The organism is Arcticibacterium sp. GJ41-1, assembly GCF_055808875.1.
In genome coordinates this window covers 1,736,765-1,967,450 of sequence record NZ_CM147888.1, presented here as the reverse complement: position 1 = coordinate 1,967,450, position 230,686 = coordinate 1,736,765, and the positions used below count along the sequence as shown (strand labels likewise).

The window sequence follows — 230,686 nt, the reverse complement described above, 5'->3', positions numbered from 1 at the left end:
TAATTCTATTAAGAATCATTCCTACGGCATCTCATACCTTAGAAGATGTAGATTATACAATGAAATGTTTTGAAGAAGTTCAAAGCAAATTGAAGGCTGGAGCTTATGCAGAGGAAGCAAAAGTTGGTGCTTAAATTTAACTCTTTCGTATAGGGAAAAAACCGATAAATGCCCTCTCATTGAATGAGAGGGCATTTATTTATTACTTTTTTTCTATTAAATCTTAGAATTATTAGAGATTTAACATATCTTGCGTTCAGTTAAACTTAATTATAACAAAAAATAACCCTTTTTTCTATGAGTAAATTTCAAGAACTATCGGATTTAGTAGCATCTATGCAAGATGATTTTGACAAGTTTTATGACAAGAAAAACAAAGCTGCTGGCACAAGAGTAAGAAAAGGAATGCAAGACTTAGCTGTATTTGCAAAAGCTACAAGAAGTGAAGTACAAGAGATGAAAAACTCTGGAATGTAATTCGCACAAGTGAATCTTACAACGAAATTCAAGAAGTTCCGAAGCAATGCTTCGGAACTTCTTTTTTATACACAGTTTAGTACAATTCCGTATTTTTCAAGGTTCCAGTACCTCTAATGGTGATTTTCTTAGTTTCAGGATCGTAAACTTCAGTAGCTATTTCGGCAATATGCTTACCCTCACGGATATTCATTACCTTGAAAACTACTTCGTATTCTTTATCCACAAACATTGGCCTTAGGTACTCAGTTTCTTGCTTTAGATAGATAGAACCAGGACCACCCGGCTCATTCATTCCTAAAAAACGAGTAAAAACACTGCTACCTAAATGACCATGAATAATACATTTACCAAAACGAGATTGAGCAGCGTATTCTGGGTCAGTATGAATAGGGTTATGGTCTCCAGTTAGCTCAGCAAAATCATTCACTTGCTGCTGATTAAAGCTAAAAATAAATTTATATTCGGACCCTACAGGGATTTTCTTAGATTCCATTCTTATTATTGTTAAAATTTCTTGAGCAAAATTAGCCTATCAAAATTGTCAAAACAAGACATACTTTTTGTAATTAATCCGAATTCGGGAACGGATAGAAAAAAAAGCACCCTCGAAAATAGCATTAAATCTCATTTATCAACTGAGAAGTTTAATGCCATCATCGTATACACGGAAAGACCACTTCATGCACAAGAGATAGTTCAATCTTACCTAAAGAAAGGTATCAAAGAAATAGTGGCTGTAGGTGGAGACGGTACCATTAATGAAATAGCGAGTCAATTGATTGGGACAGACGTGGTACTTAACTTGATATCAAAGGGTTCTGGAAATGGTTTAGCTAGGCATTTAGGCGTTTTTGAGAGTGAGAAGGGCTGTATTGAACGTATTAATAGTGGAGAAGTAATAGAGATTGACACTGGGCTAATAAATAACATTCCATTTCTATGTACCACAGGCATAGGTTTTGATGCCTACGGAGCAGAAAAGTTTGGTAAAATGGAAGGACGAGGCTTTAAAAACTATGTAAAAGTTGGGCTTTCCTCCTACTTTAAATATAAACCACTCAACGTTGAAATTGATGGTGTAAACCATAAAATATTCTCAGTAACCTTCGGAAATGCTTCTCAATACGGTAACGATGCCTTTATAACGCCTTCTGCTAGTATAACTGATGGGCTTTTAGATTGCTGTATTGTAAAAGAACATCCAAAAAGTGCCGCATTCGGTTTGACTCAAAAGCTATTTAATCGTAAAATTGAAACTTCTAAGTATGTGGAATACTATAGGGCAAAATCATTTGTACTGAAAGTACAAGAACCAGCCCTTATTCATTATGATGGTGAGCCCATGCAATTAAAAGACACAGAAATTAAGGTAGAAATCAGACCAAAATCCTTAAAAATTAAGATATGAGTAATAAAAGTAAGAAAAGAAGTGGCGTGGTATACTCTACCAATCCTGATTATAAATACGATGAAGGAAACGCAGACCTTTTTAAAACAGATAAAGACAGCCAGAAACTAAAAGTGTGGTTAGACAGGAAAGGTGGCAACAAAGTAGTCACCCGTGTTGCGGACTTTGATGGAAATGACTTTGACCTAGCTGTTTTAAAGAAAAAGCTTCAAAGTGCCTGTGGAACGGGCGGAGCGGTAAAAGATGGTGAAATACTGATTCAAGGTGACCACCGAGATAAAGTGGTAACGCTACTAATTGCCGATGGCTATGCCGCAAAAAAAGCGGGAGGTTAACCTCCCGCTTTTTCTTTAAACAAAACTTTTTTTTCAAGTATTACTCAATTCCTCCCATCCATTTTTTAATCTGTTTCTGGAAGAGAATCATTAATAATCCTGCCACGGCACCATACATGCAGAATTGCATAAACAAGTCTGGCATAGCAGCTACATTACCTTCATCAAAGTTTCCAGCAAATAGACCTGCAATTAAATTACCCAATGAGGCTCCTACAAACCATAAACCCATCATCTGGCTATAGTACTTTTTAGGAGCAAGTTTTGTGTATGAACTTAAGCCCACCGGACTTATACAAAGCTCACCTAATGAATGAAGAAGGTAAGTGAAAGTTAACCAGCCCATACCTGCCAATGTACCATCTAATATTCTCTGTGCAGCAAAATACATCACCAAGAAACCAAGACCTAACTGAATTAGACCTAAACCAAACTTTACGGGTACATTCGGATTAAGGTTTCTTTTGTTTAACCATATCCAAAGGGCTGCAAAAGGTGCTGAAAAGACTAGAATAAAGAATGAATTGGCATTTTGAAACCATGAAGCTGGCAAATCCCATCCAAATAAATCACGGTCTGTATGCCTATCGGCAAAAATGGTAAAGGTGGTGGCAGCCTGCTCAAAACCCGACCAAAAAATTGCTATCGCAACAAAGAGTATAAATAAAACCCCTACTCTCTTTCTCTCTACTATAGTTAAAGACTTATCTAAAAACCCTATATAAAAGAAATAAGCAATTGTTATTCCTGAAATAATGTATTTCATAGAATTGGCCAGTTGAATACTATCAAGCATGCCTGTAGTAACAGAAAGTGCAGCTAAAACTAATAAACCAATTACCACATATAAGTAGGTATAAGAAGATTTCTTGAGTGGTTTCTCTCCTACATTCTTCAAATACTTACCATTAATTCTGAAGTTTATTAGACCAAAGAACATGGCGAATGCGGCAGCTCCAAAACCATAATGCCAACCTACTTTCTCACCTAAATACCCTACTATAAACATCCCAAGGAAAGAACCAAGGTTAATTCCTAGGTAAAAAATACTAAAAGCCGCATCTCTTTTGGCTCCACCCTCTGGGTATAATTCTCCTACTATAGAGGAAATGTTAGCTTTTAGGAGTCCAGTTCCTACAGCTACAAATGCCAAACCTAAAAAGAAAATGGAAGGACTAGCCGGTAAAGCAAGTACTCCATGACCAATCATGATACAGATACCTCCCCACCATATAGCTTTTTTCTGGCCGAGAATATTATCGGCAATCCATCCACCAGGAAGCGTAAGTAAATAAACTGATGCCGCATAAAGACCATAAACGGCTCCTGCAGTGTCCTCAGGTAAGCCTAAAGCTCCTTCACTTGCACTTTTTGTTAAATATAAAAAGAGAATGGCCCGCATACCGTAGTAGCTAAATCGCTCCCACATCTCGGTAAAAAACAGGACGTACAATCCTTTAGGATGCCCAAAAAGGGTTTTCTCGTTTGTTGACATATATTATAGGTTAGTTTGTTTTTGTTCAAAAATAGTGAAAATTTCTATTGTTTTTACTTATCGCTTCCCCAGAGCCTATCGTTATAGCTGACTTTAGCAAAAGAAAACTTTGTACCTATCTCATTAATGAAAAATTAAAAATAACTAACACTTTAGTTTGTAAACTACAAGATTAGTTATACATTCGAATATCGATAAATAAAAACCATTATGGAATTAAGAGAACTTACAAAAGCAGAAGAAGAAATAATGCAGCAACTCTGGACCTTAGAAAAGGCCTTTGTGAAAGACGTGATAGCACGCCTACCTGTACCCAAACCAGCGTATAACACAGTATCTACTATCATAAGGATTTTAGAACAAAAAGGTTTTGTAGACCATTTGGCCTACGGCAAAACCTATGAATATTTTCCTTTAGTGAGTAAAGACCAATACCGAAAATTTGCATCTAATAAACTAATGCAGAGCTATTTTAATGGCAGTGTGGGCCAGATGGTCTCTTATTTTGTGGAAGAACAGAAAATAGATATCAAAGAAGCCGATGAGCTAATGAAGCTTATTGAGAAAATGAAAGACTAAAGCACTCTTTAAAGTCAAAACCTATTAATGCATACATATGAATTGGATAACATACATATTGCAGGTCAACCTATACTTAATTGTCACTTTTGGCTTTTACTGGTTGCTGCTGAGAAAGGAGACTTTCTATAATGCTAATAGGTTTTACTTATTGACCGCTTCTATTTTGTCTTTCGCTATTCCCTTCTGGCAGTCTGGCATTATCCAGTCTTGGGCTATTACAGCACAAGTCTCCAATGTGGTAAACACCATTCCACTGGAAGGTTTTACTGTTACTAATTTAGCAGAATCTCCTACTTGGGACTGGAACCTATTGCTTGCTAATATCTACTTCTTGGGTTTTGGCTTTGGTTTATTACGCTTTAGTATTGGTCTGTTTAAACTTCAGCAGCTTTTTAGCCTTAGTAATTTAGATGGGCAGGCCTTCTCTGTTTTTGGTAAAATATTTATTGACAAGAAGCTAGACCACTATGATGTCATAAAAAACCATGAAGAAGTTCATAGCCAACAATTCCATTCTCTTGATGTATTCTGGTTTGAGTTATTAGGAGCACTCTGCTGGTTTAATCCGATTGCTCATATCATGCAAAAGGAGATAAAACTAGTGCATGAATATATTGCCGACGAAAAAGCATCGGAGCAATTAGGCTCTAAAAAAGTTTATGCTCAAGTGCTGGTAAGCTCACATTTTAAAACAAACACCAATGTATTAGTTAATCATTTTTATAATAAATCAATCCTAAAAACACGCATCATGATGTTATCAAAAGAAAAATCGAAGAAAAATGCTTTATTAAAGTATGGCTTTACCGCCCCCCTATTCTTAGGAATGCTGGTACTAGCAGCCGCCTGTGTAGATAATGACGCAACACTTCAGCCAACTAAAGATTTAAATGAAACTGGAGTAACAAGCTCTTTACAAGAAAAATCAGTAACCAAAGGTCAAATTTTTAATTCCGTAGAGATCAAACCTGAATTTCCTGGAGGAGTCTCTGAAATGTATCAATTCATTAATCAAGAGATTAAATACCCTGAGGCTGCACATAGAGCCAATATCTCTGGTAGAGTTTTCGTCAAATTTGTAGTAAGAAAAGATGGTACTATTGGTGACGCTGAAATACTAAAAGGAATTGGCTTCGGATGTGACGAAGAGGTTTTAAGAGTGATTGAAGCCATGCCACTATGGAAGCCAGGAATTCAAAACGGAAAACACGTTAATACTTACTTCACTATGCCTATTTTCTACCAATTAGAATAATAGATTATCGCTAACTAGCCAATCCCGCTACATCCAAATAACAATAAATAGACTTAAAGCTATTTTAAGTCTAACCTTAATGATACCTAGAAAATAGATATCAAAAAAATGATGAGCAAATCAAGCTTATTAAAAAAATCAAAATACTAAATCAATCACAAAAATTCATTTAGAGTAACTCATAAAGGAAAGCCTATGAACTGGATAACATACATACTGCAGGTCAACCTATACCTAATTGTCACTTTTGGCTTTTACTGGTTGCTACTGCGAAAGGAGACCTTCTATAATGCTAATAGGTTTTACTTATTGACCGCTTCTATTTTGTCTTTCGCTATTCCCTTCTGGCAGTCTGGCATAATCCAGTCGTGGGCTGTTACGGCACAAGTTTCTACAGTGGTTAAAACTATTCCTTTAGCAGGTTTCACCGTGACAAACCTTGCTGAATCTCCTACTTGGGACTGGAACCTATTGCTTGCTAATATCTACTTCTTGGGTTTTGGCTTTGGCTTATTACGTTTTAGTATTGGTTTGCTTAAGCTTCAGCAACTTTTTAACATAAGAAATTTAGAAGGTCAGGCTTTCTCGGTTTTTGGTAAAATATTTATTGACAAGAAGCTAGACCACTATGATGTCATAAAAAACCATGAAGAAGTTCATAGCCAACAATTCCATTCTCTTGATGTATTCTGGTTTGAGTTATTAGGAGCACTCTGCTGGTTTAATCCGATTGCTCATATCATGCAAAAGGAGATAAAACTCGTGCATGAATACATTGCCGACGAAAAAGCGTCGGAGCAGTTAGGCTCCAAAAAAGTTTATGCTCAAGTGCTGGTAAGCTCACATTTTAGAACAAACACCAATGTATTAGTTAATCATTTTTATAATAAATCAATCCTAAAAACACGCATCATGATGTTATCAAAAGAAAAATCACAACGTATGGCCATATTAAGATATAGCCTAATTATCCCACTTATTACTGGCTTATTAATTTTTTCCGCTGGCTGTGTTGACAAAACTATTGAAGTAGAACAATCCTCGGACGAGGCTACATCACTTAACGATATTGTAGTAGTTGGTTATAAGAATTCTGAGCAAAAGGCAAAAAAGGAATACATAAAACCTGAAATCAATGCTGAGTTCCCAGGTGGAACTAGTGCCATGTACAAGTTCATAGCAAGCGAAATTCGTTATCCTTCTGAAGCTCAAAGAACAAATACAGAAGGTAAAGTATTGATAAAATTTGCCGTTTGGGGAGATGGTACTGTAGGTGATGCTGAAACCATAAAAGGTATTGGCGGTGGCTGTGAAGAAGAAGCTATTCGTGTGGTTAGTAAAATGCCCAAATGGACACCGGCCAAAAACAATGGTGAACCTACGCTAGCTTATTACACAATACCCGTAGTATTTGAGCTAGAAGAAGAGTAAAAGAACTTTTTAAATATCCATAAATTTTAATACTATGAACTGGATAACATACATATTGCAGGTCAACCTATACCTAATCGTCACTTTTGGCTTTTACTGGTTGCTACTGCGAAAGGAGACTTTCTATAATGCTAATAGGTTTTACTTATTGACCGCTTCTATTTTGTCTTTCGCTATTCCCTTCTGGCAGTCTGGCATTATCCAGTCTTGGGCGGTTACCGAACAAGTTTCTACGGTGGTTAAAACTATTCCTTTAGCAGGTTTCACCGTGACAAACCTTGCTGAGACTCCTACTTGGGATTGGAACCTATTGCTTGCTAATATCTATTTCATGGGTTTTGGCTTTGGTTTATTACGCTTTAGCATTGGTCTGTTTAAACTTCAGCAACTTTTTAGTCTTAGTAATTTAGATGGGCAGGCTTTCTCGGTTTTTGGTAAAATATTTATTGACAAGAAACTAGACCACTATGATGTCATAAAAAACCACGAAGAGGTTCATAGTAAGGAGTTTCACTCTTTAGATGTTTTTTGGTTTGAGTTATTAGGAGCACTCTGCTGGTTTAATCCGATTGCTCATATCATGCAAAAGGAGATAAAACTCGTGCATGAATACATTGCCGACGAAAAAGCTTCGGAGCAGTTAGGCTCGAAAAAAGTTTATGCTCAAGTGCTGGTAAGCTCACATTTTAAAACAAACAAGAACGTATTAGTTAATCATTTTTATAATAAATCAATCCTAAAAACACGCATCATGATGTTATCAAAAGAAAAATCGAAGAAAAATGCTTTATTAAAGTATGGCTTTACCGCCCCCCTATTTTTGGGAATGCTGGTACTAGCAGCCGCCTGTGTAGATAATGACTCAACACTTCAGCCAACTAAAGATTTAAATGAAACTGGAGTAATAAGCTCTTTACAAAAAAAATCAGTAACCGAAGGTGAGATATTCATGGCTGTAGAAAAAAAACCTGAATTTCCTGGGGGAGTAAATGAAATGTATAAGCATATTTCTAGAGAAATAACATACCCTGCCGCGGCTCAAAGAGCAGGAATAGAAGGTAGAGTATTTGTCAAATTTGTGGTAAGAAAAGACGGGTCGGTTGGTGACCCCGAAATATTAAAAGGTTTAGGTTTTGGATGTGATGAAGCCGCTCTTAAAGTTCTTGAAACCATGCCTACTTGGAAACCAGGCACCCAAAACGGCAAACCGGTCAATGTTTATTTTACTATGCCTTTCCTTTTCGGACTAGAAAAAGAAGCTAAAACTAGTCAAACCCCTCCCCCTCCTCCCTCCATCAAAAAGGGCACTCCTTTATACTATGTTGACAATAAGCTAACAAGCTTTGAAGCAGTAAAGAAATTGAACATGAATAATGTCAAGACCCTTACTGTCTTAGAAGAACAAGATGCCATTGACAAATATGGTAAAACACCTCATGGTGTAGTAGAAATCACAATGAAGTAAATTCACTAATTCCACCCAACATTATTGAAATGTTAAAATTGATTAATAGGTATGCTACCTATTAATCAGTTTGTTATATTTATACAACGAAATCAACCCAAGTACTCCTATTCCATGAAAAACACAACTTTGCTATGCATAGCTTTATGCTTTGCTTGTACATTCTCCAAAGCTCAATCTAATCGTATAAACATTAGCGGAAGCCTAATTGATAGTTCCAGCAACGTATTAAGCTTTGCTTCTGTGTTGCTATTAATGCCTGAAGATTCAGCCTTAGTCACCTACACGCTCTCTGATGACGACGGAGCATTTTCTTTTAAAAACCTTCCTTCAAGAGATTATTTGGTAAAAGCTACTTACATAAGTTACCTTCCTCATCAAATGCTTGTGCAGCCTGGTGAGAGTAAAGATATTAACCTTGGTCAAATAATACTTAAACCCATTTCCAAAGAACTCTATGAAGTGGTGGTTAAAACTGCCCGAGCTCCTATTAGCATTAAAGGAGACACTATTGAATATGACGCTAGTAAATTCAAAGTTCCACCAGGTTCGTCTGTAGAAGATTTATTAAGAAAACTTCCAGGTATGGAAGTGGACCAAGATGGTAACCTAAGGGCCCAAGGAGAAAGCGTACAAAAAGTAACGGTAGACGGCAAAAGATTTTTTGGTGGAGACACTAAAATGGCTACTAAAAACCTGCAGGCCGATGTAATCAAAAAAGTACAGGTTTTTGATGATAAATCAGAAGCATCAAAACTGACAGGAATAGATGACGGAAATACCGAAAAGACGGTCAACTTAGAACTTAAAGAAGAAGCAAAAAAAGGAGGGTTTGGAAAGGTTACAGCTGGCTTAGGAACAGACTCGAGAGCCATGGTTAGTGGTAACTATAATAAGTTTGATTCCAAAAATCAATTCTCCATATTAGGCTTTGGAAATAATGTAAACCAATCAGGAATGTCTTATGAAGACTATGAAGAATTTAAAGGTTCTAACTCCTATAACTGGGGAAACAGTGGCGATTTTGGATTTACAAGAACAACAGGATACTCAAACTTTTTTAGCACAAGCGACGACAGTTTTTCTATTCCTGTAGGAGGGGGAAACGGAGATGGTTTTTCAAAAAATGCCGCAGGTGGCATAAACTATAACTACAATCATAAGAAAGATGAAATAAGTGCCAACTACTTTTACAATCAAACTTCTCAAACCTTAGACGCATTCCAAAACCGTCAAAACTTTATTACCAACAGTCTTTCAAACGAAACTACAGACCAGAGCAATCAAAACAACTTTAACGGCACCCACCGTGTAAGCCTAAGAGCTCAAAAGGAATTAGACACACTAAACACCATTACCTTTATAGGAAATGGAAGAGTTGGAAACAGAGAGGTAAACTACCAAAGTTTACAAGAAATTTTCAAGTCTGATGGCTTTAAAGCCAACAAGTCTGATATTAAAAACTCTTCCGAAAGGTTTTCTTATGCCCTATCTTCTACATTACTTTTTAGACATAAGTTTAAGAAAAAAGGAAGAAATTTTTCTTGGAGCGGTGGATATGACTTAAGTAATAATGATTCTGAGGATTTACAGAAATCTATCAATGAGTTTTATTCTGCAACTGATGCCAATGACGTAATCAAAAGTATCAATCAGTTAAATGCAACGCAAAATAAAACCGACCAACTAAAATCAAGTGTCCTTTGGATAGAACCTTTTGCCAAAAAATTTGCATGGGAAACTTTTTATAATTTCAGTATAAATGGCTCAGAAGTAGACAGAAACGTTACAGATAAATACCCAGACAAACCAGACGAAACAAACCTTAATTTAACAAGGCTTTATGATAATGAGATAATGTATAATCGTGTAGGAACTAGCGTACGATATAGTCATAAAGGGGTAAATTTCACAACAGGTCTTGCAAGAGTATTTTATAACATTGATGGAAAACTAATAGGGCCTCCCAATATTGGAGACGGCATAGTGGACAAAGATTATCAGGCATGGACACCGTACTCTGCTCTAACTCTTAGACTTCGAAATAATAAATCGTTCCGTTTTAATTATACCATGGGGTTAAATGCTCCATCTACTAACGACCTACAGCCTATTGTAGACAACAGTAATCCTCTTTACATAAGAGAAGGAAACCCAGATTTGCTCCCTGAAGTAACACACCAAGTGAGCGGAAGCTTTAACATGTACAACCCAGTAAGTTTTGTCAATCTATACTTACATGCAGCGTATAATTACAATGTCAATCAAATCATTTATAATCAAAATATAGACCCTGAAACTTTTATAACCAGCACTAAACCGGTAAACGTAACTGGAGGTTCTTCCACAAATTCCTACATGTACCTTGGTTTTCCATTGAAAAAGACGAAAATCACCATGGGTATAAATGCAAATGTGAGATTCAGTAAATACTTGGCCAATATTAATGATGTTTTAAATGAAACTAAATCTGATAATTATGGAATAGGTACTAATTTAAATCTTACGCCAGTTGATTGGTTTACATTTTATGGCTACGCAAACTGGAGCTTAGGAAACACCTCCTACTCCATCAATTCTCAACAAGACTTAAAAATAATTAACAATAGTTATAATGGAGAAATGAATATTAAACTCCCAAAAGATTTCTTTTGGAACTCCAATTTGAATTACAGAATTTACACCAATGAAAGATTAGGCTTTGATCAAAAAGTACCAATACTCAACATGTCGTTTTACAAACTTTTAGGCGAAAAGAAAAAGGCTGAAATAAGGCTGTCTGCCTATGACATTTTCAAAAAGAACTTAGGCATTAGTCAATACGCCAGCCAAAACTTCATATCAACCAGAGAAGTACAAACCCTCTCTAGATACTTTATGCTGAGTTTTACATATAACATGAGAGGAGTATCCGATAAAATAACAAGACGCTAAACCCAAATATGAAAAACCTAATCATTCTATTTTTACTCTTTTCTTGCACTACCACCTTCGCCCAAAAAAGGTCAGGCACAGTACAGTATAAGTACACTATTGATTGGAAGAAAATCTCTCAAGAATTATCCTTTCTAAGCCAACAAGAAAAGGATAGAATTCAACTTGTTTACACCAAATGGGAGAGTACTTCCACTAATATGGATTTAATATTCAATCCATCTGAGAGCCTTTATACTTATGGTACTTCTGAAGAAGTAGCTCGCTATTCCCAACGTGAGACGGACTATGTCATTTATAGAAATTTTGAGGAAAATAATATTATGGAATTAAGAGAAACACTTGGTAAAAGCTACTTGATTGAAGAAGCTATGCCAAATCAGCAATGGCGAATCATGAACGACCTCAAAGAGATTCAGGGGCACTTGTGCATGAAAGCAGTAAGAACAGATACCATAAAAAATCAAGAATTAGTGGCCTGGTTTGCGGCGGATATACCCGTACCTATGGGGCCCGAACTATGCTATGGTCTACCAGGCTTAATATTAGGCCTAGATATTGATGATGGAAACGTAGTCATAGAAGCTGACAAATTGGAACTTTTTGATGAACCAGCTGAGGTAGAACTTCCTAAGAAAATGAAAGGAAAAGCCATAAGCACAAAAGACTTAAATGATAAAATAATGGAACACATAAAAACTAGCACAGAAGCTAAAAACAACCCTTATTGGTCAATGCGATATTAGGTTTATTTGTCAGAGATTTGAAATTAGAACGCAACATTTGATTTTCAGCTCACGTCCTTATTTCATCTAACACCAAAACTCTTGATGAAAAAACTCTTTGTATTATTACTTTGCTTTTCTTTCGGTACATCCATGGCTCAAAAAGACGACTATTTCTATCAAATTCCAGAAGCTCCAGAATCCTTTTCGAGTGCCAACATATTGGCCAGAATGATTGATGGCTTAGGTTTTAGATATTACTGGGCATCATACGGTTTAGAAGAAAATGATTTAAGCTTTAAGCCAAACGAAGAATCACGAACCACTTTAGAAACACTTCAGCATATTCAGGGACTTTGTAATATTGCCAGAAATACGGCTTTAGGCAAACCAACGAATTTCTCAACACGCACTACGCCTGATAATTTCACCGATTTAAGAAACAGGACACTTGACGACTTGGAAGAGGCTTCTAAATATTTAAGAGCCAACTCACTTAGCATAGAGCAACAGAAAATGGTTTTTGAAAGTAATAATGGTGGCTCGGAATATCCTTTATGGAACCTCATAAATGGACCAATAGAAGATGCTATTTGGCATATTGGCCAAGTAGTTAGCTTTAGGCGTTCTTCGGGAAATCCTTTGCCAAAAGGAATTAATGTGCTAACGGGTACTAAGAGAGACTAACTTCCAATGCTTAAAATCACTCAATTAAATACGGAGAATAAAGCGTATTTCAAAGAGCTTAATATTGCTTGGCTTGAAAAATACTTTTATGTGGAGCCCAAAGATATTATTCAGCTCAATAATCCTGAATATGAGATTCTAGATAAAGGCGGCTACATATTTATGGCTTGTTATAATGGAAAAACAGTGGGAACCGTTTCACTATTAAAAGTAGATAATGATACCTACGAGTTAGGCAAAATGGCTGTTGACGAAACTATGCAGGGCAAAGGAATAGGAAAGCAGCTGCTCGTTCATGCTATCACTCATGCTGAAATATTACGTTTAAAGAAACTGGTACTTTATACCAACTCCATCTTAAAACCCGCCATCTCTCTTTATAAAAAAGCAGGTTTTAGGAATATAGAACTAGACAATAGTCTTTATGCTAGGTCTGATATAAAAATGGAGAAATTGCTTTAAATATTGAAGACTTCTTTTGAATCTTTGCTCTTAATTTAAAGCATCAGCATGTACGCTAGTATTACTCCTTTTGACCTAGTTCCAAGTAATTACATTACACTCGATTTCAGTAAAGAAAATAAAGAACTAGAGCATGTTAATTTTGAAGACATGGAAAGCTTCAATGCTTATGTTTTTGACAAACTAAAAGCTAAAAATGTTAAAATGGGCATTGGTGGCTGGTTAGAAAACAGAGTAGTTTATAACCAAATAAGCCATTTTCAAGGCACAGAGCAGCGTTCGCATCATTTGGGTGTTGATATTTGGATGAAAGCCTATTCACCAATCTTCTGCCCAGAAAACTGTACCATTCATAGCTACAAAAACAATGAGGGGAATGGCGATTATGGCCCTACTATTGTTTTAAAATCAATGGCAGCCAATGTGTTCTATCTTTTTGGTCACCTTTCACTGGAATCTATCAAAGGGCTTCAAAATAGAAAAGTGATAAAAAAAGGAGAGCATTTTGCCGAAGTTGGTCCTTATCCTGAAAACGGTAACTGGCCGCCACACCTGCATTTTCAAGTTATGAACTCAATGGAAGGTAAATTGGGCGATTTCCCTGGTGTATGTGCCGCTTCCGAATTAGACCATTATAAAACCATCTACTTAAATCCTCATCCTTTTTTAGGTTTACCTGAAATGGACTAGGCTCCACCTTTCATTATTCTATCTGCTATACTTGGGCTTATCCTATTGATTAGCCTGAGCAGCTTTACTTTGCCTACGCTAATCTCGTATTTATCTTTTTCAAAGCTCTTGAAAAATGTATTTACCAAAGATTCTGGAGAAATCTTCCCTTTTCCTCTCCCTGCTGTCATCTGCGTATCTACCAGCGGTGGAATCAGCTCAAAAAGTTTCGTATTATTTAATTGATAGCGAAGCGATTTGCTAAAAATATGTAAGCCTGCTTTTGAAGCACAGTAAACTGCGGCATTTTCCTTTGGCACTATTCCCAATACCGAACTCACATTTACAATAGCAGCATTTTCATTTGACTCTAATACTGGCAACAATGCTGTAATTAGATGGATAGGTGTCAAAAGATTGATGCGGAGCTCTTCTTCTGCTCTATTTGAAAGCTCACTTTCTTCTAAAAAGCTATAATTATACTGTATCCCAGCATTATTGACTAAAATATTTAGGTCAGGATGCTCTCTCTTGATAAAAGTTACCAAAGCTGCCACAGCTTCATCCTGAGTTAAATCAGCTTGATAAATTATCAGGTTCGGATTCTCCTTTTTGACAGCTTCTAGGTCATCCAGATTTCTAGCTACTATGATAACTTCATTATCTAAAGCCAAAAATTTTTGAGCCATAGCCAGACCAATTCCCTTACTTCCGCCTGTTATCAAAACCTTGTTTTTACTTAGTCTCATTTTCTTCAAAATCTTTAAAGCCATTTTCAAGGCCTATGATTATATCATTTAAAACAATGTAAGGCTTCCCAAAAAGACTGGTATCTCTAAGGTGCTCAATGAAGTAATAGTAGTGGTTTAGCTCCGAAGTTTCTACAATGATAAAATCGGAAGTTTCGGCATGAAATGCCTCACTATCAAAAAGACGAACATTTAACGTTTTGCTAAATTTATTTAGCAAAGGAGCTAATTCCTTTTCAAAAACGTCCGCTCGTTCTTCACGGGTAAGACTAAGCCAAAGATTAGTGGCTCTGTATAAAATTAGAATCGTGTATGTCTTTTTCATGCTGCAATATCCACCCTGAATATTTGCCGCACATTTACATATGTAAAGAAATTACCGCTTTCGCCTAATTCTACTTAGCTGCGTGGGTGTAATGCCTAAATAAGAGGCTATATGATATTGAGGAATTTGTTGTTCTAAATTAGCAAACTGCTTCTGAAAAATAGCGTATCGCTGGTCGGCATCTAAGAGCACAATTTCTACCTCACGCTGCTCTTTTTGAACAAAAAAGTACTCCGCCAACTTTCTCGACATCCTTTCTAAATCGGGGTGATTGTCATACAAACCTGTCAATTTTCCACAATCTACCACCCAAATCTCACAATCTGTTAGTGCTTCCTGAATAATTTGATTTGGCTGACCTGAGATAAAAGAAGCGTAACCGCCAATGAAACAGGGTTCTTGAAAAAAGTGTTTGTTATACTCTTTACCATCTGCAGTTCTGTAAAATGCTCGTAAAATTCCAGACTTTAGAAAACCCATTTCTCTAGCATAGACACCAGCATCAATAAAAATCTCTCCTTTTTTAAGATACTTTTGCTTAAAGATATTTTCAAAGACATTTTTTGTCTCTGCCGAGATTGGCGAGATGTTATTAACAAACTGAAACAATGATTCTAAAGCGTGCATTTTAAGTTTTATCTGCCTATTTCCAATTCCAATTGACGTGAATATAATAGTTTCCAAACATTAACTATCAGAAAATCAAGATTCGTCCATTAAAGCAGTCTTTAACAAATCTTTTGACATCCATATACCGTTCTTATTCTTTTATCAATATATTCCTAAAACCAAATGTTAACTTCAATCAAAACAGTCTTATTTTCAATATTCACGTTTGCCATATTGTCTTGTCAAAATGAACAAACGCAAGAAGAAAAGCTTAGTCCAGAAGAAATAAAAGGACAAGAACTATTAGACAAAACCATCGCTGCACATGGTGGTTTAGATACTTGGAATAGTTTTAAAGGCCTTTCTTACAACTTAGCAAATAGTGGAAAAAGCATTTATCAAATAACCCAATTACAAGATAGACGCACTTACACTAAATCTGATGTTTTTGAAATTGGCTTTGACGGGAAAGTAGCTTGGTCACTTCCAAATGCAGAAAAAGTACCTGGAAAATCAGCTGCTTTTTATTACAACCTTGACTTCTATTTTGTTGCTATCCCTTTCGTTTTAAAAGATAATGGTGTCAATGTATTTTATGATGGCGAAACCACCATAAATGAAAAAACTTACGAAACACTAAAAGTAACATTTGGTTCTGAAGTAGGGCTTACACCGGAAGATGTCTACTATTTATACATTGACCCAAAAACTTCTCTTCTAAGCATTTTAACCTATTCGGTTTCTTTCTTTGATAAGGAAAATGCTGGAATAAATAGTGCAAAGGTATACTCTGATTGGAAAAATGTAGAAGGAATCAAGATGCCAGGCAGCATGAGAAACTTTGCTTGGAAAGATGGCGTAATGGGTGAAGAGAACACTAATTATGAAAGAATTTTCTCGGATTTTAAATTCCTAAAAGAAATTCCAGACGCTCAGCTATTCGAGGTACCAGAGGGAGCAGTAACAGAGAATATCTAACACTTGAAATAAGCTAAGAGTCAGACATTCAACATGGTTTTCACCAATATCACACCCCTACTGGGTATAAACGAAAAAAGGCGAATCTCACGATTCGCCCTTTTCATTTTACATTAAATAGCTCTCCTAATTCTTATAGAAAACCCATTTTGATAGCTCTTTCCAACTTACCTTTTTGCCGTACATTAAAATCCCAACTCTATAGATTCTAGAAGCTAACCAAGTGGTGAAAATAAAGCCACCTATTAGTAAAGAGATAGAAAGTACAATTTCCCAAACAGGTACTCCAAACGGAATACGAACCATCATGAGAATTGGTGAAGTAAATGGTATCATAGAACCCCAAAAAGCCAATGGTCCGTGCGGGTCTTTTATAACAAACTGAGCCATTATAAAGGCCGCAATAATAGGCAGCGTAATGGGTAGTATAAATTGCTGCGTATCCGTTTCGCCGTCTACTGCAGAACCCACCGCCCCAAACAAGGAGCTATAAAGCAAGTAACCTCCTAAAAAGTAAAACAGAAAAGAAACGATAATGGTAGCCAATGGAAGAGCATTGATAGCATTCATGACATCAGGCATCATATTGTTTGCTGCCTCATTTCCTTCCATTTGTTGCTGCACTGCGTCTCTTGCTTCAGGTGGCAAACTTTGCATTTGCGAAGTAGCTACGGTAGAAACATTATCCATTTTAGATGCCATAAACTTACCTGCCACCGTCATTAAGGTAAAAACCAAGACAATCCATAGCGTAAACTGCGTCAAACCAACCAAAGCCACTCCTATAATTTTCCCTATCATCAGCTGAAAAGGCTTTACTGAAGAGATGATAACCTCCACTATTCGGCTAGTTTTTTCTTCCATTACGCCACGCATAACCTGCACACCGTAAATGAAGATTGACATATAAATAAGAAAAGCAGAGATAAAGCCAATGGCTGTGGCCCCTCCCGAGCTACTCGTTTTCTCCTCTCCTTCTTTGATACTGATAGTTTCAGAGCCTACATTAATTTTGGCGTCTCTTAAAACAGACCTCGCTATTCCAGCTTCTGAAAGCTTAATATTTTCAATTTCTCTTTCTATGCTATTCTCAATTTTTTGCTGAAGCTCAAAAGAAATTCCATTTTCAGCATAGATTTTAACACCGTCTGGATACTCCAAAATATCTTTAGGAATATAAACAAGAGCGTCTGTACCTTCTTCTACAAAATCCCCTTTGGCTGTTTCTAAATCTTCACTGCTATAAGTAAAAGCGTACTCTTTGTTGTTTTCAATTTTATCAACAAACAAACCACTATCATCAATCACTGCAATGCTCTTTTGGTCAGTACCACTCAGAGCTGCATAGATTATACCGGCATACATTCCGAAAACCAGAAGAGGAACTAGCAATGTCAATAAAATAAAGCTCTTCTTTTTAACTCTCGTTAGATATTCTCTTTGAATTATTAGTAAAATATTCTTCATTTTCCTTAAGATTTTTGACCGTTTACGGCAGCAATAAAAATATCATTCATAGAAGGTATTCTCTCGTTAAAACCCTTCAACTCCACTTGATTAATAAGATTACTAATCATGGCATTGGTAGACACCCCTTCATGAAGCCTGATTTGACCTCTTTTTTCTCCTGCCACACCATCCTTAGAACTCACTATACTGAAAAGTTCCTCATTTGCAGTTAGCTCGCCAAAGTAATTTATCTCAAAAGTATTGGTCTTAAACTGTTCTTTCAAAGCCTCTTTTGAGCCATCTAAAATCTTCCTCGAATTATTTATAAGAGCCACATTATCACATAATTCTTCTACAGATTCCATGCGGTGAGTAGAGAAAATAATGGTACTCCCTTCTTTTCTTAATTCTAGAATCTCGTCTTTAATGATATTGGCATTAATAGGGTCAAAACCACTGAAAGGCTCATCTAAAATCAACAATTTAGGCTTGTGCAAAACCGTAGCCACAAACTGTATTTTCTGTTGCATCCCCTTAGAAAGGTCTTCTACAGGTTTATCCCACCAGGTTTTAATATCAAACTTGATAAACCACTCCTTGAGCTTATCCATGGCTTCTGATTTTGACAAACCTTTAAGCCTAGCCAAATAAAGAAGGTGTTCACCAACTTTCATTTTTTTGTACAAACCACGCTCTTCAGGTAAGTAACCAATATCATAAATATGTTTCTCTGATAATGGCTCCCCATCAATTAATACTTCGCCAGAATCTGGAGCGGTAATTTGATTAATAATTCTAATTAATGATGTTTTCCCTGCACCATTAGGTCCTAAAAGGCCAAAGATGATTCCTTTTGGTATAGAAATACTGACGTCATCTAAGGCAAGGTGGTTGGCGTAGTTTTTAACTATATGCCGAATATCTAAAATATTACTCACGTGCTGTTTTTTTATAGTTGTCTTCTCAAAAATAGTTAAGGTTTAACTAGCATTTAAGGGATGTGGGATAAAAGGAGAGAAATTGATTTAATCGGAATTTTAACTTTTTTTGTATCCGCTTACAACCATTCTTCATCAGTTTGAGTCATTAAAGTATAATTCGACCAGAACCTTTCCATAGACTTACAATGATGACATCAGAAATACGATTAATAGGCAAAAGACATGTGAAACCGAGTCAAATTGTTCGTTTGAAAGCAGACGCCAATTATACTGAGATTTCTTTAGAAGACGGAGAGCAAATAATTATCTCTAAAACCTTAAAGGAAATGGAGAAAACCTTTACACAGTTTTCTTTTTTCAGAACACATAAATCCTACATGATAAATCTAGACCATATTGCCAGCATTCAGATGAATGGTGGAACAAAAACGGTTAGACTAATAAATAATTTAAACGCAGAGATTAGCAGAAGAAGAAAAGACGCTTTTCTAGATGCTGTGCGTTCTCGAGCTTAAATACTTGAACCTTAGATAAATAAGAGGAGTGGCCAATTTGGTTACTCCTTTTTTGTTTTTAGCCTCCTGACTAAAAGGCATAAAAAAAGCTTTCAAGTATTAAACTTGAAAGCTTTTTAATGAAATCAATATTCAGAAATTATCTATCTGCAATATCAACAAAGGCTCTTTCTTTAGGACCAGTGTATATCTGACGTGGACGACCAATTGGCTGACCAGCCTCACGAAGTTCTTTCCATTGTGCTATCCAACCTGGAAGACGACCAATGGCAAACATTACTGTGAACATGTTAACTGGAATACCTAAGGCTCTGTAAATAATACCTGAGTAAAAATCTACGTTAGGATAAAGCTTTCTTTTGATGAAATATTCATCATTCAATGCTGCTTCTTCTAAACCTCTAGCGATATCTAAAATTGGATCATCAATTCCTAAAGCTTCTAACACTTCGTCAGCTGCTTTTTTGATGATTCTAGCTCTTGGGTCAAAGTTTTTATAAACTCTGTGTCCAAAGCCCATTAATCTGAAAGGGTCTTCTTTGTCTTTTGCTTTGTCAAGGTATTTTTGAACACCTCCGCCATCAGCTTTAATAGCTTCTAGCATTTCTATCACCGCTTGGTTAGCTCCACCATGAAGTGGTCCCCAAAGGGCAGAAATACCAGCAGAAATAGATGAATACAAGTTTGCTTGAGAAGAGCCTACTAGTCTTACTGTAGAGGTAGAACAGTTTTGCTCATGGTCAGCATGAAGAATCAATAATTTATTAAGAGCCTTAGCTACCACTGGATTAATCTCATAATCTTCAACTGGTAAGCCGAACATCATGTGAAGGAAATTAGAACAATAGTCTAATTTGTTTTTTGGGTAGTTAATTGGATGCCCTTGAGACTTTTTGTAACACCAAGTAGCCAAAGTAGGCAACTTAGCCATTAATCTTATAATATGAAGGTCTACATCCTTATCGTTGTTACTTCCGTAAGACTCTGGATAGAAACCACTCATAGCACTAACCAATGAAGACATAATGCCCATTGGATGTGCGTTAACCGGGAAGCCATCAAATATCTTTCTCATGTCTTCATTCACCATGGTATGGTGCGTAATTTCATGAACAAACTCGTCATATTGAGTTTGATTAGGAAGCTCACCATATATTAATAGGTAAGAAACTCCTAAGAAATCTGCCTTATCAGCTAATTCTTCGATTGAATATCCACGGTATCTTAAAATACCTTTCTCTCCATCTAAAAAAGTAATATCCGAAGTAGTGGCTCCAGTGTTTTTGTAACCTAAATCTAAAGTTACATAACCAGATTGCCCTCTCAACTTTGAAATATCTATGGCACTTTCATTTTCGGTGCCCGTATATACAGGAAATTCGTACTCTTTGTCTCCTAAAATTAGCTTAGCAGTTTCGGCCATTATGCGTTTTTCTTTATAAAAAAATGAATTCGATAATCATAAATCAGGCTGCGAATTTAATAAATAAACAGCATAATTTGAAGTATAAACTTAATTTGTGTAGGAGATTTTCCTACTTTTTCTCAAAAATATAGACACTACTACTAATCTTGTTGAAATATCATCAGAAAAGCAGAAAATACTACATAAATGAGTTCTTAATCTTTGTAAAGCTCTTTGCCCGCAGCCTCATATTTATCTCCAGAAACCCATACAGGTGTATCTTTTTTGTTGGCAATTAGCCTAGCGGCAAAAGCATAAGATTTACAAAACTGCGTACAGTATTCAAAATCTAAACTCTCTGCTTCATCGGCTTCTTTATGATAGTATTTGGCTATCTCATCATCAAAAGATGTAAAACCAGGTGAAAACGATGGTGCAGGAATTCCCTTTGCTGCCAAACGAACATTATCAGACCTGTCAAACAAACCTAACTCCGGTGTTGGGTCATCTATCAAGGTTAAACCCACAGCCTCTACAGCTTTAGTAATTTCGGCTTCTGCTCCTGTTCTGGCTATACCTAAGCCAGTAACTTTGGTTTTATCATTATAGCCTGCTCCGTCAATATTCAGGTTAAAAACACATTGCTTCAAAGGAATTAAAGGATTTTCGGCGTAATACCCACTCCCTCTAAGACCAATTTCTTCTCCTGTGTATGCTATAAAAAGCACCGACCTTTTACCTGGCTTAGCAGCCAAACTCTTTGCAGCACTTAAAAGCCCTGCTACACCAATGGCGTTATCTCTAGCTCCGTTAAAAATATAATCTTCGCCTTCTGCCGCATTTTCATTAATACCTATATGGTCAAAATGAGCTGTCAAAACCACGAAATCTTTACTCAAAACAGGGTCAGAACCCTGTACCATGCCTATCACATTTTGACTCTTAGCCGATTTTTTAGACAAGGCATTTATTTCAATATCTAATGCGTCTACCAATCCTTTTGATAGCTTCTTTGCTGTTTCTGACGAAACTAGAATCCTTGTAAAATCTGTAGCATTATCTTCTTTAAGACTAATACTGCCATCGCCAAAGTTATTAACCAAAGCTCCCCAAGGAATAGGTGCACTAAATATTTCAATTAAAGCCACAGCTCCTTTTTCCTTCGCTATTTCTTCTTTTCTTTTTGACACACCCAGCATTTCTCTAAAGCCCTTAGAGTCTGGCATGCCTAAGCTTACTACCACTACCTTGCCTTTAACATCAATTCCTTCAAAATCATCATAAGAGCCATCTTCAGAAACCCATCCGTAAGGCAAATGTACTTTTTCTACATTCTTTTGGTGCACACCTCCACCGTTCATTAGAAGGAAATCTTCGCCAACTTTTAGCACATTGTCTCCCGCCTTTATGGATGCATTTTCTGGTTGATAAGAAAACTCAAAGGGTACTTGCTGGAAAAAAGAACCAGCATTGACATCAGATAGGCCATAGCTTCTAAACTCTTCGGCAATGTATCTGGCGGCGGCATTATTTCCTGCGTGCCCAGTTTCTCTACCCATTAACTCGTCCGAAGCTAAAAAGCGAATATGTTTTTCCACCTCACTGGTTTGTAGTTTTGACTCAGGTACTTTTTTGAACTTTTGAGCCTGCAATCCCCCAATGCTTAGCAGGGATAAGAAAAGTATACTGTATTTCTTCATATTAATATCGGCTGTCTCTATTTGCCAGCATTTTAAGTTTAACAATTATCTCTTGAAGTCCGTTATTCTTTATTTCATAGGTTGTCGACATTAGCATGCCTAATTTTCCTTCAGGGAAACCACCTTTTCTTAAAAACCACTCTAAATAATGTATGGGTAAGTCACCTATCAAAACACCCTTATATTTCCCAAAAGGCATTTTCATTTTAACTAGTTCTATCAGTAACTTCTTATCAAACTGGGGTGGCTCTTTATAAGCTTCCATGCTATTTTCTTATTATTTATTTCAAACCAAGACTATGTCGTCGGCATGAGCCACTATCACATTTTGAGCCTTCTTTTTAAGGGCAATAGAAGCTTCTCTGCATCTAGCAATGGCTATAACTTCACCTTGGCTATCTGTCAATTCTACTACTTCTCCACTTCCAAAAGTGCCTAAAACCTCTGTAATACCAACCGCTAAAAGACTCTTTCGGTTCTTTATAGCCTTCACAGCACCTTGGTCTAACTTCACGCTAGCAGTAGTAAGACCTCCGCTCATTAACCATTTATTTCTAGCAGAAAGATTAATAGCCTCCGGCTCAAAAGTGGTTCCTTCTTTCTGTTCAAAAGATTTCAAGATACCGCCCTGCCCTGCTTTTATACCAAAAATGGTCACTTTAATGCCCATCTTGTTTGCCAATTTAGTAAAAGTCAATTTAGAAGACATTCCGCCTGTACCAAGAGAAGATTTACTGGTATCTACCAACTCCATGACACTTTCGTCAATTTTGGATACATGGCTCACCACTTCTTTATTTGAATCTAATAATCCACCTGATTCTGTAGCAATCATTAAATGCGAAGCTCCAAAGCCCGCAGCTATCAGCGTGGCCAACTCATCATTGTCAGAAAACTTGAGCTCTCTGTCCGAGACCACATCATTTTCGTTTGCTATAGGAATAATGTCATTTTCCCATAGCTCTTGATAGGTTTCTTTCAGCTCTAAAAACAATTCACGGTTAGCAAAGTGCCTGCGTTCGCATAAACTCTGAGCTACCTGAATGCCGTGTTTTTCAAAAGCTTCATTGTACTTTATAATCAACCTTGGATTCCCAATGGCAGCAGCGGCTTTTCTTTTTGACAAACTACCGTCATACTTATTGATAAACTTCTTTCCTGCTCCTACAGCACCAGAAGACACTAAAACTATGTGGTGGGTCTTTTGAAGTTGACTTACTTCTTGGGCTATTTGCCCTATGATATTCTCATCTGGTTCGCCATTTTTATTACTTATGGCCGAAGTTCCAAATTTTATTACAAGAATGGGTTTTGTCATTGCTTAATCTAGAGACTTAGGTAGTTTTAAAAGAGTAGCCAAGTACTTAGTTTCAAAAGTATGCAATTGCCATAAAACCTTATCCATTCTACTTACAAAATCAATACGAAAATCTTCATGAAGGGCATTAATGTATTTAATTACCGCAAGAGCTTTTCTTACCAAATACGTCCTTAAGCTATCTGCCTTTTTATGGGTTTTAGCTATTTGGTTTTGATGATTTGACAAGGCTTTCTCTAACAAAGTTAAAGCCAAATCTACCTCTCCATATTTATCTTTTGTAACTCTTCTATGCCATGTAATTTTGGCACTAACCATTCTAATATCCTTTAATAAAATACCTATGTAGGAATAAGGCTTATCAAACATCTGCCCCATTAAGTCTACCAATTCTTCTCTACGCCATCCCAAATCACTCTCATCTTCCAATAGCGTAAACTGCATTTGCTCTCTCAAAAGCTGATTCTTGGCAATAAGACGCAGCAAATGCCTGTCCTTCTCTTTTTGAGTCAGCGTAAGTATTGCATTTTCTAATTCTTTGGAGATGTTTTTTGGCATGGGTTCTTATTTTCTTATTAGCGATAGCTTTTTGATAAAAAGAATAAATTTCTAAAAGCTCTGCTCACATCATTCCCCAAGGGCAATTAATTGTCGATGAAACATTAAACCGTTTTCGAAAGAGAACAAACAACTCTCTCCTCCAAGCTCATCACTGTAAAAAGTGTAAATAATGCTTTTCTCAAACTCTTTGGATAATTTATTATATACTATGGCTTTACCCTGTAATACTAATTCTCTTAATAGCCATTGGTCAATAAATCCAGCAAAATTATTGTCATTTAAATTAAAAGCACTCCTTTTAGCCAACCAATCAGCAACTAGTTTTTCATCTTGAATTAATTTTAAACTATCACGATTGCCCCTTAAATCCTGATTTATATCTTTATCAAAAAAAGGATGTAACTTTTTACTTGTCAGCAACTTATCAGTCAAAGAAACTGCGTCATCCTTTCCAATATAAATTATTGCATTTTCCGTTTCATAGCCTATTCTTATTTGATTCAAATTTGAATGTAACTTAACATCTTTCTTTCTAACAATCGATTTGGAAGTGGCACAAGAAAAAACAAGAAGCAATGAAAATAAGCCAATTAATAAATTTAAAAATGCAGTACTTCTTTTATTTAGCCAAAACATTACAATCTGATTAATTAAGAAATCAATAAACCATAAACACCCTCCAAATGGTAGAAATAAGAAGCAATACCAATAAAAAAGGAGTCAATATCTTCCAGCAGAGATACATCAATTGGTCTATTCTTAAACGTGGAAGTGTCCATCTAATCCACATCATGACAAAAATGGCTGCGTAAGCTTTTGAAAATAACCAAAAGGCTCCCCACGCATAAGATGCAATACTTCCAGGCTCACCAGTAGTCCATAATGCCAATTTCAAACTTCCAATATTTGGCAAGGCCGAATTCCAACTTCCTAAAAACAAGACCGCCCCAAGAATGGATACAAGTAACATAATGCCGTATTCGGCTAAGAAGATGGCGGCAAATCTAAAACCACTGTATTCTGTATGATAACCTGCAATTAACTCAGATTCTGCCTCTGGCAAATCAAAGGGTGCTCTGTTGGTTTCCGCCAAAGTGGCAATAAAGAATATCACATAAACTATCAACAAGAATGGATTCCTGAAAATGTTCCATGTCAAAAAGCCTCCTACCTCGCTCACATCAATGCCTAACTTCTTAATACCAAAAAGATAATTTGACTCGGAAGAAAACAAACCTTGCTGGAAAGAGATTTCTTGTAAGTCAAGTGTTTGTGTAACCACTACCACACAAAGCACGCTTAAGCCTAAAGGGACTTCATAAGAAACTATTTGAGCTACTGAACGCATAGCTCCCAAAAGCGAATACTTATTATTAGAAGCCCAACCTGCCATCAAAATCCCTACAATATCTAAACTCACAATGGCGAGAATAAAGAAAACACCTGTTTGAGCAGCTGAACCTTGCAAAGTAGAAGTGACAGGCAATACTGCAAAACCAGCAAAAATTGCCATGAAAATAAGCTTTGGAGCTAGCTTGAAAAGGTGTTTATCTGCAGCTGCAGGAATAATATCTTCTTTCTGAAGCAGTTTCACCAAGTCAGCAAATAGCTGCAAAAGCCCCCACTTCCCTACTTCCATGGGTCCTAGTCTATCCTGAATAAAAGCAGACACTTTCCTTTCCAGATAAACACTGATAATTACGTTGGCACCTATTAAGGCAATAAATATTAGTAGAGGGATGAACATTTAGAAAATGATAAATATTAAATGTTAAATTTTGAATGCTAAATTAACTTACTTTACGCTTTTCCGCTGTAATTACACTTTTGTTGAAAATTGCAATAAGCTCACTTGTTTCTTTCTTAGCACTAAGGTCTGTTAATAAATTTCTTCTTTCAAGAATAGTTAAATTAATCTTACTTTCTCTAAGCTCTTTAAGAACAATTTTCATTTTGTGAATAAAGTCTCTGATTGATTCAGCAGACTGAGCTTCTCCATAGTTTAATGCTGGAGATGTTCCAGACCTCAATAATTGCCCTCCAAGATGAATTGCCGATTTTGTATTCGGGAGGTTTTCAACTACATCAATAATTTGTACTGCATAGTTTATCAATCGCTCTTCAAGATCATATGTTCGTTTGTCACTCAAATCTCTTAACCTTTAAACTTCATCATTCGAAATTCAACATTCATTATTTAAAATTAAAACATAAAACTGAATGCAAATTAGAAACATTTAAAACTCAACATTCCCCGGTGTTCTTGGAAAAGGAATCACATCTCTGATATTACCCATTCCAGTGACAAACTGCACTAATCTTTCAAAACCTAAGCCGAAACCTGAATGTGGTGCGGTTCCAAATTTACGGGTATCAAGATACCACCAAAGGTTTTCTTCGTCAATATCCATTTCAGCCATTCTTGTCTTAAGCTTTGTCAAGCTTTCTTCTCTTTGAGAACCACCAATCATCTCTCCTATTCCTGGGAAAAGCACATCCATGGCGGCTACCGTTTTTCCATCATCATTTTGCTTCATATAAAACGCTTTGATGTCTTTCGGGTAGTCAGTCAGAATTACAGGCTTTTTGAAATGTTTCTCTACCAAATATCGCTCATGCTCAGATTGTAAATCAATCCCCCACTCTACAGGAAATTTGAATTTCTTCTTTTTATGAGGTTTTGAATTAAGAAGAATATCAATGGCTTCGGTATAGGTAATTCTTGCAAAATCATTTTCTAATACAAAATCCAATTTCTCTAAAAGCGTATGTTCGCTTCTTTCTAATTGAGGTTTTGCCTTATTCTCATTTTGAAAACGTGTATCTAAAAAGGCTAAATCTTCTTGGCAATTTTTGATAGCTTCATTTATCACATATTTGATAAATTCTTCTGCCAAATTCATATTGTCTTTCAAATCATAAAAAGCCACTTCTGGCTCTATCATCCAAAATTCGGCAAGGTGTCTTGTAGTATTAGAGTTCTCCGCTCTAAAAGTAGGACCGAAAGTGTAAATTTTTGACAAAGCCATAGCTCCTAATTCACCCTCCAGTTGACCAGAAACAGTTAATGACGTTTCTCTTCCAAAGAAGTCTTCTTTAAAATCTACTTCACCTTCCTCTGTCAAAGGAGCTTTATTTGGTTCAAAAGTAGATACCCTAAACATCTCACCAGCACCTTCGGCATCAGACGCTGTAATTATAGGTGTATGAAGATTAAAAAAACCTCTTTCATGATAAAACTGATGCACCGCATAAGAGAGAGCATGCCTTACTCTAAAGACAGCAGAAAAAGTACTCGTTCTGAATCTTAAATGAGCTTTCTCTCTCAAAAACTCTAAACTATGTTTTTTAGGTTGAATAGGAAATGACTCGTCGGCCTCACCGTATATTACAAGCTCCTCAGCCAAAACTTCCACGTTTTGACCAGAACCTGCAGACGCTACTAATTTTCCTTTAACAGCTACGCAAGCTCCACAGCTTACTTTCTTCATCAGTTCTTCCGGAATTTTCTCCCCGTCCATAACTGCCTGAATATTATTAATGGTAGACCCATCATTAATACTCACAAAAGAAAGTGCAGACTGCCCTCTTTTAGTTCTTACCCATCCTTTTACTTCTATGTTTTGCTCTTCTGGAGTAAGAGCGAGTATTTCCTTGATTTGCATCTCTTAAAATTGTTGATTTTATCGGTGAGTCAAAATTAAGTATTAATCCTTTTCAAACTATAATTAGAGAATTTAAAGGTATTACAGATATTTCACCTAAAATCATAAAAGCATCATTAACTTGCGGACAATCGGCTTACTGAACTATAGACATGTCTAAAATGAAAAAATGGCTTTTGGCCTCTTCCTTATTAATATTAGGTAATACTATTCTTATGGCACAGCATGATTTTGAAATTCAAGGGCACCGTGGTGCTAGGGGTTTAATGCCAGAAAACACCATTCCAGCTTTTTATAGAGCTATTGACGAAGGAGTTCATACTTTAGAACTAGATGTAGTTATATCAAAGGACAAAAAAGTAGTGGTTTCGCATGAAAACTTCTTTAACCCTGCCATTACCACTGACCCAGACGGTAATCCAATAACTCAGAAAAACATAGGTAACCTATACGAATTGACGTATAAAGAAATTAAACTTTATGACGTAGGACTTAGAGGGCATCCAGACTTTCCTGAACAAGAAAAAATGGCGATTCACAAACCTCTTTTAAAAGATGTGATAAAAGCTGCAGAGAAGTATGCCAAGAAAAAGGGTGTAGCCCCCTTAAACTATAACATTGAGCTTAAAAGTTTAGTAGAAGACTATAGAGTGTCTCAACCTGAAGCTCCAGAATTTTCAGATTTAGTTTACGATGTTATTTTCGAAAAACTAGATGCAGAAAGAGTTACTATTCAGAGCTTTGACTTCAATATTCTTAAATATTGGTATACTAGAATGAATGCCGGTGAATATGAAAAAGTAGCCTTATCTGCATTGATAGAGCCCTATAATGATAATGATATAGATTTAAACCTAAATATAATAGGCTTCAAGCCTGATATATGGAGTCCATACTTCCATCATTTAAATAAATCTAAAGTCAAAAGACTTCATCAATTAGGCATTAAAGCTATCCCCTGGACGGTAAATGACCTTAAAGACATGAAGTCTGTAAAGGAGATGGGATGTGATGGTCTTATCACAGATTATCCAAACAGAGCAAAAAGTTTGTAAAGACTTTAAATTCTATTTTCTTTGAACAAAAAATAATCTATTGAGCGTTTTAAATGACATTCTAGGTTTCTTTATCAAAAGGCGAATTGAGCGTATAAACGAATTTAGAATCAACCCTCATGATACTCAAATTCAACAGTTCAAAGGTTTAATTTATAAAGCCAGAAAAACCGAATTTGGGAAACTTCACGGCTATGCTGAAATAAGCAAGGTATCTGATTTTCAAAACAGAGTTCCGATAGTTTCCTATGAAACATTCTATCCTTATATAGAGCGAGTTTTAAAAGGAGAGCAAAACATTATTTGGCCTAGTACCATCAACTTTTTTTCTAAGTCTTCCGGTACCACTAATGCCAAAAGTAAATACATTCCAGTTTCAGATGAGTCTTTAGAAAGCTGTCATTATAAAGGTGGAAAAGACCTTATTACATTATATTTATCAGAACATCCTGAAGCTAAATTATTCGAAGGAAAAGGCCTTTCTATAGGCGGTTCTTTACAAGATAACCCTTTCAATAGCAAAACTGAAGTAGGCGACATTTCGGCTATTATTATGCAAAACTTACCCCAGTGGGCTGAGTATTTGCGTACGCCCCCAATTGAAATAGCTCTTTTAGATAATTGGGAAGAGAAACTTTCCAAGATGATTGAGATATGTCAATCAGAAAACCTCACCAGTATTTTAGGTGTACCTACCTGGACCGTAGTATTTCTGGAGCGACTTATGGAAGAAACCGGTCATGATAATTTACTGGAGCTTTGGCCTAATTTTGAGTTATTTGTACATGGAGCTGTCAATTTCCAACCCTACCGTGAGTTATTTAAAACCAAGTTTTTCCCCTCTAGCGATGTACGTTATTTAGAAACCTATAATGCATCTGAAGGTTACTTTGCCGTTCAAGATGACCTTTCAAAAGAAGGCGAAATGCTTCTAATGCTAGATTATGGTGTTTTCTACGAATTCATCCCGATGGAAAACATAGAAGAAGAACACCCAAAAACCTTAACCATTGACGAAGTAGAATTAGATAAAAACTACGCCATCTTAATTTCGACCAATGCTGGACTTTGGCGTTATAAAATTGGCGATACCGTCAAATTCACATGTAAAACGCCTTATAGAATAAAAATATCAGGACGTACTAAACATTTTATCAATGCCTTTGGTGAAGAGTTAATTATTGAAAATGCTGAGAAAGGAATAACGGCAGCTTGCGAAGCCACGGGTTTATCTGTAAAAGACTTTACCGCTGGTCCTGTTTATATGCAAGGAAGACAAAAAGGCTCGCACGAATGGATAATTGAATGTAATTCTAAACCAGAAGACCCTTCTCTTTTTATAGAAAAGCTTGACAATACACTCAGAAGAGTAAACTCAGATTATGACGCCAAAAGACGTGGTGATTTGGCTCTTTGTATGCCCAAAGTACATTTTGTAGATGAAGGCACTTTTTATAATTGGATGGAAAAGAGAGGTAAACTTGGCGGCCAAAATAAGGTACCTAGACTGAGCAATAACCGTGAGTTTATTGAAGATATTCTTTCTTTTATGAACTAATCTTCTTCCACATCACCTAATAAAAAACCCCAAGGTTTCAGTTTGTCTACCGAGTCAAATATAACTTTAATAATGGCTGTAAGAGGCAAAGCCAAAACCAAGCCACCTATACCCCACAGATTTCCAAAAAGAATTAAAGCGACTATAGCGGCGAAACTATTGATACTAACTTTAGAACCCACTATATAGGGTGTTATGAAGTTACCTTCCAAAAACTGAATCACTCCAAAACTTAAGGCAACACCCACCGCATACCAAGCAGAATCCTTAGTAATTAAAGCTAATATGATAGGTAAAACAGAGCCTATAGCTACTCCGATATAAGGCACTAGAACTAATACAGCCGCAAAGAAACCAAAGAAAAAAGCATTGTCAATTCCTAATAGTAAGAGCGACAGCGTATTTAAAGCCCCAATAATTAATATCACTAAAAGTAAACCAGACATGTAATTTTGAGCAACATCCTTAATCTTGTTTGTCACCGTGTTCACTCCTTCTTTGCTTACTCTTTTGAAAAGTTTAAAAAGGAACTCTTGAAAAAAATCGCGATAAAGAAGCATCAAAAACACATAAAGTGGAATAAGTGCTAGATTAGCCAAGAAACCAGTGGTGTTAGAAAGTGTTCCAGAAATAAGTGAGCTACTACTTTTTAATAACTCGGTCAAATACTCTCTTCCTTTGGTAAGCTGTTCAGCTTGCTGCATATTCAGTTTTTCTGATAACAGCGTTTGCCCCACCTTCAGCCACTCTTCTCCTTTTTCCAGCATTTGTGGCCAGACTTCGTCCAAAGACCTAATTTGGCCTACCATTAGCGTAATTACCAAAATGACTAATCCAAAAACGATTAAAATTGTCAATGTAATAGCCAGTACTCTTGGAAACTTTTTCCTTTCCAAAAACGCACAAACGGGCAAAAGAAGTATCGCTAAAATTCCTGCAAAAGCTAGCGGAACCAGCACATCTTTCAATACCCAAAGGATAAAAACTAAAATTACGCCTATGAGTAAATTGGCAGCAAGTACTACCGAAGGTGAAGTCTTTGTGTTTGACATATTTTAATAGCTCTTTTGTCAAAAATAGAGTTTTTTACTTCCAAAATACTTTTTCAGAAGTAATTTTATCTTCTATAAAAAAGCACCTTCTCTTATGTTTAAATCTCAGTTAGCCATATTATACTTCGCTTTTAAAATAGCGACATGCTCCTGTGTGCCAGAAAAAGAAAAGGGGCTCGAAAACTATAGAGATAAAAGTAAAATCACGAAAATTGGAAAACTTGACCAACAGGTAGCCGAAAGCTCTGGCTTAGCAAAAGCAGAAGACAATACTTATTGGACAAATAATGATAGTGGCGGTAGCAATAAGCTCTTTAAAATAAACAGGAAAGGACAGGTTACCGACAGCTTGGAAGTTTTAAAAGCTAGAAACATAGACTGGGAAGAACTTGCAAAAGATGATAAAGGCAATATTTATATTGGAGACTATGGTAACAATGGAAACAGTCGTACCGATTTGATTATTTATAAGGTAAACGGCACAAAAACAGAAGAAATAAGATTTAAATACACAGACCAAAATAAGTTTCCTGCCTTAAAAAAGAACTTTGACTGCGAGGCATTCTTTTGGTTTAATGGCCAACTTCATCTTTTTTCTAAAAGCAGAGAAGAGCAGAACCGTGTTACCAAACATTATATTTTACCAGATACTGCAGGAAGTTATTCTATAAGTCCTCAAAATGAGTTTCCAATAGAACAACAAGTCACAGCGGCAGACATCAGCCCAGACCAGCAATCGTTTATCCTTTTGACCTACGGTAAATTACTTTTCTTTGGAATTGAAAATGAAACCATTGACTTCAAAAATCCTTTGGCTTGCATCAAAACTAAAAGAAAACAAACCGAAGCTGTGATTTTTGACACAAACCAATCAATTTTGTTTACGAACGAACAAAGAGAGCTTTTTAGAATAAAACTTGACCACCAAGTGGTTCTTAACAATTAGTTAATATTCAACTTCTATCTTTGCATTCAATTAACATAGACCAAAGAAATTAATGGCAGGCAAGATACTATTAGTAGATGATGACGAAGACATCATCGAACTTTTAACCTACAACTTAAAAAAAGAAGGTTACAAGGTAAAGTCAGCAAATAATGGTCTTAAAGGCATTGAAAAGGCTGCTTCTTTTATGCCAGACATAATCCTGATGGATATAATGATGCCGGTTTTAGACGGTATTGAAGCTGGAAGACAAATAAAAGAAGACCCTAATTTAAAAGACATTCATATCATTTATTTGACCGCGAGAGCGGAAGAATTTTCTGAGATAGCTGCTTTTGAGGCAGGTGCCGATGATTACATTACAAAGCCTATTAAACCAAGACCTCTTATTAGTAGAATTAAAGCTCACTTTCGAAAAGGCTTTGACAAAAACAACGAAGAAGATATTCTTGAAATAGGTGGTCTTATTATTAATAGTTTAAACTACTCGGTCACAAAAGAAGATGGCGACGAGATTGTACTTCCTAAAAAAGAGTTTCAATTACTTTTCCAACTGGCAAAAAAACCTGACAACGTACATTCTAGAACTGAGCTTCTTCATAAGATTTGGGGAGCTGACGTATATGTGGTGGAGCGTACAGTAGATGTTCACATTAGAAAAGTTAGAGAAAAGCTTGGGGATAATGTAATTAAAACCCTAAAAGGGCTTGGTTACATGTTTAATTCAAAATAAACCTAAATTATCTGTAGAGATTTAGGTGGCTTTTTTGAAAAGGCCATATAAAATGGTCAATTTTGTTCTTCTCCAAAACTGACATGAAATTATCTCCAAGGTGGATTGCGTTTTTATTAGCAGGGATAGTATCTTCTATCACCATGCTATTTCTGAGTTTTATACCAGAGTGTACCACTAATATTCTTTTTGTGGCGGGTGCTGGTTCTTTCCTCACGGCCTTTTTTACGGCTTATGTCATGCTAGACATTCTCTTACTTAAAGAGGTCAAGCAAATTTACGATACACTTCAAAAACTTAAAATTGGCGACTTAGACATAAAAAAGAAGTCGGTCTTTAGAAGCTTCAATCCTTTCAATAAGCTTAATAACGAGATATCAGATTATGTAAATGCCAAGCAAATTGAGATTGACGAATTAAAAAGAATGGAGGCTTTCAGAAGAGAGTTTTTGGCCGACGTTTCCCATGAGCTAAAAACACCAATCTTTGCCGCACAAGGCTTTGTTCATACACTTTTAGATGGGGCAAAAGACGACCCATCTGTAGCAAAAAGATTCTTAAAAAAAGCTGCAAAAAGCTTAGATGGATTAGACGCATTAGTTAGAGACCTTGTAGTACTTACCCAAGTAGAAACCGGTGATATTAAAATGAACTTTGAAATTGTTGACATAGTCAGCATAACGGAAGACATTTTTGAACAACTTGAAAACAAGGCAGATAAAAGAGGAATTCACCTCAAAATAAAACCAAAAGGAATTGAAGAATGTGCTGTGGTGGCGGATGCTCAAAGGATTTATCAAGTGTTAACTAACTTTATAGACAATGGCATAAAATACGGCAAAGAGAACGGAAAGGTGAGTGTTGAATTTCAAGAATTTGACGAGCACTATCTCATTGTGGTAGAAGACGATGGTCCAGGAATTTCGGCAGACCACCTTGCAAGAATATTTGAGCGTTTTTATAGGGTTGACAAAAGCAGAAGTAGAGAAACTGGTGGAACTGGATTGGGCTTGGCTATTGTTAAGCACATATTAAATGCTCACAAATCTACTATTAATGTAAGCTCAACGGCCGAAACCGGCACTAGGTTTTCATTTACTTTATCTAAAGGAATATAATTTGATAGAACTTTCTAAATATAAAAAGGCTCCTAAAAACATCAATTTTGAAGACCTTATAGTTTTTCAAAATGACGACTATTTATTGATAAACAAACCTCCGTTTGTTTCATCTTTACCAGAAAGAACTGGTGACAGAAGCTTGAGTATTTTAAAATTAGCCAAAGAGCACTTTGAAGACATTCAGCTTTGTCATAGACTTGATAAAGAGACTTCTGGCATTTTGTTACTAGCAAAAAATCCTGAAGCTTATAGAAACGCCTCCATGCAGTTTGAGCATAGAGAAATAAAAAAAGAATACCATGCCCTAGTTAATGGTGTACATGATTTAGAAAGCATTTCTGTTTTCCTTCCAATAGCAATTTTAAAGGATAAAACTGGTGTTAAAATTGACAGAAAAAGAGGTAAAATAGCTGAAACAGTATTCTTCACTGAGAAAAAGTACAATCAGCATACCCTACTAAGATGCTACCCTGTTACAGGAAGAATGCACCAAATACGTGTTCACTTATTATGCCTAGATGCTCCCATTGTATGTGACCCTACCTATAATGGAGAATACATTTTCTTGTCTAACATCAAAAGGAAATTCAATCTTAAAGAAAGTGACGAAGAACTTCCTTTAATAAAAAGAGTAGCCCTTCATGCTAAAAAAATATCTTTCAAGGGTTTAAACGGAGAGGTAATTGAAGCAGAAGCCCCTTACCCTAAAGATTTTGAGGTCTTAATTAAGCAGCTCGACAAATTCAGTAGTTAAACTATACACCCATTTTCTACATAGTTTAGAAAGATTTTTTATAGATTGTAGATTAAAGAAAGTGTTCAATTAATTTAAGTTAAAGTTCTCTTGTTTGATTATTCAATAATTACCAAGACCTTTACCGCTGAAACATTTCATCTAGGGTTAAACCCTTTATATGACATACCAGATAAAAACAGAAGGAAAATATAATTATGTAGATGAAGGCAATGGCCCCACTTTGCTGGTGCTTCATGGTCTTTTTGGTGCGTTGAGTAATTTCAATGACGTGGTTAAGGGTTTTAAAGAAAACTACCGTGTTATTATTCCACTCATGCCCATTTATGACATGCCTATGCGTCAGGCTAGCCTAGAAGGTCTATTGTCTTTCATAGAAGGTTTTGTAGAGCAGACTAAGCTAAAAGACATGATTCTTTTGGGTAATTCTTTAGGAGGCCATGTTGGTTTACTTTACACACTCGCTCACCCAGAAGATGTAGCAGGGCTAGTTTTAACAGGTAGCTCAGGACTCTTTGAAAACACTATGGGGGGCTCTTTCCCCAAAAGAGGGAATTACGACTACATTAAAGAAAGAGTAGAATATACTTTTTATGACCCAAAAACAGCCACTAAAGAACTAGTGGATGAATGTTTTGAAATCACAAGTAGTATTCCGAAATGCATGAATATTGTTCAAATTGCCAAATCGGCTCAAAGAAACAATATGGCTAGCGAGATAACTAACATCAAGGTACCCACTTGCTTAATATGGGGTTTGAATGACACTATTACTCCTCCACATGTTGGACATGAGTTTAATAGGTTAATTCCAAATTCGGAGCTGCATTTTATTGACAAATGTTGCCATGCTCCTATGATGGAACGTCCTGTTGAATTCAATCAGTTTTTAGAAAAGTTTTTAGTCAAAATCAATAAACCAGTTGTTGCCTAAATGCTTGCCAGAGACCTCATAGAGAAAGACTTACCTGCTTTAGACATTGATGATAAAGTGGGCACCGCTTTGCTGTACATGGAAGAAGAAAACCTTAATCAGTTAGTACTTGTCCATGAATCAGAGGTTTTAGGAGTTATTGAAAAAGATATTCTTTTCAATTTTGATGACGAAACCAAACTCTCTCTAGTTCCTATCAAATTTAGCAATGTAGAGGTCAAAGAGAATCAACACTTATTATTGTTAGCAGAACACTGTATCAATAAGGATATAGAAGTGTGTCCAGTTGTTGATTTCGAGAATAAATACCTTGGGAGCATAAAAACTGTAGACATCTATAAAAAAGTAATAGCTGGTCAATTCTCTGGAAATGGAGGCTTAATGAGCCTAGAAATCAGTGAAAAAGATTACAGCCTTTCAGACATTAGCCGAATTATAGAAACGGAGGGTTTAAGAATAGAGAAACTATACCTATCTCAAGAAAACCAAAACGACTATCACTTTATTATTAAGCTGAATAAAAAGGAGATAGACCCTGCTATAAACAGCCTTAAACGCTTTGGATATAAGGTAGCTCAGATAAATGAACGAGCTAACAATTCTTATCCTGACTTAGAACGTTATGAGCAGTTGATGAAATATCTTGAAATTTAAAATCGGAAATTTATGAATATCGCAGTCCATGGAAGGGATTTCAAACCTGAGGACAAGCATTTAGTTCAAATGGTTTTTGAGGAACTGGCAGAAAACCAATTAAACGTTCAGGTTTCTGACTCTTTCAGAAAAATACTTTCCGCCGCCGAAATCTCACCATTAACCGAAAAAACAGTCTCTTTTAACGGTAAGGAGGATATTGATATCGTTTTAAGTTTAGGAGGAGATGGAACATTTCTAGAAACTGTAAGTAAAGTAGGTGCTAGCGAAAAGCCAATTTTAGGTGTAAATTTTGGTAGACTGGGTTTCCTTACTTCAATTCAGCCTACTGAGATAAAATCAGCAGTTCAAAAACTACTCAAAAAACAGTACAAACTTGATGAGCGAAGCATGCTTCATGCCGACTCTGAAATAGAACTTTTTAAATCAGGCACGAACTTTGCCTTAAATGAAATAGCAATCTCGAAGACTGATACTTCTTCTATGATTATTATTCATGCGTTCATAAATGGAGAGTTTTTAAACTCCTATTGGGCGGATGGTCTTATGGTGGCTTCTGCTACTGGCTCTACAGGTTATTCATTAAGCTGCGGTGGTCCATTAGTAATGCCTCATTCGGACAATTTTATTATTACACCGATTTGTCCGCATAATTTGTTTGTAAGACCAATGATAGTACCTAAATCAAGTATCATTTCTTTAAAGGTGGAAAGTAGAAGTAATAACTACTTGGTTTCAATGGACTCACGTGCAAAGGTAATAGGCGATGTAGATAGCGAAATTACCATTAGTAAAGAGTCTTTTAAGGCTAAATTAATTACACTAGATGGTTCCGACTTTCTAGACACACTAAGAGCCAAACTTGGCTGGGGCAGTGATGTTAGAAATAGAACCAAACTTCCAAGTTTAGAAGAGACTTCTTGATTGCCTAGCAATAAAAAAACGAAAAATTACGTTCTGAAAACGAATTTTACTCAAAGCATGGCAAAGTCTCAAAAAATAACATTTGGCTTCCTAATCTTATCAATGATTTTGATAGGTAGAGCTGCGAATTCGCAAGGTCTTTTCTCACCTAAAAATGTGGTAAATCAATATACTACCGTTGGTTTTGGTGCAGGTTCTGCCCACTACATTGGAGATTTAGCTCTCCCCTCTCATTTTTACCGTTCATTATATAAGAACGTGAGATTTAATTTAAACGCAAATTATACAAAGTACCTTACGCCTAACGCTGCTATACGCGTTCAGCTATCTTGGGTAAGGTTATTAGGAGATGATTACACATATGGTGTAGATAACCTTGACTTATTTTATCAATCCTTTATCCGAAATCTACACTTCAGAAATGATGTAAAGGAGGTAGCCCTAAGTGGTATATTTAATCTTATACCAAATAATGGCAAAGGTGGAGCTAGAAATAGAAATAAATTCACTCCTTACGCTACTATAGGCATCGGGCTAATAGCTCATGACCCAAAAGCAACGCTTCCAGTCGGTAGTACAACAACATCAGGGAGTAAATGGCAATCATTAAGACAGTACAATACTTCTGGACAAGCAATACCCAATAGTGGAATTAAATCATACTCTTTAGTTCAAGCAGTAATTCCATTGGGTCTCGGCATACGAATGAGGGTCAACGATAAAATTGACATTACATTAGAGGGTAATTTAAGAATCACGAATACAGACTACCTTGACGATGTAGGGCCAGGTAATTATGCAGACATAGCACAATTAGAGAATTATGGCGGAGAAATGTCAAAATTGCTTTCATATAGAGCAGGAGAAGCTATTAGTTCGAGAAGTGGCATAAATAGACTTGAGCAAATATTGCAGATTTACGGCGACCCTGAGAAATTAAATGCATCTGCAGGACCTGAACCCTTGAAAACCCTTGCATCATTCTATGGACCCGAAGGTTCTATAAGTAAACAAAGAGGTTCTAAAGGATTTCTAAAAGACTTATACGGCACCACTCAAATCACTATTTCTTATATTATAAGTGATAAAATAAAGTGCCCTGTTTTAAAATAATTTAGCAAAATCAACTTGAATAAAACCCATTTAATCGGCTTCCTTTTTCTCTTTTCTATCGCCTGTCACGGGCAAGCTTTAGAAGTTGGTCTTGGTACGGGTGCTACGTTTTACAGGGGAGATCTTAATCCAAATTTTAATCCATTACTCGCTAGACCTGCGGCGAACGTGATGGTTCGCTATAATTTCTCTAGAGCTTTTTCCTTAAAAGGCCGAAGTATGTATGGTTTTATCACGGGTAAAGACGGACTAAGCTCCAACCCATTAAACAAGGCAAGAGACTGGCATTTCGATGGGCAAATAATGAACTGGGGATTAGATTTAGAATATAACTTCTTAAACTTTCGAGCCTCCGGCACCATAGTCCGTTCTAAATGGACCCCCATTCTTTTCTTAGGAATTGAGCAATATAGAATGCCTAAAAGAAACTTTCATGCAAATGGCCTCACATTCTCTGATGAAGTAGATTCTCCAAGTAAAGCTCTCTCTTACGGCTTTGGTTACAAAAAAGAATTAAATGCCAAATTGAATATAAGCGGCTCATTCGGCTGTAAATTAGCTATGGAGAAATCCAACAGTGATTACTTTGACGGTTTCGGATATTTTGATGACGAAACTGAACCCTATAAAAACACATATCCTGATATAGTGGGAGAGCCTTTAAAGTATTCAACCCCTAACGCACACGTAAGAGATAGATTTTTCTATGCCAACGTAACCTTAAGTTATGTTTTCTCTGGTGTTAGATGCCCCAACCCAAGAAGGTAAGACTTATCTTTCTATTACTACCTAATTTCCTTACATTTGCGTTCATTTTCAGAACAAGAATCTCATTAGATACCTGTGTCAATAGATAAAATAGATAAAAGCAATTTGCCCAAACACATCGCCGTTATAATGGATGGGAATGGTAGATGGGCTAAAAAACAAGGTGCTATGAGGATATTCGGGCATCATCATGGCATTAAAGCAGTTAGAGAAACTGTGGAAGCCTGCGGTGAACTTGGCATTGAATACCTAACCCTTTATACTTTTTCTACTGAAAACTGGAATAGACCAAAACTAGAAGTTGATGGTATCATGAAGCTTTTGGTGTCAACCATAGCTAAAGAAATCCCAGATTTAAATAAGAACAACGTTCGCTTAAAAACTATTGGCGATTTAGATTCTTTACCTGCATCAGCAAGGGAAGAAATGTTAAAAGGTATAAAACTCACTGAGAACAATACTGGTTTGACACTAAATTTAGCCTTAAGCTATAGCGGAAGATGGGACATTATACAGGCGGTAAAAGAAATAGCTTCAAAAGTTAAAAAAGGTGAAATTAATATTGATAATATAAACGAAGCCTCATTTAGTCGTTACTTAGCTACTGAAGAAAGTCCTGAAGTGGATCTATTGGTGCGAACTGGCGGAGATCATCGTATTAGTAATTACTTACTTTGGCAGTCAGCCTATGCGGAGTTATTATTTTTAGACGATATTTTTTGGCCAGAGTTTAGAAAGAAAGATTTATTTAATGCTGTTTATACTTACCAGCAAAGAGAAAGAAGATTTGGAAAAACAGGAGATCAGGTTAAGAAGCCTTAAAACAGCATTTATGCTCAAAAATATAAAATTCAGTTTTATTACTGCCTTAATGCTTCTTTGCGGAAGCACTACTTACGCTCAATTTATTGGTGTTGGAAGTAAAACACCAAAAACTAATCCTATTGATGAGATTAGATACGACAATCCTCAAGAATATATTATTGGTGGAATAACCGTTGTTGGCGTTAAATTTCTTGACCCAAATACACTGATTTCCGTATCAGGCTTAAGCGTAAACGACCAGATTTCAATTCCTGGTGAAGCTATTAGCTCTGCGATAAGAAGATTAATGGACCAAGGTATTATTGAAGATGCTTCTATCAATGTCACAAAAATTGAAGATAAAAAAGCCTATCTAGAAATTGATCTTAAGGAAAGACCAAGGTTAAACAAGATCACACTTACTGGTATAAAGAAAAGTGAGATTGAAACGGTAGAAGAATCTATCAGTGAAAACAGAGGTAAAGTTATTACCGAAGCACTTGTTAAGAATATTCAGCTAACAATTAAAAAATACTATATAGAAAAAGGCTTTCTTAATACGGCCGTTCAAGTTAAGCAAATTGACGATACGTTAAGAGTTAATAATGCCACGCTTATTTTTGACATTGATAAAAAAGACAAAGTAAAAATTGACAATATTTATGTTACTGGCGTAGAAGAAGTACCGGAATGGAAGCTTTTATCAAAGTTCAAGAAGACTAAAGCTAGGGCTCCAATGAGGCTTTTTAGTCCATCAAAATATATTCCTAAATTATACAAGGAAGACAAAAAAGCTGCAGTGGCTTGGCTAAACAAGAGTGGTTATAGAAACGCACAAGTAGTTTCTGACTCCGTGGTAGCAAATCCTTCTGGAAATGTTGACGTTTACATCGACATTAATGAAGGCCATAAGTTTTATTATAGAAATATTACTTGGTCAGGAAACTATCTGCACGCTTCTGATACGCTTGCCATGATTCTTAATATTAAGAAAGGTGATTTATACAATCCAGAAGACCTTGATAAAAAAATAAACGGTATTCCTCAAAACGATGTAAGTTCGTTTTACATGGACGATGGTTATCTATATTTTAGCTGTCAGCCTGTAGAGGTAGCTGTAGAAGGAGATTCTATTGACATTGAAATGAGAATCTTTGAAGGTAAACAAGCCATCATTAATAGAATTATTCTTAACGGTAATACCAAAACATCTGACCACGTGGTCATGAGGGAGTTACTTACTAAACCAGGACAGAAGTTTAGTAAGACTGACCTTATTGAAACTACTCAAATGCTTTCTAAGCTTGGATACTTCGATCCTCAAAAGATAGATCCAAGACCAATTCCTCAAGCTGATGGAACTGTTGATATTGAATATAATGTAGAAGAAAAGTCTAATGACCAGATTGAACTTTCTGGTGGTTGGGGTGGTCTTCAAGGTTTTGTAGGAACTTTCGGTATTGTCTTTAATAACTTTGCCATTAAAGATGTTTTAAAATTTGGCCAAGGGCTATACAAGCCACTTCCTAAAGGTGATGGTCAGAGCTTTGCCATACGTTTTCAAGCAAATGGTGGTTTCCAAAACTATTCTATTTCCTTTACTGAGCCATGGTTAGGTGGTAAAAAACCAAACTCTTTCTCTGTAAGCTTCTTCCACTCGGTTCAAGATTATGGAAAACTTCTAGATAGATACGAAAAACTATACGGTGGTGGTGCTGGCGGTCTTTTAGGAGGTAGCCTCGGATTTGGAGGTAGCAACTCTTATTACTCTGGATTCTTTAAAAACACTGGTGGCTCTGTAACTTTTGGAAAAAGACTTAACTGGCCTGATAGAAATTTCAGTTTCAGTAGTAGCTTATCTTACCAGTACTATGATGTAGAGAATAGCTTCTTATTAGCTAACTTTAGAAACGGTCAAGCTCATGATATCGCCTTAGCATTGAACCTTTCTAGATATAGTTTAGACAACCCACAATTTACAAGAACAGGTTCTTCGATAGTTTTAAATGCTACATTCAACCCTCCTTATTCTGCTTTTGGAACCAAAAACGACGATGCAGAAGTGAAGTGGATTGAAGGACATAAGTGGATGTTAGACGCAAGCTGGTTCTCTCCGGTGGTTGGAAAGCTAATTTTCCATGCTAAAGCTAACATGGGTTTCTTAGGTCGTTACTCTCCTAATGTTGATTATAGTCCGTTTGGTAGGTTCGTAGTTGGAGGAGCAGGTATGGGACTTCAAAATACCCAAAATATTGGTGTGGAACTTATTGGCCTAAGAGGTTACGAAGAAGGAATTGTTCATGAGAAAACACTTGCAGAACAAGCTGCAGATGTTACTGGTGAAAGCAGTTCGAACGGACAGCTTAGCCGTCAAGGTGGTATCATTTATAACAAATTCACTACCGAGTTAAGATACCCTATCTCTTTAAACCCTCAAGCCACTATTTATGGACTAGCCTTCTTAGAAGCAGGTAATAGCTGGGGAAGTTATAAAGATTATAACCCTTTTAAACTTAGAAGAACTGCTGGTGTAGGTGTTAGAGTATTTATGGCTGCCTTTGGTTTACTTGGCTTTGACTACGGTTATGGCTTTGACCCAATTCCTGGTGTAGCAAACAAAGGTTTGAAAAACTTCACTTTCAGTATTGGGCAGCAGATACGTTAATATGTTAAGCAGTCGTTAATTAGACAGTTTGAAATTGACTTTTCTCTATTTTGCTCGTCAAAGAAAGCGAATAGGAAAAACCAAAGAATAAAATTGTCACATTTGAAAAATAATCTAAGATGAAGAAGACATTATTTTTTCTATTTTTGTCGCTAATCTCGATTTCTGGCTTCACTCAGAAATTTGGATATGTTGATTCTGAGTTTATTACAGGAAAAATGCCTGAATATAAAGAGGCCATAGAAGCTATGAACTCTTACTCAGAACAATGGGTAAAAGACATACAAGTGAAGTATAGCGAGGTTGAAGATTTGAAAATGGCCTATCAGCAGGAAGAAATTCTACTGACTGATGACATGAAAAAAGAAAGACTGAAAGCTATTAAGACTAAAGAAGAAGAAGTAAAAGCTCTGAATAATAGTATATTTGGGCTTGAAGGGCAGCTCTTTCTAAAGAAAAAGGAAATTATGCGACCTATTATGGACGCCATTTATAATTCTTGTGAGAAAGTTGCTCGAGATAAAAAACTAATGTTCTTGTTTGACAAAGCGTCTGACATTAGCATGATTTACACAGACCCGCGTCATGATTACACGGACTATGTATTAGAAGAACTAGGAATTCTAGAAACTAAATAAAATGTTATTAATTAAATCTAATAAGTATAAAATGAAGATTAAACTTTTCGCAACCCTTTTTGCAGCATTAATGCTAGCAGGTATTGGTGCCAACGCTCAGGTGAAAATTGGGTACACTAATATTGATTACATCCTTACAAACCTACCAGATTCTAAAGAAATTCAGGAAAAATTGACTACTGAGAAAGCTCAGTACGATAAATTACTTCAAGAAAAAGTAGCAGAATTTCAAAAATCTTACGAAAGCTATCAAAAGAATGCCGCGACGATGACTCCGGTAATTCGTCAAGATAAAGAAAAGAGCCTTCAAACTGCTCAAACTGGTATTCAAGAATTTCAACAAAATTCTGAAGTAGCTATCCAAAACAAACAGCGTGAACTTTTGGCTCCAGTAATGGACAAAATTCAAGTTGCTATTGACGAAGTAGCTAAAGCAAACGGATATACACACGTATTAAATTCTGATGCTGGATATGGTACTACTCCTGTAATTTTAGTAGCTCCAGATTCTGATAACATCACGAACTTAGTATTTAAGCATATGGGTGTAACAGTTCCTGAAGAAACTGAAGGAAACTAATTCTCACTCCCAAATTATGGCCTCTTTGAGTAAATCAAAGAGGCTTTTTTTATAGATTACATTCCAAACGATTGCTCTTTACTGAATGAATTATTTAATAGTAGATTTAAATATTCAACTGGATGGCCACAAAATAGGTTTTGTTCAGCAAACACTTAACTGGCTTGCCAGAAATCAACCAGAACATAAAGGGACATTTCATTTTTTGGTAAATGCAGAGCTGCAAATACCTGAAAGCTCTAATATTAAAGTAGAGGTAATAAAGCCTCATACATCTGCTAATTTTGAAGCGAAAACCGCTTTAAAGAAGTATAAAAAGCAATGGGATTTCATCAAATTAAAAGCTAGCCAGTTTGATGCCCAAAAGATAGTTTTGATGGAATTTGATATTTATCAAGTTGCCATAGGTAATGACTCCAAAACGGGTTTTGATGTTTCTGGAATTTGGTTTAGACCTTATTTCAGACAGGTTTCTTTAAACAAATCCATTATTCCTACCATTAAGTTTAAAATAGCTAAATGGAGAAAGCAAGCCATGTTTAGGCTAGCTCTTAGAAACAAAAAACTTCAGCAAATTTTCATTCTGAATGACAGAGTCACCGTAAACGCCATCAATGAAAAACATGGTAAGAGACTTTTTTACTTACCCGACCCAGTTTTTGATTACCATATCACCGAAAGTATTGATATTAGAACTAAATACGGTATTGATAAATCAAAGGTTATATTCTTAATTTTTGGCCATATTGACGATAGGAAAAACGTAGTAAACATTTTAAAATCGCTGGAAGCTCTCCCTAAAGAAATGCAATCGGAGCTAGTACTTCTGATGATTGGCAAAGTGGCTGCAGAATACAAATCAACACTAGAAGAAGCCTTAGAAAAAAGTAGATGTGCTTATCAAATCTTACAGAACGATAAATTTGTGAGCGACGATGAAATGGAAGCACTTTTTGCCCAGTCAGACTTAATTCTAAGAATGAATGTTAATTACTTTGCGAGCAGCGGAATTATTGGAATGGCTGCTAAGTATAACAAGCCCTCTCTTGTCTCTGATTACGGAATAGTAGCAGATTTGACTAAAGAATATAAACTCGGCTTAGAAGTAAATCCTGAAGACACAGGAGCTATCACAAAGAAATTTGCTGACTTTATTAATTCCGAAAATAAATGGCAAATTGATGGTCAAGCTTACTATCAAGACCACGGCACGGAAGCTTTTGTTAAAACACTTCTTGACTTGCCTTAGCACTTAAAGCCTTGTTTAAAAGGTTTTCCCAAACAAGCTTACCACGGCAGTTCCAGTGCGTATCTCCTTTGGCAAAGGCTGAAGCTCCTAATTTATTTAATGCTCCAAAAGCATCTATAAATTCTATATTAAGTTTGGGATGATTTTGGACTCTAGTAATGAGTTGATTATACGTTCCCAAATCTCGTCCTAAAATACTAGTCTTATTAGGAATAACACTTAAAATCACTTTATCAAAACCAAGAGCCTTATATTTTTGAGAGGTTTCATTGACATAAGTTACCAAAGTCTCTATTTCCTCATCGCTTATCTTGTCAAAGGCAGAACTTATTCCCGGCTCCGAGGGCAAGTAATACAGTAAATGCTCTCCAGTTTTATTTAAACGAACATTATCGTCCACTCTATCGAAGAGTTTATAATTCAAGGCTGCCTTCCAATCTTTAATGGTCATCATGAAATCATAACCAAAAAGAACACCCTCATGAAGCTCTGTAGAATATGGTAATTCGAAATCAACTGCTCTTTTCAAAAAGCTTTCTTTTACTAACTCCACTGGAGAAGAATCATTGCCTTCTACTACATTGACGCCATTCCAAACGCTTGTAAAACGTTCTCTAAAATGACGTTCTACAGTTTCTATCACCAATACATTAAACTCCGTAGTATCTAATTTTATATCCGTATTTCCATCTACTCTTATATAATCATACTTTGAGGCTATGAAATTACTAGAGTCCATACGGCCAAACTCTGTAAAGCTATCACCTGCTAATACCAGATGTACTCCTTGTTCTTTCTCTAGATTTGAAGTTTCACAAGTTTCCTTTAATTCTCTAAAGTCCGCAAGATTAGAAAGTCGATACAAATCTCCATAGCGGTAATCATCTTTAACCAGACCATGTTCAAAAAGCCAGGTAGACAAACCACTAGAACAACCCTCTAACCATAAGAAAGCCGCTAAAACCAACGCTATGTATTTAAGTATTTTCAAAATTGGAAATAGATAAATTGATTGGAAGTGAACACGCCAAAGAAGTAGCAAATAATCATTATCCCCACAAATTTGACATAAAAGGCGGATGTTTTACTCGTATCTATAAAAGGAACATAAATCTCTTTCAACATTAGAATCAGAATAACCGCCGCACAAAACCATAATTCTGTAACAGAGAATGGGCTACTAAAACCAGCATAAGTATCAAAATTGACAATCTTAGAGAGTATAGTCAAAGCATTAGATAGTCCTTGTGCTCTAAAAAACACCCAGCTAAGCGTTACTAAAGAGAAAGTAAACGCCACCTGAAGTATAGTACTTAAGCTATTTTTAGGGAGTTTAAAGCCAATATGTTTTTTCCAATACATGGCCATAACTAAGAATATACCATGCATAGCTCCCCAAATAATAAAATTCCAAGAAGGTCCGTGCCACAGCCCAGAAATAGTAAAGACAATAAAGTAATTAAGATACAGCCTATACTCCCCTACTCTATTTCCTCCTAAAGGAATGTATAAATAATCTTTAAACCAGGTAGATAATGAAATATGCCACCTACTCCAGAACTCAGATATTGATTTAGATATATAAGGCACATTAAAGTTTTCCATCAAATTGAAGCCCATTAGTCTGGCACAGCCAATAGCCATATCTGAATAACCAGAAAAATCACAATAGATTTGGAAGGAATAAAATACGGTAGCCAACAGTAAAGTAGAGCCACTATGCTCCAACGGACTATTATAACAATAATCTACCATGATTGCCAGCCTATCAGCCACCACCACTTTTTTGAACAGACCCCAAGCTATTCTTATTAAACCTTGCTTGATATTTTCAAAATTGTACTTAAAATAGGTATGAAATTGACCTAATAAATTTTGCGGACGCTCAATGGGCCCAGCCACCAACTGGGGATAAAACATTACATAAAGCGAATAAATAATAAAGTCTTTCTCTGGTTTTTGATTTTTCCGATATACCTCTATGGTATAACTCATGGCCTGAAAAGTATGAAAAGAAAGTCCTATGGGTAATTCTAAGCCATAATTAGGAATTGGGTTTTCAATACCCATCAGATTTAAAGCAAAGCTTATGTTCTGATTGATAAAATTGAAATATTTAAAAATAGCTAAGAAGCCAATATTTGCCACTAAGCTAATACCGAGCCACCATTTCCGCTTTCTCCCTTCCGCCTTATCTATTAAAAACGCTGCGTAATAATCTACTATTATGGTAAATAGTAATATGAGAATATATACAGGCTTAAATGCCATGTAAAAGTAGCAGCTAGCCAAAAGCAGAAGCCACACCCTACCACGGTGCCTCAAACTGTAGTACAAAATTGAGACTACAATGAAGAAAAATATAAACTGAATGGAATTAAAAAGCATGTAAGCTACTTGTAATACCGGTTTTGATTGTTGCTCTTATTCAATTTGAGCCCAAAAATACTAAGAATAATCTACTGAATCTGTATTGAAATTTTATGTTTTGAATTAGAGCTTTAACGTTTTAGAATTAGAAAGAATTAACTTGCAAACTTATGATTCATCAACAAGAACCCATCTGTGCTTTAGCCACCGCTCCAGGAGTAGGTGCTATTGGCGTAATTCGTGTTTCAGGGCTAAATGCCATTCAAATAGTAGATGCTATTTTTAAAGGTAGAAAGCTAGAAAATGTCAAAACACATACGGTACATTTTGGTACTATTCAAAAAGGAGAAAAAGTAGTAGATGAAGTTCTATCGGCTGTTTTTAAGTCTCCAAAGTCTTTTACAAAAGAAGACACCGTAGAGATTTCTTGTCATGGAAGTTCTTTCGTCATAAAAGAAATATTAAAACTTCTTCTAGACAATGGCTGCCGCCTGGCAAAACCTGGTGAGTTTACGCAGCGAGCATTTATGAATGGTCAGTTTGATTTGGTACAAGCAGAAGCAGTAGCAGATTTGATTGAGGCAGATTCTGCAGCGGCACACAGTTTGGCTATTAACCAATTAAGAGGTGGTTTCTCAGATAAACTAACTTCTCTAAGAGATGAACTCATTCATTTTGCTAGCATGGTGGAACTTGAACTTGATTTTGGCGAAGAGGATGTGGAATTTGCGGATAGAGATGACTTAAAAAAGTTGATAGAGAGTTTACAATCTCAACTTACCCCCCTTATAGAATCCTTTGATGCAGGTAATGTTATCAAAGAAGGAATTCCAGTTGCCATTATTGGGCAACCAAACGTTGGAAAATCAACTTTGCTTAATGCTCTTTTAAAAGAAGAAAAAGCGATTGTAACGGAAATAGCCGGAACCACTAGAGACTCCATAGAAGATACCATGGTGATACGTGGCATGAAGTTTAGGTTTATAGACACGGCTGGAATTAGAGAAACGGAAGATATAGTGGAAAGCATCGGAATTGAAAAATCGAGAGCGGCTTTGCAAAAAGCCCAAGTAGTGCTTTTCTTATTTGACGCTCCTGAAGAAAGAGCCTATTTAGAAGAAAACTACACCAGTTTAGCAAAGGATAAGAAGGTATTTTGGGTAAAAACAAAAGCTGACTTAAGCACAAATAAAAGTGATGCTGACCTTAACATTTCTGCCAAAACAGGAGAAGGCATAAGCGAATTAGAAAATACACTTTTTGAATCAAGTGCTGTCAAAACCCAAGGAGACACGGTTTTAACGAATCTAAGGCATTATGACCTCCTCATAAAAACCAATGAAGCCTTAAACGAAGTATTAAATGGTTTGGGACTAAACATCACAGGTGATTTCTTGGCTCAAGACATTCGTTTGGCATTGCTTCACCTTGGTGAATTGACAGGTACCATTACGACGGACGACTTACTAAAGAATATTTTTGGGAAGTTTTGTATCGGAAAATAATTGTTTTTACATTAAATGTAAATTAAAAAATCATCCCTATAGGTCTTTTAGTAATCCACCTTATTTTACTTTTACACCCTAAATAAGAAAAAATCACATCACATAACTTTTAGTTTAAATTTATGTCTACTTATCTAACAACAAGATGTCCAAACTGCAATAATTTAATAAAGAACTTGCAGCGTCAAGAAATAAATAACTTTGGCGACTATATTGGCAATCCTGTAGAAAACTGTAACTTCTGCAATCATCCTTATTCTACCTCAAAAAAACTTTGGAAAGACCATAGTTTTGGGGACAAGTCCAAACGAATCCTCCAACTTTTATTTTCCATTTTATATTCAACTCTATCTTTCTCAGCAGTTTTACTTGTACTAATGGTGGCAGTTCAAATTTTCTCAGAATTTAAACTTATTGATACTACCAACTTCTTTTCAGATAAAATTACTATCATAACTATATCATTAATGTTTTGTTTTGTTTCCTTTACATTGATTAGACATTTCTTAAAGCTAGTAAGGCTTAAATAAAAAGCTACCATTATCTTCTTTGCCAAATTTTGCATAGGGAAATAACCTTACTATTTCCCAATACCGTAAAATTCAATAATTAGTTTACCTCAATCTCGTCCACAAAAAGCCAAGCATCTGCACCAGCTCCTATGTGCCCTTCGGGAAGTTTGCCAAAGCTGTCCGCAGTTACTTTAATGTACCTTGCTTTTTTACCATCGAGATTTACTTTTATTCTTTCTACAAATTGAGATAATTCTCCGCCTTTATTAAAAGACTGGCTGCTCAGCGTCTTAAACTTCTTACCTTTTTTAGAAACACTCACTTCTAAAGTACTAGGAAACATTATCCAGCTACCCGGTGAATGGAGGAAGCCAATAGTCAATTCTGACAATTCATTCACAGCAGTTAAATCAATGATAAGGTCTAATTTACCTCCTTCTAAACCTACCCACGTTTGAAGGTTTTTCTCATTTCCTATTTGGCCATCTGTTAGGGCCATTTCTGTATTACCTGTGTACTTGGTTTTCTTGGAGCGGTATTCATAAGACTTTCCGGTAGCTTTATTAATCCTGATATCGGCTTCAAAAGTATTACCATATTTTTGACCATTTTCATTAAACAAACTAGCTTTTACTGTGGTCTGCTTTTTGACAAGAATGCCAGTTTTACCGTCATACTTATTCGACCTCCTATTCGGTTCAGAACCATCCAAAGTATATAAAATACTAGGTGCTGTTTCTATATTATTAAGATTTACCTGCACCTCTCCTTTATTGGTAGTTTTTAAGGCTGCTTTGATATTATAAATAGACTCAGCATAATTCACTTTAAGCTTAGCCAGTTTTCCAAAATGGCTCTTAACTCTATTTTCAAAATCAGAGTATTCCTTATTTTCCGCTGTAGACCAAGCTGTTTCCGCTACCGCCAATACCCTAGGGAAAAGCATATATTCTACTTTTTCAGGTGTCGAAATGTACTCCGTCCATAAGTTAGCCTGCACTCCCAAAATATGCTTTAGTTCTTCAGGAGCTAAAGCCTCCGCTAATGGTTCGTAAGAATATACTTTATCTAAAGGCAAAAATCCTCCTATCGCTAGGGGCTCAGAAACAGGGTCGCCCTGATAATAATCTAAATAGTGAAATGAATTAGGCGACATAATTACGTCATGCTTTTGCTTAGCAGCTTCTATTCCACCCTCAGTTCCTCTCCAACTCATTACTGTAGCGTTTGGCGAAAGTCCACCTTCTAATATCTCATCCCAACCAATCAGTTTTCTACCTTTTGAAGTTAAAAAGCTATCGATTCTAGAGATAAAATAGCTCTGGAGTCCGTGTTCATCTTTGAGACCTTCTTTTCTAATCAAGTCTTGACAAAATTCCGATGCCTTCCAGCTATCTTTTGGGCATTCGTCACCTCCAATATGAATGTATTTTGATGGGAAAAGTGTCATTACTTCTGTCAACACATCTTCCAAAAAAGCAAAGGTCTTTTCAGTAGGACAGTAAACGTCTTTTGCCACACCCCATCTGGTTCTTACTTCATAAGGTCCACCACTACAGCCCAATTCAGGGTAACTAGCCAAGGCAGCCACCGCATGACCCGGCATTTCTATTTCCGGAATTACATTTATATACTTTGATGTGGCGTAAGCCACCACCTCTTTCACTTCTTCCTGTGTGTAAAATCCACCATAAGGCTTTCCGTCTCCTCTGTTCTCGCTATCATGTCCTAACGGACTCTCCTTTCTATAAGCTCCTACTTCTGTTAATTTCGGATATTTCTTTATCTCAATTCGCCACCCTTGGTCCTCGGTCAAATGCCAATGAAATTGATTGAACTTATACATGGCCATTAAGTCAATAAACTTCTTAATAAAACTTACGGGCATCATGTGCCTTCCTACATCCAGCATCAGACCTCTGTAAACAAAACGAGGCTCGTCTTTTATGTTACACACCGGCAGACTTAGTTTAACCAATGCACTATTTCTATCATAAATTTCATCACTAAGAAGCTGCAAAAGTGACTGATAAGCATAAAAGAAACCTTTATTTGAACCGGCCTTTAATATCACCTTACTAGTCGAAATGTTAATTTCGTAAGCCTCTTGTTTAAGCTTATTATCATGTATAAAGGCTATTGAGTTTTCGTTCTTTTTCTGAACAGGAACTCCGAAACCCGAACTTGCTTTTACAGCCTCCTGAAGATTGGCAATTATTTCCATGAGCCCTTTATCAAGAGAATTAACTGAGACAGAGGTATGTTCATCAAAAACAAATCGACCATCTCCTGCGGTATATGAAACCGGTTTTGGAATGATATCTTGAGCAAAGCTCAAACTAGAAAGGAAAATAAAAGTTAGTGTTAAAAACTTATTCATCGAGAAAAACAGATTTGGATAAGAAACAAAAATATCAATTCTTAGCTCTTACAAATCATAATTATTAAAATATTTTAATAATTAAAGTCCTATAAATGTCTTTTAATAGACTAAAATCTTATAAAGCCTAAGACAGATTCATCATTTTCTAATTTTGTAACTTGCCCTTCATTAAACTCAGTGAGTGAATTTTGAACAAAGACAAAGACATAGAAGTATTTTACCCTAAAAGCCAAACAGAATGGCGAGCCTGGTTAGAAGAGAACCATGCATCTCAGCCATCTGTTTGGCTTATTTTTTATAAAAAGAGCTCACCTAAGCCATCTATTTTATGGAGTGACGCTGTAGATGAAGCCCTTTGTTTTGGCTGGATTGACAGTAAAAAACAAACCATTGATAAAGACTCTTATAGGCAGTTTTTCAGTCGCAGAAAAGCAAATAGTACTTGGTCAAAAATCAATAAAGAAAAAGTCAAAACGTTTATAGCCAATGGTCAAATAACATCCGCAGGCTTAAAGAGCATTGCTATTGCCAAGGAAAACGGTTCTTGGTCAATCTTAGATTCTGTAGAAGCCCTAATAGTCCCAGATGATTTAGAACAAGAATTCAGTAAACATGCTGGGGCAAAGGAATACTACCAAAGCTTAAATAAATCTCATAAGAAACAGGTTTTATACTGGATAGTGGCACCCAAACGGGAAGAAACTAGAATGAAAAGAATCTCGGAAATAGCCCACCTTGCAGGTCAAAACAAAAGACCTAAACATATTATCTAAGCACTAAATGATTCCGTAATCTCCAAAATCCACTTTTCTACTACACTTGCCTCTACCCTATCTGCCTGTCCGAAGAAAAAATGCTTCTTAATCTCCAAACCTGAATAAGTAAAAATTCCAGTATCGGAGGTTAATTTAAGAGCAACGTCCATTCCTATTTCTTGATATTCCTCTTTTGACTTACCATGCGTATTAAACACATAAAGTGATTTGCCAACCAGTAAACCTTTCTGCACGCCTTTATCATAATGGTAAGCAAAACCATAAGAAAAAACTCGGTCAATATATCCTTTCATGATAGCTGGCATCCCTGTCCACCAAATAGGATAAATCATGATAATAGCATCTGCCCAAGTGATATATTCCTGCTCTTTTTTAACATCCTGAGACACTATTCCTTTCATTTGTCCCACTATATCATCGGCCGACAAAACTGGATTAAATTTTAGCTTATTCAAATCTCTAACTACCACTTCATGCTTCTCATTAGAGAGTTTTTGCTCCACTACAGTCTTCAAATGATGATTTAAACTATTCTCTAGCGGATGGGCATAAATTATAAGGTATTTCATGTTCTTGAATTTTGATTAATTGATGGTTCAAAATTCTAAAGAAGTCAGTCCGTATAATTGTAAGAAAACGAAGCTTTAGTCTACCTGACAGATATCTTGTTGAAATTTCAAATATTGACTCGGTGTCAATTTGATGAAGTGTTTAAAATCATGGATTAATTGGCTTTGGTCATAAAATCCACATGCTAGTATCACGTCAAACCAAGATTCAAAAGCTCCTGTTTGAATTATTTCAATGGCTTTGCTGAAGCGTTCAAACCTAATTTTCTCTTTAGAAGTAAAACCGTAATACTGTTTATATCTCGTTTGAATAGCTCTTTCCGACTTATTCGTTTTTTGAGCGACAGCTTTTATAGGACTCTCTATTTCTCCAGACTCATGTCCTTTAAAAACATTGTCATTTTCTTTTAAATATGGTTGACAGAAAGATAAAATCACCTCGGTTCTTTCTTTTGAATTCCTATTTTTCAATAAACCATGAAGGTTTTCAAAGCAATTATCATCAACCAACTTCTCTGGGTCAACAGGATTACCCTCCAAAAAGATTAAGGGACCAAAAAATCGGTAAAAAGCATCATCCACAAAATTGACCACAAACATTTCCGCCTTTGGTGAGAGCGTATATTCTATAGATTTCTTAAGAGGACCTATCACCATGCAGTCGGTTATCTCTATCACATTAGCACCTGAAGTGTTTAGCTTAATACTTCCACCAAAACTAAAAACCATGAGCGTTTGAAAACTAGGCATCAATGTGCGTGCAATGCTCTCATCAGTTTTATTATGGGCCATATAGAAATGAGAAAACACGCCATTAAACTCTTCAGGAATACTTACTCTTTCTTCTATTAAAGCCATATTTCAGTTAAAATAAGATATTCAAATTTAAGTAAAAATTCACTACAACTCTTACCAAATTCTGGTTGTTCAAAACATGCTTCTATCAGTTTTAGCCTATCCATTTATCACTTTCAAAAGCAATATTGCTAAAACACTATTTCAATTAATCATTATAAGCCAATCAACTATCTATTTAACATCCCATTATTACTTGGAATACTCTCACGTTTAAAGTGCCATACTTTTCGCAATTCCCTTAACTTTGTGTTTTCTTATTTCAAGATAAATCCTTGCTCAAATGATTCATTTTTTTGGCGGTCAAGCCAATACCGTTTTTGCTGTTCAAACAGAAAGCACTATTTCAGACGAAGACATCAAAAAATTGATTTGGCTTTTTCAAAGTCAAATAGACCATAAACACACCAAAACGAATGATAGCAAGGCTATTCTAACAGCCTCTTTTGTTGGCCCTCGTGCTGCTATGATTACACCATGGAGTACTAATGCCGTAGAAATCACTCAAAACATGGGCATTTCTGGGCTCATTAGAATTGAAGAATTTAAGGAAGTAGAAGGTGATGAGGTGAGTTTTGACCCTATGCTTTCGCAAAAATATAACAGCCTTACTCAAGATATTTACACCATAAATATCAAACCAGAGCCAATAATAGAGATTGAAGACATTAATGCTTACAATCTTTCTGAAGGATTGTCTCTTAATGAAGAAGAAGTTAATTATCTGGTAGAACTTTCTAAAAAACTAGAAAGAAAACTAACAGACTCAGAAGTTTTCGGTTTCTCTCAAGTGAATTCTGAACACTGCCGTCATAAAATTTTCAACGGTACTTTCATTATTGACGGTGAAGAAAAACCATCTTCTCTTTTCAAACTGATTAAGAAAACGTCACAAGAAAACCCTAACGACATAGTTTCTGCTTATAAAGACAATGTAGCTTTTGTAAAAGGGCCTACTGTAACACAGTTTGCTCCAAAGTCTGCTGACAAGCCTGATTTTTACCAAGAAAAAGATTTTGACTCCGTAATATCTTTAAAAGCAGAAACACATAATTTCCCAACCACGGTAGAGCCTTTCAATGGTGCAGCTACGGGTGCAGGTGGAGAAATAAGAGATAGATTGGCAGGTGGACAAGGTTCATTGCCATTGGCAGGAACTGCGGTTTACATGACTTCTTACTCTAGATTAGAAGAAAACAGACCATGGGAAAACGCTATGGACGAAAGACCATGGCTTTATCAAACGCCTATGGATATTTTGATAAAAGCGTCAAATGGAGCATCTGATTTTGGAAATAAATTTGGTCAACCATTGATTTCTGGCTCACTACTTACTTTCGAGCACATGGAGAATTCTCGTAAGCTAGGTTTTGACAAAGTTATCATGATGGCCGGTGGAATAGGCTACGGAAAAGCATCTCAAGCTATAAAAGCTGTTCCTGAGAAAGGAGACAAAGTTGTAATTCTTGGTGGAGAAAACTATAGAATTGGAATGGGTGGTGCTGCTGTATCTTCTGCAGACACTGGAGAAATGGCTTCTGGAATTGAGCTTAACGCTGTACAGCGTTCTAATCCTGAAATGCAAAAAAGAGCAGCCAATGCCATAAGAGGTTTGGTTGAAAGCGAGCATAACCCAATAGTTTCTATTCATGACCACGGTGCGGGTGGACACCTAAACTGCCTATCTGAATTAGTAGAAGAAACTGGCGGTGTGATAGACTTAGATAAATTGCCAGTAGGGGACCCTACCCTATCTGCAAAAGAGATTATCGGAAACGAATCTCAAGAGCGAATGGGCTTAGTAATAGGCGAAAAGGATATTGACACCCTTAAAAAAATAGCCGACAGAGAACGCTCACCAATGTACACCGTAGGTGATGTAACGGGAGAACATCGTTTTACATTCGTTTCTAAAACTACTGGTGCAAAACCAATGGATTTTGCCATAAGTGATATGTTTGGCAGTTCGCCAAAAACTATCATGGATGATAAAACGGTAGTGAGAAACTATGCTGATTTATCTTATTCCAAAGACAAAATTGGTGAATATTTAAATAAATTACTTCAACTAGAAGCTGTAGCATCAAAAGATTGGCTAACCAATAAAGTTGATAGATGTGTGGGTGGTAAAGTGGCCAAACAACAATGTGCTGGACCGTTACAATTACCTTTAAATAATGTGGGCGTAATGGCTCTTGACTTTAAAGGGAAAGAAGGTATTGCCACATCTATAGGTCATTCCCCTGTTTCAGCACTGGTTAATCCAGATGCTGGCTCTAGAAACTCAATTGGCGAAGCATTATCAAATATAGTTTGGGCTCCATTACCTGAAGGACTGAAATCAGTCGCTCTTTCTGCCAACTGGATGTGGGCGTGTAAAAACGAAGGAGAAGACGCTAACCTTTACAAAGCTGTAGAAGCTTGCTCGGAGTTTGCGATTGCTTTAGGAATCAATATCCCTACTGGAAAGGATTCGCTTTCCATGAAGCAGAAATATCCTAATGATGAAGTTATAGCTCCTGGTACCGTAATTATCTCTGCAGGTGCATCTTGCTCGGATATTAAAAAAGTGGTAGAGCCTGTACTTAAAAGAGACGGTGGAAACATTTATTACTTAAACTTATCAAAAGACAGCTTCAAATTAGGAGGAAGTTCTTTTGCTCAAATACTTAATAAAGTAGGTAAAGAGGTACCAAGTATTACAGATGCTGCGTACTTTAAAACAGCCTTCAATACCCTTCAAGACCTCATAAAAGAAGGAAAAATCAAAGCAGGTCATGATATAGGAAGTGGTGGATTAATTACTACTTTGCTTGAAATGTGTTTTGCAGATGTAAATCTTGCAGCTGATTATGACCTAACAGGTTTAGGTGAAGCTGATTTTGTAAAAACCTTGTTCAATGAAAACATTGCGGTTGTTTTCCAAGGAGAAAGCGAAGTTGAAGCTGTTTTTAAAACAAACGGGATTGACATAATCAAAATAGGAAAGCCAAAAGAAGGAAACGAAGTCCTTATCAAAAGTAATGACGACCAAATTAGCCTTAACGTTTCTGACCTTAGAGACACTTGGTTTAAAACCTCATTCCTTTTAGACCAAAAACAAGCATTTAACGGAACTGCAGCAGAAAGATATAAAAACTATAAAAACCAAGCACTCAATTATACTTTCCCATCTCACTTTGACGGTTCTGCTCCTATTATTGACAGTAAAGCTGTACGACCTAAAGCAGCCATTATTAGAGAAAAAGGTAGCAACTCTGAAAGAGAAATGGCAAATGCCATGTTCTTGGCGGGTTTTGACGTGAAAGATGTTCACATGACCGACCTTATTTCTGGACGTGAAACCTTAGAAGACATTCAATTTATAGGAGCCGTTGGTGGTTTTTCTAATTCTGATGTTTTGGGCTCTGCCAAAGGTTGGGCAGGAGCATTTTTATACAATGAAAAAGCAAATACCGCCCTTAAAAACTTCTTCAAAAGAGAAGACACACTTTCTGTAGGAATTTGTAATGGTTGCCAACTTTTGATGGAATTAGAAATGATAAACCCAGACCATGAGATTCATGGTAAGTTGATTCATAATGACTCTCATAAGCATGAAAGCATATTTACATCGGTTACTGTTCAAAAGAACAACTCCGTTATGCTTTCTACTTTAGAAGGTACCACACTTGGTGTTTGGGTTTCTCATGGAGAAGGTAAATTCAATTTACCTTACGGTGAAGAAAAATATAATATTGTAGGAAAATACGGTTATGAAAGCTACCCCGCTAACCCCAATGGCTCTGACTTTAACACAGCCATGATGTGCGACAGCACAGGAAGGCATTTAGTAATGATGCCGCATATTGAGCGTTCTACATTCCCTTGGAACTGGGCACACTATCCAGCAAATCGTGAAGGAGATAAAGTTTCGCCTTGGCTAGAAGGTTTTGTGAATGCTAGAAAATGGGTAGAAGCGAAAAATAAATAATATTGATTTGGTATAGAGGTGATACCTCTATACCAAATTCAAATGCTCTTCTAAAGATGCTATACTTCTATCAATTATCAAATGGTAAAATGGCTCTGGATTATTGTTCATCTGAACATTTTCTAAAGCCTTATAGTATTTTATCCTTGACTCTGGGTCTCCTTTTAAAATAGCAATCGTATACCCATTTTGAAGAAGGATAAAATTCATTATCAAACGAGAAGTACGCCCATTCCCATCCAAGAAAGGATGAATACTCACTAATCTTTCATGCATTTCGGCAGCTAAAATAACAGGATGCATACCTTTTCTCTGCCTATCATAATGAATGAAATAATCTTCCATGAACTTATCTAAAAGAAAAGGCTGCGGAGGCAAAAACTCCGAACCACCTATGGTAACGGGTACACTCCTATATTTTCCTGCATTTTCAGTATCAATACTTTTTAAGACTAAGCGATGCAAATCAAGAAGCGTTCTTTTATCCAAAGGCTCTTTCTCTGTAATTAGCGTTTCTAAAAACTGAATAGCCTCAGAGTGGTTAATAGCCTCCAAATGCTCTTTCATACTTTTCCCACTAATAGTAACCCCTTCTGCCACCACGAGCTGAGTTTCTTGCAGGCTAAGCGTGTTACCTTCTATTCTGTTACTATCATAGGTGTATTTGGTATTAAAATAGCCTAAAAGCTTACTAAGTTGTGTAGAGTTTAATGGTTTAGACTCTGCCCAACTTTCTTTTAAATGGTCTAACCTTTTTAGTTTACCTTTTATATCAGCACTTAGTTCAGGTACTTCTAGGCTGCTAGTACTCTTTAAATATTCTACCCTAGACTCACAAGCCATCATTATCTCCATTGGCTGATGTTCATATTTGACCATGTCAACTATCTTATCAACAATCAGCTCCCTTTTCAAGGTGCTATAAGAGATTTTATAGCCATCTGCCAACCCATATAGGTGCTTTTGAGATGGCAGTCTTTTCCCTGACTCATACTTTGAAAGCAAGGCCTGGTCTATTCCTGTATTAGCTGAAATCTCTTGAATTTTCAATCCCAGCTCTGTTCTACGCTGTTTTAATATTTGATTTACCATCTTGACATTTTTTGTCATGTCAAATTTAGTCATATACCCTTGGAAAAGAAAACAGTCTCGAAAAAAAAGACTATTTTCTCAACGTATCCTTATTACTATTCGGTTACAAACCTAAAACCTACTCCGTGAACATTCTCAATTTTCAATGACTCATCCGGAGCTAACATTTTCCTAAGTCTGGTGATGAATACATCTAAACTCCTACCTAAGAAGTAATCATCTCTACCCCATATTTTGGTCAAAATGTCTTCTCTTTTGATAACGGAATCTCTCCTATCACAAAGGTATTTGAGCACTTCTGCCTCTCTGTGTGTAAGCTTTTTAATACCATCGTCAGAATCCAAAATAAGTTGTGAAAAGCTGAAATTATATTTCCCTATTTTATATTCGTTTTGCTCGTCCTCTATATCAGAGACAGTGCTTCTCTTTAAGAAAACTTTAATTCTGAGCATAAGCTCTTCAATACTAAAAGGCTTCGTGATGTAGTCATCGCCTCCAATTTTAAGTCCTTCTATTTTATCTTCTTGTAAAACCTTTGCTGTCAAGAAAATAATAGGAATTTGCTCGTTTTGTTCTCTTATCTTTTCTGCTAACGAAAAGCCGTCTAGTTCAGGAAGCATGACATCTAAAAGGCAAAGGTCAAATTTCTCTTTTTGGAAGTTCTTTAAGGCCTCTTTTCCATCCGCATAATGCGAAATTTCAAAACCCTCTTCCTCTAAGTTATCTTTGATGACATAGCTTAAATTCTCATCATCTTCTACATACAGTATCTTTGCCATTATTTCTCTTGAGGTATATTAATTCTGAAAACGGTGCCTAAACCATATTCACTTTCCACATTTATTTTCCAATTGTGAGCTTTAACTATTTGCTCCACATAATTTAAACCAAGACCAAAACCCTTCACATTGTGCACATTACCAGTTGGCACTCTGTAAAACTTATTAAATATTTTACCTAAGTATTCCTCTGGTATACCTATTCCCATGTCCCTAACTTCAAGTACCACGCCATTATCATCATTTCTGGTGACCACCGTTATGTCGGCTGGCTTTTTAGAATACTTTATAGCATTCTCTACCAAATTTCTCACAACACTCAAAAGGTGCACTTTATCAGCATAAATTGACGTCTGTACAGCATCTAACTTTAACGTTAAACCATTACCTATTTCTAATTTAACACTCTCTAATACTTCAGATAATAAAAAGTGAAGTTCTTGTAGCTGAATGTTTAACTCCAATTTCCCCTTGCCTACTTTCGCAGTGGTCAAAACTGTTTCAACCTGATTTTTTAATCTTAAATTCTCTTGTTTTATTATTTGAACATACCTCTTCATTCTTTCAGGCTGTTCCATAATTTTATCTTGTGCCAACACATCAGTAGCTACCCTTATAGTAGATATAGGCGTCTGAAACTCATGCGTCATGTTGTTCACAAAATCACGCTGAACCTCACTTAATTTCTTCTGCCTCAAAATCACGAACATCGCATAAACAAAGAAGCCAGTAATAAGTAACGTTATAAAAGATGACAATATCCAAAAATCAAGATTTTGAAACAAAAAGCTGCCTTTTGATGGGAACCTTACACCAAAATAATTTAAAAATTTATCAGTCTTTGGTAATATGGTTGGCTCTATATGGTCTATTTCAAAATTGGCATTAACACTCCCTCCATATCTTATTTCATCGGTATCACAATCATAAATACCATACTCAAAACTAGTATTCACATCATGCCTTTTAAACTCTTGTCTTAGATAATGCTCTAATACCGCCGCATCTAGAGGAGTTCTAAGATTAACTACATAGTAATCATCTTCAAGCCGCTCTACGGGAGCTTCTATCTCTGTCAAATCATAAATTCTCGAAATATTATTTGCAACCTCGTTTAAGGCCTCTACTGCAGATTGTCTAAAACGGTCATTCTCAATATCATAAGCCCGTTTGACCCAAAATATTTGGATCCCAATTATGGCAGCAATAGCTAAGCTACCAGTAATTATGATCAGACGTATAGCGTTACGTGTCAAATGTAGTTTTTTTATGGAAAGTCTTTATTAAGACAAATATAAGATAAAATGGCATAAACTAACTCTAAACTAGCTTTCTACCTTTTTCGGTAAACTAAAATCACCGCTTTTTTGTTAAAGAACAAACATCATCTAAAAAAAGCAATATGTCAACAGCTACAAAATCTGCTCTATTAGTAGGTGCTTCAGGCCTAGTAGGTCAATCACTATTAAAGCTGCTTTTAAAAAGCAACAATTATAACAAAGTCACGATTTTAGTACGACGCAAATTAGATTTAGAGCATCCACTTTTAGAACAAAAAGTTATTGACTTTGACAATATAAACGAACTAGAACTGAAAACCGATCATGTATTTTGCACCTTAGGTACCACTATAAAAACAGCTGGTTCTAAGGAATCTTTCAAACGAGTTGACGAAGATTATCCCTTTCAAATTGCAGAAAATACATTCAAAAATGGGGCAAGCCTATTTGCTATTGTTAGCTCCATGGGTGCAGATAAAAACTCTAGCTTCTTTTACAATCAAGTGAAAGGACAAATAGAAGAAAAATTAGAAAACATTGGTTTCCCTCACTTGGGTATTTTCAGACCATCAATGTTATTAGGAGATAGAGGCGAAACTAGAATTGGAGAAAAAATAGGCAAGATTTTCATGAAAGGTTTTGACTTCCTTATTCCTAAGAAATATAAAGCTATTCATGTCGACAAAGTAGCTCTGGCAATGCTTGAATACGCAAAAAGACCCAGTAAGGGTCTTTCTATAATTGAATCTGACAAAATGTTCTAGCTATTCCCATTTTAACTCAGATCCTCCAAAAGCATCTGAATCTATCTCTTTATCATTTTTAACTGCTTCCGCCACAGGAGCTATCTCCACAGCTTTTTCAGTTTCATCTTTATTATCAAATTGCTCAAAATCAAAATCGGGCAACAGTTCCGTTTTGATGTGGTCTACTGTTTCTTGAAGAGCATCAACAAACTTGTTAAAGTCCTCCTTATAAATAAACATTTTACTTTTCTCGTAGAAAAAGTCTCCGTCTCTCTGCTGCCTTCTACTTTCAGTTACCGTTAAGTAATAATCATTTGCTCTGGTTGCTCTTACATCAAAAAAATAGGTGCGTTTCCCTGCACGTACTCGCTTTGAGTATATCATTTCTCTCTCTTCGTTTTGCACTTTACAAATAGGGTTTTAAGGTTAAAATAGAAGTCAAAAATACTTTTTTATTCGATATAGCCAAAAAAATCAACGACAAGATTAGATTCAGTAACATCACACAAAACTCATAATCGGAGTTTTCATAGCCTTTATAGAATCTATTACTTATTTTCAATAATCATTTTAACAAATATTAGCATCGATAATTAACCACCGCTCGCAATTTATTTAACTTTGCATTTGGATCAATGCCCAGTAATGTGAAAATCATCTCATTCATTTTCATACTTAGCTTGTTTTACTCTGGAGAGCCAGCGGTAAAAAACTATGAACCTTTTCTGGGAACAGAATTTAAAGGTCAAGCCTCTTTTTATGGTCCTAAGTTCCATGGAAAAACCACAGCCAATGGTGAAAAAATGGACCAAAATGCATTTACCTGTGCTCATAAAAATCTACCTTTCGGCACGATGTTAGAAGTTAGAAATCCTGAAAACGGCACCCAAGTGGTGGTAAGAGTAAATGACCGTGGCCCTTTTGTTAAAGGGAGAGTTTTAGATGTTTCAGCTGGAGCAGCAAAAGCTTTAAAAATGAGAGACAGTGGCGTTATTGATATAGAGGCTACGATAGTAGGGCAAAACGGCAAAGTATACATAAAATCTACAAGTCCATTTTCAAGAATTTTAAATTCGGAAGTAATGGAAGAAGTTGCCGACTGGCTCAAATAATATTATGGAGAAACTAGATTTAGGAAAAGTAAGAGAATATGGTAATCTGGAGCTCTTAGCCAGACAAATGGTGGAAGGTTTTATTACCGGTTTACATAAATCTCCGTTTCATGGTTTCTCTGTGGAATTTGCCGAACATAGACTCTATAATGCAGGCGAAAGCACAAAACACATTGACTGGAAGGTTTTCGGAAAAACCGATAGGCTTTTTGTAAAAAGATATGAAGAAGAAACGAACTTAAGATGTCATCTTTTGATTGACAGTTCTTCCTCCATGTATTACCCTGCAAAAAATAATGGGAAGCTAACTTTCAGCTGTTTGGCGGCAGCCACACTCGCTAACCTTATGAAAAAGCAGCGTGACGCTGTGAGCCTAACGGCATTTTCTGATAAAATTGAGGTGCAAACCGCAGTAAAGTCAACGGGTGGGCATATTCATCAAATATATCTGGAGTTAGAAAAACTCATGACGCAGCAGCAGACTAACAAAACCTCTGCAGTAGCTGAAACCTTACATTTAATAGCCGACTCTATTCATAAACGCTCTCTGGTAGTTATCTTCAGTGACATGTTTGAAAAAATGGATGATTTAACCGCTATTTTTTCTGCTTTGCAGCATCTCAAGCATAATAAGCATGAAGTGCTAATTTTCCATGTGACAGAACACAGCACTGAGCGTGACTTTGATTTTGACGAGCGTCCTTATGAGTTTATTGATGTAGAAACAGGCGAAAAAGTAAGAGCCCAACCTTCTCAAGTAAAAGACCAATACCAAACTGCCGTTCAAAGCTTTTACAAAGACTTAAGATTAAAATGTGGTCAATATAAAATTGACTTCGTAGAAGCAGATATCAACCAAGGTTTTGACCAGGTTATGGCTGCTTTTTTGACCCGAAGGGCTAAAATGAAATAAGTAACTCTATTTCAAATAAGATTCTAACTCCTCTTTTTGAGTCAGATGATGCCTAAAATGAAACTCCGTATTTAATAACCACTCTTTGGCGTTAAGCATACCAAAATAAAAGTGATTTGTTCTATACTCTCCTGTGTCATTTTCTACAGCTTCAATAATAGCCAATAGTGCTTCCTGTAACTTTTCAAAACCCTCTTTATACTTAGCAATACTTTGCCCAGTTATTACAGGATTCATCTCAGTATCTGGTCTTTTAAATTTCTGGTTTAAAGGAAAACCATTGTTTTTCAAAACAGCATAACCTGATTTGCTAGGTGTTCCACCTAATTGTCCTTTACGATGCTCTAAGCACCTATTAATATTGGCCAAGAAAAACACAAAACCAGTCACTTGAAGATGTTCATACATTTGAGCCAATGACCAAATATCAGGCGATTGCTTAAACGCAAATTGCTCGTCAGAGTACGACTCCAAACTTTCTAAATATGGCTTAAAACTTTCAATTAATTCGTCTTTCATAATGACTTAATGTCTAATAAAAATAGGGTCGCTTTCCTTATTCCATCTATTGACGGCAGTTATCATATAAATATAAGGTGTATTTGTGCGTCTTGTCTTGTCTATATATTCGCTACTTAAAGTAATTGCCAAAATATGTTCGGGGTCTCCAGCATTCAACTCCTCCCCTTCCCTAAATCTATAAATTACGTTTTTAAATCCTGTTGGAGTTTCATTTGCCCAGGTCAATTTTACGCCCTCCTTTATATTAGTCAGCAATAATCTTTTGGGTGTTTGAACTATCCCTTTAACTACACCATTAACTTCAGGTACTAATGCAGGGTGTTTATATCGAGTGGCTATAGAATCTGCCAAACCAAGATTATTCTTAATAAAAGTATTAGTGTTATAAAATATACTCCCATCTACACCTGAGCTATACCTATTATAATCAAGCTGACGTGGAATTTGATTTGGGTCTTTCCAGGCTCTCGTGCTTGAGTTTTCCTCTACTCTATAAACCCCATGACCAATATATAATTTGGCTTTGCCGTGGTTTTTAGTCCACCAATCCGTCAGGGTACCGTAAGGAACTAAATTATGTTCAAAAGGAAAATAGATTTGCGGAGCTATATAATCAATCCAACCCTCCATGGCCCATTTTCTAGTGTCGGCAAATAGTAAATCATACGACGGCTGCCCACCCTTAGTTTCTGAACCCAAAGGGTCATCTGACTTGTTCCGCCACACACCAAAAGGACTTATACCAAAGCTAACCCAACTCTTTTCACGCTTGATAGCATCCGAAATACCTTTGATAATTAAGTCAATATTGTTTCTTCGCCAATCCTCTATATTTCTAAAACCATTAGGATACTTCGCAAAAGCGGCATGGTCTTCCAACTCTAAACCAGTGACTTTATAAGGGTAAAAATAATCGTCAAAGTGAATGCCGTCCACATCATATTCTCTCACAATATTCATTACCACATCAATGATATATGACCGCACCTCCGGCAAACCAAAATTGTAAAGTTGGTAATCACCATACCCTATAAACCACTCTGGCTTGGTATAAATCAAATGATTATTCATTACAGAGCCTGCTAAACGATGCTTCCCTCTATTAAGATTTAACCATGCATGAAATTCCAAACCCTCTTGATGAGCTTCCTCAATCATAAACTCCAATGGGTCATAAAATGGTTGAGGACCTTTTCCTTGCTCACCCATCAGCCACTCAGACCATGGCTCTTTACTTTTGGCATAAAATGCATCTGAAGCTGCCCTAACTTGCACTAGCAAAGCATTGATACCTCTGCGTTTATGATGTTTTACAATATCCTTAAACTCTTTTTTCTGAACCTCTGAGCTTAATCCTTTCTGGCTCGGCCAGTCAATATTAGCAATAGTGGCTACCCAAGCACCTCTAAACTCTCTTTTAGGAATGCTCGTTTTGATATTGACAGCCTTAAACTCAGGAACTTCCACTTCATTTTGAAATGATTCCAGGGGCTTTTTAGAGCAAGAATAAAATAAAACGATGAGTAATGTAGCCGAAGCAAGCAGTTTTGGCATTAAATGCACTATTTATTTCGGCTTAAAAATACCACAAAAAGTATGATTAAAGTATTTTTTGCTACATTTGCTTCGTTAACATAAGAGAGAATACTCTCTACAAAGTTTTATCGTTTTGAACAAACGAAAATTTCCCAACAGTAAAGTATGAAAGAATACGGAAGCAATATCCAGAAGCTGGTGGAGCATGTAATTTCTGTACCAGACAAGGACAAACGCACCAAACACGCACATATACTAATAGAACTTATGCGTCAGATTCATCCTCAAATGAGAGATGGAAATGACTATTCAAAAAAACTATGGGATGACCTCTATATCATGGCAAATTTTGACCTTGATGTGGACAGTCCTTTCCCACCTCCTCCAAAAGAAATTTTAGGTAAAAGACCTCCTAAAATGCCATACAGGCAGAGCAATCTTAAGCACAAATATTACGGAAGAAATATTGAGCTTTTAGTGCTTAAAGCAGTAGCTACTGAGTCTTTTGACGAGCGTAAGGCATTTGTTTCTTACTTAGTTAAGCTGATGCAAAACTCTTTCTTAGCATGGAATAAAGACAATATTCAGACAGAAACTGTTTTACAGCAAATTCTTCAAATGTCTGAATTTAAGCTTCAGACAGAAATAGATGCCATAAGAAAAGACGGCTTAGTTCCTGATGCCAATCCTAAAGATGGAAACAGAGTTCCGAACCGATTTAATAATGCCCAAACTTTCCGTAAAAATCAAAGTAGCGGAAATACCAACGGTGGCAAAAGATATAAAAACAATAAAAATAAGGGCGGTAAATTCAAACAACGCCGTAGGTACTAATCGCTAACTAATTTTTCCTAATCAATGTCTTCATTTAAAATAACAGGTGGCAAAAAACTTCAAGGAGAACTAACACCACAAGGAGCTAAAAACGAAGCTCTTCAAATTCTTTGTGCCGTAATTCTTACCAAAGAAGTGGTAGAAATTCATAACATTCCTAACATTAGGGATGTAAATAAACTCATGGAACTCTTAGAAGACATGGGTGTAAAACGTACTAAACTAGGAGAAGGCTCATATAGATTTGAAGCATCTGAGGTTAACTTTGATTACTTCGAAACTGACGCATATAAAGAAAAGGCTTCTTCTTTAAGAGGCTCCATCATGCTTTTAGGACCTATGCTAGCTCGTTTTTCTAAAGGAAAAGCACCAAGACCAGGTGGAGACAAAATAGGTAGAAGACCTCTTGATACGCACTTTGTAGGTTTTCAGAAACTGGGAGCCACTTTTACTTACGAAGCCGATGACGCTTTCTACACCGTAGAAGGTGAAAACATGGAAGGTGGCTACGTATGGATGGATGAAATATCTGTTACCGGTACTGCCAACGTGGTAATGGCGGCTGTTATGACCAAAGGAATCACTACTGTATATAATGCTGCATGTGAGCCTTACTTACAGCAGTTATGCAAAATGCTTAACCGCATGGGTGCCAAAATAACGGGCGTAGGTTCAAATCTACTTACCATAGAAGGTGTAGAAGAAATGGGTGGCTGTGAGCATACTATGCTTCCTGATATGATTGAGATTGGTAGTTTCATTGGCCTAGCGGCAATGACAAAATCAGAAATCACCATCAAAAACTGTCAAATCAAAGAATTAGGAATTATCCCAGCTACTTTCAAAAAGCTTGGAATTGAAATGGAATTTAGAGGAGACGATATTTATATCCCTGCTCAAGAAAATTATGAAATCAGCACTTTGATTGACGGCTCTATATTAACTATTTATGATGCTCCGTGGCCAGGATTTACGCCTGACTTAATATCTATCATTTTGGTTACTGCTATACAGTCAAAAGGAACACTTTTAGTACATCAAAAAATGTTTGAAAGCCGTCTATTCTTCGTAGATAAGCTGATTGACATGGGTGGCCAAATCATACTTTGTGACCCACACAGAGCTACTGTAGTAGGACTAAACCGTGCTCACAATTTGAGAGGAATCAGAATGACATCTCCTGATATTAGAGCTGGTGTGGCACTTTTAATAGCTGCACTTTCTGCTGACGGAACCAGTATTATTGACAACATTGAGCAGATTGACCGTGGCTATCAAAATATTGACGAGCGTCTTAATGCTATCGGAGCTGAAATAGTTCGAGTATAAAGTATTTCAGAAAATATACCCTAAAGGAGCGTGCTACCACGCTCCTTTTTTTATGGCTAGACTTTCAAATTGATTTGTCTTACATTTATAAGTTCAACCCTTATCAAATGAAAAAGACATTTACGCTACTCCTATTTATACTTTCTATAAACTGTTTCTCACAGGAAAATTGGAAGCTTAACTTCCCTAAGCTCGAAGAAAAAGCTTCAGAAATACCAAACAAAAGTAAAGTCTGGGTATTCATCATGGCTGGTCAGTCAAATATGGCAGGAAGAGGTTTTGTAGAACCCCATGACACCTTAAGTCATGAAAGAATACTTTCTATTAATTCCAAAAGTGAAATTATCTTAGCCAAAGAACCACTTCACTGGTACGAGCCTAATTTGACAGGACTTGACTGTGGAATGTCCTTCGCCAAAAACTTACTGCCTAACATCCCAAAAGATGTTACTGTATTGATGATTCCTGTGGCTATTGGCGGTAGCTCTACAAGCCAATGGCTCGGAGACTCCACTTATAGAGGGGTTCAACTACTTACTAATTTCAAAGAAAAAGTAGCTCTCGCAAAAAACTACGGAAACATTAAAGGCATCATTTGGCATCAAGGCGAAAGTGATGCTAATGCTAAATACCTACCTGATTATGGCAGCAGAATTGAAAATCTTTTCAAACAATTCAGAAAGGAAATTGGCAATAAAAAACTGCCGATTATTATGGGCGAAATAGGTGGCTACTCTAAATCAAACGAAAATTGGCAAAAGATAAATTCTAAAATTCATACCTACACCGCCACAGACAAATACACCGATTTTATTAACACCCAAGACCTTAAACATAAAGGCGATTTCGTTCATTTTAATGCAGAAGGACAGCGTGAAATAGGTAAAAGGTTTGCCGAGAAATATCTAATGATGGCTCAATAAGTCTCTCTCAATTTATTTGAACTTACTTAAACCCTAAAAGGAGCCTTTTTGATATCAAATTCATCAAATTTTCCCTAATTTTGAAGACTTAGTGAATCTATAAAACATTTGTTTTCAAAATATAAATGGCCAAATCCAAACCCAAAAAGGAAACCCCATTAAATAAGCAGTTTAATCAGATAAAGGCTAAATACCCAGGTGCTTTATTGCTCTTTAGAGTGGGAGATTTCTATGAGACATTTGGTACTGATGCTATAAAAACTTCTAAGATTTTAGGGATAGTTTTAACCAAAAGAAACAATGGAGGTTCAAATCAAGAATTAGCTGGTTTTCCTCATCACTCTTTAGATACCTATTTACCTAAGTTAGTTCGTGCGGGTGAGCGAGTGGCCATTTGCGACCAATTAGAAGACCCAAAAACGGTCAAAGGAATAGTAAAACGTGGTGTTACCGAACTGGTTACGCCTGGAGTTTCTTATAATGATAACGTACTAGAAACCAAGCAGAATAATTACTTAGCTTCTATTCATTTTGGAGCCAAGGAAAATTACGGTGTTTCTTTCTTAGATATATCCACAGGAGAGTTTTCATGTACGGAAGGTTCTGCCTCATATATTGATAAACTATTACAGAGTTTCGCACCGGCAGAAGTTCTTTATTGCAAGCAGCATAATGCTAAGTTCAAAGAAACTTTTGGAGACAGGTTTAACACCTACACTTTTGACGACTGGGCCTATACCTACGACTTTGCATTCCCTATCCTGACAAAGCACTTCAAAACTACAACCCTAAAGGGCTTTGGAATTGAAAATCTTAAAGATGGTGTAACAGCAGCAGGTGTAATCTTACAATATTTAGAAGACACTGAACACCGCGACATTAACCACATTTCTAGCTTGGCAAGGCTAGATGAGGACAAATTCGTGTGGTTAGATAAATTCACCATTCGAAACCTAGAGTTGGTTTTCCCACAGCATGAAGGTGGTGTACCGCTTATTGATATTTTAGACCAAACCATCACTCCTATGGGAGCTAGATGTTTGCGAAAATGGGTGGTATTACCGCTAAAAGAGCTTAAACCAATTCAAGACAGACAAGATACGGTTGAGGTTTTTGTAAAGGAACCAGAGCATCTAGAAGAAATCCAGAGCCTTTTAAAGCCAATTGGTGATTTGGAAAGGTTAATTTCTAAGGTAGCCGTAAGACGAATTAGCCCAAGAGAGATAGTCCAACTGAATAGAGCTTTAAAACAAATGGCTCCGCTAAAAGAGGTTTTAGAAAGACTCAGCGACGGAAATCCGATATTTAAAAAGTACGCCGACCAGCTCGCTGATTGCAAATTCTTGTTTGACTTAATTTCTAAACAAATAAAAGACGATGCCCCTCATGTAAGTAACAGAGGTGGTATGATAAAAACAGGTGTAGACCCTGTGCTAGACGAATACCATGAAATAGCTTTTTCAGGAAAGGATTTCCTTTTGGGTATTCAAAGAAGAGAGTCTGCTAATACAGGAATCACTTCTTTAAAAATAGCTTACAACAAGGTTTTCGGATACTATTTAGAGGTTTCTAATGCCCATAAAGATAAAGTTCCTACGGAGTGGATTAGAAAGCAAACACTGGTAAATGCTGAAAGATACATCACCGAAGAGCTCAAGGTTTACGAAGAAAAAATCTTAACAGCAGAAAGTAAGATTTTTGACATTGAGTTTAAAATTTACAATGAATTGGTGATTGCTGCAGGCGAATTTGTCCCTCAAATTCAGCAAAATGCTAGGGTTATTTCTGCTTTAGACGCTTTGGCTTCATTTGCGGTAATTGCTAATCAAAACCACTATTGTAAACCTGATTTAGAAGACAGCAGTATTATTGACATCAAAGACGGACGTCATCCGGTTATTGAGAAACAACTTCCTCCTGGAGAAAGTTATGTACCTAATGATTTAATACTTAACGATGATGACCAACAAATCATCATTGTCACTGGACCCAATATGGCAGGTAAGTCGGCTTTATTAAGACAGACGGCCTTGATAGTTTTGATGGCTCAAATAGGAAGTTTTGTTCCTGGCGAGGCTGCCAGAATAGGATTGGTAGATAAAATATTTACACGTGTAGGAGCTAGTGACAACCTCTCTAGAGGCGAATCTACTTTTATGGTAGAGATGACAGAAACTGCTTCCATTCTTAATAATCTAAGCGAAAAGAGCTTAGTAATCATGGATGAAATAGGCAGAGGAACCAGCACTTATGATGGTGTGAGTATTGCTTGGAGCATTTCAGAATACTTACATAACAATCAGAAATTCAAGCCTAGAACTCTTTTTGCCACCCACTATCACGAGTTAAATCAACTTACAGAAGATTTTGGAAGAATTAAAAATTTCAATGTAGCCGTAAAAGAGGTCAATGGTAAGGTAGTTTTCTTACGTAAACTTAAAGAAGGTGGTAGCGAACACAGTTTTGGTATTCATGTGGCCCAAATAGCCGGAATGCCTCAGTCTATAGTACTACGAGCCAGCGAAATTTTACTACACTTAGAAAAAGATAATATCAAGGAAAAAAACAAAGAAAAAATTAGAGAAGCTCCTAAAGATAATTTTCAGCTAAGTTTCTTTGACGCCCCTGACCCTAAAATGCAGGAGTTAAAAGAGAAAATGGAAAATATTGATGTGAATACCTTATCCCCTATTGAGGCTCTATTAAAGCTTAATGAGCTAAAGAAACTGTTGGAGTAAAATAATATTCCTCCTTTAAACACTTCCTAGAAAGCCTTGATTCCCTCAAGGCTTTTTTTTCATACGCAATTCGAAAAAATCTGCATAGAGCTATTCCTACGCCCCAAATCTCAACAAAATATTAGTTCGCTAAAATTGACTTATACTGTGTTTTTTATTTTAAGTTTTTAACAAAAGCCAATATTATAATTTTTCATATTGGATTTTAAAGAATTAATATTCTTCATTTACAACGTATTTATACTTCAGACCTACGGAAAAATACTGGACCGCTACAGTGTTTCCTTCTAGAGGCATTAGTCAGCATATTCCGCATAGCTTTTACCATTTGTCAGGTGTTACATGAAAATTATTTAATTCTAAACCGTAAAAGTTAAACTGAGTATGAAAAAAAATTACGCTATCGTATTCGCGATATCATTTCTAGGTTCCAGTCCTAGGATGTTTGCCTCAAACAAAAGTCACCCAAATCTTGAAAAGGAAGACATTTCGGGGGCTACACAGAAATTAAATGTCAAATCAATTTCAGGAAAAGTATTGGATGGAGACTCCAACTTCGGAGTTCCGGGAGTAAGTGTGGTATTAAAGGGTACCTCCGTAGGAACCTTAACCGACGCCGAAGGAAAATACCAACTAAACATTAATGTAGATGCTGGAATTCTGGTTTTCTCATCTATTGGCTATGAAACCCAAGAGGTCAACATTGGAAGCCAAACCATTCTAGATGTTAAATTAAGAGAATCTAGCAAAACACTGTCTGAAGTAGTGGTAACTGCTTTAGGTTTTAAAGAAGAAGCTGACCGTTTGGGTTCTACAAGTAGTAAAGTCGCCGGAGACAAAATAGTAAAGTCAGGCGAATCAAGCTTTATCAATGGACTTGCAGGAAAGGCCTCTGGTGTACAGATATCAAGAGCAGCTGGTGACCCAGGTGCAGCTTCATTTATTCAAATAAGAGGTCAAAACACCCTAACAGGAAACTCTCAGCCCCTTGTAGTGGTGGATGGTGTACCCATCAGTAGCACTACAGAAGGTGGTAGCTCTGGAGGAGTAGTTCCACAGTCAAGACTAAATGACATTAACCCAAGCGATATAGAATCTATGCAGATACTGAAAGGTGCATCTGCAGCTGCACTATGGGGCTCAAGAGCGGCAAATGGTGTCATAATAATTACCACTAAAAAAGGCCGTGACGAAGGAAAAATGGCTGTTTCGTTCAGTTCTACCTTCTCTATGGACAAAATCAACAAGTATCATCCTTTTCAAGACACCTTTGGACAAGGCTCCAATGGAGTGGCAAGTGCAACAGGCTCTTCTGCATGGGGTGATAAAATCTCAGACCGAAGCGGTGGACCTGACGAAGTGAATACAAGTGGAGAGTTCTTTGAAGCCGAAGACGGAACATTATACTACCCGATTCTAAGCAAAAACTCTACAGAAACTTATAATGAGTCTAACTATGACGAAGTTTTTAGAACAGGAACATACTTAGACAACGCCCTTAGCCTTAGCGGTGGAGACAAAAAAGGAACATTCTTCTTTAGTATTGGAGATGTTCGTCAAAAGGGTATTCAACAAGGAAACAGTAATTATAGCAGAACAGCTATTCGCTTAAATACTGAGCGTCAATTTACAGATGAATTTAAATTGAGCATTAATGCTTCTTATGCTAAAAGTTTCTCTGACAGAATTCAAAGAGGAAACAACCTTTCAGGTGGAATGGTTGGTTTGGCAAGAAACCCTGCTGATTTCGACATTTCAGATTATAAAGGAAACTACTACTCCAGTCCTTTGGCCTCTCCTATTGAAAATAGGCAGCGTGGCTATAGAAGTTATTTAGGAGCAAGAGCTAACCCTCCTAACAATAACGCTCTTTGGGCTCTTTATGAACAAACTAACTCCACTGATGTAGATAGATTTATAAACAGTGCGGAACTTAACTATGAGCCGGTAAAATGGTTAAACATAATTGGGAGAGTTGGCATTGACACATATACCGATAATCAAATTTCCTATTTCCCTGTAAATGATATTAGAGGGGCTGGAAACGGTGAATACAATGACCAAATAACAAAAGAAACACAGTTTAATACTGATTTATTAGCAAGAATTTCGGGTGACCTTACCCCTGATTTGTTTTCAACCTTGATAATTGGTGCTAACTATAACAGCCGTGATTATTATAATATTGGAGCCACTATTTCAAACTTTCTGATAGCTGATGCACCACCTAATTTTTCGAATGCGGTAACTACCAATAAGAATCCAGTTAACTCTAGAAGTACTGTAAAAACGGCTCGTACTTACGTCACTGCAAACCTTGGCTATAAAGATTACTTATTCTTGAACCTTTCAGCCGCAGCTGAATCAGCTTCGACTTTTGGTAAATTGGCTGATAAAACATTTTATTATCCATCTGCTGATGTGGCTTGGTTATTTACAAACCATGACTTCGCTAAAAGCGTACCCTTTCTCAACTTTGGAAAACTAAGAGCATCTTTCGGAATCGTAGGTGTTCAGCCTTTGCCTTATTTATCAAACACAATCTTCTCCTCCACATCTTTCTCTGCTAGCCCATGGGGAGATAACTTGGTTGGCTCTCAGTTTGGCAATGGTGCATTTAGCCAAGGCAGCTCATTGGGAGACCAATATTTAAAGCCTGAAAGAAAAACAGAATACGAAATAGGAGTTGACCTAAGATTATTAAAAAGTAAGCTAAAACTGTCTGCCACATATTACTACAATAAAGTGGAAGACGTACTAGTGCCAGTAACCCTTGCCCCTACCACTGGCTTCTCTACCAAATATACTAACGCAGCTTCGCTTCAAAACAAAGGCCTTGAGATGGAATTAGGTTATGACATCCTTCAAAAAGGCAATTTTGACTGGAGCATGAACGTAAACTTTACCAGAAACAGAAGTTTGGTTCTTGATTTAGCAGGAACTCAATCACTATTCTTACAAGGCGGTATCAATAACTTCTTTGACGCTAGAGCGGTTGTTGGTGAGCCAGTAGGTGTATTCTGGAGTAGTAAATACGCTGTAGACGAAGGAGGAGAAAGAGTTTTAGATGCCAATGGTTTCCCTACTGCCGACCCAGTAACTGGTGTGGTAGGAAACCCAAACCCAGATTGGATTGGCGGCCTTGGAACCACAGTGAAATATAAAAACTTCTCGATGAACGTACTTTTTGAAACTTCACAAGGTGCAGATTATTTTAATGGAACCAGAGGAGTAATGTACACATTTGGAACACATGCCGACACTGGGAACGAGGTTACTTTAACAGAAGATACCAAAAACTATGCGGGTCAAGTTATTCCAGCAGGAAGTACCGTAAGAGGAAATATCGAAGATTTTGGAGCTGGAAATGTTTTATTAGACCAGTCATGGTACACTACTTTGGGTAGTGGATTTGGCTCTTTAAAAGAACAATTTGTGGATGACGGAAGCTGGACCAGATTAAGACAACTATCTATGTCTTACGCTTTAAACTCCGCCAAGTTTAGAGAAAAAACCAAGCTTCAGTCTGTTGAGTTTACCCTTACTGGCCGTAACCTTTTATTGTGGACAAGGTAGTCGGTATTGACCCAGACACCAACATTTCAGGTGTTCCGGCTGGAAGAAACATGGATTATTTCAATTCCCCAGGAACACGATCTTTCATATTCTCATTAAGAGTTAATTATTAATAAAGAAATTAGAGATGAAAAAGAATATATATATCAAAACACTTTTACTCTGCTTATTATCAATCAGTTTCTCATGCGAAAAGCTTGTTGACGATCTAAATACAGACCCAAATAACCCAACAGATGCTTCAGCTACTTTGCTTCTTACAGCAGCTCAATTAGGAAATATTTCTGTTCAAGAAGGTCATTTGGCCAGAGTGGCCTCTATGTGGTCAGGTTATTTCACTGGTAGTGATAGACAATACAAAGACGTTGGCAGCTATAACGTAACAGGTTCAGATTTTAACAATGTTTGGGGTTTTGTTTACCAAGGTGTGGTAGAACAAACTAAATTGATAATTGAAAAATCGGAGAGTAATAATAATCGATTAATTCAAGCAATAGCCAAAATCACCAAAGCAAATGCCTTGGGAACTGCCACTGCTTGTTTTGGAGACATCCCTTACTCGGAGGCTTCAAACATTGATTTATACCCAAACCCTGCTTTCGAATCGCAGCTATCTGTATATGGAAGTTTACAAACCCTATTAGATGAGGCCATTGCGGATTTAGAGAGTGGCGTGGGGTCTTCGCCTGGTGCAGCCGATATTCATTTTAATGGAGACGCGAACAAATGGTTACAAACAGCTTATACACTAAAGTCTAGATTCTATTTAGAAACTAAAGAATACGCCTTGGCCGAAGCGGCCACTCAAAAAGGAATAGCTTCATCAGATGCCTCCTTAAAAGTTATACATGGTAATTCTTTAAATGTAAACGAAAACTTGATGTACGCCTTTATAGGCCGAAACAGAGTGGGAGACGTTAACGCAGCTGATGCATTACCGCCAACACTGCTTGACCCAGCCTCTCCTACCTATAAAGGAAATGCAAAGACTGATGAAACAGCTCGTTTTAATTATCAGTACACCACGGTTAACGCCACATTAATGCCTAACCTTAATAGTACTAGCACTTCAAGAGGCCTATTTGGTCAAACGGCACCTTACCCGCTTGTTACTTTTGAAGAGAACATGTTAACCACAGCCGAAGCTAATGCAAGATTAGGAAAAACCGAAGAAAGCCTAGCAGCCTTAAACGCATATAGAGCCTACCTAAATAGCGGCGGCGGCTTAGACCCTACTTATTTATCAAGTGGTTATACTTACAAATACGAACCATATACTTTAGACGACCTAAGTACCGGTGGAATTTTAAACACTTCAGATTTGAGCACAAATGATGCTCTTTTAAAAGAAATATTAATGGAAAGATATATCACTTTTAACGGGCAAATATTGGGCTTTAACGATTTAAGAAGAACAAGAAAAGAGTCGGTAGGTGTAAGCCTCACTCCTACTTCAGGCGATATTTTACCAGAAAGAATGATTTACAGTGAAGCTGAAATTAATTCAAATACCAGTGCACCAAGTCCAGTACCAGGGGTGTTTGTGCCAACTCCAATTAATCAATAAGCAGGAAATACACTACCCAAAACAATAGAAATAAATGTTTAAAAATCACTCATTTGTGGAGCAGGAACCCTGCTCCACAAATAAATTAATAAAGCTAAAATCATACATCGCTTGCCTTCTTATCCTCTTACTAAGCGGAGTAAGTAAAGCTGCTGTATCTGGAGATACCACTTTGGTAAGCATGACTGAAGGTACTAACATGGCTGCCGAACTCTCCCCAAATAAAAAGAGTATCACCATTGACCTGCAAGGTACCATCTGGACTTTGCCCGTTAGCGGCGGAAACGCAAAGAAAATAACAGACGGCATGGGCGACGACCGTCAACCTACATGGTCACCAGATGGGTCAAAAATAGCTTTTCAATCTTTCAGAGATGGTTATTATCATATTTGGATGGTAAACAGTGATGGTACAAATTTGACACAAGTAACTACTGGAGCATATGATGAAAGAGAGCCAGATTGGTCTCCTGATGGGAAATATATAGTGTATGCCAGTGATGTTTATGACAACTATGATATATTCAAAATTAACGTAGAGACCAAAGAAACCACCCAATTAACAAGCAACGAAGCCAATGAATATTGCCCTGCATACTCACCAGATGGTAAAGAAATAGCTTATGTTTCTGAGCAGAAAGATGCACCCGGAATTTACAAAATCAATGCTTTAGGAAAACCAACCTTAGTTTCAGAAAGAAAAGGAGCTTTATCCGCCCCGTCTTGGAGCTTTGATGGCAAGTTTATGTACTTTACCGAGTTCACAGGTTCGTATAGTGGCCTAGGGGAAATTGATTTAAGTTCTGGCGAAACGAGCATTTTAACCGGCTCTGAGATAGATGTGTTTCCTTTTAGAACAAGCTGGCTAAATGCCAAAGAATATATTTTTATGGCTGACGGAAAAATTAAGAAAGCCATAAAAGGACAAAAAGGCCTATCAAACATAGAATTTAAAGCGGAACTTATGGTGGTAACACCAAACTACCCGAGAAAAACTTATGATTTTGATGCAGGAACACCTCAAAAAGTAAAAGGAATTAAGGGCCTAAATGTATCACCTGACGGTCAAAAATACCTTTTCACTGCTTTTAGCGACATCTATGTTTTAGAAGATGGTAATTCCATACCTAAGCCTTTGATTGAATCTCCATTTATATGTTCAGACCCTGTTTGGTCTCCTGACGGCAAACAAATTGCCTATTTGACAGACAAGTCTGGTAATATGAATCTTTGGCTTTATGAAATTGCCTCTGGCAAAAGCACCCAAATATTAAAGTTAGATGAAGATATCAATTACCCTAGCTGGTCTCCTGACGGAAAAAAAATAGCCTTTTATTTAGCCGACCCTCGAAACATCTGGGGTAAAGGAACATTACAAGCCATTGATATAGCCACCAAAGAAGTGGAGAAGCTCCATGAAGCCCTTTTTGTACCTAGCCAGCCTAGCTGGTCTCCTGATGGCGAAACCATTGCTTTATCTGCATTAGATGTCTATTCTAGTAGGTTTAGAGAAGGTATTAATAAAATACTTTTGGTTTCATTAAAAGATAAATCAGAGAAATTCATCTCTCCTGTAGAGCAGCGTTCCTTAGGTATGCGAGCTAAAAATGGCCCACTTTGGTCGCCAAATGGCAAATGGATGACCTATGTGATGGATGGTCTTTTATGGATTATAAATGTGGACAAAAAAGGCAACATTGTAGGGCCTCCAGTAAGATTAACAAATGAACTCGCAGAAGTTCCTAGCTGGACAGCCGACTCTAAAAGCATAGTTTACTTAGCTACAGATAAAATCAAGAAAGTAAACATTGAAGACATGTCTATAAAAGACGTACCGATGGACTTTACTTGGGACTATAGCCAGCCAACCACTAAAACGGTTATTCATGCTGGAAAAGTTTTTGACGGGATTTCAGAGAGCTACCTTACCGATGTAGACATTATTATCGACAAAAACAGAATAGAAGCCATAGTAAAACATGAAGAAGGACGTTCCGGAAAATTGATTGACGCATCAGACAAAACTGTTATTCCAGGCTTGTTTGAAATGCATACACATCAGCATGCCATGGTAGGAGAAAAACTAGGACGCCTTTGGCTTTCTTATGGCATTACTTCACTAAGAGAAACAGGTTCTGACCCATACGATGCTATTGAGCGAAAAGAATCTTGGAATACAGGAAAACTTACTGGTCCAAGAGAGTTTTTTACTGGTGGACTTACTGATGGAACACGCATTTATTATGGTTTGGCAAATAGTATCCAGTCTTCGGCTCAGTTGGATTTAGAACTTGATAGAGCTGTAAATTTAGAGTACGACTTAATCAAAACTTATGTAAGGATGCCTGATATTTTACAGCGAAAAATCACAGCATTTGCTCATAAAAATGGAATTCCGGTGTCTTCACACGAAATTTTTCCTGCTATGCGATATGCTGTGGACGCAGTAGAGCACATAGGTGGAACAAGTAGAAGAGGATATTCTCCGAAGATTTCTAAAATGAATCATACCTATGAAGATGTGATTCAATTATTAGTAAAATCTCAAATGAACATAACCCCTACTGCATCCCTTCAAGGTGGTTTTTACACTATGGTGTCAAAGTATTCATGGTACTTAGAAAACAAACAGTTATTGAATTTCTTTGGAAAAGAATATGTAGACGGTCTGAAAGCAAGAACTAGTCAAATAACTACCATGTTCCCCGGATATCTTTCAAACTTCTCTAATATTCAGACTACCCTAAAGAAACTAATTGTAGAGGGTGCAAGTGTCACAGCTGGTACTGATAGCCCTTTTATTCCTTATGGTTATAGCCTTCATTCAGAACTTCACAGCTGGGTGGACTCAGGAATTTCACCATATATTACCTTAAAGGCCGCTACCATGGGAGCAGCTAAAGCAGTTGGCGTCAGTAAAGATTTAGGTTCTATAGAAAAAGGAAAGTTGGCTGATTTGGTGATTGTAAAAGGTGACCCTCTTAGTGAAATCACGGATGCATTAAATGTAGAATATGTCATCAAAAATGGTATCACTTATTCTATTGATGAGCTTATGAGTTCTCCAAAATAAAAACATTATTTTACCACATAAAAGAGGCTGTTCCCATTTTGGAAACAGCCTCTTTTAGTATATAGAATTATCATTAAATACTATTTCTCAAACACATTAACCTCGGCTATTAAATCCGCCACTAGGCCAGTCCAACCTGTTTGATGAGCGGCACCACAGCCTTCTCCATTATCACCATTGAAGTACTCATAAAACAAATGATGCTTTTTAAAATGCTCGTCTTTGTCGTATTGCTCGTTTATTTGAAGAGCTGGTCGTTGACCTTTTTCATTTTCTTCAAAAATACCAATTAAACGCTTCGAGATTGCATTTGCGGCATTCGCAATAGTAGTAATCTTACCAGAACCTGTAGGGTACTCTACCTCATAATCATCGCCATAATACTGCGAATACTTATGCAAGGCGTCTATAATAAGATAATTAAGCGGAAACCAAATTGGCCCACGCCAGTTACTATTCCCACCCATGATAGAGAGTTCTGTCTCTGCTGGGCTATAACTTACTTCTAATTGCTCACCATTTAAGTCAAAAGAAAATGGATGCTCTTTATGATATTTTGAAAGCGACCTAATACCATAATCAGAAAGAAATTCTGCCTCATTAAAGAGTTTTTTCAAAACCATCTTCATTCTGTGCCCTCTTAAAAGAGAAAGCAAATGTGTTTCGCCTTTCCCTGGCTCATGCCATCTAGAAATCAGAGAAGCTAAATCTGGCCTATTATTCAAAACCCACTCCAACCTTTTCTTAAACTCTGGTAATTTATCTAGAAGGTCTTGATTAATCACCTCTACTGCACAAAGCGGAATTAAACCAACCAACGAACGAACCTTTAGGAAAATAGTTCTGGCATCTGGAGTCTGAATCTTATCATAATAAAATTGGTCTTCTTCATCCCAAAGCCCCATATTACCATCTTCGAGGTTATTATTAATGGCTGCTGCAATATGAAGAAAGTGCTCAAAAAACTTAGAAGCCATGTCTTGGTAAACCGGTCTTTCCAGTGCTATTTCACAAGAAATCCGAAGCATATTCAAGGTAAATATCGCCATCCAGCCTGTAGCATCTGCCTGCTGAAGTTGAATTCCTGGTATTTGAGCATTTCTGTCAAAAACACCAATATTATCTAAGCCTAAAAAGCCACCCCCAAAGATATTATTACCCTCTTCGTCTTTCTGGTTAACCCACCAAGTGAAGTTTAAAAGCAGTTTATGGAAAATTCTTTCCAAGAAAGCTATGTCTCCTTTTCCTCCACGCTGCTCCTTATCAATCTCATAAACTTTCCAAGTAGCCCATGCATGAACTGGAGGGTTAACATCTGAAAAATTCCACTCGTAAGCAGGTATTTGACCGTTAGGATGCATATAATACTCCCTCAAAACCACAGCTAATTGCCTTTTAGCAAAGTCTGTATCTATTCTGGCTAATGTAACCGTATGAAAAGCTAAATCCCAGGCCGCAAACCATGGGTATTCCCACTTATCTGGCATAGAAAGTATATTATGCATGTAAGCATGCTTCCATGTGTCGTTTCTAGTAAATGCTCTTCCTGTAAATTTGAAAGGCATTTTAGGGTCACCATTTGCCCACTGGTCCATGTTATAATAATAGAACTGTTTGTTCCACATCATACCAGCAAAAGCCTGACGCTGTATTTCTTTTTGCTCTTGTGATTTTACTTCTTTTTGAACTTCACCATAAAAATCGTTGGCATCGTTTTTTGATTGTTCAAAAATTTGGTCAAAATCACCAAAAGCATCATCTAGATGAGTCTCGTTTGAGAACCTCAATCTTATTTCAACATTACCTGCGGCTGGAATTTCTTTATCGTAAAGACCCGCCATTTTGGTCCCTATATTATTCTTATTAACGGCTTTTTTGACACCATCAACCACATAATCGTTAATACTATCTTTTACAAAAGGGGTTTCATTCTTCTTTCCAAAAACACGTTTCATGTTAGTCTCATTTTCAGAGAACAACAGTTCATCGGCACCCTCTAGGTACAACTTCATGTTATCAAAAAGCTTATGCCTTACCTCTACTTGACTACCGGCTATACCGGTCAACATAGGTTTTTGGGCAAAATCTTCATAACCCCATGACCACGTATTTCTAAACCAAAGTGTAGGCAGAATGGCCAATTTAGCAGCCTTACCAGACCTATTATGAGCCGTGAGCTTTATTAGAATATCATTCTCCGACTTTTTAGCGTACTCAATATAAATATCAAAATATTGATTATCGTTAAACGCTTCGGTATTTAGAATTTCAAATTCCTTGTCTTTTTTTCCTCTTTCACGGTTTCCTTGAAGAATTTCCTCATAAGGAAAAAGTTTGATAGGATACTTGTAAAGCATCTTCATATAAGAATGTGTAGGCGTACTATCTAAATAATAGTACAGCTCTTTCACATCTTCGCCGTGATTACCCTCGGCACCAGTAAGACCAAAATACCTCTCCTTTAAAATGGGATCTGCATGATTCCAAAACGAAAATGCAAAACATATATGTTGTTTATTATCAGATATTCCTCCTATGCCGTCTTCTCCCCACCTGTAGGTTCGGCTTCTTGATATATCATGGCTTACATAATTCCAGCTATCGCCATAAACACTATAATCTTCTCTAACAGTACCCCATTGTCGGGCAGAAAGATAGGGACCCCATTTTTTCCAGCCTCTATTGTCCGGCCTTTCTTCCAGTCTCTTCTTCTCTAAAGTATCTTGCATAAACTACAATTAGGTCCTTCGCAAAAATATCCAATTCACTCACCGTGGTAGGATATAGATTTCACTTTTTAATAGATATATTCAAATTCTTTTGTTCCAAATTGCTTTAATCCAAATTTGGTCTCCATTATTAATTTACCTGACTCTGTTACTCCTCTTATTTTCCCCTCAAACGCTCCTTCCTCCCCTTTATATTCACTCCAAACGTCCCTTCTAAATAAGTTTTCGGTGTATTTATCTTTTAAAAATACGTCTTTTCCCAGCTTTATGTTCAAATATTGTTTCTCAAGGTTTTCCAACAAACTTGTTAATAGCTCTTCTCGCTCAAAAAGGCCATTTTCGGTCAAACTAGAAAGCGAAGTAGCATTTGGCAATTCAAAACTTCTTTGATTTACATTTAAACCTATGCCTATAAAACTATAATTAATAATTCTATTCGCTATTAAACTTTCAATCAAAATTCCCCCAAGCTTTTGATTCCCATAAAGAATATCATTAGGCCATTTAATTTTTAGTTTTTCATCTAAAAAATCATCGAGCGTATGGTATACCGCTAAAGATACAGCCATATTTAACCTAAATTGCTCATTAACAGGAATAAAGTCTGGCTTTAAAATTAAGGTAAAAGTTAAATTTTGCCCTTTTTCCGAAATCCATGTGTTACCTCTTTGCCCTTTGCCCCTTGTCTGATTGTCAGTTATGACAATGGTACCCTCCATAATCTCGCCATTCTGAATTATTTCAGCTGCGGTTTCGTTAGTTGAGTGACAAGTTGGCAGGTAAATAGCATTTTTGCCCGTAAAAAGTGTTTTGGGCTGAATTTTGTTCAAAATATTATAATTTAGCTGTTTGAAAAACGCAATTACTAAATGGCTTGTTAAAAAGCATTTTAAAGGAATGCAAAACTATCGTAAAATATACTGAATGAAAAAAACTAAGCAACTTTCAAGCACTGAACTAAGTCAATTTATAATTGAAGGGATGCACGAAAAGAAGGCAAATGAAGTTGTCTTAATGGATTTACGTAAAATCAACAACGCCGTTACCGATTTTTTTGTCCTATGTTCGGGTAATTCCGATACTCAGATTGACGCTATTGCTAAATCTGTAGAAGGACTAGTTTATCAAAAAACCGGTCAAGACCCATGGAACAGAGAAGGAAAAACTCAAAGAGAGTGGATCCTTTTAGATTATGTGGACGTAGTAGTTCATGTTTTTAAAAGCGACAAAAGAGGCTTTTATGATATTGAATCACTCTGGGGCGATGCAGACATCACGTATTTTGGTGACGACATGAAACCGACCAAAGAATTGGTCAATTAATTGAAATTAAAGAATTAACCTTATTAATATGCCAGAGGAAAAGAGTCCTTTACCTAAACAAAAGAAAAAATTACCGATTGGAAACGGACCAGGTTTTCAAGGTTGGATAATAGCCGCCTTGATTTTAGGAATCGTTGGAGTAATGTATTTTTCTAACAACAAATCGCTTTCTGCTATCAAATATAAGAACCTAGAAGAAATGGTTCTTAAAGGAGAAGTAGAAACCGTAGCTGTAGTAACTGATGCCAATGTGGCCGAAGTAACTTTATCTAGCGAAGCTCTTCAAAAAGATGAGTACAAAAACCTTTTAGGAAATAACAGATTTACATCTGGGCCACACATGAAAGTGGATATAGTTTCTGAATACGCCTTTATGGACGAATTCACAAACTTTCTAAAGGGAGCAAATATTGACGATAAAAAGAAAGCAGCCCTTTATCCAGAGCCTATTCATAGAGAAGACATCATGAATTCTCTATTCAATTGGCTTCCTTTGATACTGTTCTTTGGTCTTATGTATTTCTTAATGACCAGAATGGCTGGTGGCGGAGGCCCAGGCGGACAGCTTTTCAATATTGGAAAATCAAAAGCCTCGCTTTTTGATACTGATAACAAAGTAAAAATCAGTTTTAAAGATGTAGCCGGCCTAGAAGAAGCTAAAGAAGAACTTACTGAGATAGTTGAATTCTTAAAGAAACCAGAAAAATTCACTGAATTAGGGGGGAAAATACCGAAGGGTGCACTTTTAGTAGGCCCTCCAGGTACTGGTAAAACTCTTATGGCAAAAGCTGTAGCAGGAGAAGCTAGTGTTCCATTCTTTTCTTTATCTGGTTCTGACTTTGTAGAAATGTTTGTGGGTGTGGGTGCTGCTAGAGTACGTGACCTTTTCAAACAAGCAAAAGAGAAAGCACCTTGTATCATTTTCATTGATGAGATTGATGCAGTAGGTCGTTCAAGAGGAAAAGGTGGTATGCCAGGCGGAAACGACGAACGCGAAAACACATTGAACTCTTTATTAGTAGAGATGGACGGTTTCGGTTCTGATGCTGGGATTATTATTATAGCAGCGACTAACAGACCTGACGTTTTGGACCAAGCTTTGCTAAGACCGGGTCGTTTTGACAGACAAATAAGTGTAGATGCTCCAGACATTAATGGTCGTGAGGCTATTTTCAAGGTGCACATGCGTCCTTTAAAACTTAATGACGAAGTAGATGCAAAAAAACTAGCTACCCAAACTCCTGGCTTTGCAGGAGCTGAAATAGCTAACGTATGTAACGAAGCTGCTTTATTAGCTGCCAGAAGAGGCAAGAAGTCTATTGAAATGCAAGATTTCATGGATGCCATTGACAGAGAGATTGGCGGACTAGAAAAGAAAAACAAGCTTATCTCTCCAGAAGAGAAAGAGATTGTAGCTTATCATGAAGCTGGTCATGCTGTAGCTGGTTGGTTCTTAGAGCATGCTAATCCATTAGTTAAAGTGAGTATTGTACCTAGAGGTGCAGCAGCTTTAGGCTATGCCCAATATTTACCAAAAGAGCAATTCTTGTATAGAACGGAGCAGCTTTTTGAAGAAATGTGTATGTCTCTTGGTGGTAGAGTAGCTGAAGATATTGTCTTTGGTAAAATTTCTACTGGTGCATTAAGTGATTTAGAGAAAATCACCAAAATGGCTTATGGTATGGTGACGGTTTATGGTTTGAATGATGAAATTGGAAACATTTCTTTCCATGACTCTAAACAATCTGACTACGCATTCACCAAACCATATTCTGAGTATACAGCTCAAAAAATTGACCAAGAGGTTAAAAAACTAGTAGATAAGGCTTATAAAATGACTAAGGAGCTCCTTAGCACAAAGCGTAAAGAGTTGGACATTTTAGCTAAAGCGTTATTAGAAAGAGAGATAATTTTTCAAAGTGATTTAGTAGGCTTAATTGGTGAAAGACCTTTTGAAACATTAACTACTTACCAAGAGTATATGGATAAAGAAGATATACCTGAGGTAGTTACAGAGAATGTTGAAATAGCTCTTAATGCTGACGGAAGTACTCCTAGCACAGACCTTAAGACAGATGAAACAGAAGAGTTGAAAAACTAAAAATCTGTTAGCCTTATATAGAAAAAGCCGATGCGTTTAAAACGACATCGGCTTTTTTAATGATAAATATTGGGGTTTTACTTTCCAAAAAGTCCACCAAGCAATCCGCCTAGTCCACCTTTCTTTTGTCCGCCAGCACCACTAAGAAGCATTCCTGCCAAATCGTCAACTATGCTACCGTCTCCATCAGCATCTAAGAAAGACTCGATTAAGCTCTGCTGCTTACTTCCAGTACCTCCGCCTAATAAACCGCCTAATACGTTTCCAAGGCCATTGCTGTCTTGAACGTTTGATTGGCTCACTTGCTTACCTATAACTCCCATTAAAATAGGAGCAGCTACTTTCAAAATTTGAGAAACAGTACCCATATCTAAGCCTGATTTCTGGCTTAAAGCACTTTCTACACCAGCCTGCTTACCTCCTAAAACGTGTCCTAAAATCCCAGCACCGTCATTCACAACGCTTTCGTCTACTCCACCTTGGAACAAACCTCCTAGGTTATCTAAAATGCCTCCACCGTGTTTTCCTGTTACTGCACTAAGTAAGCCAGCAGCACCGTCAGGTGTTGATGCATTTCTTTGCATAGCACCCATTAAAACAGGTAGTGCCATTCCTAAAACATCAGCAGTTTTGTTTGATGGTGCACCGGTTTGCCCGCTAACACCAGAAATAATCTGCTTCCCTAAATCACTACCTAATAAATCTAATATTCCAGCCATTATTGTTGGTTTAAAGTTTGAAAGCCACAAAATATGCAAAAAGAACCACAATAAAGAAGATAAGAGACTTTTTAAATCTTTTAAAACCCGCTTTAACAATTAGTTAATAAATACAGTGTATTATTTAATTAATCCAATAGAGAGAATAAACTGGTCTGTGGTAAAATTGAAAATTTTAGGATTATTAGAAGGACCTAATGTTGTTTGAGCATAGTTTTGAATACCTGCTTCATACCTAAAATCAAAGAAAAAATACTTGAATTCAAACCCTAAACCCACTATGCCATTGATTATAGGTTTTTCAAGAAAATCCTTTGAAAGGTTCTCATTGGTATAATGTGCTAGTCCCTTTTCGAAAGCATCGTTCTTGTTTAGTGCATAAGACACTACTGGCCCTGCAAAAAGCCTAGCATCTCTAAACCTTATTCCTATTAAAACAGGAACATCTATTGCTGTGAATTTTGCATCTACCCTATTTAATAAATTCCCATTTTTGTCAAGGAAATCAAACTTGCCTCCCTTTAAGCCGTAAACTACTTCAGGCTGCAAATAAAAAGAACCACTAATAAATCTCCCAAAAATGGCTCCTTGATAACCATTCCCAAAGGCTGAATTTGATACTAACTCATCTCTAACTACACTACCATTGGCTATTAAAGGCGTACCACTAGGCGTAATTTGAATAACATCGCCGCTGGTTGTATTTATTCTAGTTTTACTTAAACCGCCCCTTACTCCCCATGAAAACTGAAACCTATTCTTTTTGTAAAGTGATTTATCTATTGGAATTGCAGGTTTACTTTCCACAGTATCTGCCTCTATGACCTGTCCATTTACCGCTAAAAATGAGCAAAGGAGTATTAAAGTAAGTAAGTTTTTCATCCCTAAAATTGTTTCAAAAATTAAGCCAAAGGCTCTATTATCATAACCGTAAATCGGCAAACACATACTAGTTTCTTTGACTCATTTGTAATGTCAATTTGCCATACATGTGTTTTCCTTCCTAGATGAATTGCCTTTGCCATACCATAAACCAACCCCTCCGTAACTGGTCTTAGGTGATTGGCGTTAATTTCTAAACCTACTATTTGCTTTCCGGAAGAGGCTACCATAGAGTATGAAGCTACACTCCCTAAAGTCTCTGCAAAGGCTACAGAAGCACCACCATGAAGAATACCAGCTGGCTGTTTCGTTCTTTTATCAACAGGCATTGTACCTTTTATGTAGTCATCGCCCACTTCTGTTATTTCAATTCCCAAATGCTCACTAAGGGTGTTTTGCCCTATTTTATTTAAGTTTTCAGGTTTCGCTGTCAATTTCATACTGAATATTCTATTTTTGGTCGATTTTTTGAGATTTAAGACGCTGGACAAAAGTATTTAAATGAAAAGTAAAACTATTTATTTAATAAGACACGGTGAAACCGACTATAACAAACGAGGTATAGTTCAAGGGAGCGGTATAGATTCTGAATTAAATGAAACCGGACATGAACAGGCGGCAGCATTTTATAAGAAATACGCCGATACACCTTTTGACAAAGTCTACACCTCAGCTCTTCAAAGAACGCATCAGAGTGTAGCTAATTTTATTAAAGATGGCATTCCTCATAAAATTTTACCTGGTCTAAATGAAATTTCTTGGGGAAAAACCGAGGGTAAAAAGCCTAATCCGGTAGAAGACAGCTTTTACTGGGATGTAATTGAAAAATGGAAAAGTGGTGAAACACACCTCGCTATGGAAGGTGGTGAAAGCCCTGAAGATGTTATAAAGAGACAGAAAACTGCTTTTGAACACATTCTGAAGCAGGAGCATGAAGAATTAATTTTGGTAGCCATGCATGGCAGAGCTATAAGGATTTTGCTTACACTACTAAGTGAAACTCCTGTATCCGAAATGGATAATTTCAAACACTCCAATTTGTGCTTATATAAATTAGAGTATTCTTATCTTACAAAACGTTTTAAGATTTTAGAGCACAACATTACAGACCACCTTGCTTTAATTTCTGCATAAAAAATCACCCATTCATGAAGAGATAATTCCAACGGTGTAATTAATTACTTTTTGTGGCCAATTTCATATACCTTAATTTTCAATTCTAAGAAATGGAAACAAAAAAGTCATATTGGATTTATCAAATTATAGGGTGGTCGCTCTATTTCTTCTCCGATCTACTTAACTATTTTACCATTTTTTCTTTTGATTTTGAAGAATTCAATAAGCTAATAGGAAACTTAATAGTCAATGTAGCTGCCGGTATTTCTCTAACTCATATTTTCAGAATAATTTTCAAAAGGTACGGATGGATAAAACTTCCAGTTACGCAACTTGTGATTAGATGTGCAGCTGTGGTGGGTGTTATCACTTTTGTATTGGCCGCTATCAATATCCCAATGGATAGAGACATTATCAATACAGAAAAGATGAACTGGGCTTTAAGAGACATCTCTTATTTGATAAACCTGACCAAGCCTGTTTTAATCTGGGTGCTGTTATATGTTTTTTACAGCGTTGCCGATCTTCGTAAAAATGATGCCGTAGAGCGTGTTCAGCTAGAAGCTTCTGTTAAAGAAACTGAAGCTAAAATTCTAAGAGCCCAAATGAACCCGCACTTCATTTTTAATGCACTAAACAGCATTAGAGCCTTAATTACCGAAGATCCTAAAAAAGCGATGTCGGGCATTACGCAGCTTTCAAATTTGCTAAGAAGCTCTTTAGTTTCACATAGAAAAACCACCGTAAGTCTTAAAGAAGAAATAAAAACTATTCAAGATTACCTGAGCCTAGAGAAAATCAGGTATGAAGAAAGACTTCAAATAAAGTGGGATATTGCGAAAGAAACCGAAGGTATACAAGTACCACCCATGATGCTTCAGACGCTGGTAGAAAATGCGATTAAACATGGTGTTCAAAAAGCTCTAAGATGGGGTTTCATAGAGATTTCATCTCAATTAGAAGGAAAAGTATTAATCATTAGAATTAGAAATACCGGTAAGCTAGAAGGGACAGATTCAAAATCTTCTTCAGGAGGTTTTGGTTTGGAAAACACAAAAAGAAGGCTTCATTTGCTTTACGGTAACAACAGCGACTTTAAAATATTTCAAGAAAACCATTTGACGGTGAATGCCGAAATAAGGATTCCGTTAGATCATCAATTATAAACATTATGAGGGCAATAGTAGTAGATGACGAAAGACTAGCACGTAACGAGCTAAAAAGGTTATTAGAAGAGTTTCCAAGAATTACTGTAATAGGCGAAGCAGCTAATGCAGACGAAGCTATTCCGATGATAGAAGAAATGCATCCTGACTTATTATTCTTAGATATTCAGATGCCTGGTAAAAATGGTTTTGAACTTTTGGAAGCTCTAGAAGACAGTGTTCCAGAAGTTATTTTCACCACCGCTTATGACGAGTATGCCTTAAAGGCTTTTGAATTTAATGCTCTTGATTATATCATGAAGCCTATTGACAGCCCTAGATTGGCCGAGGCTATTCAGAAGATAGAAGAGGTAATTGAAAAGAATAAGAAAGAAGACGAAAGAGAAACCGAGGCTGAATTAGCCGTACATGACCAAGTTTTTGTGAAAGATGGAGAGAAATGCTGGTTTGTGAGACTAGGAAAGGTAAGGTTATTTGAATCTATGGGTAATTACGTCAGATTACATTTTGATGATCAAAAACCAATGATTCTGAAATCGCTAAATAGTTTAGAAGAACGTCTTGATTCTAAAGTCTATTTTAGAGCAAACAGAAAACACATTATTAATCTCAACTATATTGACAAAATAGAACCTTGGTTTTCAGGTGGTCTATTAGTTCATCTAAAAGCTGGTGAAATAGGTCCAGGCGGCGAAAAAATTGAGATTTCTAGAAGACAGGCTATTAAGTTTAAAGATTTGATGAGCCTTTAAGGAAGAATTGTTCCAAATGTCATATCGAGCGAAAACGAGAACCTCTTATATTATCTCAAACAGACTGGTCTCGTCTTCGCTCGACCTGACAATTGGAGTGCTTTTTTAGATAGAATTCCATTCACCAAAAAGCCTAAACACAAAGAAACCGAATCAGCTATGATCCGGTTTCTTTATATATTCTAATTAACTTGCTAATTCTGTTCTGTTGCTAACACCATCCTAATCCTGAGCCTTGCTCCCATTCCCATTACATCCACTAAATCTTGGATGGTAAGGCTTGATGCTGCTCTTAATATTACAGTTGGTTCTTCCATTCCTTCCGTTGACTCTAAAAGTGCTTGCTCTAAAGCAGGAAACGGAACCGCACGGCGGTCTATATAATATAATTTATCTTCTGTTATTGACAGATTAACGGGTGCCTTACTCACATCATGCGTAGAATCGTCAGATTGCGGCAGCATAAGCTTAATAACATTAGGACTACCCAATGTGGCCACAATTAGAAAGAACAATAACAAGAAGAACATGATATCATTTAATGCAGAAGTTTGTACCTCCGCATGAAATCTTCGCTGTCTTTTTAGTTTCATGTTGTCAGTGTTTTAAGATGCAGGCTCGTTCAGTGTATCTAAGAAATCCATTACTGTAGCCTGAAGGTTAATACTGAATTTATCTGTCATCATGTTTATACTGTGATAAGCAGCATAGGCTATTAAACCTACCACCAATCCAGAGAAACTTGAAATCATTTTCTCATAAAGACCATTCGAAATGGTTTCGATAGAGAAATTTCCTGTAACAGATATTTCGTAGAAAATTCTAATAATACCCGAAATAGTACCCACAAAACCTAAAGTAGGGGCCACACCAGCTATAAGTCCTAAATAGCCCATGTTTTTCTCCATTTTAGAAATCTCTAAGTTCGACTGTATTTCCATCGCACTTTCGATATCCTTAACAGGTCTTCCTATTCTCGACATTCCTTTTTCAAGAATTCTAGAAATAGGTAAGTTGGTACTTTTACAAAGAGAAATACCCGAACGCATATCGCCTCTCAGTATATTGTCTTTAAGCGACCTCAAAAAGCCAAAGTCTATCTTAGAGGCACTTTTGATAAATAAATATCGCTCTGCCATCAGATAAAATGTAGCAAAAAGCAATATCATAATAGGATAGATAACTACCCCACCTTTAAGCAGTAATTCAAAATAATTGATACTATCGACAGAAGCCGTAAGTGTAGAGTCCATTCCTACTTCCGCCGGAATTTGAAGTAAAAGCATTTTCAGCATTTAAAAAGGATTTTTAAGAGTTGGTTTACTAACTGGTTACTTTCAATAATTATTATGCAAAATACAAACTTTTACGCTTTGTAGATTCTTTTCACAAGCTTTTCGAGGGTTAGACCCTGCACTATTATCGAGAATAATACAACGCAATAAGTTATAAAAACAATATACGGTTTGGCCTCCCATTCTGCTGGTAAGGATAATGCCATGGCTATTGACAAGCCACCTCTTAAGCCACCCCATGTAAGTAATAGAGGAGCTTTATCTACCGACACCCAGTTTTTAGAGAATTTTAATAAAACGCTAATAATTAAGTATCTTGATAAAAGCACAATAACAATGGCTGCAGCACCTGCAATGAAATAATTAGTATGAAATTCTAAAATCAAAATCTCTAAACCTATCAAAACAAAAAGCACTGCATTCATCAATACATCCACAAGCTCCCAAAATTTATCAACGTAAAGTTCGGTGGTTTCACTCATGGCATCTTGCTTTAAGCCACTACTTCCCATAAACAAACCTGCCACTACCATAGCCAGCGGGCCAGAAGTATGCAGCTGCTGAGCTAAGAAATAGCCACCCATTACCAGTGCCAAGGTTATCATGACCTCTACTTCGTAATCGTCAATACTTTTAAGAAGTTTAAACATCAGAAAGCCTAAACCTAATCCGAATAAAATACCACCTATGGCTTCCTGCACAAATAGTGTTGCCACATCCATAACCGTAACATTATCAACGCCAAGCCTAGCAATCTCTAAAATGGTAAAGAATATCACTACACCCACACCATCATTAAAAAGCGACTCCCCTACTATGTTGATTTCTATCTTTTTAGGCACATTGGCTTTGGTCATAATTCCTAAAACCGCAATTGGGTCTGTAGGTGAAATTAATGCCCCAAAAAGCAAGCAATAGACCAAATCAGTATCTAAGCCTAAAGCCATTGACAGGTAATAAAATGCTCCTCCTATTAAGAAAGTAGAGATAAAAACACCCACCAAAGCAAACATTCCAATGGTACCTTTCTCTTGTTTTATCATGCCCACATTGGTATGCAGTGCTCCCGCAAAAAGCAGAAAAGACAGCATAACATCCATGAGGACGGTAGTAAAGTCAATTTCGGCCATGATGTCTCGTGCATAATGAACCAAATCAGGGTAAATGAACTGAAGCAAAATCATAATAAGCGAAAACACCAGTGCCATTATCATCAAACCGATGGTAGTGGGCAACTTCAAAAAACGAACATTGATGTAACCGAAAATTGCTGAAATAACCACCAGCATGGTCAGTATCTTAAATAATTCCATTTTTACTATTATGATTTAATTGACTAATTCTTACAATACTCCTTTAGTACTTGGCAGACTATCCATGGCATTAATATCTCTTTTAACTGCCATTTTAATCGCTTTTGCCCATCCTTTAAAGATAGCTTCTATTTTGTGATGCTCATTATCACCCTCGCATTTAATGTTTAGGTTACATTTAGATGCATCAGAAAAAGACTTAAAGAAATGCATAAACATCTCTGTTGGCATTTCTCCCACTTTTTCTCTCTTAAAATCGGCATCCCAAACTAACCATGGTCTTCCTGAGAAATCAATAGCTACCTGAGCCAAAGCCTCATCCATTGGTAATAAGAAACCATAACGGTTAGTACCTCTTTTATCTTTCAATGCTTCTAAATAGGCCTCTCCCAAAGCCAAAGCTGTATCTTCTATGGTATGATGCTCATCAATATGTAAATCACCTTTTACTGTAATTTCAATATCCGCACCTGAGTGCTTCGCCAGCTGGTCTAACATGTGGTCAAAGAAACCTAAGCCTGTATCCATCTTAGCCTTACCCGTTCCGTCTAGATTCAGGTTGACATAAATTTTAGTCTCTTTCGTATCTCGCTGTATGACTGCTTTTCTTTGAGGCAACCTCAAAAACTCATGAATCCTATCCCAGTCACTGCTTATCAAAGCAATGGCGTCTTTTTGACTATCAGTAGCTTCTTCTTTCTCTTCATCCGCTATCAAAATACCCTTTGCTCCAAGGTTAACAGCCAATTGAATATCAGACAATCTATCGCCTAATACGTAGCTATTCGCCAAATCATAATCAGGGTTATCAATATACTGCGTCAAAAGCCCTGTTCGAGGCTTGCGAGTCTCGGCATTTTCATGCTCAAAAGTTCTATCGATAAAAACCTCTTTGAAGTGTATTTCTTCTCCTTCTAAAGTGGTCATCATTTTTTGATGAGCTGGCCAAAAGGTATCTTCAGGAAAAGAATCTGTTCCTAAGCCATCTTGATTGGTAATCATCACCAATTCATAGTCAGTCTCATTCGCTATTTTCCTTAAATTAGATAGTGCTTTAGGAAGAAACTCAAGCTTTTCTAAAGAGTCAACTTGAAAATCAGTTATCGGTTCCTTAATGATGGTACCGTCACGGTCAATAAATAGTACTTTTTGCATGCAATTATAAATGTATCAATAGGCAGCAAATGTAGGCATCTTACTTTTTAAATCCTTAGCTTTGGAAACGCATCTATTCTATATGAAACTTTTTTTTTCAAAGTCTGCACTTATTATCCTAATTCTATCGCTACAAGCATGTGGAAGATTAGAACAACCAGAAACTGGTCAAAAGCCTCCGGTCAAATTGACAGAACCTTACACTAAATTTGATTTGGCAGATATAAAAGCCGTAGTCATAAACTGTGATTTAGGAAGAATGAAAGTCAATATCAGGCAGTACATTAAGCCTAGCATTGAAATTCATAAAACGTATCAAAAATACGTACATCTTGAGCCTAGGGAAGATACACTCTTTATTTATACAGATAAAACTCCTCGTACCACAGACAAATTACGCGTCAGGAAAAACATTAACCTCTTTTTACCCTCTCTGGAATATATAAGGAGTAATGTTTCTCGAATAATCATGGCTGACTTTGAGCAACGAAATATGACCATTGAAAATAACAGCAATGCTTTAAGGCTGTATAATTGTAGAATCCAAAACCTTGACATTCTTAACAAGGGACTCTGCAATATTCAGCTTGATGGAAATAATTATTTTGAGAGCCTAAAGGTCAAATTAAACGAAGAAAGCTACTACAACAGCGATGCCATGGTTTTGAAAGGTTTCACCTTAGAAACTAAGTCTTTAGAGCATATTAACTTCACCAATTTGCCAGAAAACGGCTTTAATTGGATTAAAAACTAAAAGAACTGCACTTAAACAAGGTCTTTCGCTACAGGTTTGTGGGGGCAGAATTAAAACCTTACTTTTGCACTCGATTTATGACTCGTTCGAGTTCTCTGACAGCGGCAGTACACAAGTGATGTACCTATTTTCGTCCAAAAATTCCTTTCAGAGCAGGCAACGGGTTTAACCGTGATGTTCACGAAAGGACGTGTCGCAATCGTCTCCAAAAACAATTAAAAATATAGGCTGCTAGCTGGGCAGTCATGCAAAAAGCGTATGCAAACTGTAAAGTTTAACGAACTTCCTGTGTCTGATTATATATTAAAGGCAGTGGAAGAAATGGGATGGACTGAAGCCTCCCCAATACAATCGGCCGCCATTGAGGTGGTAATGAAAGGTACTGACATGATTGGTCAGGCACAAACAGGTACTGGTAAAACAGCTGCCTTTGGTATTCCGGCTATTGAAGCCATTGATGTAGAAGATAGATTCACACAAGTATTAATCATGTGTCCTACTAGAGAACTTGCACTGCAGGTTAAGGAGCAGATTTATCAATTATCAAAATATAAGAAAGGCCTTTTAGTAAGTTCTATATATGGTGGAGAGTCTTATGAAAGACAATTCCGTGACCTTAAAAAAGGTGCACATATAGTAGTAGGTACTCCTGGTAGAATCATGGACCATATTGAGCGTAAAACGCTTAAACTGGAAACATTGAAAATGCTCATCTTAGATGAGGCAGATGAAATGTTAAACATGGGCTTTAGAGAGGATATTGAAAAAATATTATCTTTTGCTCCAGAAGAAAGACAAACTGTTCTTTTCTCTGCTACAATGTCTCGTGACATTATGAGCATTACTAAGAGATTTCAGAATAACCCTGAAATTATCAAAATAACTAAAAAAGAGGTTACTAACGACAACATTGAGCAGCTTTACTATAATGTAAGACGCGATTCTAAAACAGAATTGATGTGCCGTTTGATTGATGTTAACGACTTGAAATTGATGTTGGTTTTCTGTAACACCAAAGCTATGGTGGACAGAGTAACCATGGAACTTCAAGACAGAGGTTATAAAGCAGAAGCTATTCATGGTGATTTGAGCCAATCGGCTAGAAATCAGGTGATGAATAAGTTCAGAAACAAAAATTGTACTATCCTATGTGCTACAGATGTGGCAGCTAGAGGTATTGATGTTAATGACGTGGATGCAGTATTTAACTACGATGTGCCTTTAGATACAGAGTATTACGTACACCGTATTGGTAGAACTGGCCGTGCTGGTAAAAAAGGACAAGCATTCTTATTTGTTTCAAACAGAGACAGAAACAAACTAAGAGAGCTAGAAAGATACACGAAAGTGGCTATCACGGAAGGTAAAGTACCTACCAAGCAAGACATGAAGGAAATTCAAACGAAGAACTTCATGGACAAAATAGTTTCGCATATTTCTGAAGAAGGAAATAGCGAATATGAAGCTATCATAGAAGCTCTTGGAGAAAACGGACATAGCACTGCTGAGGTAGTTACTGCCTTAATGAAAATGCAACTAGACCTTAGCAAAACAACCCAAGGAGGCGATGACCTTTCTGACGGACGTGGCAGAGGTGGAAGAGACAGAGATAGAGGAGACCGTGGCGGCGAAAGAAGAGGCGGCGGACGCTTTGAAAGAAGAGGAGACCGTGAGCGTGACTTTGAAAGCAGAGACCGTGGCGGAAGAAGCAGAGATAGAGGAGACAGAAGAGGTGGCGAAAGAAGTGGTGAAAGAGAAGGTGGCCGTAGACCTCACAGAGGGGCTAATGGTTCTGGAGAGCCAGGAATGGTTCGTTTGTTCATCAACCTTGGAAAGAAAGACCACGTATCTCCAAACCATATTGTAGGAGCCTTAGCGGCCGAAGCAAAAATACCTGGTAGAGTAATTGGTCAAATCGACATGTATGACAAATTCAGTTTTGTAGAAGTACCAGAAAGGGATGTCAACAAAGTTATCTCTGGAATGGACGGTAAAACTATCAATGCTCGTCAAGCTGCGATAGAAGTAGCGAAATAATTAAGATAAAATCTTATCTAAATCAAGTCAGTCGATTATCGGCTGACTTTTTTTTGTGCCTTTTGCTTACTTATTTCTAATTTCGAGCTATGAATTCAATCCTGACCTACACCCAAGCAGAAAATTTTCTATTAAGCCTTTTTAAAAAGGTAAACTTACCAAGCGACAAAGCACTTACTACCACTAAGATACTCTTAGAAGGAGAGCTTTTAGGTCATAGAACGCACGGCTTGCAGCTAACTATGCCCTATATAGAGCATATCAAAAGCGGCAGCATGGAAGTAAACGGAAGCTATGATGTACTGAATAGTGCGGCTAGTTCTGAACTTTGGGACGGAAAGTATTTGACAGGTCCATGGCTAATAGAAAAAGGAATTAAGAAAGCAGATTTAATGGCTGAAGAAAACGGTGTGGGTACCGTGGTTATTCAAAAGTCTTCTCACATTGGCTGCCTAGCAGCGTATTTAGAAGAAGCTACACAAAATGGCAATATGGCCATCATTGCTTGTTCTGACCCAGATAATAAAACAGTGGCTCCTTTTGGTGGCACTACTGGCGTTTACAGCCCAAATCCTTTAGCTCTTGGCATTCCAACGGAAACGCAGCCACTCATTATTGATGTAAGCATGTCTGCCACTTCAAATGGTTTGATTCATCAAAAAAATAAAACCAATGAGCCTTTAGAGCACCCTTGGCTTATCACAGCAGATGGTGAAGCCACTACAAATGCGAAAACATTCTTTGAGGATGACCCTTCCACTATTTTACCTTTAGGCGGACTAGACTCCGGTTATAAAGGGTTTGCTTTGGGAATAATGATAGAAGCTATGACTTCAGCCCTTGGTGGACATGGAAGAAGCAGCGAACCTGGCAGATGGGGTGCATCGGCTTTTATTCAGGTTATAAATCCAAAGAAGTTTTCTGGTGAGAGCTATTTCAAAAGAGAAATGGAGCGTTTAAAAGAACAGTCTTTGGCCAGTAAAGCAGCTAACCCTAATCAGCCAGTAAGAATGCCTGGCGAAAGAGGACTAGCTCTTAAAACAGAACAAATGAAGTCTGGCTTAACGCTTAGGAACGATACTTTTGAAGGATTACAGAAATTGGCAGAGGAGTTTGGACTAAAACTTTAAGAATTAGTTACCCCACTTTTCTGGGCTACGTTTCCATTTTTTGAGCGAAGCTATGTCTTCTTCTTTAACATACTGCTGCTTGCGAGCTTCGTCTATTAAGAAGTTATAATTACTCAGTGTCACTAAAGGTACATCCGCTTCTTGAAAGTTTAGGCCAGCTACTTTTAAGCCATAGGTAAACACCGATATCATTCCTATCACTTCAATACCTGCTGCTCTTAATGCTTCCACAGCTTTTAGCGAACTTCCGCCAGTAGATATTAAATCTTCTAAGACTACTACTTTTTGCCCCTTTACTATCTTACCTTCTATCTGGTTTCCCATGCCATGCTCTTTTGGCTTTGGTCTAACATAAGCAAAAGGAACCTTTAAGTAATCTGCCACCAAAGCACCTTGAGCAATACCCGCTGTAGCCACACCAGCTACCAAATCCACTTCCGGAAAATGCTTTTTGATAGCCTTAGCCAATGCCTTCTTAATAAACGTACGTCCTTCTACATCAGAAAGCGTTATACGATTGTCACAGTAAATTGGCGACTTCCACCCCGAGCTCCATGTGAATGGTGCATTTGGGCTAAGTTTTACAGCTTCTGTTTCTAATAAGATGTTGGCAATTTTTCTGGCAGTAGTCATTCAGTAGTTCTATTCTATTTCGTTTATTAAAGTCACGAGAATTTTGTCAACTCGGTTTTTATCCATGTCAACAATTTCAAAACGGAAATTTTCCCAATCGAAATGGTCTCCCGTTTCTGGAATTTCTTGTAATATTTCTAAAGCAAAACCACCCATGGTATCAAAACCTTGGTAGTCTTTCCTGTTATTTATCTCCACCTCAAACTCTTGTAAGAATTCATCAAAAGGAAGTGAGGCATCAATTAAGAAAGTACCATCATCTCTTTTGAAAATTTCAAATTCAAACTCGTTTGTTTCTGATATATCTCCTACTAAGGCATCCAGAATGTCATTCATGGTCACTACGCCTTGAACATTTCCGTATTCGTCTACAATGACCCCAAAATGGCGTCTTTCCTGCTGGAATTTCTCTAAAACTTGATAACCAAGATTATTCTCAGGTATAAACAGACACTCTCTAAGGCTTGATTCTAGGTTCTTAAGTTCCGTACTTAAAGATTTCCCTAATAAGTCTTTCACATAAAGCAGACCCACCATATTATTTATACCATCATTACAAACCGGATAAACAGAGTGACGAGAAGCTATAATCTTCTTTCTGTTTTCATGAGGTGTATCATCTAAGTCTAAGAAGGTCACCTCATTAGTATTTGTCATTAAAGAAGTAATTTTTCTATCTCCAAGATGAAAAACGTTTTGAACCAACTCATGTTCTATTTCTTCAATAGAGCCACCTGTGGCACCTTCTTTTGCCATTGATTTAATCTCCTCTTCTGTAATAGAATTATCAGATTCCTTTATTCCGATAAGACCAAAAAGGAATTTAGATGTTTTGCTAAGTAACCAAATAAAAGGAGAAGTCACCTTAGAAAGGGCCATCATAGGAGCAGCCATTGTCATAGATATACTTTCTGGGGCAGCTAAGCCTATCCTTTTAGGCACTAACTCACCTAAAATTAAAGATAGGAAGGTTACCAATATAGTTATGACCACCACCGCAATGGTGTCTGCATAAACCTCTATACCTGGTATTTGCTGAAGTACAGGAATAATATAGGCCCCTAACCTATCACCAGAATAGATACCAGTGAAAATACTGATTAAGGTGATGCCTATCTGAACTGTACTTAAAAACTTATTTGGTGAATTAGCAAGACTTAAGGCAGACTCTGCCCTCTTGTCACCATTTTTTGCGGCAATTTCTAATTTAGTTTTTCGGGAGGAAATCAGAGCAATTTCCGACATCGAAAATACTCCATTGATTAAAATCAGAATTAATAAAATTACTATTTCCATTAAGCTTCATGAAGCCCTTTGGGGGCGTAATGCTCTGTTATTGAATTGCAAAATAATACAAATGTGAACCGCTTTACTAGATATAAATTAAATATTTTAGAAATAAAGCTTGCACTAATATACCAAACCCTATTTTTGCACCCAAACAAAAAGGAACAATGGTCATATTTATCAATGACAGACCTATACATTTAGTAGACGGTCAAGAGGGTGTCAATAAGAAGTTTGACACTATTATTAGCGATATCAGCATGATTAGCGGCCTGAAAGAGTGGCGAAAAAAAGTATTGATACCTGATGCGAACGCAGAAATAATTACTGCTTTCTTTAAAGCTATTAAAGAAATTAAAAAGTTCGACTTTAAGAGTGTCACCTTTTTTGTTAACAATATTGAAGAAGCCAAAGAGACTATTTTTGCCGAATATAAAATAGTAAACGCCGCTGGCGGCCTAGTGCTCAACAAGGAAAACAAAATCCTTATGATTCACAGACTAGGTAAATGGGATTTACCGAAAGGCAAAGCAGAAAAAGGCGAAACCATAAGAGAAACCGCTTTAAGAGAAGTAGAAGAAGAGTGTAATGTTAAGGTATCTCTTATTGATAAGTATTACATCTCTTACCACACATACTTACATAAGAACCAACGTGTGTTAAAACGTACCTACTGGTATCAAATGAAATTAATTTCTGATATCAACATGGCTCCACAAGAGAATGAAGGAATAGACGATGTAAGATGGATGAATGCTTCTGAAATGTACAAAGCACTTAACAAAAGCTACCCTTCTATTTTAAATGTTGCTAAGAAAATGATTTCTCAGGAGTTGAGTTTTTCTAAAGGGTAAGGAACATAGTTACTAACATCTACCCCAAAAGAATGTAGCTCTCTCACAATACTAGAGCTAATAGGAGCTAACTCAGGCGAAGTAATAAGGAAAACCGTCTCCAAACCGTCCACTATTTGCCTATTTACTTGAGCTATGGTGTTTTCGTACTCAAAATCGGTGGTATTTCTCAAACCCCTTATTAAAAACTGTGCACCATAGTCTTTGGCCACTTTTGCGGTAAGGTCATTATAGTTAACCACTTTGATGCGTTCATCATTATTAAACGCTCCTTTTATTACACCCACCATCATTTCCAAAGGGAAATACCTTTTTTTAGCAGGATTATAACCAATCCCTATCACAATCTCGTCAAACACTTTTAATCCTCTCTCTACAATATCGGCATGCCCTTTAGTAAAAGGGTCAAAGGAGCCTGGAAAAAAAGCTATTCGTTTCATAGGGTTTGTTATTAGAATGGCTAAAGATTGAAATGTTTTTAGTCATTTCAAAGTCCGTAATTATTTTCTCTTGCTTTTTATTCAAACCTCGTACCCAGAATCCTTTAACCATATCAGCAAATGAAAGACTAAATTCAAAGGAATGTTTAATTTGAAATTGGCTAAACCTTAGATTTTAGAAGATTAATATTATGTTTGTTTATTCAAAAACAGACGAAATAATAAGGAGATGGAAAGATATTTATGGGGTGTTGACCTTGGAGGTACTAAAATAGAAGGCATTGTGATAAATGCTAAAACTGACGAAATTCTAATTAGAGAGCGAGTTCCTACCGAAGCCAGCCAAGGCTACGACCATATTTTATCTCAAATAAAAAAGCTTATAGACGGTTTAAGTAATAAAACGGGTGTCAAACCAGAAGCTATTGGCTTCAGCACACCTGGCACACTAGACCCAGGGCTTCAGACCATGAAAAACAGCAATACCACTTGCATGAATGGTCAACCTATGAAAAAAGATTTAGAAGCTTTGCTAGAAGTGAAAATAGAAATGGCAAACGACGCCAACTGTTTTGCTTTGGCAGAAGCTACCATGGGCATCGTACCTGAGAAGTATCCAGATGCTCAAGTAGTTTTTGGTGTAATAATGGGCACAGGTGTAGGTGGCGGCGTGGTAGTTAATGGAAAAATAATTGGTGGCAAACACGGTATTGGTGGTGAGTGGGGACATAACGTTTTGGGTGACGACCAAACACCATGCTACTGTGGTAAAGTGGGCTGTAATGAAAACATATTTTCTGGACCTGCTTTAGAAAGATTTTATGCCAGCATTTCTGGTGAGAAAAGAGGCTTAAAGGAAATAGTAGAACGTTATAGAGCAAATACTGACGAACATGCTACAGCTACGCTTCAAAGGCTTTTTAAATCCTTTGGTAAGGCTATTCACTATATTATTAATGTACTTGACCCTGATGTGGTGGTACTAGGTGGTGGTGTCAGTAACATTGAAGAAATTTATACGGAAGGTGTTAAGGAGATTGAGAATTTCATCTTTAATAAAAGAAAGGTAGAAACGGTTTTCTTAAAACCTAAACTAGGCGACAGTGCAGGTGTTTTTGGAGCTGCTGAGCTAGTGCGATAATGCTTAACTTCAACTTTTATCCCACGCTTTTAAACGAATATCATAGATATCTTAAATATCCATCAGAAGAAAGCAAGAGGAAACTTCTGAACAGAATCAATAGAGTTCCTGAAACCGACCCTGCAATATTGGCAAAGTTTAAAAAAGGTATTTCTTTTGAAAGTGCTGTGGTTAAAAATAAACCAGGAAGCTTTGAGCCAAAGCTCATAGAAGAAGCTGCTTCTTTACTTCCTAAAAGACGTAAAACACAGCAGTTGCTTTCCTTTAAGCATAAGAACATCAAGTTTTATGGCTATGCTGATGTACTGGGAGAAGCGAGGGTGATTGACCTAAAATCTACAGCGAATCATAAAGCTGGCAGGCATGATTTCAATTATCAAACGCTTTATCTCTACAGCTTGATTGACGCTGGATTTAAAAGCATGGAATACATCATCTGTGATTTTGAAAAAATATATGTGGAAACGTACAAAGCTTCCACCTATGATTTTGACAGCATGCTCTTAGAGATGGAAAGCTTCCGAGACTTTCTTATTGAAAACAAATCTCAAATAAGAGACAAAAAGATAATGGTAGAAAGGACACAATCCTTGTTCGACTAGCTATTTATCATCGTTTCCAAAACCATTTACGTCATCAAACTTTTTCAAGTTTAAAGTCCAGCCATTTTTAAATGATAGATACCTAACTATAAAGACAATGGCCATAGACACCATGACATTTAGATTCTCAATAGGACAGAACCGCTGCATAATGACATAAATAACCGCTCCAAGAAAACAGGCTGCTGCGTAAATTTCTTTTCTAAAAATCAATGGAATCTCATTGGTCAAAACATCTCTAATAACGCCACCAAAACAAGCAGAAATTACACCCATCATAATACAGGTTTCTACTCTAAGGTTATATTCTGCAGCTATTTTTAGTCCAATAATAGTGAATACGCCTATTCCCAATGTATCAAATAGAAACATCCCTTTTTTTAACCTTAAAACGCGTTTGTAAAAAACATAGGCAATGACGTAGCCTATAAAAATAGCTAAAATATAGTTTCGGTCATTAAGCCAACCCACAGGCGAACGCCCAATTAGTAAGTCTCTAAGTGTACCTCCACCCACTGCAGTTACAAAACCAATGATAAGTGTACCTACTAAGTCAAAACGCTTTTCCATAGCCATTAAAACTCCTGAAATAGCAAAAACAGAGGTACCAAATAAATCTAAAAAGTATATCCAAGTCATAGGCTACTAAAATACGGGCATTGCTTAATTATTTCAGGAGCGACAATACATCTATTATCTAGAGACCTATGCTCCACAAAATTGCTAAAATCAATTCTGCTCAATGGGCTCTATCAAATCCCAAAGGTTTCCAAACTTATCTTCAAAGACTAATACTTTGCCATAAGGTTCTTCAATAGGCCCTCTAATGATTTTGACTTGATGCTTAGTTAGGTTCTGGTATTGCTCTTCAAAATTATCGGTATAGAGAAACAGGAAGACCCTCCCTCCTCCTTGACTTCCAATCACTTTAGATTGCTCTTCATTAGAAGCTTTAGCCAGTAACAGTCTGCATGAGTTCTCTCCTTTAGGAGAAACAGTTACCCATCTTTTAGTTTCAGATAGGGCTGTATCTTCCAAAAGTTCAAAGTCTAAAACACCGGTATAATACTCAATGGCTTCATCATAATCAGCCACTACCAATGCGATTTGATTTAAAGAAACGCTCATTTATTTTAAAACGGCTTTCAGTGGTGTTCCTACAGAACCATTTGGCTCTTGAATATTTAATAACTGACTAACTGTAGGTGCAATATCAGATATATAAGTAGGGTCTGTAGTTTCGCCATGCTTTATGCCATTTCCAAAAAACAATAAAGGCACATGGGTATCATAAGCCCACATGCTTCCGTGCGTAGTTCCACGTGTTCCGTAACCGTGAAACCAAGCTGGCTCCACTAAAACCATTATTTCACCGCTTCTTTTTGGATTATAGATATTTTGAATTTTCTCTTTATAAAAAGGAGGAATATTATCGTTACCGAAGCTTTCTAAATTAATTACTGAGTAAATTCCATCTTGCAATGAAAGCACAGGAGCTATCAAATTCTTAATCTGATCTACAGAAATATTTTTCTCTGCCATTAAAGCTCTGTTAAGGTAGAACTCATAGTTTTTCAAACTCAATATCCACTCCCCTTCTCCGTAAGCTTTTGAAATTAAAGCATTAGTCTCTTTTTTAACTTCACCTCCTAAAAACAAACCAGCAGGCACATCATGCTTTTTCAAAAATGCTGGAATTTCAGCCACCGCATGGTCAGCAGAAAGGAATAAGGTATATGCTCCTTTCCCAACCTCTGCATCTAGCGTATTAAGCAAACGCTCCATTTCTAAATCTAACCTGATGTACATATCTTGAACTTCTTTTGACTGAGGTCCAAAAGCGTGTCCAGCGTAATCTGGTGAAGAAAAACTAATGGCCAAGAAATCTGTAATCTCATCTTGACCAAGTGATTCGTTCCTTAATGCCTCTAAAGCTATGTCAAGCGTCATGGTGTTTCCCCATGGCGTAGATGCTATAGAACCTACCGTGAAAGTATGCGGAAAAATAGCTTCCTCTTGACCATTTAAACGGTTTTCATATGGCTGCTTATCTTCTTCAGAATCTGTATAAGTTTCTATCGGGTATAATGTTTCCCAGGTTTTAGTGGCATATTCTTCCGCCACATTTTTATCATTAAAAGCCTGTACCCAAGTTGGCAATGTATTTCCGTAATGTGTACTGGTAATCCAGTTTCCGGTAGAAGAGTCATACCAATAAGCATCACCCGTGTGACCTGCAGGCAGAATAGCTCCTCTATCTTTTATAGCTACTCCTACCACTTTAGACTTAAACTGACTTGATATTCTTAATTGGTCTGTCATAGTAGTAACCTTTAAGTTATTTGGAGACATCCTTCCAGCTCTTTCTGAGCCCTCACCTACTGTAGACGCTGTACTATCCGCAGCTACATACATATCTTTACCACTTGCTTTGTCAAACCAATCATTACCAACTATTCCTGAAACAGCTGGTACGCTACCCGTGTAAACATGAGCATGACCCGGTCCCGTTACGGTAGATGCATAATGGTAATTATTGTTTTTACAATTAAAGCCTTCTGCCATCAATCGCTTAAAACCACCCTCTCCATACTGTTTTTGGAACCTATACAGGTATTCATACCTCATTTGGTCCACCACAATACCAACCACCAGTTTTGGTTTAGCAGTATCTGTTGAAGATAATTTTGGAGACTGAGCAGCACAACTGCTCAAAACAAGGAATGCGAAAAGGGCAACTAGTTTGTTCACGGATGATTATTTTTTTTTGCAAATGTAAAAAAAACACCGTGACAATATCTATAAAGTGATTGATAGGCTCAAATGTGTAGACATAATTTTCACTAATTATTGAAAGTTTAAAATATTCAATCTACTTAGTCCTTTCAATTGTAAATTGAACCAAGCCCATTAAAGCAGTTTTATACTCAGAGTCTGGGAAAGAAGCTAAAATATCATTGGCCTCATTCATGTAATTCATCATGGCGTTTTGCGTATAGCTTATTCCACCACTTTGTTTCACAAATTCTATGACCTCACTCACCTTAGCAGGTTTATTAGAGTGTCTTTTTACTAAATTGATAATCTTGCTCTTAGTGCTTCTATCTGCATGATTTAAAGCATAAATGAGCGGAAGCGTCATTTTCTTTTCTTTAATATCAATACCTGTTGGCTTACCTATTTCAGCATTTCCGTAATCAAAAAGGTCGTCCTTAATTTGAAAGGCCATACCAATTTTCTCACCTAAGAGTCTGCATTTTTCTACTACCTCGGGCGAATTACCCGCTGAAGCAGCACCCACGGCACAGCATGAAGCTATTAAAGAAGCTGTTTTTTGACGTATCACGTCAAAGTAAACTTCCTCTGATATATCTAATTTTCTAGCTTTCTCAATTTGTAACAACTCCCCTTCACTCATTTCTTTCACGGCGGAAGAAACCAGTTTCAGCAAATCAAAATCCTCATTATCAACACTTAAAAGCAAACCTCTAGATAATAGGTAATCACCTACCAAGACCGCTATCTTATTTTTCCAAAGTGCGTTAATTGAGAAAAAACCACGTCTGTAATTAGAATCGTCCACCACATCGTCGTGCACTAAAGTGGCTGTATGAAGAAGTTCTATTAAAGAAGCTCCTCTATAAGTGGCCTCTTGTATGCCACCACACATTCCTGCAGTTAGGAATACAAACATTGGCCTAATTTGCTTGCCTTTTCTATGAATGATATACTTCATGATTTGATCAAGAAGCATCACGTCAGTCTTCATAGAATTCCGGAATTTGCTTTCAAATTCCTTCATTTCGCTAGCAATAGGAGCCTGGATGTCTTTGATGTTTATAGACATTTATGAGAGTTCAACGGAATGGAATGGTTCGATATAAGTCAATGCATTGCAATTTTACAATTCAAAAGTCTAATTTTACGGGTAGACTTATTTTTTAAACAGACAGCAGTCAATTGGTACAATTTTTTCTTCTCTTAATCCTATTAATCGCAAAGTTATAATATGAGGGCATTGGTACTTGGTGGAGGGTCATTAAAAGGGGCTTGGCAGGCAGGAGCTATTCAAGCTGTTTTAGAAACTGGCTTTAAACCTGAGATGATTTATGGAATTTCTGCAGGAGCTCTTAACGCCGGCTTTATGGTTAATGAAGCAGGACGTCAACATATAGATAATAGCACAATCAACTGGGATGTAGTAAACAAAAAATTGATTCAATTCTGGATTGAGAATATTACTAAGCCCGACGACATTGGTCTTTTAAAATCTCGATTTCAGTTAGGAATTGATACGCTTTTAAGTCGTTTTGACGGACTTTTAGATACAAATCCGCTTCATGAGAAGCTAAGGAAATACATTAATCTAACAACTTTAAGACGTAGCCCAGTAGACCTTAAAGTGGGTGCTGTAAATGTTAACACCGGAAAAATGCACTATGCTGACCCTATGGAACAGCATTTCTTAGATTATCTAAGAGCCAGTAGTTCTATTCCTATCATGATGCCTGCTATTCAGATTGGTGGAGACCACAGGCAAGCATATTTAGATGGAGGCTTACGTGAAGTAGTTCCATTGAAAAAAGCTATTGAAGACGGTGCTACGGAGATATACGCCATTGCAACGCACCCAAAAACAAGAGAATTAGAGCCTATAAACTACCGTTCATTCTTTTCGATGATTGAAAGAATCAAAGATATTTCTGTCAATCAGTTTGAAAACAACGACATAGAGTGGGCTGAAAATTATAATGAAAGTTTAGTTTCTATTGCGGGTTTCACCCTCAATAAAAAAATATCACTTAAAGTAATTAGACCTATAGAGCCTATCAATATCAACCTAACGGGTTTCAACTCAGATGATATCAAAGAGGTCATAAAACAAGGTTATCAATTTGCTTACACCGAATTACGCTAATTAGAAAAACTTAATTTTGGAAGATAAGTAGGCTGACACAAGTGATAGCAATATCACAATGGAAAAAGCCCAACTTAAACTGGTGGCTTGTGACACAAAACCTATCAAAACGGGACCTGCCATAAAGCCACCCATGGCAAAAGTGTTCATCACCGCTAAACCAGTACCTTTAGAAACGCCTGGCACTCTGGCTGAAGCTCCATAAAGAATAGGTGCTGCAAAAGAAACTCCCGCTCCTACGATAGAAAAACCGATAATAGTAAATAAGGTGGTAGGAAAAAGTAGGGCAATAGCGACTCCAACAGAAGCCATAAAGCCTCCATATATTAGAATCTTATTGGCTCCAAATTTCGGAATCAAGCTATCTCCAAAAAACCTACCCAAAGCCATAAAAAGCGAATAACCAGCCAAGCCCCAACCCACAAAGTAAGGACTACTATTCACCACATTTTTCATAAAAACAGAAGACCAATCAGCCATAGTACCTTCTGAGATATTACCACACACACCTATCAAAATCATTACCAGGAAAGTGCCCTTTGGTAGTACAAACTTTGACTGCGGAGCAGTATCTGAAACCACTTCGTCTTGAATTTTAAAAATAGTAGGACGAATCAATAAGGCGAAAATGATTATCATCGCAGAGAATCCTATCATATATAAACCAGGATTCCATTCAAAACCTCTTGCTAAACTGGCACACATAGAACCCACCATCAAACCCACACTAAACATACCATGGCAAGTACTCATAATTTTGATATCATGATGTGCTTCAATACAGGTCACGCCCATATTCATGGCAATATTAGTAATAGAAATCCCCGAGCCACATAAGTATAGCCCAATAGGCAGCATATAAACCGAAGAGCTATTTAAAGGAATAAGAAAGGCTAAACTCATGCCTATCATCCCTAAAATAGTGGTGGTTTTCATACCAATTTTAGCTACCAACCACGCTCCTACCAAATTCATGGTAACGGAGCCTATTGGCATACTTAGTAAAATCAAACCTAAGTCGGCATCGTTAAGGGCAAATTTCTCTTTTATAAAAGGAATAAATGTAGCCCAAGTGCCAAACAACAGCCCTACTGCAATAAAAGCAACGGCAATAGCTCGGCTTTGTCGGTTTCCAAAAAAGTCTTTAGTGAGGTGGTTTAGCAAACTATTTTTCTTAATCGATACTTAAATTGTAATCTCTAATCTATTTCCTTCTGGGTCTAAAACTACACTTTCATAAAAGCCATCACCTGTCCATCTCACTTCTCCTGCTACTTCAAAACCGTCTTTTCGTAAAGTTTCTGTCAAGTCATTGACCTTTTCTTCTGAACCTACGGAAAAAGCAAAATGCGTCAAACCTAGATATTCAGCTGCCACTTCATTGGCTGCCGCAATACCCGTTTTTGTCATAATTTCTAAACTAGCACCTCCTTCAAAACTCAAAACGTAAGATTCAAAGCCCTTTTTAGCATTGACATATTTCTCATTGCTTTTGGCTCCAAAGTACTTTTGATAAAAAGCCCTCATTTTTTCGATGTCAGAACAGTATAATGCTATGTGTTGGATAGAAGGCATTAGCGTATTTTGTTTAAAATATCAAGACTAATTTCAGAATAATCATTGATATGAAAATCACATGGAGGTAATTCTTCTTTGGTATGGCTACTTAAAACGCCCACCACTTTCATTCCTGCATTTATAGCTGCCGAAACCCCAGAAAATGAATCTTCAAAAACAACACAGTCCGCAGGTTCAACACCTAAATTATTAGCCGATTTTAAATAAACTTGTGGGTCTGGCTTATGAGCGGTCACATCTTCCGAAGCCAAAATTGACTCCATCATAGGTTCAAAGCCTAGCCTTCCCATTATTAATTCAAGGTTTGCTTTTGGTGCTGAAGTAGCTACACCGGTTTTAAAACCTTCAGCTTTTAGCATTTTCAACCAATCCATATAACCTGAAATGGTTTCTATGTGCTCTGCATATATTTCTCTAAAGAGTCCTTCTTTCTCCTCTTCCATTTGTGTAAACTCTTCTCCTTCTATGATTCTGCCAAGAAAATGCTTTAAAATATAACTATTGCTTTTACCAAACATGTGCTTTGCAAATTCTTCATCAGTAGGATTTAGGCCTCTTTTTTCAAAAAACACGCGAAAAGCTTTAGAATGAAAAGGGTTTGTGTGGCAAATCACACCATCCATGTCAAAAATGACTGCTTTGTTTTCCATCTCACAAAAGTAAATTAATAGTTTAAATATGAGGAGATAATTAGCAATACCTTACTTCAAGTTTTTGTTATCCCTATATTTGCAAATCCTGTCAAAAGATAGGGAATGACCTCATTTTATTGCAAAAAAAGCATGCCTGAATTTCAAGATATTGAAGCCTTAGATCCTAGAACACATATAATTATCAAGGGAGCCAGAGTTAACAACCTTAAGAACGTTAATGTAGCATTCAAAAGGAATAAGCTTACCGTAGTTACTGGCTTATCAGGAAGTGGCAAATCGTCTTTGGCATTTGATACGCTTTACGCAGAAGGTCAAAGAATGTACGTAGAAAGCCTCAGTAGCTACGCCCGACAGTTTTTGGGCAGAATGGAAAAACCTGAGGTAGATTATATCAAAGGAGTTTCTCCGGCCATTGCCATTGAACAGCGAGTAAGTACTAAAAACCCCCGTTCTACTGTAGGAACCACTACCGAGATTTACGATTACCTGAAATTACTTTTTGCCCGTGCAGGAACTACTTACTCCCCTGTTTCAGGAAAAGAGGTCAAAAAAGACAGCGTCCATGATGTAAGTAATTTCATACACAGTTTTGAGGCAGGACAGAAATTAATGATTCTGTCTCCGCTAAACATTGCCGAAGGCCGAAACCTACCCATAGAGCTAGACTTACTTCTAAAAAAAGGCTTTAACAGAGTTTCTATAAATCAAGATATTCATCAGATAGAAGATGTTTTAGAAAGTGATGACTTGTTAAAAGCAGCTCATGAGAATGTCTTAATATTAATTGACAGAGCCGCTGTAAAGTTTGACGAAAACGGAGAACCTGACGAGGACAACCTTTTTAGAATTTCTGATTCCGTTCAAACAGCTTTTTTTGAAAGCAATGGAGTTTGTATTGTTCAAATCATGGGAAAAGAGCAGAAGTATTTTTCCGATAAGTTTGAACTAGACGGAATTGTTTTTGAAGAGCCTAGCGTCAATCTTTTCACTTTTAATAACCCTTATGGAGCCTGTAGAGTCTGTGAAGGCTTTGGAAAGGTTTTAGGAATAGATGAAGACCTGGTAATTCCAGACAAATCTCTATCTCTTTTTGAAGGAGCCATAGCCCCTTGGCGTTCAGAAAGAATGAGTGACTGGCTGGCCCCTTTGCTAAGAAATGGCATTCACTTCGACTTCCCTATTCACCGAGCGTTCAAAGACCTTACGGAAGAAGAACAGCAATTAGTTTGGACAGGAAATGAGCACTTCCAAGGACTAAACGCTTTCTTTAAAGACCTAGAAACTAAAACTTACAAAGTACAGTATCGCGTCATGCTCAGTAGGTACCGAGGCAGAACGGTTTGCCCAGACTGCCGCGGCTCTAGGCTTAGAAAAGATGCCTCTTATGTTAAAATAGATGGTTACTCTATTACAGATTTAGTGTTAATGCCTATAAATAAAGCTAGAACACTTTTTGATGGTCTGAAACTTGAAGGCAATAAGGTTGACATTTCTAAAAGAATATTGATAGAGATAAAAAACCGTTTAGAGTACCTTGACCGAGTTGGCTTAGGCTATCTTACCCTAAACAGATTAACCTCTACCCTATCTGGTGGGGAATTTCAAAGAATCAAACTGGCGACCTCTTTGGGTTCCGCTTTGGTGGGCTCCATGTATATTTTAGATGAACCCAGCATTGGTTTACATCCTAGAGATACCCAAAAGCTTATTTCGGTATTAAAATCGCTACGAGATATTGGCAATACCGTTATAGTGGTGGAGCATGAAGAAGAAGTAATGCAAGAAGCCGATGAGATTATTGACATTGGTCCAAATGCTGGAAATTTAGGTGGCGAACTGGTTTTCCAAGGAACCTTTGAAACTATTAAAGCCCATAAAGGAAAGAGTAACACATCACATACCATCAATTTTCTTTCAGGTCAAGACAAAATTTTAGTACCAGAAAGAAGGAGAAAAGCGATTGACTTTTTAAAGCTATCTGGGGCGACAGAAAACAATCTTAAAAATGTTGATGTCAAATTTCCACTTGGCGTATTATGCGTGGTAACTGGCGTTAGTGGCTCAGGTAAATCAACCCTGATTAGAAAAATCCTTTACCCTGCCATTTCAAGACAAAAAGGGGAATACTCGCAAGATGGAGGAAAACATGAGTCATTAACAGGAAGCTTGAGCAGAATAAATCAAGTGGAGATGGTAGACCAAAACCCTATTGGGAAGTCTAGCAGGTCAAACCCTGTAACCTATATAAAAGCTTATGACGCCATAAGAGCCCTAATGGCAGACCAGCCTCTGGCAAAACAGCGTGATTATAAACCCGCTTTTTTCTCTTTTAATGTAGATGGAGGAAGATGCGAAGCCTGTGCAGGAGAAGGTGAACAAACCATAGAAATGCAATTTATGGCCGACGTAAAACTCACCTGTGAAAGCTGTAAAGGAAAACGTTTCAAACAAGAGGTTTTAGAAGTAAAATATCAGGAAAAAGATATTTCTGATATACTTAATATGACCATTGACGAGGCTCTTGCCTTTTTTGAAGATAACCAAAAGAAACTCTATGAAAGACTACTTCCTCTGCAGGATGTAGGATTAGGTTATATCAAATTAGGACAATCTTCAAACACACTTTCTGGTGGAGAAGCACAACGTGTGAAGCTTGCATTCTTCTTAGGAAAAGGAAACTCAGACAAAGGAAAAACACTCTTTATCTTTGATGAACCGACCACCGGGCTACACTTTCATGATATTCAGAAATTATTGAAAGCTATGAACGCCTTAATAGAACAAGGTGATTCAGTTATCATCATTGAGCATAATATGGAGGTGATAAAATCTGCCGACTGGATAATAGACCTAGGTCCAGAAGGTGGTGAAGGCGGCGGAAATCTATGTTTTGAAGGAACGCCAGAAGAAATGGTTAAGATTGATGGTAACTATACTGCTGACTTTTTGAAAGGGAAGATGTAGATAAGAAAACACTTAATCAAAATCCCAGAACCCTTTGTCATGATTTTGGTTCATTTTGACCAAAATCACGCCAAAGGAATTAAATCCTCAGCTAAATACGAGGAATTAGCACTATTAACATACCGCTCCTCTGGAGCTCTCTTGATCCTTGAAAACTTAATGCCCAACGCGTGAACTCACAATAGCAATAAGTTTCATATATGCCCCAGAGGGGTATTATATTAATAGAGACGGGTGAAACCCGTTGTAAACCAAAATGCCCACCTGCTTCATTTGGCGGAATTTTGGCCACTAAAAGCCAAAATTGTGACAAATACATTCACTACAAAATACTTGGATAGCCTAAAACACATACTTTCAGTCTAATATTGAATTAACGATAAACAGAATTGATAATCTAACCCACCCATCTCCACATTAAACCGCACATCAAAAACTCACAAACTAATCTTTTCCCGACCTTCAAATTCTTAACTAGGCTTTCTATTTTTAACTAGTAAAATTATCCGAAGCTATGAAAGCCCTTGTTTTTAACAAATATGGAAAGCCTGAAGAGGTTCTTCAGGTCAAAGAAATAGATAAGCCAAAACCCAAAGAAAACGAAGTTTTGGTTAATGTAAAGTCGACCAGCATAAACGACTACGACTGGGGCATGGTAAGAGGCAGACCAAAACTATATCAATTACTTTTCGGGCTTTTTAGGCCTAAGTACACTATTCCAGGCATGGAGCTATCTGGCATAGTGGAGGAAGTTGGTTCTAAAGTAACAGAGCTAAAATTTGGCGACCACGTTTACGGTGATATTTCAGAAGTCTGTTTCGGAACTTTTGCAGAATACATTGCCATTGATGCGAAAGCAATAGTTACAAAGCCAGCTGGTCTAAGCTTTGAACAAGCCGCCGCTCTTCCTCATGCAGGTCTTTTAGCTTATCAGGCTTTAAAGGAAATAAAAGAGCATCAAAAAGTATTAATAAATGGAGCAGGTGGCGGTGTTGGCACCATAGCCATACAAATTGCCAAACATTATAATTGTGAAGTTACCGGTGTAGATACATCAGCTAAATTCGATATGATGAGAACCCAAGGTTTTGACCATGTTATAGATTACCAACAATCCGATTTTACCAAAACAGGTGAGAAGTATGATGTCATATTAGACTGCAAAAGTAAAAAATCCGCATTTGCTTACTTGAAAGCTCTAAAACCCAATGGTACTTACGTGACTGTTGGTGGAGATTTGACAAATCTAATAGGTCTTCTTTTTTGGGGTAAATTACTTTCCATATTCTCCAAAAAGAAGCTCCAAATACTAGCTCTAAAACCCAACGAAGGACTTGATGAATTAAACAAGCTTTTTAATATCAAATGCCAAATTGATGGCCCATACAAACCAGAAGAAATACCAAGGCTAATTCAATATTTCGGCGAAGGGAAGCATAAAGGTAAAGTGGTCGTGAATTTTTAAACTCACTAAAATAGTATCGTTTCTCACCAATCAAAAAGCAAGCTATTTTATAAAAGCTTAATATCTTCGTAAGTATTCAAAACCTTCGACAATTTAACCCGATAATGAAAATAGACGCCCATCAACATTTCTGGAATTATAACGCTGAAGATTATTCATGGATTGATGATTCTATGTCTAAAATAAGGCGGAGTTTCCTCCCTCAAGATTTAGAGCCTATCTTACAACAAAATGGCTTTGATGGTTCAGTATTAGTTCAAGTAAACCAAAACGAAGAAGAAAACGAAGAGTTTCTTCAGTATGCAGAGCAAAATGATTTCATAAAAGCGGTGGTAAGCTGGGTTGACTTCAAATCGTCAAAACTTGAAGACAGATTACATTATTATTCCACTAAGGCAAAACTTAAAGGTTTCAGACATATAGTTCAGGGTGAACCTGACGATTTCCTTTTAGATGAAACATTTACGCAAGGCGTAGCAAAACTCGCTCCTTTAAACTTCACTTACGATATTCTCATTTTTGAAAGACAACTAAAAGCTGCGTTAAAATTTATCAGAAAACTGCCTGACAATAAATTAATCATAGACCATATAGCCAAACCAGAAATCAAGCATCAATCGGTTAACAAATGGAGTAACTATATGAATGCTATTTCTAAGCATGAAAATGTTTATGTCAAAGTATCTGGTATGGTGACCGAGGCCGATACTAAAAACTGGAAAAAGGAAGACTTTTCTATCTATTTGGACAATGTATTAAGCTCTTTCGGTACAAAGAGAATAGTTTATGGCTCCGACTGGCCTGTTTGCCTAGTTGCTGCCACCTATGAAGAGCAGCTTGACATAGTTCAAAATTATTTTTCTAAACTTAGTAAAACAGAGCAAGCCGACATTTTTGGTTTAAATGCTCAACGATTCTATAATATTTGACGCTTTTTTTGATAAGCATTTGCTGATTATTGATGTCATATGAAATTGGATTATTAAATTACATCCTATAACATTTCACATTCATCAATAAATTAAAATGGAAACCCTATTTACAACAGATAAGACTAGGAAGCTCATCCCCGTTATAAAAGATTTTATAGAGACGAACCTTTATCCTTTAGAGAACCCTGAAACTTTAAACGGTAATTTTTCGGCTATAGAGCCCACCTTAATAAAGCTAAGAACACAGGTAAAAGAAATGGATTTATGGGGGCTTGCTCTTCCTGAAAGCTTAGGAGGAAAAGGTCTTACCCTATGTGAATTTGGTCAAATAAGCGAAATATTAGCTAGCTCACCTTTTGGACACTTTGTGTTTAATTCTCAGGCACCAGACATAGGTAATACAGAGTTACTCCATAAGCATGCTAATAAAGAACTAAATAAAACCTACTTAGACCCTTTAAGCAAAGGAGAAATCAGAAGCTGCTTCTCTATGACAGAGCCCGCTTATGCAGGTTCTAATCCTACCAGAATGGGCACCACGGCCGTTAAAGATGGTGATGATTACGTCATAAACGGTCACAAATGGTTTACCTCCTCTGCCGATGGTGCAGCCTTTGCCATAGTAATGGCAGTCACTAATCCGGACGCAGCACCTCACAAAAGAGCCTCACAAATCTTGGTTCCTCTTGATACACCTGGCTATGAATTTGTTCGTAACATTCCTATTATGGGTCATACGGGAGACAGCTGGGCCAGCCATGCCGAAGTTAAATACCATAATGTACGCGTACCACAAAGTAACCTAATTGGTAACGAAGGCGAAGGTTTTCTCCTTGCACAAGAAAGACTAGGACCAGGCAGAATTCACCACTGCATGCGTTTTATTGGCATAGCCGAGCGTAGCTTTGACCTGATGTGCCGCTATGCGGTCAATAGAGAAATAAAAGATGGCGTTACACTAGCCGACCAACAAAGCATTCAAAATTTCATAGCAGAAAGCCGTGTGGAAATAGACGCTTGCCGTCTTATGGTTTTAAGTACCGCGACCAAAATAGATAAAGAAGGAAGTAAAGCCGCTCGTGCCGAAATATCTGGCATTAAGTTTTTTACTGCCAATATGATGTTACGCGTAATTGACAGGGCTATTCAAACGCATGGGGCTTTGGGTATGACAAATGACATTATTCTTTCTTACTGGTATGCCCATGAAAGAGCATCAAGAATTTATGACGGTGCAGACGAAGTACATAAAGTTTCACTGGCAAAACAAATCTTAAAACCTTACAGAAATGCTTGATTTTGACGAAGCCAACAAAGTTAGGAACGACGAAGAATTGCCCTTAGATGCTTTAAATCAATATTTGTTAGCAAATGGATTAGAAGAAATCAAAACGGTCAAACAGTTTTCTGGTGGCTACTCTAACCTTACTTATTTAATAGAAGCTGATAATATCTCTTATGTATTAAGAAAGCCACCCAAGGGTGCAAAAGATATAAAAGGCGGTCATGACATGGCTCGTGAGTTTGGAATTTTAGCCGCTCTTGATAAAGCTGGTTTTAAACAAATTCCAAAACCACTATTACTCTGCGAAAATGAATCAATCATTGGCTCTATCTTCTATATCATGGAGCGTGTTAAAGGAAGCATTTTAAGAGCTGCTGACGCAAAAGGTTTCTTAAAAGAGGACAATAGTGCATTGTTCAAAACACTTTCGGAGGCCATTTGTCTAAACCAAGTAGCTCTACATAATATTGATATTTATGAAACAGGTTTGGCTAATATTGGTAAACCTGAAGCCTATGTAGAAAGACAGGTCAAAGGCTGGCATAAGCGTTATTTAGCATCGCAAACGGATGATATTTCTGAAATGATTACGGTGGCAAATTGGCTAGAAGCTAACATACCTGAATCAGCGAAAGCCACCTTAGTGCATAATGATTATAAGTACGATAATCTGATTCTAAATCCAGAAAACCCGAAAGAGATACTCGCCATTTTAGACTGGGAAATGTGCACCGTAGGTGACCCATTAATGGATTTAGGAACAACTTTGGCCTACTGGGTCGAATTTAAAGATTCGGACTTTGGCAAAGCTTTTAACTTGTCTTGGTTGCCTGGTAACCTTACAAGGCAAGAGTATGCTGACCTCTATTCTGCCAAATCTGGTAGAGATGTTTCTAACATCCTCTTTTACTATGTTTTTGGCCTATTTAAGAACGCGGTTATCATTCAACAGATTTATGCCAGATATAAGAAAGGTTTGACAAAAGACCCTCGTTTTGCAGGATTGATAGAGGGTGTCAGGGTTCTTTCTAGTAAAGGCAAAAGTTCTATTAAGAATGGAAAGATGGTTTAAAACAGTTTGTCATGATTTTGGCAAAATATCGCCAAACAAATCAGCGAGGGGGTGAAACTCCTCGCTATTAATTTTTCGCTCCGCTGGAGCTAAATTTCTTTAAACAGGAATGCAAATAGAAATCCAAAACGCTAAAGAAAGCGACTTAGCTGAAATCCTAAAACTTCAAAAACTTGCCTATATCCAAGAAGCCGAGATTTATAATAATTATGAGATAACGCCGCTCACGCAGAACTTAGAAGACTTAAAAGCCGACTTTAAGACAAATACTTTCATAAAAGCCACTTTCAATTCAAAGATAATTGGCTCTATAAAAGGCTTTGAAGAGAACGGTAATGTGCTAGTGGGTAAATTGATTGTTCATCCAGACTTCCAAAACAAAGGACTAGGCTCTAGGCTTATGCTAGAGATAGAAAGTAGGTTCCCTAAGGCCAGCAGATTCTGGCTATTTACCGCACACAAAAGCGAGAAGAACCTTTATCTCTATAAAAAGCTAGGCTATCAGGAGTATAAAAGAGAAAGCCTCCCTCCAAACCCCATCATGGTATTCCTTGAAAAATTTACATAAAAAAAAAGGCTTCCGTTTGGAAGCCTTTTTCAAATACTATATTCTAAATTCTTATCTGTTAAGAATTAATTTCTCAGTCATTACTTCGTCACCGTTAATTACTCTAACAGTAAGTTCTGTAGTTACTAAACCAGTAGGAAGTGAATAAACTTTTCTTAAGTCGTTTACCGAACCTTTCATGCTCAATACTCTACGACCATCTTGATTAGTAACATCTACTGTTACAGCATCACTGTCGTTCATACCTGTAAGTTTCAGGTTGAAGTCACCCTGCGTAGGGTTTGGCCATACGCCAATGTCCTTTTTAACAAACTGACCTCTACCCGACGTGAACATTACACCTTTCTCAATACCACTTTTCTTGTCAAAAGCAGCATCTTCAGAAATGTTCCATGTTCCTTTCTTTAAGTAAGCAACGTTGCTTTCGTAAGTACCTTGAAGTCTTACGCTAGCTATATCATTTTCGTCTGAGCTTTTTACTACCCAGTACTCGTTATTATTAACTGACTCTACTCCATTTGCTAATTCACCAGAAACCTCTGATGGATTTTGAGATTTGTACTCTGCAGAAAGAGCACTTCTTTTAGTACTAGTAGCTACAAAACCTCTGTAGTTAGTACCGTCTCCTACTGGAAACTCAAAATTGTTAGCATCTACTTTAGTTACCACTCCTCTAGAGTGAGAAAAATCAGAAGCACCATTATAACGTGCATCTTCAGTAAATACTAAAGGATTATTCTCCGAAGAAGAAACTATACCTTGATTATAATTTAGCTCTTTATTGATAACCAATGCAGTATTTAAATCAACATCGTTTTCAATAACAGCCTTAGAAAGAACTACATCGTTCGTTCCAGAAACAGTTTGTTTGGTGTAACCATCAAAAACAACATTACCTTCTGATGATAATGTACCATCGTTAGTAAGGTTTTGACGTAAATGTAATTGACCTTTGTTTGTCAACTCTCCATTGTTTTGAAAATCCTGACCTATGCTAAGGACAGCTCCTTCTGAAACATGAATTTGTGTTCCACTCACCATTTGTGCTGAAACAGAACCGGCTATAAGGGCGGCACTTAATGTATAGATTACTTTCTTCATAAGAATGTAGTATTTATTTGTTTTCCTGATATAAAAGTAACGAGACTTATTGACATCAGAAACTGCTAATCACCTTTTTTATTAAATGGTTTGGTGTCTAAGGCAATATTGCAAAACGCAATTATCGTACCTTTTTACGCTCGAAGTCTACTTTATTTTAATAGCTCATTATTTTTAAGCCAATCCTGAAGTCTGTTAGACCAAGTAGAAACAGGATTTTCTTGGTCGTAAGCCAATCCAAAGCCATGTCCGCCTTTTTCATATAAATGTAACTCTGCTGGTATTTTAAATTGACGCAAGGCCTTTACATATGCCAAACTGTTTTCCATAATTACACCATCGTCATAGGCATGCACTAAAAACGCGGGTGGCGTACTTGGTGTTACTTGAAGCTCATTTGAAAAATGCTCCATTTCTTCTATTCTTAATTCTGGACCAATCAAATTTGCCCTAGAACCTGTATGTGCCAACTTATCACTAAATGATATTACAGGATACATTAAAATACTAAAGTCAGGTCTTAAACTAACTTCGCTATTTTCATTTACGCCAACACCCTTATCAAAATGTGTAGAGGCCGTAGCAGCCAAATGTCCTCCTGCAGAAAAGCCCATTATGCCTATCATTTCAGGATTAACACCATATTTACTGGCATGCTCTCTTACGTACTTTATGGCCGACTGAGCATCTTCCAGTGGTCTTATTTGTTTTTCTGTAAACATTTCAGGCTGTGGAAGTCTACTTTTTAGTACAAAAGCCGTAATACCTCTTTCGGCAAACCACTCCCCTATTTTATAGCCTTCTTTATTGATGGCCAAAATATGATAACCTCCACCTGGACATATTATAACTGCAGCACCTTTACTCTTGTTTTTCTTTGCTGGATAAATAGTAAGACTTGGGTCTGTAACGTTTCTTAATCTTATTACACCATCGTCTCTTTCCGAGACATCAGCCTCTTTAAGACCATGACCTGCAATAGCTCCTGGTACGCCATCAGGATATAACAGTACTTCCATAGATTGTCCGTAACCTTGAATTGAAATTAATAATAATAGAATGAATATTTTTTGCATAAAAAAAGCCTGATTTAATCAGGCTCAATTTACAATTTTTTAAATAGAATCAGTTCACTTCTTCGGTAGAAGTGCCAAGGTCTGTCACTTTAAATTCTGTTCTTCTATTAACCTGATGCTCTTCTTCTGTTTTAGCAAATTCTACTATAAGTTCTTCTTCGCCATAACCTTGAGCGGTCAATCTTCCTCTTTCTATACCCCTAGATATAATGTATTCTATCGCCGAATCAGCTCTTCTTTGAGATAAACGCAGGTTATACATGTCTGTACCCCTCACATCTGTATGCGACCCTAATTCTATTTTTATTTTAGGATTATCAATTAGAATTTGAACCAGTTTATCTAATTCTACAGCGGCATCTGCTCTAATATCTGCTTTGTTTAAATCATAATAAATATTCTCCAACACAAAGGTTTTACCCACAAAAAGCTTATCCACTATTATTTCGGTGGTAAACGTAGTATCTGTCACGGGTTTTCTTAAAAGTATTTGAGGGATAGTTCTTCCATACATGGTAAAGCCCTCTCTCTTCGTCAAATATTCAGGTTTCTCTACTATAATAAGGTAGTCTGTATCTTCCGATAAACGTATAGGTCCAAAAGCCCCAGCAGCGTCACTCTTTGTCTCGGTATCTAATTCTTCAAAACCTCCACTAATTTTATAAATTGATATTTTGGCATCTGCCACTAGGTTAGCTTCTTTTTCTTTAATAGTTCCTTCTAAGAAGTAGTTCACCGTTTTCATGGCAACTTCATTCTCTCCATTTTCTCCATCAGAATCTCCTTTTAATGGGTCTATATTTTCAGCCAACTCCTCTTTTGGCGGAGCTTGATAAAAATAAATATCATCATCGCCCATTCCTCCTCTCCTATTTGAAGAGAAAAATAGATTGCCGTTTTCATCTGAAGAAAGTCCAAAATCATCCATAGAAGAGTTATAAGGTAATCCCATATTCTCTACCGAAATTTTACCAGACCTTCTTTCTGCCACAAATAAGTCTAATTTACCTAAGCCAGGATGCCCGTCAGAAGCAAAGTACAACTTCCCTTCTTTTGAAACATAAGGAAACATCTCATCACCAGGTGTATTTAGTGCCTTACCCATATTAGCAGGATTCCCAAACCTTCCAGATGCATCCATATTAACTCTATAAAGGTCCATTCCTCCCGAGCCTCCTGCCCTATTTGAAGCGAAATAAAGTGTTTTACCATCACCAGAAAAAGCAGGACATCCATCCCAACTTGCAGAATCCGATGCGGAAACTAAAATAGGCTCTGTCCAGCCGGTGCTTGGTGCCAACCTACTTATATATAGATCTACATCTGGCGAAACGTCTTTTCGTTTTCCAGAATTACTTCTAGCAAAAATTACCGTTTTACCATCAGGCGAAAAAGCAGGTGTTCCTTCGTTTCTTTCAGAATCAAAAATGGCATCACTAAACAAAGATGCTTCTCCAATACTGGTCAAATCAGCATTAACCTTAGCTCCGTAAATCCCTAAGAATGGCAAGCCATTTGAATAAGTTTTTTGTTTCCTAGAAGCAGAAAACACTAGTTTACCTTTATATATAAGGGGGGAAAACTCTGAACCTTCTGTATTTATCTCTTTCAGGTTTCTAAAGTTCAATTCAGCATTCTTCTCTTTAAGGAGGTCAACTATTTGAAGCGTATTAACTTCTCTGTTTGCCCATTCGTTATACGTCTTATTTGAAGTTTTGAGACCAATATACTTCCTGAATTGGGCTAAAGCTAAATCGTATTGCTCATTAGCTTTAAGAGCATAAGCATAATGAAAAACCGCATCTGGGTCATCTACGCCTTTGGCAATAGCCTCTGCATAAAAAGAGATAGACTCAATCCATCTGTTTGAAAGCCTGTATGACTCCGCAATGGTGTAATTAAGTTTAGCCTCTTGTGAGGCGTCAATTTCTTTGACTTTTAATAAATCATTTACTGCCAAATCATAATAACCCTTTTCAAAACTTGCCAAACCTTTTTTATAAGCTTGCAATTGGGCAGATGCCGCAAGGGAAAAAATGGACAAAAATATTAATAACAGGGAGCTTTTTCTCATTCGTAAATCGGCTTCAGCTTAAGGAATTTGCCCTAATTTAAGGCTTATTGTTATAAATAGAAACGTTTTGAATCAACAAGTATTTTATCGTCAAAGAAATGAGCTGTTTCATTTGATTAATTTCTTAAAAACCCTTGTCACTTCACTTCCATTCCCAATCCAGTATCCACCAACCAATCCCCTAATCTATCAGGCCATTTGCTAATAGCATTCAATTCGCTACGATAGCCCATATTAAAGCCATGACCTCCTTCATTATAAAAATGAGCTTCTATGGGTACTCCTGCTTTTCTATAACCTTGCAGTAATTTGAATACAGGTTCAGAACAACACTCATCATCGTTCGCTGCCAAAACAAAGGCAGGAGGTGCATCCGATGGAATAGTTTCTGGAACGCCTAAAGGTCCAGGATAAATACCTATTTGAAAGGTTGGCTTGGCGTTTTGATTATCAATTTCATCTACTTTATTAATCACCGTTTTCCCATCTTCATAGGCCATCCAATGCATCACTTCTCCACCGGCAGAAAAACCCATTACACCTATAAGAGCCTCATGTACTCCATATTCTTTTGCATTTGCCCGAATTAACCGCATAGCCCGCTGAGCATCTTCTTTGGCGTGAACGCCTAATTCATAAGGAGAATCTGGCTCTCTTGCCATTCTGTATTTTAAAACAAAAGCCGTAATACCATATTGATTAAGAAACTTAGCAGCATCAGTGCCTTCGGCATCAATCACCAAAAGCCTATGACCTCCACCCGGAAATATTAGAACCCCTACCCCATTAGCTTTGCCTTTTTCAGGTGCGTATACCGTTATAGTAGGATTATGAACATTTTTAACCCAATATTCTTTCGCTTCTTCTTTTTCATTTTTCAAATGCTCAAACCCCGGAGCACCGTTTTCCCATAAATGAATGACTTTCGGACTTTCTTGAGCTTTGACCAGAATTGGCAGCAATAGGGCGATTAGAACTATTCTTTTGAACATTATAATAAGTAAGGGTTGAATTAAAGATTGACAAACTACGCAAAAAAAACGCAAAGCCTTTTAGTATCCAGAGCAAGCTGAATAACACAAAAGACTTTGCGAAAAATATAAACCTACTCGGCTTCTACTATTAGACGAATACCATCTACTTTCTTAATCAAAACTGTGGCACCTTTCGGAATAGCAATTTCATTAACTGCTTCTGCTATCCAATCAGAGCCTCTGTAAAACACTTTCCCTACACCTTTGGCTGGTATTTCCTTAGATACATTTGCTCTTTCGTTAATCAGCTCGGTATAGCTTTCTCCACTTTTGTTAAAAGCCGATAAAATTTGTTTTCTAAAAACTAAAAGTGAACCCAGAGAAACTACCAAGAAGGCGATTACTTGGGTAATCAAATCATTGGTAAATTCTAGGTAAGTCAACAATGCTGTAACTAGGGCACCCACGCCAAAGAAGACAGCAAAAAATGACACCGAGAAAATCTCAACAATAAGAAAAATCACGCCGAGAATAACCCATATTTCTAAACTTGATAATTCCATATTCCTTTACTTTTTAGGTGTTGTTTCTTTAATTACTGTCATGGCAGAAGCTATCATAGAACCCATATCACCCAAGTTTGCAGGTAAAATCAGAGTATTACCTTCTTTAGCTAGGTTCCCAAACTGCTCAATGTACAGTTCAGCTACCTGTAGCTGTACTGCTTCCATTCCACCTTTTTCGCTTATGGCAGCAGCCACTTTCCTTACAGATTCTGCTGTGGCATCGGCGACAGAAAGAATTGCGGCAGCTTCTCCCTCTGCTCTATTGATTTGTCTTAACTTCTCTGCTTCAGATTCTAAAACTACACGAGCTTTTTGACCTTCGGCGGTATTTATGGCAAACTGCTGCTTTCCTTCAGACTCTAAAATAACAGCACGTTTTTCACGCTCCGCTTGCATCTGTTTTTCCATCGCCATTAACACTGTTTGTGGCGGTGAGATATTCTTGATTTCGTAACGTAATACTTTTACCCCCCAGCTAATGGCCGCTTCATCAATGGCTTGAACCACTGCTTGGTTTATGGCCATTCTTTCCACAAAGGTTTTATCTAAATCAATTTTACCAATTTCAGAACGCATGGTGGTTTGAGCCAACTGTGTTACCGCAAAAACGTAATCATTTACACCGTAAGAAGCTTTATGAGCATCTATTACCTGAAGAAAAATAACACCATCTACTCTAACTTGAACGTTGTCTCGAGTGATACACACCTGCTCATGAATATCATAAGCTTGTTCTTTAAGACCATGCTTATAGGCTACACGATCTACAAAAGGAATTAAAAAATTGATTCCTGGCTGAAGTGTGGCATAATACCTCCCTAAACGTTCGGCAATGTAAGCTCTTTGTTGTGGTACCACTTTAACACCCATCATCACAACCACGATGACCAGAAGAACAACAGCGGATATAATTATCATATATGTATTATAGTTTTGTTTTGACTGTAAGTCTAAATTGACTTAAATCTTATAAGCAAATTAGCTTTATACCCTTGATTTAACAAGGCAATTGGTATAAATAAATCCGTGGTCTGAGGAATGGTGAGAAATCAATGTCAAACGGAAATGCAGACCTAGTTTGTAAGATAAATTGTCTTAAAACAAGTATTAGCATGTCAAAACTCAGCCATATCAAGCATTTCTAAAAAGTATTGATAAAATAAAATTACCTTTGCTTATATTCAGAATATCAAATAATTACAGCAGAGATGTTGCAAAGCAATGGCAAATTTTAGAAAATTCGGTAAATCCGACAATGAGGGTTCTAGAGAAAATAGAACCGACAGACCAAGTCCTCGTCCATCTAACGACAGAGGCGATTCCAACAGAAAATTTAACAGAGACGACAAACCTTCATTCAGTAGAGTGGACAGAAGAGACGATAGACGTGATTCTGGAAGAGGAGATTCTAGACCTTCTTTTAACAGAGATAACGACAGACGTGACTCTGGAAGAGGTGATTCTAGACCTTCTTTTAACAGAGGTAGCGACAGACGTGACTCTGGAAGAGGTGATTCTAGGCCTTCTTATGACAGAGGTAGCGACAGACGTGATTCTGGAAGAGGCGATTCTAGACCTTCCTTTAACAGAGGTAGCGACAGGCGTGATTCTGGAAGAGGCGATTCTAGGCCTCCGTTTAATAGAGATAACGACAGACGTGACTCTGGAAGAGGCGATTCTAGACCTTCTTATGACAGAGGTAGCGACAGACGTGACTCTGGAAGAGGCGATTCTAGACCTTCTTTTAACAGAGACAACGACAGACGTGACTCCGGAAGAGGCGATTCTAGGCCTCCGTTTAACAGAGATAACGACAGACGTGACTCTGGAAGAGGAGATTCTAGGCCTCCGTTTAACAGAGATAACGACAGACGTGACTCTGGAAGAGGAGACTCTAGACCTTCTTATGACAGAGGTGGGGACAGACGCGACGCTGGAAGAGGAGATTCAAGACCTTCGTTTAATAGAGACGATAGAGGAGAGGAAAGACATTTCAGAAAGCCTCCTACAGGTAAGGGAAAGACTGAAAAATCAGGATTTTCGAGAGAAGAAAGACCTAGAAAAGGTAGACCAGAAATAACTGCTTTCAAACCAAACTTGGATAGACAAGTTGGTCCAGAAAGACCGCCTCGTTATGATGCAGCTGCCCTTAAGTCTAAAGCTCCTGAGCGTATCAAAGAAAAGATTATGGAAGATGCCCCTTCTAAGGAGGAGGAAATCAGACTAAATAAATACATAGCTAACGCTGGTCTGTGTAGCAGAAGGGAGGCTGATGAGCTAATAGAATCGGGAACGATTAAGGTAAACGGGAAAGTAGTCACAGAAATGGGCTACAAAGTGAAAGACAGCGATACCATTAAATATGGTAAAGATGTTTTGAACCGTGAAAGAATGATGTATATCCTTCTTAATAAGCCAAAAGACTTCATAACCACAATGGACGACCCTAAAGAGCGTAAAACTGTTATGGACTTAGTGGGGGGAGCCTGTAAAGAAAGAGTTTATCCTGTTGGCAGATTAGATAGAAACACCACTGGTTTATTATTATTGACGAATGATGGAGAGTTAACAGAAAAGCTAACACACCCTACCAACGATATCAAGAAAATTTATCAAGCAGAGCTAGATAAGCCTATTACTACAGAGCATTTTGAAGCTATAAAGGAAGGTATAGAACTGGAAGATGGTTTTGTAAAACCAGACGAACTAGCTTTAGTAACTCCTGACGCTTTTGTGGTAGGAATAGAAATACACTCTGGTAAAAATAGAATTGTAAGAAGAATATTTGAAAACTTCGGATACGAGGTTACAAAATTAGATAGAACGACTTTTGCAGGTTTAACAAAGAAGGATTTGCCTAGAGGGAAATGGCGTTTTCTTAATGAAAAAGAGCTAATTAGATTGAAATATATGATCTAATAGTTTTTTGCTAATCCATTGAAAACCTACTATTTTAGTACAAATAAACCTTAAACCAAATATAGAAATGTTAGACAATTTGAAAAATAAAGCGGGCGACTTAGCTAATAAAGCTAAAGACGCTGCTGCTAAAACTGCAGATGCAGCTACCGATGCCGCTGGAAACGTAGCAAAAGGTGCTGCTGATACTGCTGGAAAAGCCGCAAACGCCGCTACGGATGCTGCGGGAAGTGTAGCAAACGCTGCTACTGATGCTGTGGAAGGCACAGCAAATGCAGCCAAAAATGTAGCTGGTGAAGCCACAGGTGCTGCTACTGCTGCTGCGGGCAAAGCAAAAGGTGCAGTTTCTGGATTAGCAGATGAAGCCGCTGAAGCTACTTCAAAAGCAAAAGCTGCCGCTTCAAAAATGGCAGACGAAGCTTCTGAGAAGTTTGATGATATAAAAGAAGACGCTAGCGAGGCATTTGATGACGCAAAAGCAAAAGCGAAAGAATTAGCTGGAGATGCCGAAGAAGCCGTAAACAAAGCCAAAGAAAAAGTTAAGGATTTTGTAGACAGCGAAAAGGTTCAAAATCTTAAAGCAGAAGCTTCTGAGAAATTTGAAGATATGAAAGATGATGTAGAAGAGGCAACTGCGAAAGCAAAAGCGAAAGCATCTGAATTAGCTGATGAGGCAGAAGAAGCGGTAGAAGAAATTACGAAAAAAGCAAAAGGCTTTTGGAGTAAGCTCTTTGGTAAATAAGAAATACGCAATCATGAAAAAAGCCTCTCCTTTTAAAGGAAGAGGCTTTTTCTTTGCAACAGCTCTAGATATTAATCTAAAACTACTCTACGGCTAATTCCATCTTCTCCCTGGCTCACTATTACAAAATGGGTTCCCTTTACCCCTTTCTTTAAATCGATTTGACCTACAAACTCTCCTTTAAAAGCCTTCGCTTCTTTTTGAGCTATCACTTTACCTTTGGTGTCAATTACTGAAATATTCACATCACCTTCTTGTGGAGCAAAAAACTTCACGTTAATCACATCGGAGTTAGGCTTGTTTGGAAAAACATCTAAAGAACGAATAGGACTATTGCCAACCTCCGCCAATACATTATCAGACCATGCATAAAAACGTGGTAGGTGCTTTTCAATTCTGTAAGGAATTTCCTCACCAAGCATTTTCATGTTATCACCAAAACGCTCCATTTCTATTTCAAAATCATCTTTCCAGTCGTTTCCACCTTTTCTATTTTTCTTATAAATACTTACCTCATTGTCATGCTCACTGTCATAATGTTGCCATACACCGTTTTCATCTTCTAATAGCTCCAGCTCTTCATCTTGCTCTCCCATGAAAACATCTCTATCATCTTCTATCACTACTTTCAGCCTTCTCTTACTGTTAACATCTCCTATAAGAGAGTCTTGAACATTTTCAATCACAGCGTCTCTTTCTGCATCTGTCATGCCTGCTGTGTTAATTTTCCTTACGGTTACTTCTTTTTCGCCGTCTACTATTTTTTCAACACGAATGGTAACCGTTGACGACTCACTTTGAGCGTAAACCATCGAACTCATGAAAGCCAAACAGGCTAGTATTGCTAATTTTTTCATAATGTTAAGTTTTAGTTTTTTATAATTTGTATTGTAGTGCTTTAGCACCTTTAGAACACAAATCTATATTATTCATTTCTTAATTTTTGTTAAAGAAACTTAACGTATCTCTCCTTTGCACTTCAAAAAAATAAAGGTTTAGAGCTTTCGGAAGGATAATTGTAGTGCATAGTCTGAACAATTTTCTATGACTTCATCGTTGTTAAAATATGATACGTAAAATTTGCTTTACCCTTAGTTTTTTATTCATCGTTCAATTCTCTTTTGCGTCAGCTCCTGTCACCTCTCCCGAGAGCGTTGAGGTAGTTGTCAATAAAAAAGGGAAAAGAAAGAAAAACGGTCGATACAAAAAACGTCGTGGTCTTTTCAAAAGAATTTTCAAAGGAAAAAGCGATTGCGACTGTCCTAAACACTAGAAATCAGTTACAATAATGCCCCTTTAAAATTTCTATATGGGGCTAGGTCAATACTTAAATTAGGATGTTTTAAAACATTAAAGAGTTAGCCATAAATAAAGTGAATAAAATCATTTTGTAACTAAGGCTCATTAATTAGCACTTTACAAAGTTCAATTTCTAGGAAAGCATGGTTTATTCAGTTTATATTTAACTTTCCGCAAATAGCTCCTAAATCTTTTTTGTATTTTTCTAATTTCCAAAGTACATTTGACACCCGTTAGGAGATGCCACATTTGTGGGAAATCTTTCATTCAAAACTTAAGCATAAAAACGATTCAATGAGCGTACTTGTCAATAAGGATTCAAAAGTTATAGTACAAGGTTTTACAGGAACAGAGGGAACCTTCCATGCAGGTCAAATGATAGAATATGGCACTAATGTAGTGGGTGGTGTAACCCCAGGCAAAGGTGGTCAGACTCATTTAGACAGACCTGTTTTTAATACTGTAGAAGAGGCCGTTGAAAAGGCTGGAGCTAATGTATCCATCATTTTTGTACCTCCAGGGTTTGCAGCTGATGCTATCATGGAAGCTGCTGATGCGGGTATTAAGGTAATTGTTTGTATCACGGAAGGAATTCCTACTAAAGATATGATTACTGCCAAGTCTTACATCAAAGGCATGGATTGTACATTAATAGGACCTAACTGCCCAGGTGTAATTACACCAGGCGAAGCGAAAGTTGGTATTATGCCAGGTTTTGTATTCAAAAAAGGAAAAATCGGTATTGTATCTAAATCAGGTACTTTAACATATGAAGCTTCTGACCAAATTGTAAAAGCTGGTTTAGGAGTTTCTACAGCGATCGGAATTGGTGGTGACCCTATCATTGGAACATCAACTAAGCAAGCTGTTCAATTATTAATGGAAGACCCTGAAACAGAGGCTATCGTTATGATTGGAGAAATTGGAGGAAACTACGAAGCTGAAGCTTCAAGATGGATTAAAGAGCAAGGCAACCCTAAACCAGTAGTTGGTTTTATTGCTGGTCAAACTGCTCCTAAAGGTAAAAGAATGGGACACGCTGGTGCTATCATTGGTGGTGCAGACGATACTGCAGAAGCTAAAATGAAAATTATGGCAGAATGCGGAATTCACGTTTGTAAGTCTCCTGCCGAAATCGGTGAAGTGATGCTTAAAGCTCTTGGCAAATAAGCCAAACGATTTAAAGTCTTAATGAAGAGATTGTCCTTGCGGACAATCTCTTTTTTTGTGCTCTTTTAAAATTTAAATGAGAATCAAGCACAATTATCTTATATTTGTTTAACTAGAACTATATTTAAGTGAACAATATAAAAGATTCTTTCACCATCAATGACCTCGAGAACATCTCAGGCATTAAGGCACATACCATCCGTATTTGGGAAAAACGCTACGATTTACTCCAACCCGAAAGGCTAAATAGAAACGTCAGGTTATACAACCTTGAGAGCTTACAAAAAATTCTCAATGTTGCTTTGCTCAATAATCATGGAATAAAGATTTCGAAGATTGCTAAACTTTCTGAAGAAGAAATAATCCTAAAGACACGTGAGTTCGTAAATCAGGAGTTCAAAAACGATAAAGCTTTAGTACTCCTAAAACTCTGCATGTACAATTTTGACACCACGCTTTTTAACGAAATTTATGCCGAGCAGTTACAGACCAAGACCTTTAGTGAAATATTTATTAACCTTTATATACCTTTCTTAGAATTTGTAGGTTTAAACTGGCAGACAAACTCCATAAACCCAGCACATGAGCACTTCATAAGCAATTTGATTTATCAAAAGATTCAGGTAAACATTGAAAACCTTGACTGGAATACAGAGAAAGATACGGACGCTACTTATGTGATTTACTTGCCAGAAGAGGAAATGCACGAAATAGGTATTCTATATTTTAATTATGAACTACTACTGCGACATAAGAAAACTATTTACCTCGGTAGAAGTGTGCCTATTTCAGATTTAGTTTCTCTCCAGAATCAGTTCGAAAAAGTAATTTGGATAAGTCAGTTTACTGTATCGCCCAAGTCTGACCAAATAGAGAATTACCTTGAACAAGTTAAAGAACTCTTAATAGGTAACGGAAATGAATACTGGGCTATTAGCTATCGTATGAAAGACCTAAATATTAGTGCAGACCAAAAAACGCTTAAAACATTCACTTCAATTAAAGACGCAATTAAATGTTTATAATTAATTACACTTTGTTTAATTAATTACTACTTTTGTTAAACAATATGAAAAAGACATCAATCATCGGTTCAGGCTTTTCTTCCATTGCGGCAGCATGCTATCTTGCTCAAGCGGGTCACGAAGTACATATATATGAAAAGAACAAAACCATAGGAGGGCGAGCCAGAAGGTACGAAAAAGATGGTTTCACTTTTGACATTGGCCCTACTTGGTACTGGATGCCAGATGTTTTCGAAAAATTCTTTAATGACTTCAATCAGCATCCTAGCGATTTTTACACACTTGAAAAGCTAAATCCAGGATATGAAGTTTACTTTGACAAAAACGACAGTGTAAAAGTCTCCGGTGATATTGAAGAGATTTATCAACTTTTTGAAGAAACAGAAAAAGGAAGTGCAGCTAAGTTAAAAAGCTTTTTAAAGCAGGCTAAAAGAAATTATGAAATAGCTGTGCAAGATTTAGTTTACCGCCCAGGCAATTCCCCATTAGAACTTATCACTTTAGAAAGTGCGACTAGACTACGCTTACTTTTTGTAAGTATCCAATCTCAAATACAGAAAAAGTTTAAAAGTCCTAGGTTAAGAAAGCTGCTCGAATTCCCTGTACTATTTCTTGGAGCTAAACCTAGTAATACTCCAGCCATGTATAATTTCATGAATTATGCAGATTTCGGCCTAGGCACATGGCATCCTAAAGGAGGCATGTACTCCGTCATAGGAGGAATGCAAAAGTTGGCAAAATCATTAGGAGTTACGTTCACTACAGAAGCCAACGTAGATAAGATTTTAGTAAAAGATGGCAAAGTTGAAGGCCTAATGGTGAATGGCGAAAAGATAGAATCTGATTACGTATTATCAGGAGCCGACTATCATCATACAGAAACTTTACTAGATGAAAAGCACAGACAGTACTCTGAAAAATATTGGTCAAAGAAGGTTTTTGCACCTTCTGCCCTATTGTTTTATATCGGTATAAATCACAAACTTGAAAACCTTTCACATCATACTTTATTCTTTGACACAGATTTTGAACCGCACGCTGCGGATATCTATGATAACCCACGCTGGCCAGAAACACCTTTATTTTACGCCAGCTTTCCTTCTATGACTGATGAGGCCTTCGCCCCTGAAGGGAAAGAAGCAGCTACTTTTTTAATCCCACTTGCTCCAGACTTAGAAGATACAGAGGAGCTTCGCCAAAAATATTTGAAATTAATTTTAGAGCGATTAGAATCTCTTACAGGACAAGATATTCAAAATAACATGCTATTTTGTAAGTCATATTGTGTAAATGATTTTAAAGAAGACTATAATTCATATAAAGGAAATGCTTATGGATTAGCCAATATTTTAACTCAGACGGCTTTTTTAAGACCAAAAATCAAGAGTAAAAAAGTGAAAAATTTGATCTTCTCAGGCCAATTAACCGTACCTGGACCAGGAGTTCCTCCTGCTCTTATCTCAGGAAAAATAGCCGCGGAGCAAATACTCCTAAACGTTTAAACTATGAAGCATCTATTTGACGAGCTCTCTTTACAGAGTTCAAAACTTGTTACTAAAAAATATAGCACTTCGTTCTCCTTAGCTGTTGGGCTTTTGTCTCCAACAATAAGACCTGCTATCTATAACATTTATGGTTTTGTTCGTTTGGCAGATGAGATTGTCGATAGTTTTCATGATTATCCTAAAGAAGAATTATTTAACAAGTTTGAAGAGGATTATTACAGTGCCTTAAAGCATGGCATCAGTTTAAATCCAATTCTTAACGCTTTTCAAAAAACAGTAAAGGAATTTGACATTGATGCAGAGCATGTATCTGCATTTATGAGTAGCATGCGAGCGGACCTAGAAAAACAAAAATACGAGACTCGGAAAGAGATTGACACGTACATTTATGGTTCGGCAGATGTAGTTGGGCTTATGTGTTTGAAGGTTTTTGTAAAAGGAGACCATGAAAAATATTTGCTCTTGAAAGACTCTGCCATGCGTTTGGGCTCCGCCTTCCAAAAGGTAAATTTCTTAAGAGATTTAAAAGACGATTATGAAATTCTTAATCGTTCTTATTTCCCAAACATTGATTTAAGAAATATTACGCAAGGGCAAAAAGAAGAGATTGTAAGGGAGATAAAAAATGATTTTGAAGAAGCATATAAGGGTATAGTAAAACTACCATTAGAAGCTAGAATGGGGGTATATGTAGCATATAGGTATTACAATCGTCTGCTGCATAAGTTAGAACAAACTCCTTCTGAAAATATCATGAATGAGCGTATTAGGGTTTCTGACTTAAGAAAACTAGCTATTTTGGGAGATTGCTATATACGCTTCAGACTAAACAGATATTAAAATGAAAGCTTTCTTATTATTACTATCACTTTACGCTTTCCCTCTAAACGATGTAAAAAGTTTGTTAAATGACTTTCACCGCATTAATTCAGAAACAGAGGAAAAAGCTTTTATAAAAAAGTACGGCGTAGAAAACTCCGCTACTTATCAAGCTTATGTGTGCTCTATGGAAATGAAGCAAGCTGAGCATGCCTTTAGTCCTATTAAAAAGCTAAGTATTTTTAACGACAGCAAAGACAAACTAGAGAAGCTAATAAGTAAAAATCCAGAAAATATTCATCTCAGATATATTAGATATTTAGTACAGTCCAATGCTCCATCTTTTCTAGCTTACAACGATAACTTGGAAGTAGACAGAAAGATGTTGAAAGAGTATATTAAGTCAAATTCTTCTGACGACACTCTGAGTAAATACATTAAGATAAAATGCTCCTTATGATTTTTGCATTAACCACATTAGTAACTTTTTTAATAATGGAAGGTGTCACTTGGTGCACTCACCGTTTTATTATGCATGGCCTGTTATGGGTTTTACATGAAGACCACCATCAACCGCATGATGGTTTTTTTGAAAAAAATGACCTCTTTTTTGTCATATTCGCTATGCCTAGTATTGCCTTATTCTATTTCGGTGTAGAAGGAGGTCTTAATATCCTCTTTTTCATTGGTCTTGGAATTATGCTTTACGGATTAGCTTACTTTTTAGTTCACGATGTATTAATACACCGTCGCTTTAAGTGGTTTGACAAAACCACGAATCCATATCTTAGGGGATTAAGAAAAGCTCATAAAATGCACCACAAGCATCTTGGTAAAGAGCATGGTGAGTGTTTCGGAATGTTATACGTACCTCTTAAATATTTTAAAGTACATCAATCAGCATGACCTGGCTATACTTCCTACTTAATATTGGGTCTTTGAGTATTCCTTTTCTATATTCCTTTCACCCTAAGATGAACTTCATCAGACACTGGAAGGCAATATTTATATCGTCTTTTATTATAGCCGTCATATTTATAGTATGGGATGTAATTTTCACAAGAAATGGTGTCTGGGGTTTTAATGAAAAATACCATTTGGGTATTGAGTTCTGGAGTCTTCCATTTGAAGAAATACTATTTTTCTTTTGTATTCCTTATGCTAGTATTTTCATCCATTACTCTTTAGAATATTTTGTTCCTAAAATAAGGCTGCGTCTGAGTTTGGTCAAAACCATCACTATCCTCCTCGCCATATTAGCATTAGTGCTAAGCATTCAGTTTTCAGATAGGGCTTATACTTTTGTCAATTTCACCTTCTTCTTGTTGGTATTAATTATTTCATGGTTTACAAACTTGGAGCTTTTAAGAAGGTTTTATATTTCTTTCCTCATTATTCTCATTCCTTTTTTCATTGTCAATGGAATACTAACGGGAAGCTTTATAGAGGAACCAGTAGTGTGGTATAACAATGCAGAAAACTTAGGAATACGCCTTTTTACTATTCCTGTGGAAGACACTGCCTATGCTTTCAGTATGATTTTTTCTAACCTAATGCTCATGAAGTATTTTCATCCAAAAATCTCAAAATGATAACATTTAAAAGCCATTCTGGAATACATACTTTAAAAGCTGAGCAAATATTACCTATCTCTCTTGAAGAGGCTTGGTCATTTTTCAGTTCTCCGCTTAACCTTCCACGAATTACACCTTCAGACATGAGTTTTAAGGTAACTTCGGAAGTTGACAAAAAAGCTTATCCAGGTCAAATAATAAGTTATAAAGTGGGTATACTTCCTGGTGTTAGAGTCAATTGGGTTACTGAAATAACTGCAGTAGAAAGACTAAGTCATTTTATAGACGAGCAACGTTTTGGTCCTTACACCATGTGGCATCACGAGCATTTTTTTGAGGCATTGCCAGATGGTAAGACTTTAGCTATCGACAAAGTGTCTTACAAGATACCCTTGGGTCCTATCGGCAATCTGATGAATATTCTTTTTATTAAAAGTAAACTAAAACACATTTTTAGTTTCCGAGCAAAAAAGCTAAACGAGCTATTCCCAAATGACTGAACCTATAAACATTTTCTGGTTTAGACGAGATTTAAGAATTGAAGATAATCATGCTCTTTATCAAGCTTTAAAAAGTGGCAAAACACTTCCTATATTTATTTTTGATATTGGTATTATTGAAGAACTAAAAAAAGATGATGCCAGAGTAAGTTTCATTTATCAAACATTAAAAGAACTTCATACGCTATTTCAAGGAACGCTTAAAACATATATAGGTAAGCCAATTGAAGTCTGGACGCAAATTTTAGCTGAGTTAAATGTAGAAAACGTTTTTCTTAATAAAGATTACGAACCATATGCATTAGAAAGAGATAAACTAGTTTCTGAGCTATTAAAAAGCAAAGGAATTACTACCCATCAATTTAAAGACCAAGTAGTTTTTGAGAAAGACGAGGTGGTAAAAGATAATGGTGAACCTTATACCGTTTACACGCCATTTAAAAACAAATGGCTGAGTCAGTTTACTGACAATTTGATACAAGCACACCCAAGTGAAGAAAACCTATCAAACCTTTCATCTCTGAAGTTTGACTTTCCTAACATAGAAAATATTGGTTTTAATAAATCCAGTATTCAGGTTCCTGAATATACTTTTGACAACCTTGAGAACTATGAAGATGTAAGAAATATTCCTGCCTTAGGGCAAACCTCCTACCTCAGCACGCACCTAAGATTTGGAACAGTTTCCGTACGGAAAGCGGTAAAATTGGCCAGAGAAACCAACCAGACGCTCCTAAGTGAGTTAATATGGCGAGAGTTTTTTATGCAAATCCTCTTTCATTTTCCTCATGTGGTTACTCAGAGCTTTAAGCCAAAATATGATAATATCAAATGGCGAACATCTGAAAAAGATTTCAACAAATGGTGTAATGGAGAAACGGGCTACCCAATAGTAGATGCTGGCATGCGAGAGCTAAACCAAACTGGACTGATGCATAACCGAGTCAGAATGGTTACTGCTAGTTTTCTATGCAAACACCTTTTAATAAACTGGCGAGAAGGTGAAGCATACTTTGCCGAAAAACTCTTAGATTATGACCTATCCGCAAATAACGGAAACTGGCAATGGGTGGCTGGTACTGGATGTGACTCGGCACCATATTTCCGAATCTTTAATCCTACCTCACAACAACAAAAATTTGACCCGAAAGCTGAATATATTAGAAGATGGGTTAGCAATTTTGATGATCTGACTTACCCTGCCCCTATGGTAGAGCACAAGTTTGCCAGAAAAAGATGTCTAGAACTCTATAAGCGTTCTTTATCTTAATTTTTATAAATTGCGGCATGCACTTCGATGAAATAAATTGTACTATTTAGTCATTTTTTTGACTAATTATTTTACATATTTAAGTCTGTAATCCATTTCATTGCATCCTAGGTGTATTTAGAAACATTTTTACACTCTTAAAATATTTTAAAATAGCAAGCTTGATTATAAAAATATATTCAAAACTGTCAGATTTTTTCTGTGTCTTGGCAAAGACTCTATTAAATAAAATGAAGCTGACCTCTGGTGGTATTTTTCTTAAAATGATACTGCCTTTGCTTGCTATTTGTTACTCCACAGCTTTTTCTCAGCAGTATGGTTTAGGTTTTCATGGCAATGAAAAGAACAGCGATCTAAGAACATCACTGATTCTTGGTGATAAGAAAAATATAAGTAGTAATAATGACTTTGAAATAGACTTTAAAGTCAAAACTGATTCCCACGACAACAATTTTTATGGTTATATTTTCAGATTAATAGACGCTGACGACAATAACATTGACCTAATTTTCAGAAGTAGCACTTTTCAATTAATTATTGACCAGCAAAACTTTGATTTAAGTGACAAATCTAAAATACCAATCGAAACTGAAAAATGGAATAACCTTAAATTAAAGGTAGACCTCATTAGCTCAGAAGTATGTTTCTATGTAAATGAAGTTCTTTTAGTAAAGACAAAAAGTACCTCAAAATTAGCAAACGATTTCACTCTCTATTTTGGTCAAAGTCATCATCCCGGATTTAGCTATAAAGATGTGGCGGCCATGACCGTAAAAGACATTAAGATAAGTTCTGAAGGAAAACTAAGGCATCATTGGCCACTAGACCAAGTATCAGGGAGCCTTACTACTGATAAAAAAGGAAACCTAAATGGGAAGGTGCTTAATCCGAAATGGGTCAGAAGAAAAAACTTTACGTGGGAGCTAGTCTTAGATAGGGATTTTGATGGTATTATAACCACCTCTTATAACAGCTCTGAAAATAAGCTACACTTATTCTCAGCGTTTAATCACTTTTTATATAACCTTGAAGAAAGTAGCTCCAACATAGAAACCTATAAAGGTGAAATACCAAAAATTACCTTCGGCGATACTGGTATTAGCCTAAAAGATAAGAATGGCTTTGTACGAGTAAACAAGCATCAACTCTTTATTTATAATACTCAAGAAAGAAATTTCTTACCTAAAGTTCCTGAGCCGGATACCCTTACAGAATACTGGCATCACAACACTTATATATTTCCAGAAGACACGGCTATTGCAACCATTGGTGGTTATGGCATGTTTAAATATAAAAACTCTTTTCAGAAATATTCATTACAAACTGGCATATGGGAAGACCTGAATATGAAAGGAGATATTCCCGCACCAAGATATTTAGCTGGTTTTGGGAATTCTAAGGGTGCCTCCACATCCTATTACATTGGTGGTTATGGCTCTGATTCTGGAGACCAACTAATTACTCCAAAAAACTACTATGATTTCTATAAAATTGATTGGTTAAATAATTCTGTATCAAAAGTTTACACACTTCCTGAACCTAGCGAACCTTTTGTTTTTGCTAATAACTTAATTCTTCAAGAATCTAAAGAACGTTTTCTTGGCATCATTTTCAATCAATTAAAGCATAATTCAGAACTTCAACTTGTACAAGGTTCTTTACTAAAACCTGAGTTAATAGAAATTGGAGAAAAACTACCTTTCCTTTTTAATGATGTTCGTAGCACGGTAAACCTCTTTTATAACGAGATTGACAAAAAGCTTTTTCTGGTATTAACTCTTCATGATATCAACCTTAATAGCACCAATGTTAAAGTTTACCAAATAAGTGCTCCTGAAGAAACTGAGGCAGAAAGCCCTTTCGCATACATATACCTCATCCCTATTTTCATTATTGGCCTTTTGATTTTTCTAAGAATATACTTCAGAAGAAGGAATAAAGTAATCCCGACTTTAGCAGCCACACCAAGTGGAAGTATAGATAAAGAGCCAATTAAACAAAAGGAGTTACTTATTTCAGAACAGAAGAGTTCTGTCATCCTTTTTGGTGAGTTTCAAATTATAAACCAAAACGGAAAAGATTTAACAAGAGCTTTAAGCCCTTTACTCAAAGAAATATTTGTCTACATTCTAATGCACAGCCTTAGGTGGAATAAAGGTGTTAGCACGTCCAAACTTGATGAAATGTTTTGGTATGATAAAAGCAAGGCCAGTGCCAGAAACAACCGAGCTGTTAATATTCGTAAACTAAAAAGCGTTCTGGAGGAAGTAGACGGAGTGTCGCTTATTAAGAAAACGGGGAATTTAGAAATCGAATATGATGAGAGCTTAGCCTGTATAGATTATGCCAAGTTTTTAAAAATTGCTCTTTTTGAATCTGAAAACACGAAAGACCAAATAGACCAATTATCAAAAATAGTTCAAAGAGGAACACTCCTGCCTAATCAAGATTTTGAATGGCTAGATAGCTTTAAAAGTGAAACATCCAATAAAATAATTGATAAGTATTTGCTCTATGCTGAAACCTTATCACTGACAAAGGATAACGCTAAAGAGCATATAGAGATAGCTAACAACATTTTCCTTTTTGACCCACTTGATGAAATTGCAATGAGTATGAAATGCAGAGCTCAGCATATACTCGGAAAGCACACACTAGCAAAAGAGACCTACGAAAAATTTATAATTAATTACGAGAGTCTTTTCAACGAAAAATTCGGTAAAACCTATCAAGAAATACTTGAAGAGTAGGCCTGCATTTACCTCATTACAGTTAAATATCAACCTTGCTATTTAAGGTCTTTCGGTGCCTTTATGACCATTAATTACACTTTCCAAGAATGACACAAGTTTAGATTCTGGAGACCAAAACTGTTTTAACATATCATTTCTCAGTATATAGTAATTGTTAGACATTATTATATTTTTCTGCAAAATCTAGCAACTGTTAAGCTTTTGTTAAGCTTTTATTAACAAACATTCCTTATAATTACAATTATTAATTTTTTTTAGTAATGCACTGTTACTTTTAAAAAGTTATTAATTCTTTAACCTTTTTAAACCCATAGAGATTAATACTCTTTAAACCCTTTCATTACTTAATATTCAATTTTTCAAAACTAATTTATTACATGAGAAAAAAACTATTCCGATTGTTTCTTGCTCTGATGGCTGCTGTAAGCAGTACGGCCTATGCTCAAGACGCAACAATTTCAGGTAAAGTTACTGACGCCTCAGGAGAAGCCCTGTACGGTGTTAACGTAACTGTAAAAGGTACCACTAAAGGTACTATCACGGGCGAAGGTGGAGCTTACAAGATAGCTGCCGCTTCAGACCAAACTTTAACGTTTAGTTATATTGGTTTTGATTCTAAAGACATCTTGGTAGGCAACCAAACTACTATCAACGTTTCTTTGTCAGAAAATGCAAGTGTTCTAGGCGAGGTTGTAGTTACAGCATTTGGTATTGAGAAAGACAAAAAGAGCCTTGGATACTCCGTTACGCAAGTAGAAGGAGACAAGTTTACGGAGTCAAGAACTGCCAACCTTGGTAATGCATTAACAGGTAAGGTAGCTGGTGTTAATGTATCTACTCCATCTACGGGTGTAGCTGGTTCTAGTAGAGTGGTAATTAGAGGTGGTTCTTCTTTAAGTGGAAACGACCAACCTTTATATGTAATCAATGGTGTACCTATGGATAACTCAAACCTTGGAAATGCAGGTTTATGGGGAGGAAATGACAGTGGTGATGGTTTGAGTTCTATCAACCCAGATGATATAGCGAATATCTCTGTATTGAAAGGTAACACGGCATCTGCACTTTATGGCTCTAGAGCTGCCAATGGTGTCATCCTTATTACTACAAAATCTGGTAAAGGTGCTAAAGGACTAGGTATTAGTTATAATACTAACTATACCATGGACAAAGCCATTGACAGATCTGACCTTCAAGAGGTTTATGGTACTGGTGTTGACGGCATAGCACCAACTAGTTTGCAAGAAGCTTTAGACTACGGCGGTAGCTCATGGGGAGCAAAGCTTGATGGCTCTAATGTTATGCAGTTTGACGGAGTAGAAAGACCATATTCTGCTACGGGAGAAGGCATCAATGATTTCTACAGAGTAGGTAACACATGGACAAACACATTGGCTTTAGCAGGAAGCAATGATGTAGGAAACTTTAGATTCTCGGCATCTAATCTTCAAAATGAGGATATCATGCCTAACTCAGGATTTGACAGAACTACTTTCAATGCAAACATTAATGGTAAGTTTGGGAAATTTGACCTAGCGGTAACAGGACAGTACAGTTTAGAAACTGCAGAAAATAGACCAAGACTATCTGACTCTCCTGGTAATGCCAACTACACAGTAATTACTAAAGCCCCAAATATTTCGTTTTCAGACTTGATGGGCGATCCTGATAAATTAGGAGCTATGTCTGACGGTTATGAGCTGGGACATACAAGCAATGTTTATGCTACCAACCCTTACTGGGCTGCTTATCAGTTTTTACGTCTTGACGACAAAAACAGATTCTTCGGAAATGCATCTGCCACATATCATATTACTGATTGGTTATATGTAAGAGGTAGAATTGGTACTGACTTTAACTCGGTTCGTTTTGAATCAACAGAGCCTTACGGAACTGCTTATAAATTGACTGGTGATTACAATATCACAAATCGAACAATTCGTGAAGACAACGCCGACCTATTCATAGGCTTTAATAAAGACTTTGACCAAATCAGTATAGATGGTATTATCGGTGGTAATCGCATGAGAAGATCTGACGAATCATCAAGAGTTGGCGGGACAGGACTTAACGTACCTTTCTTTGGTAGTGTTAATAACGTAGCGGCCACTAGCTATTCATATGGTTTCTCTGAATATGGTATTAATTCTATCTTTGGTTCTGCAAATATTGGATATGGAAACTTCCTTTTCCTTAACTTAAGCGGAAGACAAGACCAATTTAGTACACTATCTCCAGAAAACAACACTGTTTTTTACCCATCTGTAGGACTTAGTTTTGCGTTTTCTGATGTTATCCAAAACCAACCTTCATGGTTAACTTTTGGAAAAGCTAGAATATCTTTTGCACAAGTAGGTGGTGGAGCTCCTAATCCTTACTCAAACAATCTAACTTATGCGTTACAAGGTTACCAGCATAATGGAGCCGTTTTAGGAAACATAAACAATGGTTCTATTCCAAATCCAAATCTTAAACCTTATATATCAAGTGAAATTGAGTTTGGTATGGATTTAAGATTCCTAAAGAATAGATTGGGTCTTGATTTCGCTGTTTACAAAAGAAATACAGTTGACGACATCCTTAATACTTCTATCTCTGGAACTTCTGGATACGGAAGTACTTCAATTAACGTAGGAGAGCTAGAAAACAAAGGTGTTGAGTTCTTGATTACTGGTACGCCAATTAAAACAAACGATTTCACTTGGGACTTATCTCTTAACTTTTCTAGAAACATCTCTAAGGTTCTTAACCTTGGAACAAATGCAAAAGGAGAGAACATTGAATTTCTTAACTTAGAAGAAGCAAGGTCAAGACAAGAAAGAATTCGTCACTATGTAGGCGAGCAGCTAGGTGTAATAGCTGGTTACAAGCAAGCAACCGTTGATGGTGTACCTGTTTATAGTGATGCTGGATATCCAGTTAGAGGTGATTTTGAAATGTTAGCTTTAGGAAGACATCCTATTAGTGCTGGTTTCTCAAATACTTTCTCTTACAAAAACCTTAGTTTGAGTTTCTTAATTGACATGCGTCAGGGTGGAAACATGATGTCAGGTACAAACCTTGGCCTTCACTCTGCTGGCCTTCATAAAGGTACATTGGAAGGAAGAGAAGATGGACTTACGGTTACTGGTGTAACAGCTGCCGGCGAAGCCAAAACATGGCAAATTGCCCCATCTGACGTAGATCAATATTACCAAGAGTACAGAACTATTACTGAAAACTTCATTTATGATAGTTCATTCGGTAAGTTGAGAGAGCTTTCTTTAGGCTACAGCCTTCCAGCTAGCTTACTGGCTAAGACTCCTTTTGCATCAGCAAAAGTATCTGCAGTTGGTAGAAACTTAGCTTTATTATGGTCTAGTGTTCCAAACATAGACCCAGAGAGTGGTTACACAAACATTGGTGGAGCTCAAGGTCTTGAGTACTTCTCTATGCCAACCACAAGAAACCTTGGTTTTAACCTTGCACTTTCTTTCTAATTCAAAACAATGACTTTTAAGATGAAGATAAATATAAAACAAATAGCTCTTTTCACTCTAGCTGCATTCACTTTTGCATCTTGTGATGAAGACAAACTCACAGAGTTAAACATTGACAAAAACTCTCCTACCTCCATTGATATGAGCTACCTTTTAGCTTACAGTCAATTAAGAGTGGCAGGAAGTAGATACGAAAGCTGGAGAACTAACCTTATTTATAGTTCTACCATGATACAGCATAATGCAACCTTACAAGGGTATTGGAGTGGAGATAAGTATTACTACAATTCTTCTTATAGTGGAGCATTTTGGGAAAGTCATTACACTAACCCAATTAAAAACCTTACAGAGGTAGTAGACAAAACAGCCGGAATACCAGAAATGGCAAACATTCACGCTGCTGCTCAAATAATGAGAGCTTTTGACTTACATAGAATGACTGACATCTATGGTGATATACCTTACCTACAAGCTGGTCGTGGAGTAGCAGACCAAGCTAACTGGTTTCCTTCTTACGATAGCCAGGAGGTTATTTACCAAAACCTAATAGCTGATGTTAAAGCTGCTAGAGATGAGTTTTCTGAATCGGCAAACGCTTTAGGTAACCAAGATGTTTTATTTCAAGGTGACCTTTCAAAATGGAGAAAATTTGCCAACTCTTTACTGATGAGAATTGCCATGAGAATGAGCAATGTGGACGAAGCTACAGCAAGTTCAGTTTTTGCTGAAGCAGTTGCTAGTGGAGCCATTGATGGTAATGAATCAAATGCCTTCTTAGTTCAAGAACTAGGAAACGGTGGAGATACCAACTACAATGGAACATCATTAGTTTACGCTAACCACTCAGGTGGTGGTGGAGATGATAATGCTAGAATCTCTAAGACTTTCATGGACTGGATGAACGCTAACAATGACCCTAGAAAAATGATTATTGTAGGTGGCGTTGGTAATTTTTATGACAGCAGTACTTGGAATACAGATCCAGATGCTCAGCAAGGTTTGCCAAATGGTTATACTAGTACTACCATCAAAAACATTCTCCCTGATTTTGGTACTTATAACGATTACAGTTTCCCAAATCCTGAGATTTTAGATTTAGATGACCCTACACCTTTCATCTCTCATGCAGAAGTTGAATTTATGAAAGCTGAAGCTGCGGTTAAAGGATGGATTTCTGGTAGTGCCGAAGCATATTTTAACGCTGGTGTTGCTGCTGCCATGGAGTCTTGGTCTTGGTTTGGAGTAGAAACTCCATCTCCAGAAGCCGTGAGTGCTTACATTGACGGTCTTGGTTTTGCTACTGCTCCTAATCAATTAGAATTAATTGGTGAGCAGTATTGGGCGGCTACTTATTTGAATCATATTGAATCTTGGGCAAACTACAGACGTTCTGGTTTCCCAGCGTTAGTACCAACTTCAGATCCAAATAACGTAACTGGCGGAACTATCCCTCGTAGATTAAGGTATTACGAAGATGAGGCAGGAAGTAATCCTAGTAGCTATACTGCTGCTGTGGCTGCTCAAGGCCCAGATTTAATGACTACTCGTATGTGGTGGGATAAATAATCCTAAAGATTAAATCTATAAAAAAAGGCTGTTCCGGTAATTGGAACAGCCTTTTTGCTTTTAAAGGAAACCAACTTTAGTTCAATTCCTCTATGCGTTGATCATACAGCTTTTTACTTTCTTCTACCGCCACATTAAGCTCATCCATAATACCATCAACCCTACCCTCGATGCTTTCTAACTGGGCGTTAATGTTATCAAAAGAATTTAAGGCTACCGCTACTTCCAAAGCCTTTACTACATCTACAGCATCGGTATGAAGTAGTCTTAATTTGTCAATTGCTTTTGAAGTATTTACCAGCGTACCATTGTATTTCGTTCTGGCTGTTTGAATCGCTTTTGAAAGGTCTGCTTTACTTTTGGCGTCAGACAAACTATTGGTTTGCTCTTCCATGGCAGTAAATAATCCTTCGGCTTTTGACTTTAAGTCTTCATACTCTTTGGTTAAATCCTTTACTCTTTTATCCACTTTTTCCCAGTTGCCATATACCTTGGCAAATTCCTTATCCTCATTTTTAGCATCTGCTAAAGCTGCCTGCAAGCCACTTAAAGAACTTAGGCCTTTGGTAACATTTTCGTTTGTGGTGTTTTTATCTTTTTCAAAAGTCTCCACTTGTTTTTGAAAAGCGGCTTTTAGTCTAGGTAAATCTTCCGGACTTTTATTTTTCCAGCAAGAGCTTGCTATCAAACTCAAGAGAAATAAAGGGGCAAGTATTTTTTTCATTTGATTTATTTTTTTGAACAATCTCCAAAACTAACATTTTCAAAACATAATCCAATTTGACCTGACTAATATCTATTCGTTTCAATGGCCTTTATTGCGTAAATTTGACCTATAAATTTTAACCATTTTAGTATGCCTCGTTTAGCACTTTTACTTTGCTTATTCCTATCACTAAGTTTCAGCACTTCAGCTCAAGAAAAACCAGCTTTTTTGACCAACTATAATGGAGTTTGGGTTGATTCTGTTTTTAATTCTTTGACTATAGACCAGAAAATAGGTCAACTTTTAATGCCAAGAGGTAATTTCTCTGGCCAAGGGTATGAACCAGAAAAACTAAAAGAATGGGTTACAAAATATCAAATAGGAGGCTTAGCCATGTTTGCCGGTCAGCCAAGTGTTCAGGCTCAAATAATTAACGACCTTCAAGAGCTTTCTGAAGTACCGCTATTGATAGGAATGGACTTTGAATGGGGCTTAGCCATGCGACTAGACAGTACTGTTAGGTTTCCTTACCAACTTTCTTTGGGGGCTATGGATGGCGAAACCAACCTCATAGAAGCTATGGGAAGAGAGATAGCTCTTCAATGTAAAAGACTAGGCGTTCATGTTAATTATGGACCCGTGGCGGATGTCAATGTTAACCCAAATAATCCTGTCATTAACTTCCGTTCTTTTGGTGAAGATAAATTAGACGTGGCAAGAAAAGCCATGGCATACATGAAAGGGCTTCAAAGTGAGCACGTGATTGCTACTGCAAAACATTTTCCAGGTCATGGCGATACAGGTGTAGATTCTCATTATGATTTACCCGTAATTCCTCACAATAGAGCCAGACTTGACAGCATTGAGTTATTTCCTTTCAAGACCATGATAAACAATGGCTTAAGTGGCGTTATGACGGCCCACTTAAGCATACCAGCATTAGATGACACGCCCAACCTAGCGGCCACACTTTCTCCTAAAATTATTACAGGCGTACTAAAGAAAGACCTAGGCTTTGAAGGTTTAACCTTTACCGATGCCATGGATATGCAGGGAATTACGAAGCATTTCCCAAATGGAACGGCTTTGGTGCAAGCCATTATAGCAGGAAACGATATTCTAGAAACGTTCATTGATGTCCCTACTGCGGTAAAGGCCATAAAAGCTGCTTTAAAAACTGGAGAACTCACCGAGGAAATATTGAACGAACGTGTTTTAAAGATTTTGAAAGCTAAATCATGGGTAGGTTTAGAACATTACAAGCCTACGGAGGTAAACAATCTCATTACAGATTTAAACACAAAGAATGCCGATTACCTCAATAGAGAATTTGCCGAAAAAACACTTACGCTGGTTAAAAACGAGAACAACATTTTACCAATAAGAAACTTACAAAGCAAAATAGCTTTTGTATCTCTCGACGACCCTCAGACCACACTTTTTCAAGAAATGGCGAGCAACTATACCAAGGTTGATTTTTATAATATGCCTGCCAAGCCATCTGAAAGCCTGATAAAAGTTATTCAAAACAAAACCAAAGATTACGAACAACTGGTAGTAGGTGTACACCTTCAAAGTATCAGGCCTTACAGCAATTATGGCGTAACAGAAGGAAACCAAGCGGCTTTAAATGCTCTCTTAGAAAACCCGAACGTAACCGTAGTACTTTTTGGAAACGCTTTCGCTTTGGATAAAATTAATGGCTTAGAAAAAGCCAAAGCCATAGTGGTGGCCAACCAACTTTCGCCTTACATGGAAGAGGCAGCTACCCAAGCTATTTTTGGAGCAATTCCTTTCTTAGGTCATTTACCCGTAACCGTAAATAAAATGTACCCATACCGCCATGGTCTATACCCTGCGGCTCTAAAAAGGCTTGCTTACGGTGTTCCTGAGCAGGTAGGACTAAATTCAACAACACTTAATGCTAGAATTGATTCTGTAATATATCATGGATTAACGGAGAAAGCATACCCAGGAGCGGTAATGCAAGTAGCCAAAGACGGAAGGGTGATTTACCGAAAAGCAATTGGTTTCCATACCTATAAAGATGCTAAAAACGGTGTAGTTTTAGAAGAAGAGCAAACCTTTGAAAAAGGCAATAAAGATGTTATGGATAATTATGACCCATTTGAGCCAAATAGTCAAATAGGTTCTCCTATACTTATTGGAAACAATGAAGCTAAAAAACTACGTGGTTCGGTTCAATTGAACGACCTCTATGGTCTTGCTTCGGTTACTAAAATAAGTACCTCCGCCCTAGCAGTAATGCAACTTATGACCGAGAATAAGTTTGAGTTAGACGCTCCATTTGGTCAATATTATGAAGAGTTTAAAGGCACCAACAAAGAAAACTTGACTTTCAGAGATATGCTTACGCATAAAAGTGGTCTCAAAGCTTGGATTCCTTTCTGGATGGACTGTATTGACAGCCTAACTACCATAAATAAGGGATTGATAAAGCATCCTGAGTTATTATCAAAGTTTGAATATTTCCCAGAACCTGAATTGAACTTTTTTCAGCGAATATTTAGGAAAAAGACTCCTCCTGCTATTGACTACCAAGGCTCTGTCTTGAGAAATAATGATTTATGGCTAAGCTTGATGGATACCGAAACCATCACCTGGAAGCCCAATATTTTTTCAAACGCCCCTTCTGATACCTTTACTGTGCAGGTAGCAGATACACTTTGGCTTCATAAAGATTACAAAAAGACCATTTTCAAGCAGATAGAAACGTCTAAAGTAAAACCAGAGCAAGGCTACGTATATAGTGATATGCACTATTACTTTTACCCAGAGATAGTACCTAGAATAACAGGAAAACCATGGGAAGCATACTTAAAAGAAACGTACAAAGACCTAGGAGCAAACTCGCTAACATATAACCCTAGACGTTTTTATCCTTTAAACCAAATAGTACCAACAGAACTAGATACGCTTTTCAGAAAATCTCAAATTCATGGTAGAGTACATGATGAAGGTGCGGCTCTATTAAGTGGAGTATCCGGTCATGCAGGCCTTTTTGGAAACGCTAATGACCTGATGAAGCTTATGCAAATGTATCTTCAAAACGGCTATTACGGTGGCAAGCAATTCATTTCGCCAGAGGTTATCATGGAATGTACCAAATATCAATTTGACCCCATAGAAAACAGAAGAGCGATAGCTTTTGACAAACTTCACCCTAATAAAGAAATTGCCAACGGCCCTCAAAAAGGCTCTGACTTAAGTTACGGCCATAGTGGCTACACGGGCACTTTTACATGGATAGACCCACTTTACGACATGGTTTATGTATTCCTTTCTAACAGAGTTTACCCGACTAGAGACAATGGAAAAATAAGCCAAATGAACATCCGTACGGAAGTGGGAAATCAAATTTATAAAACCATTCTAGGGGAATAATCCCCTAGAATAGCCTTTCTTATTTACTAAGAATTTCTAATTCGGCTTGGTATAACTTTGGCTCAAAAGTAGCTGAGTCGTTTAGAAACTGTACACCTCCATTGTTATAAGCTTTCCATTCAGGCAGCCCTTCACCATTAGGGTTGCCTGTTTTTATGAAGTTCAGCCAATAAGAAGATATTAATGTTTCCGCATTGCGGTCAATGTCTCTCCATGGTCTGTCCCATGTATGTAGGTTGTGCAATGTCAATGGCACATCTGAAGTATGAAAAGCCCCATAATCAGGAAAATCTGGCTTTTCTACAGGAACGTAACTTATCTCATATACATAGACAGGTTGGCTATTATACTTTGCCAAAAGATGCACTGGTAAACCAGCAAAGCTTAACATGTTTTTCTTGCTAATACTTGATTGCAGTTCGTCCGAGTTATTTCCTGGAAAAAGGCCTAGGTAGTCTTCTGCTTTTTCACCAAATTCTTCTGTTATTTCTTTTTTGTACTCCTCAGGAGAAATCTCTGGAGCAGAAAGTAACTTACCATCGCCAGACACCCATCCTCCTAAAAAGGGTACACTATTAAACTCTCCAGATTTAAAAGAACCTTCCAAATCATTTGCCAGCACTACGTCATCTCTTACTGGAGCATAACTTGTATAACCTACCTTATTTACCATTCCAAAGAGTTCTTCGGCAGGTACCTCACGTAATTCTCGCATGCTTTTGCCATCTAATTTATCAAAAAGCTCTTTCCCCTTAAGCTCAGCTTCTTCTAAAGTCACCGCTCTGTTTCCTCCAAGGAAACCTCCACTTTGACCAATAGCTTTATGGAATAGTCCTTTTGCTAATGGCGAAGCCACCAAAGAATGAACGCTCATACTTCCTGCTGACTGTCCTGCTACCGTAACATTATCAGGGTCGCCACCAAAAGCTTCAATGTTCTTTTGCACCCATTTAAGAGCTTGAATTTGGTCTAGTAGCCCATAATTCCCTGAAATTCCTTGCTCATTTTCACTGCTTAATTCTGGGTGAGCGATGTAACCGAACATATTTACACGGTAATTTATGCTAACAAAAACCACGTCTTGTTTGGCATATTCTTCTCCGTCATAAATAGCACAGCCCGCAGAACCAGAATTGAAACCTCCACCGTATATCCAGACAAAAACTGGTTTCTTTTCTTTTGATTTTTTTGACCAAATATTTAAGTAAAGACAATCTTCACTAAGCGGTTCTGGAGGAGAGATAAACTCTTCCGACCACATTCTAAAAGGCCTTGGTTCAGACTGAATTGGGCTTGCAGAAAATTCTTTGGTCTGTAGTACGCCATCCCAAGACTTATGTTCTTGCGGTGCTTTCCATCTTAAATCTCCAGTAGGCGGTGCTGCGAAAGGAATGCCTTTGAAAATATTAATATCGCCTTTCTCAAATCCCTCTACCGTTCCTTTATCGGTTTTAACAATAAAACTCTGTTCAGGTTTACAGCCTAGGGCAACAAAAAGAATGCATAAATAACTAAGTAATTTCATGAGGTAGGTATTGGGTTGAAAGCTTGAAATTAAGTTTTTCTTTCAATTTCTCTATCCTACCTTATAATATTAGTTATCTCTTTCGAAGTCATCTTCAAAAACCACATGGCCATCTAAATCAGAGATTTTAATATTATCTACCGCACCTCTTCCTTTGATGAAGTATTGAATACCACATAAATCGCCAATTTGTCCTTCATAAGGACTTTCAAAAATGAGCTCTTCATCTACAAACATCTTCGCTACTTGGTCTTTCATGATAACTTTAACATCTCGCCAATAGGATAAGTCAATCCCCAATTTCCTTAATTTAGTCCTCTCTTCAATGCTTTTAAAGTGCGTATCAGCAATTAGCATATTTGCATATATAGTGGCATCTGGCGACAATAAGTTAAAAGCTAGTTGTTTTCCCTCTAATCCAAATAAATTCAGACTTACATCGTAAGCCCAAGCACTACCCATTTCAGGAGAATTTTTAACACGTGTTTCGAAAATTAAAGCATCGCCTTTAACATTGAAATCCCTAAACATTTGAAAGTTACCGTAAACTTCTTTAACATCTGGTGGAGCCAAGGCCGCCGGTAACCTCATAACACCCTTGTCTATAAACGGAATATTGTATATAGGCTTATCTAAATTTACACTACCCCACCAATCTCTTGTTTTCACAACGAGTATTTGAGTCTTAATAGGTTTACTATCTACCATAAGCCTAACAGACCTCCTCCCTGGTGTACGAAACTTAAATTTTTGATTACCTTCTCTTTTAAGAATAGGTTCGACCTGTCCATTAATATCAAATAAGGCTCTACTGTAATCTAAATTTTTTAGGTCATAATCTATATCAACCTCTTCATCAAAAAAAAGCTCTGAACCATTATTAATTCTAAAACCAGGCTCCGAAATCTTAGATTGTCCGCCGTAACTCCAATAAATAAAAGCAAGACCAAAGACTATCACTGCAGATAAAGTCAGATACCATTTTGGCTCAATTCCCACCAACCCTTTGCTGATTTTCTTGCTATCCGTATTTTTCAGACAAAAATCTTTGAAATGTTCGTAGCCAAGATAAACTGAAAATGCATCTTTATTCTTATCACTAAAAGACTTGTTATAGCTAAGATCTAAAAATCGCCTTATTGAATCTTTTGAAACACTCCTTCTACTGGCTATAGCTAAACCAAACTTCTTGGATAAAGCTTCGTCCACCTCATCCTTTATCTCATTGTAAAAACCATCCTTATTGTTAATGGAAACTAAGCCTTCGTATTTTTCTGCAAAGGTTACCTGCTTTTCTTTATCCCAATTCTGTCGAATTTTAAGATGAACAGCTTCTCGCAGCTTTCGGGTATATATTCTTTCTGGCGTCATAAGTGGTTTGTAGTAGAACACTGCAATTTAATAGTTTAATGTCATTTGCAAAAGGTTTGCAAAGACCTAGAAAAACTCTTGCAATCGATTCTTAACTGAAAATAGTGATTTTTGGCTTATTAAGAGGTATCAGAAACCATCCTTTCTCGCTTACTTAAAATCTACAAACTTATATGAACTACTTTTCTACAAAAGTTGAAAAATTAATAGGTAGCAACCTAAAAGAAGTTTCTCACTTCAAAGCTGATATAAATTATACATGTATCCATTTAAAAAATGGAGAAAAGCACATGTTAAGTTATACCCTGAAACGCTTTGAAGAAATGCTTGAGGACTCTGACAATTTTGTTAGAATACATAGAAGATATATTGTCAATTTCGATTTTGTCTCACAAAGTAATAAACATGAAGTTCAATTAAGGAGTGGCGAATTTCTTCCTATTGCTAGGAGAAAGAGAAATTTAAGTAATAGTCTTTAAAAGACTATTAACTTCTCTTTTACCTCTTTACTTTTTTCAGGTAAATTCACCTTAATCTCTTCACTCAAAACCTCTACTAATCGTTTCTTCACAAAATCCCTTTTGGTAACTAAACTTATCTTTCTAACTGGTTTAGGTTCAGCAAACTGTTTTACATTTTTCAGTTGCTCATCTGTTAAATGGAGGGTAGCCAGTTCTGGCAAAATAGTAATGCCCAAATGTTTGTCTGCCAAATAACGTAAGGTTTCTAAACTGCCTGAAGTGTACTCCACTTTATTGGTTATCTGCTTACGCAACTCGCAAAACTTCATAATTTGAGACCTAAAACAATGCCCTTCTTCTAAAAGAAGTAATTCATTAACATCAATATCTTCCGCTATCAGATACTCTTTTTCAAACTCTCTCGGTGTATAAACCACAAAGGCTTCATTATATAGGTGTATCTCTTTGATAGTTTTATCATTTTCAGGTGGCACCAAAATACCAACATCTAGTTCCCCTTTGTCTAGTTTTAAAAGAATTTGCTCGGTTATGAGCTCACTAATTTTCAGTTTGACGTCCGGATATTTATCTACAAAAGACTGAATAAACAAAGGCAACAGATACGGAGCAATTGTCGGTATCACTCCTGCTCTTAGCTCCCCTCCTATATAGTTATTTGCCGTACTTGCTATTTCTTCAAATCGCTTTACTTCCAATAATATTTGACGAGCCTGAATAATTAAGCTCTCACCAGCATCTGTAGGGCAAACGGGCTGCCTACTTCTGTCAAAAACTTTAAGGCCTAACTCCTCTTCAAGTTTTTGAACCATCATACTTAATGTAGGCTGCGTAACGTGACAGGCCTCTGCGGCACGTGCAAAATGCCTATGCTGATCTACCGCCAATAAATACTCCAACTGCTGTATATTCATTCTTAAAATTTGTAACTTGATTATCAAATCAACTAATACCTTTCTATCCAAAGAACAAAGATACGATATAAATAAAATCTATCTATTCATAAATATTATCAGTTTGACTTATCGACCATATCCATCTACTTTTGAATAACATTTAAAAAGAACATAAATCAATCCGAATAAAGAAATGGCAAAAAGACTTACCACTTCCGCTGGAGCACCAATAGGAAGTAATCAAAAATCATTGACCGCAGGAAACAGAGGACCTGTTTTACTTCAAGATTATCAGCTTATTGAAAAATTGGCTCACCAAAACCGCGAGCGTATTCCAGAAAGAGTAGTGCATGCCAAAGGTTGGGGTGCTCAAGGTACTTTCACAGTAACGCATGACATTTCTAAATACACAAGAGCCAAAATATTCTCTGAAGTAGGAAAGCAAACGCCAATGTTGGCAAGATTTTCTACCGTAGCCGGTGAAATGGGAGCCGCAGATACAGAAAGAGACGTTAGAGGTTTCTCTTTGAAATTTTATACAGAAGAAGGTAACTGGGATTTAGTAGGAAATAATACGCCTGTTTTCTTTATTAGAGACGGTTACAAATTCCCTGATTTCATCAGAACCCAAAAAAGACATCCTAAATCTAACTTACGTTCTCCTGAGGCTATGTGGGATTTTTGGTCGCAAGTACCAGAATCTTTACACCAGGTAACTATTTTGATGTCAGATAGAGGTATTCCTAAGGCTCCAATGTTTATGAATGGATACGGTTCTCATACGTTTTCTTTCTGGAACAATGACGGAGAACGTTTTTGGGTAAAGTTCCACTTCAAAACAATGCAAGGGCATCAGCATTATACGAATGAAGAAGCTGCTGAAGTAATTGGTCAAACGCGTGAAAAGTATCAAGAAGAGCTTTTCGGAGGAATTGAAAAAGGAGAGTTTCCTAAATGGGCTGTAAAGGTTCAAATCATGCCAGAGAAAGAGGCGGAGCAAACACCTTATAACCCTTTCGACTTAACTAAAGTGTGGCCACATGGAGATTATCCATTGATAGACGTTGGAGTAATTGAACTAAACAAAAACCCTGACAACTATTTCCAATACGTTGAAAACGCTGCCTATTCTCCTTCTAATGTTGTACCGGGTATTGGTTTTTCTCCAGATAAAGTATTGCAAGCGAGAATTTTCTCTTATGCAGATGCACACAGATACAGATTAGGCACCCATTACGAAGCCTTACCTGCAAATGCTGCTCTTTCAGAAGTAAACCATTACCACAAAGATGGTTCTATGCGTTTCTTTGATAATAACTCTGCAAATCCAGATGCGTACTATGAGCCAAATACAAAAGGCGGCCCAATAGAAGACCCATCTGTATTAGAACCACCAATGAGTATTGATGGCGACATTCAACGTTATGAAGAAAACGACACTTATGGTGAGTACAAACAGCCAGGTGACCTTTTCAGAATGTTTAATGATGACCAAAAAGAAAGACTTTTCAATAACATAGCTGGTGCCATGCAGGGTGTTTCTATGGAAATAATTGAACGTCAGTTAGTTCATTTTGACAAAGCTGACCCAGCCTACGGAAATGGTGTCAGAAAAGCTTTAGGAATAACACCTTTAGGAAATTATTAATTTTTAGACTTAAAATCATAATAAAAGGATGGCCGAATAGGCTGTCCTTTTTAAATATATCACATGGATTTTTTCGATTTAATCAGGAAAGGAGAATTAGAACAAATTAAAACTGAATTAGCTGCAAACCCAGCTTTACTAGAAACTAAAAACGACCGTGGGTTTCCACCCTTGGTTTTAGCCACTTATTCAGAGCAACTAGAAATTTCAGAATACTTCTTAGAACGCGGTGCAGATATTAATGCTTTAGATGCTGCTGGAAATACAGCATTGATGGGTGTTTGTTTTAAAGGTTATAAAGAGATTGTAGAAATGCTATTGAGCAAAAATGCCAAAGTAAACATTCAAAATAGTCATGGAGCTACTGCTTTGATATATGCAAGTACCTTCGGTCAAACGGCTATTGCCAAATTACTTTTAGATGCTGGTGCAGATAAGACATTGGTAGACGAAAGAGGCAACACTGCTTTTATGCATGCCAAATTTCAGGGAGTTAAAGAGCTTCAAACACTTTTGGAAGAAGCTTAAACACCTTTTCTTTCATAAAAAAATCCGTGTCAATTTCTTCTCAAGAAGATTTCAACACGGATTTTTCTTTTTTATTCAATACTCAATAAAGGTTATCACCTTCTTCGTCGTCATCAGACAGAAACTTATTTGGGTCAAAAAGATTGTCAAGTAAGTCATTAAAATGAAGTCCTTTATCTAGTGATTGCTTACTAATTAAAGAGAACTCTGCTAAACCATGAAGAGCAAACTCCATCATAAATAGCTGCTGTTTTCCTTTTAATTCTGGATGTAAAAGCACCACTAATTCTTTAAGACCATCAATGGTTCTTAACCTAGCTGCATACTCCTTATCGGTAAGGTCGTTTAGTATATCAATCTCATTTCCATTGGCAAACCAAGAAGTAATTTCCGTGTAAGGATTTTTAATACTCTTCTTTTTCTTAATAATTTCTGGGTCAGGAAAGTACTTTAAAAACTCTGTTCTCACCGCTTTTCCTATCAAACTCTGAGCTACATAAACCGGTCCTTCTACTTCGCCTTCATATACCAACTCTATTTTACCATTGATAGCCGGAATAGCTCCGTAAAGGTCTCCTAACCTAGCATACACGTCTTTTTCACCATTGATTAATGCTCTACGCTCCGCAGAACTTATCAAGTTTTCAAATGCAGAAATAGTCATTCTAGCAGAAACTCCAGACTTAGAATCTACATATTCACTTTCTCTAGCTTCTACGGCTATTTGCTCTACTAAATCTTTTAGAATTTCGTCTGCTTTAATTTTCTCTTGCCCTTTCTTTAAAACAGCTTCTTGTTCCGTAATTTTTCTACCAATCTCAATAGACTTAGGATAATGTGTCACTATCTGCGAGTCTATTCTGTCCTTTAGAGGGGTTACTATACTTCCTCTATTGGTATAATCTTCAGGATTGGCTGTAAACAAGAATTGGATATCAAGTGGCAATCTTAATTTGAAACCTCTGATTTGAATATCACCCTCTTGAAGAATATTGAAAAGAGAAACCTGAATTCTTGCTTGCAAATCTGGTAACTCATTGATAACAAAAATACATCTGTTAGAGCGTGGGATTAATCCAAAGTGAAGTACACGTTCGTCAGAATAAGGTAATTTCAAAGTAGCAGCTTTTATTGGATCCACATCACCAATCAAATCGGCAACAGACACATCTGGCGTGGCTAATTTCTCATTATATCGCTCATCTCTGGCTAGCCAGACTATCGGCGTATCATCACCTTTTTCGGCAATCAAATCATGTGAATACCTTGAAAGTGGCTTTAATGGGTCGTCATTTAGTTCAGAACCAGCCACTATTGGAATATACTCGTCTAGCAAATTGACCATTAATCTTGCGATTTTGGTTTTAGCCTGCCCTCTTAGTCCCAAAAGATTGATATGATGTTTTGAAAGAATAGCTCTTTCTACATCAGGTATTACGGTATCCTCATAACCCCAAATCCCTTCAAAAACCTGCTCTTTATTCTTTATTTTTTCAATCAAATTATCTCTAAGCTCATCTTTGATAGACTTGCTTTCATATTTGATTTTCTTTAATTCCCCGAGTGTTTTAACTTTTAAATACTGCTTGTCAAAAGACATAATTATATGACAGGTTTTAATTTCTTGAACTATTAAACGAAAGTTTTTCAGTCTAAGCCCTATTAACAGTAATAAAACCAAACGAATTCCTAATTTTGAAAAAAACAATTCGGTAGATGAATTCTAAAACCCTTTTAGCAAGAAAAAGAGTAGCCCTAGTAGCTCATGATAACATGAAAGCACAGCTGGTAGAATGGGCTAAGTATAATAAAGCCACACTCCTGAAGCATCAGCTTTTTGCCACAGGAACCACAGGAACACTTCTTGAAGATGCTCTTGATGTACATATCACTAAACTTATGAGTGGTCCGTTAGGTGGTGACCAACAGATAGGTGCATTAATAGCCGAAGGTAAAATTGACGTATTAGTTTTCTTTTGGGACCCAATGTCCGCCCAGCCACACGATCCAGATATAAAAGCTTTATTAAGATTAGGTGCTGTTTGGAATATTCCGATTGCTTGTAATCGCTCTTCTGCAGATTTCTTACTAACGTCGCCTATTATGAATCAAGAATATGAAGCAACACTTCCAGATTATGCCTCATATTTGAATAGAAAAGTTTAATATCCAGTTCCTTATCAATACTTTTGCAAAAAAAAGCCTTCTTGAAGCTTAAAATACTATTTCTCCTCCTATTCGTGCAAACTGCCTACGGTGCTAAAACTGGCCCCGAAGATGGATACTTTGTGGTATATAACTTATCGCAGGATCTACATGTTTACAATGAACAAGAGAAGGCCTACGAACCATATATAGAGGGTATTACTCCCCCTAATTCTGCTCACACCGTTTTCTTTGAAACCGCCAAATACCAGTATGCTACGCTCTTGATTAGAACTGACGTACCTAAGAGTTATGTGTTTATCAATGGCTTGCTCTACAAAAATCTAGCAGAAGACGAATGGTTAGAAATTCCTATCAAAGAGCTCAATAGTTATGGTGAACAAATAGCTCTATCTTTTTACGGAAGCACAAACCCTCAATATAAAGAGATGATTATAGGTAGCAAAGTGAGTAAAGCTACCCTTTCTTCTAAAATTATTAGAGATAACCTTTTTAACATGAAGCTAAGAGAACAACTCGCTAACTTCAATGTTTACATCATACTCCTGCTCATAATTTTCACGTTTTTAACACTTTTAAGTGTAATTAACCCAAAAGCATTTAATGAGTACTTTAATTTTCAAGACCTACTCACTGTCAAAATAAGAGACACTAAACTACTTATTAGCAAGCCCCTTAATCAGATAAATATCACTTTTTTGGTGCTTTTAAGTATGCTCAGCAGCTTTTTCTACTTGCTCCTTAGAGGAAAAGGGATTTATATGTTCCAAAATCAATTCCCTCATACTGAGGTACTGAGTAGTTTTTCGTTCTTATTTATATTCCTCAAAGTAACTCTTCTCTGTGTAGCAGGCTACTTAGGAAAATACTTCCTCCTAAACATTGCAGGAAACCTTTTCGGTTTAGAAAAGTCTATCAATATTCATTATTTCAAAGTAATTCAGTTTAATCTTTTTGCTTTTTTTATAATTGGAATTGGGCTTTACGCCTATTTTATAACACCCTCATCCCTTAACCTAAACTTAGGTTTTACTTTACCTTTAATGGGCTTTTTGATTTATGGATTGCGTACCGCACTCGTTTACTTCACTATTTTAAAAAGTACAGGTATTCAAAGTGTTTATTTATTTGCTTACCTTTGTGTCGTTGAAATTCTGCCAGTTTTTATAGGTATCGGATTTGCTTTTTAAATTAAAATTGATAGACTAACAATTTAGAATATTTTAAAATTTAAAGGTTTAAATAGAACATCTGGAAATTTCCAATAGACTATGAGTGATGTAGCACTCAGGTTTTCGTTAACCCAATTAACAATCAAAATACGCTACTCTAGAATGAGTCAAAACTTAGAGCAAGATCTTGGGAAGGAAAGAAAGAAAAAGGTAGAAAGTGTTTTAGTCACCTTATCTGACCCATTAAAAGCAGGGAAAAATAATACGCCTTACGACAAATTGAAGGAAACATATGGCATCAAAGTAGACTTTAGAAACTTTATTGCTATTGACGGATTGTCTTCAAAAGAGTTTAGAAAGCAAAAAGTTGATATTCTTAGCCATACGGCCATCATTTTTACAAGTAGAAATGCTGTTGACCACTTCTTCAGACTTTGTGGAGAGTTAAGAATAGAAATGCCAATTGACATGAAATACTTCTGTATTTCGGAGCAAACGGCTAACTACCTTCAGAAATACATTACCATTAGAAAGCGTAAGATATTCTCCGGAACTAGAACCGCAGCCGATCTTGAACCATTCTTGGTTAAGAATAAAAAAGAAAAGTTCTTATTTCCATGTTCAAATATTAGAAATGACAGTATTCCTGATATGATGGAGAAAAACGGAATTTCTCTGACAGAAGCCATCATTTACGAAACTGGGCCTGCAGATTTATCTGACTTGACCGAGGTTTTTTATGATGTCATTTGTTTCTTTAGTCCATCTGGTGTTCAAGCATTAGTCCAAAACTTTGAAGGTTGGCAGCAAAAAAACACAAGACTTGCAGCTTTCGGATCTACTACGGCTCAGGCCATAAAAGATGAAGGTTTAATTTGTGACATTCAAGCACCGCTACCAAATGCCCCCTCTATGACAGGAGCATTAGAATTGTATATTAAAGAAGCTAATAATTTATAGATTTCCTAAGTAAAAACGACGGTCAAACTTCCAAATATTAAGACGATATACATCCTAAAGAGATTTTATATTGATAAAATTTGTTATCCTTACATAATTGGAATTAATTCGGTACGTTTTACTACAAACAATTAAATCTTTGGATAAACTCGTCAGCATTAAAAACTTAATCTTGGTAAGTACCTTGAGCCTCTTTGGTCAATTAACTTTTGCCCAATCAGACCCTCAGTTTACTCAATACGTTTTTAATAGATTTTATCTTAACCCGGGAGCTGCTGGCTTAGGTGGTCAAACAGATATTACCGCGTTTTACAGAACGCAATGGTCTGGCTACACAGGAACTTTTGACCCAGGTGGGGCACCACAAACCCAGTTAATTTCAGCTTCAGTGCCCTTTTCGCAATTAAAGGGAGGTTTAGGCCTCTACTTTATGAACGACCAGATTGGAGGAGGGAGTGGTAACAGAGAAATCAACTTTTCTTACGCCTTTCATAAAAGAGTAGGAAACAATACTTTAGGCATAGGAGCTTCTGCTGGATTATTTACAAGAACACTGGATGGTGGTGAATTTAGACCAAGGGAACCTGATGATGATGTTATCCCTACTTCAAAAATTAGCGAATCTCAAATTGACGTAAGTGCAGGTGTTTATCTTTATAACCCCTCATATGAACTTGGACTTTCTGTAAAACATATTAATCAGCCCTCTTTTGGGTTTTCAACATTAACAGGAAAAAACCCATTGAATAGAAGTCTCTATTTAAATGGAAGTTTCCTTATTGGCATATCTTACACATTGGACGTACGTCCTATGTTTGTCATAAAAAGCGATTTTAAAACAGTGTCACCCGAAGTTGGAGCTTTAGTCTCCTATAACTCATCCTACTGGGCAGGGTTAAACTACAGGTGGCAAGATGCGGCATCTTTCCTAATAGGTGGTAATCTCCTGAATAAGAAGCTTAAAATAGGTTATGCTCTTGATTATGTAGTTTTTGGTGAATTAGCCAAAGCTACCACATCTCACGAGCTAATGCTTTCCTATACTTTAAGCCCTCCTCGTTCTGGAAAAAAATCTATTATTCGTACTCCGCGATATAGATATTAACATTGATTTACAGTCTAGTTACCAGCAAAATGCGTAATTGATTAGGATCTATATTAATTAATGAATTTGATTGGCATGATTTATGCAAATTGAACTCTTGAAATAAGACAAAGGAAACAGAAATGTGCTTTCCGCATTTTCTGCGAACTTTAATTTATTTTCACAATAATAAGGAAACAGACTACGTTTTTAGTCTGTTCTTTAGGACTAACAGGCTTAAAATACTAATAATTAACATCTTGTTTATATGAACAGGTTTCAGTTTCAAACATTATCAAAAACTTTGCTTATCGTGATGCCACTATTGGTGTTGCAAAGTTGCGGCTTCCTTAATAAGACCATGGAGAAAGTGGGGATTGGTAAAAATGGCGGAGGAGATATCGCAGGTGATGGCTTAGACGGTCTTACCAATGGTGAAGTGGTGGCCACGGCTCGAAAAGGATACAAACAAACCGCACCTACGGGCATGGTTTTAATTCCTTCAGGCTCATACACCATGGGACAAGCAGACCAAGATATACTTTCATCTAGAGTTTCAATGAATAAAAGGGTAACGATTAACCCTTTCTATATGGATGACACTGAAATTACCAATCATGAGTACAGGACTTTTGTAAATTACATGTTTGCCGACTCTGTATCAGTATTAGGCGAAGAATACATTACTTCAAAACTTTCTCCTGACAGTACCGTATGGAGCAGAGATTTCTCTTATCATAACGGCGACCAAATGACTGAATACTATTTCTCAAGCCCTGCTTTTGACATGTACCCGGTAGTAGGTGTTAGCTGGGATGCAGCACAGTATTTCTCCGATTGGAGGTCAAAACAATACAATGCATTTAGAGAAGAAAACGGTCAATTTAAGTCTCCTAGATTTAGACTTCCATCAGAAGCTGAATGGGAATGGGCTGCTAGAGGAGGTAAAGAAGGTGCTAAATACCCATGGGGTAACCCGTATGTGGCAAATGGAAAAGGATGTTTCCTAGCAAATTTCAAACCTTACAGAGGTAACTACAGAGCGGATGGCTACTCTTACACTGCCCCAGCTAATTCATTCAACACTAACGATTTTGGATTATACAACATGGCCGGCAATGTTTCAGAATGGACTCAAGATGCTTACTCAGAGTCTTACATGCCAGTAACATGGGATTTAAATCCAGTATATGATGATCCTGATGAGCCAAGAAAAGTTATTAAAGGTGGTTCTTGGAAAGATGTAGCTTACTTTTTAGAAACTGGTACTACTACTTTTGAGTATAGAAGTACTACTCGCTCATACATCGGATTCAGAAACGTAATGGACAGACTTGGTTCTATACCAGGTAGAGAGTAAAAACAATAAGCGGTTTCACAACCGCTTTTCTAATTCATATAAATAAACCAATCAAATTATTAAACTAATTATTCATTCTAATGGCAGCAAACAGAGAACCTAGCATTTTTTGGGATAAAGTTATTCCTTTCTTTTATGGACTTGGAGCGGCAGTCGTAATTGTCGGTGCATTAGGTAAAATTCAACATTATGACTGGGCTGGTATTGCCCTGCCAATTGGATTAGGAACAGAAGCTCTTATCTTCTTACTTTATGCATTCCAAGTAGTACTTAGACCCGATGTTGAGTACAAATGGGAAAATGTATACCCTGAACTTTCTGATGACTTTTCTGGAGCTCCTAGAAAAGCTGTTTCTACTGAAAACGTTGGCCTAACATCTAAAATGGACAACATGCTTGCTGATTCCGGAATCGGTTCTGATGTTTTTGACAACCTTAAATTGGGTTTCAATAAATTGACAGAAACGGTAAGCGGATTAGGTGAAATTTCAGATGCTACAGTAGCAACAAAAGAATATGCAGCTAACGTAAACGCAGCTTCTCAGAAAGTAGGTGAGATGAATAATGCTTACGGTGTAGCAGTTACTGCTATGAATAGCATGGCTGATGCCACTAAAGATGCTCAAGATTACAGAGACCAATTTCAAAAAATCACTCAAAACATGGGTGCTTTAAACGCGGTTTATGAATTAGAACTTCAAGACACAAACAAGCACCTTAAAGCGATGAACTCGTTTTACGGTAACCTTTCTTCTGCAATGGAAGACATGTCTGAAGCATCTAAAGACACACAGAATTTCAAGCAAGAGTTAAACAAGCTAACGACTAATTTAACTTCTCTTAATTCTGTTTACGGAAGTATGCTTTCAGCAATGAAAGGATAAACATCCTAGCTCTTTAAAGAAATAATAAACCGTTTAAAAATAAGATATTATGGCTGGTGGAAAAGAATCACCTAGGCAGAAGATGATAAATGTGATGTACCTGGTGCTTACAGCAATGTTAGCTTTACAGGTCAGCAATTCGATTCTTCAAAAATTCCTTACGATTGACAATAGTTTAATAGCTTCTAACATTCAGGCGAATACTTCTAACGAAAGAGTTATTCAGTCTATGAAAGAAGCTGTAAAAAAAGCTGGCGATAAACCAGAGTACGTACAGTTACTTTATGCTGCTGACAGCGTAAGAAGTGCTACTGCTCAAATCAATAGCTACATTGAAACATTGCGTAACAGAATTGTAGAAGAAGCGGGTAAGGGTATTGACCCTGAAACTAATCAAATCGTCAATCTTGCAGAGGAAGAAAAAGTTTCAAATATTTTTGTTGGCCCAGCCGACAAAAAAAATGGAGAAGGTTACGTACTTCAACAAAAATTAAGAGCATACACCGCAGGAATTTCTAAATACGCCAAAGGTGCTGTTGAACTTTCTGACCTTGCTCCTGATGCGAAGGATGATCCCGCTTTTAGCGGAACTAAAGACCCAGGTGAATTGAATAAAGATTTTGCTCAAGTAATGTTTTTAGCCACTCCTGTTCCTGCTGCACTGGCTTCTTTAAGCCAAAAACAGTCTGAAATTAGAAGACAAGAAGCTGAAGTATTAAGTCATCTTGCACAGCAAGTAGGTGCTAAAGAAATTAAGTTTGATAAGATTTTTGCTGTAGTTATTCCAGATTCTAGAACCGTGGTAGCTGGCCAAACATACAAAGCTGATGTAGCTATTGGAGCTTATTCAAGTGCTATAACACCAAAAATTAGCATTAATGGTTCTCCATTAACAGTAATTGATGGTAAAGGTACTTACGAAACAAGGGCCCAAGGAGGAGAATATGATAGCAACGGACAATTGAAAAGGTCTTATAAAGCAACTATCTCTTATCCCAAGCCTGATGGTTCTACAGAATTAGTAGAACAAGAAGAAACTTACACCGTATTAAAACCATCTGTACAGTTAGAGTCGGCTTCATTGCCAGCACTTTATTTCAGATGTGCCAATAAATTACAAACTAGCTCACCGGGTCTTGGGCCATTATTTAAGCCTACATTCTCTGGACAAGGTGCTGACTTTATTGCCGGTGGTGGCGGAAACGTAACCGTAGTACCTAATGCAAGTAAAGTAGTGTTAAATGTTAATAATGATGGAGTGAACTTACAGTCATTCCCTTTCAAGGTGAGACGTGTACCTAAGCCTACTATTCAGGTTTTAGCAAATAATGCTCCCGTAACAGATAATGTTAGTCAAAAAGGTCTTGCTGCATCTTCTGTAAGAACAATTAACGTTCAAGCAATTTCAGACGAAGACTTTAAAAATAATAATCCTGAGGATGCTAGCTTTAGAGTTACAGACTACGATGTTTTCTTAGCTTCTGGTGTAAGACCTAAAGGAAGATTAAAAGGTGTAAGCGGAAGTCAAAGTTTAGGCTCTATTGCACGCGATGCAGAGGCTGGTGATCGTTATATAATTACTATTAATAAAGTAATGAGAAGAAACTTTAAAGGAGAAACGGAAGAAGTCAATGTAGGAGAGATGACTGTCCAGATTCCTTTGAGATAATTTTAAAAGAAAAAGACAATGAGAAAAATCAAATCGCTAGCTATTTTGACTGGTCTTGTGATAAGTCAAATGGCTGTTGGTCAGGAAAAATCAGACAATGGTATGAACCCTTTGTCTCTTCGCCCGATTCACGAATCAAACGTAGCCTATAAAGTAGGTCTATGGAGAAGAGTAGATTTAAGAGAGAAGCAGAATCAACCTCTTTTTGCCAATAACAATGAGATTACAAAATATCTTATTGAAGGTGTTAAATCTGGTATTTTAGATGCTTACTCTGATGATCAACTTGAAGAAAGGCTGACCTTAAACGAATTTAACGAACGAATGTTCAAGCGTTTTGAAGGCGGTGGTTTATCTCAAGAAGAACTAGACGCAGGTTTTGGTACAGATGATGCTGGAACTGATGACGGATGGGGAGAAAGTAGCACTGGTGGTACAGATGATGGCTGGGGTGAAGAAACTACTACAGAAGATAATTCTCAAGATGGAACGGTGGCTGCTGCCAGCACACAAGCTCCTTCAGACGGATATGAAATGTTTCCTAATGAGTTTTATCTTTTAGAGCTTAAAGAAGATTGGATTTTTGATAGACAACGTTCTCGTCAATATTTCGATATTCAAACCATAAGCATCAAAATACCAGCAGAAGCATCAAATGATGGTTTAGAAAAAACTTTAGCTACGTTCAAATATACTGATTTGGAGCATTTCTTTAGAAATAACCCTAATGCAGTATGGTACAACGAAGCTAACACGGCTAAGCATATTAACTTGGCAGATGCATTTGAACTTAGACTTTTCCATGGTAGAATAGTTAAGAAATCTAGCTCCTCTGACAGGTATCTTGACCAGCAGTACAAGTCTCCAAAAGAGGCTTTGAACAAATCTCAAGAATTGGAATATGAGCTAATCGAATTTGAGCATAACCTTTGGGAGTTTTAATTCCATAAGAATTTCATAAATATAAGCCTCGTATCTTTTATAAGTTACGAGGCTTTTTTATGTCCTTACTAATATTCTAAAACAGACAAAACACATTCCTTTTTGATGTAATAAATCTCCTATTACCAAAGGACTCCCCTATTTAGCCCACTGAATCTCCTCTGAAACCAGTAAAAACAAAAGCCCCGCATCTTTACTAAATGCGAGGCCTAGATATATAAGGAGTTAGTTCTTATATATTAAACTTAAAGTCAAAAGACACCTTAATTTCGTCATCCGTCGACATACCCATCAGGCTAGGTGGTTCTACACCAAACTCCGTCATGTTTACATCAAAATCACCCGAGATTGACAAAACACCTTTGCTTAACTTTTGTACACCAACCACAGTAAATGGTTTAGTTTGGCCATGAAAGACTAATTTACCTTTTGCAGTAACCTTATCACCTAAATAAGAAAGCTCTTCCGCAGTAAAAGTTACACTTGGATATTTCAAAGCGTCCACAGTCTCTATAACATGAGAGTCTCTGTTTGAGTTACCACTATCAAAACTATTAACAGCCACCTTTACAGCAATAATTTCTAACTTTCTAGAATCTTCATTATAAACACCAATTCCGTTAAAGTCTTTACTTACGGCCTCAAAGCTGTGTAAAGGATGATGTAAGGCGTACATAAATCTGGAAGAACCTGTGTCGACTATTACCTTCTTTTTAGCAGGCATATTAGTCGCAAAACTTCCAAGACAAAGGATTACTCCTAATGCCAATATTAAATTTTTCATAATAATTGATTTCTTAAAATTCCAACTTGATTGTTACAATAGAAGCTGTGTAAACCACGAAAGTTCCTACTGCGGCAGCTCGGTGCCATTTTTTATCCACTTTCCCCCCACTGGCTTTTTGAGCCAAAATATTGGTAGCTATCATTCCTGTGAAATGAGTAATAGCCATAAGTTTATGTAATTTAATATTATCAAACTTCTTCCTGTTCACCATAGGTGGCGGTGATGTTAAAGCCATTAAAGCGGTAGTTCCATAGGCTATATTCGTTCCCAAAGCCACTCCCCTATGGGCTTTTCTAACGTCAAAATTAGTTCCGTCTTTATATAACTTTGGTCCTAGAATGGCCTGACCTATCATGCCTGCAGCAGCCAAAAATCCAGTAGCTTGATGTATTTTAAACATGGTACGCCTAGCTTTTAACTCTCGCTGTCTGCTTTCTGCGGTTAATTCTTTAGGAGCAAAACCCACCTTTCTGTATAAACCATTTTCGCCCCAAAGCATTTTTTGTGTAAAGAGCATCTTTTCTGGTAAATAAGCAGGCTCTACCTCTTCTGAGTCAATATCGCCCATTAAGTCATCTAGCGAAATTTCCTGAGCAATAGAAATCGAAAACACTCCGAAAATCAAGGCAAAAAACAACGTCCATTTTTTCATGTACATATCTTTTAATAATTACTGCTAAATTAAGCCCTTACGGTCAAACTGTTTTTATCATCGGAAAGAACTGCATTAAAAACGGTAAGTCCTGAAGCTGCGGGTGACTTAGTAACTGCTCCCGAAGTAGCAAATTCAGAACCATGATTAGGGCATCTAAAATCATTATTATCTAGACGATACTCCACAGAAGTACCTTGGTGTGGACATTTCTTCGAGAGAGCTATATAACTTTCAGAACCAATATTAGCAATAATCACATCGCCTGCATAAGCAAAAGCTCCGTCCGTTTTAAGTTTTGAAAAACTGGAGTGAGTTAAGTCAGCTGTAAAATTAATACTAGAACCTGTAGAACTTCCTACTATGGCGTCACTTGCCCCTTGCTGACCACTCGGGTTATTATTACTTTGAGGTTCTACGTCGTCATCTGAACTACAAGCGGCCAAAGTACCCATGCAGTAAAAAGCCATAAGAGCTTTTGAACTCATGCCTAATTGTTTCAAAAATTGTCCTCTGTTTAATTCGCTCTTTTGCATATTTCTAAAATTTTTAAGTTTGGAATAATATGCAGTTAATACGAGAAGCAAACAGAAAAGGTTGATTCCTTAATTTCTTAAAGGAAGCTTTGTAGAAATAAATAGGCCTGCTGTGGCCAATTTGACCTTTCCGTAACCAACTTTTCCTACCGGAACTTTGAAAAATGGTTCTATCTGAATAGACATTTTCTTAAATATCCTTCTTTCCAATCCTCCAGATAAATTGACTACTCCAGCAGGGTAAAAACCAGTTTTCCCTTCCCACGATTTCCAAACCTGGTCATTATAATTGCTAGCAAATATATAATCGTAGTTTTCTTTGAGCATTAAATAACTGGTAAGACCTGCCTGAGCAAACCATCTGTTTCTAGTAGTTGTAAAATCGTACCGTATATTGAGAGGAATATCAATCATGCTGCAGCGAGCATCAATTTGATTTAACTCAGCAGGTGCGTCTCCCCAAGCTTCTGGCCATTTGTACTGAGCAGGGTTAGCCTGATAGTACTTTAGAGATTTAATTACACCCGTTTGAATACTCCACTTATTATTAAACCTATATTCTAAAAGTGCCGCCCAATTATGCCCTATTTTAAAGAAAGAGTTTTCTGGTACCACACTAAAATCTGGAGAAAATGCTAGTCTTAAACCAAAACCCTTTGCTGGGTTTTCTATCTCGGCTATTTCCATTGTTACCTTTTCAGGAGCCACTATCATTTGTGTGTTAAAACCTACATTTAAGGGTTTAAAATCCTTAGCAGCCAGTTTAGACAATAAAACCATCTCACTTTTAAAAGACTGTTTATTTACTTGTTTTTGGTTTTCTAATGTCAATTCATTCTCGCCAGAAGCTTTTGAAAATTCTACTCCAAAACCTTCTTCAAACAATACCTCTCCCCTGTTCATTTTCACCGAACTACTTTTCACTCTTTGTGCAGCATTCAGGTTTACACCCTTTTTGGAAGCCGTAACTTCATCACCTAACACCTCTCCTAATCTACTCTTTTCTTTTACTAGCTCTCTATTATTTGAGTCAGAAGCTTTCCTCTTTACTTCAAACCTATCTTCTACCATTTTTTCATGAGTCAGTTTTGGCACCCTTACTTCCAACCGCTCGGCTCCTATCACAATCTCCTTTTCAGTGTTTTCATCTAAAATATTACGAGTACTTCGTTCTCCTTTTGGAGAACTTAGAGCGTTTGACACTTCTCCTAAATTTGACTCTCCCTTAATGGAATCCACTTCTGTAGTTTTTAAAATGGAATTCTTAACCGCTTCTTTATCAAACACTTTAATACCTACATATGAAATAGACAATAAAAGCAAGATGATACTGGAATAAATCAAGGGTTTCTTCCACCATGTAGCTACTGGTCCTTCGTTATCATCTAATAAAGCGGCCATTTTATCCCAGGAAGACTCCTTAAAATCAGGCACAGACTGGTCGGCAGACTCTTGGAAGAGTTTGTCGAGGTCAGCATCCTTCATGTTTTTAAAATCTTTCATTTTATAATATTCGAACGCTCAGCTATTGACACTAATTTCTCTCTTAAAACCTTCCTTGCTCTAGATACATTTGATTTTGATGTACCTATACTAATGCCAAGCTTTTTTGATATTTCATCATGAGAAAAACCATCAATGGCAAACAGACAGAAGTTTGTCCTATAAGCCATTGGTAATTCATGTACCAGACACATGAGCTCATCATGGCCTAAATCGCCTTCTGCATTTTGGAGGTTGCTTTTAAGAGAAAAAGCAGTATTAATATCCTGATGGTAGTAATGTTTTTGCTGACTTCTATAAAAGTCTATAGAAGCATTTATCAGAATCCTCTTAAACCAATTCTTAAAAGAATGGGAGGAATCATACCTTTCTAGGTTTTTAAAAACCTTCAGAAACGCATTATTTAAAACCTCTTCTCCTTCTTCTTTGGTTTTACAATATCTTAAACATATTGACATAGCAAAGCCATAGTGACTGGTGTACAGTTTTTTTTGTGCACCACGTTCACCCTTCTTGCATTTTTCGATCAAGTCGAAAAACTCGGAATTGATAGCCTTACCGTTCATTCTAAGCCAATACGTATGAAAGAAAGGAAAGGTTGCCCTTAAATTTTAATTTATTATCACCCCAGTTTAGTGGTGTTCTTGCGAAGCATTATATCCCACAGCAAAAACTATGGTTTCCAAAATAGTCCCAAGAATAAAGATGAATAAATCACCAAAAATTGCCAAGACTGCTAGTATTGCAAGATAGACAACAATCATTAACCAACTAGGAATTTTTGTAGATACGCTTTCAGACATTTTTTGATACGTTTAAATTTGTCACGAAACTACGAAATTTACTATTTCCAATGAACTCAAATAATCTTTTTTTGTCTTAAACTTCTTAGCTTACTTTGAAGCTATTATTAAAAAAGCAGCCAAATAATCTGATTTTCCGTATCTGAAAATGATGAAGAAAGTTTATACGCCTGTCATTCTTCTTGGTTTTCTGTTTTTGTTCCAAGGGCTTTCCTTTGGACAAGACTCCCCCTATTATCAACGACCTACCGAACGAAGCCTTACTAATAATGAAATAGCTTTACCTAATCTAAAAACCGAAAAGGTTTACTGGTATTTTGGTGGAAATGGCGGTTTAAAACTAGCTTCTCAAAAAACAAATAATGACTTTGCAGGTAATCTTACAGCAGACAAAATTGATGCAACTTATGGTGAAGCATACTTTGGTGTTAACCATGATGACCGTTGGCAAGCTGAATTAGGTTATATTAACAACCCTTTAAAACTACAATGGCAGTTGTACGAAAGTAGTTTAAGAGCTCCTATCCAGTTTACTGCAAACGAAACAAGTCATGGGGTAAGTTTAAAATTCAAGAAAAGACTTTTCACTCTTGACAAAATCACCAAAAACACAAGAATAAATCTCACTACAGGTATAACTTATGCTATTGACAGAAAAAATACTACACTCTCAGAATACGGGTTTAGACTACCCACTGGATTAAGTCAAAACGGCTATACCGACACTTTGACTGTTACTGGTAATTTTACACAAAAAGCTGCCCCTTTTTCTGGAGAGCTAGGCTTAGAGCTAATTAACCGTTTAGCTAATCCTATAGAAATAGGCGTTTTTGCAAAATATGTGATCAATGCCAAAGGTATTCTCAGGGGAAACATGACTGTGGAAAGCAATTTCACTGAATCTAAAAGTTCTGAATTAATACTAAACGGAAGTAATTTCATGTTCGGTCTCACTATACGTTGGAATTTCTTACATGGAATTCGTTACTTACCAGAAATAGAGTAATATACGTACCAAAAATGCCCTAAAATTCATGGTAAGGCAAAATAAAAATGTTAACATTGTATAGAAAATAACTCCCTTAAACTTAACAATACAAGCATGAGTAAATTTGCAGAATGTGTGGAGCTTTATAAAGCTCAAAATGCCGAATTAGGATTAGGCCTTAGTGAATCTCTTTTAACCAGTGTGGCTAAAGGACTGGGCCCTTCTATTTATAATCCTGATTCTTCAAAAGTTTCTGGTTCTGACCAGTCGGAATTAGACCGCGTAAAAACAAACTTCTTAATTAAGAAATTAGGATTGGCTGATAGCCCTGCTTTAGATGCAGCTATAGCTGAATGCATGGATAAATTAGGTAGCTCTAACAGAAACAAATATAGAGCAGTAGTATACGCATGGCTAACCGTAAAATTCGGAAAAGAAAGCGTTTATAATTGATAATCGGCACTTTCTCTAGCAAGCCTTGGTTTAACTAATAAATCAAGGCTTTTCTTTTTTATGCGATACATAGCCATCTTTATTGTAAGACTTTACCAAGCAGCCATTTCTCCCTGGTTTCCACCGGCATGTAGGTTTGAACCCACGTGCTCAGAATATTCTGTTCAGGCCTTTACCAAACATGGTTTCTTTAAAGGCTTTAGACTAACTATTAACAGATTAAGAAAATGCCATCCTTGGGGAAGTAGTGGCTATGACCCCGTCCCTTAGATTTTTGCATTATATATAGTTAAAACTTAACTAATCTAATGTTTTTCATTTTTGAATCTGCTGTCACTTAGGGAGATTAGAAATGTATTTAACTTTGAACCTTTCAATCACAAAAAACCGCTTTTTACTGTGGCTAGTACAACACCTAAAAAATACTTCATAATAGATTTTGATAGCACTTTTACTAAAGTAGAAGGCTTAGATGAACTTGCAAAAATTGCCTTAAAGGGCTCCGCCAATCAAGAGGAGACTGTTGCAGAAATCAGAAGATTGACCGATTTAGGCATGAGTGGTGAGCTAACCTTTGCAGAAGCCCTTTCTAAAAGATTGGCCCTGTTAAGTGCTAACAAAACTCATATTGACGAATTAGTAAGTTTCCTGAAAGATAACATTTCAGATTCCTTTGCTAGAAACGAAGTATTCTTTGAGCACTGTGCTGACCAGGTAATAATATTATCAAGTGGTTTTAAGGACTTTATAGTTCCTGTAGCTACAGGCTTAGGCGTTAAAGAAGAAAATATTTACGCCAACACTTTCACTTTTGATGCCGAAGGCAATATCACAGGTGCTGATACTGAAAACGTTTTGGCCGGTAACGGCGGAAAAGTAAAACTGGTAAAATCACTTAATCTTGATGGCGAAGTTCATGTAATAGGTGACGGTTTTACAGACTATGAAATAAGACAAAGTGGTTTAGCTGAAAAATTCTATGCTTTTATAGAAAATGTAAAACGTGATAAAGTAGTAGCGGTGGCCGATGAGGTGGTTAAAAGCCTTGACGAAATACTGTGGATGAACCACATGCCAAGAAGCCAATCTTACCCAAAATCTAGAATAAAAATTCTTTTATTAGAAAACGTACACCAAGCGGCTGTAGCGGCTTTTAAGAAAGAAGGTTTTGATGTTGACTTTCATGTAGGAGCTTTGGACGGAGAAGAGTTGATTGAAAAAATCAAGGATGCTTCTATCGTTGGACTTCGTTCTAAAACAATGCTTACAGCTGAGGTTTTAGAGCATGCAGAAAAATTAATAGCGGTAGGTGCTTTCTGTATTGGTACTAACCAAATTGACTTAGAAAAATGTACTGAAATGGGTGTGGCAGTTTTTAACGCACCTTACAGTAATACACGTTCTGTGGTGGAACTAGCCATAGCAGAAATGATAATGCTTATTAGAAAAATTCCTTCTAATAGCGAAAGAATGCACAGGGGTGTTTGGAACAAATCTGCCACTAATGCATTTGAAATTAGAGGCAAAAAGCTAGGATTGATAGGTTACGGGCACATTGGTATGCAACTCTCTGTAGTGGCAGAAGCCATGGGTATGGAAGTTTACTTCTATGATGCTATGGACAAAATGCCAATAGGGAACGCTATCAAATGCAGAAGCATGGAAGAAGTTTTTGCGGTGTCTGATGTGGTTAGTTTACACATTGACGGAAGACCTGAAAACAATGACCTCATTACTGCGAAAGAGTTTGCTCAAATGAAAGACGGCGTTATCTTCCTTAACCTTGCTAGAGGTTTTGTGGTAGAAATACCTGCCTTGGTAAATGCTCTTAAGTCTGGAAAAATAGCAGGAGCTGGTGTGGATGTGTTCCCTAAGGAGCCTAAAACCAACAAAGAGCCTTTTGAGAGTGAATTGATGGGTATGGAGAACGTTATTTTGTCTCCGCACATTGGTGGAAGTACAGAAGAAGCTCAAGAGATGATAGGTCATTATGTGCCTGAAAGACTCTTAGAATATATGAATAACGGAAGTACTACAGGTAGTGTAAACTTCCCTGAAGTGCAGCTGCCTATGTTGGGTGAAAGCCACAGACTAATGCATATTCATAAAAATGTACCTGGTATCATGGCTAAAATCAATAGCCTATGTGCCAAACATGACATTAACGTTTCTGGTCAATACCTTAAGACTAATGAAACCATAGGGTATGTAATTATGGATGTAAATAGATCTTATTCACCTGAGTTCTTAGAAGAACTTAGAGAGATAGATAACACTATCAAGTTCAGAAAGCTCTTTTAGAGCTTAATCGTCATCTTTCATTACATTTATGTTTATGAAAAGAGATTGGCGAGATAAAATGCACGAAATTATTTACGAAGCCGACACCAAGGAGGGAAAACTCTTTGATGTCGCTTTGTTATGGCTAATACTGGCATCTGTAGTATTAGTTATGCTGGGCAGTGTCAAAAGCCTTGATACTCGCTATCATAATGTATTTAATATTGCCGAATGGACCATCACAATTTTATTTACCATAGAATACATTTGTCGTATTATCTGCATTAAAAAACCCTGGAGTTATATTTTCTCTTTTTATGGCGTAATAGACCTCGTGGCTACTATTCCAAAATACCTTTCTATGGTCTTTGTAGGTTCTGGGGCATTATTAGCCTTCCGTTCACTTAGACTTTTGAGAATGTTCAGGATTCTTAAGCTAGGTACTTACATAGGCGAGTCTAACAAGTTAAGAGTGGCTTTGATAGCCTCTAAAACTAAGATTGCTGTCTTTCTTTTTGCCATCATCATCTTATGTACCATTTTAGGAACAGTCATGTTTTTGATAGAAGATGAGGCGGCTGGATTTACTAGTATTCCGAAAAGTATATACTGGGCTGTGGTAACACTAACCACCGTAGGCTATGGCGACATAGCCCCTCAAACGGTATTAGGCCAGTTTATTGCAAGTTTGATGATGATATTGGGTTATGGAATCATTGCTATTCCAACAGGAATAGTGAGTTCGGAAATAACACGTCAAACTTTAAAGAAGGAAGATATTAAAACAGTTTCATGCATACATTGCTCCGCAGAAAATCATCGTAGAAACGCTACATATTGCTATAAATGTGGTGAGGACTTATCAAGCTAACGCCTCTATTTTACTCGTCTGAAGTTGATGTGATGTGAGTTTTTAAAACCCTATTAAATTATACTGTTTAACAACTCATCCTCTATATTTCTAAAATAGAAAAATTGAACGCTTTGATTTTCCCACGGCACCATTATAGATTAAGCTTTACAGTTTAGATTAAATGCAATTTCTCGGAATATTTAACTCAACACCATTAGCAATTTTCTTAAAAAAAACTCTCCAAGCCCGAAATACCGTTAACTAGAGCCGAATCTTCCACTATGTCAACTGACATACTTGTAGCTTTAAATACTACTGTTATTGTCCATTATTTGATTCATCTGTAACCCGAACAGTAGTTGCATCGGAAACATCACCTGAACAACCTCTAAATGCCCAAATAGCTACTAAGACAACTAAAACAGGCACTAGATAAACTAACCAACTACTTTTACCTAAGCTTAATCCTGGTTTTGTCCCAGCTAAGCCCACTTTAGATGCAGCTATCTTGTCAAAATTCGACACGCTAGCCATACCTTCTGGCATAGCTTCTTTTATATGTTCTTTTTGACCCATTAACATATTTGCGAGTTCAGAAAGGTTAAGCCCGTCAGATTTCACCTGCTTGCCAATGACGCTCATTAGCAAAGGAGCTACAATGCTTAAGAGAGATGAAGAAGATGTTTTTTTAAGACCACTAAAAGAGGCAATAGCGTCAGCTGTAGCACTCGCTTTATTTCCTAAAATAGAAGAAACCAAACCAGACCCATTATTCAAGAGCCCTTGAGACTGTGATTTATTACTTAATAGCCCATCTAGGTTATCCAAAACCCCAGAATTAATTCCTAGATTAACAAGCCCCATTAAGGAACCTAAACCTTCTTTGGTAGAGCTAAGACTCATTACGCCACCAAGAATGGTTGGTAAAGCCACCGCTAATCCTTTAGACACTGCTTCAGAATCTTCTCCAAGAAATTCTGAAACTTCACCGATTTCTGAGTTTGAAAGATAACCATAGGCTAGCTTTACTAAATTAACTGACATATAAAGGGGTTTTATTCTAAAAAACTAATTCGCCATCCCAAGATGTTCTTATTGATGAGTCAACTTATATTAGACTTAAGTAAGCTAACAAGTCACATAAATAGTCTGCTCTCCATCAACTTGATATAGACAAATCAGTTCATTATCAATCGCCTAAAATACTAAATTTTCCCAAAACAATCCTACAAAGTATAACTTAGTCTTAGCAAGGGCATTATCGATTAAAACTTAGCGAGTCGGCCTGTTTATACTTACTAACAAAACTCAGAAAGGAAATCGACTTACTCTCTCTTGATGTTCATTAAAAATAGTGGTCATTAGAGTTAAAGGAATTATATCAAGATTCCACTGTTTAAGCTGTTTAATAAAATTAGCCGATAATGGGTCAAACCTTAAATAGGAAATATATCGAAACAGTATCATACACGTATTGCTCCGAAAAAAAATCATTGGGTAAACGTACTTTTTGTTATAAATGTGGTGAAGACGTATCGAGTTAAAGCTAATTCCTCACAGAGCTATTTTTTACAAGGCTCTATATTAAACCCATTTCAAACCTAAATTCAATATTTCTCGAATATAAATATTCATCTTATTCTATACTTTCAATATATACTGAACTGTCAATACAAAACAAAACTCCAACTTGATGCTGGAGTTTTATTCTTAAAATCGAGGCTTACTTTGCAGTAATTCTAACAGCTATTCTTCTATTCTGAGCTTTACCTTCTTCTGTATCATTGCTAGCTACCGGATGGGCAGAACCATATCCTTCAGCAGCTAATCTTGATGCGTCTATACCATTGGCCAAAATTGCAGCCATTACTTTGTTAGCTCTATTTTGAGAAAGCCTCAAGTTACCATCAGCACTTCCTGTGTTGTCAGTATAGCCACCTAATTTCAATTTCACTTTAGGATAAGCCACTAAAATATCTGAGATATTCTTGACTTGCTCCGCAGATTCAGCAGTTAAAGCTGAACTACCCGTGGCAAAATTGATTCTATCAAAGTTAAACCACGTAGTTTCATCTACAGTACCATCAGATATGAAACTCAATAACTTTGACTCAATACCGTTTGCTGGAATATTTAACTCAATACCATTTGGCAATTTTCTTTTAAAGAAATCACCTAAGGCCGAAATACCATTACCTACTGCAGAAACAGCATTTCCCGCTGCATCAGTAACAACACCTGCCGCTCCATTAGCTACATCTGTAACCGCACCTGCCGCTCCGTTTGCCGCATCCGTTACCGCACCTGCTGCTCCATTTGCCGCATCTGTAACCGCACCTGCTGCATCGCCTGCCACATTAGTCACAGCATCCGTAGCATTTCCAGCTGCATCAGCCACATCATCTGAACAGGTTCTAAATGCCCAGATAGCGGCTAAAACAGCCAAAATAGGCAACAACCATTTCATCCAGTTTCCTCCGCCAGTACTTCCTGTACTTACATCTTCTATTGCCGCTTTAGCGGAAGATACGCTTCCTTTATAATCTCCTAGTTTACCAAAGTTTAACATGTTACTCACACCAGATAGCCCTGCTGGCATAGCTGCTTCCACATTTTCTTTCTGACCCATTAGCATACTTGCCAAACCAGAAAGACTCAGCCCTTTAGATTTTACTTGTTTTCCTATCACACCCATCAGTAAAGCTGCCACCAAACTCATAATAGATGATGATGATGATTTTTTAAGACCACTAAATGAACCAATAGCATCTATAATACCACCAGAGTTATCTCCGAAAAGTGTACTTAAAAGGCCAGAACCACCGCTTAGCAAATCCGCTGCTTTAGATTGATTTCCTAAAACTCCACCAAGATTGTCTAAAATACTAGAATTTCCACCTTGATTTAAAAGGCCCATTAAAGAGCCAAGGCCATTCTCTGTAGATGCTTGATTCATTATACCTCCCAAAACTGTTGGCAGTGCACCACTTAAGGCTTTAGCAACGGAGGAAGAGTCTTCTCCTAAAAATTCTGAAACTTGTCCTACTGCTGCGTTTGAAAGATAACCTTTGGCGAGATCTAGTAAATTAATTGACATATATAAAAGGGGTTTTAATGTAAAAAAAATGTTGCCATCTAAAGCCATATACTTGTTGATGGAATACACTTATTAGACTGAAGGAAACTAACAAGTCACATTAATATTACACTCCCCTTTTAAGCCAACAACTTAATAAGTTAGCTATAAGAACATTACCGGCACTACTTTTCTTAAAAAATTCTTAAAAAAGAACATATATTGGAATAAAGACATTGCTGTATTGAGTGTTTTTCACTCAAATATTCTGCAGGATGCTGTATTAAGCCTAACTAAAAAACGCAAATATTTATTTGACCCTTTCTAAAAGCCCTTTAATGATGGTAGTCATTTGAGGTTCTGCGGCGTACGCAGCATTTAAGATATCCTCAATCTTGGCTTTCTTTAATGTTTCAGGAATACAAAGGTCTGTAATTACAGAAATAGCAAAAACTTTTAAACCTACCTGGATAGCCACCAAAGCCTCAGGCACGGTGCTCATTCCTACGGCATCTGCTCCTACTAGTCTTAATAGCCTATATTCTGCCTTACTTTCTAAAGCTGGACCACTCACACTAACGTAAACACCTTGCTGTACTCGGTCAAAGGAGTTTTCTGAAGCTATATCCTGAGCCAACTGAATCATTTCTGCATCATAAGGTTCCGACATGTCTGGAAATCTGTCGCCTTTTATGCACTCCCCTACCAAAGGACTCTCTGGTAAAAACAACGATATATGATCGTCTATTATCATCAAATCAGACTCCGCATAGTCTGGATTCATCCCACCAGCAGCATTAGAAACAATAAGCCTCTCAATACCCAAACTATCCATCACTCTTACAGGAAAAGTAACCTGCTCCATGCTGTAGCCTTCATAATAATGAAACCTCCCCGACATGCAAACCACCCTTTTGCCAGAAAGCGTACCAAAAACAAGTTTACCAGAATGAAACTCCACAGTAGCCTCTACAAAACCTGGAATATCTGAATAGGCAATTTCGAAAGCTACTTCAATATCTTTCAGTAAACCTCCAAGGCCTGTTCCTAAGATAATCCCTATTTGAGGTTTGAAATAAGATGTCTTTTCTTTTAGAAAAGCGGCGGTATTTTCTACTCTTTGAGCTAAATTCACTGAATATCGGTTTTCAATTTTTAAGAGAATTCTTACAGAATCTTAAACAACAAAAAAAGGGTCAAACCTTACGGTCGACCCTTCCTTTCTTATAAAATATCTTTTACAAAGAAAGAGTACCTTTCTTAGCTGCTTGTATTAAAGTAGCTTCAAGACCTTTCTTGTTAATAGTACGCATAGCTTGTGTAGAGACTTTAAGCTCTACCCAGATACCTTCCGACTCCAAGAAGAATTTCTGCTTCTGAAGATTTGGGTAAAATTTTCTCTTCGTTCTATTATTCGCGTGAGAAACGTTGTTTCCAACTCTTGTTCTCTTACCGGTGATTTGGCAAACCTTTGACATAATCTCTTTCGTTTAGTATAATTCTGTTGCTTTCACGAAGCAACTCCTCAATTGGGGTGCAAATATCTTAAATCTTTTAATCAATTGCAAGAGGGCGTTTTATTTTTTCAAAGTAATTTCAATCAAGGTCTAAAGCCTTTAATTTAAGCTACAAATCAATGTTGGCTGTTAGAAACTATTGTGTTGATTTGCATGTAAAAATACACATTTCGAAAAGGTGTTTTCCGAGGCTTGACATCATTTGTTATCAATGTAACGTCCCTAAGGGACTAAAGGCTTGTTCCGTTGTTTTTTTTCTACCGATGTTTTCGTCCCTACGGGACAAATTGGATGTACCTTTTGATATTCTTGTTACCCATGTGGTGTACCTATGGGACAAATGAAATAGCTCTATTGATGTTACTTCGTACTAAACTGATGTTCCTTTTCCTTAAATAGAACATTAAAAGAGGTCATGGAACCGTAGCAACGTGTAATGTATTGCTGACAATCTACTTTGGCTTCGTCAGACAAATCACTGGCATTTACCTTTTGCTCTAGCACACGCAGTTTATCACGCATCATCACTATCTTATGAAAGAAGGTTTCTATTGGCATTTCTTTAGAAGTAAGGTTTTCGTCAGCTGGTTTTAGAACAAGTGTTCCGCCTTTCCATCTATCTCCCAAAGGCACCGTTTCTGTTTGTCCATTCCATTTTTGAAGCAATTTTATCAGTGTTTGCTCCACATCAAACATAGAAACCATGTCATTCTCTGCTCCTACATACTCTATAATTTCTAGTTCTTCTTCTAGGTCAACTCGCTCGCTGCCCTGATTATAAAAAGTGATATCATAATATGTAGAATGTACATTCATAACTACGCCTAAGCCATATTCTTCATGTTTCACTCTACTTCCTATTCCTAAAAATTTCATTTTATCAGTTTTTGTTTACTACCTAATTTCAAAGGTTATGCCACATTTCTAAATTTCAAGAGCAAAGTTTTTTGCACATTTTTAGACTAGCCTAAATTTTTATTTATATTTGCATATAATCTTATTAAACATTAAACTAATTTAATTATTTGAAACACCTACTTTTCATTTTAACCTTCCTCACTCTTGGAAACGTTTTTGCCCAAAACAGCACTCTAACAGGCAAAATATCAAATGAGAAAGGGGAAGCTGTTTCCTTTGCTACCATACTTATAAAAGGTAGTTCGCAAGGTTCTCAGGCTGACGAAAACGGGATATTCAGTATTTCTAATTTAAAAGCAGGGCAAATAAACCTAAGTGTCAGTTCTGTTGGTTTTCAAAAAAAAGAGCTTGATTTAGAATTAGTAGCAGGTGAAACCACTTCTATAGAAATCACTCTGACGCCACTGGCATCTTCCTTAGACGAAGTTGTGGTCACTGGAACCATGAAAGAGGTTAGTCGATTGGAAACGCCCGTTCCCGTAGAAATATATACGCCTCAGTTTTTCAAAAGAAACCCTACTCCGAATGTTTTTGAGGCTTTGCAAAACGTAAATGGCGTACGTCCGCAGTTAAACTGCAATGTCTGTAACACAGGCGACATACATATAAATGGATTGGAAGGTCCCTACACCATGGTGCTTTTAGACGGCATGCCTATAGTTAGTGGCCTGTCTACCGTGTACGGCCTTTCTGGAATTCCGAACTCGCTGATAGAGCGTGTGGAAGTGGTGAAAGGTCCTGCCTCATCTCTTTATGGAAGTGAAGCCGTGGGTGGACTAATTAATATCATTACAAAATCGCCGCTGAAAGCTCCCAAATTATCGGTAGATGTAATGGCTACCGACTGGCAAGAGCTAAATGTAGACTTAGGTTTTAAGAATGCTATTGGGACTAAGATTCAAACTTTGACGGGCGTCAATTACTACAACTATCAAAATCCACTCGATAAAAACGGCGATAATTTCACCGACGTCACTTTACAGCACCGCGTTTCATTATTTCATAAATGGAGCGTAAAACACAGCGGCAACAAATACTTTAACATAGCAGGAAGATATTTTTATGAAAACAGATGGGGAGGTGAAATGGACTGGACAGAGGCCTTTAGGGGTGGTACAGAAAAGTATGGAGAGAGTATTTATACAAAAAGATGGGAGCTTTTAGGTAAATATGAATTACCTACCACCGAAAAGCTAGCTCTTACATTCTCTTATAATAATCACGACCAAGATTCCTATTACGGCGACCTGCCTTTCTTTGCTAAACAGAATATTGGTTTCGCCCAACTGACATGGGACAAATCTCTCAAAAACCATGACCTTCTTTCTGGAATAGCGGCTCGTCATACATTTTATGATGACAACACCCCTGCCACAGCTTCCGCAGAAAACATTGACATTACACAACCCGAAAACAGCCTTTTACCAGGTGTTTTCATTCAGGATGAAATAACGATAGATGAAAAACAAAAGGTGCTACTGGGTTATAGGTTTGACTACCATCAAAAACATGGCGGCATAAATACGCCGAGAATAGCTTACAAATACAACCTCAACAAATGGAACATTGTCAGGCTGAATGTAGGTACAGGTTTTAGAGTAGTCAACCTCTTTACAGAAGACCATGCCGCCCTCACAGGAGCTAGAAAAGTTGACATACTCAGCGAACTAGAACCTGAAAAGAGTATAAATGCCAACCTTAATTATATGGGTAAGTTTTTTACTAAAAACAGTGGCTTTATTGGACTAGACTTCACCGCTTTCTATACGCATTTCAATAACAGAATAGTACCTGACTATGACACAGACCCACAAAGGATTATCTACGATAACCTAGACGGCTATGCTGTTTCAAAGGGTATTTCGGCCAATGTTGATTTTAACTTTGCCAATGGTTTGAAACTATTGACCGGGGCCACACTCATGGATAATACCCTGATAGAAAATGGCACCACTACCAGACCTCTTTTAACAGAACATTTTAGCGGAACATGGTCTGCTTCTTACACATTGACTAAACTTAATTTAACGCTAGACTATACAGGAAACCTTTACAGTCCTATGGAACTTCCAGTTCTTGGAGATGCTGACCCAAGACCTGATACCTCACCATGGTGGAGTATTCAGAATGTTCAGTTTACGTATTCGCCTAAAAAAAGCTCTTTACAGCTTTACGGTGGTGTAAAAAACCTTTTAAACTTTAGGCCTGCGGCAAATAGCATTGCACGCTCCTTTGACCCGTTTGACAAAGAAGTCACTTTCAATGATGCTGGTGATGTGGTACCTACGGTCAATAATCCTTACGGATTGACTTTTGACCCAAGTTATGTTTATGCCCCAAATCAGGGAATAAGAGGGTTCTTTGGTCTTAGATGGGCATTGGATTAACAGATTTATTCATCCACGATGTGGGAAAAACGACGAATGAATTCTCAATAAAAACAACATATCACCCCTACGGGGTTTCTTAATTATTTGACAACATTTTTCATCTACCAATGTTTCGCCCCGACGGGGCTTAGCCAACATTTTGAAGCCTATTCTTCGTCCCCATTTCTTGAAAAACAACATGTCTCCCCTACGGGATATGTCGATTCATTGGCAACATTATTTATCTACCGTTGTTTCGCCCCGATGGGGCTTTGCCAACATTTCGACAATTATTCTTCGATTTCATCTCTTGAGAAAACAACATATCACCCCTACGGGGTTTGTTGATTCTGTGACAACATTATTTATCTACCGATATTTCGCCCCGATGGGGCTTTGCCAACATTTTAACAATTATTCTTCGTTCTCATCTCTTGAGAAAACAACATATCACCCCTCTGGGGTTTGTCGATTCTTTCACTACATTATTTATCTACCGTTGTTTCGCCCTGATGAGGCTTTGTCGATTCTTTGAAAACATTACTTTATCTACCAATGTTCGCTTTGATGGGGTTTTGCATTAAGATGAAGTTGTGTTCTACAAGTCCCATATAAAAGTAGGCTTGGGTCATGACCCAAGCCTACTTTTAACGACAAAAACAAAGATTATTCGTTTATAATAACAATTTCGACACGTCTATTTTTTTGACGAGTCTCTGTTGAATCATTGGTTTCAAGGGGTTTTGTATCTCCCCAACCTTTGAATGTGATACGCTCTGCTTCAATCCCTTCCGAAATCAAATAATCTCTTACGTTTTTTGCTCTATCAATGGACAAAATCAAATTCAAACGACTGTCTCCTTGATTATCCGTATGACCGTCTACCCTTATTTCCATGTCCGGGTTTTCGTTCATCATCTTCACCACTTTGGCCAACTCTTTATGAGACTCTTCCAATATATCTGCTTTACCAAGCGGGAAATAAACGTTGTTTAATCTAAAGGTATTTTCATCCACCGCTTCTAATTCTTCCTCTTCCACAGGCTCTTCTATCACTTCAACTACCTCCTCTTCCTCTGGAGTTTCTTCTACCAAAGGCTCTAAAAATATGTCTCTATCAAATGACTTAGTCACCTTGCTAAGATTCATATTTTCTGTAGTTACAGCGTAACCCTCTGCTTCTATCTTATACACATAGGCATCAGGTTTTACCAGAAACTCATAGTAACCAGTTCTAGAGGTCATCACCGAATCAAAAGGAACATTGTCACCATCAATAGTACAAGTAATTTTTGCCGAAATAGGCTTTTCTGTGGCGGCATCATATACCTTTCCGCTCATGATAAACTCTTTGGTAGAGGGCAACAGAGCCATAACTTGCTCTTCCTCTCCTTCGGCGGGATTATTAACCTCCACACCATAAAAATTCCAATATTGAAAACCGTCACGCTCGTCGTTAGGTCCTTCTACCAAGTCTACCGACTTAATCCCTGGGCTTAACTTCTCAAAAAACACTTTGAAAAAGTATTTCTTATCGGGTTCTACATTTTGTCTTTCTGGTGCTACTGGAATATTACTGGCTTTTATAAAATCAAACTCCTTTCCATCTTTGGAACGTAAAAATGACGTAGGCTGAATACTAATGGTACTCCCTCCCATTTGCCCCATCATCTGCTGCAAAATCATGTTACGCATCATTGGATTCATCCTGCCTAGCTGCTCCTTTTCGTTGGGATTGTTATCCAAATATTCCTTTAAGGCTTCCTTCGGCGATTTGCTTACATACTGCATAGAGACCACAGTATAGTCTTCCGTAATTTCAATTTTATTAATGAAAGTATCTTGGGTAGACTTCTTAGTGACTTTTGGGTTTGGCGTAACTTGTGCCAGTGCATTTTGTACGCCAAACAAGAAAATGATTGACAGTATCTTATACATATATTTTAGTTTATTAGGTTCTAAATGTCCAACAATACCCCTAATTTATAAGTTTATTTCCAATGTTAAGAAGTGTTAAATGCTGTGACAGCAGCTTAGCGTAAATCGTAGAATATTTTGTCACCTTTTTTGTTCAAAAGACAAAAAAGCCGCCAAAACAAGAAAAAGAATAAGGTGATGGTGATGAGTTTTCACTCTTTTACCAATGTTTCGTCCCTACGGGACTTTTAAACCTCATAAAACTCTAATGGTAAACCATCAGGGTCAGCAAAGAAAGTGAAACGTTTTCCTGTAATTTCGTCAATTCTTATTGGCTCGCAGCCTACTCCTTTTGATTCCAATTCTTCAATTGATTTTTCTATATCATCAACTTCAAAAGCCAAATGTCTTAAACCAGCAGCTTCCGGCCTTGAAACTCTTCCAGGAGGATTTGGGAAAGAAAATAGCTCAATTATGTATTCGCCGTTTAGCCCTAAATCTAGTTTATAAGAGTCGCGGGCTTCTCTGTAAGTTTCTTTGATAATTTCTAAGCCAAGTATGTCTGTATAAAATACTTTTGACCTTTGATAATCTGAACTTATGATGGCTATGTGGTGAACTTTTCTTAATTGCATATTAACCTAAATCGCTTCCAATCATTTTTTGGAAATCTTTAATATTACCCATCATTACCAAAATATCTGATTCGTCAAACTCATGGTCTGGGTCTAAATTCATATCAACCGTGGCAAACTTACTCATCATACCAATAATGTTCTTTTTGGTCTCAAAACGCTTTACAGCTATCAGTTTCAAACCGTAGGTGCTAAAAAAGTCAATATTATCGGCTGTTCTACCCAGGTACCTTTTCGGTACTTCAATTTCCAAAATACTGCAATGGTCAGACAAATCGAAAGATTCTAAAACTCCACTAAGTTCTAGTTGCTTCGCAAACTGTTCAGCCGCAATTTTCTCTGGATTAAAGATAGTTTCAATACCAATAGACTCTAAAACCGTTTGGTGCAATGGATTTATAGCCCTGCTAATAATAGACTTGGCATTATGCTGTTTCAGAAGAGCCGTGGTCAAAATTGATGCTCCCACATCTTCCCCAATAGCCACTATAATTTGGTCTGCCTCTTGAATAGGAAGCGAGTTTAATGCACCCGGTTTTGAAGAATCCAAACAGATGGTATGGGTAATTTTATTCTTTAATTGCTCTACAATCTCCAAGCTATTATCTACCCCAAAAACCTCATGACCTATGGCCGTCAATCGAGTGCTAAGCGTTGACCCAAAATTCCCTAAACCTATAATAATGTATTTCATTCTTTTCTTAAATTTTCAATTGTTGAATCCTTCTCCCTATTTGTCGCAAGTTTGATGTCCTATACTTTAAGCTTTCATCAAACCTCCGACATCCAGTATTCAAATACCCATCATCAAATAATCAAAACGTTTTCCTTAGGATATTGATGAGAACTGCTGTGAATTTTCTTAAAGACTCCAAACAACAAAGTAAACATACCAACTCTCCCTAAAAACATGGTCACAATCAAAACAAGTTTTGAGGCGGTGCCCAACTGAGGTGTCAAATTCATGGATAAACCCACCGTACTATATGCCGAGAAACACTCAAAAGCAATCTTGGTAAGTTCTTGCTGTGGTTCAAATGTACTTATCAGAAAAACTGCCATACCGATAATTAAAAGCGAAAGAAATATCACAGCAAAAGCTCTGTGAATAGATGAACCAGAAATCTCTCTTTTGAAAAGGTCTACCCTCTCTTTCCCTTTGGCTAAAGCCACAATATTAGAAATGGCAATGGTAAACGTGGTAGTTTTAATACCTCCACCAGTACTACTTGGCGAAGCCCCAATCCACATCAATAAAAGGTAAATCAAGATAGTGCCTTGCATCAAACCTCCCATATCTACGGTATTAAAACCAGCTGTTCTTGGTGTAACAGAACCGAAAAACGACTGCACCAATTTCCCAAACATAGTAGGGTGCGGTTGCAATGAATTATTATACTCCGTGATAAAGTACAAAACCGTTCCAATTGCTAGTAAAATCCCTGTAGAGGTAAGCACGAGCCTAGAGTGCACATTCAGGTTTCTGGCCATAAAAATGAACCGCTTCTTAAAAAACAACCAACCTATCAAACTCCTTAAAAGCTTCTTGAAAGTATCATAAAGGTCTATCACCACCGGGAAGCCAATACCACCCAAAATAACTAAAGCACAAATAACGAGCTGAAAGGGATAATTAAAACGAAAACCACCATTAAATAAACCATCAGGAAGGGTACTAAACCCTGCATTACAGAAGGCCGAAATGGAATGAAAAACAGAGAACATCCAAGAATCATAAGAACTCGTAAAGAAAGTTTCATTAGTGGTAAGGTGTATAAAAAATACACCTATAAGCTCAATCACAAACGTGTAACTAACAATTTTAAGGAGCGTTGAGAATAATGAATTTGGTTTATCTGCCTGAATAATATCACTTAAAATAAGGTGATTCCTAAAAGACATCCCTCCTTTAAAAAGGATAGCAAAAAAGTTGGTAAAGGTCATTAAGCCCAAACCTCCAATTTGAATCAAAATCAAGAGCATATCTTGCCCAATGGCCGTAAACGTAGTGGAAGTATCTACCACCGTAAGCCCTGTTACGCACACCGCACTGGTAGCGGTAAATAGAGCGTCAATAAAAGATATTTTTTGAGAAGAAACGTCTGGAATTAAAAGAATGGCGGTTCCGACCAAAATTAACATCACAAAACTCACTACAAAAAGCACAGAAGGTGTCATGCCTTTTCCTCCGAAAATGGCACCTTCTCGCATAAGTCTCACCACAAAAAAGATACTCAATAAGATATAGAGAAACCAGTTTTGATTTATCAGCTCAAAATTTCCTTTCAGATAAAGAAACAGGTACAAAATACCTGCAAAAATCAAGTCTGGCAGATGTGTTCTATCAAGAAGCTTAATTCTTTTTCTAATAAAGTTTTGAAGAACCCATTTGATAAAATATAAAAACATCACCGCAATTGGGATATCTATCAAAATGGTATCTACCCAGTTTTCTACGGCTAACTCTTTTGGAAACGCTATTTGATAAATTACCAATGCAAAGCCCAAAAGCAGGGCACCAAAAATAGCCCAGTCCATCCTTTTAACCACTTTTTCTCTTATGAGAATAAGCTTATCCCAGAAATCGACCAGGTAGTGTTTTAATTTCACTTAGTATAAGTCTTTGTTATCAAGCTTCTAATTTAGGAATTCATTTTTCAAATCTATGAATATCAAACAATCCTATGTTTTGAGATACGTTTTTTTCAAGAATTAGTTCACTCACCATTTGACCCGATATAGGGGCTAAACTAATGCCTAACATAGCATGTCCAGAGGCTACCACCAAATTATCAAGGTGCTTTGCCTTCCCTATATACGGTAAACCATCTGGTGAGCATGGTCTTAATCCGTACCAAATGTCAGCATCTTTTGGCATTCCTACTTTTACTTGACCATAAAAACTTTCACCCGCTTCGGCTATGGCTTTCACACGTTTCTTTTTGATGATGGGGTTAATTCCTGCCAACTCCATTGTTCCTGCAAAACGTACTTTATTATCCATAAAAGGCGTTACCGCCACTTTAGCTTCACAAAGAATAGACGGATGTTTTATATTCTTATTGGCTTCTTGCTCTTGCAGAAAACTATAGCCTTTTCCAGCCTGCATTGGCATTTTAAGTTTGAATAGCTCTGCCAAACCTTCTGACCAGCTTCCTGCGGCCACTACTACTTTTTCTACTTTTATTTCCGACTGTTCTCCTTTTGCGTCTTCTAATTTAAGTTTGTCAATTTTGTTCCCGTTAAAACTAGCGTCAATCACTTTGGTATTATAAGAAAACTGAACTCCCTTAGTAAATAAGAACGTCTTAAGATTTTTGACCAATTTTTGAGGATTACAATGGGAATCATCTGGGTAAAAAACTCCTCCTAACACATCTGGCAAGGCTTCTGGCTCTAATTTATGGACGCCTGCCCTATCCAATACCTCGGCTTTCATTCCCAAATCATGTGCTTTAGCGGCCACCTGAATTTCGTCTTCTAAAAGATGCTCGGTTTTACAAAGCAACAAAAGTCCTTTCTTTTCAAAGTCAAAATCTAGCTCTTGGGATGCCTCCAAATTAAGATACATGGCTCGGCTGGCTACCAAAAAATCTCTTAAAACAGGCATAGCTTCATCTACCTTTCTTTGATTGGCAGCTTGCATAAATTTCCAAGACCAGTTAAGCATTGATAAATCTAATCGCGGTTTAACATAAAACGGACTAGCATCATCCAGCATCCATTTCAGTGCTTTCTGCACCATTCCTGGAGCAGCCAATGGGATGAAGTGACTTGGCGTAATCATTCCTGCATTTTGAAATGAGCATCCGTCTGCACCATCATATTGTTCAATAATTTCTACCTCATGCCCTTCCTTAACTAGGTAGTAAGCCGAGAAGAGGCCTATGATGCCAGAGCCTATTATGTGAACTTTCATTTTTTATTTTCTTACGCTGATTTTATATTCATTTCTTTTTCTTAATCCCGCCTTTTTGACAATAACCTCTTCTTTCGCTGCCTTATTCAGGCGGAACCTACCTTTTTTCATCTGGAAAAAAGTAAGCAGACAGGATTTAAACTCACGAATCTAAAATTGACTTTGTCTTTTTTTTAACCTAATCAAACAGTGCAAGGCAAAACTTGAATCTTATTTAATATTTCAGCTTCGTTCAAACAGTAAATTCTGATATAACGATTGTCACTAAAATCTTTTTTTTTACCTAATCAAACAGTACAAGGCAAAATAGGAATTTATTAAGATCCAGCTTCGCTCAAACAGTAAATCATGATGTAAGGATAAATTACTTTTTTCAAATCACTTGAAAGCCCTCTGCGTAAGGGTCATCTTCTTTGTTTATCGAGATTAGGTTTTCTCCGTACACTTTTGCCCACCCTTCTATGGAGGGTGTAATGGCATCGTAATCTCCTAGTTTCGTTCTTCCTTCTATTCTCCCTTCGAATTTACTGCCTATTATACTTTCATGAACAAACATCTCGCCTTCTTTCAGTTTTCCTTTTGCTGCCCACTGAGCCATTCTTGCTGACGTTCCTGTGCCACAGGGAGACCTATCAATCGCTTTATCACCATAAAAAACAGCGTTTCTTGCTGTTGATTTTGGGTCAATCGTTTCTCCCGTCCACATGATATGGCTTAGTCCGTTAATGCTGCTATCTTCTGGGTGTGTGAAATCATGCGACAGCCTAAGCAATGCTCTTAATTCCCTCGCCCAGCTGATTAATTGCTCTGCTTTATAATGCTCTAAGCCCTTAAAGTTTTCTTGCCGGTCTACAATTCCATAATAGTTGCCTCCATAGGCTACATCTAGTTTTAGTTTGCCTAAAGGCGGAAAATCTACTTCTATATTTTCCTTTGCCAAATAGGAAGATACGTTTGTCAATCGCACACTTTTGACTTTCCCATTCGCATCTTCTGAATAAGAAATCTCCACCAAACCAGCAGGGGCTTCCATTCTTACTTTACCCTTAACTTTTGGTTTGATAAGCCCGTATTCTAAGCCCATGGTAATAGTACCTATGGTACCATGACCGCACATCGGCAAACAACCCGAAGTCTCTATAAAAAGTACCGCCACATCATTTTCCGGCTTATGAGGCGGATAAAGAATACTTCCCGACATCATATCATGGCCACGTGGCTCATACATCAAGCCTTTTCTTATCCAGTCATATTTTTTAAGGAAATCTTGTCTTTTTTCAGACATGTTATTTCCTTCTAATGCTGGCCCACCATGTGCTACCAAACGAACTGGGTTACCACAAGTATGGGCATCAATGCAGTAAAAGAGGTTTCCTTCCAATCTCTTTTTTACAAGGAAACTTTCAGAAACCTCTAATTCTAATGGGTGTGTTGCCATTCTTAAAGTTCAGGTAAAACAGGTCTGTTAGCCAATGATTTTTCAATAATCGCCATTACTTCTGCTCTTTCCTCCCCTACTAAAGGAAGTCTAGGCTCTCGAACCCATTCCGTTCCCATATTTACAGCTGCTTCGGCAAGTTTTATTTTTTGAACAAACTTGTTTCCAATATCTAATGCCAACAGAGGGAAAAACCATCTATAAATCTCTCTTGCTTCCTCTATTCTTCCTTGTTTTACTAATTCGTAAATCACTACCGTCTCTCTTGGGAAAGCATCTACCAAACCAGCTACCCAACCATCGGCACCCATAATAAGGCTTTCCATGGCTAAATTATCTACACCAGAAAGTATCTTAAACCTATCGCCGAATTCATTAATAACCTCCGTCAAATAACGAATATCACCAGTACTCTCTTTCATGGCTTCAAAATGTGCATTCTGAGCCAAATCTTTAAACATATCAATGCTTATGAAATTTCCGTAAGCTATTGGGTTATTATAAGCCATCACTGGCAAATCTGTGGCATCTGCCACAGTATGAAGGTAATGAAGTGTTTCTCTATCATCTGCTTTATATCGCATAGATGGCAATAACATAAATCCTTCTACACCAGACTTTTCACAATCTTGTGCAAAAGCTACCGACTCCGATGTGATGCATTCTGCAATACACATTATCAATGGCATTTTACCAGCAATAGCCTCCTTAGAAGCCTCTACCAATGTCATTTTTTCTGCAGTGGTCAATGTACCATTTTCACCTAGCGAACCGCAAATAATAATGCCATGAACACCAGCTTCTATTTGTTTTTCAATATTGGTTTTGAAAAGGTCTAAATCTAAGCTTTGGTCTTTATTAAAATTAGTAGTTACTGCGGGGTATACACCGTTCCAATCTGGCTTCATAATATTTGGGTTTTCTAAATGAATGTTTGAGCTACCAAATTAGAACTATTTATTAGAATTAATTGTCATTTGGGCACTGATAATTTCGAAAATGACAGAGAAAAATACACTCGTTTTAGGTGCTAGCACCAATCCAACCCGTTACTCCTATTTGGTAGCCAATAAATTAGCCCAACATAAGCACCCCATAACTTTAGTAGGTATAAAAAAGGGCGAAGTAGCAGGAAAAACAATACAAAACAGCACCGATGGAATAGAGGACATCCATACCGTGACCATATATTTAGGGGAGCGAAATCAGCTTCAATACGAAGACTTTCTTTTAGCTTTAAAGCCTAAACGCGTAATCTTCAACCCTGGAACAGAGAATCCATCGTTGATGAAGCGTTTAGAAGAACAAGGTGTAGAAACTTTAGAAGCTTGTACGCTAGTAATGCTTTCTACTGGGCAGTTTTAAACTTTAATAGCCACATTACCTGTCTTCTCTCCTGAGAAAACATAAGTAAAAGCTTCGCCTACTTTCTCTAGAGGATAAACCTTATCAATTACTGGTTTCAAGTCGCCTGATTCCATCAATTTTTTCACAAAAAAAACATTCTCTTTAGTATTTAAAGGCAGCGGAAATATCACTTTCTTTCCTTTTGAAAACTTTCCAATTATGGGCAAAAATAAATTCTGTGACCAAGGGCCTAATTCGGAGGACATGTAAATACCCTTTGGTTTTAAAAGTGGCTTACACTTAAAAAATGTGCTTTTGCCTACGGCATCAAAAATGAAATCAAACTGCGTATCTAATTGGGTAAAATCTTCTGTTTCATAATTAATCACCACATCTGCTCCTAAAGACTTAAGTAGCTTCAAGTTTTTAGTATTACCTACGGCAGTCACCTCCGCCCCAAAATACTTAGCAAACTGTAAAGTAGCCGAACCTATGCCGCCCGTAGCACCATTAACCAGAACTTTATCACCAGCTTTCAAATCAACTTTATTTAAAAAATTAAGCCCGTAATGAGCTCCTTCGGTACAGGCTGCGGCTTCTTCAAAAGTTAGTTGACTTGGTTTTATAGCAAAAGCTTCCTTTTCTGAAAGAACCAGATACTCGGCATGGGCTCTTAATCCATTGGTGTTTAATCCAAAAACTTCATCCCCTTTTTTAAAACTTCTTACGTCTGCACCTACCTCCTCTATAATTCCAGAGAATTCAGTTCCTAAGGTTATGTTTCTTGGCTTAAAAAGCCCCGTCATAAATCGCATAAAAAAAGGTTTCCCGTAGAAAATGGCACAGTCGGTTCTATTAACAGAAGCTGCTTTCACTTTAATTAAAACCTCGTTTGGTTTGGGGCTAGGTTTATCTACCTCCTCCAATTTAAGATGTTCTGGCGAACCGTATTTTAACCACTTTATAGCTTTCATGCTTAAAAATACATCTTCGTAAATGATGTTTAAACCAATAAATTATCAATGGTTGAAATGCACTATAAAAGGCTTGGCTAAAATAACATTGGCTATTTAAGCTTAGTCATATAGGCTTACACTAAGCATTCCCGCTCCTTTTAGCTAATTTTGCGGCAGAACTAATTAGTGTACATGCTTTACCCGAAAAATTTAGAACAAAAACTCGGTTTTGATACCATTAAAGAACTGACTTCCGAACGCTGTGTAAGTGACTTAGGAAGAACCTTCATAGAGAAAATTCGATTTTCAGACAATTACTCTTTGGTAAAAAAGCTAATTGGTCAAACCGCCGAATTTAAGCTAATCATGCAACTGCATTCTGCTTTTCCTGAGCAGAATTACATTGATGTGACTCAGTCACTCATGAGTGCTCAAACTCCGGGGTCCTATCTTTCAGAAGAGTTATTTTTTGACATTAAACTTTCATTAAATACCATTCTTCAAATTCAACAGTTTTTTGAAGGAAAAGAACCACAGTTTCCCTTATTGGTAGACATGGTCAAACAAGCTATTTCGGAAGATTTAGATTTGGTTGACATCATTGGCAATATTGACGGTATTATTGACGAGCGTGGAATTGTCCGCGATAACGCGTCAAAAGAGTTATTTCAGATAAGAAAGAAAATATTATCGGAGCAAAGTTCCGTAAGGCGAACGCTAGAACGAATCTACAAAATGGCCAAAAACTCTGGCTGGATTGGCGAGGATATGTCATTGACCGTAAGGAATGGACGTCTGGTAATTCCTTTATTATCGGAGCATAAAAGAAAAATGAAGGGCTTTGTTCATGATGAGTCAGCCACTGGTAAAATGGCTTTTGTAGAGCCTTCGGAAGTACTGGAAGCTAATAATGAGATTCGTGATTTAGAGATTAAGGAACGTAGAGAAATCATAAAAATCCTCAGAGATTTAACGGCAGATATTCGTCCGCACATTGCTGAGCTTAGACGTGCGTATTTCTTATTAGGTTTGACCGATTTTATTCGAGCTAAAGCCAAACTAGCCGTTGATTTAGACGCCACAGCACCATTACTGGTCAATGAAAGACTCATGGAGTGGACTTTTGCAAAGCACCCTATACTTTATTTGGCTCACGAAAAACTAGGTAAAGCTACCATTCCTCTGACCGTAGAGCTTAATGATGAGAATAGAATATTGATAGTTTCTGGACCTAATGCTGGAGGTAAGTCTGTTATGCTGAAAACTATTGGTCTTATTCAGTATATGGCTCAGTGTGGCTATTTAGTACCTGTTTCTCCTGATTCAAAAATTGGAATTTTCAGAAATTTATTCATTGACATCGGTGATGAACAAAGTATTGAAAATGATTTGAGTACATACAGTTCTCATTTGACCAACATGAATTTCTTTTTGAGCAACGCCAATAAGAATACGCTCTTTTTGATTGACGAATTTGGAACAGGAACTGAACCTAATTTAGGTGGTGCTATTGCGGAATCTCTTCTAGAAGACTTTGTCAAATCAAAAGCCAAAGGGGTTATCAATACACATTATACCAACTTAAAAATCTTTGCCGATAAAAATCGTGGTTTGCAAAACGGAGCCATGAAATTTGATGGAGAACAGCTGGAGCCCATGTATATTTTAGAAATGGGTAAGCCGGGGAGCTCTTTTGCACTGGAAGTAGCCAGTAAAATAGGACTGCCAAGTTATATCACTAAAAGAGCCAAGAAAAAACTAGGAACGCAGCAGGTTGATTTTGAGAAGATGCTGAAAGAACTAGAAATAGAGAAGAAAGTCTTTGCCGAAAAAAATCAAGAGTTCTTAGAACAGAATACGCTCTTGAAACAAAAAATGGAGCAATACACAGGGCTGAAAGCCTTCTTAGATGGTGAACAAAAAAGAATAATAAACGACGCTAAAGCAGAAGCCAAAAGACTGTTAAAAAACAGTAATAAAGCCATAGAAACGGCTATTAGAGATATAAAAGAGAGTAAGGCCGAAAAAGAACAAACGAAGGTTATTCGCAAAAAACTAGAGGTTCTTAAAGAAGAGACTTTAGAGGAGGAAGCCGCCGTTGCCGAACCTAAAGATGTTTGGCAAAATGAGCAAGGGAAAATAGAGATAGGCTCTTTTGTAAAAGTTAAAGGTCAAGAAACTATAGGTGAGGTGATAGCCATCAGAGGTAAAGATTTCGAAGTGGCCATAGGTCAACTGAAAACCAATATCAAGGCGAATAGGCTGGAAAAAGTAAGTAAGAAAACATTCAAAACTGCTACCAAGGAAAAACCTAGAGCCAAAGTAACAGGGGTAGACATGAGTGAAAAGATGGCCAACTTCAGCTTTAACCTTGATATTAGAGGTAAAAGAATGGAAGAAGCCATGTTAGAGCTTGATAATCTTATGGATGATGCCATTATGCTAGGATATAATGAGCTTAGAATAGTACACGGAAAAGGCGATGGTATTTTACGAAATTTGGTAAGAAACCATCTCAAAGAATACAAACAAGTAAAGGGCTTTAAGGACGAACACGCTGACCGAGGTGGGCATGGGGTTTCATTGGTGAGTTTAGTTTAATTATGAAATCAGACAACAGGCAAGAAATAAAGAATTTTTGGGCTTGGTTAGTAAAAAACGACCAGCTGATAAGAAGAGTATTGGAAAAAGGTAGTGAAGCCAAAAAGAAAGAGCTGAGTAATTACTTTGACGAGAAAATCTTATCCTTTGGGCACTTCACTTGGGAAATAAACGATGGCTTTTCAAAACCATACCAATTAGTTATTTCTCCAAACAGAGAATTTGAACTGCTCCAACTTTCAAAAAAGATAATAGCAAGTGCTCCAGAAATGGAAAAATGGGATTTTGCTTATGCTAAAGCTAAGGTAAACTACATTGAACCCTTTAAGATATACGACGAGAATTTAGACGCACATTTGATAAGCACCAACGCATGGGAATTTAAAACAGAGGGCGACACTTTCTATGCCTACGCTCCCAATTGGGTAGAACTAGACAAAGAAACAGAACAGCACATACTGGACTTAGTGGGAACAGCGGTACTGGGAGAAGAATATAGAATATTGAATATTAAGAATTTGATTAGGGTTGAAAATACAGAAGGTGGCGATTTTACCAACCTTTAGTCTTCTCTCATTTGCAAGGTTTTTATACCATAATGATGCCCTGCATCCTCTTTAATGAGCATATAGATTTTGAACTGCTTGTTTTTACTCTTATAGTTTGCCACCGAATAACGTAAGGTTTTTGATGTAGTTCCTTGGTATACGTAGCTAAACTCTACCGGCGGATTAGTTTTAAAGAAAGATGATAAAATATAACCTGCCCTATCTTTAGAGATTTTTGCAAATTCTATTTTTTCAGAGTCTATAACTAATTCTAGCTCATCCGCTAATAAGTCTCCAAGTAAATCTGCATTTCCACGGCTAAACGAACTTTCTATCAAACCCGCAATTTCATTTAAAGAGGCTTGCTCTCTATCGTTGTGATTGTTAAACGCAACTGAATTCGTCAAAAATAGACAAAGCAGTAGACCGTAAATGTATTTCATGTGTTTTATGTGAAGTTTAATACTCCTGACAATTTATATATTGATTAAATTTGCATAAACTGTGCCAGAAACACCGATATACGTAAAGAATATGTTAGATATAAAAGAAGTCCAATTGCTACTAAACCCTGAACAGACCAAACAGAAGATCAGGAGGATGGCCTTTCAAATATTTGAAGACAATTTTAAAGAAAAAAAACTGGTCATAGCAGGTGTTAATGGGCAAGGATACCATTTGGCCGAAGCTATTGTCAATGACTTAAAAGAGATATCTGATAAAGAGATTTTTCTTGCTAAAATCATATTAGACAAGCAGGCTGAAAGCCAACCAGATATTCAAATTGAATGTGAAATAGATACATTCAAAAAGAAAACTGTCATTTTAGTAGATGATGTCTTAAATACTGGAAGGACTTTAGCTTACACTTTTAGACCTTTTATGTCTATTCCTTTAAAAAGACTTCAGGTAGCAGTACTGGTAGATCGAGACTATTTAAATTTTCCTGTTAGAGCTGACTATGTCGGTTATAATTTGGCTACCACACTAAATGACCACGTAAAGGTTATTTTAGATAACAAGAAAGAGTACGGGGTTTACCTGTATTAATAAAAAGCATACATGAAAAAACTACTAAAAGTATTAACACTACTTTTAACATTGCTTTGCTGTCATGGCAAAGCAAATTCTCAAGTTATAAAAAACCTTGGACTTACTGTGAATTACAATTATGGCGTTAAGAATGCTGGTATTGGTTTACGCTATTACGTAGCACTAACTGAAAAGCTATCTCTTGTTCCCCAACTAAGGTATCAGCCGGCCTTTAACACCATTCATGAGGCGTATGCTGGGCTAATGTTGCATTACTCCATTTATGAAAACAGCTCCCTCGGGATTTATGCCTTGGCAGGTGGTGAGGTAAACTATTGGTTAAATTACACCCCTACCCTAAATCCTAAGGCAAAGGAAATGAATGCCTTACCCGAGCTAGGTGCTGGAATTCAAATTCCTTTTAACAAGTTTATTATTTTTACTGAATTGAAATACAACCCTATTTGGAATGAAGCCTTCTCCGAATTGGGCATTAGGCTTACGCCTAATAGAAGACGTAAAAACAAACAGCTTAAATGCCCTAAATTCATTTAACAAACTCATTTTAATCCGATGAAATACAAAATCACATTCTTCCTTTTTTTCATAATTACTTTGGGCTGCTCTGATGACCGACTAAAACCTTTAGAGAAAGAAACCGATGTTGAAGTTGAAATTCCAGAAATAGGCTCGGAAACTGAAGGTGAGCCTGAACCAGAGCCAGAAGAAATTGATTTTAAAAATAATACGGAGGCATCTAATCTCTTTTTAGCTCAACCCGCAAAAATCCCTGTCAATATAGATAACAGCATGCCATTTGTCAGTGTAAATGGCACTCAGGTTTATGTAGAGGTAGAAAAGTTTGTCAAAAAGAAAGATAATTCCCCTGTTAGTTTCCCCGTAAATATAGAACTGATTGAGCTTTTTAGTCCTGGCGATATTATATTAAATGGAAAACCCACCGTTTCTAATGGAAAGCTTCTGAAAACTGGTGGTGAAATATTCATACGAATCACAAAAGATGGTGATGAAGTAATTCTTAAGGATGACCATTACCTTAGAATAAAAATTCCAACAAAAAGCCCTGACAATAAGATGAGGCTATTTACCGGCGAAGAAGATGTGGAGGGAAACTTAAACTGGGAAGAAGAACCTCAATGGATAACCTATGAATGTAATTATGACAAAGAGCGACCAGATATCGGTATTGATAGCAATTGCTTTAATACAGAGAGATTGTCACTAACCGTAAATGACAATAACTATGAATTCTTTACTGGTGATTTAGGATGGATTAACTGCGACCGTTTTCTTAACGATGAAGGCCCTCTAACTACCATTAGCTTTGAGGCTAAAGACGCACCATTGAATGCTATCCTTTTATACTTGTATTTTCCTGATATAAATTCAATTATAGCAGTAAGAAATGGAGTGTCTCTAGAGGTACCAATAGGCCAAAATTACACCTATGTAGCTTATGCTGTATCAAGTAATGACCTAGTGTATGCCGAATGGAAAGAGGATTTAGTAGTAGCCGAAAACCAAAAAATCGAGTTAAACTTGGTGGAAACTACGCCCGAAGCCTTACTCGATTTTTTAGATAATTTATAATTCTTACTTATCAGCCTTAGCTCTTAAGTAAAAATCAACAAGCACTAAGGCAGCCATGGCTTCTACTATAGGTACAGCCCTTGGCAGTACGCATGGGTCATGTCTTCCCTTGCCCGATACCGTTACAGCTTCACCAGCGGCATTTACACTATCTTGGTCTTTCATGATAGTAGCTGTAGGTTTAAAGGCTACGTTGAAGTAAATATCTTCGCCACTGCTAATACCGCCCAAAATACCTCCAGCATGATTGGTTTTGGTTTTAACCTCACCAGCTTCATTGGTATAAAATTCGTCGTTGTGCTCTGAGCCATACAGTTCAACACCGTCAAAACCACTGCCGTACTCAAAACCTTTAACGGCATTGATACTTAACATGGCTTTGCCTAATTCGGCATGAAGTTTATCAAAAACAGGCTCACCCCAACCTACAGGCACTCCTGAAGCTACGCAGGTAATTACACCACCAATAGAATCACCTTTTTTACGGGTATCATCTATATAATCAAACATCTCTTGAGCCATAGCGGCATCAGGACATCTTACGGCGTTATCGTAACGCGTGCTTAAATCTAACTCCGAATAAGGCTTATCCAGTTTTAACCTACCCACCTGTTTTACGTATGCGGCTATTTCTATGCCCATGTCACTCAAAATAGTTTTGGCTATGGCTCCTGCAGCTACTCTAGCAGCGGTTTCACGAGCTGAGCTTCTTCCGCCACCTCTATAATCTCTGTTGCCATATTTAGCAGCATAGGTATAGTCTGCATGAGAAGGTCTAAACTTATCGGCTATGTGGCCGTAGTCTTTGCTACGCTGGTCTTGATTGTTTATTACCAAAGCTATTGGTGTTCCTGTGGTTTTACCCTCAAAAACTCCTGACAGCACATCCACACTGTCTGCTTCTTTTCTTTGTGTCGTAATTCTGGACTGGCCAGGCTTTCTTTTATCTAATTCGGCTTGTATAAACTCCTCATTAAATTCTACACCTGCTGGGCAGCCATCTATCACTACGCCTATGGCCTTACCATGTGACTCTCCGAATGTAGAAATATTGAAAATTTTACCGTAAGTGCTTCCCATTTTTTGTGGTTTGTTATTCGCGTCGCTGTCTTCTAAAATCAAAAATAAAGAGCATTCCTACCAACATCAAAAAAAGTAGCACATTGATAGAAACTTTTACAATGCTTCTATAATTAATACTACGCTCAGAAATGCTTCTTTGCTCTAAATTATCGTACACTCCTTTTGAGTTTACTGCCGATGTTTCTATCCTCTCTCCTGTCACTATAAGGCTCTGTTTAGCCTTTAAGGTATCATATTCCTGTTTTTGAGTATCGTAATAAACCCAATAGAAATAGTTACCCATGTCAAAATAGCCCGAGTCTTTAGGAAAAACTTTAAAGGTGAATGTTTTTTCACCTGATATATAGCCTTCTGTTTGGGTATATTCTGTTTGTGGTGGATAGAAATCAAAATTCTTATCGTTTTCGGGTTTATCAAAAAGCATGGTTTTGACATTCCCTTCTCCTTTGATATTGATGCTGTAGCTTAATATTTTCCCTGTTTTAACAGCACCTACTTTACTCAATTCTTTCAGCTTAAACTTTCCTACCGCTACTCTGTCCTTTAAAGGATGCTCGGGTAATGCAGATACATTCACCGTATAACCTCTACTAAAAAACGACCGAACCTCCACCACCCTGCTGCTATCTGCTCCTATAGAAACTTTATCCATATTTAATCTGGCAGAAGATAATTCAATGCTTTTTTGTGATAATGGATAGTAGACACTTTCAAAAAACTTATACTTGATATAGTTTTTACCCTTTACCACCGCTGGTTCAGGTTTAATATCAATTATCTCTCTTCTGCTTTCCAAACAATTATCTGGTTTCAGTTGATTGCTAATTTGATTGATTTGCTGTGTCAAATTCTTTGGAAACTCCCAAGAGGCTGTATTGTCATCAGAAACATAAAAAGCCAGATTTACCCTAAAGCCCTCTCCTACTACAATGTTTGATTTATCTACAAACAAAAACAAAAGAGCGTCTTCATTAGTTATCAGCGTATCTACCAATTCGGTATCTAAAGGATTTTCAGAGTTACTAACTGTAAGCTCTTCGGCATCTAGCAATAGTGCTTTCCCATTGACCAAAAACTCATATTCAGGTAGGTCAAAAGTACCCCACTTTATGGCTCTATAGTTTTGAGTGACAATGTGCTGCAAAATAGTTTTGTCATCTATTTTGACATTTGCATGAGAAACAGACCTTCCTTCTTTTTGAAAACCTTCTATTTGAGGAAAGGCTTTTACGTTGGAGTTTTGAGAACCTTTGATGTTGATTTTTATACTAAAAACATCACCCACTTCCATGACCTTTGAAGACGTAGATATGCTTATATCGGCTTTCTCTTGGCAAATACCAGAAAGACCAATTAGAAGTAAGAAGCACGTATGTATCCAACGCATCTCGCAAAATTAGTGAAAGCCTTAAAAATCTATTACTTTAAAAGTTTTAATTGTGCATTTATAACGATACTGCTCTAAAAGCATGTCAATTCTTTACAAAAAATGAAATTCAAGTTTCTACTTCTCTGCCTTCTAGCCGGTCATGTTACTTTTTCTCAATGGGAAAAGCTTGATATTGGCACCTCTGCGTCGTTCCGTTCTATGGATGTATTTAGTAAAAAAGTAGTTTGGGCTGGCGGCTCAAATAATACAGTAATAAAAACACTAGATGGAGGAAAAACCTGGCAACAGTATACTGTCAACCCAGAGATAGCTTTGGATTTTAGAGGCATTAAAGCCATTGACAAGAAAACTGCTATCATAGTAAGTGCGGGTTTAGCCGAAGAAGGGCAAGCCAAAATATTTAAAACAGTGGATGGCGGAATAACATGGCAACTCGTTTTTGAAACAAAAGAGAAAGGCGTTTTCTTAGACGGCATTGCTTTCTTTGACAAAATGCATGGCCTAGTAATAGGCGACCCTATTGACCATCAGGTTTATATTTTAGAAACCAAAGACGGCGGTAACACTTGGCAGCGAATGTCAAGCAATTTGTTTCCAAAGACAAAGGAAGGTGAAGCATCTTTTGCGGCTAGTAATAGCTGTTTGGTAACTTATCAAAACGAAGCTTGGTATGCCTTTCAGAGTAGGATACTTCACACAGCAGACCAAGGTAAATCTTGGGAGATTTTAGAGAGTAAATTTCCTTCAGGAGCTACTAGTGGCATATTTGGTTTACACTTTTGGTCTAAAAACGATGGTGTTCTTTTAGGAGGCGACTATAAAGATGACAAAACGAAGCAAGTCAATTTTGCTAGAACCATAGATGGTGGAAAAACTTGGAAAACTCGAGAAATCAATCCGCAAGGTTTAAAAGAGTCGGCCGCTTTAAGTGGTGAGAAATTAATAGTAACTGGTACTTCTGGCACTTCCATTTCTCCAGATTATGGTAAGACTTGGAAAACCATTGACACAGAAGCCTTTCATGTGGTTCGCTGTGCAGGGAAACACTGTTATTTTATTGGAGCAAAAGGGAGCTTTGCAAAGATGCGTGTAAAATAAAACCGAGACTAAGGTCGTAACAACCTAAGTCTCGGCTATGAGGATATTTAAATCCTAATTACTTATGAAAGTTTATCCTTAAAGAAATCAACTGTTCTTTTCCAAGCTAAATCCGCCGAAGGCTTATCAAACCTTGGTGTGGTATCATTATGAAAACCATGATTAGCTCCTTGATAAACAAAGGCACTATAACCTTTACCGTGTTTCTTTAAGGCCACCTCGTAATCTGGCCAGCCAGCATTCACTCTGGTATCCAAACCTCCATAGTGCAATAGTAAAGGAGCATTTATTTTGGGCACATCCTCTTTATCTGGCTGTCCACCATAAAAAGACACACTTGCAGCTAAATACGGCACTTTCACCGCCATCATATTTGCCACCCAACCTCCAAAACAAAAACCAACTACACCTACTTTACCATTACAGTCTTTATGACCTTTTAGATAATCTGCGGCAGCAATAAAGTCTTCCAACATTTCGTCTCGGTCTCTTTGCTTTTGCAATGTTCGTCCTTCGTCATCTGTTCCAGGATATCCGCCTAATGGCGTCAAAGCATCGGGTGCTATAGAGATAAAACCTGCCAAAGCTGCTCTTCTTCCTACATCTTCTATATAAGGATTTAACCCTCTGTTTTCATGCACTACCACTACGCCACCTAGCACGTCTTTGGCATCAGCAGGCATAGAAAGCAAAGCCTTTATTTCTCCACCTCCTTTTGGTGAATTATAGGTTATAAAGCTTGATTTAATTCGAGGGTCGTCTGGCTTTATTTGTACCTGCCCTTTATAGTCAGGCATCAAAAAACTCATTAAAGACGCTACCGTAACTGAACCTACAGCATATACGCCCAACTGCTTCATAAAACCTGTTCTGTCTATTCGGTTATGAGCATAATCGTCATAAAGGTCAAATACTTCCTGCTTGATATCTTCTTTTTTTATCTTTTTCATAAGGCTGTATGTTTGATATAAGTAATATAATGATTTTCAAGCTATAAGACAACAAAAACGCAATAAAGTGACCACCATATCATCGGCTTAAAAAAAATATTTTCAATCTACAGAGCAAGTTTTCTTTTCCTTTTTCATCAAAGAATTAGAACAACAAAAAAATCAAGATCTATGAAAATATTCATAAGTGCCATCTTCTCATTAATCTTAATGGCGAAGTCATGCAAATCAGACTCCACAGCCGAGCCTGGTGAAACAGCACAAGAAGTAGATGCCTCATTATTTTTAAGTGATGCTATTTCGGTAACGCTAGTAGACTGCATATTATCAGACGGTTCTAGTGCAGAATGCTACCAAATAGTTTCAAACGGTTTAGCATCTGACCATGAAATGGGTCCATGGTGCCCTACCACTATAACAGACGATGCCGATGCGGGCGGAATTTGGTTAGAAAACGGAAACGTATACGATGTAGACGGTGAATTTGTGAAAAATATGGCGACATTTTACAATGATAATACTTGGAAAATGTATGATGCCGATGGTAAGATTTACAAAACAGAAACTTTAGAAGACTGTAATAATGCCGCTAACCCAAATGTGGGTGCGGAGTATGCCAACTTTTGTGTAGAATGTTTGCCTTCCTACATCTCAAACGTGAGCCAAACTTACCTAATACCTAAAACTCCAGTAATGACAGCCGAAGCTACCCTATTTGGAGGAGCTGGCGGACCACCAGACGGAGGTGCAGGCGGACCTCCTCCAGGTGGAGACATGGGTGGCGAACCACCACTAGATGCTATAGGCGGCCTTTCTGCTCGTGGCATCGCCTTTAACGGAATTCCTTTTGACGCTCCCGCTCCTACTGATGCTATTCTTGGTGCTTATACACTTGCTCCTTTTGATGATGCTGGCGGCCATATTAATCTAAATGCGGGCTACCATTACCATGCTGCCATGGGTAAGACTACTAAGTTTAATCAGCCTGACGGGCATGCAGCCATGATTGGTTACGCTATGGATGGCCATGGTATTTATGAGCAATTAAACGAAGATGGTACCGAACCTACAGACCTAGACGAGTGCCGTGGACATACCGATGCCACCAGAGGTTACCATTACCATGTTTCGTCTCCTGGAACAAATAATTTCTTCAACTGCCTAAAAGGTGCTTACGTTAATTGATATGAAATTGACAAGTTTAAAATACGCCTTTAAAAGTGCTCTTGTCTTGGTATTATTGTCAATACCAATGACTACATGGGCACACCAGCCTGACATTTCATCCACTATGTTGGTTGAAAACGAAAACAGCGAATGGATTTTAAGAATTACATGCTCTGCCTCAGCTTTAGAATATGAAGTAAAGAAAACTTTTGGAGCAGATTCTTATAAATCAAAAGAGGAATTTGAAAGCTTGGCTCTTAAGCTTGTTAGAGAGAATTTAGAGCTAGTAGCAAATGAGAATGAAAAACTAAACCTAAGTGCCGACATGGTGAAAATAGGTCATGAGACTCAAATTCTTTTCAAAGTTTCAGAAATGCCTAAGGAGTTCAATTCTATTACGGTTAAAAACAGCTCTTTTAAAGATATTCATCATCACCAAAGTGCTTTGATGGTTTTAAGAAAGGGGTTTGAGAAAAAGCAGTTTTTACTCAACAATGAAAACGGTAACACCCTAAAACTAAAAGCCGAATCTAATAAATGGGTAATGACATCAAATCATGACTTTCAGATAGCAGACACTCTGAAATTAATGGGCATTGCTTTTATTTTATTCGTCATGATATTTATGAGCTATAAAGTTTATAAAAGTCGCCATTACACTCTATCAACAAACAAAACAATTTAATTACACTCATTATGAAAATGACAAAATCGAAAATAGCATTTTTAGCACTACTAGCTTTAGGAGCCTGTAAAAGCACAGAAAAGAAGCAAAAAAGCACGGGAGCGAATAATCAAGCTGAGAAAATGTTCTTACAAATGGATGCTAACAAAGACGGTAAACTTTCAAAGTCGGAAGTAAAAGGTCCTTTAGCTAATGACTTCTCTAAAATTGATCTTAATAATGATGGTTTTATTTCAAAAGAAGAGCTCAACAAAGCACCAAAGCCCAATAGACCACAGCAAGGAAGCGGCAGACCTCAAGGCCCTCCAAGGAATTAATACCTACCTAAAAAAGAAAAGCCCAAGGCGTCGGAATGACATCTTGGGCTAAATTTATTATTGGAGGCTTCTTAAGATTTACTCTTCTTTAAACGCTTCTCCTCTTTTTTCTCCTTTGGAGTTTTAACTGCTACTTTTTTTACGCTCTTTTTGGCGTCTTTGCTTTTTGCCATAATTTTTCAATTTAAAATTGGCTCAAAGGTGGGAATTATTCTCGAATTAAAACTAGAATCATTTCAGCTTTATTTTTCAAAATAACTCTAAAAGCAAAAGACAATGTCTTAATAAGAAGACTAGAAGACTCAAAAATGCCTTATCAATATGCTAAGAAACTCCCTTTTTAAACTTTGAAAAGCTAAAGGGGTTAGCACCTAGTATTAGTAGCCAAAGACATATTCCAAACTCCCCTATTTGAGAAGGCAAGCCCGCTATATCGGACAGAACGGTATCAAAATAATTTTCTATAAATAATCTTCCGGCAAACTCCACCAGATAACCCACACAACCCAGCATCAGAAATACACCCAAAAGCTTTGGCAAAAATCCCGATTTAAAAACTAAATAGCCAAATGGGAAAAGCCATAAACCCCAGAATACAGAATTGACATGAATTCCGTTTCCATAAGATTCTAAATGAAGCATAATCTGGGTTTGAAGGTTTCCCTGATTAAAGTATTCGGGTTTTGTTATATGATTATAAATGTTTGGGTAACGGAAGAGCCACAGCTTAAGGGATATGGATTTGACCTCTGGATAGTCTATGGAATTTGGATTCTGCTTATTATCGGACTTTTCCCATTATGTAAATGGTATGATAATTATAAGCGAAACAATAGAGACAAATGGTGGCTAACTTATCTGTAGCACCCAGAGCAAGTTCTAATTTCCAGCAAAGCTGAAAACAAAAAAGTCGACTCTCCGATAATTATCGGAACTGAGTCGACTTTTTCTATAGAAATAAATCTAATTCTTAACTAAGTGCCGCTACACCTGGCAATACTTTTCCTTCCATGTATTCTAATAATGCTCCACCACCAGTAGACACATAAGATACACGCTCACCCATACCTGCATTATTAATAGCAGCTGCAGAGTCACCTCCACCTATTAATGAGAATGCATTATTTTCTTCAGTAGCTTGAACTACTGCATCAGCAATAGCCTTAGTTCCTTTAGCAAAATTCGGGAATTCAAATACACCCATTGGTCCGTTCCAAAGAACAGTTTTTGATGTTTTGATAGTTTCTGCAAATAACACAGCCGACTCAGGTCCAATATCTAAACCTTCCCAGTCTGCAGGTATTTCACCTCTTTTAACCACTTGCGTATTAGCATCATTGCTAAAGTCATCAGCTATTAGGTTATCCAAAGGCATTATGATTTTAACACCTTTCTCTTTTGCTTTTTCTAATATAGAAAGAGCCAACTCTTGCTTATCGGCTTCTAAAAGAGAATTTCCTATTTGACCACCTAAAGCTTTAGTAAAAGTATACGTCATACCTCCACCTATTATAAGGTTATCCACCTTATCAAGTAGTTTTTCAATAATTAAAATCTTGTCAGAAATCTTAGCACCACCCATTATAGCAGTGAAAGGTCTTTCAGCGTTTTCAAGAATATGCTGAGCATTGTCAATTTCAGCCTGCATTACATAACCACAAACTTTATCGGTAAAGAACTGACCTATTACAGCTGTAGAAGCGTGAGCTCTATGAGCAGTTCCGAATGCGTCATTAACCCAAACATCACCTAGTTTTGAAAGCTTTTCAGCAAAATCAACATCACCCTTAGTTTCTTCTTTATAGAAACGAAGGTTTTCTAACAATAGAACTTCGCCAGGCTTAAGTGCTCCCGCTAATTCTGAAGCTTGCTCTCCGATACAATCATCTGCAAATTTTACAGAGACTCCTAAAATCAAAGATAAAGCCTGAACGATATGCTTTAAAGAATACTTTTCAGTAGGTCCGTCTTTTGGTCTACCTAAGTGCGACATCAGAATACAAGAACCACCATCTTCTAGAATCTTTTTGATAGTTGGTACAGTAGCTTTAATCCTTGTGTTATCCGTTATTTCAAATTGATCATTTAAAGGAACATTGAAATCAACACGAACTAAAGCTTTCTTGTCTTTAAAATTATACGAGTCAAGTGTTATCATATTGGATTAGAAATCTTGTTTTGTTATACTCTTTTTTTCGAGGAAACAAATATAATTCTATGCTTCAATCTTGAAGAAGATTGCTATGGCTAATTAACCTTACTACACTAATTCTATTTATATTGTGCAATAAATTGTATAGAAATTTCTACTTGCTACCCATATACATAAACGACATAGCTATAAAAGCTTAGTAATAAATAACTAAATGATTGCATTCGCGGTAAAAAGTCGTACTTTTGCACCTCATTTTTGAAAATAATTAATAACAAACAAAATTATCATGTTTCAAAACCAGTACGAAGCAGTGTTCATTTTAACTCCCGTTTTATCTGAGATTCAGATGAAGGACGCTGTGGATAAATTTAAGAAAGTGCTGACTGATAATGGAGCTGAGTTAGTTAACGAGGAACATTGGGGCCTTAGAAAACTAGCATATCCCATTCAGCATAAATCAACGGGTTACTACCAGTTGTTTGAATTCAAATCAAACACCGACTTAGTGGCTATTTTAGAATTAGCGTATAAGCGTGACGAGCGTATCTTGCGTTTCCTAACTACTAAGTTAGACAAACATGCCATAGACTACGCCGATAGACGTAAGAATGGTAAAATTGGAAAGAAAAATCAGGACGCACCTAAAGAAACTCAAAACGCTTAATTATTATGTCATTAGTAAACGAAAGAGTAGAACGTAAAGATAGAGTACAAAAAAAATACTGTCGCTTCCAAAAAGCAGGTATTAAATATGTAGACTATAAAGACCCAAATTTCCTTTTGAAATTTGTGAATGAGCAAGGTAAAATACTTCCTAGAAGATTAACTGGTAACAGTTTGAAATTCCAGAGAAAAGTATCTGTAGCTATCAAAAGAGCAAGACATTTGGCTTTGATGCCTTATGTAGCTGATGGCTTAAAATAAGATTAGTCAAGAGAAAGTCTGATTAGACTTTTCGCTTTTAAAAATTTTTAATCAAGTATTACAATGGAAATTATATTAAAAACGGATATTGCGGGTCTTGGCTACAAGAATGATGTTCTTGACGTTAAGCCAGGTTATGGTCGCAACTATCTTATTCCTCAAGGTTTTGGTGTTTTGGCAACTTCGTCAAACAAAAAAATCCTTGCTGAGAACTTAAAACAAGCTGCTCACAAAGCAGAGAAAATACAAACTGCTGCTGAAGAAATAGCTACAGGTATCGGCGAAATGGTTATTACCATTACAATGAAAGCTGGTGAGTCTGGTAAAATCTTTGGTAGAGTTACTAACACGCAGGTGTCTGACTTCTTAGCTGAAAAAGGCTTTGATGTAGACCGTAAGAAAATCACAATGGATGACGTTAAAAGCATCGGTGAATACAAAGCGGTTTTAGACCTTCATAAAGAAGTAAAACATGAAGTTAAAGTAGCTGTAGTGGCTGAAGCTAAAGCAGAAGCTTAAGTTTTATTTACCTTCTTATTAAGAAAGACGAATCGAAAGGTTCGTCTTTTTTTGTGTTCAATCTCACATTTTCTCTCCTTTTACAAGTATCGTAGATTTTATTGATTCGTTTTTTAAGTGTATAAATTTCAATCGGCTATCATCGTTCATGAAGTTGTTCAAATCTTTATCTGACTCAAACGAGATGAAATGAATTTCATAGGGTAGCTCTTCTTCGCCAGATATGAAAGCTTCTTTGCTGGGTCTTATTCTATAAATGATTTTCCCAGTGTATTTTTCCATTAAAGGAATGGCATGACTCTCAAATTCTAGAAAAGTATCTTCCTTACCCTCTTTTACAAAAATCAACATAGTGATATATATCATTCCCAAACAAAGTTTAATTTTTACCAGCCTAAAGTAAATAAAAAAGTCGGACACATTAAGTATCCGACTTCCAACGCCAATCATCTTTCAACAGACAGTTGACAAATATTTATTCTAAGCTCTCGCTTACTTCAAACTAGCAATCCATTTTGCAATGATAGCTGCTTCGTTTTTAGGCACCTGAGACATTGGAGCCATTGGTGGGTAACCAGGCCAGTTCTTAGGATTCGGCTTGTAGATTAACGCTACAATTTCGTCTGCCTTATATTTCTTTTTCTTCATCACCTCTTTATAAGCAGGTCCCACTAATCTTTTATCAGCATTATGACAAGCTAAACAAGTATTTTTCTGAAGCAATTTCTGAACATTTGGTGGTATACGCGTTTGACCGTGAGATAACGTTGCAATACTTCCTATTAACAATAAGGTTGCTATTAATTTTTTCATTCTGAGCGACTTTTTAAATTTTGTGATGCAAATATGGTTGATAATTCCTTAATCCAAAAACTTGTGTCAAAGATACCAACGCTTTTCAAATATTAGACGCCAAAACTGGGCTCTGGGTTGTTAAGAGGTTGTTAAGGAGCATTAACTTCTACCCATTAAAAAGCTTAGCGTACTTATGTTCATCCCACAGCTGCCCTTTTTTGAAAATAGCTTTTCTAAAGATTCCTTCCTTAACAAATCCATTTTTCTCTAATACTTTCATGGAAGCTGCATTGTATTCAAAAACACTGGAGAATAGTCTATTCACACCTAAACTTTCAAAAGCATACTTAGTAATTAATTTAACCGCTTCTGTAGCTATTCCCTTTCCCCAAAATGGCTCCCCTATCCAATAACCCATTTCGGCCGACTTTCGATAGACGTCGGTCTGCACATTGGCAGAAATAACTCCACAAAAAGCTCCATTATACGCAATAGCAAAGTTTTCATTCACGGTCATTGCTAAACTATGGTTAATAAACCACTCCGCATCTTTCTCTGTGTATGGAAATGGGAAATAATCTCTCACGTATTCCCATATTTTCTGGTTATTGGCTAAACTAGCTAAATCTGAAACGTCGGTTTGCTCTAGTGGCCTAATTTTTACTTTCACGCTCAATTTAAAATTAACTATTCCTCATAAATCTTATTTTCTTGCTCTGCTACTCTTATAAAGGTAGTTCTCTTTGTCAACTCTTTCAACCTAGCCGCACCCACATAAGTACAGGTACTTCTTATTCCCCCCAGAATATCTTGGAGCGTATCTTTAACTTTTCCTTTAAAAGGCACTTTTACATCTTTCCCTTCACTGGCACGGTATTCTGCTACGCCACCTACATGCTTATTCATGGCCAAAGCAGAACTCATTCCATAAAAGCGTTTGTAGGTCTTTCCGTTTTCTTCTATCAGCTCTCCCCCACTTTCTTCATGACCAGATAGCATTCCTCCTAGCATCACAAAGTCTGCACCCGCACCAAAGGCTTTTGAAACATCCCCAGGCGTAGTGCAGCCTCCATCACTGATTATCTGACCACCTAAGCCGTGAGCCGCATCAGCACACTCTATAATAGCCGAAAGCTGAGGATACCCCACGCCAGTCTTTACACGTGTGGTACAGACAGAACCAGGACCTATTCCCACTTTTATAATATCTGCTCCTGCTAAAAGGAGCTCTTCCACCATTTCTCCAGTCACCACATTTCCAGCTATAATAACCTTATCAGGATATGTCTTCCTAGTTTGCTTCACAAAACTCACAAAGTGCTCCGAGTAACCATTTGCTACATCAATGCAGATAAACTGCAACTTTGGATTCTCTTTAATCACTGCCGCCACCTTAGCAAAGTCTTTCTTATCTGTGCCTGTGCTGATGGCTATAAAATCATAAATACTGTCTGACTGGCTTTTAAGAAAGCTATTCCATTCTTCCACAGAATAATGCTTATGAATGGCCGAAAAAAGCTTCTGTTCACTCAATACTTTTGCCATTTCAAAAGTACCTACCGTATCCATATTAGCAGCCATAATCGGTATTCCTTTCCATGGAATTTGGCTATGCAAAAAAACAAAATCACGTTCTAAACTCACCTGAGACCTACTTTTAAGCGTTGAACGCTTTGGTCTAATCATCACATCTTTGAAACCTAATTTGATTTCATTTTCAATACGCATATTTGTTGATTTTTAAATTCTTTAGAATCAGAAATAAATTATTTCACGAAACCCTCTTCTCAAAATTAAAGCTGCCTGAATATTTACTTATTCATCAACTGCATTTTTACCACCATTTGAATTTCCCACATCTCTTTCATAGACACTGCTTTCCTCTCTAACTTTTCTAGGTCCACATATTTGGTCCAGAGGTATGGCGAAAAACTCATTGCTTTATCTGCTCCCATCGCCATAACTTCCTCTTCCCAGTTCTTCCAGCGAAGCCCATTATAAAACTGACCAATATCGCCAGTAAAAGCCCAATAGATAAAATCTGAATATTCAATTCCCAGCGGTTCCCATTCTATATTATCTGGAGCGAAATAAAACACCTTCCCTATTCCTTCCTCTCCAAACTGACCACCATTTAAAGCGTAAAAACCTCCTATGGCGTCATCCGCAATTAAAATAAAGGACATGCCTTCCCCATACTCATCAAAAGACTTTCCCTTATTCCATGCTGGCAAGCTTCTTTTTAGTTTATCAGAACCTGAGCCCAAAATTCTAATCCAGCCATTGTCCACCAGTATTCCACCCGATTCATAAACCACCGCAGCCATTAGTGAACTTGTGGTCATTTGTAAACGGTATAAAGCTGTATCTGCTTTAGTAGAATCTCTTTCCAGAATTTCTACATCATTTTTTGCCTTACCAATCCACTCTTCTACTAATCGCCAACTAGATTCTTCTTGACTAGTCAATTCTTTCAACGATTTCATTTGACTAAATGCAGCTTGACTTACTACTAAGAGAATTAATAATTGGAAGTATTTCATTTTGTATTTTTCAGGGTGTTAAAGTATACCATAAACATATAAATTCGCTCCTCAAAAAACATACAAAGCCGTTTGGTATTTATTCCTTTCTCTACAAAATAGTTGAATGAGTAGAGTTAGGGGTTTGAGCGATTGTCGGTGGGTGATTTTGTTGAAGAAAAGTAAGAAAAAAATCACCACAGAATCCCTGACGCCTGCCTGTCGTCAGACAGGGGGCTCTCTTAGTAGGAAATAAAATAGGTTTTGGATAGGCTCAGATTTTCTGGCAAAAGTTTACTTCCTGAGCTTAATTTTTGGAATTTCTGCATTTCCAACTTCAACTATTAAGCTGTTTTTATTCAACTTCAACTCTTCAAAAAAGGCCCCAATTTCTTCTCCATATGCTCTTTGGCTAATACCAAAGACAAGAATCCCATTACCTTTAGATGTCTTAATTTTCTGATAGCGATATACATTTCTCTCCACGACCAATAACTCTTGTCCGTCCTCCGAACTTGCACTTATCAAAAAATCAATCATTACTTCATCATCCTTTTCCAAAACAGTAAAATGAACAAGTGGATTTGACTTCTTAGCATTTTCAATTTCCCGCACTTTTGCACCTACGGCATCCTGGACAGAAAAGTCTCCAACAACTAAATCAATCAAAACCATGGAATCATAACTTTCTAAAGTCTGCCCCTTAATTAAATACTCTTGCTTATAAAAGCTTTCATTAGGATGAGAGCTCCATGCTAGTTCATAGTTGTAATTATCAAATTCAAGAATTAAATCAGAATTAAGAAAATTCTTAACGGTCTGAGAGTATCCTATAACTGAAACTAATAGTAAAAAAGTCGTTGTGAGTAATCTATTCATCTTTAATTCTTTTATTTCTAGTAAATGTAATAATCACTCCTCAAAAAACACCCTAAGCACCTTGGCATTAATGCCTTTTTCTTCAAAGTAGTTTAGCCAGTAAAGCTGGCGGTTTGAGAGGTTATCGGTGGGTGATTTCACTTCTACAAACTCATAGCCGTTTTCGTCCCAAACAAACAAATCTGGAAAACCTCTGGAGTTTTCTACGATGTCTTGACAGATATGTACTAAAATCTCTTTGATGGGCTCTAAGCCTATGTATTGTGTGGCTATCCTGATGCTCTCCCACATTCCTTCCATCCATATCACAAAAGGATTTGCTATGCCCTCATGGTCAGTAAATTTCCTTCCCATAAAAAGCAGCAAACTTTCCATATCCTGAAAGCTTTCTAAATGCTCATGAATATGTTCTTTACGTTTTAGGTAAAAATCAGGCAAATGTAAATCGGATGGACGTCGCTGAAAAGGATGGTGAAAAGCCACCAAACTTGGGTCAAAAATGATATCCCAGAAGACTAGCCCAAAAATGCCCCGCCAAAGATGGTTTTCGGAGAATATAGCGTATTTCCCTTCTGCCATATAATGCTCTATGGTGCCTAATTCTACATTTCCTCTGTAAATGGCATTGATGTAAATTCGCTCTGCTTCGTGTAATTTTTCGGTGGTGAGTTTCTTCTTTCGTTTTGATTTTGACAGAATTCGCTCTGAAAAGTCTTTGGCAAAAAGATGTTCGTCGGCATTACTGCTATTCGCCATCATGTCTTCACATAAGGCAAGAGCCTCTTCATTGTGCTTTAGCTTTACCAAACAGCGTACTCGCCTTTCTTTTGCCATAGGCAATGCACACATTTTAAAAACCTCCACAGCCAGTTCTTCTGACTTTTGACGCTCTAAATGCCTACCTACTTTTAGCGTCAACCGCTCTAATGATGGTTTGGCTACTTCTGAAAGGTCTTTTAGACTATCTACCATGGTGTCAAACCAATCATAAATAGCTTCGGGCGTTTCTTCTTTCTTTAGCTTTTCAAAGAGGTCGGTTTGGTCAGAAATCATCCATTTGTCTTCCGCATCTTTTCTAGTTTCAAACCTGGCCACCAGTTTATCTTCATCATGCGAGAAATACTGAATAAAACCTAAGTCTCTCACCACAAACTCCGTCATATCCATATAACGGTTTCCGAAAAACAGGAATTTGAAAAAGGTTACTTCGTATTCAAAGTTAACTTTGACCAAAGGCTGCCCCAAAGCTATTTCTTCCACTACTTGGGCTGGTTCTAGATTATCTTTAATCCATTCAGATACTTCCCCTTTAGACTTTGTTTTATAACCTTTTTCAGGAACAAGCTTTAGAAGTTCTGGCTTTGTACTTAAGTGTAATAATTCCAAAAGAAAATCGGCATGATTGACCGACAGGTCTTCCACAAAACCTCTTGACAGCAATTCTTCTAAGGCTTCTGGTAAGTTTTCTATTTCCTCGTATTTGAGCCGCTGGCTCCTAAAAAAAAGACCTTTACGGTTAGTAAACCGAATAAAAAGGCACTGAGCATCTTCAGAAAGGGCGTAAAATTTCCTAAGGAAACGCCACTCCTTTTCTTCCAAAATATGCTTGTACTTGTCTTTGACGAAGTCAAGCAAGTAATTAAAATAATCGAGGTAGTACTTTGGTGGAAGTACTATGTTTTCATTTTCTGACACTGTGCAATTTATGGTTTTCAGCCGAATTACGCATTAGAAAATTTAGGGTACTCCTAGTTTAGGTTTGTCACAATTTTAGCATGAAGGCCAAATTTCCGCCAAACAAATTATGCCTTTTACTTATCTAACAAGGGGTTTCACCCCTTGCTATAGACATATCGTTCCTCTGAAGCTTGTATTAAATCTGAGTTTGACTTGAATGCTATGCGAAATTTACCTGCGACTTTTCTAAAAATATTAGCAATTAAAATGTTCTTAGAAACGTCTTCTAGCACCTGAGTACTCCATGGCTTCTCCTTTTCCGAAACCGTAACTAAAGCCTAAAGCTATAAAACGACCTCGCTGCCTGCTGCTGTAAACGTAAAACTCAGGCTGTACCGTTTCTGATTTTCCTATTCTAGAAGCTAGTACATCTCTTACGCTCAAATTAACCACACCTCTTCCTTTAAGAATCTTCTTTCTTACACCGAAATCAGCGTAAACTTGGTGAGATTGCTCGCCTTGAAGTGTTCTTACTTTTGAGCGGTAATTACCGCTAACTTCCACATCTATGTCTTTTGGCAAGCCAATTTTCGCATTTAGCCTTGTACTCCATCTATCAGCACTAAAATCAAACAATACAGCTTCTAAAGAACCCTCTCTTTTAAACATGCTATAGTTAAAGTCACCATTAAAAGTTAACCATTTTGCAGCGGTTAACTTTCCGTTTATTTCTAAGCCGGTAGACTTGTTGGTACCAATGTTAGTAGGTTTGGTGTAGGTAACGCCATCTTCAAAAGTAGAAATACGTTCTACCACATCATCCGTCATTCTATAATAAATGGCTCCGTTAAGCGATAGCTTATCTAATAAGTAAATAGCAGTCAGCTCATACGAATCTGTATATTCTGGTAATAAATCTGGATTACCTGTACGTACATTAAAATTATTCCTGATGTTAAAGAATGGATTCAAATCCCATAAACGCGGTCTATAAATTCTGCTCGAATAACCTGCCTGTACAGAAAACTCTTTTGACACCTTAAGGGTGGTGTGTAAACTTGGAAAAAGATTATTATATTTCTGAGCGTTTGAAACATCCGTAGTAGCTAAATAAGTATTTAGGTCTGTACTTTCCATTCTTAAACCTAGTTTCACGCCCCATTTCTCTCCTTCATAGGCTCCTGTGGAGTAAACTGCAAATACTTTTTGGTTGTATTCAAAAAGATTCGTTAGAGCTGCATTTTCTACATAAGCACCATCTATCTGGTCGCTTACAGAATAGTCGTTACTCACATCATTAATAACGTACTGCGAACCCAACTCCCAAGTAAAGGCCTCTGAGAACGGATGCGTATAATCAACCTTGAAAAGGTTTTCTGCCTCTTTAAAATTAGTTCTGGTTTGTTGATCGTTTAAACTACCGGTACCAAAAGTATAGGTATTACCAAACTGAGACGATTGGTCTTTTCCAAAAAAGCTACCTACTGCAGATGCTAATAGCGTGTGGTCTTTATGGTCTTTGAAATCTCTTTTATACTGAAAATCGTACTGATACTTTGGGTTATTGGCTTCTGTAGCTTCTTCTCTATACCATTCTGACACCACTTGATTCTGAGCATCTAACATGGTGAAATCTGTTTTGGAAGGTCCCTCTTCTATCTCGTAAGCGAAGTTTCCCGAAAGTGTGAAAACGTTATATTCATTTAAGTGATAGTCGGTTCCTAAAATGAAGTTATAAAAGGTTTCGTTTCTATACTCGGTACCTTTACTGTTAATAATCTCGTTGTTTATTAGGTCTTGGTTGATGTTTTCCATCTTATTTGGCAATGACCTATACCCTGCTCCAAGCTGCGAAAACAAGTTAAACTTTTCTGTTCTTCTGTTCAAACTAATACCAATACTATGGCTATCTGGAATACCCGTATTTAAAGACACAGAACCATTAAAACCTTTTCTTTCATCTTTTTTGATAATGATATTGATAATACCGCTGGTACCTTCTGCATCGTATTTTGCCGAAGGATTAGTAATTACCTCAATTTTTTCAATCATATCTGCCGTGATAGTACCCAGAGCGTTTCCTTCGCCAGAGGCCATTACAGATGGCTTACCGTTAATAAGGATTTGAACTCCTCCACTACCTCTCAGGCTAATTTCACCTTCTATACTAACATTAACCGAAGGTACATTATTCAGAATCTCTAATGCACTAGCTCCCGTGGTAGACAAATCTTTCCCTACATTAAAAACTCGTTTATCAAGTTCAAATTCTGTTTGAGATTTTTCGGCTCTAATTACCACCTCTTCCAGCAGCATATTGTTTTCTTCCAGCTTAATCTGACCTAAGTCAATCACGCCATCTTCAATACTAAAATCTTTGATTAATTTATTATCAAAACCAATAGAACTAATCTCCACCACAAAAGCTTTAGCAGCGGTTTGGATTTCAAAGGCTCCTTCTAAATCGGCTGTAGTACCTGTGATAGGTTTCTTGGTAGCTTTTTCTAAAAGAGCTACAGAGGCAAATTCAATGGCCACGCCTGACTTACTATCTAAGACCTTTCCTTTTACAATAACTCCACTCTCCTGCCCTTTTAAAGTGACTAAGGAAAGAAAGAAGACAGAAAGACTAAGTACGGTTTTGTGCAGAAACTTCATAGGCGAAAAAAATTACCCTAAGGGGCAACAGCTTTTTTTTGTTATAATATCAACTACAAAGAAAAGGCTTATTTAAATCCCATGTTCCCCGAATCGGCAAATGCTTGTATATAAACGACAAATGGGCTCGATTATCTAATCAGTAGGAATTTGATGTAGAAAAATGTAGATAAAAATAGGACTAAAGAGAAAAACTGAGTCCGTCATAAGCAAGAGCCATACCTTCTGGTAGCTCTTTATTTACCTCATCATGAAGACCCATTTTATGAGAAATATGGGTAAAATAGGTTTGCTCTGCTCCTACTTCTTTTGCTACTTCAATAGCTTTCTCTAAAGTAAAATGAGAAATATGTGGTGTTTTTTGAAGTGCGTCTAATACTAAAACCTTTGAGCCCTTGGCTTTTTCTAGTTCCTTTTTAGAAATGTAATTGGCATCTGTAATGTAACTGAAGTCTTTAATACGAAAACCAAAAACGGGAAGTTTATGGTGCATCACTTCAATTGGAATTATCTCTAAATCGGAAATAGAGAATGGTTTATTCTCTATTTTGATAGTATTTATGAGCGGAACTCCAGGGTAAGACTCCTCTAAAAAAGCATAATGAAACTCTCTTTTGAGCTGTTCTAGCACACTTTCTCTTCCGTAAATATTGAGGTATTTTTTACCATTCAGGTAATTAAAAGGCCTGACATCATCTAAGCCTGCCGTATGGTCTTTATGCTCGTGTGTAAAAAGAAGAGCATCTAGTTTTGAGATGCCTGTGGGCAAAAGTTGCTGCCTAAAGTCAGGACCTGAGTCTATAACTACATCTAATTCAGCGGTTTGTACCAAAACTGAAACTCGTAGTCTTTTGTCTTTAGGATTAGTAGAGGTACAGACATCACAGCCACAAGTAAGTACTGGCACGCCAGATGAAGTACCAGTACCTAATATTGTGAGGTTCATATTAACAAAAACACTTATTCTTCAGTAAGGTCTTTAACTACTTTCACTAGTTTGTCAAAGTTCAATGGTTTCATTAAAACTTCGTTAAAACCAGCTTCTTTATACTCTTCTTCGGTATAATTTCTAGCATTACCTGTGATAGCTACCACTGGCAATTTAGCTGTAGCTTCGTTTCCTCTGATAGCTTGTACACACTCAATACCGTCCATTACTGGCATATTGATATCTAACAACACTACATCAAATGGCTCTTTTTCAAGTAATTGAATTACTTGTTCGCCATTTTTAACAACAGTGATTTTGAAATTTTGAAACTCAAGAATTTTTCTTGCTAAGTTTTGGATAACTGATGAATCCTCAGCAATTAGAACGTTTTTTGGTGACGACATATTAATTTAAAAAGATTTCGCTTTAACTTGATTCGTAAATATAGAACAGAAGTGCTTTACTTCATTTCTAATACAAGGTTTTTTCTATAAAGTTCCCAAGAATTTTTAAAAACTAAATAGTTATTCCTCAAAAGAAACCTAGAACCTCTTAAAATTGGGCCTACTTTTTCAAATTCTTAGCTGAAAAGCACTTCTTAAAATTTTTCCGCTAAAACTTATAGAACGCCAAAATAGGCATTCTGCCAAGAATTGAAATATTGTTCGGTATTCTTCCTAGCCTTTTCTATTTTTGCAGCTTCATTAAAAGTGAAAAATGATAGTTAAAACAAAGAAATTTGCCCTCGATAAGAAAAAGTACATCAATTTGGCCTTTACTCGTCAAATAAAGAAAAGCTGGCAGTGGCTACTTATACCACTTGCTGTTATGATTCTAGGTGTGGTTTTACATTTCTCCGGTGTTTATAAAAATTGGTGGATTTTAATCACGGCCTTTATTGGAGGTTTGCTCTATATAGCTTTTTGGTATATCCAATTTTATGCTGCTACACAAATGGAGCAAAACGCCCAGATGTTTGACAAGTTTGCTTACGAGATAGATAGCAGACAAATCATGATTAAGGTTAATAAAAGAGAAGGTGGCGTAATTAAATGGGATACCATTCAGTCTGCCGAGAAACTTGAAGATTCAGGATTCCTATTAAATATAGCTCGTGGACAGTTCTTACATTTTCCTAAGAATGTATTTAACAGTGACCATGATTTAAAACTAATGGATAATATCCTTAGACGTAAAGGACTTATTGATTAACAAAGGATGGTTAACAAACCATTCTTTTGTTAAGCTCAGCAACTTACATATCTACTAGATAATCTACCATTGACATTTCAATGGCTTGCTGTGCTGTTACACCTTCTTTTAGATAAAAAAGGCAAGACTTTAAAAACTCCAACTCTTCATCCTTGGTGAAAACGTCTTTGCTCATTTCCATTACTTGCTCTATGTATTCTGCAGGGACAAAAGTTTTAATTTTCATTCTTTTTAAGTATTAAGTTTTGCTTTATACGCAGCAAAAAAAGTGCCAAAATAGTACAATTTATTTTTGAGATTAAATTAGTCCTATTTACCATCAAAATGCTTAAAAAGACCTAAATACATATCAGCAAGGCACTTTTGGCATGATTTTATTTTCGCACCAACCCAGCATATACAAAAGGCATACTATTGGAATAGTACAATTAAAACATTATCACGATAGTTTTCAAAAAACGTTGATAAAACATTCGTACGCAAGCTTATGCATCCCGCATGATACCCTTTAATAATTTATCGACTACAAACAAATCCTTGTAAAAATCAAATATGTACCTAGTAAGGCACACTTTAGGCATACTATTTACTTCACTACTCGCAAATGCTCAAATAAACCAAAAGAGACATGTTCTTTTAGTCATTGACAACTCTTTTGAAGTATTTAAAATGGGGACAGTTTGAAATTAAAACCTACCGTGAAAGCAGATTACTTCTTGTACTCAATTGTCTTAAACGAAGAGTTCTGGAAATGTGGAATATAAAAAAAGTCTATGGATAAATGCATTAAGGGTATTTTTGAAAAGACCCTAGCATTATATAAAAAAACGTATTAGCTCATACGAGTTAAAAGATGAATCTCATTGCTATTGCTTAGACTCCTTAAAGTTCTATCCGGATGGTGGCATCTCTCACTGTACCGTATACGCACCCTCCATGGTTAAAAGGAATGACTCTTGGAATTGCCAGTACTCTTGATATGCGTCTAAAAAACGCGTGTTTATAGCTCATATACAACTATACTCAGCAATAAGCTTACTCTTTGTAGATAGCTTTTTGTAAAGCTCGTTTCAAATCCTTTGGGTTAAATGGTTTAGTCAGATAATCATTCATACCACATTTTATTACTTCGGTTTGAGAATCTACAGAAACTGAGGCTGTTAGTGCAATAATGGATGTCTCAACGCCCATTTTTCGAATGTTTTTAGTAGCTGTGAAACCATCCATAACGGGCATTTGTAAATCCATCAGAATGACATCATAGGTATTTTCTGCTGCTTTATCTACCGCTATTTGACCATTTTCAGCTAAATCTACCGTCATGCCCCAGGCCTGAATCATTCGTTGAGCTACTAAAACGTTAAATTTGACATCCTCTACCAGCAATACAGTTTTACCATCTAAAGGATATTCTATATCCGAATTTCCACTAATAATTTTGGTTTCATCTTCCTTCGTAAGGTTTGAGAAAGCTAGTGTAAAGTAAAACCTTGCCCCTTTTCCATATTCACTTTCTACATGAATTTCGCTGTCTTGAAGATTTAAGAGCTTTTTAATTATGGTTAAACCTAAACCTGAACCACCAAACTCTCTGGTGGTGTTAGAGTCGGCCTGTGTAAACCTTTCAAATATTTTCTCGATAGATTCTTCTTTTATTCCTATACCTGAGTCTTTGACAGAAAAATTTACAAAAACTTCGGTTTGCTCTATGCGGTCTAAAGACACATCTAAATATACATTTCCGTTATGCGTAAACTTTAAAGCATTAGACATCAAGTTATTAAGCACCTGATTTAACCTTACATCGTCTCCTAAAAGTACTGCTGGAATATCTTCTGAGACATTAACTATAATCTCGTTTTCATGCTCAGAAGCCTTAAATTTATTAGTTGCCTTAACTGTTTCTGCAATGTTTTTTAGCGAAATAGGCTTTTTGACAAAATTGACTTTTCCTTCTTCTATCTTACTAAAATCCAAAACATCATTTACAAGACTTAAAAGGTTAAAAGCTGATACCTGCAAAATATCAATAAAGTCTTCTTGGGAAGGTAAATGAGGCTCCTGCTTTAGAATATGAATATTGCCAATAATAGCATTCAGAGGAGTTCTAATTTCATGACTCATAACCGATAAGAAATTAGACTTAGCTAAGGCTGCTTTCTCGGCATTATCTTTAGCAGCAATGAGCGTAGCTTCTAATTCATTCTTAATATGAACCTGCTCTTGCAAGAAGTCAATAATCTCAATAAGGTCTTCACTTTCACGCAAAAAAGGAGCATTTCTACTATCCAGCTCTATCAAGGTCTGCTTGACTTTCTGAATGGAGGCTATCTTTAACTCGTTCTCCTTTTTGAGATTATCCATCACCTCCTGATACTCCCTTTCACTTACTTCAAAGGCATGTTCCGTGATTTTTTTATCTCTATCAAAAGAAGCATAGCTGTTATTAATGGCCGTTAAGAAGTCTTCTAAACCATCCAGGCTCACCTCATCTAAGTCTACATACTTCCTAATTTGCTTCTGCAGTAATTTATGCCTTTCCATTTTAAATCTCAGTTAAAGTGGTAATTGTCATGGTTTGGTTCATAAGCTCACATTTGGCTCTTTCTATCATTGGAGAAATTTCGCCGTAGGAATAAAATCCAGTCAAAAATGCGTCATCACCAAAAATACTTTTAGCTCTTTCCAACTCTTCTTCTACTCTTTCGTTCAATACTAATTTTCTTCCCACACAGCTAATTAAGATGGCTAGTTCTGGTTTAGTTTTAGAAATATCAAGAGCACTTTCTGCCGCTCCTGAAGCCGCATCAATAAGCTTATCAAAATTGGCTTTCATAAGCCTTACTTTACTACCTACTGGCATATTTCCTGCAAAAGTCATGGATTGATTCTCTTCATCAATCGACAGAATAGTTCTTACATTCTTAACTGCATCTCCTTCCGCTCCTATTGAAAGTGGAAATAAAAGTGCAGAAGAAGGCAATTCTGCGGCATAATCTCCAAGGTATTCCTTGTATAGTTTCAGAGCACTTTTACCATCTAATTCAAATAAAACGTTTTTCTCTGCTTTGGTAATAGTTCTCTCGTGCCCAAAGGCATCCCAACCACCAAGTGAACCGTGCCCCACTCTAATACTTTCGCCATAAAAGCCAATGAGCACTACATTACCTTCTTTTATATCTTCATTAACTCCTACTAAAGTTGATTCAAAACGTGCACCGTCACCGGCCAAACCTCCTGTTATTAATACATTGGTACTATTACTACTTCTTATTCCTTCTACTAACTCAGAACCATTAATAAGGTTTCCATCAGAAATAACCATGACATACTGAAGACCTTCTTTGTCTACCTCCGCCATTAAATTTGAGCCAAGTTCATTACTGTTTTTATAAGAATTAATATTACCTAGCTTAATCTTAATTTCAGTTTTTTCAAGCTCAATTGCGGTAAGAGAAATACTACTATCATACATGCAGTCGTCAAAAACTTCTCCAGATGTGGTAGCCGATATTACAGTGGCATTGGGGTACTCTTTTATAAGACCATCAATGTTTTCAGAATTTAGCAACTCTTTACCGCAAAAAGCCAGCACTAACTGTGCCTTTTCATTGCTAAAGCCGTCCTCTTTCCTTTCGTCTTTCCACTTATTTTTTCTAAATAACTTTTGAAGAATCTTCATAATATTACATCTGTGTTAATTCCCTTTGAACAAGGTTCTGATACCCCGGAAGCTTAGCTAAAACCTCGTTTATTAGCATTTCTAAACTTTCGTTTATACCATCCGTTTTTATTCCGGCTTCTATTTTTCTTAGCTCTTCTTCACCTTCAGACAAACCTACCATTCCAAATGCAGGTTTCATTTTATGAGCTAATTGACCTAAATCAGTCCACCTTTTTGATTCATTAAGATCCACTAATTCTTCTGTTTGAGATGGCAATTCTTCTACAAACATTTCGAAAACCATTTTCTTAAAATCCATATCATCGCCATAAATTTCTACTAGGCGAGCATTATCTAATTCGGTCATATCTATTTCTATTTCTTTCGGTTTTGCTGGCTCATCACGCTTAGCAATGTTCAAGTATTTATTTAAAACCGCTTCTAGTTCTGGCGGTGTAAATGGTTTGGTCAAAATATCGTTCATCCCAGCATCTAAAGCCTTGCTCTTTTCAAAAGACATGGCAGAAGCGGTGATGGCTACAATTGGTGTATCTTGATTAGGATTTGCCACATTTCTAATTCCTATAGAGGCTTCATAGCCATTTAAATTAGGCATTTGAATATCCATCAAGATGAGGTCATATTTTCTCTTATTTGACATACTAATGGCTTCTAAACCATCATTGGCATCAAAAACAGTTAGATCCCACTTCTTAAGTAAAGTGCTAGCATAACGCCTATTTAAGATATTATCTTCTACTAATAACACATTCAAACCTCCATAAGTAGCACTTTCTTTTTGGCTAATATCTAAAGATTCTGACCTTCTAATATCAGTTATTTCGAAAGGTATTTCAAAAGAGAAGATGGTGCCTCCTTCTGGGTTTTCTGCCACTTCAATGGCTCCGCCCAAAATATGAACCAACTCTTTTACAATAGCCAAACCTAAACCTGTGCCTTTGGTTTTAGAATTCTCTTTGGATGTTACTTGTTTAAACTTTTCAAAAATTAGCTTTTGCTTCTCTTTATCTATTCCAATTCCTGTATCAGCTATTAAAAACTTAAACCAAGCCTTATTACCCTCTTTTTTTACTATTTCAGTTTCTAGTTTTATATAGCCTTTCTGGGTAAACTTCTCAGAATTACCAACCAAGTTTAGTAGAATCTGGTTTAGAAAGGTTTCATCTCCACTTACTAAATAATCAATACTGGTATCATACTTATTAAGAAGCTCAATAGGCCTATCGCCTAGTTTTAGCTGATAGGTTTTCTCTACTGTTTTTAAAAGACCAACGAGGTCAAATGGCTCATTTTTAGCATCCATTTTACCCGCACCTATCTTCGCCATATCTAATACATCAGAAATTAGGTGATGTAAAAAGTTGGCAGAGTTATTTATAACCTCAAAATACTCTACTTGCTCTGGCGTAGGTCTGGTATCATATAACAAATGAGACATACCAATGATAGCATTTAGCGGCGTTCTAATCTCATGGCTCATGTTTGCCAAAAATTCTTTCTCTACTCGCTCTGCTTCTTCCGCTTTTTGCTTCGCTTGAGAAAGCTCTTCTTGCACTCTTTTTTGCTCTGTTAAGTCAAAATGAATACCTACAGAACCCACTACTTTACCACGTGTATTATAAACAGGACCTCCGCTTATTAATACCCATAAAGGTTCTCCGTTTTTCTTACGAATTTGAACCTCATAGGAATTTGATAAACCGTCAACCCTCGCCGTCTCGTTTTTGTGAACTACATTCTTAAATTCATCTACTGCTAAAACCTCCAATGTAGTTTTGCCTATAAGCTCACTTTCCTCATAACCGGTCATAACACAGAACCTATTATAAGCCCTCACTATTTTTCCGTTTAGGTCTATCTCAAGAAAACCTAAATCCATATTTTCCATGATACGGCGATACTTTTCCTCGCTGAGCTGTAGCTGCTCTTGTGCCACATGCTTTTCGGTAATATCTCTGGCTATGGCTCTAGCACCTACAAAAACATTTTCGCCATTTAAATCAACAAAATCATACTGGGTACTTTGACCAAGCCATATCTTTTCGCCACTTTTTTTGACAACTTGATATTCTATATAAGCTTGCTTAATACCATTTTTAACGCAATGAACAAAAGAATCTATTATAGGCTGTATATGACTTTCCTCTAACAGGGAAATAACAGATTTACCTATTAATTCTTCTTTACTTACTTCTAAGATTCTGTAAGCAATGGGATTGGCGTAAAGTATTTTCCCATCTGCGTCTAATTCGTAAATTATCTCGTCAGCCGACTCTACTAACTGCTGATACCTCTTTTTACTTATCTTAAGGTCTTTGGTTCTTTTATCAACCTCTTTTTCCAGAGCTTCATTTAGCCCTTGAAGTTCGGCATTGGCATTGTAAAGTTCCAGAGCTTTTTCTTCTAAAATAAGCTCAGCAGCCTTTCTAGCATCCTTTTCTCTCTGAATCCTTCTTTTTAAAAGCTCTATTTCTTTATGGCTTTCCATACGCTGCTTACTTAGAAACTATAAATCGAACTTTAGAACCATCTTCTGATAAACTCTCCATTTTAACTTCAGCATCTTCTTTGAAGTGATTTAGGCAGCCTTTTATAAGACCTAAGGCTAAATCTCCCATTCTTCTCTCCGAGGAATAATCTAATACCAATTTATTTTCACCTTCTCTCTCTATCTTAAAATGAGGCAACTCAGCATCAGGATAAAGCTTTCTTACCTGCACATGAATATACCCCTCTATAGATTCTAACATATCAAAGGCGTTTCCAATGTCAGAAAACATGCTGCCGTAAGCTTTGAAAAGGCCATGAAATAAATACTCTCCAAAAGTTTCTAAAAGAACGGGTAAGGGTATTTCTGTTTTTTCATGAAGGTTGACCACCAGCGTGACCATTTCAGTATGAGAATAAGTACCAACGGCAGAATAAATACCTTTTGATGGAAGCTCTTTCATTGTAAGAATATCGTCCACCATTTCATAGGTAAACTTCTCTTCCACCATTTCCAAAAATTCTGTGAATACTATCCCCTTCATTTTATTAAAGTTTGATTGACTTAAAATATCTATTTTTTTTTCTTCTTCTAAAATATTAGAGCTACAACTTTCTAAGCGGTAGCACCCATTTAGTTTTTATACCCCACTCATTATACGTGAAACCTTGAACACTGGAAGCGGCCGAGTTAGATTTCATGTAATAGCCCATCAGCATAAATCTTGGTGAAAACTTCCAACCCGTTTTAACGTCAAAACGGTAAATGCCTTGTGACTTTTCAGTACTAATTTGCTGTAATCCTCCCGCAAAAATTGCCTGATAAATCCACTTAGCATTTTCTTCGTTTACGTTTTCGGCAGCTACAAAAAGCTCATAACCTCTGAACACATCAGGACTAAAATAAACAGCAGGCAGCTGCTTCTTAAAAGAAAAGTAACTGTAATTAAAACCAGCTTTAACCACTGGAGACTGCTTAATATCATAATAAAGTGATGCAAACCATAGGTTACGCACATTACCGTCTGAAACCTGTGTATGAATCATTTGAGAGTAGGCTCCAATTTTTGAAGGCAAACTCAAATTATAATTAAGTGTAATATTATCTAGCTTAAGGTTTCTGTCAATCAGTTCTGAAGTAAACGTTTGCATTTCCTGATTATACCTTAACTGAAACTGCTGAAACTTACCCACATTAAGGTCGGCTTGTAACATACCTAATACTCTTTCATATTGTGAAGTATTAAGAAACCCTACCTCTCCACTTACCTTCAGTTTACCATTTACTTTGTAAGATAGCCCCGGACTTATGGTAGCAACCGTGACACTTTGATTCGCTATTTCAGAAACTGAACTTTTGGCGGAACGCTGGTAATATGTAAGCGATGTTCTGAATCTAGGCGATGGGTCATAAGTAGCAGACACTTGATAATTTTCTGAAGTATTACCGCCATTATCCCTACTAAAATAAACATGAGAGCTTATAGAAGGGTCATGTGCTACATGAAGCTTTTCTAAAAATTTAAGAGCGTCACGCTGCTCATCATAATACTCTAGTGTTTTCCTTACGTACTTAAAAGCTACATCATCCAGCCCCTGAGCATGATGAGCATCTGCATAACCTAGATTACCGTCAAAAGAACCTGGTTTGTCTTTCAGTAACTCTTTAAAATAACCTGCACCTTTTGCGAAGCCTTTACTCCAAATATTAATTCTCCCAAAACCAGCCAATACATCTAGGTTATCAGGATATGCTGTTTTTAAATTATTCAGCAGTTCGAAGGACTCATCAAATTTCTTATTCCAAGCCAATGCGTTTACTTTGCCTAAGCTTGCTTTTAAAACAGTACTACTATCTGTAAAGGCCATGCCTTCTTCTATTATTTTGAGAGCATCTTTGGGCTCTTTTTGAAGATTGGCTATTCTTGACATTCCTAAATAGGCATCTACTTCTTTTCCAGAAACTGTTTTTAAGGTTTCGAAAACTTCGTTAGCCTCTTCATACTTCTTTAACGAAATTAAAGCCTGAGCTTTATTAATAAGAGCATCGGGGTCTTTTGCATTTTCAGCCAAAATCAAATCGAAATAACTAATAGCTTCTTCAAACTCACCTACATAAGAATACTTAGATGCCTTCCCTAAACGCATATACTTTCTACTTACCATGGCGTTAGCATTACCAGGCATTATTTCTAAAGCTTTTGCTATGTATTTAAGAGCATTGTCATATTCATTATTCTCAGAATAGGCATTTGCAAAACCCAAAACGGCCGCAAAACTTGTACTATCTCGTTTTACCAAATCTGCGTAAAGCTCCAGTGCCGTTTTGAAATCTTTGCTCCACATATGAGCTTCTGCCATATTAAGGTCAATTTCATAATTCCCTGGATACCTTTTTTGAAGTTTACTAAAAACCTCTTTAGCCTCCACCGTATTACCAGCCAGGCCTGTTCCTCTACCAAAACACAAAAGTGCAGTTTGGTTTAAAGAATCTGTTTTAAGATAATCTGCGAAAAAGTCACGAGCCTTTTCAAAGTGCCCACCCTCTAGCATTTTAAAACCAGGGTCCATAGGAGATTGGGCATAAGTTATGGAGTAACCTATGAACAATAAAACCGTATAAAATCCTTTAAGTCTGTTCATATTTTAATAGTTGTGATATCAAGCTAATACTAATTAGCAAAGCACTTATTGAAACTACAATAATCTGTCCAATTGGTTTTTCTTCAGGCACCCCTATAAGGTATCTAATTACTATTACAAGACAAAAAACTACAGATACCCAAACCCAATACCTTAACCTTTTAGTATAGGCTAAACCGTTCATATTGCTATCTCGTGGCATATTTAGCATAAAATACACAAAATATAGCATTCCAAAAACTGAGCTTAAGACCTGTAAAATACTATATAATGGTATCGCTTTTCCATTCAATAAAAAAACATGAGAAAGATCATCAAAATAAAACGGGAATGTATAATTGGGCTCATGCGTGAAATTATCCCATAAAAAGTGCGTTAAAACTCCAATTAAAATTGAAAAAATTACTTTTAACCAATTAGCCTTGAAATAAATATACCAATCTAAGTTCTTATATTTAGCAAGACGTTGATGTAAAAAGGGCGGCAGGTGGTCTATTAAGCTTCTTTTCACATAAATATGAAAGAAAAGACAAAGTAAAATGGAGACTGGCAAGTTGAAAAACAATACACCCCACCAAGTATGCCCCCATATACCATACAGCGTTACCCTTAAAAAAAACTCAAAATCTGGAGCCATGCTACCCATTAAAAGACCGGAAATGGAAAGGTATTTTGACAAAAAACGACGAAAGGGTAAAATAGCAGCAGTATGTGCAAGGGTAAAGGGCATTTACGGTATTCTTTTTGCTTACAAATTTATAACACTCAATCTATATAACATATATGAGAATTCTTACGGCGGATGATCAACCAATCATTTTAAAGTCTATAAAGTACAAACTGGAACAAGTTGGTTTTGACGTAATAGCCACTTCAAATGGCTTAGACGCCATTGAGATGTTTGATCTTAATAGTCCTGACCTGGTTATCTTGGACTTAAACATGCCTCAAAAATCAGGCTTTGAGGTTATGGAATATATACGAGTTACTAAAAAGTCGAAAGTTCCAATCATAGTAATGTCTGGAAACGATGAGGAAACTGTTATTGTAGAAGCCTTTGAAGCAGGAGCCGACGACTATATAGAAAAGCCTGTAGGATTAAACGAAGTAGTAGTCAGAGTAAAGAAATTGCTAAAGATTTCGCTTAAAAACGAAGACTTTAAAAAAGGGAGCGAGAGTTCCTCTGGAATATTACAGAAGAATGGCGTGGGTGTGGTTATCCCCTGTTATAATGAAGAAGAAAGATTAAAAACTGGCGAGTTTGCTAGCTTTTTAGAGAGTAATAAAGGTTATCTATTATCTTTTGTTAATGACGGAAGTACAGATGGTACCTTGGACGTTTTGAACAAATTCCAGAAGCAATACCCCGATAGTATTAAGGTTTTCAATTGCCCTCAAAATGGCGGAAAAGCTGAAGCGGTAAGGTTAGGAATGATAGATTTGCT

General features: G+C 37.0%; 213 protein-coding genes (2 of these 213 cut by a window edge). 111 read left to right on the top strand and 102 right to left on the bottom strand.

Features of this window, described 5'->3' with window-relative positions; all coding sequences use genetic code 11:
* Window positions 1–134, top strand: partial view of an aminotransferase class I/II-fold pyridoxal phosphate-dependent enzyme gene (locus tag AC0L6O_RS08005; RefSeq protein ID WP_473307667.1) — the final stretch only. 1,129 nt of this gene lie to the left of the window's left edge; the window shows 134 of its 1,263 coding nt (coding positions 1,130–1,263); its start codon lies off the left edge, out of view; its stop codon occupies window positions 132–134.
* 163 nt (window positions 135–297) lie between these two features.
* Window positions 298–477: a histone H1 gene (locus AC0L6O_RS08000; protein ID WP_341227318.1), complete on the top strand. Its 180-nt coding sequence runs from the start codon at window positions 298–300 to the stop codon at window positions 475–477.
* Between the two features lie 76 nt (window positions 478–553).
* Here the strand turns inward: AC0L6O_RS08000 and AC0L6O_RS07995 are convergent, their stop codons facing one another.
* Complete coding sequence (locus AC0L6O_RS07995) at window positions 554–973, bottom strand: MaoC family dehydratase (protein WP_341227317.1); 420 nt, start codon at window positions 971–973, stop codon at window positions 554–556.
* A gap of 45 nt (window positions 974–1,018) precedes the next feature.
* On the opposite strand from AC0L6O_RS07995, the gene AC0L6O_RS07990 reads away from it, so the two are divergent.
* Together AC0L6O_RS07990 and AC0L6O_RS07985 are read left to right on the top strand one after the other, a co-directional pair.
* On the top strand, window positions 1,019–1,888 hold the full coding sequence (locus AC0L6O_RS07990) for a diacylglycerol/lipid kinase family protein (RefSeq protein WP_473307665.1): 870 nt from the start codon (window positions 1,019–1,021) through the stop codon (window positions 1,886–1,888).
* Window positions 1,885–2,223 (top strand): translation initiation factor, encoded by a 339-nt coding sequence (locus AC0L6O_RS07985; protein ID WP_473307663.1) that lies wholly within the window; start codon window positions 1,885–1,887, stop codon window positions 2,221–2,223. Before AC0L6O_RS07990 ends, AC0L6O_RS07985 begins: the two co-directional genes overlap by 4 nt.
* Window positions 2,224–2,263: 40 nt before the next feature.
* On the opposite strand, the gene AC0L6O_RS07980 is transcribed toward AC0L6O_RS07985, so the two are convergent.
* On the bottom strand, window positions 2,264–3,718 hold the full coding sequence (locus tag AC0L6O_RS07980) for a peptide MFS transporter (protein WP_473307661.1): 1,455 nt from the start codon (window positions 3,716–3,718) through the stop codon (window positions 2,264–2,266).
* 210 nt (window positions 3,719–3,928) lie between these two features.
* Here AC0L6O_RS07980 and AC0L6O_RS07975 point away from each other — a divergent pair, with 210 nt between their 5' ends.
* The 9 genes from AC0L6O_RS07975 (at window position 3,929) to AC0L6O_RS07935 (ending at window position 13,949) form a co-directional block, all read left to right on the top strand.
* Window positions 3,929–4,297 carry a BlaI/MecI/CopY family transcriptional regulator gene (locus AC0L6O_RS07975; protein WP_341227313.1) on the top strand — a complete coding sequence of 123 codons (369 nt, stop codon included), beginning with the start codon at window positions 3,929–3,931 and terminating at the stop codon, window positions 4,295–4,297.
* A gap of 37 nt (window positions 4,298–4,334) precedes the next feature.
* A complete protein-coding gene (locus AC0L6O_RS07970; protein WP_473307658.1) occupies window positions 4,335–5,555 on the top strand; it encodes a M56 family metallopeptidase in 1,221 nt (406 codons plus the stop codon).
* Between the two features lie 195 nt (window positions 5,556–5,750).
* The gene (locus AC0L6O_RS07965; protein WP_473307656.1) at window positions 5,751–6,986 is read left to right on the top strand and encodes a M56 family metallopeptidase; all 1,236 of its coding nucleotides are present in this window, start codon (window positions 5,751–5,753) and stop codon (window positions 6,984–6,986) included.
* A 34-nt stretch (window positions 6,987–7,020) separates the two neighbouring features.
* The gene (locus tag AC0L6O_RS07960) at window positions 7,021–8,451 is read left to right on the top strand and encodes a M56 family metallopeptidase (protein WP_473307654.1); all 1,431 of its coding nucleotides are present in this window, start codon (window positions 7,021–7,023) and stop codon (window positions 8,449–8,451) included.
* Window positions 8,452–8,565: 114 nt separating this feature from the next.
* Window positions 8,566–11,385: a TonB-dependent receptor domain-containing protein gene (locus AC0L6O_RS07955; protein ID WP_473307652.1), complete on the top strand. Its 2,820-nt coding sequence runs from the start codon at window positions 8,566–8,568 to the stop codon at window positions 11,383–11,385.
* Window positions 11,386–11,393: 8 nt separating this feature from the next.
* Window positions 11,394–12,131, top strand: coding sequence for a GLPGLI family protein (locus AC0L6O_RS07950; protein WP_473307650.1), 738 nt, complete (start codon window positions 11,394–11,396; stop codon window positions 12,129–12,131).
* 84 nt (window positions 12,132–12,215) lie between these two features.
* Window positions 12,216–12,797 (top strand): DinB family protein, encoded by a 582-nt coding sequence (locus AC0L6O_RS07945; protein WP_473307649.1) that lies wholly within the window; start codon window positions 12,216–12,218, stop codon window positions 12,795–12,797.
* Between the two features lie 6 nt (window positions 12,798–12,803).
* A complete protein-coding gene (locus AC0L6O_RS07940; protein ID WP_473307648.1) occupies window positions 12,804–13,259 on the top strand; it encodes a GNAT family N-acetyltransferase in 456 nt (151 codons plus the stop codon).
* A gap of 48 nt (window positions 13,260–13,307) precedes the next feature.
* Window positions 13,308–13,949 carry a peptidoglycan DD-metalloendopeptidase family protein gene (locus AC0L6O_RS07935; protein ID WP_473307646.1) on the top strand — a complete coding sequence of 214 codons (642 nt, stop codon included), beginning with the start codon at window positions 13,308–13,310 and terminating at the stop codon, window positions 13,947–13,949.
* Here AC0L6O_RS07935 and AC0L6O_RS07930 read toward each other — a convergent pair.
* Genes AC0L6O_RS07930 through AC0L6O_RS07920 form a run of 3 tightly spaced genes read right to left on the bottom strand, consistent with a single transcriptional unit; the run spans window position 13,946 to window position 15,629 of the window.
* Window positions 13,946–14,677, bottom strand: a complete 732-nt coding sequence (locus AC0L6O_RS07930; RefSeq protein WP_473307644.1) for an SDR family oxidoreductase — start codon at window positions 14,675–14,677, stop codon at window positions 13,946–13,948. The genes AC0L6O_RS07935 and AC0L6O_RS07930 overlap by 4 nt on opposite strands.
* Window positions 14,664–15,002, bottom strand: coding sequence for a darcynin family protein (locus AC0L6O_RS07925; protein WP_473307642.1), 339 nt, complete (start codon window positions 15,000–15,002; stop codon window positions 14,664–14,666). Before AC0L6O_RS07925 ends, AC0L6O_RS07930 begins: the two co-directional genes overlap by 14 nt.
* A gap of 51 nt (window positions 15,003–15,053) precedes the next feature.
* Complete coding sequence (locus AC0L6O_RS07920) at window positions 15,054–15,629, bottom strand: Crp/Fnr family transcriptional regulator (protein ID WP_473307640.1); 576 nt, start codon at window positions 15,627–15,629, stop codon at window positions 15,054–15,056.
* A 165-nt stretch (window positions 15,630–15,794) separates the two neighbouring features.
* On the opposite strand from AC0L6O_RS07920, the gene AC0L6O_RS07915 reads away from it, so the two are divergent.
* Window positions 15,795–16,589, top strand: coding sequence for a DUF6503 family protein (locus AC0L6O_RS07915; RefSeq protein WP_473307638.1), 795 nt, complete (start codon window positions 15,795–15,797; stop codon window positions 16,587–16,589).
* A gap of 126 nt (window positions 16,590–16,715) precedes the next feature.
* On the opposite strand, the gene AC0L6O_RS07910 is transcribed toward AC0L6O_RS07915, so the two are convergent.
* Window positions 16,716–18,056, bottom strand: a complete 1,341-nt coding sequence (locus tag AC0L6O_RS07910) for an ABC transporter permease (protein WP_473307637.1) — start codon at window positions 18,054–18,056, stop codon at window positions 16,716–16,718.
* A gap of 5 nt (window positions 18,057–18,061) precedes the next feature.
* Window positions 18,062–18,976: an ABC transporter ATP-binding protein gene (locus AC0L6O_RS07905; protein WP_473307636.1), complete on the bottom strand. Its 915-nt coding sequence runs from the start codon at window positions 18,974–18,976 to the stop codon at window positions 18,062–18,064.
* A gap of 188 nt (window positions 18,977–19,164) precedes the next feature.
* Here AC0L6O_RS07905 and AC0L6O_RS07900 point away from each other — a divergent pair, with 188 nt between their 5' ends.
* Window positions 19,165–19,494 carry a LytR/AlgR family response regulator transcription factor gene (locus AC0L6O_RS07900; RefSeq protein WP_473307634.1) on the top strand — a complete coding sequence of 110 codons (330 nt, stop codon included), beginning with the start codon at window positions 19,165–19,167 and terminating at the stop codon, window positions 19,492–19,494.
* 139 nt (window positions 19,495–19,633) lie between these two features.
* On the opposite strand, the gene AC0L6O_RS07895 is transcribed toward AC0L6O_RS07900, so the two are convergent.
* From AC0L6O_RS07895 to asnS, 9 genes are all read right to left on the bottom strand, one after another.
* Window positions 19,634–20,917, bottom strand: coding sequence for a citrate synthase (locus tag AC0L6O_RS07895; RefSeq protein ID WP_473307633.1), 1,284 nt, complete (start codon window positions 20,915–20,917; stop codon window positions 19,634–19,636).
* A gap of 197 nt (window positions 20,918–21,114) precedes the next feature.
* Window positions 21,115–22,599, bottom strand: a complete 1,485-nt coding sequence (locus tag AC0L6O_RS07890; protein ID WP_473307631.1) for a M28 family peptidase — start codon at window positions 22,597–22,599, stop codon at window positions 21,115–21,117.
* 1 nt (window position 22,600) lies between these two features.
* Window positions 22,601–22,864, bottom strand: a complete 264-nt coding sequence (locus tag AC0L6O_RS07885; protein WP_473307629.1) for a DUF3820 family protein — start codon at window positions 22,862–22,864, stop codon at window positions 22,601–22,603.
* Window positions 22,865–22,885: 21 nt separating this feature from the next.
* A complete protein-coding gene (gene proB / locus AC0L6O_RS07880; protein WP_473307628.1) occupies window positions 22,886–23,917 on the bottom strand; it encodes a glutamate 5-kinase in 1,032 nt (343 codons plus the stop codon).
* A gap of 3 nt (window positions 23,918–23,920) precedes the next feature.
* Complete coding sequence (locus tag AC0L6O_RS07875; RefSeq protein ID WP_473307627.1) at window positions 23,921–24,475, bottom strand: hypothetical protein; 555 nt, start codon at window positions 24,473–24,475, stop codon at window positions 23,921–23,923.
* A 69-nt stretch (window positions 24,476–24,544) separates the two neighbouring features.
* Window positions 24,545–25,114, bottom strand: a complete 570-nt coding sequence (locus AC0L6O_RS07870; protein ID WP_473307625.1) for a hypothetical protein — start codon at window positions 25,112–25,114, stop codon at window positions 24,545–24,547.
* Between the two features lie 22 nt (window positions 25,115–25,136).
* Window positions 25,137–26,225: a complex I subunit 1/NuoH family protein gene (locus AC0L6O_RS07865; RefSeq protein ID WP_473307623.1), complete on the bottom strand. Its 1,089-nt coding sequence runs from the start codon at window positions 26,223–26,225 to the stop codon at window positions 25,137–25,139.
* A 43-nt stretch (window positions 26,226–26,268) separates the two neighbouring features.
* Window positions 26,269–26,628 (bottom strand): four helix bundle protein, encoded by a 360-nt coding sequence (locus AC0L6O_RS07860; RefSeq protein ID WP_473307621.1) that lies wholly within the window; start codon window positions 26,626–26,628, stop codon window positions 26,269–26,271.
* Between the two features lie 87 nt (window positions 26,629–26,715).
* On the bottom strand, window positions 26,716–28,143 hold the full coding sequence (asnS, locus tag AC0L6O_RS07855) for an asparagine--tRNA ligase (protein ID WP_473307619.1): 1,428 nt from the start codon (window positions 28,141–28,143) through the stop codon (window positions 26,716–26,718).
* Window positions 28,144–28,295: 152 nt separating this feature from the next.
* Here asnS and AC0L6O_RS07850 point away from each other — a divergent pair, with 152 nt between their 5' ends.
* A complete protein-coding gene (locus AC0L6O_RS07850; protein WP_473307617.1) occupies window positions 28,296–29,198 on the top strand; it encodes a glycerophosphodiester phosphodiesterase family protein in 903 nt (300 codons plus the stop codon).
* Window positions 29,199–29,238: 40 nt separating this feature from the next.
* Entirely contained in the window at window positions 29,239–30,756 is a 1,518-nt protein-coding gene (locus AC0L6O_RS07845; protein WP_473307615.1) for a GH3 auxin-responsive promoter family protein, read from the top strand.
* Here the strand turns inward: AC0L6O_RS07845 and AC0L6O_RS07840 are convergent.
* Window positions 30,753–31,808 (bottom strand): AI-2E family transporter, encoded by a 1,056-nt coding sequence (locus AC0L6O_RS07840; RefSeq protein WP_473307613.1) that lies wholly within the window; start codon window positions 31,806–31,808, stop codon window positions 30,753–30,755. The two genes, AC0L6O_RS07845 and AC0L6O_RS07840, sit on opposite strands and share 4 nt — an antisense overlap.
* A gap of 94 nt (window positions 31,809–31,902) precedes the next feature.
* Between AC0L6O_RS07840 and AC0L6O_RS07835 the strand changes: the two genes are divergently transcribed.
* The 14 genes from AC0L6O_RS07835 (at window position 31,903) to AC0L6O_RS07770 (ending at window position 45,691) form a co-directional block, all read left to right on the top strand.
* The gene (locus AC0L6O_RS07835; RefSeq protein ID WP_473307611.1) at window positions 31,903–32,754 is read left to right on the top strand and encodes a hypothetical protein; all 852 of its coding nucleotides are present in this window, start codon (window positions 31,903–31,905) and stop codon (window positions 32,752–32,754) included.
* Window positions 32,755–32,806: 52 nt separating this feature from the next.
* Entirely contained in the window at window positions 32,807–33,487 is a 681-nt protein-coding gene (locus tag AC0L6O_RS07830) for a response regulator transcription factor (protein WP_473307610.1), read from the top strand.
* 83 nt (window positions 33,488–33,570) lie between these two features.
* Window positions 33,571–34,605: a sensor histidine kinase gene (locus AC0L6O_RS07825; protein WP_473307608.1), complete on the top strand. Its 1,035-nt coding sequence runs from the start codon at window positions 33,571–33,573 to the stop codon at window positions 34,603–34,605.
* Window positions 34,606–34,609: 4 nt separating this feature from the next.
* The gene (locus tag AC0L6O_RS07820) at window positions 34,610–35,362 is read left to right on the top strand and encodes an RluA family pseudouridine synthase (protein ID WP_473308505.1); all 753 of its coding nucleotides are present in this window, start codon (window positions 34,610–34,612) and stop codon (window positions 35,360–35,362) included.
* Between the two features lie 160 nt (window positions 35,363–35,522).
* Window positions 35,523–36,296 (top strand): alpha/beta fold hydrolase, encoded by a 774-nt coding sequence (locus AC0L6O_RS07815; protein WP_473307606.1) that lies wholly within the window; start codon window positions 35,523–35,525, stop codon window positions 36,294–36,296.
* On the top strand, window positions 36,297–36,950 hold the full coding sequence (locus tag AC0L6O_RS07810; protein ID WP_473307605.1) for a CBS domain-containing protein: 654 nt from the start codon (window positions 36,297–36,299) through the stop codon (window positions 36,948–36,950).
* Between the two features lie 12 nt (window positions 36,951–36,962).
* Window positions 36,963–37,874, top strand: coding sequence for an NAD kinase (locus AC0L6O_RS07805; protein ID WP_473307604.1), 912 nt, complete (start codon window positions 36,963–36,965; stop codon window positions 37,872–37,874).
* A gap of 57 nt (window positions 37,875–37,931) precedes the next feature.
* A complete protein-coding gene (locus tag AC0L6O_RS07800; RefSeq protein WP_473307602.1) occupies window positions 37,932–38,987 on the top strand; it encodes a hypothetical protein in 1,056 nt (351 codons plus the stop codon).
* A 15-nt stretch (window positions 38,988–39,002) separates the two neighbouring features.
* On the top strand, window positions 39,003–39,755 hold the full coding sequence (locus tag AC0L6O_RS07795; RefSeq protein WP_473307601.1) for a DUF6089 family protein: 753 nt from the start codon (window positions 39,003–39,005) through the stop codon (window positions 39,753–39,755).
* A gap of 81 nt (window positions 39,756–39,836) precedes the next feature.
* Window positions 39,837–40,577 carry an isoprenyl transferase gene (locus AC0L6O_RS07790; protein WP_473308504.1) on the top strand — a complete coding sequence of 247 codons (741 nt, stop codon included), beginning with the start codon at window positions 39,837–39,839 and terminating at the stop codon, window positions 40,575–40,577.
* A gap of 10 nt (window positions 40,578–40,587) precedes the next feature.
* Window positions 40,588–43,224 carry a BamA/OMP85 family outer membrane protein gene (locus AC0L6O_RS07785; protein WP_473307599.1) on the top strand — a complete coding sequence of 879 codons (2,637 nt, stop codon included), beginning with the start codon at window positions 40,588–40,590 and terminating at the stop codon, window positions 43,222–43,224.
* Window positions 43,225–43,343: 119 nt separating this feature from the next.
* Window positions 43,344–43,862 (top strand): OmpH/Skp family outer membrane protein, encoded by a 519-nt coding sequence (locus AC0L6O_RS07780; RefSeq protein WP_473307598.1) that lies wholly within the window; start codon window positions 43,344–43,346, stop codon window positions 43,860–43,862.
* Between the two features lie 31 nt (window positions 43,863–43,893).
* Window positions 43,894–44,442 carry an OmpH/Skp family outer membrane protein gene (locus AC0L6O_RS07775; protein ID WP_473307597.1) on the top strand — a complete coding sequence of 183 codons (549 nt, stop codon included), beginning with the start codon at window positions 43,894–43,896 and terminating at the stop codon, window positions 44,440–44,442.
* Window positions 44,443–44,527: 85 nt separating this feature from the next.
* Window positions 44,528–45,691, top strand: a complete 1,164-nt coding sequence (locus tag AC0L6O_RS07770; protein ID WP_473307595.1) for a glycosyltransferase — start codon at window positions 44,528–44,530, stop codon at window positions 45,689–45,691.
* Here AC0L6O_RS07770 and AC0L6O_RS07765 read toward each other — a convergent pair.
* Both AC0L6O_RS07765 and AC0L6O_RS07760 read right to left on the bottom strand, forming a co-directional pair.
* Complete coding sequence (locus tag AC0L6O_RS07765) at window positions 45,666–46,682, bottom strand: alginate O-acetyltransferase AlgX-related protein (RefSeq protein WP_473307594.1); 1,017 nt, start codon at window positions 46,680–46,682, stop codon at window positions 45,666–45,668. The two genes, AC0L6O_RS07770 and AC0L6O_RS07765, sit on opposite strands and share 26 nt — an antisense overlap.
* Window positions 46,679–48,079 carry an MBOAT family O-acyltransferase gene (locus tag AC0L6O_RS07760; protein WP_473307593.1) on the bottom strand — a complete coding sequence of 467 codons (1,401 nt, stop codon included), beginning with the start codon at window positions 48,077–48,079 and terminating at the stop codon, window positions 46,679–46,681. The genes AC0L6O_RS07765 and AC0L6O_RS07760 overlap by 4 nt, the downstream gene beginning before the upstream one ends.
* 152 nt (window positions 48,080–48,231) lie before the next feature.
* Between AC0L6O_RS07760 and mnmE the strand changes: the two genes are divergently transcribed.
* Window positions 48,232–49,566, top strand: a complete 1,335-nt coding sequence (mnmE, locus tag AC0L6O_RS07755) for a tRNA uridine-5-carboxymethylaminomethyl(34) synthesis GTPase MnmE (protein ID WP_473307591.1) — start codon at window positions 48,232–48,234, stop codon at window positions 49,564–49,566.
* Between the two features lie 609 nt (window positions 49,567–50,175).
* Here the strand turns inward: mnmE and AC0L6O_RS07750 are convergent.
* Entirely contained in the window at window positions 50,176–52,458 is a 2,283-nt protein-coding gene (locus tag AC0L6O_RS07750) for a family 20 glycosylhydrolase (RefSeq protein WP_473307590.1), read from the bottom strand.
* A 191-nt stretch (window positions 52,459–52,649) separates the two neighbouring features.
* Between AC0L6O_RS07750 and AC0L6O_RS07745 the strand changes: the two genes are divergently transcribed.
* Entirely contained in the window at window positions 52,650–53,234 is a 585-nt protein-coding gene (locus AC0L6O_RS07745; RefSeq protein ID WP_473307588.1) for a YdeI/OmpD-associated family protein, read from the top strand.
* Here AC0L6O_RS07745 and AC0L6O_RS07740 read toward each other — a convergent pair.
* Window positions 53,231–53,806: an NAD(P)H-dependent oxidoreductase gene (locus AC0L6O_RS07740; RefSeq protein ID WP_473307587.1), complete on the bottom strand. Its 576-nt coding sequence runs from the start codon at window positions 53,804–53,806 to the stop codon at window positions 53,231–53,233. The genes AC0L6O_RS07745 and AC0L6O_RS07740 overlap by 4 nt on opposite strands.
* 75 nt (window positions 53,807–53,881) lie before the next feature.
* The gene (locus tag AC0L6O_RS07735) at window positions 53,882–54,664 is read right to left on the bottom strand and encodes a helix-turn-helix domain-containing protein (RefSeq protein ID WP_473307585.1); all 783 of its coding nucleotides are present in this window, start codon (window positions 54,662–54,664) and stop codon (window positions 53,882–53,884) included.
* Window positions 54,665–54,944: 280 nt separating this feature from the next.
* Here AC0L6O_RS07735 and purL point away from each other — a divergent pair, with 280 nt between their 5' ends.
* Complete coding sequence (gene purL, locus AC0L6O_RS07730) at window positions 54,945–58,634, top strand: phosphoribosylformylglycinamidine synthase (protein WP_473307583.1); 3,690 nt, start codon at window positions 54,945–54,947, stop codon at window positions 58,632–58,634.
* Window positions 58,635–58,661: 27 nt separating this feature from the next.
* On the opposite strand, the gene AC0L6O_RS07725 is transcribed toward purL, so the two are convergent.
* The 3 genes from AC0L6O_RS07725 to AC0L6O_RS07715 all read right to left on the bottom strand — a co-directional run bounded on the left by AC0L6O_RS07725 (window position 58,662) and on the right by AC0L6O_RS07715 (window position 61,761).
* Entirely contained in the window at window positions 58,662–59,726 is a 1,065-nt protein-coding gene (locus AC0L6O_RS07725; protein ID WP_473307581.1) for a Fic family protein, read from the bottom strand.
* 95 nt (window positions 59,727–59,821) lie between these two features.
* The gene (locus AC0L6O_RS07720) at window positions 59,822–60,505 is read right to left on the bottom strand and encodes a response regulator transcription factor (protein WP_473307579.1); all 684 of its coding nucleotides are present in this window, start codon (window positions 60,503–60,505) and stop codon (window positions 59,822–59,824) included.
* Complete coding sequence (locus AC0L6O_RS07715; protein WP_473307577.1) at window positions 60,505–61,761, bottom strand: sensor histidine kinase; 1,257 nt, start codon at window positions 61,759–61,761, stop codon at window positions 60,505–60,507. The genes AC0L6O_RS07720 and AC0L6O_RS07715 overlap by 1 nt, the downstream gene beginning before the upstream one ends.
* Before the next feature lie 146 nt (window positions 61,762–61,907).
* On the opposite strand from AC0L6O_RS07715, the gene AC0L6O_RS07710 reads away from it, so the two are divergent.
* Window positions 61,908–62,549 carry an oxidoreductase gene (locus tag AC0L6O_RS07710; RefSeq protein ID WP_473307575.1) on the top strand — a complete coding sequence of 214 codons (642 nt, stop codon included), beginning with the start codon at window positions 61,908–61,910 and terminating at the stop codon, window positions 62,547–62,549.
* Here AC0L6O_RS07710 and AC0L6O_RS07705 read toward each other — a convergent pair whose 3' ends face one another.
* The gene (locus AC0L6O_RS07705) at window positions 62,550–62,915 is read right to left on the bottom strand and encodes a DUF3276 family protein (protein ID WP_473307574.1); all 366 of its coding nucleotides are present in this window, start codon (window positions 62,913–62,915) and stop codon (window positions 62,550–62,552) included.
* A gap of 251 nt (window positions 62,916–63,166) precedes the next feature.
* Between AC0L6O_RS07705 and AC0L6O_RS07700 the strand changes: the two genes are divergently transcribed.
* The gene (locus tag AC0L6O_RS07700) at window positions 63,167–63,643 is read left to right on the top strand and encodes a septal ring lytic transglycosylase RlpA family protein (protein WP_473307572.1); all 477 of its coding nucleotides are present in this window, start codon (window positions 63,167–63,169) and stop codon (window positions 63,641–63,643) included.
* 4 nt (window positions 63,644–63,647) lie between these two features.
* Entirely contained in the window at window positions 63,648–64,556 is a 909-nt protein-coding gene (locus AC0L6O_RS07695) for a DUF58 domain-containing protein (RefSeq protein WP_473307570.1), read from the top strand.
* 6 nt (window positions 64,557–64,562) lie between these two features.
* Here the strand turns inward: AC0L6O_RS07695 and AC0L6O_RS07690 are convergent, their stop codons facing one another.
* Window positions 64,563–65,075: a DinB family protein gene (locus AC0L6O_RS07690; RefSeq protein WP_473307569.1), complete on the bottom strand. Its 513-nt coding sequence runs from the start codon at window positions 65,073–65,075 to the stop codon at window positions 64,563–64,565.
* 6 nt (window positions 65,076–65,081) lie between these two features.
* Window positions 65,082–66,632 carry a glycoside hydrolase family 10-like protein gene (locus AC0L6O_RS07685; RefSeq protein ID WP_473307568.1) on the bottom strand — a complete coding sequence of 517 codons (1,551 nt, stop codon included), beginning with the start codon at window positions 66,630–66,632 and terminating at the stop codon, window positions 65,082–65,084.
* Between the two features lie 147 nt (window positions 66,633–66,779).
* Between AC0L6O_RS07685 and AC0L6O_RS07680 the strand changes: the two genes are divergently transcribed.
* From AC0L6O_RS07680 to AC0L6O_RS07645, 8 genes are all read left to right on the top strand, one after another.
* Entirely contained in the window at window positions 66,780–67,448 is a 669-nt protein-coding gene (locus AC0L6O_RS07680) for a DUF4290 domain-containing protein (RefSeq protein ID WP_473307567.1), read from the top strand.
* Window positions 67,449–67,472: 24 nt separating this feature from the next.
* Complete coding sequence (gene murA / locus AC0L6O_RS07675) at window positions 67,473–68,777, top strand: UDP-N-acetylglucosamine 1-carboxyvinyltransferase (RefSeq protein WP_473307565.1); 1,305 nt, start codon at window positions 67,473–67,475, stop codon at window positions 68,775–68,777.
* A 107-nt stretch (window positions 68,778–68,884) separates the two neighbouring features.
* Window positions 68,885–69,700, top strand: a complete 816-nt coding sequence (locus AC0L6O_RS07670; RefSeq protein WP_473307563.1) for a sialate O-acetylesterase — start codon at window positions 68,885–68,887, stop codon at window positions 69,698–69,700.
* Window positions 69,701–69,825: 125 nt separating this feature from the next.
* Window positions 69,826–72,438, top strand: a complete 2,613-nt coding sequence (mutS, locus tag AC0L6O_RS07665; protein ID WP_473307561.1) for a DNA mismatch repair protein MutS — start codon at window positions 69,826–69,828, stop codon at window positions 72,436–72,438.
* A 384-nt stretch (window positions 72,439–72,822) separates the two neighbouring features.
* Window positions 72,823–76,014, top strand: coding sequence for a SusC/RagA family TonB-linked outer membrane protein (locus AC0L6O_RS07660; protein WP_473307559.1), 3,192 nt, complete (start codon window positions 72,823–72,825; stop codon window positions 76,012–76,014).
* A complete protein-coding gene (locus AC0L6O_RS07655) occupies window positions 76,002–76,127 on the top strand; it encodes a hypothetical protein (protein WP_473307558.1) in 126 nt (41 codons plus the stop codon). Before AC0L6O_RS07660 ends, AC0L6O_RS07655 begins: the two co-directional genes overlap by 13 nt.
* 14 nt (window positions 76,128–76,141) lie before the next feature.
* A complete protein-coding gene (locus tag AC0L6O_RS07650; RefSeq protein ID WP_473307557.1) occupies window positions 76,142–77,581 on the top strand; it encodes a SusD/RagB family nutrient-binding outer membrane lipoprotein in 1,440 nt (479 codons plus the stop codon).
* Window positions 77,582–77,615: 34 nt separating this feature from the next.
* On the top strand, window positions 77,616–80,654 hold the full coding sequence (locus AC0L6O_RS07645) for a DPP IV N-terminal domain-containing protein (RefSeq protein ID WP_473307555.1): 3,039 nt from the start codon (window positions 77,616–77,618) through the stop codon (window positions 80,652–80,654).
* 80 nt (window positions 80,655–80,734) lie between these two features.
* Here AC0L6O_RS07645 and AC0L6O_RS07640 read toward each other — a convergent pair whose 3' ends face one another.
* Both AC0L6O_RS07640 and AC0L6O_RS07635 read right to left on the bottom strand, forming a co-directional pair.
* Window positions 80,735–83,383 carry an MGH1-like glycoside hydrolase domain-containing protein gene (locus AC0L6O_RS07640; protein WP_473307553.1) on the bottom strand — a complete coding sequence of 883 codons (2,649 nt, stop codon included), beginning with the start codon at window positions 83,381–83,383 and terminating at the stop codon, window positions 80,735–80,737.
* 68 nt (window positions 83,384–83,451) lie between these two features.
* Window positions 83,452–84,213: a biotin--[acetyl-CoA-carboxylase] ligase gene (locus tag AC0L6O_RS07635; RefSeq protein ID WP_473307551.1), complete on the bottom strand. Its 762-nt coding sequence runs from the start codon at window positions 84,211–84,213 to the stop codon at window positions 83,452–83,454.
* Between the two features lie 94 nt (window positions 84,214–84,307).
* Between AC0L6O_RS07635 and rsfS the strand changes: the two genes are divergently transcribed.
* Both rsfS and ftsH read left to right on the top strand, forming a co-directional pair.
* On the top strand, window positions 84,308–84,706 hold the full coding sequence (gene rsfS, locus AC0L6O_RS07630; RefSeq protein WP_341227241.1) for a ribosome silencing factor: 399 nt from the start codon (window positions 84,308–84,310) through the stop codon (window positions 84,704–84,706).
* Window positions 84,707–84,734: 28 nt separating this feature from the next.
* The gene (gene ftsH / locus AC0L6O_RS07625) at window positions 84,735–86,807 is read left to right on the top strand and encodes an ATP-dependent zinc metalloprotease FtsH (protein WP_473307549.1); all 2,073 of its coding nucleotides are present in this window, start codon (window positions 84,735–84,737) and stop codon (window positions 86,805–86,807) included.
* Between the two features lie 77 nt (window positions 86,808–86,884).
* Here the strand turns inward: ftsH and AC0L6O_RS07620 are convergent, their stop codons facing one another.
* The 3 genes from AC0L6O_RS07620 to AC0L6O_RS07610 all read right to left on the bottom strand — a co-directional run bounded on the left by AC0L6O_RS07620 (window position 86,885) and on the right by AC0L6O_RS07610 (window position 88,848).
* Window positions 86,885–87,526 (bottom strand): DUF937 domain-containing protein, encoded by a 642-nt coding sequence (locus tag AC0L6O_RS07620; protein WP_473307547.1) that lies wholly within the window; start codon window positions 87,524–87,526, stop codon window positions 86,885–86,887.
* Between the two features lie 120 nt (window positions 87,527–87,646).
* Complete coding sequence (locus AC0L6O_RS07615) at window positions 87,647–88,408, bottom strand: outer membrane beta-barrel protein (RefSeq protein WP_473307545.1); 762 nt, start codon at window positions 88,406–88,408, stop codon at window positions 87,647–87,649.
* A 20-nt stretch (window positions 88,409–88,428) separates the two neighbouring features.
* Window positions 88,429–88,848, bottom strand: coding sequence for a hotdog fold thioesterase (locus AC0L6O_RS07610; protein WP_473307544.1), 420 nt, complete (start codon window positions 88,846–88,848; stop codon window positions 88,429–88,431).
* Between the two features lie 61 nt (window positions 88,849–88,909).
* Here AC0L6O_RS07610 and AC0L6O_RS07605 point away from each other — a divergent pair, with 61 nt between their 5' ends.
* The 3 genes from AC0L6O_RS07605 (at window position 88,910) to AC0L6O_RS07595 (ending at window position 91,442) form a co-directional block, all read left to right on the top strand.
* Window positions 88,910–89,542, top strand: coding sequence for a histidine phosphatase family protein (locus tag AC0L6O_RS07605; protein ID WP_473307542.1), 633 nt, complete (start codon window positions 88,910–88,912; stop codon window positions 89,540–89,542).
* Window positions 89,543–89,634: 92 nt separating this feature from the next.
* Window positions 89,635–90,690, top strand: coding sequence for a sensor histidine kinase (locus tag AC0L6O_RS07600; RefSeq protein WP_473307541.1), 1,056 nt, complete (start codon window positions 89,635–89,637; stop codon window positions 90,688–90,690).
* Between the two features lie 5 nt (window positions 90,691–90,695).
* On the top strand, window positions 90,696–91,442 hold the full coding sequence (locus tag AC0L6O_RS07595; protein ID WP_473307540.1) for a LytR/AlgR family response regulator transcription factor: 747 nt from the start codon (window positions 90,696–90,698) through the stop codon (window positions 91,440–91,442).
* 194 nt (window positions 91,443–91,636) lie between these two features.
* On the opposite strand, the gene AC0L6O_RS07590 is transcribed toward AC0L6O_RS07595, so the two are convergent.
* The 4 genes from AC0L6O_RS07590 to hisB form a co-directional block, all read right to left on the bottom strand.
* Window positions 91,637–92,035, bottom strand: a complete 399-nt coding sequence (locus AC0L6O_RS07590; protein WP_341227233.1) for an ExbD/TolR family protein — start codon at window positions 92,033–92,035, stop codon at window positions 91,637–91,639.
* Window positions 92,036–92,047: 12 nt separating this feature from the next.
* Window positions 92,048–92,728 carry a MotA/TolQ/ExbB proton channel family protein gene (locus AC0L6O_RS07585; RefSeq protein WP_341227232.1) on the bottom strand — a complete coding sequence of 227 codons (681 nt, stop codon included), beginning with the start codon at window positions 92,726–92,728 and terminating at the stop codon, window positions 92,048–92,050.
* A gap of 80 nt (window positions 92,729–92,808) precedes the next feature.
* Window positions 92,809–94,050 (bottom strand): cation:proton antiporter, encoded by a 1,242-nt coding sequence (locus AC0L6O_RS07580; protein WP_473307538.1) that lies wholly within the window; start codon window positions 94,048–94,050, stop codon window positions 92,809–92,811.
* Between the two features lie 30 nt (window positions 94,051–94,080).
* Window positions 94,081–95,205, bottom strand: a complete 1,125-nt coding sequence (gene hisB, locus AC0L6O_RS07575) for a bifunctional histidinol-phosphatase/imidazoleglycerol-phosphate dehydratase HisB (RefSeq protein WP_473307537.1) — start codon at window positions 95,203–95,205, stop codon at window positions 94,081–94,083.
* An 82-nt stretch (window positions 95,206–95,287) separates the two neighbouring features.
* On the opposite strand from hisB, the gene AC0L6O_RS07570 reads away from it, so the two are divergent.
* The 3 genes from AC0L6O_RS07570 (at window position 95,288) to AC0L6O_RS07560 (ending at window position 99,126) form a co-directional block, all read left to right on the top strand.
* Window positions 95,288–95,959: a hypothetical protein gene (locus tag AC0L6O_RS07570; RefSeq protein WP_473307535.1), complete on the top strand. Its 672-nt coding sequence runs from the start codon at window positions 95,288–95,290 to the stop codon at window positions 95,957–95,959.
* A gap of 258 nt (window positions 95,960–96,217) precedes the next feature.
* Window positions 96,218–97,996, top strand: a complete 1,779-nt coding sequence (locus AC0L6O_RS07565) for a DEAD/DEAH box helicase (RefSeq protein WP_473307534.1) — start codon at window positions 96,218–96,220, stop codon at window positions 97,994–97,996.
* A gap of 89 nt (window positions 97,997–98,085) precedes the next feature.
* Window positions 98,086–99,126, top strand: a complete 1,041-nt coding sequence (locus tag AC0L6O_RS07560; RefSeq protein WP_473307533.1) for an Ldh family oxidoreductase — start codon at window positions 98,086–98,088, stop codon at window positions 99,124–99,126.
* A gap of 3 nt (window positions 99,127–99,129) precedes the next feature.
* Here AC0L6O_RS07560 and pyrE read toward each other — a convergent pair whose 3' ends face one another.
* Entirely contained in the window at window positions 99,130–99,759 is a 630-nt protein-coding gene (gene pyrE / locus AC0L6O_RS07555; protein WP_473307531.1) for an orotate phosphoribosyltransferase, read from the bottom strand.
* Window positions 99,760–99,768: 9 nt separating this feature from the next.
* Window positions 99,769–101,055: a hemolysin family protein gene (locus AC0L6O_RS07550; RefSeq protein ID WP_473307530.1), complete on the bottom strand. Its 1,287-nt coding sequence runs from the start codon at window positions 101,053–101,055 to the stop codon at window positions 99,769–99,771.
* Between the two features lie 158 nt (window positions 101,056–101,213).
* Here AC0L6O_RS07550 and AC0L6O_RS07545 point away from each other — a divergent pair, with 158 nt between their 5' ends.
* A complete protein-coding gene (locus AC0L6O_RS07545; protein ID WP_473307529.1) occupies window positions 101,214–101,900 on the top strand; it encodes an NUDIX hydrolase in 687 nt (228 codons plus the stop codon).
* On the opposite strand, the gene coaD is transcribed toward AC0L6O_RS07545, so the two are convergent.
* Entirely contained in the window at window positions 101,873–102,340 is a 468-nt protein-coding gene (gene coaD / locus AC0L6O_RS07540) for a pantetheine-phosphate adenylyltransferase (protein ID WP_473307527.1), read from the bottom strand. The two genes, AC0L6O_RS07545 and coaD, sit on opposite strands and share 28 nt — an antisense overlap.
* A 229-nt stretch (window positions 102,341–102,569) precedes the next feature.
* Between coaD and AC0L6O_RS07535 the strand changes: the two genes are divergently transcribed.
* On the top strand, window positions 102,570–103,481 hold the full coding sequence (locus AC0L6O_RS07535; protein WP_473307526.1) for an ROK family protein: 912 nt from the start codon (window positions 102,570–102,572) through the stop codon (window positions 103,479–103,481).
* Entirely contained in the window at window positions 103,481–104,083 is a 603-nt protein-coding gene (locus tag AC0L6O_RS07530; RefSeq protein WP_473307525.1) for a hypothetical protein, read from the top strand. The genes AC0L6O_RS07535 and AC0L6O_RS07530 overlap by 1 nt, the downstream gene beginning before the upstream one ends.
* On the opposite strand, the gene AC0L6O_RS07525 is transcribed toward AC0L6O_RS07530, so the two are convergent.
* The 4 genes from AC0L6O_RS07525 to AC0L6O_RS07510 all read right to left on the bottom strand — a co-directional run bounded on the left by AC0L6O_RS07525 (window position 104,084) and on the right by AC0L6O_RS07510 (window position 107,930).
* Window positions 104,084–104,722, bottom strand: a complete 639-nt coding sequence (locus AC0L6O_RS07525) for a trimeric intracellular cation channel family protein (RefSeq protein ID WP_473307524.1) — start codon at window positions 104,720–104,722, stop codon at window positions 104,084–104,086.
* A gap of 90 nt (window positions 104,723–104,812) precedes the next feature.
* A complete protein-coding gene (locus AC0L6O_RS07520) occupies window positions 104,813–105,211 on the bottom strand; it encodes a VOC family protein (RefSeq protein ID WP_473307523.1) in 399 nt (132 codons plus the stop codon).
* Entirely contained in the window at window positions 105,212–106,834 is a 1,623-nt protein-coding gene (gene pafA, locus AC0L6O_RS07515; protein WP_473307522.1) for an alkaline phosphatase PafA, read from the bottom strand.
* Between the two features lie 121 nt (window positions 106,835–106,955).
* Window positions 106,956–107,930, bottom strand: coding sequence for a polyprenyl synthetase family protein (locus AC0L6O_RS07510; protein WP_473307521.1), 975 nt, complete (start codon window positions 107,928–107,930; stop codon window positions 106,956–106,958).
* Window positions 107,931–108,092: 162 nt separating this feature from the next.
* On the opposite strand from AC0L6O_RS07510, the gene AC0L6O_RS07505 reads away from it, so the two are divergent.
* Window positions 108,093–109,001 carry a patatin-like phospholipase family protein gene (locus tag AC0L6O_RS07505; protein WP_473307520.1) on the top strand — a complete coding sequence of 303 codons (909 nt, stop codon included), beginning with the start codon at window positions 108,093–108,095 and terminating at the stop codon, window positions 108,999–109,001.
* On the opposite strand, the gene AC0L6O_RS07500 is transcribed toward AC0L6O_RS07505, so the two are convergent.
* Genes AC0L6O_RS07500 through AC0L6O_RS07490 form a run of 3 tightly spaced genes read right to left on the bottom strand, consistent with a single transcriptional unit; the run spans window position 109,002 to window position 111,229 of the window.
* The gene (locus tag AC0L6O_RS07500) at window positions 109,002–110,165 is read right to left on the bottom strand and encodes an MFS transporter (protein ID WP_473307519.1); all 1,164 of its coding nucleotides are present in this window, start codon (window positions 110,163–110,165) and stop codon (window positions 109,002–109,004) included.
* 21 nt (window positions 110,166–110,186) lie between these two features.
* The gene (locus AC0L6O_RS07495; protein ID WP_473307517.1) at window positions 110,187–110,576 is read right to left on the bottom strand and encodes a VOC family protein; all 390 of its coding nucleotides are present in this window, start codon (window positions 110,574–110,576) and stop codon (window positions 110,187–110,189) included.
* Window positions 110,576–111,229, bottom strand: coding sequence for an HAD family hydrolase (locus tag AC0L6O_RS07490; RefSeq protein WP_473307515.1), 654 nt, complete (start codon window positions 111,227–111,229; stop codon window positions 110,576–110,578). The genes AC0L6O_RS07495 and AC0L6O_RS07490 overlap by 1 nt, the downstream gene beginning before the upstream one ends.
* 132 nt (window positions 111,230–111,361) lie before the next feature.
* Between AC0L6O_RS07490 and uvrA the strand changes: the two genes are divergently transcribed.
* The 6 genes from uvrA (at window position 111,362) to AC0L6O_RS07460 (ending at window position 119,518) form a co-directional block, all read left to right on the top strand.
* Window positions 111,362–114,196, top strand: coding sequence for an excinuclease ABC subunit UvrA (gene uvrA, locus AC0L6O_RS07485; RefSeq protein ID WP_473307514.1), 2,835 nt, complete (start codon window positions 111,362–111,364; stop codon window positions 114,194–114,196).
* Between the two features lie 514 nt (window positions 114,197–114,710).
* The gene (locus AC0L6O_RS07480) at window positions 114,711–115,661 is read left to right on the top strand and encodes an NAD(P)-dependent alcohol dehydrogenase (RefSeq protein WP_473307512.1); all 951 of its coding nucleotides are present in this window, start codon (window positions 114,711–114,713) and stop codon (window positions 115,659–115,661) included.
* A 104-nt stretch (window positions 115,662–115,765) separates the two neighbouring features.
* The gene (locus AC0L6O_RS07475; protein ID WP_473307510.1) at window positions 115,766–116,590 is read left to right on the top strand and encodes an amidohydrolase family protein; all 825 of its coding nucleotides are present in this window, start codon (window positions 115,766–115,768) and stop codon (window positions 116,588–116,590) included.
* Window positions 116,591–116,687: 97 nt separating this feature from the next.
* On the top strand, window positions 116,688–117,890 hold the full coding sequence (locus AC0L6O_RS07470; RefSeq protein ID WP_473307508.1) for an acyl-CoA dehydrogenase family protein: 1,203 nt from the start codon (window positions 116,688–116,690) through the stop codon (window positions 117,888–117,890).
* Window positions 117,883–118,950: a phosphotransferase family protein gene (locus AC0L6O_RS07465; RefSeq protein ID WP_473307507.1), complete on the top strand. Its 1,068-nt coding sequence runs from the start codon at window positions 117,883–117,885 to the stop codon at window positions 118,948–118,950. Before AC0L6O_RS07470 ends, AC0L6O_RS07465 begins: the two co-directional genes overlap by 8 nt.
* Before the next feature lie 109 nt (window positions 118,951–119,059).
* A complete protein-coding gene (locus tag AC0L6O_RS07460; RefSeq protein ID WP_473307506.1) occupies window positions 119,060–119,518 on the top strand; it encodes a GNAT family N-acetyltransferase in 459 nt (152 codons plus the stop codon).
* A gap of 51 nt (window positions 119,519–119,569) precedes the next feature.
* On the opposite strand, the gene AC0L6O_RS07455 is transcribed toward AC0L6O_RS07460, so the two are convergent.
* The 6 genes from AC0L6O_RS07455 to AC0L6O_RS07430 all read right to left on the bottom strand — a co-directional run bounded on the left by AC0L6O_RS07455 (window position 119,570) and on the right by AC0L6O_RS07430 (window position 126,227).
* Window positions 119,570–120,619, bottom strand: coding sequence for a T9SS type A sorting domain-containing protein (locus AC0L6O_RS07455; protein WP_473307504.1), 1,050 nt, complete (start codon window positions 120,617–120,619; stop codon window positions 119,570–119,572).
* Between the two features lie 152 nt (window positions 120,620–120,771).
* Complete coding sequence (locus AC0L6O_RS07450) at window positions 120,772–121,695, bottom strand: alpha/beta hydrolase (RefSeq protein WP_473307502.1); 924 nt, start codon at window positions 121,693–121,695, stop codon at window positions 120,772–120,774.
* 49 nt (window positions 121,696–121,744) lie between these two features.
* Window positions 121,745–123,769 carry a CHU_0125 family OmpA-like outer membrane integrity protein gene (locus tag AC0L6O_RS07445; protein WP_473307501.1) on the bottom strand — a complete coding sequence of 675 codons (2,025 nt, stop codon included), beginning with the start codon at window positions 123,767–123,769 and terminating at the stop codon, window positions 121,745–121,747.
* Window positions 123,770–123,906: 137 nt separating this feature from the next.
* Window positions 123,907–124,761: an alpha/beta hydrolase gene (locus tag AC0L6O_RS07440; protein ID WP_473307500.1), complete on the bottom strand. Its 855-nt coding sequence runs from the start codon at window positions 124,759–124,761 to the stop codon at window positions 123,907–123,909.
* Window positions 124,762–124,874: 113 nt separating this feature from the next.
* Window positions 124,875–125,306, bottom strand: coding sequence for an NfeD family protein (locus AC0L6O_RS07435; protein ID WP_473307498.1), 432 nt, complete (start codon window positions 125,304–125,306; stop codon window positions 124,875–124,877).
* Window positions 125,307–125,312: 6 nt separating this feature from the next.
* On the bottom strand, window positions 125,313–126,227 hold the full coding sequence (locus tag AC0L6O_RS07430; RefSeq protein WP_473307496.1) for an SPFH domain-containing protein: 915 nt from the start codon (window positions 126,225–126,227) through the stop codon (window positions 125,313–125,315).
* A gap of 303 nt (window positions 126,228–126,530) precedes the next feature.
* Between AC0L6O_RS07430 and AC0L6O_RS07425 the strand changes: the two genes are divergently transcribed.
* Window positions 126,531–128,228: a pseudouridine synthase gene (locus AC0L6O_RS07425; protein WP_473307495.1), complete on the top strand. Its 1,698-nt coding sequence runs from the start codon at window positions 126,531–126,533 to the stop codon at window positions 128,226–128,228.
* Window positions 128,229–128,295: 67 nt separating this feature from the next.
* Complete coding sequence (locus AC0L6O_RS07420) at window positions 128,296–128,970, top strand: hypothetical protein (RefSeq protein ID WP_473307493.1); 675 nt, start codon at window positions 128,296–128,298, stop codon at window positions 128,968–128,970.
* A gap of 71 nt (window positions 128,971–129,041) precedes the next feature.
* Here AC0L6O_RS07420 and AC0L6O_RS07415 read toward each other — a convergent pair whose 3' ends face one another.
* Entirely contained in the window at window positions 129,042–129,827 is a 786-nt protein-coding gene (locus AC0L6O_RS07415) for a T9SS type A sorting domain-containing protein (RefSeq protein ID WP_473307491.1), read from the bottom strand.
* A 736-nt stretch (window positions 129,828–130,563) separates the two neighbouring features.
* Between AC0L6O_RS07415 and sucD the strand changes: the two genes are divergently transcribed.
* From sucD to AC0L6O_RS07365, 10 genes are all read left to right on the top strand, one after another.
* Window positions 130,564–131,439, top strand: a complete 876-nt coding sequence (gene sucD, locus AC0L6O_RS07410; protein ID WP_341227195.1) for a succinate--CoA ligase subunit alpha — start codon at window positions 130,564–130,566, stop codon at window positions 131,437–131,439.
* Between the two features lie 128 nt (window positions 131,440–131,567).
* On the top strand, window positions 131,568–132,464 hold the full coding sequence (locus AC0L6O_RS07405; RefSeq protein ID WP_473307490.1) for a MerR family transcriptional regulator: 897 nt from the start codon (window positions 131,568–131,570) through the stop codon (window positions 132,462–132,464).
* 44 nt (window positions 132,465–132,508) lie between these two features.
* Window positions 132,509–133,966 carry a phytoene desaturase family protein gene (locus tag AC0L6O_RS07400; protein ID WP_473307489.1) on the top strand — a complete coding sequence of 486 codons (1,458 nt, stop codon included), beginning with the start codon at window positions 132,509–132,511 and terminating at the stop codon, window positions 133,964–133,966.
* A 3-nt stretch (window positions 133,967–133,969) separates the two neighbouring features.
* Complete coding sequence (locus tag AC0L6O_RS07395; protein WP_473307488.1) at window positions 133,970–134,809, top strand: phytoene/squalene synthase family protein; 840 nt, start codon at window positions 133,970–133,972, stop codon at window positions 134,807–134,809.
* 1 nt (window position 134,810) lies between these two features.
* The gene (locus tag AC0L6O_RS07390; protein WP_473307486.1) at window positions 134,811–135,248 is read left to right on the top strand and encodes a hypothetical protein; all 438 of its coding nucleotides are present in this window, start codon (window positions 134,811–134,813) and stop codon (window positions 135,246–135,248) included.
* Window positions 135,245–135,694 carry a sterol desaturase family protein gene (locus AC0L6O_RS07385; protein ID WP_473307484.1) on the top strand — a complete coding sequence of 150 codons (450 nt, stop codon included), beginning with the start codon at window positions 135,245–135,247 and terminating at the stop codon, window positions 135,692–135,694. Before AC0L6O_RS07390 ends, AC0L6O_RS07385 begins: the two co-directional genes overlap by 4 nt.
* Window positions 135,691–136,380: a lycopene cyclase domain-containing protein gene (locus tag AC0L6O_RS07380; protein WP_473307483.1), complete on the top strand. Its 690-nt coding sequence runs from the start codon at window positions 135,691–135,693 to the stop codon at window positions 136,378–136,380. The genes AC0L6O_RS07385 and AC0L6O_RS07380 overlap by 4 nt, the downstream gene beginning before the upstream one ends.
* A complete protein-coding gene (locus AC0L6O_RS07375; protein ID WP_473307481.1) occupies window positions 136,377–136,862 on the top strand; it encodes an SRPBCC family protein in 486 nt (161 codons plus the stop codon). The genes AC0L6O_RS07380 and AC0L6O_RS07375 overlap by 4 nt, the downstream gene beginning before the upstream one ends.
* Entirely contained in the window at window positions 136,855–138,132 is a 1,278-nt protein-coding gene (locus AC0L6O_RS07370; protein ID WP_473307479.1) for a cryptochrome/photolyase family protein, read from the top strand. Before AC0L6O_RS07375 ends, AC0L6O_RS07370 begins: the two co-directional genes overlap by 8 nt.
* 230 nt (window positions 138,133–138,362) lie before the next feature.
* Complete coding sequence (locus AC0L6O_RS07365; protein ID WP_473307477.1) at window positions 138,363–140,882, top strand: hypothetical protein; 2,520 nt, start codon at window positions 138,363–138,365, stop codon at window positions 140,880–140,882.
* 42 nt (window positions 140,883–140,924) lie between these two features.
* Here the strand turns inward: AC0L6O_RS07365 and AC0L6O_RS07360 are convergent, their stop codons facing one another.
* Complete coding sequence (locus AC0L6O_RS07360) at window positions 140,925–141,047, bottom strand: hypothetical protein (RefSeq protein ID WP_473307475.1); 123 nt, start codon at window positions 141,045–141,047, stop codon at window positions 140,925–140,927.
* Window positions 141,048–141,262: 215 nt separating this feature from the next.
* Here AC0L6O_RS07360 and AC0L6O_RS07355 point away from each other — a divergent pair, with 215 nt between their 5' ends.
* Together AC0L6O_RS07355 and AC0L6O_RS07350 are read left to right on the top strand one after the other, a co-directional pair.
* Window positions 141,263–144,364: a SusC/RagA family TonB-linked outer membrane protein gene (locus tag AC0L6O_RS07355; RefSeq protein WP_473307473.1), complete on the top strand. Its 3,102-nt coding sequence runs from the start codon at window positions 141,263–141,265 to the stop codon at window positions 144,362–144,364.
* A 21-nt stretch (window positions 144,365–144,385) separates the two neighbouring features.
* Complete coding sequence (locus AC0L6O_RS07350) at window positions 144,386–145,930, top strand: SusD/RagB family nutrient-binding outer membrane lipoprotein (RefSeq protein ID WP_473307471.1); 1,545 nt, start codon at window positions 144,386–144,388, stop codon at window positions 145,928–145,930.
* A gap of 76 nt (window positions 145,931–146,006) precedes the next feature.
* On the opposite strand, the gene AC0L6O_RS07345 is transcribed toward AC0L6O_RS07350, so the two are convergent.
* Entirely contained in the window at window positions 146,007–146,654 is a 648-nt protein-coding gene (locus AC0L6O_RS07345; protein WP_473307470.1) for a hypothetical protein, read from the bottom strand.
* Window positions 146,655–146,786: 132 nt separating this feature from the next.
* Between AC0L6O_RS07345 and AC0L6O_RS07340 the strand changes: the two genes are divergently transcribed.
* Window positions 146,787–150,041 (top strand): glycoside hydrolase family 3 N-terminal domain-containing protein, encoded by a 3,255-nt coding sequence (locus AC0L6O_RS07340; protein WP_473307469.1) that lies wholly within the window; start codon window positions 146,787–146,789, stop codon window positions 150,039–150,041.
* A gap of 19 nt (window positions 150,042–150,060) precedes the next feature.
* Here AC0L6O_RS07340 and AC0L6O_RS07335 read toward each other — a convergent pair whose 3' ends face one another.
* Together AC0L6O_RS07335 and AC0L6O_RS07330 are read right to left on the bottom strand one after the other, a co-directional pair.
* Window positions 150,061–151,566 carry a carboxylesterase/lipase family protein gene (locus AC0L6O_RS07335; protein ID WP_473307467.1) on the bottom strand — a complete coding sequence of 502 codons (1,506 nt, stop codon included), beginning with the start codon at window positions 151,564–151,566 and terminating at the stop codon, window positions 150,061–150,063.
* 69 nt (window positions 151,567–151,635) lie between these two features.
* Window positions 151,636–152,937: a hypothetical protein gene (locus AC0L6O_RS07330; protein WP_473307466.1), complete on the bottom strand. Its 1,302-nt coding sequence runs from the start codon at window positions 152,935–152,937 to the stop codon at window positions 151,636–151,638.
* A 173-nt stretch (window positions 152,938–153,110) separates the two neighbouring features.
* Here AC0L6O_RS07330 and AC0L6O_RS07325 point away from each other — a divergent pair, with 173 nt between their 5' ends.
* Window positions 153,111–153,416, top strand: coding sequence for a LytR/AlgR family response regulator transcription factor (locus AC0L6O_RS07325; protein WP_473307464.1), 306 nt, complete (start codon window positions 153,111–153,113; stop codon window positions 153,414–153,416).
* On the opposite strand, the gene AC0L6O_RS07320 is transcribed toward AC0L6O_RS07325, so the two are convergent.
* Complete coding sequence (locus tag AC0L6O_RS07320; protein ID WP_473307462.1) at window positions 153,413–154,330, bottom strand: LysR substrate-binding domain-containing protein; 918 nt, start codon at window positions 154,328–154,330, stop codon at window positions 153,413–153,415. The two genes, AC0L6O_RS07325 and AC0L6O_RS07320, sit on opposite strands and share 4 nt — an antisense overlap.
* A 175-nt stretch (window positions 154,331–154,505) precedes the next feature.
* Here AC0L6O_RS07320 and AC0L6O_RS07315 point away from each other — a divergent pair, with 175 nt between their 5' ends.
* Window positions 154,506–155,960, top strand: a complete 1,455-nt coding sequence (locus tag AC0L6O_RS07315; RefSeq protein ID WP_473307460.1) for a catalase — start codon at window positions 154,506–154,508, stop codon at window positions 155,958–155,960.
* A gap of 63 nt (window positions 155,961–156,023) precedes the next feature.
* On the top strand, window positions 156,024–156,488 hold the full coding sequence (locus tag AC0L6O_RS07310; protein WP_473307457.1) for an ankyrin repeat domain-containing protein: 465 nt from the start codon (window positions 156,024–156,026) through the stop codon (window positions 156,486–156,488).
* An 82-nt stretch (window positions 156,489–156,570) separates the two neighbouring features.
* On the opposite strand, the gene AC0L6O_RS07305 is transcribed toward AC0L6O_RS07310, so the two are convergent.
* Window positions 156,571–158,088: a magnesium chelatase gene (locus AC0L6O_RS07305; RefSeq protein ID WP_473307455.1), complete on the bottom strand. Its 1,518-nt coding sequence runs from the start codon at window positions 158,086–158,088 to the stop codon at window positions 156,571–156,573.
* Window positions 158,089–158,204: 116 nt separating this feature from the next.
* On the opposite strand from AC0L6O_RS07305, the gene AC0L6O_RS07300 reads away from it, so the two are divergent.
* The 8 genes from AC0L6O_RS07300 (at window position 158,205) to porN (ending at window position 166,725) form a co-directional block, all read left to right on the top strand.
* Window positions 158,205–158,654 carry a methylglyoxal synthase gene (locus AC0L6O_RS07300; protein WP_473307453.1) on the top strand — a complete coding sequence of 150 codons (450 nt, stop codon included), beginning with the start codon at window positions 158,205–158,207 and terminating at the stop codon, window positions 158,652–158,654.
* 74 nt (window positions 158,655–158,728) lie between these two features.
* A complete protein-coding gene (locus tag AC0L6O_RS07295) occupies window positions 158,729–159,844 on the top strand; it encodes a DUF4271 domain-containing protein (RefSeq protein ID WP_473307451.1) in 1,116 nt (371 codons plus the stop codon).
* 144 nt (window positions 159,845–159,988) lie between these two features.
* Entirely contained in the window at window positions 159,989–160,786 is a 798-nt protein-coding gene (locus AC0L6O_RS07290) for a uroporphyrinogen-III synthase (RefSeq protein WP_473307450.1), read from the top strand.
* 139 nt (window positions 160,787–160,925) lie between these two features.
* Complete coding sequence (locus AC0L6O_RS07285) at window positions 160,926–161,891, top strand: PorP/SprF family type IX secretion system membrane protein (protein WP_473307448.1); 966 nt, start codon at window positions 160,926–160,928, stop codon at window positions 161,889–161,891.
* Window positions 161,892–162,138: 247 nt separating this feature from the next.
* On the top strand, window positions 162,139–163,230 hold the full coding sequence (porK, locus tag AC0L6O_RS07280) for a T9SS ring complex lipoprotein PorK/GldK (RefSeq protein ID WP_473307446.1): 1,092 nt from the start codon (window positions 162,139–162,141) through the stop codon (window positions 163,228–163,230).
* A gap of 80 nt (window positions 163,231–163,310) precedes the next feature.
* On the top strand, window positions 163,311–164,114 hold the full coding sequence (porL, locus tag AC0L6O_RS07275) for a type IX secretion system motor protein PorL/GldL (RefSeq protein WP_473307444.1): 804 nt from the start codon (window positions 163,311–163,313) through the stop codon (window positions 164,112–164,114).
* 49 nt (window positions 164,115–164,163) lie between these two features.
* Window positions 164,164–165,783 carry a type IX secretion system motor protein PorM/GldM gene (gene porM, locus AC0L6O_RS07270; protein WP_473307442.1) on the top strand — a complete coding sequence of 540 codons (1,620 nt, stop codon included), beginning with the start codon at window positions 164,164–164,166 and terminating at the stop codon, window positions 165,781–165,783.
* Window positions 165,784–165,801: 18 nt separating this feature from the next.
* Window positions 165,802–166,725, top strand: a complete 924-nt coding sequence (gene porN, locus AC0L6O_RS07265) for a type IX secretion system ring subunit PorN/GldN (RefSeq protein WP_473307440.1) — start codon at window positions 165,802–165,804, stop codon at window positions 166,723–166,725.
* Window positions 166,726–166,957: 232 nt separating this feature from the next.
* Here the strand turns inward: porN and AC0L6O_RS07260 are convergent, their stop codons facing one another.
* From AC0L6O_RS07260 to AC0L6O_RS07235, 6 genes are all read right to left on the bottom strand, one after another.
* On the bottom strand, window positions 166,958–167,509 hold the full coding sequence (locus AC0L6O_RS07260) for a YceI family protein (RefSeq protein WP_473307439.1): 552 nt from the start codon (window positions 167,507–167,509) through the stop codon (window positions 166,958–166,960).
* 13 nt (window positions 167,510–167,522) lie between these two features.
* The gene (locus AC0L6O_RS07255) at window positions 167,523–168,164 is read right to left on the bottom strand and encodes a hypothetical protein (RefSeq protein WP_473307438.1); all 642 of its coding nucleotides are present in this window, start codon (window positions 168,162–168,164) and stop codon (window positions 167,523–167,525) included.
* A 29-nt stretch (window positions 168,165–168,193) separates the two neighbouring features.
* Window positions 168,194–168,700, bottom strand: a complete 507-nt coding sequence (locus tag AC0L6O_RS07250) for a QcrA and Rieske domain-containing protein (RefSeq protein ID WP_473307436.1) — start codon at window positions 168,698–168,700, stop codon at window positions 168,194–168,196.
* Between the two features lie 69 nt (window positions 168,701–168,769).
* Complete coding sequence (locus AC0L6O_RS07245; RefSeq protein ID WP_473307435.1) at window positions 168,770–170,203, bottom strand: outer membrane beta-barrel protein; 1,434 nt, start codon at window positions 170,201–170,203, stop codon at window positions 168,770–168,772.
* Window positions 170,200–170,769, bottom strand: a complete 570-nt coding sequence (locus AC0L6O_RS07240) for an RNA polymerase sigma factor (RefSeq protein ID WP_473307433.1) — start codon at window positions 170,767–170,769, stop codon at window positions 170,200–170,202. Before AC0L6O_RS07240 ends, AC0L6O_RS07245 begins: the two co-directional genes overlap by 4 nt.
* Before the next feature lie 66 nt (window positions 170,770–170,835).
* On the bottom strand, window positions 170,836–171,006 hold the full coding sequence (locus AC0L6O_RS07235; RefSeq protein ID WP_473307431.1) for a hypothetical protein: 171 nt from the start codon (window positions 171,004–171,006) through the stop codon (window positions 170,836–170,838).
* 148 nt (window positions 171,007–171,154) lie between these two features.
* Between AC0L6O_RS07235 and AC0L6O_RS07230 the strand changes: the two genes are divergently transcribed.
* The 5 genes from AC0L6O_RS07230 (at window position 171,155) to AC0L6O_RS07210 (ending at window position 175,598) form a co-directional block, all read left to right on the top strand.
* The gene (locus AC0L6O_RS07230; RefSeq protein ID WP_473307429.1) at window positions 171,155–172,012 is read left to right on the top strand and encodes a hypothetical protein; all 858 of its coding nucleotides are present in this window, start codon (window positions 171,155–171,157) and stop codon (window positions 172,010–172,012) included.
* A 96-nt stretch (window positions 172,013–172,108) separates the two neighbouring features.
* The gene (locus AC0L6O_RS07225) at window positions 172,109–172,447 is read left to right on the top strand and encodes a DUF2853 family protein (RefSeq protein ID WP_473307427.1); all 339 of its coding nucleotides are present in this window, start codon (window positions 172,109–172,111) and stop codon (window positions 172,445–172,447) included.
* A gap of 60 nt (window positions 172,448–172,507) precedes the next feature.
* Window positions 172,508–172,717: a membrane protein insertion efficiency factor YidD gene (yidD, locus tag AC0L6O_RS07220; protein WP_473307425.1), complete on the top strand. Its 210-nt coding sequence runs from the start codon at window positions 172,508–172,510 to the stop codon at window positions 172,715–172,717.
* A gap of 129 nt (window positions 172,718–172,846) precedes the next feature.
* Complete coding sequence (serA, locus tag AC0L6O_RS07215; protein WP_473307423.1) at window positions 172,847–174,748, top strand: phosphoglycerate dehydrogenase; 1,902 nt, start codon at window positions 172,847–172,849, stop codon at window positions 174,746–174,748.
* A 34-nt stretch (window positions 174,749–174,782) separates the two neighbouring features.
* A complete protein-coding gene (locus tag AC0L6O_RS07210; RefSeq protein ID WP_473307422.1) occupies window positions 174,783–175,598 on the top strand; it encodes an ion transporter in 816 nt (271 codons plus the stop codon).
* Between the two features lie 300 nt (window positions 175,599–175,898).
* Here the strand turns inward: AC0L6O_RS07210 and AC0L6O_RS07205 are convergent, their stop codons facing one another.
* The 5 genes from AC0L6O_RS07205 to AC0L6O_RS07185 form a co-directional block, all read right to left on the bottom strand.
* Complete coding sequence (locus AC0L6O_RS07205) at window positions 175,899–176,624, bottom strand: DUF937 domain-containing protein (protein ID WP_473307421.1); 726 nt, start codon at window positions 176,622–176,624, stop codon at window positions 175,899–175,901.
* A 679-nt stretch (window positions 176,625–177,303) separates the two neighbouring features.
* The gene (locus tag AC0L6O_RS07200) at window positions 177,304–178,677 is read right to left on the bottom strand and encodes a DUF937 domain-containing protein (protein ID WP_473307419.1); all 1,374 of its coding nucleotides are present in this window, start codon (window positions 178,675–178,677) and stop codon (window positions 177,304–177,306) included.
* Window positions 178,678–178,966: 289 nt separating this feature from the next.
* Complete coding sequence (locus AC0L6O_RS07195) at window positions 178,967–179,791, bottom strand: purine-nucleoside phosphorylase (protein ID WP_473307417.1); 825 nt, start codon at window positions 179,789–179,791, stop codon at window positions 178,967–178,969.
* 103 nt (window positions 179,792–179,894) lie between these two features.
* Entirely contained in the window at window positions 179,895–180,134 is a 240-nt protein-coding gene (rpmB, locus tag AC0L6O_RS07190; RefSeq protein ID WP_111372246.1) for a 50S ribosomal protein L28, read from the bottom strand.
* A gap of 399 nt (window positions 180,135–180,533) precedes the next feature.
* A complete protein-coding gene (locus AC0L6O_RS07185; protein ID WP_473307415.1) occupies window positions 180,534–181,049 on the bottom strand; it encodes a hypothetical protein in 516 nt (171 codons plus the stop codon).
* A gap of 149 nt (window positions 181,050–181,198) precedes the next feature.
* On the opposite strand from AC0L6O_RS07185, the gene AC0L6O_RS07180 reads away from it, so the two are divergent.
* Window positions 181,199–183,478 (top strand): TonB-dependent receptor, encoded by a 2,280-nt coding sequence (locus AC0L6O_RS07180; protein WP_473307413.1) that lies wholly within the window; start codon window positions 181,199–181,201, stop codon window positions 183,476–183,478.
* Window positions 183,479–184,126: 648 nt separating this feature from the next.
* Here AC0L6O_RS07180 and AC0L6O_RS07175 read toward each other — a convergent pair.
* The 7 genes from AC0L6O_RS07175 to AC0L6O_RS07145 all read right to left on the bottom strand — a co-directional run bounded on the left by AC0L6O_RS07175 (window position 184,127) and on the right by AC0L6O_RS07145 (window position 192,277).
* Complete coding sequence (locus AC0L6O_RS07175) at window positions 184,127–185,398, bottom strand: OmpA family protein (protein ID WP_473307411.1); 1,272 nt, start codon at window positions 185,396–185,398, stop codon at window positions 184,127–184,129.
* A gap of 227 nt (window positions 185,399–185,625) precedes the next feature.
* Complete coding sequence (gene gloA2 / locus AC0L6O_RS07170) at window positions 185,626–186,012, bottom strand: SMU1112c/YaeR family gloxylase I-like metalloprotein (protein WP_473307409.1); 387 nt, start codon at window positions 186,010–186,012, stop codon at window positions 185,626–185,628.
* A 1-nt stretch (window position 186,013) separates the two neighbouring features.
* Window positions 186,014–186,706 (bottom strand): potassium channel family protein, encoded by a 693-nt coding sequence (locus AC0L6O_RS07165; RefSeq protein ID WP_473307407.1) that lies wholly within the window; start codon window positions 186,704–186,706, stop codon window positions 186,014–186,016.
* A 113-nt stretch (window positions 186,707–186,819) separates the two neighbouring features.
* Window positions 186,820–188,622, bottom strand: coding sequence for a TrkH family potassium uptake protein (locus AC0L6O_RS07160; RefSeq protein ID WP_473307406.1), 1,803 nt, complete (start codon window positions 188,620–188,622; stop codon window positions 186,820–186,822).
* Window positions 188,623–188,662: 40 nt separating this feature from the next.
* Window positions 188,663–189,931, bottom strand: a complete 1,269-nt coding sequence (locus tag AC0L6O_RS07155) for an NAD(P)/FAD-dependent oxidoreductase (RefSeq protein ID WP_473307405.1) — start codon at window positions 189,929–189,931, stop codon at window positions 188,663–188,665.
* A 373-nt stretch (window positions 189,932–190,304) separates the two neighbouring features.
* Window positions 190,305–191,369: a 4-hydroxyproline epimerase gene (locus AC0L6O_RS07150; RefSeq protein WP_473307403.1), complete on the bottom strand. Its 1,065-nt coding sequence runs from the start codon at window positions 191,367–191,369 to the stop codon at window positions 190,305–190,307.
* A gap of 2 nt (window positions 191,370–191,371) precedes the next feature.
* Window positions 191,372–192,277 (bottom strand): dihydrodipicolinate synthase family protein, encoded by a 906-nt coding sequence (locus tag AC0L6O_RS07145; protein ID WP_473307402.1) that lies wholly within the window; start codon window positions 192,275–192,277, stop codon window positions 191,372–191,374.
* 91 nt (window positions 192,278–192,368) lie between these two features.
* Between AC0L6O_RS07145 and AC0L6O_RS07140 the strand changes: the two genes are divergently transcribed.
* Complete coding sequence (locus tag AC0L6O_RS07140) at window positions 192,369–192,734, top strand: CoA-binding protein (RefSeq protein WP_473307400.1); 366 nt, start codon at window positions 192,369–192,371, stop codon at window positions 192,732–192,734.
* Here the strand turns inward: AC0L6O_RS07140 and AC0L6O_RS07135 are convergent.
* Window positions 192,731–193,690, bottom strand: coding sequence for an NAD(P)-dependent alcohol dehydrogenase (locus AC0L6O_RS07135; protein WP_473307399.1), 960 nt, complete (start codon window positions 193,688–193,690; stop codon window positions 192,731–192,733). The genes AC0L6O_RS07140 and AC0L6O_RS07135 overlap by 4 nt on opposite strands.
* A 174-nt stretch (window positions 193,691–193,864) precedes the next feature.
* On the opposite strand from AC0L6O_RS07135, the gene AC0L6O_RS07130 reads away from it, so the two are divergent.
* Both AC0L6O_RS07130 and AC0L6O_RS07125 read left to right on the top strand, forming a co-directional pair.
* Window positions 193,865–196,273: an endonuclease MutS2 gene (locus AC0L6O_RS07130; protein ID WP_473307397.1), complete on the top strand. Its 2,409-nt coding sequence runs from the start codon at window positions 193,865–193,867 to the stop codon at window positions 196,271–196,273.
* 2 nt (window positions 196,274–196,275) lie between these two features.
* On the top strand, window positions 196,276–196,839 hold the full coding sequence (locus AC0L6O_RS07125; RefSeq protein ID WP_473307395.1) for a hypothetical protein: 564 nt from the start codon (window positions 196,276–196,278) through the stop codon (window positions 196,837–196,839).
* Here AC0L6O_RS07125 and AC0L6O_RS07120 read toward each other — a convergent pair.
* Entirely contained in the window at window positions 196,836–197,264 is a 429-nt protein-coding gene (locus AC0L6O_RS07120; protein ID WP_473307394.1) for a DUF4783 domain-containing protein, read from the bottom strand. The genes AC0L6O_RS07125 and AC0L6O_RS07120 overlap by 4 nt on opposite strands.
* Before the next feature lie 91 nt (window positions 197,265–197,355).
* Between AC0L6O_RS07120 and AC0L6O_RS07115 the strand changes: the two genes are divergently transcribed.
* The 3 genes from AC0L6O_RS07115 to AC0L6O_RS07105 are packed head-to-tail and all read left to right on the top strand — an operon-like array spanning window position 197,356 to window position 199,464.
* Window positions 197,356–197,871, top strand: coding sequence for a phosphoribosyltransferase family protein (locus AC0L6O_RS07115; protein ID WP_473307392.1), 516 nt, complete (start codon window positions 197,356–197,358; stop codon window positions 197,869–197,871).
* A 12-nt stretch (window positions 197,872–197,883) separates the two neighbouring features.
* Window positions 197,884–198,408, top strand: coding sequence for a hypothetical protein (locus tag AC0L6O_RS07110; RefSeq protein WP_473307390.1), 525 nt, complete (start codon window positions 197,884–197,886; stop codon window positions 198,406–198,408).
* A gap of 18 nt (window positions 198,409–198,426) precedes the next feature.
* The gene (locus AC0L6O_RS07105) at window positions 198,427–199,464 is read left to right on the top strand and encodes a hypothetical protein (RefSeq protein WP_473307389.1); all 1,038 of its coding nucleotides are present in this window, start codon (window positions 198,427–198,429) and stop codon (window positions 199,462–199,464) included.
* A 3-nt stretch (window positions 199,465–199,467) separates the two neighbouring features.
* Here the strand turns inward: AC0L6O_RS07105 and aroC are convergent, their stop codons facing one another.
* Both aroC and AC0L6O_RS07095 read right to left on the bottom strand, forming a co-directional pair.
* The gene (gene aroC, locus AC0L6O_RS07100; RefSeq protein ID WP_473307388.1) at window positions 199,468–200,544 is read right to left on the bottom strand and encodes a chorismate synthase; all 1,077 of its coding nucleotides are present in this window, start codon (window positions 200,542–200,544) and stop codon (window positions 199,468–199,470) included.
* A gap of 13 nt (window positions 200,545–200,557) precedes the next feature.
* Window positions 200,558–201,934 (bottom strand): hypothetical protein, encoded by a 1,377-nt coding sequence (locus tag AC0L6O_RS07095; RefSeq protein ID WP_473307386.1) that lies wholly within the window; start codon window positions 201,932–201,934, stop codon window positions 200,558–200,560.
* A 102-nt stretch (window positions 201,935–202,036) separates the two neighbouring features.
* Between AC0L6O_RS07095 and AC0L6O_RS07090 the strand changes: the two genes are divergently transcribed.
* Window positions 202,037–203,035, top strand: coding sequence for a WD40/YVTN/BNR-like repeat-containing protein (locus AC0L6O_RS07090; protein ID WP_473307384.1), 999 nt, complete (start codon window positions 202,037–202,039; stop codon window positions 203,033–203,035).
* 62 nt (window positions 203,036–203,097) lie between these two features.
* Here the strand turns inward: AC0L6O_RS07090 and AC0L6O_RS07085 are convergent, their stop codons facing one another.
* The gene (locus AC0L6O_RS07085) at window positions 203,098–203,985 is read right to left on the bottom strand and encodes a dienelactone hydrolase family protein (protein ID WP_473307382.1); all 888 of its coding nucleotides are present in this window, start codon (window positions 203,983–203,985) and stop codon (window positions 203,098–203,100) included.
* Window positions 203,986–204,156: 171 nt separating this feature from the next.
* On the opposite strand from AC0L6O_RS07085, the gene AC0L6O_RS07080 reads away from it, so the two are divergent.
* From AC0L6O_RS07080 to AC0L6O_RS07070, 3 genes are read left to right on the top strand one after another with little or no spacing between them, the layout of a single operon-like run.
* Window positions 204,157–205,170 (top strand): YHYH protein, encoded by a 1,014-nt coding sequence (locus AC0L6O_RS07080; RefSeq protein WP_473307381.1) that lies wholly within the window; start codon window positions 204,157–204,159, stop codon window positions 205,168–205,170.
* Between the two features lies 1 nt (window position 205,171).
* Window positions 205,172–205,837 carry a DUF6702 family protein gene (locus AC0L6O_RS07075; RefSeq protein ID WP_473307379.1) on the top strand — a complete coding sequence of 222 codons (666 nt, stop codon included), beginning with the start codon at window positions 205,172–205,174 and terminating at the stop codon, window positions 205,835–205,837.
* 17 nt (window positions 205,838–205,854) lie between these two features.
* The gene (locus tag AC0L6O_RS07070) at window positions 205,855–206,154 is read left to right on the top strand and encodes an EF-hand domain-containing protein (protein WP_473307378.1); all 300 of its coding nucleotides are present in this window, start codon (window positions 205,855–205,857) and stop codon (window positions 206,152–206,154) included.
* Window positions 206,155–206,478: 324 nt separating this feature from the next.
* Here the strand turns inward: AC0L6O_RS07070 and AC0L6O_RS07065 are convergent, their stop codons facing one another.
* A complete protein-coding gene (locus AC0L6O_RS07065) occupies window positions 206,479–206,844 on the bottom strand; it encodes a DUF4386 domain-containing protein (protein ID WP_473308503.1) in 366 nt (121 codons plus the stop codon).
* Between AC0L6O_RS07065 and AC0L6O_RS07060 the strand changes: the two genes are divergently transcribed.
* Window positions 206,788–207,018 (top strand): hypothetical protein, encoded by a 231-nt coding sequence (locus AC0L6O_RS07060; RefSeq protein ID WP_473307376.1) that lies wholly within the window; start codon window positions 206,788–206,790, stop codon window positions 207,016–207,018. The two genes, AC0L6O_RS07065 and AC0L6O_RS07060, sit on opposite strands and share 57 nt — an antisense overlap.
* A 106-nt stretch (window positions 207,019–207,124) precedes the next feature.
* Here AC0L6O_RS07060 and AC0L6O_RS07055 read toward each other — a convergent pair whose 3' ends face one another.
* Window positions 207,125–208,312, bottom strand: a complete 1,188-nt coding sequence (locus AC0L6O_RS07055; protein ID WP_473307374.1) for a phosphoglycerate kinase — start codon at window positions 208,310–208,312, stop codon at window positions 207,125–207,127.
* Between the two features lie 283 nt (window positions 208,313–208,595).
* Between AC0L6O_RS07055 and rpsF the strand changes: the two genes are divergently transcribed.
* From rpsF to rplI, 3 genes are all read left to right on the top strand, one after another.
* The gene (rpsF, locus tag AC0L6O_RS07050; protein ID WP_473307373.1) at window positions 208,596–208,973 is read left to right on the top strand and encodes a 30S ribosomal protein S6; all 378 of its coding nucleotides are present in this window, start codon (window positions 208,596–208,598) and stop codon (window positions 208,971–208,973) included.
* Between the two features lie 5 nt (window positions 208,974–208,978).
* Complete coding sequence (gene rpsR / locus AC0L6O_RS07045) at window positions 208,979–209,233, top strand: 30S ribosomal protein S18 (protein WP_463044806.1); 255 nt, start codon at window positions 208,979–208,981, stop codon at window positions 209,231–209,233.
* A gap of 63 nt (window positions 209,234–209,296) precedes the next feature.
* Window positions 209,297–209,752 carry a 50S ribosomal protein L9 gene (gene rplI, locus AC0L6O_RS07040; protein ID WP_473307371.1) on the top strand — a complete coding sequence of 152 codons (456 nt, stop codon included), beginning with the start codon at window positions 209,297–209,299 and terminating at the stop codon, window positions 209,750–209,752.
* Between the two features lie 63 nt (window positions 209,753–209,815).
* Here the strand turns inward: rplI and AC0L6O_RS07035 are convergent, their stop codons facing one another.
* From AC0L6O_RS07035 to AC0L6O_RS06990, 10 genes are all read right to left on the bottom strand, one after another.
* The gene (locus tag AC0L6O_RS07035; RefSeq protein ID WP_473307370.1) at window positions 209,816–210,118 is read right to left on the bottom strand and encodes a DUF1330 domain-containing protein; all 303 of its coding nucleotides are present in this window, start codon (window positions 210,116–210,118) and stop codon (window positions 209,816–209,818) included.
* Window positions 210,119–210,244: 126 nt separating this feature from the next.
* A complete protein-coding gene (locus AC0L6O_RS07030) occupies window positions 210,245–210,565 on the bottom strand; it encodes a c-type cytochrome (protein ID WP_111372275.1) in 321 nt (106 codons plus the stop codon).
* 148 nt (window positions 210,566–210,713) lie between these two features.
* Window positions 210,714–211,217 carry a GNAT family N-acetyltransferase gene (locus AC0L6O_RS07025; RefSeq protein ID WP_473307368.1) on the bottom strand — a complete coding sequence of 168 codons (504 nt, stop codon included), beginning with the start codon at window positions 211,215–211,217 and terminating at the stop codon, window positions 210,714–210,716.
* Window positions 211,218–211,234: 17 nt separating this feature from the next.
* On the bottom strand, window positions 211,235–212,275 hold the full coding sequence (locus AC0L6O_RS07020) for a GMP reductase (RefSeq protein WP_473307367.1): 1,041 nt from the start codon (window positions 212,273–212,275) through the stop codon (window positions 211,235–211,237).
* An 83-nt stretch (window positions 212,276–212,358) separates the two neighbouring features.
* Window positions 212,359–213,090 carry a DUF2625 domain-containing protein gene (locus AC0L6O_RS07015; protein ID WP_473307365.1) on the bottom strand — a complete coding sequence of 244 codons (732 nt, stop codon included), beginning with the start codon at window positions 213,088–213,090 and terminating at the stop codon, window positions 212,359–212,361.
* A 273-nt stretch (window positions 213,091–213,363) separates the two neighbouring features.
* Window positions 213,364–213,948: a hypothetical protein gene (locus AC0L6O_RS07010; RefSeq protein ID WP_473307364.1), complete on the bottom strand. Its 585-nt coding sequence runs from the start codon at window positions 213,946–213,948 to the stop codon at window positions 213,364–213,366.
* A gap of 33 nt (window positions 213,949–213,981) precedes the next feature.
* Complete coding sequence (locus tag AC0L6O_RS07005) at window positions 213,982–215,643, bottom strand: VRR-NUC domain-containing protein (protein WP_473307362.1); 1,662 nt, start codon at window positions 215,641–215,643, stop codon at window positions 213,982–213,984.
* Window positions 215,644–215,898: 255 nt separating this feature from the next.
* A complete protein-coding gene (locus AC0L6O_RS07000; RefSeq protein ID WP_473307361.1) occupies window positions 215,899–218,283 on the bottom strand; it encodes a TonB-dependent receptor in 2,385 nt (794 codons plus the stop codon).
* A gap of 181 nt (window positions 218,284–218,464) precedes the next feature.
* On the bottom strand, window positions 218,465–219,229 hold the full coding sequence (locus AC0L6O_RS06995; RefSeq protein ID WP_473307359.1) for an MBL fold metallo-hydrolase: 765 nt from the start codon (window positions 219,227–219,229) through the stop codon (window positions 218,465–218,467).
* 14 nt (window positions 219,230–219,243) lie between these two features.
* Window positions 219,244–219,618, bottom strand: coding sequence for a response regulator (locus AC0L6O_RS06990; RefSeq protein WP_473307358.1), 375 nt, complete (start codon window positions 219,616–219,618; stop codon window positions 219,244–219,246).
* Between the two features lie 313 nt (window positions 219,619–219,931).
* Here AC0L6O_RS06990 and AC0L6O_RS06985 point away from each other — a divergent pair, with 313 nt between their 5' ends.
* On the top strand, window positions 219,932–220,426 hold the full coding sequence (locus AC0L6O_RS06985) for a YcxB family protein (RefSeq protein ID WP_473307356.1): 495 nt from the start codon (window positions 219,932–219,934) through the stop codon (window positions 220,424–220,426).
* A gap of 43 nt (window positions 220,427–220,469) precedes the next feature.
* Here the strand turns inward: AC0L6O_RS06985 and AC0L6O_RS06980 are convergent, their stop codons facing one another.
* From AC0L6O_RS06980 to AC0L6O_RS06950, 7 genes are all read right to left on the bottom strand, one after another.
* Entirely contained in the window at window positions 220,470–220,652 is a 183-nt protein-coding gene (locus AC0L6O_RS06980) for a hypothetical protein (protein ID WP_473307355.1), read from the bottom strand.
* A gap of 809 nt (window positions 220,653–221,461) precedes the next feature.
* Entirely contained in the window at window positions 221,462–222,970 is a 1,509-nt protein-coding gene (locus AC0L6O_RS06975) for a response regulator (protein WP_473307353.1), read from the bottom strand.
* 1 nt (window position 222,971) lies between these two features.
* On the bottom strand, window positions 222,972–224,108 hold the full coding sequence (locus AC0L6O_RS06970; protein WP_473307351.1) for an FIST signal transduction protein: 1,137 nt from the start codon (window positions 224,106–224,108) through the stop codon (window positions 222,972–222,974).
* A gap of 4 nt (window positions 224,109–224,112) precedes the next feature.
* On the bottom strand, window positions 224,113–226,599 hold the full coding sequence (locus AC0L6O_RS06965; RefSeq protein ID WP_473307349.1) for a PAS domain S-box protein: 2,487 nt from the start codon (window positions 226,597–226,599) through the stop codon (window positions 224,113–224,115).
* Window positions 226,600–226,606: 7 nt separating this feature from the next.
* Window positions 226,607–227,143 carry a heme NO-binding domain-containing protein gene (locus tag AC0L6O_RS06960; RefSeq protein WP_473307348.1) on the bottom strand — a complete coding sequence of 179 codons (537 nt, stop codon included), beginning with the start codon at window positions 227,141–227,143 and terminating at the stop codon, window positions 226,607–226,609.
* A gap of 61 nt (window positions 227,144–227,204) precedes the next feature.
* Complete coding sequence (locus AC0L6O_RS06955) at window positions 227,205–229,241, bottom strand: tetratricopeptide repeat protein (RefSeq protein ID WP_473307347.1); 2,037 nt, start codon at window positions 229,239–229,241, stop codon at window positions 227,205–227,207.
* The gene (locus AC0L6O_RS06950) at window positions 229,228–229,971 is read right to left on the bottom strand and encodes a DUF4184 family protein (protein ID WP_473307345.1); all 744 of its coding nucleotides are present in this window, start codon (window positions 229,969–229,971) and stop codon (window positions 229,228–229,230) included. The genes AC0L6O_RS06955 and AC0L6O_RS06950 overlap by 14 nt, the downstream gene beginning before the upstream one ends.
* A 53-nt stretch (window positions 229,972–230,024) precedes the next feature.
* On the opposite strand from AC0L6O_RS06950, the gene AC0L6O_RS06945 reads away from it, so the two are divergent.
* Window positions 230,025–230,686: the 5' portion of a response regulator gene (locus AC0L6O_RS06945; protein ID WP_473307344.1), read on the top strand. 481 nt of this gene lie beyond the right edge of the window; 662 of the gene's 1,143 nt are visible here — the first part of the coding sequence; it begins with the start codon at window positions 230,025–230,027; its stop codon lies beyond the right edge, outside the window.

Bases quoted from the DNA above. Each gene is read 5' to 3' on its own strand.
- AC0L6O_RS07470 (WP_473307508.1), top strand. From the start codon at position 116,688: ATGGAAACCCTATTTACAACAGATAAGACTAGGAAGCTCATCCCCGTT.
- AC0L6O_RS07300 (WP_473307453.1), top strand. From the start codon at position 158,205: ATGAATTCTAAAACCCTTTTAGCAAGAAAAAGAGTAGCCCTAGTAGCT.
- AC0L6O_RS07325 (WP_473307464.1), top strand. From the start codon at position 153,111: ATGAACTACTTTTCTACAAAAGTTGAAAAATTAATAGGTAGCAACCTA.
- gloA2 (WP_473307409.1), bottom strand. From the start codon at position 186,012: ATGCAATTAAGAAAAGTTCACCACATAGCCATCATAAGTTCAGATTAT.
- AC0L6O_RS07445 (WP_473307501.1), bottom strand. From the start codon at position 123,769: ATGAGAAAAAGCTCCCTGTTATTAATATTTTTGTCCATTTTTTCCCTT.
- aroC (WP_473307388.1), bottom strand. From the start codon at position 200,544: ATGGGAAGCACTTACGGTAAAATTTTCAATATTTCTACATTCGGAGAG.
- AC0L6O_RS07600 (WP_473307541.1), top strand. From the start codon at position 89,635: ATGGAAACAAAAAAGTCATATTGGATTTATCAAATTATAGGGTGGTCG.
- AC0L6O_RS07460 (WP_473307506.1), top strand. From the start codon at position 119,060: ATGCAAATAGAAATCCAAAACGCTAAAGAAAGCGACTTAGCTGAAATC.
- AC0L6O_RS07035 (WP_473307370.1), bottom strand. From the start codon at position 210,118: ATGATATATATCACTATGTTGATTTTTGTAAAAGAGGGTAAGGAAGAT.
- AC0L6O_RS06975 (WP_473307353.1), bottom strand. From the start codon at position 222,970: ATGGAAAGGCATAAATTACTGCAGAAGCAAATTAGGAAGTATGTAGAC.
- AC0L6O_RS07740 (WP_473307587.1), bottom strand. From the start codon at position 53,806: ATGAAATACCTTATAATTTATGCCCATCCGCTAGAGAATAGTTTAAAT.
- AC0L6O_RS08000 (WP_341227318.1), top strand. From the start codon at position 298: ATGAGTAAATTTCAAGAACTATCGGATTTAGTAGCATCTATGCAAGAT.
- AC0L6O_RS07955 (WP_473307652.1), top strand. From the start codon at position 8,566: ATGAAAAACACAACTTTGCTATGCATAGCTTTATGCTTTGCTTGTACA.
- AC0L6O_RS07650 (WP_473307557.1), top strand. From the start codon at position 76,142: ATGAAAAAGAATATATATATCAAAACACTTTTACTCTGCTTATTATCA.
- AC0L6O_RS07320 (WP_473307462.1), bottom strand. From the start codon at position 154,330: ATGAATATACAGCAGTTGGAGTATTTATTGGCGGTAGATCAGCATAGG.
- AC0L6O_RS06960 (WP_473307348.1), bottom strand. From the start codon at position 227,143: ATGAAGGGGATAGTATTCACAGAATTTTTGGAAATGGTGGAAGAGAAG.
- AC0L6O_RS07070 (WP_473307378.1), top strand. From the start codon at position 205,855: ATGACAAAATCGAAAATAGCATTTTTAGCACTACTAGCTTTAGGAGCC.
- AC0L6O_RS07775 (WP_473307597.1), top strand. From the start codon at position 43,894: ATGAAGATTAAACTTTTCGCAACCCTTTTTGCAGCATTAATGCTAGCA.
- AC0L6O_RS07950 (WP_473307650.1), top strand. From the start codon at position 11,394: ATGAAAAACCTAATCATTCTATTTTTACTCTTTTCTTGCACTACCACC.
- porM (WP_473307442.1), top strand. From the start codon at position 164,164: ATGGCTGGTGGAAAAGAATCACCTAGGCAGAAGATGATAAATGTGATG.
- mutS (WP_473307561.1), top strand. From the start codon at position 69,826: ATGGCCAAATCCAAACCCAAAAAGGAAACCCCATTAAATAAGCAGTTT.
- AC0L6O_RS07930 (WP_473307644.1), bottom strand. From the start codon at position 14,677: ATGAGACTAAGTAAAAACAAGGTTTTGATAACAGGCGGAAGTAAGGGA.
- AC0L6O_RS07595 (WP_473307540.1), top strand. From the start codon at position 90,696: ATGAGGGCAATAGTAGTAGATGACGAAAGACTAGCACGTAACGAGCTA.
- AC0L6O_RS07615 (WP_473307545.1), bottom strand. From the start codon at position 88,408: ATGAAAAACTTACTTACTTTAATACTCCTTTGCTCATTTTTAGCGGTA.
- AC0L6O_RS07510 (WP_473307521.1), bottom strand. From the start codon at position 107,930: ATGTCTATAAACATCAAAGACATCCAGGCTCCTATTGCTAGCGAAATG.
- AC0L6O_RS07305 (WP_473307455.1), bottom strand. From the start codon at position 158,088: ATGTCTTTTGACAAGCAGTATTTAAAAGTTAAAACACTCGGGGAATTA.
- AC0L6O_RS07490 (WP_473307515.1), bottom strand. From the start codon at position 111,229: ATGGAAAACAAAGCAGTCATTTTTGACATGGATGGTGTGATTTGCCAC.
- AC0L6O_RS07825 (WP_473307608.1), top strand. From the start codon at position 33,571: ATGAAATTATCTCCAAGGTGGATTGCGTTTTTATTAGCAGGGATAGTA.
- AC0L6O_RS07815 (WP_473307606.1), top strand. From the start codon at position 35,523: ATGACATACCAGATAAAAACAGAAGGAAAATATAATTATGTAGATGAA.
- AC0L6O_RS07450 (WP_473307502.1), bottom strand. From the start codon at position 121,695: ATGCAAAAAATATTCATTCTATTATTATTAATTTCAATTCAAGGTTAC.
- AC0L6O_RS07335 (WP_473307467.1), bottom strand. From the start codon at position 151,566: ATGAAATTACTTAGTTATTTATGCATTCTTTTTGTTGCCCTAGGCTGT.
- AC0L6O_RS07885 (WP_473307629.1), bottom strand. From the start codon at position 22,864: ATGGAAGCTTATAAAGAGCCACCCCAGTTTGATAAGAAGTTACTGATA.
- AC0L6O_RS07770 (WP_473307595.1), top strand. From the start codon at position 44,528: ATGAATTATTTAATAGTAGATTTAAATATTCAACTGGATGGCCACAAA.
- AC0L6O_RS07385 (WP_473307484.1), top strand. From the start codon at position 135,245: ATGATTTTTGCATTAACCACATTAGTAACTTTTTTAATAATGGAAGGT.
- AC0L6O_RS07935 (WP_473307646.1), top strand. From the start codon at position 13,308: ATGTACGCTAGTATTACTCCTTTTGACCTAGTTCCAAGTAATTACATT.
- rpmB (WP_111372246.1), bottom strand. From the start codon at position 180,134: ATGTCAAAGGTTTGCCAAATCACCGGTAAGAGAACAAGAGTTGGAAAC.
- AC0L6O_RS07330 (WP_473307466.1), bottom strand. From the start codon at position 152,937: ATGACGCCAGAAAGAATATATACCCGAAAGCTGCGAGAAGCTGTTCAT.
- AC0L6O_RS07105 (WP_473307389.1), top strand. From the start codon at position 198,427: ATGAAATACAAAATCACATTCTTCCTTTTTTTCATAATTACTTTGGGC.
- AC0L6O_RS07210 (WP_473307422.1), top strand. From the start codon at position 174,783: ATGAAAAGAGATTGGCGAGATAAAATGCACGAAATTATTTACGAAGCC.
- AC0L6O_RS07130 (WP_473307397.1), top strand. From the start codon at position 193,865: ATGCTTTACCCGAAAAATTTAGAACAAAAACTCGGTTTTGATACCATT.
- proB (WP_473307628.1), bottom strand. From the start codon at position 23,917: ATGACAAAACCCATTCTTGTAATAAAATTTGGAACTTCGGCCATAAGT.
- AC0L6O_RS07175 (WP_473307411.1), bottom strand. From the start codon at position 185,398: ATGTATAAGATACTGTCAATCATTTTCTTGTTTGGCGTACAAAATGCA.
- AC0L6O_RS07375 (WP_473307481.1), top strand. From the start codon at position 136,377: ATGATAACATTTAAAAGCCATTCTGGAATACATACTTTAAAAGCTGAG.
- AC0L6O_RS07290 (WP_473307450.1), top strand. From the start codon at position 159,989: ATGAGTCAAAACTTAGAGCAAGATCTTGGGAAGGAAAGAAAGAAAAAG.
- AC0L6O_RS06965 (WP_473307349.1), bottom strand. From the start codon at position 226,599: ATGGAAAGCCATAAAGAAATAGAGCTTTTAAAAAGAAGGATTCAGAGA.
- AC0L6O_RS07810 (WP_473307605.1), top strand. From the start codon at position 36,297: ATGCTTGCCAGAGACCTCATAGAGAAAGACTTACCTGCTTTAGACATT.
- AC0L6O_RS07805 (WP_473307604.1), top strand. From the start codon at position 36,963: ATGAATATCGCAGTCCATGGAAGGGATTTCAAACCTGAGGACAAGCAT.
- AC0L6O_RS07095 (WP_473307386.1), bottom strand. From the start codon at position 201,934: ATGCGTTGGATACATACGTGCTTCTTACTTCTAATTGGTCTTTCTGGT.
- AC0L6O_RS07155 (WP_473307405.1), bottom strand. From the start codon at position 189,931: ATGAAAGTTCACATAATAGGCTCTGGCATCATAGGCCTCTTCTCGGCT.
- AC0L6O_RS07585 (WP_341227232.1), bottom strand. From the start codon at position 92,728: ATGCTTTTACTTCAAATTCCGGCGGAAGTAGGAATGGACTCTACACTT.
- ftsH (WP_473307549.1), top strand. From the start codon at position 84,735: ATGCCAGAGGAAAAGAGTCCTTTACCTAAACAAAAGAAAAAATTACCG.
- AC0L6O_RS07115 (WP_473307392.1), top strand. From the start codon at position 197,356: ATGTTAGATATAAAAGAAGTCCAATTGCTACTAAACCCTGAACAGACC.
- AC0L6O_RS07960 (WP_473307654.1), top strand. From the start codon at position 7,021: ATGAACTGGATAACATACATATTGCAGGTCAACCTATACCTAATCGTC.
- AC0L6O_RS07255 (WP_473307438.1), bottom strand. From the start codon at position 168,164: ATGAAAAAATGGACGTTGTTTTTTGCCTTGATTTTCGGAGTGTTTTCG.
- AC0L6O_RS07000 (WP_473307361.1), bottom strand. From the start codon at position 218,283: ATGAAGTTTCTGCACAAAACCGTACTTAGTCTTTCTGTCTTCTTTCTT.
- AC0L6O_RS07090 (WP_473307384.1), top strand. From the start codon at position 202,037: ATGAAATTCAAGTTTCTACTTCTCTGCCTTCTAGCCGGTCATGTTACT.
- rpsR (WP_463044806.1), top strand. From the start codon at position 208,979: ATGTCATTAGTAAACGAAAGAGTAGAACGTAAAGATAGAGTACAAAAA.
- AC0L6O_RS07260 (WP_473307439.1), bottom strand. From the start codon at position 167,509: ATGAAAAATTTAATATTGGCATTAGGAGTAATCCTTTGTCTTGGAAGT.
- AC0L6O_RS07240 (WP_473307433.1), bottom strand. From the start codon at position 170,769: ATGAACGGTAAGGCTATCAATTCCGAGTTTTTCGACTTGATCGAAAAA.
- asnS (WP_473307619.1), bottom strand. From the start codon at position 28,143: ATGCAAATCAAGGAAATACTCGCTCTTACTCCAGAAGAGCAAAACATA.
- AC0L6O_RS07985 (WP_473307663.1), top strand. From the start codon at position 1,885: ATGAGTAATAAAAGTAAGAAAAGAAGTGGCGTGGTATACTCTACCAAT.
- purL (WP_473307583.1), top strand. From the start codon at position 54,945: ATGATTCATTTTTTTGGCGGTCAAGCCAATACCGTTTTTGCTGTTCAA.
- AC0L6O_RS07645 (WP_473307555.1), top strand. From the start codon at position 77,616: ATGTTTAAAAATCACTCATTTGTGGAGCAGGAACCCTGCTCCACAAAT.
- AC0L6O_RS07710 (WP_473307575.1), top strand. From the start codon at position 61,908: ATGTCAACAGCTACAAAATCTGCTCTATTAGTAGGTGCTTCAGGCCTA.
- AC0L6O_RS07415 (WP_473307491.1), bottom strand. From the start codon at position 129,827: ATGAAAAAATTAGCAATACTAGCCTGTTTGGCTTTCATGAGTTCGATG.
- AC0L6O_RS07520 (WP_473307523.1), bottom strand. From the start codon at position 105,211: ATGAGCGTTTCTTTAAATCAAATCGCATTGGTAGTGGCTGATTATGAT.
- AC0L6O_RS07850 (WP_473307617.1), top strand. From the start codon at position 28,296: ATGTCTAAAATGAAAAAATGGCTTTTGGCCTCTTCCTTATTAATATTA.
- AC0L6O_RS07010 (WP_473307364.1), bottom strand. From the start codon at position 213,948: ATGAATAGATTACTCACAACGACTTTTTTACTATTAGTTTCAGTTATA.
- AC0L6O_RS07080 (WP_473307381.1), top strand. From the start codon at position 204,157: ATGAAAATATTCATAAGTGCCATCTTCTCATTAATCTTAATGGCGAAG.
- AC0L6O_RS07505 (WP_473307520.1), top strand. From the start codon at position 108,093: ATGAGGGCATTGGTACTTGGTGGAGGGTCATTAAAAGGGGCTTGGCAG.
- AC0L6O_RS07980 (WP_473307661.1), bottom strand. From the start codon at position 3,718: ATGTCAACAAACGAGAAAACCCTTTTTGGGCATCCTAAAGGATTGTAC.
- AC0L6O_RS07455 (WP_473307504.1), bottom strand. From the start codon at position 120,619: ATGAAGAAAGTAATCTATACATTAAGTGCCGCCCTTATAGCCGGTTCT.
- AC0L6O_RS07660 (WP_473307559.1), top strand. From the start codon at position 72,823: ATGAAAAAAAATTACGCTATCGTATTCGCGATATCATTTCTAGGTTCC.
- uvrA (WP_473307514.1), top strand. From the start codon at position 111,362: ATGCCTGAATTTCAAGATATTGAAGCCTTAGATCCTAGAACACATATA.
- AC0L6O_RS07420 (WP_473307493.1), top strand. From the start codon at position 128,296: ATGTTAGACAATTTGAAAAATAAAGCGGGCGACTTAGCTAATAAAGCT.
- AC0L6O_RS07185 (WP_473307415.1), bottom strand. From the start codon at position 181,049: ATGAAATTTTTAGGAATAGGAAGTAGAGTGAAACATGAAGAATATGGC.
- AC0L6O_RS06950 (WP_473307345.1), bottom strand. From the start codon at position 229,971: ATGCCCTTTACCCTTGCACATACTGCTGCTATTTTACCCTTTCGTCGT.
- AC0L6O_RS07620 (WP_473307547.1), bottom strand. From the start codon at position 87,526: ATGGCTGGAATATTAGATTTATTAGGTAGTGATTTAGGGAAGCAGATT.
- sucD (WP_341227195.1), top strand. From the start codon at position 130,564: ATGAGCGTACTTGTCAATAAGGATTCAAAAGTTATAGTACAAGGTTTT.
- AC0L6O_RS07840 (WP_473307613.1), bottom strand. From the start codon at position 31,808: ATGTCAAACACAAAGACTTCACCTTCGGTAGTACTTGCTGCCAATTTA.
- AC0L6O_RS07560 (WP_473307533.1), top strand. From the start codon at position 98,086: ATGAATTCAATCCTGACCTACACCCAAGCAGAAAATTTTCTATTAAGC.
- AC0L6O_RS07315 (WP_473307460.1), top strand. From the start codon at position 154,506: ATGGCAAAAAGACTTACCACTTCCGCTGGAGCACCAATAGGAAGTAAT.
- rpsF (WP_473307373.1), top strand. From the start codon at position 208,596: ATGTTTCAAAACCAGTACGAAGCAGTGTTCATTTTAACTCCCGTTTTA.
- AC0L6O_RS07310 (WP_473307457.1), top strand. From the start codon at position 156,024: ATGGATTTTTTCGATTTAATCAGGAAAGGAGAATTAGAACAAATTAAA.
- AC0L6O_RS07900 (WP_473307634.1), top strand. From the start codon at position 19,165: ATGATGACATCAGAAATACGATTAATAGGCAAAAGACATGTGAAACCG.
- AC0L6O_RS07830 (WP_473307610.1), top strand. From the start codon at position 32,807: ATGGCAGGCAAGATACTATTAGTAGATGATGACGAAGACATCATCGAA.
- AC0L6O_RS07995 (WP_341227317.1), bottom strand. From the start codon at position 973: ATGGAATCTAAGAAAATCCCTGTAGGGTCCGAATATAAATTTATTTTT.
- AC0L6O_RS07970 (WP_473307658.1), top strand. From the start codon at position 4,335: ATGAATTGGATAACATACATATTGCAGGTCAACCTATACTTAATTGTC.
- AC0L6O_RS07425 (WP_473307495.1), top strand. From the start codon at position 126,531: ATGGCAAATTTTAGAAAATTCGGTAAATCCGACAATGAGGGTTCTAGA.
- AC0L6O_RS07785 (WP_473307599.1), top strand. From the start codon at position 40,588: ATGCTCAAAAATATAAAATTCAGTTTTATTACTGCCTTAATGCTTCTT.
- AC0L6O_RS07550 (WP_473307530.1), bottom strand. From the start codon at position 101,055: ATGGAAATAGTAATTTTATTAATTCTGATTTTAATCAATGGAGTATTT.
- AC0L6O_RS06990 (WP_473307358.1), bottom strand. From the start codon at position 219,618: ATGTCGTCACCAAAAAACGTTCTAATTGCTGAGGATTCATCAGTTATC.
- AC0L6O_RS07125 (WP_473307395.1), top strand. From the start codon at position 196,276: ATGAAATCAGACAACAGGCAAGAAATAAAGAATTTTTGGGCTTGGTTA.
- AC0L6O_RS07910 (WP_473307637.1), bottom strand. From the start codon at position 18,056: ATGAAGAATATTTTACTAATAATTCAAAGAGAATATCTAACGAGAGTT.
- AC0L6O_RS07680 (WP_473307567.1), top strand. From the start codon at position 66,780: ATGAAAGAATACGGAAGCAATATCCAGAAGCTGGTGGAGCATGTAATT.
- AC0L6O_RS07895 (WP_473307633.1), bottom strand. From the start codon at position 20,917: ATGGCCGAAACTGCTAAGCTAATTTTAGGAGACAAAGAGTACGAATTT.
- AC0L6O_RS07800 (WP_473307602.1), top strand. From the start codon at position 37,932: ATGGCAAAGTCTCAAAAAATAACATTTGGCTTCCTAATCTTATCAATG.
- AC0L6O_RS07120 (WP_473307394.1), bottom strand. From the start codon at position 197,264: ATGAAATACATTTACGGTCTACTGCTTTGTCTATTTTTGACGAATTCA.
- AC0L6O_RS07150 (WP_473307403.1), bottom strand. From the start codon at position 191,369: ATGGCAACACACCCATTAGAATTAGAGGTTTCTGAAAGTTTCCTTGTA.
- AC0L6O_RS07590 (WP_341227233.1), bottom strand. From the start codon at position 92,035: ATGAAACTAAAAAGACAGCGAAGATTTCATGCGGAGGTACAAACTTCT.
- AC0L6O_RS06970 (WP_473307351.1), bottom strand. From the start codon at position 224,108: ATGAAGATTCTTCAAAAGTTATTTAGAAAAAATAAGTGGAAAGACGAA.
- AC0L6O_RS07085 (WP_473307382.1), bottom strand. From the start codon at position 203,985: ATGAAAAAGATAAAAAAAGAAGATATCAAGCAGGAAGTATTTGACCTT.
- AC0L6O_RS07225 (WP_473307427.1), top strand. From the start codon at position 172,109: ATGAGTAAATTTGCAGAATGTGTGGAGCTTTATAAAGCTCAAAATGCC.
- pyrE (WP_473307531.1), bottom strand. From the start codon at position 99,759: ATGACTACTGCCAGAAAAATTGCCAACATCTTATTAGAAACAGAAGCT.
- AC0L6O_RS07400 (WP_473307489.1), top strand. From the start codon at position 132,509: ATGAAAAAGACATCAATCATCGGTTCAGGCTTTTCTTCCATTGCGGCA.
- AC0L6O_RS07695 (WP_473307570.1), top strand. From the start codon at position 63,648: ATGGAGAAACTAGATTTAGGAAAAGTAAGAGAATATGGTAATCTGGAG.
- AC0L6O_RS07060 (WP_473307376.1), top strand. From the start codon at position 206,788: ATGAAGCATAATCTGGGTTTGAAGGTTTCCCTGATTAAAGTATTCGGG.
- AC0L6O_RS07235 (WP_473307431.1), bottom strand. From the start codon at position 171,006: ATGTCTGAAAGCGTATCTACAAAAATTCCTAGTTGGTTAATGATTGTT.
- AC0L6O_RS07945 (WP_473307649.1), top strand. From the start codon at position 12,216: ATGAAAAAACTCTTTGTATTATTACTTTGCTTTTCTTTCGGTACATCC.
- murA (WP_473307565.1), top strand. From the start codon at position 67,473: ATGTCTTCATTTAAAATAACAGGTGGCAAAAAACTTCAAGGAGAACTA.
- AC0L6O_RS07605 (WP_473307542.1), top strand. From the start codon at position 88,910: ATGAAAAGTAAAACTATTTATTTAATAAGACACGGTGAAACCGACTAT.
- AC0L6O_RS07395 (WP_473307488.1), top strand. From the start codon at position 133,970: ATGAAGCATCTATTTGACGAGCTCTCTTTACAGAGTTCAAAACTTGTT.
- porK (WP_473307446.1), top strand. From the start codon at position 162,139: ATGAACAGGTTTCAGTTTCAAACATTATCAAAAACTTTGCTTATCGTG.
- AC0L6O_RS07925 (WP_473307642.1), bottom strand. From the start codon at position 15,002: ATGAAAAAGACATACACGATTCTAATTTTATACAGAGCCACTAATCTT.
- AC0L6O_RS07135 (WP_473307399.1), bottom strand. From the start codon at position 193,690: ATGAAAGCTATAAAGTGGTTAAAATACGGTTCGCCAGAACATCTTAAA.
- AC0L6O_RS07165 (WP_473307407.1), bottom strand. From the start codon at position 186,706: ATGAAATACATTATTATAGGTTTAGGGAATTTTGGGTCAACGCTTAGC.
- AC0L6O_RS07640 (WP_473307553.1), bottom strand. From the start codon at position 83,383: ATGCAAGATACTTTAGAGAAGAAGAGACTGGAAGAAAGGCCGGACAAT.
- AC0L6O_RS07340 (WP_473307469.1), top strand. From the start codon at position 146,787: ATGCCTCGTTTAGCACTTTTACTTTGCTTATTCCTATCACTAAGTTTC.
- AC0L6O_RS07940 (WP_473307648.1), top strand. From the start codon at position 12,804: ATGCTTAAAATCACTCAATTAAATACGGAGAATAAAGCGTATTTCAAA.
- AC0L6O_RS07920 (WP_473307640.1), bottom strand. From the start codon at position 15,629: ATGCACGCTTTAGAATCATTGTTTCAGTTTGTTAATAACATCTCGCCA.
- porN (WP_473307440.1), top strand. From the start codon at position 165,802: ATGAGAAAAATCAAATCGCTAGCTATTTTGACTGGTCTTGTGATAAGT.
- AC0L6O_RS07670 (WP_473307563.1), top strand. From the start codon at position 68,885: ATGAAAAAGACATTTACGCTACTCCTATTTATACTTTCTATAAACTGT.
- rsfS (WP_341227241.1), top strand. From the start codon at position 84,308: ATGAAAAAAACTAAGCAACTTTCAAGCACTGAACTAAGTCAATTTATA.
- AC0L6O_RS07915 (WP_473307638.1), top strand. From the start codon at position 15,795: ATGTTAACTTCAATCAAAACAGTCTTATTTTCAATATTCACGTTTGCC.
- AC0L6O_RS07875 (WP_473307627.1), bottom strand. From the start codon at position 24,475: ATGCCAAAAAACATCTCCAAAGAATTAGAAAATGCAATACTTACGCTG.
- rplI (WP_473307371.1), top strand. From the start codon at position 209,297: ATGGAAATTATATTAAAAACGGATATTGCGGGTCTTGGCTACAAGAAT.
- AC0L6O_RS07535 (WP_473307526.1), top strand. From the start codon at position 102,570: ATGGAAAGATATTTATGGGGTGTTGACCTTGGAGGTACTAAAATAGAA.
- AC0L6O_RS07780 (WP_473307598.1), top strand. From the start codon at position 43,344: ATGAAGAAGACATTATTTTTTCTATTTTTGTCGCTAATCTCGATTTCT.
- AC0L6O_RS07760 (WP_473307593.1), bottom strand. From the start codon at position 48,079: ATGCTTTTTAATTCCATTCAGTTTATATTTTTCTTCATTGTAGTCTCA.
- AC0L6O_RS07205 (WP_473307421.1), bottom strand. From the start codon at position 176,624: ATGTCAGTTAATTTAGTAAAGCTAGCCTATGGTTATCTTTCAAACTCA.
- AC0L6O_RS07075 (WP_473307379.1), top strand. From the start codon at position 205,172: ATGAAATTGACAAGTTTAAAATACGCCTTTAAAAGTGCTCTTGTCTTG.
- AC0L6O_RS07020 (WP_473307367.1), bottom strand. From the start codon at position 212,275: ATGCGTATTGAAAATGAAATCAAATTAGGTTTCAAAGATGTGATGATT.
- AC0L6O_RS06955 (WP_473307347.1), bottom strand. From the start codon at position 229,241: ATGAACAGACTTAAAGGATTTTATACGGTTTTATTGTTCATAGGTTAC.
- AC0L6O_RS07975 (WP_341227313.1), top strand. From the start codon at position 3,929: ATGGAATTAAGAGAACTTACAAAAGCAGAAGAAGAAATAATGCAGCAA.
- AC0L6O_RS06995 (WP_473307359.1), bottom strand. From the start codon at position 219,229: ATGAACCTCACAATATTAGGTACTGGTACTTCATCTGGCGTGCCAGTA.
- coaD (WP_473307527.1), bottom strand. From the start codon at position 102,340: ATGAAACGAATAGCTTTTTTTCCAGGCTCCTTTGACCCTTTTACTAAA.
- AC0L6O_RS07390 (WP_473307486.1), top strand. From the start codon at position 134,811: ATGAAAGCTTTCTTATTATTACTATCACTTTACGCTTTCCCTCTAAAC.
- AC0L6O_RS07430 (WP_473307496.1), bottom strand. From the start codon at position 126,227: ATGATAATTATATCCGCTGTTGTTCTTCTGGTCATCGTGGTTGTGATG.
- AC0L6O_RS07140 (WP_473307400.1), top strand. From the start codon at position 192,369: ATGACAGAGAAAAATACACTCGTTTTAGGTGCTAGCACCAATCCAACC.
- AC0L6O_RS07345 (WP_473307470.1), bottom strand. From the start codon at position 146,654: ATGAAAAAAATACTTGCCCCTTTATTTCTCTTGAGTTTGATAGCAAGC.
- AC0L6O_RS07870 (WP_473307625.1), bottom strand. From the start codon at position 25,114: ATGTTTTGGCTAAATAAAAGAAGTACTGCATTTTTAAATTTATTAATT.
- AC0L6O_RS07690 (WP_473307569.1), bottom strand. From the start codon at position 65,075: ATGAAAGACGAATTAATTGAAAGTTTTAAGCCATATTTAGAAAGTTTG.
- AC0L6O_RS07610 (WP_473307544.1), bottom strand. From the start codon at position 88,848: ATGAAATTGACAGCGAAACCTGAAAACTTAAATAAAATAGGGCAAAAC.
- AC0L6O_RS07370 (WP_473307479.1), top strand. From the start codon at position 136,855: ATGACTGAACCTATAAACATTTTCTGGTTTAGACGAGATTTAAGAATT.
- mnmE (WP_473307591.1), top strand. From the start codon at position 48,232: ATGATTCATCAACAAGAACCCATCTGTGCTTTAGCCACCGCTCCAGGA.
- AC0L6O_RS07110 (WP_473307390.1), top strand. From the start codon at position 197,884: ATGAAAAAACTACTAAAAGTATTAACACTACTTTTAACATTGCTTTGC.
- AC0L6O_RS07055 (WP_473307374.1), bottom strand. From the start codon at position 208,312: ATGATAACACTTGACTCGTATAATTTTAAAGACAAGAAAGCTTTAGTT.
- AC0L6O_RS07230 (WP_473307429.1), top strand. From the start codon at position 171,155: ATGATGAAGAAAGTTTATACGCCTGTCATTCTTCTTGGTTTTCTGTTT.
- AC0L6O_RS07440 (WP_473307500.1), bottom strand. From the start codon at position 124,761: ATGTTCAAAAGAATAGTTCTAATCGCCCTATTGCTGCCAATTCTGGTC.
- AC0L6O_RS07495 (WP_473307517.1), bottom strand. From the start codon at position 110,576: ATGCCTTCTATCCAACACATAGCATTATACTGTTCTGACATCGAAAAA.
- AC0L6O_RS07360 (WP_473307475.1), bottom strand. From the start codon at position 141,047: ATGTCTAACAATTACTATATACTGAGAAATGATATGTTAAAACAGTTT.
- AC0L6O_RS06980 (WP_473307355.1), bottom strand. From the start codon at position 220,652: ATGAAAATTAAAACTTTTGTCCCTGCAGAATACATAGAGCAAGTAATG.
- AC0L6O_RS07380 (WP_473307483.1), top strand. From the start codon at position 135,691: ATGACCTGGCTATACTTCCTACTTAATATTGGGTCTTTGAGTATTCCT.
- AC0L6O_RS07725 (WP_473307581.1), bottom strand. From the start codon at position 59,726: ATGGTAAATCAAATATTAAAACAGCGTAGAACAGAGCTGGGATTGAAA.
- AC0L6O_RS07700 (WP_473307572.1), top strand. From the start codon at position 63,167: ATGCCCAGTAATGTGAAAATCATCTCATTCATTTTCATACTTAGCTTG.
- AC0L6O_RS07480 (WP_473307512.1), top strand. From the start codon at position 114,711: ATGAAAGCCCTTGTTTTTAACAAATATGGAAAGCCTGAAGAGGTTCTT.
- AC0L6O_RS07580 (WP_473307538.1), bottom strand. From the start codon at position 94,050: ATGGAATTATTTAAGATACTGACCATGCTGGTGGTTATTTCAGCAATT.
- AC0L6O_RS07200 (WP_473307419.1), bottom strand. From the start codon at position 178,677: ATGTCAATTAATTTACTAGATCTCGCCAAAGGTTATCTTTCAAACGCA.
- AC0L6O_RS07705 (WP_473307574.1), bottom strand. From the start codon at position 62,915: ATGATATACTCAAAGCGAGTACGTGCAGGGAAACGCACCTATTTTTTT.
- AC0L6O_RS07685 (WP_473307568.1), bottom strand. From the start codon at position 66,632: ATGCCAAAACTGCTTGCTTCGGCTACATTACTCATCGTTTTATTTTAT.
- hisB (WP_473307537.1), bottom strand. From the start codon at position 95,205: ATGCAAAAAGTACTATTTATTGACCGTGACGGTACCATCATTAAGGAA.
- AC0L6O_RS07365 (WP_473307477.1), top strand. From the start codon at position 138,363: ATGAAGCTGACCTCTGGTGGTATTTTTCTTAAAATGATACTGCCTTTG.
- AC0L6O_RS07525 (WP_473307524.1), bottom strand. From the start codon at position 104,722: ATGACTTGGATATACTTTTTAGATTTATTTGGTACCTCTGTTTTTGCT.
- porL (WP_473307444.1), top strand. From the start codon at position 163,311: ATGGCAGCAAACAGAGAACCTAGCATTTTTTGGGATAAAGTTATTCCT.
- AC0L6O_RS07245 (WP_473307435.1), bottom strand. From the start codon at position 170,203: ATGAAAGATTTTAAAAACATGAAGGATGCTGACCTCGACAAACTCTTC.
- AC0L6O_RS07750 (WP_473307590.1), bottom strand. From the start codon at position 52,458: ATGAATAAGTTTTTAACACTAACTTTTATTTTCCTTTCTAGTTTGAGC.
- AC0L6O_RS07465 (WP_473307507.1), top strand. From the start codon at position 117,883: ATGCTTGATTTTGACGAAGCCAACAAAGTTAGGAACGACGAAGAATTG.
- AC0L6O_RS07475 (WP_473307510.1), top strand. From the start codon at position 115,766: ATGAAAATAGACGCCCATCAACATTTCTGGAATTATAACGCTGAAGAT.
- AC0L6O_RS07355 (WP_473307473.1), top strand. From the start codon at position 141,263: ATGAGAAAAAAACTATTCCGATTGTTTCTTGCTCTGATGGCTGCTGTA.
- AC0L6O_RS07890 (WP_473307631.1), bottom strand. From the start codon at position 22,599: ATGAAGAAATACAGTATACTTTTCTTATCCCTGCTAAGCATTGGGGGA.
- AC0L6O_RS07145 (WP_473307402.1), bottom strand. From the start codon at position 192,277: ATGAAGCCAGATTGGAACGGTGTATACCCCGCAGTAACTACTAATTTT.
- AC0L6O_RS07865 (WP_473307623.1), bottom strand. From the start codon at position 26,225: ATGTTCATCCCTCTACTAATATTTATTGCCTTAATAGGTGCCAACGTA.
- AC0L6O_RS07565 (WP_473307534.1), top strand. From the start codon at position 96,218: ATGCAAACTGTAAAGTTTAACGAACTTCCTGTGTCTGATTATATATTA.
- AC0L6O_RS07835 (WP_473307611.1), top strand. From the start codon at position 31,903: ATGTTTAAATCTCAGTTAGCCATATTATACTTCGCTTTTAAAATAGCG.
- AC0L6O_RS07530 (WP_473307525.1), top strand. From the start codon at position 103,481: ATGCTTAACTTCAACTTTTATCCCACGCTTTTAAACGAATATCATAGA.
- AC0L6O_RS07350 (WP_473307471.1), top strand. From the start codon at position 144,386: ATGAAGATAAATATAAAACAAATAGCTCTTTTCACTCTAGCTGCATTC.
- AC0L6O_RS07250 (WP_473307436.1), bottom strand. From the start codon at position 168,700: ATGCAAAAGAGCGAATTAAACAGAGGACAATTTTTGAAACAATTAGGC.
- yidD (WP_473307425.1), top strand. From the start codon at position 172,508: ATGCGATACATAGCCATCTTTATTGTAAGACTTTACCAAGCAGCCATT.
- AC0L6O_RS07720 (WP_473307579.1), bottom strand. From the start codon at position 60,505: ATGGCAAAGATACTGTATGTAGAAGATGATGAGAATTTAAGCTATGTC.
- AC0L6O_RS06985 (WP_473307356.1), top strand. From the start codon at position 219,932: ATGATAGTTAAAACAAAGAAATTTGCCCTCGATAAGAAAAAGTACATC.
- AC0L6O_RS07735 (WP_473307585.1), bottom strand. From the start codon at position 54,664: ATGGCTTTAATAGAAGAAAGAGTAAGTATTCCTGAAGAGTTTAATGGC.
- AC0L6O_RS07435 (WP_473307498.1), bottom strand. From the start codon at position 125,306: ATGGAATTATCAAGTTTAGAAATATGGGTTATTCTCGGCGTGATTTTT.
- AC0L6O_RS07545 (WP_473307529.1), top strand. From the start codon at position 101,214: ATGGTCATATTTATCAATGACAGACCTATACATTTAGTAGACGGTCAA.
- AC0L6O_RS07015 (WP_473307365.1), bottom strand. From the start codon at position 213,090: ATGAAATACTTCCAATTATTAATTCTCTTAGTAGTAAGTCAAGCTGCA.
- AC0L6O_RS07030 (WP_111372275.1), bottom strand. From the start codon at position 210,565: ATGAAAAAATTAATAGCAACCTTATTGTTAATAGGAAGTATTGCAACG.
- AC0L6O_RS07965 (WP_473307656.1), top strand. From the start codon at position 5,751: ATGAACTGGATAACATACATACTGCAGGTCAACCTATACCTAATTGTC.
- AC0L6O_RS07570 (WP_473307535.1), top strand. From the start codon at position 95,288: ATGAAACTTTTTTTTTCAAAGTCTGCACTTATTATCCTAATTCTATCG.